A 226,248-nucleotide genomic window follows, 5' to 3' on the forward strand; every position below is an offset into this window, starting at 1 on the left:
AAAACTTCATTCGCGAAGTGATCTACCCCTCCTTGTACCGTCTTGACCAGCCTGATTCGAACGTCAAACTGTTAAACGGAGCAATCGCCGACTTGCGAGAAACCACGAGTGCCACGGGTTACAACACAGTACTCAATCGGATTGCCGATCAGTACGTCTCACGCAACTTCCCGACCTCGTCGCGTCCTTTCAACTCGACAACGGTCGATCAAGCCCGGGCATGGCTGATCCCTGGCTGATAACCGCAGACTCCTGACCGGTCGGGCGAGCGCTGAAGCCTCGCCCGACTACTTAGCGATCGTCAGGCGCCTGTTCAGTCTTGTTTCCCTGGCTTTTCGGCGGCCCGCTCTCGCTACGAATTTGCGCATGGCTGATCAGCGCGAAGATAAAGCTGCCGCCGACGATGTTCCCCGCCAATGTCGGCCCGGCGAACACCAGCCAGAAATCCTTCCAGGGCAACTCGCCGGCGAACACCAGATACGAAACCTCGGCCGACCCGACCACGATATGGGTGAAATCCCCCAACGCCATGAGGTAGGTGATGAGGATGATGATCCACATCTTGGCGCTCTCCATGGACGGAATCATCCAGACCATGGTGGCGATCATCCAGCCCGATATGATGCCTTTGGCGAACATCTGGCTGGCGTCGTTCTCCATGATCTTGCGCCCGATGCCGAGGAAAGCCAGGTCGGTTTTACTGTCGAATATCGGCAGGTGCAGCATCACGTATGCCACCAGCAACGTGCCACAGAGATTGCCCACCAGCACTACCGACCACAGCCGTATCAGCCGACCGAAATTACCCAAAGTAGGCTTGGTCATGACCGGCAGCACCGCCGTCAGTGTGTTCTCGGTGAACAATTGCTGGCGGGCGAGAATGACGGCGAGAAAACCGGCGCAGTAACCAAAGCTGGCGATCACCTTGAACGCGTCACCGTCCGGCAGGCGGGAGTTGAGCAACCCCATGGCCATCAGCGACAGGCCCATGGTCAGGCCGGCGGCCAGAGCCGACCACCACAGCGCGGCGACACTGCGCGCCAGTTCCTGGTCGCCCTGAGTGCGGATGATTTCATGCAATACAGCCGCGCGCGGCGGCTGACTCTTCTCGACTTCGTGCTGCTCTTGCGCCGAGAGGTTCGGGGTCTTGCCGTCTTTTGGGGCGTCCATAGAGCTCCTGAACCTGTGGCGTGTCATTTAGGTACGACACGTGCGGTTCGGCGCTGTTCACTGCCCCCGTTAAATCATCGGTGACGGGTAGACCGCTTTCGCGAGCAGGCTCGCTCCCACACTTGATCTTCAGTGAACACAGACTTTGTGTACGACCGAGATTAAGTGTGGGAGCGAGCCTGCTCGCGAAGGGCGCACCACGACCTCAGTCGTGGATACCATCATCCTGGAACTGGTCTTTGAGGTATTTGATCTCGGTCCGGCCGTGAGCGGCGGGCAAGCCGTCTTCACCCAGGTTGACGAAGACCATTTTCTCCACCGTCAGGATGCTCTTGCGGGTAATTTTGTTGCGCACTTCGCAGGTCAGCGTGATCGAGGTGCGACCGAACTCGGTGGCGGTGATGCCCAGTTCGATGATGTCGCCCTGGCGCGAGGCACTGACGAAGTTGATTTCGGAAATGTACTTGGTGACCACGCGCTGGTTGCCCAACTGAACAATGGCGTAAATAGCCGCTTCTTCGTCGATCCAGCGCAGAAGGCTGCCGCCGAACAGTGTGCCGTTGGGGTTGAGGTCTTCGGGTTTTACCCATTTGCGGGTGTGGAAATTCATATTCACTCCTGAGCGTCTTGCCGGATGATGGTGGGCATCATGGCAGAGCCCGACCTGGAGCTCTATCAAGCATCGACTATGGTCTCGATTACCGTTCAGAGATTGACCTGCAGAAAGGCTTTGGAAGATCCGCATAGCCCGCTATAATCGCCCCCGTTTCAAAACGGTAACGTTCCATTGATACCGTTTTCCCGCCACCTGTCCGAGGGGCGCTGCAGCAGGTATTCCTGTCAGGCTCGGATGGGGCGTTGCCTGGTCGTCATCGACCAGACACTAAACGCACAACGGCGCCCATTCGCATACATTACGAATGGAGGCTCATCATGAGCGCTGTTATCACGCCTGCAGATTTTAACGATTACAAAGTGGCCGACATGTCCCTGGCTGCCTGGGGCCGTCGCGAAACCATCATCGCCGAATCCGAAATGCCAGCCCTGATGGGTCTGCGCCGCAAGTATGCCGGTGAGCAGCCGCTCAAAGGCGCCAAGATTCTCGGCTGCATCCACATGACCATTCAGACTGCCGTGCTGATCGAAACCCTGGTTGCCCTGGGTGCCGAAGTGCGCTGGTCGTCCTGCAACATTTTCTCGACTCAAGACCAGGCCGCTGCCGCTATCGCCGCTGCCGGCATCCCGGTTTTCGCCTGGAAAGGCGAGACTGAAGCCGAGTACGAGTGGTGCCTGGAGCAAACCATCCTGAAAGATGGCGCGCCTTGGGATGCCAACATGATCCTCGATGACGGCGGCGACCTGACCGAGCTGCTGCACAAGAAATACCCGGCGATCCTGGACCGCGTTCACGGCGTGACCGAAGAAACCACCACCGGCGTTCACCGCCTGTTGGACATGCTGGCCAAGGGCGAGCTGAAAATCCCGGCCATCAACGTCAACGACTCGGTGACCAAGAGCAAGAACGACAATAAGTACGGCTGCCGTCACAGCCTGAACGATGCGATCAAGCGCGGCACCGACCACCTGCTGTCCGGCAAACAAGCGCTGGTCATCGGTTACGGTGACGTGGGCAAGGGTTCCGCTCAGTCCCTGCGCCAGGAAGGCATGATCGTCAAGGTTTCCGAAGTCGACCCGATCTGCGCCATGCAAGCCTGCATGGACGGTTACGAATTGGTTTCGCCGTTCATCGACGGGATCAACAACGGCACCGAAGCCAGCATCGACAAAGCGCTGCTGGGCAAGATCGACCTGATCGTGACCACCACCGGCAACGTCAATGTTTGCGACGCGAACATGCTCAAAGCCCTGAAGAAGCGCGCTGTTGTCTGCAACATCGGCCACTTCGACAACGAAATCGACACCGCTTTCATGCGCAAAAACTGGGCATGGGAAGAAGTGAAGCCACAGGTACACAAGATTCACCGTACCGGCCCTGGCGCTTTTGACGCTCAGAACGACGACTACCTGATCCTGCTGGCTGAAGGCCGTCTGGTTAACCTGGGCAACGCCACAGGTCACCCAAGCCGCATCATGGACGGTTCGTTCGCCAACCAGGTCCTGGCTCAAATCTTCCTGTTCGGCCAGAAGTACGCCGACCTGTCGCCAGCCCAGAAAGCCGAACGCCTGACCGTTGAAGTACTGCCGAAGAAACTCGACGAAGAAGTGGCCCTGGAAATGGTCCGCGGTTTTGGCGGCGTTGTGACTCAACTGACCAAGACCCAGGCCGATTACATCGGCGTGACCGTCGAAGGTCCGTTCAAGCCGCACGCTTACCGTTACTGATAGGCCGGCTCTCCTTATGTAGGAGCGAGCTTGCTCGCGATGAACGTTAACGATAACGCGTACTGTCTGGATAAACGCGTTGCTTTCACGTCTTTCGCGAGCAAGCTCGCTCCTACACAGGGAGATTGGCGGTTTGGCCGGCCTGGCCGGTTTTCGTCTTTCCAAGGATATGACCATGTCCCAAGACCGTCGCTACAGTTTCGAGTTCTTCCCTACGAAGACCGACGCTGGGCATGAAAAACTGCTCGCCACTGCCCGTCAGCTGGCGACGTATAACCCCGACTTCTTCTCCTGCACCTATGGCGCTGGCGGTTCGACACGTGATCGCACCCTCAACACCGTGTTGCAACTCGAAAACGAAGTCAAAGTGCCTGCCGCACCGCATCTGTCTTGCGTAGGCGACAGCAAAGATGACCTGCGCGGCTTGCTGGCTCAATACAAAGCAGCCGGCATCTCGCGCATCGTTGCCCTGCGCGGTGACCTGCCTTCCGGCATGGGCATGGCCAGTGGCGAAATGCGTCACGCCAATGACCTGGTTGAATTCATTCGTGAAGAGACCGGCGATCATTTCCACATCGAAGTAGCGGCTTACCCGGAGATGCATCCACAAGCGCGCAATTTCGAAGACGATATCGCCAATTTCGTGCGCAAGGCCAACGCCGGCGCCGACAGTGCAATCACCCAGTACTTCTTCAACGCCGACAGCTACTTCTACTTCGTCGAGCGTGTACGGGCGATGGGCGTGAACATCCCGATCGTGCCGGGGATCATGCCGATCACCAACTACAGCAAGCTCGCGCGCTTCTCCGACGCCTGCGGTGCGGAAATCCCGCGCTGGATCCGCAAGCAGCTGGAAGCCTACGGCGACGACACCCAGAGCATTCAAGGCTTTGGTGAGCAAGTCATCACCCAGATGTGCGAACGCCTGCTGCAGGGTGGCGCTCCAGGGCTGCACTTCTACACGCTGAACCAGGCCGAGCCGAGCCTGGCGGTGTGGAACAATCTGAAGTTACCGCGCTAATAGCCGTTACCCCCAAGATCAAAAGATCGCAGCCTTCGCCAGCGCCTGTGTTGAGTATGTTGACTCTCTGCAGGCACTGCCGAAGTCTGCGATTTTTTGCTTTTCACGCCCGCACCAGAGCGTCTGAATCCAACTTCTGGCTCTTTCCGATTTCTCGTCGTAATCTCAAGCCATGCCTTTGATCGCGCAGTTTTTGACCGTATTTCTTTTCGCTTGCCTGAGCTTCGCCGCCCGTGGCGAGAAGCTGCGCATTGTCACCGAGCCATGGGCGCCGTACGTGTACGAAGAAAACGGCAAAGCCCAGGGGCTGGACTACGAAACCACCACCATCGTTTTCGCACGCCTGGGCATCGAAGTGGAATGGCAGTTCCTGCCATGGAAACGTTGCCTGTCGATGCTTGAGCAAGGTCAGGCGGATGGCGCACTCGATATTTTCCACACCGATGAACGCGATGCGACCCTGCTTTATCCAGGCGAACCCCTGTCGGAAGTCGAATTCGTGATGTTCTATACCAACGAGCATCCCCATCCGTTCCGCACCCTCGACGAACTGCGCGGCCTCACTATTGGTACCTCGCCAGGCTATTTGTACAGCAACGATTTCAGCGAATCGACGCTGTTCACCCGTGAGCCGGCGCCGAGTCATGAAGCCAACTTTGGCAAACTGCTGCGCGGGCGGATTGACCTGCTGATCACCGACCGCCGGGCGGGTCAGCACTTGCTGGACGAATTGGATATCCGCAACAAAATCTCCGAAAACCCAACGATCATCAGTCAGAAAAGCCAGTATCTCGCCTTGCGCCGCAATGCGGGGATGGACTTGTTGGTGCAGCGTTTTGGCGCTGAACTCAAACGCTTCAAGCGCGAGCCTGCCTACGCCGAAATGAGCGCGCGTTATGGTGCCGAGCCGGTGATCGGGGTGAACCCCGCAAGGGACACCACCGCCAGCGGAAAAACCGTTGAGCAGCAGGAAAGCAGCGCACAGTGATTGCTCTGTTATACTCCGGCCTTCCCGCCAGGCTCACGCCCGGACGCTCGGACTCGTTCAAGGCATCTCGACCCCGCTACAGCGCAGCTTTTCAGCCCGCGCGAGCACTCCAGATGAGCCTTCGAGGCCCAGCAGGACCGGACGGGATTGCGTCCTCTTAAACGCTATTCGCGCCAGGCAAGACTCCCATTGGGCCAAGCCCTAACTAAAACAGGATTACTCATGTCCTTTGCTTCCCTCGGTCTCTCCGAGGCTTTAGTCCGCGCCATCGAGGCAGCGGGCTATACCGAGCCTACTCCGGTGCAACAGCGGGCCATTCCCGCCGTGTTGCAAGGTCGCGACCTGATGGTCGCGGCTCAGACAGGTACTGGTAAAACCGGCGGCTTCGCCCTTCCGATCCTGGAACGGTTGTTCCCCAACGGTCACCCGGACAAATCCCAGCGTCACGGCCCGCGCCAGCCGCGCGTACTGGTCCTGACCCCTACTCGCGAACTCGCAGCGCAAGTGCACGAGAGCTTCAAGGTCTATGCTCGTGACCTGAAGTTCGTCAGCGCCTGCATCTTCGGCGGCGTTGGCATGAACCCACAGGTTCAGGCCATGTCCCGCGGTGTTGACGTGCTGGTAGCCTGCCCGGGCCGCCTGCTCGACCTCGCCGGCCAAGGCAGCGTCGACCTGTCCCACGTGGAAATTCTCGTGCTGGACGAAGCCGACCGCATGCTCGACATGGGCTTTGTCCATGACGTGAAGAAGGTCCTGGCTCGCCTGCCGAGCAAACGTCAGAACCTGCTGTTCTCGGCGACCTTCTCCAAAGACATCACCGACCTCGCCGGCAAGCTGCTGCACAACCCGGAACGCATCGAAGTCACGCCGCCGAACACCACAGTCGAGCGTATCGAACAGCGCGTCTTCCGCCTGCCAGCCAACCACAAGCGTTCGTTGTTGGCGCACCTGATCACCGCTGGCGCCTGGGAACAGGTGCTGGTGTTCACCCGCACCAAGCATGGCGCCAACCGCCTGGCCGAGTACCTGGACAAACACGGCCTGAGCGCCGTCGCGATCCATGGCAACAAGAGCCAGAACGCCCGCACCAAAGCCCTGGCCGATTTCAAGGCCGGTGAAGTGCGCATTCTGGTAGCCACCGACATCGCCGCTCGCGGCCTCGACATCGACCAGTTGCCACACGTGGTCAACTTCGAGCTGCCGAACGTAGACGAAGACTATGTTCACCGCATCGGCCGTACTGGCCGTGCCGGTCGTTCGGGCGAGGCGATCTCGCTGGTGGCTCCGGACGAAGAAAAACTGCTGAAAAGCATTGAGCGCATGACCAAACAGAAGATTGCCGACGGCAACCTGATGGGCTTCGATTCCAGCGCTGTGGAAGCCGAGAAACCTGAAGTTCGCGAGCGTCCGGATGTGCGTAACCCGCGCAACCCACGCGGCCCGCGCGGCGACGGTCCGAACGGCAGCGGTGGTGGCGGCGGTCGCAAGGACAAAGGCAAAGACAAAGGCGGCAAGGAAAAACCTGCTGCCAGCGGTCGCGGTGAACGCCCGGCACGTGAGCAGAAGCCACGCGAAGGCACTCCGGCCCGTGAACAACAGCGTCCGGCGCCACGCGCAGCCGCTGATCGTGCCCCGGACGAGTTCCTGGACGACGACATCGATAACTTCGGTAACCGCGTCGATTACGTGCCGCAGGCCAAACCTGCTCAAGGTCGTGGTCGCCGTCCGGGGGCTCCGGCCCAAGGCGCAGCAGCCGGCGCAGGCGCTCCGCGCACCGGCGGCAAGCCACAGGGTCGCCAAAGCGGTCCGCGCAGCAGCGATGGCGCTACCACCGGCACTCCGCCGGCCAAACGTAGCGGCCCACGTAACGGTGCTCCGCGTGATGGTCAGGCCCGTCGCGAAGAAGGCCGTAACCGTCGCCCGGCACGTGATGATCAGCCACGTTCGGAACCGGCTGTGCAGAACCCGCGCGGTCCGGCACCGAAGATCATTCACAAGGAGTCGAAAACCGACCGTTTCCCGACTCCCGAGCAACTTGATCAACTGCCAGGCCGTCCTCGCGGCGAAAAACCAGCGTTGCTGACACGCAATCGCTGAGTTTTTGAAGTCATCAAAAATGCCCCTGATCGCAAGATCCGGGGCATTTTTTATGGCTGACGAAACCCCCTGTAGGAGCGAGCTTGCTCGCGAAAAAGCAGAGGGCAACGCGTTTATCCAGAAAGCGCGCGTTATCGTTAACGTCCATCGCGAGCGAGCTCGCTCCTACAACAGTAGATTTGTCTGGCAATAAAAAACGCCCCGGATCGCGAGATCAGGGGCGTTTTTTGTGTCAGGCGCGAAAGTTACTTCGCTTTGACACCTTCAAACGTAATGTACAGATCAACAACATCGGACTGTGGCCCCAGGTCCATCATCGTGCCGAAATCAGAACGTTTGATGCTGGTAGTGCCCTCGAAGCCGGCACGGTAGCCGCCCCATGGATCCTTGCCTTCACCCAGGAAAGTGGCCTTGACCACGACTGGCTTGGTCACGCCATGGATAGTCAGGTCGCCGGTCACGTCGGCAGTGTCTTTGCCAGCGGCGTTTTTGCCGGTGGATTTGACGCTGGTGGAGACGAACTTGGCATCGGCGAATTTGCCCACGTCCAGGAAGTCTTTGCTGGAGATGTGCTTGTCGCGCTCAGCGTTGTTGGTGAACACGCTGGCGGTGTGCACATTGAACTCGATCTTGCTGTCTTCAGGCTTGGCCGCATCGAAGCTGAACTTGCCGTCGATGTCCTTGAAGGTCCCGGTGATGAAGCTGTAGCCCAAGTGGCTGATCTTGAAGTTGACGAAGGCGTGCTGGCCCTGTTTGTCGACGGTGTAATCGGCAGCCATCACGTTAGCGGACAGCAGCGCGGAACCGATTGCCAGAGCGGCGAGAGTCTTTTTCAACATGCTTTGTATTCCTAGTGAGTCAAATTTGAACGTCAGGCTTTGCGACCCAGCATTCGTGTCAGGGTCACATCACGATCGATAAAGTGGTGCTTCAATGCTGCCAACGCATGGAGGCCGGAAAAAATAACCAGTACCCACGCCAGGTAGAGATGAATCGCACCGGCGGTATCTGCCTGGTCCGGTAGTCCGGAAATCAGCGCAGGCACTTCAAACCAGTCAAACACCGGAATCCCGACACCTTCTGCGGTGGAAATCAGGTAACCGGCAATCATCACAGCGAACAGATTGAGATAAAGAAAGCCATGGCCGAACTTGGCGCCGAGGCGCGTCATGCGGCTGTAGCTTTGCAGTGTCGGTGGCGGTGGGCTGATGAAGCGCCACAGCACACGCAGCACCATGACCGCCAGCAGGATCAGCCCGATGCTCTTGTGGATATCCGGTCCAGCCTTGCGCCACGGGTCGTAGTAGCCGAGTCCGACCATCCACAGGCCCAGCGCGAACAAACCGAACACTGCCAGCGCCACGCCCCAGTGCAGGAAGATGCTGACCCAGCCGTAGCGGGCGGTAGAGTTACGTAGCTGCATTGCCTAGATCCCTGTGAGTGCTGGCCCAAGACTATCGATTTATCTATCGAATTAAAGCGGAAAATTTCGCTTTGAAATATCGAGAAATACGATAAAAAGTCTGAATCAGGTGAGTTAAGGAAAGATTAAAGGCGCCAAATTGTGAAAAAAAGTGAATACAAACCAAAGAACACCTGTATCGAAAGGTTTATTCGATTTTCTGCTCAGGTTTTTTTCCGGCAAGAAAAGCGCGGCCCTTGAGCCGCGCTTTTTACGCCTGAACGTTACTGAGCAGTGGTCTCAGTAGTCGCCGCCGGTTTGGCCGCCGGTTTCAGCCCAACATCACCAGCGCACAGGTGCGCTGCCAACCAGCAGACATTCAGCAAACTCCGGAAATACATGAGGAAATAGCAGCTTTACGAGTCAGACGACTCAAAGAACCGCGAAGGATACGTCAAGCTTCAGACACCCGGCAGCAACCTCTATCGACCTATACAAAGTACCTCAATTGACGCAATGGGTTGTCCCCGCGCGATGCATTGCATAGGCTTGCGCGATTGTTTGCCCGCCTGCATCGCGGGTAGCCTCGAGGAGACAGAAAATGGGCCTGAATAAACAGTGGATGGAACGCGATCTCGCGGTGTTGTGGCATCCCTGCACCCAGATGAAAGACCACGAACAGCTGCCGTTGATCCCGATCAAGCGCGGTGAAGGGGTGTGGCTGGAAGACTTCGAAGGTAAACGCTACCTTGATGCCGTCAGCTCCTGGTGGGTCAATGTGTTCGGTCATGCCAACCCGCGAATTAACCAGCGCATCAAGGATCAGGTCGATCAGTTGGAGCACGTGATCCTGGCCGGCTTCAGCCATCAGCCGGTGATCGAACTGTCCGAACGCCTGGTAAAAATGACGCCGGAAGGCCTGACTCGATGCTTCTACGCCGATAACGGCTCGTCCTGCATCGAAGTCGCGCTGAAAATGAGCTTCCACTACTGGCTCAATCGCGGCCAGCCGAACAAGAAGCGCTTTGTCACCCTGACCAACAGCTACCACGGCGAAACCATGGCGGCGATGTCGGTGGGCGACGTGCCGCTGTTCACTGAAACCTACAAGGCGCTGCTACTGGACACCATCAAGGTGCCCAGTCCCGATTGCTACCTGCGCCCCGAAGGCATGAGCTGGGAAGACCATTCGCGCCATATGTTCGCCGCCATGGAACAGACCCTGGCCGAGCACCACGACACTGTCGCGGCAGTGATCGTCGAGCCGTTGATCCAGGGCGCTGGCGGCATGCGCATGTATCATCCGGTGTATCTGAAACTGCTGCGTGAAGCGTGCGACCGCTACGGCGTGCACCTGATTCATGACGAGATCGCTGTCGGCTTCGGCCGCACCGGCACGATGTTCGCCTGCGAACAGGCCGGCATCCGCCCGGACTTCCTCTGCCTGTCCAAGGCGCTGACTGGCGGTTACTTGCCGCTGGCGGCGTGCGTGACGACCGACGATGTCTACAGCGCGTTCTACGACGACTACCCGACCCTGCGCGCCTTCCTGCACTCGCACAGCTACACCGGCAATCCGCTGGCCTGCGCGGCGGCACTGGCGACGCTGGATATCTTCGAAGAAGACAACGTCATCGAGAACAACAAGGCCCTGGCTCAGCGCATGGCCAGCGCCACCGCGCATCTGGTGGATCATCCAAACGTGTCGGAAGTCCGTCAGACCGGCATGGTGCTGGCCATCGAGATGGTCAAGGACAAGGCCACCAAAGAAGCGTATCCGTGGCAGGAACGTCGTGGCCTGAAGGTATTCCAGCATGCGTTGGAGCGAGGTGCTTTACTTCGTCCGTTGGGCAGCGTCGTGTATTTCCTGCCGCCGTACGTAATCACCCCGGAGCAGATCGACTTTCTGGCCGAAGTGGCCAGCGAAGGCATCGACATCGCGACCCGTGACAGCGTCAGTGTGTCGGTACCGAAGGACTTCCATCCGGGCTTCCGTGATCCGGGCTGATTGATTTCACTTGAGCTTTCTTGGTATCAGGGCTGACGTCTTCGCGAGCAAGCTCGCTCCCACAGTTGACCGAGTTCCCTGTGGGAGCGAGCTTGCTCGCGAAGACGTCGCCATGACCTTCACATGAATTACAGAGACCCCGCATGAGACTGTCCCGCTTCTTTATCGACGCTCCCTTGAGCACCGGCGAACACGAGTTGCCCGAGGCCCAGGCCCATTACATCAGCCGCGTGCTGCGCATGGCCGAGGGCGACGCGTTGCAGCTGTTCGACGGCTCGGGCCATGAGTTCAGCGCCACGCTGGTGGAAGTCGGCAAGAAGCGCGTTGTGGTGCAGATCGATGAAAGCTTTGCCGGCCAGGTCGAGTCGCCACTTGCAATCCATCTGGGCCAAGGCCTGTCCCGCGGCGAGCGGATGGACTGGGCGATTCAGAAAGCCACCGAACTGGGCGCCACTGAAATCACCCCGATCTTCAGCGATCGCTGCGAAGTACGGCTGAAGGATGAGCGGGCCGACAAACGCTTGATGCACTGGCGTCAGGTGGCGATCAGCGCGTGCGAGCAATGCGGGCGTTCACGCGTGCCGGTGATTCATCCGCCGCTGCTGTTGGCGGACTGGCTGAAGCAGACTCAAGCAGAATTGAAGCTGGTGCTGCATCCGGTGGCGGAGCCGTTGGTGGGTCATGCGAAACCGGCGACATTGGCGTTTCTGATTGGGCCTGAGGGTGGGTTGTCGGATGCAGAGGTTGATCAGGCCAAGGCTAACGGTTTCCATGCCGCCCGCCTCGGTCCTCGGGTGTTGCGCACAGAGACTGCGCCGGTAGTGGCGTTGGCTGTGGCCCAACAGCTTTGGGGTGACTTTTAGGGCCCTATCGCGAGCAAGCTCGCTCCCACATTAGATCGGCATGTTGCTGAAGATTTGTGAGTCACCACAAATCCCTTGTGGGAGCGAGCTTGCTCGCGATGGCCGTTACGCGGTCTAGAGGACATAAAACATAATCGCCACAAAGTGCAGCAAACTCCCGGCAATCACGAACAAATGCCAGATCCCGTGCGCATGCCGCAGGCGATGATCGAGGGCAAAAAAGATGATGCCGACGGTGTACAACACCCCGCCCGACGCCAGCCAGGCAAACCCGGTGCTGCCCAAGGCCGCCAGTAACGGCTTGACCGCCACCAACACGATCCAGCCCATCACCGCGTAGATCACGATCGACAGAATTCGCGCTTCCGAACGCGGCTTGATCTCTTGCAGGATACCGATCAGCGCCAGCCCCCAGACAATCCCGAACAAACTCCAGCCCCACGGCCCGCGCAACGTCACCAGGCAGAATGGCGTATAGCTGCCGGCAATCAACAAGTAGATCGAAAAGTGATCAACCTTCTGCATGATCGCTTTTTTGCGCCCGCGCACGCTGTGGTAAACGGTCGACGCGCTGTACAACACCAGCAAGGTAAAACCGTAAATCGCCACGCTGACGATTTTCCACGGACTGCCGTCGATACTGGCGGTCACCAGCATCCAGACCACCCCGACGCATGCCGCCACTGCCCCGACCAAATGCGTCCAGGCGTTCAATCTTTCCCCGTGATACATGTGCTGCTCCCTCAAAATCCAACACAACAGTGCGCAAGGCTCAGGCCTCAAGCGTAAAAGCGCAATGTTTCAGAACACAACTCCTACAAGAACCCACATACGTGCACAATCGAGCCATTCGAATAAGAGTCCGGCCCATGTTGATCGACGAAGAGTTGACCCTGAAAAAGCTCGAGGTGTTCCTGGCCTTCATGCGCACCGGCAATCTGGCCCGGGCCGCCGCCGAGTTGCAGACCAGCAACGTCAGCGTGCACCGCGCTATCCACTCTCTGGAGAGCGCCCTGCGTTGCCCGCTGTTCAAACACGAAGGCCGCAACCTGACTCCACTGGAGAGCGCTTATGTGCTGGAAGAGCGGGCGCAGAAGCTGATTCAGGACGTGGTCGAAACTGTGCGCCTGACGCGTGAAGCGGCCGGGTTCTCGGCTGAACGCTTCAAGCTGGGCTCGCTGTATTCACTGACGGTGAAGACCGTACCGCAGCTGATCATGGGCCTGAAGATCCGCCGCAGCGAGCTCAATATCGACCTGATCCTGGGGTCGAATTTCGACCTGTTCTACAAGCTCAAGAACATGGAAGTCGATGCGATCCTGGTGTCTCTGGACGACAGCGTAAACGACCCGGATTGCGAGCAGATTCCACTGTTTTCCGATGACATCTTTCTGGCGACCCCGGCGGATTCGAGCTTTGCCCAACGCACTGAAGTTGATCTGGCTGAAGTGCGCGATGAGACGTTTATCACCCTGACTCAAGGCTTCGCCACGCACCAGGACGGCAATCGGGTGTTCAAGCAGGCGGGGTTCGAGCCAAAGGTGGCCATGCAGGTCAACGACATCTTCACCCTGCTGAGCATGGTCAGCTCGGGCGTGGGTTATGCGTTGCTACCCGGCAGAATTGCGGCGGTGTATGAGAACCGGGTGAAGCTGATTCCGTTGCAGGAGCGGTACCGGTTGCAGCAGCACATTGGGGTGGTGTTCTTGAAGGCCAAGGAGCGGGATCCGAACTTGCTGGCGTTGCTGGCGGAGTGTCGGATGTATGCCCATCGGCAAGCCTGAGACCGCGGCGCCCCCATCGCGAGCAAGCTCGCTCCCACAAGGACGCCGCTGTACCTGTGGGAGCGAGCTTGCTCGCGATGGCGTCAGAACAGGCGAATCAATTTCCGTCTACCCCACAATCCCGCGAACAATGAAGTACAACAACGATGGCCCAAGCAAGCACCCAAGCCCGGTATGGAACGTCGCGGTCAACGCGCCATAAGGCACCAACCGCCGATCCGTCGCCGCCAACCCGGCCGTCACACCACTCACCGTTCCGGCCAGCCCGCCAAACACCATCGCCGAACGTGGGTTATCCAGCCCCATCCAGCGCGCCGCCATCGGTGTGCCCACCATCACAAAAATCGCCTTGATCAAACCGGTGGCAATCGACAACGCCACCACATCGGAACTGGCACCAATCGCCGCGCCAGTCACCGGCCCGACGATGTAAGTCACCGCGCCCGCGCCGATCGTGGTCATGCTCACTGCATCCCGATAACCAAACGCCCACGCAATACTCGCCCCTACAATGAACGGCAGAGTCGTGCCCAGCAGCAGCGCGATCACACCAATCAGCCCGGCCTTTTTCGCTTCGCTGGCTTGTACCTCAAACGCCGTGGCGACGATGGCGAAGTCACGCAGCATCGCGCCGCCCATCAACCCGATACCGGAAAATAGCGACAAATCCGCCAGGCCTTTTTGCCCGCCGGTCATGGTCCCGCCGACCCAGGCCAAAACCAACCCGATGACGATGGCAATCGCCGAGCCGTGAATCCGTCCGAACGTCAGGCGTTTGGACATCACCACCGACACCCACATGATCACGCCGACGAAGGCGAACGCGGTGACCAGGCTGTTATTGACCAGACCTTTCTCGATGAGATCCCACATATCAGCGGCCTCCTGCTGGCGTGACGACCGGCGTAGTTTCCGTCGGCTCATCGGGCAACGGCTCGCCTTTGTGGGTCCGGCTGATCAAGGCAATGGTGCAGCCGCAAATCACCACTGAACCCATCGCCGCCAGCACCGCCACCGGTCCGCCGTGCAGCGCGGTCACAACGTTCTGTTGCGCGGCCATCGCGACCACGACCGGAATGTACATGGCGCCCCAGAAGCCGACGCCCATCTCGCAATCCTTGGTCATGCCGCCACGCTTTTGCATCCACAACCGCGCGCAGATCAGCAGGATCATCGCGATCCCGACGCCGCCAACGTTCGATTTCACACCCAGCAACACGCCAAGAGCGTCACCCATGATCACCCCTGCCAGCGTACAAATCGCCAACAGCGCCACACCGTAAATAATCATTGTCGTAGTCCTCAAAGTGCATCGTCGAATGTTGTTTTTGTTGTTCGAAGGCCTGAGTCGCGGGTCTAGGATTGGCGGCTTCCCTCCTCACGCAACAGCGCCTGCAAGGTATCGATTCGCGCACCGTCAAAGGCAATCACGGTGCCCTGCTCGAACACCCGGCGCGCCAGCCCGGTCAGCACCGCACCGGGTGGCAGTTCGATGTGTAGACGTACGCCGCGCTCGTAAGCGCTTTGCACGGTGCCGCGCCAATCGACGATGCGGCACATGTTGAAGGCCAGGTCGTCACGCAAGGCTTCAGTGTTAATGATGGGCCGGGCACGACTGCCGCTCAGGTAACCCAGTGTTGGCGTGTTCAACTGCACGGAATTGAAAGCTTCAGCCAGGGATTTGGCAGGCGACTCCAACAAAGGACAATGCGACGGCACACTGACCGCCAAGCGTTTTGCCAGACCGGCGCCACGACTTTTCGCCAACTCGGCAACCGCTTTCATCGCTCCGTCGCTTCCGGCGATCACCAGCTGGTTATCGGCATTGATGTTGGCCAGGTAAACCGGTGTGTCGATGCTGTGAACCTGCGCCAGCAATCCCTCTACCACCGCCAGCTCCAGGCCAATGATCGCGGTCATGCCGTAGCCCTGTGGATAAGCCTGCTGCATCAACTCACCGCGCAGGCTGACCAGATGCAGCGCGTCGCGGAAGCTCAAGGCGCCCGCAACCACCGCCGCCGGATAGGCACCGATGGACAATCCCGCGACGTAATCCGGCGCCATGGATAACTGGCGTGAAGCCGCCACACCGGCAATCAACAAACAGAGCTGAACCGCCCGTGTCGACTTCAACGCCTCGGCAGAATCCAGCCGTAAAGCGTCTTCCCCGAGGACATCACTCGCCTCGATCAACATCTCGCGAGGCAAACGATGGAGCATGCCCGGCTGCTGCGCGCCTTGGCCGGGGAACACCAGCAGACTGCTCACGCTGCGTGCTCCTGCGGGTTCCACGGATCAATGACCAGGCAGGCTTGAGTGGCATTTTTCAGTAACACCCGATGTGCAGGGCTGGCCCATTCGCGCAGCGCCACGGCGCCAAACGGCGTCTGTAACTGCATGTCCACTTGGCACCCCGCCGCCTCGAGCGCCTTCGCCAATCCCTGCGCCAGCGACCGATCCAGCGGTTGTGGCGTGCGTAAAATCAGATCGAGATCGCTGCCCTCGTGCAAGGCCTGAACACCGCTGGCCAATTCAAACCCGGCACTGCCGCTGACTCCCCACGTCCAACCGCTGACATTGAGCATCGGCCGCAGTTGATGGAGGGCGTGCACCGCTGGCAAGTCCCGATCGATCGGGACCTGACACAGTTCTTCCGGTGTGACGCGACGCGAAATCGAAGCGAGCGACATCAGTGCGGCATAACGCTGTTCACGCAACTGCCCACGCACCCCGACCGCAACGTAGCCCGGCGCACTCAACGCACGCCGAACCACCACCGGCTGACCCGCGCTGATCGACGCGATCACCCACGCAGGCGCGTCCGTCGGCAACTGCTCCAGCGTCATCCCCCAGAGCAGGTCGTGGGCCAGAAACGTGTTCACCACTGCGCTCTCAATAGTTGGCGAACCTTGCTGGACGCCGCACGATTGCTCGCGCCCAGGCGGCTGCCCAAATCGCGACCGCTTGCGGCTACATCATTAATCGCCTGATTCAGGCATTCAGTCACCCGCGCCACGTCGCCCGCCGTCGGCTGCTCAATCTGTTCCACCGACAGGGTTTCCCAGAGCAAACCGAGGCTCGCGTAGCTTTCGATGTCATACGCCATCGGCGGCACGCTGGCCGCCAATGCTTCGAGCTCTTCGATACTGCGCAAGGTCACCCTCGCCGCTGACACCTTGCCCATCGCATGCACCATCACCCCCGGATCGCGCAGGGCAATCAATCGGTTGGCCTGATAACCATGCGCCAGAAATGCCCCGGACATCGCCTTGCCCACCAGCAAACCAATCACCGCGTGGCCGGCCAGTCGGGCGCGGGCATAACTGTCCGCCGCACCGGCCAATGCCTGATGAATGCCGAGGGCTTCTTCGCGTCGACCATAAGCCTGACTGGGTACGTCGACGATAGCGATCAAGGCCCGTTTGTGCGGCTTATCGTTATCCGCAGCGATGACTTCATCCACAGCCTTGGCCAACCCCCAGCCTTCCAACAAACCGACCTCGCCGTTGCGAGCGCGGACGAAACGGTTGTCGGGGTCGGCCACCACCGCGATGAACCGAACAGGCTGGTCACCCAACACGCCGTCGGCCACCTTCAGCGAAGCAGGCAAGCCATCAACCGGCTTCGCGCCCGCACTCAAGGCGTTGAACCAGTCCAAACCTCTCAGGGAATACGAACTCATGAGCGCTCTCCTTGATACAGATCGCGAACCGTCGCCGGGTCGATTTGCGGCTCGGCATCCAGGCGGGCCAGCCGTTGCAGAAACAGATCGGCCTGACGGCTGCGTTGTTGCGCCGGCAAACCCAAGTGGAGCAATTCGCTGACCTGCTGCTGAATCTGCGCCACATCGTCGGCGACGTATCGGTCCACCAAACCAGTGGCGAAACGTTGCTCGCCACCGGTCAGGCTCCAGATGAAAGGCCGGTCGCGGGAGTCGTATTCCTCAAGGCCGGCTTCCTGTTCGATCACTTGCGGGCCGTTCAGGCCAAGTCGCGCTTCCTGGGTCACCAGCAAATAACTGCACAACCCAGCGGCAATCGACATCCCGCCAAAGCACCCCACGCTGCCGGCCACCACACCCACGACGGGCTGGTATTGGCGCAGATCGACAATCGCCGCATGAATATCGGCAATCGCCGCCAGCCCCAGGTTGGCTTCCTGCAAGCGCACGCCGCCAGTTTCCAGTAGCAACACGGCGCGGGTTGGAATGCCGTTACGGTTGTCTTCAGCGGCCAGCTCGAGTGCGCCGGCAATCTTCGCTCCGCCGACTTCACCGAGGCTGCCGCCCTGGAACGCGCCTTCGATGGCGGCGATCACCACGGGCAAGCCTTTGATGCTGCCTTTGGCGATGACCACACCGTCATCGGCTTGCGGCACCACGCCTTGGCGTGAGAGCCATGGCGACATGATGCGTTGAAACGGGTCGAGCAATTCGCGGAAAGTACCGGCGTCGAGCAGGGCTCTTGCTCGTTGCCGGGCGCCGAGTTCGACGAAACTGTGCTTGTGCAACAACGCTGCGCTATCAGTCATGGCCGATCTCCTCAAAGCCCTGTTCCAGACGCAAGCGCACCACACCCGGCGTCGCGCCGAAGTCATGGATATCGATCACCATCGCGGGCGGCGTCTGGCCGTCGAACATCCGCGCAAACAAATGCTGCCAGCGTTGTTCGGCGCCGTTGACCGAGGTCTGCACATTGATGGTCAGCTTGCCGGCCACGCCCGGTTCAATCATCACTTCCAGATCGCCCGAGCCGACACAACCCACCAGCATGCGACCGAGTGGTGGCTGCCCGGCGGGGAATTCAAAGGATAAAGTTTCCATCAAAACGCTCCCTGGATGATGCCGTCAGCCGACTCGACACGGTCGATGAACAGGCAGGCGGCGAGCAAATCCGCAGCACCGCCGGGCGAGGCATTCAACGCAATTAATTGTTGGTCCAGCTCGTGCAAACGACGGCGACCGGCGAGGCTGGCGCTGCCACCCGCATCGAGCACCGCTCGGGCGCCCAGTTGCATCGTTTGCAGGCCGTGTTCACCGGCGCGGTAGAGCACGCAGGTGTCGGCCAGTTGGGTCATCACCGCCAGCAAGGCATCGAGCCGGGCGTTCTGCTCGCCATGACCGGCAGCGCGGCTACGTTTGAGTTGTGGCAGCGCACGTTGAATCACCGCCGGGAAACCGAGCTGCGCTTCTTCACGGGCACCGCGTGCGCCGTAACGTTGCGCGACCAGGGCGCCATGGCTGAGTGGACGCGGCGCGTAGCGGTCATCAAGCAACGCCAGGCGCGCGGCGCGCAACGTGATAGCGCTTACGGCAACAGATTCAGGCTCCAGCGCGACAGCGGCCACCAACAGGCCCAAGGCCCAAATTGCGCCACGGTGTGTGTTCACTCCACCGGTGGTGGCGAGCATGTCTTGCTCCCCTTCCCGGCCAATGCGCCCAACGGCTTCTCGCAGCGGCACACCGACTTCGCCGAACGCAATGGCCGCTTCCGCCATGCCCTTGAACGCCGACCACAACGACAGCGCCGAAGCGTGCATCAGCCCCAGGTGCAAATCGGTGTGCGCGCCATTGCCACGACGGTCGACCAATGCCGGTTTCGGCGACAGGTCCGCTTCGTCGATCAGCGCGTCTACCGCCAGGTCCGCCAGCCGTTCAGCCAGCGTTAAGGTTTTCGGTTGCAGGTTAAAGGCGTGCATTACCAGCTCCTGAACTTGGCGGGCGGGTTGTAGAGGCCACCGGACCACTCGACCAGGTCGGCCACGCTTTTGGCGGCGAGCAACTCACGGGTGGCGTCGGTGCGGCGGATGCCGAGGTCTTCGGGCAAGGCGATCAAGCCTTCACGGCGCATGCGCGCGGTGTCTTTCGGGTTATGCCGCAGGCCGATGACGGTCACGCCTGCGACGGCGGCGATCATGGCTTGGCGCTCTTCCAGCGAACGGGCCTTGTACAAATAGGCGATGCCTTCTTCGGTCAGCAGGTGGGTGACGTCGTCGCCGTAGATCATGATCGGCGCCAGCGGCATGCCGCTTTTCTTCGCCACGTCGATCGCATCGAGGGTTTCGACGAAGGTCGGTTTACCGCCCTCCTGGAAGGTCTCGACCATTTGCACCACCAGTTTTTTGCCGCGTTCGAGCATCGGCTCAGGAGCATCGTCGTGACGCATGTCGAGCCAGGCCGGCGTACTGTGGCGACGTCCCCGCGGGTCGTGGCCCATGTTCGGCGCACCACCAAAACCAGCCAGGCGGCCGCGGGTCACGGTGGAGGAATGGCCATCGCCATCGACTTGCAGGGTGGCGCCGATAAACAGGTCTACGGCGTATTGCCCGGCCAGTTGGCTGAACATCCGGTTGGACCGCAGGGAGCCGTCGCGGCCGTTGAAGAACACGTCAGGCCGCGCGGCGATGTAGTTTTCCATCCCCAGTTCGGTGCCGAAGCAATGCACGCTTTCGACCCAACCGCTTTCAATGGCCGGAATCAGGGTTGGATGAGGATTGAGTGTCCAGTTGCGGCAGATTTTGCCTTTGAGCCCGAGGGATTCACCGTAGGTCGGCAGGATCAGTTCGATGGCCGCGGTGTTGAAACCAATGCCGTGATTCAGCGACTGAACGTTGTGTTTTTCGTAGATCCCGCGGATCGCCATCATTGCCATGAGGACATGGACGGGTTTGATGTGCCGTGGGTCGCGGGTGAACAGCGGTTCGATATAGAACGGCTTGTCCGCCACCACCACAAAATCGACCCAGGATGCGGGGATGTCGACGCGGGGCAGTTCGCTGACGTCGTCCACCAGTTGATTGACCTGGACGATGACGATGCCGTCGCTGAAAGCGGCCGGTTCAATCAACGCCGGGGTGTCTTCGGTGCTGGGCCCGGTGTAGATGTTGCCGGCGCGGTCAGCCATGAAACCGGCCGAAAGCACGACGTTGGGAATCAGGTCGACCACCAGCCGCGCATAAAGCTCGATGTAGGTGTGAATCGCGCCGATTTCCAGCACACCATCTTCCAGCAATTGGCTGATGCGCAGGCTCTGGGCGCCGGCGAAGGAGAAGTCGAGCTTGCGGGCGATGCCGCGTTCGAACAGATCCAGATGCTCGGCTCGGCCGACGCTGGGCATGATCATGTGCAGGTCATGCAGCTTCGCCGGGTCAGCCTTGAGCAATGAGCGGGAGAGGAAATCCGCCTGCTTCTGGTTGTTACCCTCCAGCACCACTCGGTCGCCGGGCAGGATCAACGCCTCCAGCGCCGCCACGATCTTGTCGGTGGGCAACACCACACCGTCGGCCAGGCCCTTGACCAACGCCAGACGCCGCTGCTTTTCGCTGCGCCGCCGCGTCCATCGCGAGTCGGGGGATATTGTTGTTGTCATGACCACTCCACGGGTTCGCTGTCGTGGGGTCACCTTAGGAGTGTTGGGTGGGGGGCATCAATCAAGCAGAGCGTTGGATCGTTACGGTCAGGGTAATGGTTGCCAGTACCGACGTCTTCGCGAGCAGGCTCGCTCCCACATTGGATCTGTGGCGCACACAAAACCCTGTGGGAGCGAGCCTGCTCGCGAAGGGGCCAGACAATCACCGCTGTTTCAATGACGGAACACTACAGCCCGGTCAGCTGCACCCGATCCTCGCCGACGCTCCTGGCGCCATCGCGAGCAAGCTCGCTCCCACATTGGATCTGTGGCGTACACAAAACCTTGTGGGAGCGAGCTTGCTCGCGATGGGGCCCGAACAATCCCCCGCAGTTTTCAATGATGGAGTATTACAGCCCGGTCATCTGCTGCTGCACCCGAATAAGAAGCTGCGCAGTGCTTTCCAATAACTGCGCCAACAACCCCTGATCTTCATCCATATAGCCTTCGTACTCCGCCAGGTTACGTCGCTCATGACACAGGGCGAATAACCGAACCTGTACTTTGCCAATATCAGCCGTATGAACCAGGCACTGGAACACCAGATAGCGCTTGTCTGAACGGTAGCCACACAAGCGAAGAGCGGTCAGTGCAAGGGAATGGGCAGCGTTGTAAGCCAGATCGAAACGACTCGCGAAGGAAAGCGAAGAGTTTTGCGCATCTTTCAATCGATCCACAGCCGAACGCATCAGCCCTGCGCATTCCTTGCGATCCGGCGGCTCGGCTTTCAGTCCACCGCTACGTAACAGGTTTTCCAGATTCTCGTTGCTGCCCATCCTTGGACTCCAAAGGGTTTTCTCCCATCAGATTGATCTTGTCCTGCTGCGCTACTCGCACGACAAAACTGTTTTCAGCCGCCAGTTTTGCGGCCCAGTCGTCGGGGGTGTAGAGCGTCGGGTTGAGGACGCGGCCTAATTGCTCCTCCAGAGGCATAAGCCGCTCCATCACTTCACTGTAGTGCAGGCCTTCGCCGATCAGCATGAGATCAATGTCACTGGATGCGTTTGCCTGATCCTTGGCAATAGAGCCGTACACAAATGCCCAGGTGATCTGTTCGGCAAAGGGTTGGAGCGCCTGACGTAGAGGCTCGGCAATACCAAAGGTTTTACGGGCGATGCCCAACAGTTCGGCATAGATCGGGCATTGTGGATTGGCTTGATAGTGGGTCTGGTTGCCCTGCCGGGTCAGGGTTAGCACGCCTGCTTGCTGCAACCGATCCAGCTCGCGCATGAGGCTGCCTTTACCGACTTGAGCCCAGCGGGCGATCTCGTTGGCGTAAAAACTTTGGTCGGGTTTGCCGAACAACAATCCCAACACTCTTTGCTGAGTGGTCGTGAACAAGGCTTCGCTGAGGGAAAGGTTTTTCACAGTGACAACCAATGAGTCCCAAAAAGGGAACGATAGGTCCCTTTTTGGGAATCTTCAACCTTTGGACACCTTCGCCAGCCGAACCGCCATTCATAACGAATGGACCAACTCCAATCTGTAAGCGGAAACTCATTATGTCCAAGGAAACGCCTAACCCAGCAGATCACGCTGACACCGATTCCGAAGCATCCTTCGAAGCCGAGAAATTCAAAGAAGCCGCCGACCGCGCCTTCGCCCACTACTTCCCCCCGGCTGACGAAAAACCAGCCAACCCCCGCAAATTCCAGCTCTTCACCGTCGCCCCCGATATCGGAACCGAAGCCCTTCTGGCCAATGCCTCTGAAGACCTGCTGTCCATCAGTGCCATTGCGGCCGATCTGGCGGACGATGTGGAAGGCCACGCCGCTCGGTAGCCTTGGCGCTCAGCCGAATGGCGGATGGCGTGCAGTTGTTGGTGGAGCGGGCGCTGGATCATCATGAGGCGTTGGCTCAGGCCAAGGTTTAGCCGTTAGGTCCGTGGTGAATTGAAGGCCGCCATCGCGAGCAAGCTCGCTCCCACATTGGATCTGCGGCGTACACAAACCCTGTGGGAGCGAGCTTGCTCGCGATGGGGCCAGTCAGACCAACCCAGCACTCACAAGTAACTCCTCCAGCGCCAACAAATCCGGCACCTTCGCCACTTGCTCCCCCACCTGCACCGCCGCCTGTTCCAGCGCGCACAGCGGCACATCGACATAACTCAACTGACTGTCGAGCTTGCAAGACCGTGGAATCCCCTGCACCAGCAGCGCAATGAACTTCAGCGCCGGCCGCCCACCCAGCGCATTGAGAATCACGATCCGCGCCCGTTCACCCATGACGACTTTATGGCCACACGCCGACTCAAAACTGAGCAGCGGAATCTGCCGCTCTCGCCAGCTCACTCGCCCCAGATACCACGGCGGCGTATCGAGATCGAAAGCTCCCGGCTGATAGTCGATCAGCTCCGCAACCGCGACGTTGGGCAAAATCAGAGTGCGGTCAGCCAAGGGCAGCAGCAGGCCGGTGAGGTTGCTGGTGCGATGCTCAAGCATGGGTTTTGCTCCACAGGGCGATGCTTTCGAGCAGCACCGATTCCTGGTATGGCTTGCCGAGGTAGTCGTTGACGCCGATGGCCATGGCGCGATCACGGTGTTTCTGCCCGGTACGGGAAGTGATCATGATGATCGGCAGGTGCTGCAATCGTTCATCGTTGCGCACCTGGGTGGCCACTTCGAAGCCGTCCATGCGCGGCATTTCGATGTCCAGCAGCATGATGTCCGGCAGGTGCTCTTCGAGCAGCAGCATGGCGTCGACCCCATCCTTGGCGGTCAGCACGTTCATGCCGTGGCGTTCGAGTAAACGGCTGGTGACCTTGCGTACCGTCACCGAGTCGTCGACCACCAGCACCAGCAATGGCTTATGCGGCTCGACTTCCGCGTCCTGGCCCAACGTCCGCTGCGGCACATGCGCCTGCATGGCGCGGATCGGCGCGAGCAAATCGAGAATCAACACCACCCGGCCGTCCCCCAGGATCGTCGCACCGGACAAGCCCTGCACCGCCGCGAATTGCGGCCCGAGGCTTTTGACCACAATCTCGCGAGTGCCGGCCATGGCATCGACCTGCACAGCGATTCGCCGCTCATTGCATTGGACCAGCAACACCGGCAGCGGCAGGCTCTGGCCCAACAGTTTTGGACGGGCGCTGGTTTTCAGCAATTCGCCGAGGTAGCACAGCTCGTAGCGTTGCCCGGCGTATTTGTAGGTCGGTGGATCGAGCCGGTAATGCCCTTCGAGTTCGTTGGGTAACACGCGAACAATGCCCTCGATGGTGTTCAGCGGGATCGCGTACTGATCCTCCCCGCACTGCACCATCAGCGCCCGATTGACGGACACGGTGAACGGCAGGCGAATCCGGAAGTGCACGCCCTGCCCCGGTGTCGAGTCGATGCTCATGGTGCCGCCCAGTTGCCGGACCTCTTCGTGAACCACGTCCATACCCACGCCACGACCGGAGATCTGGGTAATTTTCTCGGCGGTTGAGAACCCCGGCTGCAGGATGAATTGCAGCACATCGTGGTCGCTGATTTCGCTGTTCGCACCGAGCATGCCACGCTTGATCGCCTTGCGCCGCACGGCCTCCAGCGGCACCCCGGCACCGTCGTCGCGAATGTCGAAAATGATGTCGCCGCCCTCGCGGGACAAGTCGAGCGTGATCCGGCCTTGAGCCGGTTTACCCGCCGCGATACGCACCTCGGCGGACTCCAGGCCATGGTCGACAGCATTACGCAGCATGTGTTCCAACGGTGCCGCCATGCGTTCGAGGACGTTGCGGTCCATCTCGCCTTCGGCGTTGCCGACGATAAACTCAACGTCCTTGCCCAGTTCGCTGGCCACCTGACGGACGATACGTTTCAAGCGCGGCAGCATCCGTTCGAAGGGCACCATGCGCGTACGCATCAGGCCTTCCTGCAATTCAGTGTTGATGCGACCCTGTTGTTGCAGCAGGTTTTCCGCGTCCTGATTGCGCCGATCGAGGGTTTCCTTGAGGTCGAGCAGGTCGGAGGCCGACTCGAACAGTGCCCGCGACAATTGCTGCAATTGCGAGTGACGGTCCATTTCCAGCGGATCGAATTCTTCGTAGCCCAGGCGTTCGGCATCGACTTGCTGGCGGCTGAGAATCCGCCCCTGGGTTTCAGTATCGAGGCGGCGCAACTGATCGCGTATGCGCTCGATGGTGGTTTCCATCTCGTTCAGGGCCATGCGAGCATCGTTGACCTCTTGCTCGATGCGACCCCGAAAAATCGAGGTTTCGCCGGCCAGGTTGACCAGATCATCGAGCAATTCTGCCGAGACCTTGACCATGTCGGCGCCCGCTTCCGCTTGCAGGGCGGGTGCCTCGGATTTTGGAGCGGCGGGCATCACCACCGGCGTTTCCAGCACGGCCGGATGCCTGAAATTCTTGATCACATCAATCAGCCGATCGGCCGGCGGCAATGGCTGCCCGGCACGCGCGGCATCGAGCATTTGCGCCAATCGGTCGTGGCTACGTTGCAGCAACGAGAAGAGCGCGGCCGTCGGTTGCAGCACGCCAGCGGACAGGCCTTCGTACAGAAACTCCAGCTCATGGGCGAGATCGCCAATCGGGACGATTTCGACCATCCGCGCGCCACCCTTGAGGGTGTGCAAGTCGCGCAGCAGGGTTTCCACTTCCTGACGATTCGAAGGCTCGGCCTGCCAACGCAGCAGCGCCGCGCCGGAGGTTTCGATGATGTCAAAACCTTCTTCGAGGAAGATTTCCAGTAACTCTGGATCGTGAGCCGGCGAGTCGTTACTGGCCTTTGGCTCGATCACATCGGCACTGCCGACATTGCCCTGACGAAACGCACGAATGGCCTCGATCAAATCATCTGGATTGCCCAAAGGCTGGTTGTACTGCAACCGCTCAAGGAATACCGCCAGCCGGCCATGGCTCTGTTGCAGCAGCTGCGCCAGCGCTTGACCGTGGTTGTAACGTCGATCCACCAGCCCCTCATAAAGGTTTTCCAGCTCTTGGGCCAGATTGGCAACCGGCTCAACCTCCGCCATCCGCGCGCCGCCCTTGAGGGTGTGTAAATCTCGCTGCAAGGACGACAGCGGCGCGGCGTTATCAGGGTCGTTCAGCCAGCGCTGCAAGGCCTGGCCAGCGCCTTCGAGGATATCCACCGCTTCTTCGAGGAAGATCGAAACGATCTCATCATCGAGCTCGACGGCGCGCTCCCCTGTAGGAGCGAGCTCGTCTCCGGGCGGCGTTCCGACGATGGGCTCACAGGCGCCGCGTTTTTCCAATGACAATGCTTCATCGTTAACGTCCTTCGCGAGCAGGCTCGCTCCCACAAGTTCGGCGGTTGCGCTGCCCAACTCGCGAATGCTCAGGGTGCGGCTACCATCGCTGCGAATCAGCCCCATGGCAGAAGGATCGAGGCTGGCATCGAGCAAGTCGCGCAAGGCCCGGACCCGTTCCGGTTGCGGGGTGATTTCCTGGCCGGCGGCCAGTTCGTCGAGCATGTTGATCAGCGCTTCATGGGCGCTTTGCGCCTCATGGAAAAACGCCTCGCTGACCGCCAGGCTGCTTTCTTCCACCGCGCCATACAGGTCGAGCAAGGCTTCGCAGAGCGCGTCCACCGGATGTAGATCAGCCAGGTGCGCGCCTTCGCCGAGGGTGGTCAATTCGTCCAGCAGCGCGCTGAGTTCCTGGCGTTCGCCGGGATGTTGCTGCCAACGTTGCAACAGATTTTCCGCGTCCAGCAGGATGTCCATGCCTTGGGCGAGGAAGTTATTGATCAGCTGCGGATCGCGCTTGATCCGCAACCCGGTGTTCGGCGCGCTCAAGAGGGTTTCCAGACGTTCGGCGAGCAACGTCCGGGTGCGCTCGATCAACGAACCGGCGCCCGGAATCTGCGCCAGCGGCTCAGTCTTGAGTTGTCGCAGTCCGAGGCGGAACAAGCCTTCGGCTTCGAGCAGCAGCTCAACTTCGTCCAGGTCCAGCGGCATCAGGTGCGCCTTGTACTCGCGGGCGAGTTGGTCCAGCGGCGTTGCCAGCTCGGCGATCGGCAATACGCCGGCCATGAAGGCGCTGCCCTTGAGTGTATGCAACGCCCGTTGCAGCTCATCGCTGGCCTGCAGCGGAGCATGCTCGGCGGCCTGGTCGAGGAAGCGGTTCAGGCTGGCGAGGTGGGTTTCGGCTTCTTTGCCGAAGATCTCCAGCAACAGCGGATCAAGGGCGGCGACGTCCTGCGTATCTTCATCGCAGACAGGCGTATCCCCCTTGGCCAAGGCATGCGCACGGGCCGCCAATTGGTCGACCTCGTTGCGCTGGCGCTGGGCATTGGCGGCGAATTCAGCCACCAGTTCCGGTAGCAGGTTCAGCGCATCGGCCACCAGTTGTTGCACCAACGGCCCCGGTTGAACACTGTGTTCCAGCACTCGGTTGAGCAGGTTTTCTACGGCCCACGCCAACTCGGCCAGTACCAGTGCACGCACCATCCGGCCACTGCCTTTAAGCGTGTGGAAGGCCCGGCGCAATTCACTCAAGGCTGATTTATTGTCGGGGCTGGCCGACCATCGCGGCAGGTATTCGCGGAGGACGTCCAGGACTTCGCCGGTTTCTTCGAGGAAGACTTCGCGCAGTTCATCGTCCACCGGCTCCTCGCCCGACGGGGGCGGCAACAGGCTGCCCGGCGTGTCCATTGCTGGCGGGTTAAGCGCAGACACGGGGCTGGCCAGCACATCGGCCAGGGTCTGGACGATCTGCGGGTCGTCCAGTTCCTGACGGTCCTGCATCACCTGCGCTTCACTCGGGCTGAGCACATCCTCAAGGACCGGCACCTGCAGCTCGCTGGGGAAAAACCCGAGTGCGGCCAGGCTTTTTTCCGCAACATCGAGCAGCTGCTCGCCCGGGGCTTGCGGGTCGTCGCTAAGGCGCTCCAGGTAATATTCGATGCTGGTGATAACGTCGGCCAGACTGTCCAACTCCTGCCAACCGGGCTGGTCCGGGTCCAGCAGCAGATGCTCGCGGATGAAGTGGTTGCACGTCTCGATCAGGCTCGCCGCCCGGCTCAACGGAATCATCGCCAGCGCACCGCGCACTTGGGTCAGCAACGCAGGCAACGGCTGCAAATGCTGGCGATCCCAATCGGCGTCGATGTAGTCGACGATCATGTCCTTGGCCTGTTGCAGGCAGATCCGCGCCTCGCGAATCACGATCTGATGAATCTGCGTCAGATCGGTGGTGGGCAGGCGGCTGTCTTCCTGGCTTTCCGGCTCCACGGTGCCGACCATGCCGGCCAGCGTCGCTTCGACGTAGAGCAAGGCACCGGCGACGTCCATCAAGATCGCGTCATTGGGTTCGCGCTGGCCCTGGGCGAGGCTCAGGACCACCGCCAACTGATCGATAATAACCTTGCGCGGCTGGCCGAAACCCAGCACCGCCAAGGTGTCGGCGATTTGGCGCAGGGGGGCCAGCAGGTTGTCGAGGTCGGACGTATGCTGACGGTCGCTGCGCACAAACAGGTCCAGGCGCTCCTTGACCCGCACCAGTTCTTCACACAGCGCGGCCAGCACCGAGCGCATGGCGTCGCGATCGGGGCCGGCGAGCCGTGCCCGTTCTTCATCAACCATCGCGCTGTCAGGCAACGCGTCATCCAGTCCGTAGCGATCTTTCATGGTCAGCATCTGCCCGGTGGGGTGTTCGGCCTTGGCAATATAAAACAGCAAACTTTTCAGTAATTCGGGTGGTGCCGGCTGATTGATCCCGGCCATGCCCTGTTCGAGCAGGCGCTTGAGTTCTTTATCAGCGTCCTTGAACAGGCTGCGCAGCGCCGGGCTGTTGGCGATCGAGCCGCCGCGCATGCCTTCGACCAGCGCCGAGGCGACTTGCCACAACGGACTCAGCGGTGCGCTGCCGCACAGCCCTTCGAGGCGCGCGAAGACCTTGGCCAGGTAATCAAGCGTGGTGTCGCTATCTTGCTCACGCAGAAAACCGACCAGCGCCATTTGCAACATCTGCCGCAACTTGCGCAGCACCCCGGGTAAGTCCGCCGGCTCCAGCAGCGCCAGCGCTTCTTCATCCAGCGGTGCAAGGTCCGGCAGTAGCGGGCTGAACAGGCTGGTTTCAGATAACAGGCTTTCACCACGGGCGCTACGCAAATCGTTGATCAGCGGCAGCACCACCAACGGCAAATCACGGCGGGCCCCCTGCACTCGGTCGAGATAGGTCGGTAATTGCCCAAGGGCTTGCAGCAACAAATGAATCGCTTCATCGCGATGGCTCACGCGGTTCAGCTGCAAGGCCGTCGTCAACCGTTCTATCTCTTCGGCGAGCAACGCCGCGCCGTAGAATTCGACCATCTGCAAACTGCCGTGAACCTGATGGACGCACGCCAGGCAATCGTTCAAGGCGTGCGTTGCCTGAGGGTCATCAAGCAACGTTTCAATCGCCTGGTGAGCAACTTTCAGCGTTTCGGCAATCTCGCCTTTGACCCACTCGAGGGCCACATAGTCGTGCCGATCACCCATAACCACTCCAGTTACCGCTCTAGTCAAAACTCGCAAGCGCCCCCGGGCGCTTCACACTTTATCCACAGTCTGCACCTTGGCGGCCGGCAAGGTGAAACCAGACACCGAACGCCGCAGCTGGCTGGCCATTTTCGCCAGGTTGCCGATGCTCTCGGCGGTGGCGGTGGAACCGGACGAGGTCTGCGAGGTGATCTGCTGGATCACGTTCATCGTCAGGGAAATCTGCCCGGCCGAAGAGGTCTGCTGCTGGGCGGCGTTGGAGATACTCTGGATCAGCGCTGCCAGTGTCTTCGATACGCCTTCGATTTCTTCCAGGGCCACACCGGCATCCTGCGCCAGACGCGCGCCGCGCACCACTTCGGTGGTGGTCTGCTCCATGGAAATCACCGCTTCATTGGTGTCGGTCTGAATCGCCCGCACCAGGGTTTCGATCTGCCGAGTGGCGGCGGACGAGCGCTCGGCCAAGCGCTGGACTTCATCGGCCACCACCGCAAAACCACGCCCGGCGTCACCGGCCATCGAGGCCTGGATCGCCGCGTTGAGCGCGAGGATGTTGGTTTGATCGGCAATGTCATCGATCAGGCTGACAATGTCGCCGATTTCCTGAGAAGACTCGCCCAGACGCTTGATGCGCTTGGCAGTGTCCTGAATCTGCTCGCGGATGTTATCCATGCCGTGGATGGTGTTGTGCACCACCTCATTGCCTTTGTTGGCGATTTCCACCGAGCGTTCGGCCACCGCTGAGGATTCAGCGGCGTTGGCCGAGACCTGGTCAATGGACTGGGCCATGTCATTGATCGCAGTGGAGGCTTCGCTGATCTGTTGGGCCTGATGTTCCGAGGCCTGCGCCAAGTGCATGGCGGTGGCCTGGGTTTCCTGCACGGCAGCCGCGACCTGGCCGGCGGTGAGGTTGATGGTCGCCACCAGATCGCGCAATTGGTCCACGGAATAGTTGATTGAATCGGCGATGGTCCCGGTGAAGTCTTCGGTCACCGAGGCGGTCACGGTCAGGTCGCCATCCGCCAGGTCTTCGATTTCGTCGAGCAGGCGCATGATCGCGTTCTGGTTACGCTCGTTTTTCTCGGCGGTTTCGCGCAGCTGTCGGTTGGTTTCCCGAACCATCACCAGACCGATGAGGATGATCGACATCAGTGCGAGCAAGCCCAGCACGTAGCCGCCAATGGTGTCGGTCTTGCGCCCGCCAGCGAGGTTTTCGAAACCGGTGGCCAGGTGCGAGGCTTCGTCGAGCAGGGTTTGCGACAGGGTGAAAATGTTGCTGGCCGATTCACGGACTTTGAACAGCTCCGGCGAGGTTTCGAGGATTTCATCCACCGAGCCGGAAACGAATTGGAACATCTCGGCAATATCAGTCAAACGGGCGCGAGCATCGCGGTCTTCGACCTGGCTGATTTTCAGTGTCGGATTGCCCTGGAGCATGCCATTGAGCACCTGGCCGAAACGCGCGGCATCTCGACCAAACGCATCGGCGGCCTGTTGCGAGTTTTCGTCGCCGGACAACACGGTGTTCACCGCCCCCAGGATGCGCTCGGCCAACAGCGACTGACGCTGGGCCATCGCGACCTGGGCGGCCGGTGCACCGCGTTGCAGGAGGATTTCGACGACCTTTTCGTACTCAACCTGCAACTGCGGCACGGTTTCGGCCAGGGTCGCGGCGACTTGATGCAGTGACAAAACAGTCTGTTCGCTGGAGAGGATGGCGTCGGTATTTTTCAGCAGGCGTTCCCAGTCCAGCTGAACGGCGCGCATTTCCGGGTGCACGGTGGATGGCGCGGGGGGCAGGCCGGTGGTGGGGTCGCCCTTCTTCAGGTAACCCCAGCGCTGGGCGAAGTCATTTCGCGCCTCGCTCAGCAACTTGAACGCCGCCGCCTTGCCGGCGGCGGCTTCGGTGGCGTTTTTGGCAATGCGCTGGGACAGCACGCGCAACTCGCCGGCGTGACCGATGTACTGTTTGTCGTACGTGGCCTGGGTGTTGAGGTAAGCGAAGTTGGCAAACAGCAGCATGATGAAGACGATCAGCGCGATGAACAGCACGATGATCTGGGACCGGCTGCGCGACCCTTCTGGATTGCCTGTATTTGCTTTTATCATCGGTCCTCGCCTGAGCAGCTGAATTCTCTATCGCCGCCAATCTACCGGCGCTACGCGATCCCCTTGTAGCAGCTGGCGAAGCCTGCGTCCGGCTGCGAAGCAGCCGTAAACCCTGACGTCGCGTTACATCTGAAACACCGCGCTACTCTAATTGCGAGGGCTTCGCCCTCGAACGCAGCCTTCGGCAGCTGCTACATAAGGCAATGCGTCCGCGTTTACAGCGCTGCATTCATAAAGCTCTGCGATTGCGCCAACGCAAACGGGCTGAACACCTGCCAGGTCTGCTCGCACTGAAACCGGCCTTTGATGAACGGTGCAATCGGGTCGCTCAAGGTCTCTGTCGGTAAAAGGCTGTCCTGCGCAAAGTGCTGGAGGCCGAAGACTTCATCGACCATCAACCCCGCAAACACGTCTTGATGCTCCACCACCAACACCCGGCGCTGCTTGCGCAGTGTCGAGAGCTCATGCCCGAAGAATGCGCATAAATCCATGATCGGCAGCAACCGTCCGCGCAAATTGGCCACACCTTTGACCCAGGGTTTTACCCCCGGCAACTGCGTGCACCGCGGCTCGTGCAACACTTCGCTGACTTCGCCCATCGGCGCGACGTACCAGTGCTCGCCCAAACGAAAGCCGATGCCGCTCCAGCTATCCTGCCGGGTCGCCTGGGACGGCAAATCCGCCGCCAGCAGACGGCAGCGTCGATCGATCTGCAGCAGCAGTTCGAAGGCAGTCAGCGACTCGGTCATGGCCGGATGATCAACCGGCCAGCACGTTGTTCAGGGTTTTGATCAGGGTTTCTTCATCGACCGGCTTGGTCAGGTAGTCCCTGGCGCCCTGGCGCGTGCCCCAGACCTTGTCGGTTTCCTGATCCTTGGTGGTGATGATGATCACCGGGATGTGCCCGGTTTCCGGGTCTTTGGTCAGCTGACGGGTCGCCTGGAAACCATTGAGGCCGGGCATGACGATGTCCATCAGCACCGCATCGGGTTTTTCCTGGCGTGCCAGTGCCACGCCGTCGGCGCCGTTTTCGGCTTTCAACACTTCATGGCCGTGCTTTTCGAGCATGCCGGTCAGTTTGTACATTTCAGTCGGCGAATCATCGACGATCAGGATACGTGCCATGGTCTTCCCCATTCTTGTCGACGCCGGGCCCGCTGGCCGAGCGTCACTGTGCGTGTCCTACTGCGGCAAAACGGCGGCGAAGCCCGGTACATGGGCCTGGATCGCGTTCAGCAGCTCTTCCTTGCTGAAAGGCTTGGTTAAAAACTGATCGGAGCCGACGATGCGCCCCTTGGCCTTGTCGAACAGCCCGTCCTTGGACGACAGCATAATCACTGGCGTGGACTTGAACGCACTGTTGTTCTTGATTAAAGCGCAGGTCTGATAGCCATCCAGACGCGGCATCATGATGTCGACAAAGATAATGCCAGGGTGACTGTCGGCAATCTTGGCCAGGGCATCGAAACCGTCGATGGCTGTGATGACCTCACACCCCACACTCTTCAACAGCGTTTCGGCGGTGCGGCGAATCGTCTTCGAATCGTCGATCACCATGACCTTCAAGGCGCTGGAATGCTGTTCCATAGTGGCTCTACCGTCGCCTTTGCGAATCAATTTGTCCGTTTTCCGGTTACCGGGGGCTCGAAACCCTTGATGCTCAAGGGCCAGCACGGCATGGCAGCCTTTTTAGCACAGTCTCCAAATCCAATCTATCAGCCGACCTTTACGTGGGTTTTTCCTTGACCGGGAACACACTCAGCGCCACTCTGACGCCACTTTTATACGGTCCTTTTGGACTGATCCTTTGTAGGAGCGAGCCTGCTCGCGATGATCGTTAACGATGACGCGTGCTGGCTGGATAGTCGCGGTGTTCCGACGTTTATCGCGAGCAAGCTCGCTCCTACAGAAGATCGACATTTGCCCCCAAATTTCGAGGAAAAACCCATGAGCGTTCGCGTCGGGATTGTCATGGATCCTATTGCCGGCATTTCCTATAAAAAGGATAGCTCGCTGGCCATGTTGCTGGCCGCACAGAAGCGCGGTTGGGAACTGTTCTATATGGAACAGAGCGACTTGTACCAGGCTGAAGGCGAAGCACGGGCGCGGATGCGACCGTTGAAAGTTTTTGCCAACCCGCAGAAATGGTTCGAACTGGAAGCCGAGACTGACGCACTGCTGAGCGATCTGGACGTGATCCTGATGCGCAAGGATCCACCGTTCGACATGGAATTCGTCTACTCCACTTACCTGTTGGAGCAGGCCGAGCGCGCTGGCGTGCTGGTGGTGAACAAGCCGCAGAGCCTGCGTGACTGCAACGAGAAGCTGTTCGCCACGCTGTTCCCGCAGTGCACGCCGCCGACCATCGTCAGCCGCCGCCCGGACGTCCTGCGTGAATTCGCCGATCACCACGGCGACGTGATCCTCAAGCCACTTGACGGCATGGGCGGCTCATCGATCTTCCGCCACACCGCCGGCCACCCGAACCTGTCGGTGATCCTCGAAACCCTGACCTTGCATGGCAAGCAGCAGATCATGATCCAGGGTTATCTGCCCGCTATAGTCGATGGCGACAAACGCATCCTGATGATCGACGGCGAGCCGGTGGACTACTGCCTGGCGCGGATTCCTGCCGCTGGCGAAACCCGTGGCAACCTTGCGGCCGGTGGTCGTGGCGAAGCCCGCCCGCTGACCGACAAGGATCGCTGGATCGCCGCGCAAGTCGGTCCGACCCTGCGCGAGAAGGGCCTGCTGTTCGTGGGGCTGGACGTCATTGGCGAGCACCTGACGGAAATCAACGTCACCAGCCCGACGTGCATCCGCGAGATTGATAACGCGTTCGGCACCGACATTGGTGGCCTGCTGATGGATGCCATCGATCAGAAGCTCAAGGCTCGTTGAGATAGAACACCCAAGATGAAACCGACATTGCGTTATCATGCGCGGCCTGTGAAAAACGCGATGTTGGTTTTCTTGTCATGACACTTCCGTCCGATCTGCCCGTTGAACTCGCCCATCGTGGCGTGCGCCCGGCTGATCGCCTCGGTTTTACCCTGTTTCTCGCGGCGTTGATTCACCTGGCCTTGCTGTTGGGCATCGGCTTTACGATGGTTGAACCCAAGCAAATCAGCAAAACCCTGGAAATCACCCTCGCCACCTTCAAAAGCGAAAAAAAGCCTGCGAAAGCAGACTTCCTGGCGCAGGAAAATCAGGAAGGCAGCGGCACCCTGGATAAAAAGGCGCTCCCCAAGACGACCGAAGTCGCGCCCTTCCAGGACAACAAGGTACAGAAAGTCACGCCACCGCCGGCCGCCAAGCCTGAAGTGCAGGTAGCACCGCCCAAGGCCGCCGTGACCACCGTGGCGCCGAAGCCGAAAAAAGCCCCCGCCAAAAACCAGGAACTCAAGACTGAAACCAAACCCGCAGTGGCGGCGCCGACGTTCGACAGCTCGCAGCTGTCCAGCGACATCGCCAGCCTGGAAGCGGAACTGGCCAACGAACAACAACTGTACGCCAAGCGCCCGCGCATCCATCGCCTGAGCGCGGCATCGACCATGCGCGACAAGGGCGCCTGGTACAAGGATGATTGGCGCAAGAAGGTTGAGCGGATCGGTAATCTCAATTACCCCGATGAAGCACGGCGCCAGCAGATCTACGGCAATTTGCGCCTGATGGTCTCGATCAACAGCGACGGTTCTCTCTATGAAGTGTTGGTACTGGAATCCTCCGGCCAGCCGTTGTTAGATGAGGCCGCCCAGCGCATCGTGCGCCTGGCCGCGCCGTTTGCACCGTTTACCGGCGACCTGTCGGACGTCGACCGACTGGAAATCATCCGGACCTGGAAATTTGCGCGCGGGGATAAACTCTTCAGCAACTAATCCACCGAAAAACCCTTGTAGGAGCGAGCTTGCTCGCGATGGTCGTCAACGATAACGCTGCAAGCCTGACACCCCGCGGTGTTCTCAGGTTCATCGCGAGCAAGCTCGCTCCTACAGATTTGCGGCATTTCCTGCACATCCCCAGCTTGTCAGTTCGCCCCTCCAACGCCACACTAGCGCTCATGAAGAACGTCAGCCCCAGCTACCTCAAGCATCACTTCCTGATCGCCATGCCTCACATGGTCGACCCGAACTTTGCGCACACCTTGACCTACATCGTCGAGCACACGGCCAATGGTGCCATGGGGCTGGTGGTCAACCGTGCGCAAGACCTCAATCTGGCCGACATCCTCGAGCAATTACGCCCCGACGTCGAAACCCCCATGCTCTGCCAGCATGTGCCGATCTTCATCGGCGGCCCGGTGCAGACTGATCGCGGTTTTGTCCTGCACCCTTCCGGTCAGCACTATCAGGCGACCGTTGATCTGGAAGGCGAACTGTCGCTATCGACCTCCCAGGATGTGCTGTTCGCCATCGCCGACGGCGTGGGTCCGGCGAAAAGCCTGATTGTCCTTGGCTACGCCGGTTGGGAAGCCGGGCAGCTCGAAGCCGAACTGGCCGACAACGCCTGGCTGACCTGCCCGTTCGACGCCGACATCCTGTTCAACACCAGCAGCGAACTGCGCCTGGAAGCGGCGGCCAAACACCTGGGCATCAATCTAAGCCTGCTCACCAGCCAGGCGGGGCACGCCTGATGGCCCTGCGGCTGATTCTGGGATTCGATTACGGCACCAAACAGATTGGCGTCGCGGTCGGCCAGGTGATTACCGGCCAGGCCCGAGAGCTGTGCACGCTGAAAGCACAAAACGGCATTCCGGACTGGAACCAGGTCGAAGCCCTCATTAAAGAGTGGAAACCCGATGCCGTGGTCGTCGGCCTGCCATTGAACATGGACGGCACGCCCAGCGACATGTGCCTGCGGGCCGAAAAGTTCGCCCGCCGCCTGAACGGCCGCTACAACTTGCCCTTCTATACCCACGATGAACGCCTGACGACTTTCGAGGCCAAGGGCGAACGCCGCGATCGTGGCGGGCAAAAGGGCAGCTACCGCGACAACCCGGTCGACGCCATCGCCGCCGCCCTGCTGCTGCAAGGCTGGCTCGACGAAAACACCGCACTGTTCGTATCCTGAAGAGCCGTCATCACGTCTCTCTTAGCTACAACCCGAGCCAAACGCAGTAAGACCCGGCTCGGGCCCAAGAAGGAGCAACCATGAGCCTGCCCAATCCCGTTGAACTGATCGGCCAGATGGCAATCCGGCTTGACGCCTATCTGGCCAAACGAGGCATCAGCGAACCGCGCTACATCGGTATCCGTACCGGCGGCGTCTGGGTCGCCCAGGCGTTGCTCGATGAACTGGGCAGCGACTCGCCCCTGGGGACACTGGACGTTTCCTTCTACCGCGACGATTTCAGCCAGAACGGCCTGCACCCGCAAGTCCGCCCGTCTGCCCTGCCGTTCGAGATCGAAGGCCAGCACCTGGTGCTGATCGACGACGTGCTGATGAGCGGCCGGACCATCCGCGCGGCCATGAACGAACTCTTCGACTACGGTCGCCCGGCCAGCGTGACGCTGGTCTGCCTGCTGGACCTGGACGCCGGTGAACTGCCGATCCGCCCGGATGTGGTCGGTGCAACCTTGTCCCTCGCCGCCCACGAGCGCGTGAAGTTGTCCGGCCCGGAACTTGCGCTCGAACTGCAAGACCTCGCCCTTTAATTCGCCCTATTGAGAGTCCCCTTCGCGATGACGCCTCTAGAAACCAAGCGCCCGCTGCAGCTCAATGATCAGGGCCAGCTGCGCCACTTCCTCTCGCTCGACGGCTTGCGCCGCGAGTTGCTGACGGAAATCCTCGATACCGCCGACTCGTTCCTCGAAGTCGGCGCCCGGGCGGTGAAGAAAGTCCCGTTGCTGCGCGGCAAGACCGTGTGCAACGTGTTCTTCGAGAACTCCACCCGCACCCGCACCACCTTCGAACTGGCCGCTCAGCGGCTGTCGGCCGACGTGATCACTCTGAACGTGTCCACGTCGTCGGCGAGCAAGGGCGAAACCCTGCTCGATACCCTGCGCAACCTCGAAGCGATGGCCGCCGACATGTTCGTCGTGCGCCACGGTGATTCTGGCGCCGCGCACTTCATCGCCGAGCATGTGTGCCCGCAAGTGGCGATCATCAACGGCGGCGACGGCCGTCACGCCCACCCGACTCAAGGCATGCTCGACATGCTCACCATCCGCCGGCACAAGGGCGGCTTCGAAAACCTCTCGGTCGCCATCGTCGGTGACATCCTGCACTCGCGGGTCGCACGCTCGAACATGCTGGCGCTGAAAACCCTCGGTTGCCCGGACATCCGCGTGATCGCGCCGAAAACCCTGTTGCCGATCGGTATCGAGCAATACGGCGTGAAGGTCTACACCGACATGACCGAAGGCCTGAAAGACGTCGATGTGGTGATCATGCTGCGCCTGCAACGCGAACGCATGACCGGCGGCCTGCTGCCGAGCGAGGGCGAGTTCTACCGCCTGTTCGGCCTGACCACCGCGCGTCTGGCCGGGGCCAAACCGGATTGCATCGTCATGCACCCGGGGCCGATCAACCGTGGGGTGGAAATTGAGTCGGCGGTGGCCGACGGTCCGCACTCGGTGATTCTCAACCAAGTAACCTACGGCATCGCTATTCGTATGGCCGTGCTGTCCATGGCCATGAGCGGGCAGACTGCCCAGCGCCAATTCGAGCAGGAGAACGCCCAGTGAAGCTCAGCATCCTCGGCGCCCGCGTCATCGATCCAGCCACCGGCCTGGATAAAGTTACCGACATTCATATTGAAGCCTGCAAGATCGTCGCCCTGGGTGCTGCGCCGGCCGGTTTTGTGCCCGTCGACACCCTCGACGCCCAGGGCCTCGTTGCCGCCCCTGGCCTGGTTGACCTGAACGTCGCCCTGCGCGAACCGGGTTACAGCCGCAAAGGCTCAATCGTCAGCGAAACCCGCGCCGCTGCGGCCGGCGGTGTCACCAGCCTGTGCTGCCCGCCGAAAACCAAACCGGTGCTGGACACCTCGGCCGTGGCCGAACTGATCCTCGACCGCGCCCGCGAGGCCGGCAACACTAAGGTTTTCCCGATTGGTGCCCTGAGCAAAGGCCTGGACGGCGAACAGCTGGCCGAACTGGTCGCGTTGCGCGATGCCGGCTGCGTGGCCTTCGGCAACGGCCTGGAGAGCTTCCGCAACACCCGTACGCTGTGCCGGGCGCTGGAATACGCGGCGACGTTCGACCTGACGGTGATTTTCAACTCTCAGGACCACGATCTGGCCGAGGGTGGTCTGGCGCATGAAGGCCCGACCGCCAGTTTCCTCGGTTTGCCGGGCATTCCGGAAACCGCTGAGACCGTGGCCCTGGCCCGGGATTTGTTGCTGGTCGAGCAAAGTGGCGTGCGCGCGCATTTCAGCCAGCTCACCAGCGCTCGTGGCGTGGCCCTGATCGCTCAGGCTCAGGCGCGCGGGCTGCCGGTGACCGCCGATGTGGCGCTGTATCAGCTGATCCTGACCGACGAAGCACTGATCGACTTCAACAGCCTGTATCACGTGCAGCCACCGCTGCGCACCCGCGCCGACCGCGATGGCCTGCGTGAGGCGGTGAAGTCGGGCGTGGTTTCAGCGATCTCCAGCCATCACCAACCGCACGAGCGTGATGCCAAACTGGCGCCGTTCGGGGCGACCGAGCCGGGTATCAGCAGCGTTGAGTTGTTGCTGCCGCTGGCCATGACCTTGGTGGAGGATGGTTTGCTGGATCTGCCGACGCTGCTGGCGCGGCTGAGCACCGGACCTGCAGAAGCGTTGCGCCTGCCGGCCGGCAAGTTGGCCGTCGGTGGCCCGGCGGACATCGTGCTGTTCGACCCCGCGGCTTCGACCGTGGCGGGTGAAACCTGGCTGTCCAAGGGCGAGAACTGCCCGTTCATTGGGCATAGCCTGCCGGGACTGGTGCGTTACACCCTGGTGGATGGGCGGATTAGCCACCAGGCATAAAACCGCGCTGCCTGCATTCGCGAGCAGGCTCGCTCCCACAGTAGATTTGTGGTGTTCCACAAATTTATGGCTATACGCCGACCTTGTGGGAGCGAGCCTGCTCGCGAAGACTTACTGGAAGGTGCCTCTGTTCTGCGCATTGCGAATCGACACCTGGTCATTCAGCGTCCAGAAGTCATACAGCACGCCCACAAAGAACAACCCGCCCGTCAGCAGGTACAGCAACCCGCTGATCCATTTCCCCTGATACATCCGGTGTACGCCGAACACCCCAAGAAACGTCAGTAGAATCCACGCCACGTTGTACTCGATAGGCCCGGCGGTAAAACGCAGGTCCGCTTCACGGTCCATGGCTGGAATCAGAAACACGTCGATCAGCCAGCCAATGCCCAGCAAACCGAAGGTGAAAAACCAGATCGTCCCGGTCACCGGCTTGCCGTAATAAAAGCGGTGAGCCCCGGTGAAACCGAAAATCCACAGCAGGTAACCGATCACTTTGCTGTGCGTATCTTGATGCGGGCCGGCCTGTTGATAGGTGTTCATGAAGGACCTCGTTTCACGCGATAGATAAATATTCTTGAATTCTTTGTGACTTTTTTACAGGTTGCCGACGTGTGGCACATGTTACGTTGTCGTCCGTCAAAGCCTTATAGCACGTGACTTCTGTCCGACAATTGCGTCCATTTTCCGCTTGTTTGGTTCCGTTGACCCTCAGGTTGAATCGACCAACGGCCTCGGAAGGGACAAAAAAGCTGTTATAAAGTTGCGCGCTAACCCATACGAGCCCTGCCTAATGCGTCCATTTTTCAAGACATGGCTAACCATTTGCCTTTTGATGCCACTGGCCGCCCACGCCACCAATCGTGAGCAACGTCTTCCTAACGTTAATGGTCACACCCCAAAATCCCATGTTTCTGCTCCTTCAAGCAAAAACAAACACAGTGCAAAACATTCGACTCACCTGGCCAAAGCCGACAGCAAACATGTACCGCCGATGGCGGCCAAGGAAAGCAGCAACGTGTTGAGCCGCGCAGTAAACGTCCTCGGTACTCCATACCGTTGGGGCGGCAGCAGCCCAAGTAAAGGGTTCGATTGCAGCGGTCTGGTGAAATACGCGTTTAACGACGCTACCTTTGACCTGCCGCGCACGTCGAACGCGATGGCCAGTGGTCATGGCCAGAAAGTCGATCGCAAAGATCTGAAACCAGGCGATCTGATTTTCTTCAACATCAAGAGCCGTCGGGTCAACCACGTTGCCATTTACCTGGGCAACGACCGCTTCATCCACGCACCGCGTCGTGGCAAGTCGGTGAGCATCGACACCCTGAAGAAACCGTACTGGGAAGACCACTACGTGGTTGCCAAGCGGGTTCTGCCAAAAGAACCAGGCCAGATGCGCGTCGTTCAGCGCTGATTTGAAATCCCGGATCTGATCCGGGATTTTTTTGATCTTGATGGCCCCATCGCGAGCAAGCTCGCTCCCACAGGATTGATGCAGTCCATGTGGGAGCGAGCTTGCTCGCGATGGCGTTTCTGGACCGATCAAAAGTTATCTGGCGACCGCGCCCTCTCCCGCGCATGATCGCGACTGACCAAGCCCTTGGCCACCAATTCCTTCAAGCACATATCCAGCGTCTGCATCCCCAGGTTCCCACCGGTCTGAATCGCTGAGTACATCTGCGCCACCTTGTCCTCACGGATCAGGTTACGGATCGCCGACGTGCCCAGCATGACTTCGTGGGCCGCGATCCGCCCACCGCCAATTTTCTTGACCAGTGTCTGCGACACCACCGCCAGCAACGACTCCGACAGCATTGAACGCACCATCGACTTTTCGTCCCCCGGGAACACATCCACCACCCGGTCGATGGTTTTCGCCGCTGACGTGGTGTGCAGCGTGCCAAACACCAGGTGGCCGGTCTCGGCGGCGGTCAGCGCCAGGCGAATGGTCTCCAGATCGCGCATTTCCCCCACCAGGATCACATCCGGATCTTCGCGCAGGGCCGAGCGCAGGGCCGTAGCGAAACTGCGGGTATCACGATGGACTTCACGCTGGTTAATCAGGCATTTGCGCGATTCATGGACGAATTCAATCGGGTCTTCGATAGTGAGAATGTGATGGTGACGGTGGTTGTTCAGGTAATCGATCATCGCCGCCAGGGTGGTGGACTTGCCGGAACCGGTCGGCCCCGTGACCAGCACCAGACCACGAGGGGCATCGGTAATTTTGCGAAACACTTCCCCCATGCCCAGGTCATCCATGCTCAGGACCTTGGACGCAATGGTCCGGAACACCGCGCCGGCACCGCGATTCTGGTTGAAGGCGTTAACCCGAAAGCGTGCTACGCCGGGCACGTCAAAGGAAAAGTCGGTTTCCAGGTGCTTCTCAAAGTCCACACGCTGGGTGTCGTTCATGATGTCGTAGATGAGCGCCTGAACCTGTTTGTGGTCCAGGGCCGGCAGGTTGATGCGCCGCACGTCACCATCGACTCGAATCATCGGTGGCAGGCCGGCAGACAGGTGCAAGTCAGACGCCCCCTGTTTAGCGCTGAAGGCCAGCAGCTCAGTGATATCCATAGCACTCCTCAATTCCAGTAGAATGCCGCCAACCTTCAGACTGGCGGCGCCTCTTGATGTCCACGATAGCAGACAACATTCTCCAGGTTAGTTCGCGTATCCAGGCAGCGACCCAAGCTGCTCACCGCGACGAGCACAGCGTCCAGTTGCTGGCTGTGAGCAAGACCAAACCTGCCGAGGCCCTGCGTGAAGCCCACGCCGCAGGGCTGCGCGATTTTGGCGAGAACTACCTGCAGGAAGCCCTGAGCAAACAGCTTGAATTGGCCGACCTGCCCTTGATCTGGCACTTCATCGGCCCCATTCAGTCGAACAAGACTCGCGCTATCGCCGAGCACTTCGACTGGGTGCATTCCGTGGATCGTTTGAAAATCGCACAACGGTTGTCCGAACAACGCCCTGCCGATAGGCCGCCATTGAACATCTGCATCCAGGTCAACGTCAGCGGTGAAGCCAGTAAATCCGGCTGTACCCCGGCCGACCTGCCGGCCCTGGCCAACGCCATCAGCGAATTGCCGCGCATCAAATTGCGCGGGTTGATGGCAATCCCCGAGCCGACTGAAGATCGCGCCGCCCAGGACGCTGCTTTTGCGGCCGTGCAGACTCTGCAAGCCAGCCTCAATCTACCGCTCGACACGCTTTCCATGGGCATGAGCCACGACCTTGAGTCGGCCATCGCCATGGGCGCCACCTGGGTCCGTATCGGTACGGCCCTGTTTGGTGCCCGCGACTACGGTCAGCCTTGATCCATGACCGACTCTTCTATTTATAAGGACCTGACATGAGCAAGACTCGTATTGCCTTTATCGGTGCCGGCAACATGGCCGCCAGCCTCATCGGCGGTTTGCGCGCCAAAGGTCTGGACGCCGCGCAGATCCGTGCCAGCGATCCGGGTGCTGAAACCCGCGCCAAAGTGAAAGCTGAACACGGTATCGACGTATTCGCCGACAACGCCGAAGCCATCCAGGACGCTGACGTCGTCGTGCTTGCCGTCAAACCCCAGGCGATGAAAGCCGTCTGCGAAGCGATTCGCCCGAGCCTCAAACCGAATCAACTGGTGGTGTCCATTGCCGCAGGCATCACCTGCGCCAGCATGAACAACTGGCTCGGCGCCCATCCCATTGTTCGTTGCATGCCCAATACCCCTGCGTTGCTGCGTCAGGGCGTGAGTGGTTTGTTCGCTACCGCAGAGGTGAACGCCGATCAACGCCAACAAGCGCAAGAGCTGCTGTCGGCCGTCGGCACCGCGTTGTGGCTGGCCGAAGAGCAACAACTGGACGCGGTAACGGCCGTCTCCGGCTCGGGCCCGGCGTACTTCTTCCTGCTGATCGAAGCCATGACCGCCGCCGGCGTGAAGCTCGGCCTGCCGGCAGAAATCGCCGCACAACTGACCCTGCAAACAGCACTGGGCGCCGCCCACATGGCGGTGGCCAGTGACGTCGACGCCGCCGAACTGCGCCGCCGCGTAACGTCACCGGCGGGCACCACGGAAGCGGCGATCAAGTCGTTCCAGGCCGGTGGCTTCGAAGCCCTGGTAGAAAAAGCACTCGGCGCCGCTGCGCATCGTTCGGCCGAGATGGCTGAGCAACTCGGTCGCTAACCCGCTCTCACAAAGGAATCAATAATGCTCGGACTCAATGACGCTGCCATTTTCGTGATTCAAACCCTGGGCAGCCTGTACCTGCTGATCGTGTTGCTGCGCTTCATCCTGCAACTGGTTCGGGCAAACTTCTACAACCCGCTCTGCCAGTTCGCCGTAAAAGCCACTCAACCTCTGCTCAAGCCACTGCGCCGGGTCATCCCGAGCATGTTCGGGCTGGACATGTCATCGCTGGTACTGGCGCTGATCGTGCAGATGGCGCTGTACGCGGTCATCCTGCTGCTCAGCGGCTACAAGGTCGACGTATTGTTCCTGGCGCCGTGGGCGCTGATCGGCATCTTCTCGCTGTTTTTGAAGGTGCTGTTCTACGCGATGATCATCAGTGTGATTCTGTCCTGGGTTGCCCCGGGCAGCCGCAGCCCGGCCGCAGAGCTGGTCACACAGATCACTGAACCGGTACTCGCACCGTTCCGCCGAATCATTCCGAACCTGGGCGGCCTCGATATTTCGCCGATCTTCGCGTTTATTGCGCTGCAGCTGCTGCAAAGCTGGCTGATACCGCGCGTTGCGTACTACGCCCTGATGCCGAGGGAGCTGTTCGGGCTGATCTGAGTTGCCTTGCCCGACAGGCTTACCGCGTCATCGTTCATCGCGAGCAAGCTCGCTCCCACAGGGGGAACGCAATCTACTGTGGGAGCGAGCTTGCTCGCGATGAATGCACCTAGGTCTAACTGAATGAAATCAGCTCGGGCCTTTGCTTGCTGCTAAAGGCACTGGTCTTTAGACTTACGCCTCATTTCAACGAGAGCAGGGTCGATGCCAACTGCCTTTCCCGCCGATTCTGTTGGTCTGGTGACGCCGCAAATGGCGCACTTCAGCGAACCCCTGGCCCTGGCCTGCGGCCGTTCGCTTCCAGCCTATGACCTGATTTACGAGACCTACGGTACGCTGAACGCCACGGCGAGCAACGCCGTGCTGATCTGCCACGCCTTGTCCGGTCACCATCACGCTGCCGGCTTCCACAGCCCCGACGACCGCAAACCCGGTTGGTGGGACAGCTGCATCGGCCCCGGCAAACCGATCGACACCCGCAAGTTCTTCGTGGTGAGCCTGAACAACCTCGGTGGTTGCAACGGCTCTACCGGCCCAAGCAGCACCAATCCGGAAACCGGCAAGCCATTCGGCGCCGATTTCCCGGTGCTGACCGTGGAAGACTGGGTCCACAGCCAGGCGCGTCTGGCGGATCGACTCGGCATCAGCCAGTGGGCCGCCGTGATTGGTGGCAGTCTCGGCGGCATGCAGGCGATGCAGTGGAGCATCACCTACCCGGATCGCATTCGCCACTGCCTGGCCATCGCTTCGGCACCCAAGCTGTCGGCGCAGAACATTGCCTTCAACGAAGTGGCACGCCAGGCGATCCTCACCGACCCCGAATTCCACGGCGGTTCGTTCCAGGAAGCTGGCGTGATCCCCAAGCGCGGTTTGATGCTGGCGCGGATGGTCGGGCACATCACCTACCTGTCCGATGACTCGATGGGCGAAAAATTCGGCCGTGGACTCAAAAGCGAAAAGCTCAACTACGACTTCCACAGCGTCGAGTTCCAGGTCGAAAGCTACCTGCGTTATCAGGGCGAAGAGTTCTCCGGACGTTTCGATGCCAACACCTACCTGCTGATGACCAAGGCGCTGGACTACTTCGACCCGGCGGCAAACTTCGACGACGACCTGGCAAAAACCTTCGCCAATGCCCAGGCCAGGTTCTGCGTGATGTCCTTCACCACCGACTGGCGCTTCTCCCCTGCCCGCTCGCGGGAGCTGGTGGACGCGCTGATGGCGGCCAAGAAAGACGTTTGCTACCTCGAGATCGATGCTCCGCAAGGCCACGACGCCTTCCTGATTCCGATCCCGCGCTACTTGCAGGCGTTCAGTCACTACATGAACCGTATTACGTTGTGAGAAAGCCATGAGAGCTGATCTGGAAATCATCCAGGAATGGATCCCCGCCGGCAGCCGCGTGCTCGACCTCGGCTGCGGTGATGGCGAGTTACTGGCCTGGCTGCGCGACAACAAGCAAGTCACGGGCTATGGCCTGGAAAACGACCCGGACAATATTGCCGAGTGCGTGGCCAAGGGCGTCAACGTCATTGAGCAGGACCTGGACAAGGGCCTGGGCAACTTTGCCAGCAACAGCTTCGACATCGTGGTCATGACCCAGGCGCTGCAAGCGGTGCACTACCCGGACAAGATCCTCGACGAAATGCTGCGCGTCGGTCGCCAGTGCATCATCACCTTCCCCAACTTCGGTCACTGGCGCTGCCGCTGGTACCTGGCGAGCAAGGGCCGGATGCCGGTGTCCGATTTTCTGCCGTACACCTGGTACAACACGCCGAACATCCACTTCTGTACCTTCGGCGACTTTGAAGAACTGTGTCGCGAACGTGAAGCCAAGGTCATTGATCGGCTTGCAGTAGATCAACAGCACCGCCACGGGTGGGCCAGCAAGCTATGGCCTAATCTATTAGGTGAAATCGGTATTTACCGCGTCAGCAGCCCAGGGCTGCAGGACCACAAGGTCGCGGTCTGAACCACGACACTCCGAGGAGAACGATCATGGGTCGTCTAGCGCTGTTTTTACTTACTGCCTGCCTGAGCGTCACCGCCATGGCCGCCGACGCCATCAAGGGCGATCGCCAGGAGACCTTTGGCGATGTGACGGTGCACTACAACACCTTCAACTCCACCTACCTGACACCCGACATCGCCAAAGCGGCGAAACTGATCCGCAGCAAGAACCAGGGCGTGATCAATATTTCGGTGATCAAGGACGGCAAGCCACAGTCGGCGCAAGTGAGCGGTTCGGTCAAAGACCTGACCAGCCAGAGCTTACCGCTGAATTTCGAACAGATCACCGAACAAGGCGCGATCTACTACATCGCGCAATACCCGGTGGATCAGCAGGAAATCCGTACCTTCGATATCAAGGTGCAGAACGGCGACAAAATCAACACCATCAATTTCAACCAAGAGCTCTTCCCCGGCGAATGATCAATTTCACGCAACTCGTACTGGCCAGCCACAACGCCGGCAAACTCAAGGAACTCCAGGCCATGCTCGGCGAATCGGTGCAACTGCGCTCGATCGGCGAGTTCAGCAGCGTCGAGCCTGAAGAAACCGGCCTGTCATTCGTCGAGAACGCCATCCTCAAGGCCCGAAATGCCGCGCGCATTTCCGGCCTGCCGGCATTGGCCGACGATTCCGGGCTGGCCGTGGACTTCCTGGGCGGTGCCCCAGGGATCTACTCGGCTCGTTACGCGGACGGCAAAGGCGATGCGGCCAACAACGCCAAACTGCTGGATGTCTTGAAGGATGTACCGCAAGCCGAGCGCGGCGCGCAGTTCGTCTGCGTGCTGGCGCTGGTACGGCATGCCGACGATCCGCTGCCGATCCTGTGTGAAGGTTTGTGGCACGGGCGTATCTTGCCCGCGGCCAGCGGCGAGCATGGTTTCGGCTACGATCCGCTGTTCTGGGTGCCGGAGCGCGATTGCTCCAGCGCCGAGCTCAGCCCCAGCGACAAGAACCTCATCAGCCACCGCGCCCGTGCAATGGATCTGCTGCGCCAGCGTCTGGGCTTGAAATGACCCGTGAATCGTCCGCGTCACCGCTGATCTTCGGCGGTGCCGCACAATCGCCTCGGGCCGCGCTCCCTGTGCTGCCGCCCTTGGCGCTGTACATCCACATCCCGTGGTGTGTGCGCAAATGCCCTTATTGCGACTTCAACTCCCATACCGCCAGCCCGGTGCTGCCGGAACAGGAATACGTCGACGCATTGCTGGCCGACCTCGATCAGGACCTGCACGCGGTTTATGGCCGCGAGCTGAGTTCGATCTTCTTTGGCGGTGGAACGCCGAGCCTATTCAGCGCCGAAGCCTTGGGGCGTTTGCTCAAAGGCGTCGAGCAACGCATTGCGTTTGCCAGCGACATCGAAATCACCCTGGAAGCCAATCCGGGAACCTTCGAGCAGGAGAAATTCCTTGCCTACCGCGCGCTGGGCATCAATCGCCTGTCGATCGGCATCCAGAGTTTTCAGGAAGAGAAACTCAAGGCGTTGGGGCGAATTCACAACGGTGACGAAGCAGTGCGTGCCGCCGGCATGGCGCGTCAGGCCGGGTTTGATAACTTCAACCTGGACTTGATGCACGGTTTGCCCGATCAATCGCTCGACGATGCGCTGAGCGACCTGCGCCAGGCCATCGCCCTGAAGCCGACGCACCTGTCCTGGTACCAACTGACGCTTGAACCCAATACGGTGTTCTGGAACCAGCCGCCAACGCTGCCGGAAGACGACACGCTGTGGGACATTCAGGAAGCCGGCCAGGCGTTGCTCGCCGAACACGGTTACGCCCAATATGAAGTCTCGGCCTATGCCCAGCCCGGCCGTCCGGCGCGGCATAACCTCAATTACTGGAGCTTCGGCGACTTCATCGGTATCGGCGCCGGTGCCCACGGCAAGCTCAGTCATCCAGACGGGCGGATTGTGCGCACCTGGAAGACCCGCTTGCCGAAGGACTATCTGAACCCGGCCAAAAGCTTCAAGGCTGGCGAGAAAGCGCTGACCAATGAAGAGCTGCCGTTCGAGTTCCTGATGAATGCGTTACGCCTGACCGAAGGCGTCGAATCGCGACTGTATCCGGAGCGCACCGGGCTGCCCCTGGAAAGCCTCGCCGAAGGCCGCCTCGACGCCGAACAAAGTGGCTTGTTGCAGGTCGAACCGTCACGTCTGGCGGCCACCGAACGCGGACAACTGTTTCTCAATGATTTGCTGCAAAAATTTCTGAGCTGATTTCAGCCTTAAGGGAAAACGAATGGACTTGATACTTGACCTGCTCGCCACTGTGTCCCGCTGGAGCCGCAGCAACCTGTCGGAAATCTCTCTGGCGCTGGTAGGTTGCCTACTGGTGCTGTTCGGCGCGGACATCAAAGGCTGGGTCGACCAACGCCTGGGCAGCATCGCCGGCGCCTTGCGCGTCCCGCTGATGGCCTTGGTGTGCATGGTCGGCAGCGGCTTGGCGCTGATCTACGCCACGCCGTGGATCATCAAAGGCCTGAGCCAGTTCAACAACTACAGCCTGGCGCCGGTGTTGTTGGTGGTGCTGGTGCTGATCGGCGTAGTAGCCGACCGCCGCTGATTCCGCACACACCACAAAACAACTGTGGGAGCGAGCCTGCTCGCGATGATCGTTAACGAAAACGCGGGGCATCTGGAGCCCCGCGTTGTTCTCTGGTTTTTCGCGAGCAGGCTCGCTCCCACAGGGTTCAGGACTGTTTTTCGAACTTCAAGTCCCAAACGCCATGCCCAAGACGTTCGCCGCGGCGTTCGAACTTGGTGATCGGGCGCTCGGTCGGGCGCGGGACGCATTTGCCGTCTTCGGCCAGGTTGCGATAACCCGGGGCGACGTTCATCACTTCCAGCATGTACTCGGCATACGGTTCCCAGTCGGTGGCCATGTGCAGTACACCGCCGACCTTCAATTTGCTGCGCACCAGCTCAGCGAACGACGCCTGAACGATACGGCGCTTGTGGTGACGGCTCTTGTGCCATGGGTCCGGGAAAAACAGCATCAGACGATCGAGGCTGTTGTCGGCCACGCAACGGTTGAGCACCTCGATAGCGTCGCAATCGTAGACCCGCAGGTTGGTCAGGCCCTGAGTCAGCACGCCATTGAGCAACGCGCCGACACCCGGACGGTGAACCTCAACGCCAATGAAATCCTGTTCCGGCGAGGCCGCAGCCATTTCCAGCAGCGAATGGCCCATGCCGAAGCCGATCTCCAGCGAGCGCGGTGCAGAGCGACCGAACACCTGGTCGAAGTCCACCGGCGCATCGGCCAATGGCAGCACGAACAGCGGCGTGCCCTGCTCCAGACCTTTTTGCTGGCCTTCGGTCATGCGGCCTGCGCGCATCACGAAACTCTTGATGCGGCGGTGTTGGCGCTCGTCGCCTTCTGCAGGCGTCATAGGCGTGTCGTTTGATTCAGTCATCAATGGCTCTTACTTGATCAGACCATCCAGCGGCGAGGAGGCGCTGGCATAGAGTTTTTTCGGCATGCGGCCGGCGAGGTAGGCCAGACGGCCTGCAACGATGGCGTGTTTCATGGCTTCAGCCATCATGATCGGCTGTTGGGCATGGGCGATGGCCGAGTTCATCAGCACCGCTTCGCAACCCAGCTCCATGGCGATGGTGGCATCGGAAGCGGTACCGACACCGGCATCCACCAGCACAGGGATTTTCGCTTCTTCGAGGATGATCTGCAGGTTGTACGGGTTGCAGATCCCCAGGCCCGTGCCGATCAGGCCGGCCAGCGGCATGACCGCGATGCAGCCGATTTCCGCCAGTTGACGGGCAATGATCGGGTCATCACTGGTGTAGACCATTACGTCGAAACCTTCCTTGACCAGCACTTCGGCGGCCTTGAGGGTTTCGATGACGTTGGGGAACAGGGTTTTCTGGTCCGCCAGCACTTCCAGCTTCACCAGGTTGTGGCCGCCGAGCAGCTCACGGGCCAGGCGGCAGGTGCGCACAGCCTCGGTAGCGTCGAAGCAACCGGCGGTGTTAGGCAGGAAGGTGTAGCGATCCGGCGACAGAACTTCGAGCAGGTTCGGTTCGCCCGGGTTCTGGCCGAGGTTGGTGCGGCGCACGGCGAATGTGACGATCTCGGCACCCGAGGCTTCGATGGCCAGGCGGGTTTCTTCCATGTCGCGGTACTTGCCGGTGCCTACCAGCAAACGCGACTGGTAGGTACGACCGGCCAGGACGAAGGGCTTGTCGCTACGAACGATGCTCATGGGAAATCCTCTGTTGGGGTGAGGTTCTTGCAGAATAATTCTGTGCCCGCTCGGCACGGACGGCTAGCCGCCGCCGATGGCGTGTACCACTTCGACCGAATCACCGTCGTTCAGCGTGGTTTCAGCGTGTTGGCTGCGCGGGACGATATCCAGATTGAGTTCAACCGCCACCCGGCGTCCGGTCAATTCCAGACGGGTCAGCAGGGCCGCAACGGTTTCACCGTCGGGCAGTTCAAGGGATTCGCCGTTCAACTGAATGCGCATACCGAATGCCGCCATCATTTTTAGGGGCTGGCATTCTAGCCCGATCAGTCTTGGTGACCCAAGCCATTCGTCATGTCGATCAAGAACCCTGTAGGAGCGAGCTCGCTCGCGATGGACGTCAACGATACCGCGTACTTGCCACTTGAACGCGGTGCCCTGACGTTTTTCGCGAGCGAGCTCGCTCCTACATGCGCCAGGCGGCAAGCCCCAGGCAGAACCAGCCGATCAAGAATGCCAGGCCGCCGAAGGGCGTGATGATCCCGAGCTTGCTGATGCCGGTCATGGTCAACAGGTACAGGCTGCCGGAAAACAGCAGGATGCCAATCGCAAAGGAGGCGCCGGCCCAGGTGATCAAGCGGCCGGGAATCTGCGTGGCCAGCAGCGCTACGCCAAACAATGCCAGGGTGTGTACCAGCTGATAGGTAACGCCAGTGTGGAAAATCGCCAGGTATTCAGGCGTCAGACGGGCTTTCAAGCCGTGAGCGGCGAACGCGCCAAGGGCAACGCCGGTGAAGCCGAAGAAAGCGGCCAGCATCAGAAAGCCACGCAGCATGAAGAACTCCAGTCAGACTCGATCAACAGGGTCTGTATAATGGCCCGCTCAACGGGTTCGGCCAAGCCATCTCTATGCTGCGTTTAATTTTCCGTCGTTTCACGAAGGCCCTGCTCTGGTTCGCGGGCGGCAGTGTATTGCTGGTTCTGATTTTCCGCGTGGTTCCGCCACCGGGGACGGCGCTGATGGTCGAGCGCAAGGTCGAATCCTGGTTCGACGGCGAGCCGATTGACCTGCAACGCACCTGGAAGCCCTGGGATGAAATCTCCGACGACTTGAAAGTCGCGGTGATTGCCGGTGAGGATCAGAAATTCCCGGAGCATTGGGGTTTTGACTTCGGCGCGATTGAGGCCGCATTGGCTCACAACGAGCTGGGTGGATCGATTCGCGGCGCCAGCACGTTGAGCCAGCAAGTCTCGAAAAACCTCTTTCTGTGGTCCGGCCGCAGCTGGTTGCGCAAAGGACTGGAAGCCTGGTTTACCGGGCTGATCGAAGTGTTCTGGCCCAAGCAGCGGATTCTTGAAGTGTATTTGAACAGCGTCGAGTGGGATGACGGGGTGTTTGGCGCGGAAGCGGCGGCTCGGCATCACTTTGGTGTCAGTGCCAAATCGCTGTCCCGACAGCAGGCCAGTTATCTGGCGGCCGTATTGCCTAATCCACGGGTGTGGAGCGCGGGCCATCCGACGTCTTATGTTTCGCGACGTGCCGGCTGGATTCGGCAGCAGATGAGTCAGTTGGGCGGTGACAGTTATCTGGTCGGCCTCAACGATTCACGCCGGGCGCCTTGGGCTCAATAGCCAATCGCCCTAACACTGAAATCCCCTGTGGGAGCGAGCCTGCTCGCGAAAGCGGTTTGACAGCCAACGAAGATGTTGAATGTTATGACGCTTTCGCGAGCAGGCTCGCTCCCACAGAGGCCGGCGCCAGGCGAAAAATGGGTACAAACAAAAAAGCCCCGATCAATGATCGGGGCTTTTTTTATTGCCTGCGCGCCGGTTAAGCGGCGATCGACAATTTGAGCTTGTTCATCGCGCTCTTCTCGAGCTGACGAATACGCTCGGCCGACACGTTGTACTTCTGCGCCAGGTCGTGCAGCGTGGCTTTCTCTTCCGCCAACCAGCGCTGGTAGAGGATGTCACGGCTGCGGTCGTCCAGCACTTCCAGCGCTTCGTGCAGGTTGTGGTTGGAGTTGTCGCTCCAGTCGGCATCTTCCAGTTGACGGGCCGGGTCGTACCGGTGGTCTTCCAGATAGTTGGCCGGCGACTGGAAAGCACTGTCGTCGTCCGCTTCTGCGGCCGGGTCAAAGGCCATGTCATGGCCGGTCAGGCGACTTTCCATCTCCCGCACTTCCCGCGGCTCTACGCCGAGGCTTTCCGCCACACGGTGGACTTCCTCGTTGTTCAGCCACGCCAGACGCTTCTTCTGGCTGCGCAGATTGAAGAACAGCTTGCGCTGGGCCTTGGTGGTCGCGACTTTCACGATGCGCCAGTTGCGCAGGATGAACTCGTGAATTTCCGCCTTGATCCAGTGCACGGCGAACGAAACCAGACGCACACCCATTTCCGGGTTAAAGCGCTTCACGGCTTTCATCAGGCCAACGTTACCTTCCTGGATCAGGTCAGCCTGAGCCAGACCGTAGCCGGAATAGCTACGGGCGATATGTACGACAAAACGCAGGTGGGCGAGCACCATCTGCCGAGCCGCCCCCAAATCCTGCTCATAATAGAGACTCTCGGCCAGTTCACGCTCCTGCTCCGGCGTCAGCAATGGAATGCTGTTCACGGTGTGCACATAGGCCTCCAGGTTCGCACCCGGGACCAGAGCATATGCAGGTTGCAAAGAATTGGTCATACGAAAAAACCTCCGACTTACTTAACTCGTGCAGTTCAGCACTGCGAAAATTGACCGGAAACCGAACGACAAGTTCCCATAAACGCTGAAAGGTCAATACGAGCAAAATGATACTACTTAGGCGCAAGCTCCCTCAGGTGGCGTGCGACTGCAATCCATGCACCGATATACCCTAACAGCACCGCGCCAAGCAAGAGAGACAGACCGTCGGCAACTGGCACGCCGGCCAACGCAAAATTACTGCCGTACAAACCGGCCAGTCCGACCACCGCCTCGTTCAGCCAATTCAGGCCAAACGCCAATACACCCCAGGAAAAAATCCCTGCACCAAAGCCATAAAGCGCGCCCATGTATAGAAAAGGCCTACGCACATAGCTGTCAGTGCCGCCGACGAGTTTAATCACTTCTATCTCTGTGCGGCGGTTTTCAATATGAAGACGAATGGTATTGCCTATCACCAAAAGTAATGCAGAAACCAAAAGCACGGTCAGACCGAAGACAAAACGGTCGCCCAGCTTGAGGATGGCTGCCAGACGCTCGACCCAGACTAGATCAAGTTGCGCCTGCTGTACCTTCGGCAACTCGGAAAGTTTTTGTCGTAATGCTTCAAGCGTAGGCTTGTCGACTTCTTTCGGGGTCACCAGTACCACGCCCGGCAGCGGGTTTTCCGGCAATTCTTTCAGCGCTTCGCCCAGGCCGGACTGCTGCTGAAACTCTTCCAGAGCCTGATCGCGACCGACGTATTCCGCCTCCGCGACACCGGGCATGCCCTTGATCTGCTCACGTAACGACTCGCCTTCAGCAGGGCTGGCCTCGATTTGCAGGTACAGGGAAATCTGCGCCGCACGCTGCCAGGAACCGCCAAGACGCTCGACGTTATTTAGCAAAAGTGACAGGCCCATGGGCAAACTCAGGGCAACGGCCATCACCATGCAGGTGAAAAAGCTCCCGATGGGCTGCTTGCCCAAGCGGCGCAAGCTGTCCACCAGGCTGGCGCGATGGCTTTCGACCCAGGCACGGAACAGCGTGGCGAAGTCCGGACCGTCGTCATCGTCGCGTTTTTTCTTCTGCTGTTGCGGATCGGCAGCTTTGGGGGCTACGCGCTCGGAAACCTTGGGGCTACGTGTGGCACTCATTCGCCAGCCTCCCCGTCGCCGATCAATCGTCCGCGTTGCAGGGTCAGCATGCGATGACGCATGCGGGCGATCAACGCCAGGTCGTGACTGGCGATCAGCACGCTGGTGCCCAGACGGTTGATGTCTTCAAACACACCCATGATCTCGGCGGCCAGGCGCGGGTCGAGGTTACCGGTCGGTTCGTCCGCCAGCAGCAAGGCCGGACGGTGAACGATGGCACGGGCAATGCCGACGCGCTGTTGCTGGCCGGTGGACAGGTCGCCCGGGTACAGATCGGTCTTGTCCGAGAGCGCTACGCGCTCCAGGGCCGAATCCACACGCTTGGCGATCTCGGCTTTGGACAGGCCCAGGATCTGCAAAGGCAATGCGACGTTGTTGAACACCGTGCGATCGAAGAGCAGCTGGTGATTCTGGAACACCACGCCGATCTGCCGGCGCAGGTAGGGAATTTGCGCGCTGCTGATAGTGCCGAGGTCCTGACCGGCCAGCAGCAATTTGCCGGTGGTCGGGCGCTCCATCGCCAGCAGCAGGCGCAACAAGGTGCTTTTACCGGCACCGGAATGGCCGGTGACAAACAAGAATTCGCCCCGACGGACTCGAAAGCTCAGCTCATGCAAGCCGACGTGACCGTTCGGATAGCGTTTACCGACCTGTTCGAAACGAATCATGAACGCTCCCGCTCGGCAAACAGTGCCTGGACAAAGGGTTCTGCTTCAAAAGTACGCAAATCATCGATGCCTTCGCCGACGCCGATGTAGCGAATCGGCAGGCCAAACTGCTTGGCCAGGGCGAAAATCACCCCGCCTTTGGCGGTGCCGTCGAGCTTGGTCAGCGCCAGGCCGGTCAGTGCGACGGTCTGGTTGAATTGTTTGGCCTGATTGATGGCGTTCTGGCCCGTGCCGGCATCGAGCACCAGCAACACTTCGTGCGGCGCGTCGGCGTCGAGTTTGCCAATGACCCGGCGAACCTTCTTCAACTCTTCCATCAAATTGTCTTTGGTGTGCAGACGACCGGCAGTGTCCGCAATCAGGACGTCAATGCCCCGAGCCTTGGCGGCCTGCACGGCATCGAAGATAACCGAAGCGGAGTCGGCGCCGGTGTGCTGAGCGATCACCGGGATCTTGTTGCGCTCACCCCAGACCTGCAACTGCTCGACAGCTGCGGCACGGAAGGTGTCACCGGCGGCGAGCATGACTTTCTTGCCTTCAAGTTGCAGCTTCTTCGCCAGTTTGCCGATGGTCGTGGTCTTGCCGGCACCATTGACGCCGACGACCAGAATCACGAACGGCTTGTTCTGCGAGGTAATCTTCAGCGGTTGCTCGACCGGCTTGAGCATCGCCGCCAGCTCGGCCTGAAGGGATTTGTACAACGCATTGGCATCGGCCAGCTCTTTGCGGGCGACTTTCTGGGTCAGGCGCTGAATGATCACGGACGTCGCTTCAACGCCAACGTCGGCGGTCAGCAGCCGGGTTTCGATGTCTTCGAGCAGCTCGTCATCGATGATCTTCTTGCCCAGGAACAGGCTGGCCATGCCTTCGCCGATGCTGGCGCTGGTCTTGGACAGGCCTTGCTTGAGGCGGGCAAAGAAACCGGCTTTGGTTTCTTCGGTGCGCACAGGCTCGGCCGGGGGTTCGACGGGGGCAATAACTGGTGTTGGTGTTGGTGTTGGTGTTGGTGTTGGTGTTGGTGTTGGTGTTGGTGTTGGTGTTGGTGTTGGTGTTGATGCAGGCGCTTGAGCAACCGCGGCCGCCGGGGCAACAAATGCAGGAGCGGCAACAGATTCTGGAGCAACCGGCGCAGGCTCCGCCACTACGACGGGCGCTACAACCGGTTTAACCACCGGAACCTGAACGGGCTCAGGCACAAACGCAGTCTGCGTTGGAATCGCAGGCGTAATGTGCGGCGCCAGCTCATCTTCGACCAATGCCACAGCCTCTTCCGCCACTGGCAATGTCAACCACGGCGCAGCAACGGGTGTCAGCGGCGCTTGGGCCACGACTTCGGCGACACGATCAGGCGCTGCCTCGGCCATCGGCTGAAGCACCGGCTCGGCGATCGGCAAGGCACTCGGCGCAGGCTCTACTTCTATAACCGGCGCAGGTATTGGCTCAGGCAGTGGTTGTGGCTGTTCGACGACGGGGTCCTGCGGCTTTTTGCGCAGCCATCCGAACAGGCTTTTCTTCTCGCCAGCCGCAGCTGGGGTCTTCTTGTCGTCGTTGGAACCAAACATGGAGGACGGCTATCTCACGGTAGCGACGCGCCAAAAGGCGCCCCGGCAAATAAATATTCGATGCAGAACAGACTGCGATTGACGCCACTTGTTCATGCGCAACATTTTGTCGAGGTGAAATCAGCACCTCAAAGGTCGACTAATACGACGAACTGGAACGGCATCGTCGGCGAAAGCGCAGAGTTTAGCGGACAAACTCAAAGTTTCTGCCGGTAACCCATACAACCTTCCGGCCGATCAAAGGCCTGATAGGCGTGGCCGCCAGTAAAACGGATCAGTATCCTAGCACCCTCTCGCCCGCTGACGCTAAGAACAAGCGGGCAACCCAACAGGTTTAAAAACGAATGAATGCTCTAGCCCGCCGCGCTGCAGGCCTGCTGCTCAGCACAGTTTGTCTGCCACTTTCAGCCTTCGCTGCCGACCCGCAACCCACCCACGAATTCACGCTCGACAACGGCCTGAAGGTCGTCGTACGCGAAGATCATCGTGCGCCGGTGGTGGTTTCCCAGATCTGGTACAAGGTCGGCTCCAGCTACGAGACCCCGGGTCAGACCGGGTTGTCCCATGCCCTGGAACACATGATGTTCAAGGGCAGCGAGAAAGTCGGCCCCGGTGAGGCTTCGCTGATCCTGCGCGATCTTGGCGCCGAAGAGAACGCATTCACCAGTGACGACTTCACCGCGTATTACCAGGTGCTGGCCCGTGACCGTTTGGGCGTGGCCTTCGAGCTGGAAGCTGACCGTATGGCCAGCCTGCGCCTGCCGGCCGACGAGTTCGCCCGCGAGATCGAAGTCATTAAAGAAGAACGTCGCCTGCGCACTGATGACAAGCCGATGTCCAAGGCTTACGAGCGGTTCAAGGCCATGGCTTACCCGGCCAGCGGCTACCACACGCCAACCATCGGCTGGATGGCTGACCTGGACCGCATGAAAATTGAAGACCTGCGTCACTGGTATCAATCCTGGTACGTGCCGAACAACGCCACCCTGGTGGTGGTCGGCGACGTGACGCCGGACGAAGTCAAAACCCTGGCCCAGCGCTATTTTGGCCCGATCGCCAAGCGCGATGTGCCACCGGCGAAAATCCCCCTGGAACTGGCCGAGCCCGGCGAACGGCAGATCACCCTGCATGTTAAAACCCAATTGCCGAGCCTGATGCTGGCCTTCAACGTGCCTGGCGTCGCCACCGCCGAAAACAAACAGTCGGTGAACGCCTTGCGTTTGATTTCGGCCCTGCTCGACGGCGGCTACAGTGCACGCATCCCGACACAACTGGAACGCGGTGAAGAACTGCTCTCCGGCGGTTCGTCGAGCTACGACGCCTACACCCGCGGTGACAGTCTGTTCACGCTGTCGGCAACGCCCAACTCGCAGAAAAACATAACCATCGCCCAGGCGGAAGCTGGCTTGTGGCAGCTGCTCGAACAGCTGAAAACCACCGCGCCGTCCCCCGAAGAACTGGAACGTGTGCGCGCCCAGGTCATCGCCGGCCTGGTCTACGAACGTGATTCGATCACCAGCCAGGCCACCGCCATCGGCCAACTGGAAACCGTCGGCCTTTCCTGGAAGCTGATGGACACCGAACTCGCCGACCTCGAAAGCGTAACCCCGCAAGACATCCAGAACGCCGCCAAGCTGTATTTCACCCGCGAACGTCTCAGCGTCGCCCATGTACTGCCAGAGGAGACGACTCATGAGTGAGCGTAATAAACCGCGCATGGCCCTGATCGGCCTGGTCACCGCCACACTGATCGGGGTCGCTGGCTTTTATCTGATGGGATCCGATGACTCGACGGCCAGCGAGGCCCTCGACAAAGCCAAGTCCAGCCAGAAGCTGCAATCGCTGACAGAACTCGACGGAAAAGCGCCGGGCCATCGCACGCTCGACGTCCAGACCTGGCACACCGCTGAAGGGGCCAAGGTGCTGTTCGTCGAAGCCCGGGAACTGCCGATGTTCGACATGCGCCTGATCTTCGCTGCCGGTAGCAGCCAGGACGGCGATGTACCCGGCCTGGCGCTGCTGACCAACGCCATGCTCAATGAAGGCGTCGCCGGTAAAGACGTCGGCGCTATCGCCCAGGGCTTCGAAGGCCTGGGTGCGGACTTTGGCAATGGTGCTTTTAAAGACATGGCCCTGGCGTCCTTGCGCAGCCTCAGTGCAGCCGACAAGCGCGAACCCGCGTTGAAGCTGTTTTCTGAAGTCGTCGGCAAACCGACCTTCCCGGACGATTCCATTGCCCGCATCAAGAACCAGATGCTCGCCGGCTTCGAGTACCAGAAGCAAAACCCCGGCAAACTGGCGAGTCTGGAGCTGATGGACCGTTTGTACGGCAATCACCCCTATGCGCATTCCAGCGACGGCACGGCGAAGTCCGTTCCAGCCATCACACTGGCTCAACTGAAGGCGTTTCATGAGAAAGCCTACGCCGCCGGCAACGTGGTGATTGCACTGGTGGGCGATCTGTCCCGCGCCGAGGCTCAAGCCATTGCCGCTCAAGTCTCCAGCGCACTGCCAAAAGGCCCTGCGCTGGCGAAAATCCCGCAACCGGAAGAACCCAAGCCCAGCATCGGCCACATCGAGTTCCCGTCCAAGCAGACCAACCTGATGCTCGCTCAACTGGGCATCGACCGCGACGATCCGGACTACGCGGCCTTGTCCATGGGCAACCAGATCCTCGGTGGCGGTGGTTTCGGCACCCGGCTGATGAGCGAAGTGCGCGAGAAGCGCGGGCTGGCTTACGGCGTGTATTCGGGTTTCACTCCGATGCAGGCGCGCGGCCCGTTCATGATCAACTTGCAAACCCGCGCCGAAATGAGCGAAGGCACCTTGAAGCTGGTGCAGGATGTGCTCGCCGACTACCTTAAAACCGGCCCGACCGAAAAAGAACTCACCGACGCCAAGCGTGAACTGGCCGGCAGTTTCCCGCTGTCCACCGCCAGCAATGCCGATATCGTCGGCCAGCTCGGCGCGATGGGGTTCTATGACCTGCCGCTGAGCTATCTGGATGACTTTATGCGTGAGTCCCAGAGCCTCACCGTCGAGCAGGTCAAGACCGCACTGAACAAACACTTGAGCACGGACAAAATGGTCGTCGTCAGCGCTGGCCCGACCGTGCCGCAAAAGCCGTTACCGGCCCCATCTGATAAACCTGCCGAGCAGCCGCTCGGGGTTCCGGAGCATTAATGGCCACTCGTCCTAAAAAACCCGTACACAACGTGCATAACGGCGTAAACCAGCTGCGCATCATTGGCGGTGAATGGGGCAGCCGCAAGCTGAGCTTCCCCGATGCACCGGGCCTGCGCCCGACGCCGGACCGGGTGCGTGAAACCTTGTTCAACTGGCTCGCGCCTTACGTCGCCGGCGCCAAGGTATTCGATCCATTCGCCGGCAGCGGCGCCTTGTTTCTCGAGGCGTTGTCCCGTGGCGCGGCGATGGGGCAGGCGCTGGACGCCAGCAACATCGCGGTGGCAAGCATCAAGGAGCATTTGGGCACCCTGCGCTGCACAACCGGCCAGATCCAGACAGCCGATGCCTTGCGCTACCTGGAAACCCAGGCCGCCACCGAATACGACCTGGTGTTCCTCGACCCGCCGTTCAATCAGAACCTGTTGCCCACCGTTTGCACGCTGCTTGAAGAGCGTCAGTGGCTGGCCAGCGAGGCCTGGATCTACACTGAAAGCGAAAACGCACCGTCGAGCCTTGGGCTGCCAGGCAACTGGCGCCTGCACCGGGAGCAGAAATCCGGGCGGGTGTATTACGCGTTGTGGCAACGTATGGCAGAGATCGCCGGTTAATCGACCGGCCTGAAAAGGTGCGCACAGGTTGCGCACCGCTGCATCGAGAGCAATCGTGCCCTTTCAGTCAGAACGTTTCACCCCGGCCTTCGGCCTAGGCAACCCGCACCTGCAGACCTTGTGGGGACCGCTGTGGCGCAAAACCACGCACATCGAGCGTGAGCGTGAACGCTTGTGGCTCGAGGATGGCGACTTTCTCGATCTGGACTGGCACGGTCCGCACAGCGTCGATGCGCCCTTGGTGCTGGTGTTGCACGGCCTGACCGGATCATCGAATTCGCCTTATGTGGCCGGGGTGCAGAAGGCGCTCGGCGCCCAAGGCTGGGCCAGTGTCGCGCTGAACTGGCGCGGCTGCTCGGGCGAACCCAATCTGCTGCCGCGCAGCTACCACTCCGGCGCCAGCGAAGACCTGGCCGAAGCCATCAAACACCTGCGGGCCAAACGCCCTCTGGCACCGCTGTACGCAGTCGGCTATTCCCTGGGTGGCAATGTCTTGCTCAAACACCTCGGTGAGTCTGGCAGTGAGAGCGGCGTGCTCGGCGCGGTGGCGGTGTCGGTGCCGTTTCGTCTGGACCAGTGTGCCGACCGTATTGGCCAAGGGTTCTCGAAGGTCTATCAGGCGCACTTCATGCGCGAGATGGTGGCCTACATCAAGAACAAGCAGCGGCAGTTTCAGCATGACGGGCACGAGGAGGGTCTGGCCGCCTTGGCTGCACTCGGTTCGTTGGAGAACATGCGTACTTTTTGGGATTTCGACGGCCGGGTCACGGCGCCGCTGAATGGGTTTGTCGATGCAGAGGATTACTATCGCCGCGCATCGAGTCGCTATTTCCTCGGCGAAATTCGCACACCGACCCTGATCATTCAGGCGGCCGACGACCCCTTTGTGTTTGCTCATAGCCTCCCACTGCCGGAAGAATTGTCGCCTTGCACTCAGTTCGAACTGCAAGCGAAGGGTGGGCATGTCGGTTTTGTCGATGGCTCGGTCCGGCAGCCGGGTTACTACCTCGAACGGCGGATCCCGCAATGGCTGGCCACCGCGGGGCGCGAGTAACAGGTGGAAAACGATCAGGGCGAGTCGATCCGTTTCTGGCAAACCGCGCCATTGACCGGGGTCGAGTTATTGTCCGCACGCTACATCGAACACCGCTTCGCGCCCCATGTGCACGACGGCTATGTGATCGGCATGATCATGGCCGGCGCCCAGCGTTATCGATATCGCGGCGCCGAACACCTGGCGGGCAGCGGCACACTGGTGTTGATCAATCCGGACGAACTGCACACCGGGCATAAAGGCACGGAAGACGGTTGGCTGTACCGGGCGTTTTATCCCGACAGTGGGCAGATTCTGTCGTTGCTGGACGAGTTGGAACTGCCGACCCACACCTTGCCGGCGTTTGGCGCGACGCTGTATCGCGACCCTGACCTCGTGGCGGGTTTCTGCCAATTGCATCGATTGCTGGAAAGCCCGTCTTCGGCCCTGCACCAGCAGACGGCCTGGCGGGAAATGATGCTGTCGTTGTTACAGCGTCACGCGGCGATTCCGGACGTCGGCAAACCCGGCAAGGAGCACCGGGCGGTGACCCTGGCCAAGGAATTGCTGCAAACGCAACTGGCTTCGCCACCCTCTCTGGAAGAACTGGCGGCGGCGGTGAACCTGTCGCCCTTCCACTTCGCCCGGGTGTTCCGTCGCGCCACCGGCATGCCACCCCACACCTGGCTGATGCAGCAACGCATCGCTCGGGCACGGGCTTTATTACAAGGTGGTTGCCTGCCTTTGGATGTGGCCACGCAATTGGGTTTTGCCGACCAGAGTCATCTGAATCGGCAATTCAAGCAGGTCTACGGGGTGGGACCGGGGGCGTATCGCAGCGCCCGGCAATCGTTCAGAAAATGAGGATTACTGTAGGAGCGAGCTTGCTCGCGATGGAGTGTCAGGCAAAGTTGATTCGACTGACACACCATCGCGAGCAATCGAGCGTCGACCGGCTGCTCCTACAGGGGATTTGCGGTTATTCGCCAGTGGCGACGCCGCGCGCGGGATCGTTGATCCACTCGCTCCACGAGCCGGCATACAACGAACCCAACGGATAACCGGCCAGGCACAACGCGAACAAGTTGTGGCAAGCCGTTACGCCTGAGCCGCAGTACGCCACCAGATCATCCGGCGAGCGATGACCCAGCTTCGCGGCAAACCGCTGCTTGAGCTGATCGGCCGGCAGGAAACGCCCATCGCCGCCCAGGTTCTCGTTGAACGCCGCACATTGCGCGCCGGGGATGTGCCCGGCAATTGGGTCGATCGGTTCTACTTCGCCCTTGAAGCGCGGCAAGGCACGGGCATCGAGCAAGGTCAGCGCAGGTTGGCCGAGGCGCTGCTGAAGTTGTTCGGCGCTCAAGACCAACGCGTGGTCCGGCGTCCCGGTGAACGTGCCGCGCTCGATGTGCGGCGCATCAAGACTCAACGGCAAACCGGCTGCGTGCCAGGCCTTGAGCCCACCATCGAGGATGAACACACCCTCGCGCTTGCCCAGCCAGGCCAGCAGCCACCAGGCCCGCGCCGCGTAGGCACCAGGACCGTCGTCGTACAAAACGACTTCGCTGTCGGCGTTGATGCCCCAGGCTTGCAGGCGCTCGATCAAGTCTTGTGCTTTCGGCAACGGATGACGCCCGGTCACACCCTTGACCACTGCCCCGCTTAAATCACGTTCAAGATCGGCAAAGCTCGAGCCGGCGATATGCCCTTCGGCATAGCTGCGCTGACCGTAATCCGGGTCTTCAAGGGCAAACCGACAATCCAGAATCACCAGCCCCGGCTGCTCCTTTTTCAGGTCCAACGCTGACGGGCTGATCAATTGCGCAATGGGCATAACGGGCTCCTGTGATTAAGGCAGTTTTGACTCGTGATGTACGTCTTCCAGCGTCTGGGCCAGCGGTACGTAAAACTCCTCGTACAGCGCATTCACTGCATCGCGGGCCTGATCGGTGACGAACCCGGCCTCAAGCACCAACACCTGATACACCCCACGTTTAATCGCCTGCTCGCTCAGGTGATTGGAGTTTTCCCGTGTGGTGCACAGAAAACGCACCCAGGAGGTGAGGATGATCCAGGCGTTGAGCGTCAGGGATTCGATCTGCACCTTGTCCATGCTCAGGATGCCAGCTTCAACGAAGCCGGCGTAGATGTGCGTGCCATGGATCAGGCAACGCTGGGAAAAGCGCCGATAACGGGCCGCCAGGTCCGGATCACTGTCGAGCAAATGCTCAAGATCGCGATGCAAAAACCGGTAGCGCCACATCGCCGCCAGCAATTCCTGGAGGTAGAAGCGCTTGTCTTCCACCGTGGCTGCCCGGCCCTGCGGTGGGCGCAGAAAGCTGTCCACCAGGCTTTCATACTCACTGAACAGCACGGCGATAATCGCCTGCTTGTTGGGGAAGTGGTAGTACAAGTTGCCCGGCGAAATGTCCATATGGGCAGCAATGTGGTTGGTGCTGATGCTGCGTTCACCCTGCTGATTGAACAGCTCCAGGCTGTTCTGCACGATGCGCTCGCTGGTTTTGATCCGAGGGGCCATGGCTTGGGCTTTAATTCAGAGTGCGTTGACGGGCATCTTACGACCTATCCGCGAGTGGATAAAACAAAGTGATACCAAGATGGCATTTGACTTTCTAGAGCATAGACTCTAAAAAGTTCCTCAGTACAATAAATCCGGAGCTGACCATGACCGCTGAAATTGCCTACCTGCAGACTCTCCAGCAGCCATTGGAAGAGCTCCAAAAACTGTTCGATGCCCAGCGCGCAGCGTATGCCGCCAACCCGATGCCGCCAGCGGCTCAGCGCCAGCAATGGCTCAAGGCGTTGCGGACGCTGCTGAACGATGAACGCCAGGCCTTGATCGACGCGATCAGCCAGGACTTCAGCCACCGCAGCGCCGATGAAACCCTGCTCGCCGAACTCATGCCGAGCCTGCACGGCATTCATTACGCCAGCCAGCACCTCAAAGGCTGGATGAAAGCTTCGCGGCGCAAAGTGGGCGTTGCCTTCCAGCCGGCTTCGGCCAAAGTGATTTACCAACCGCTGGGCGTGGTCGGCGTCATCGTGCCGTGGAACTACCCGCTGTACCTGGCCATCGGGCCATTGGTGGGCGCATTGTCGGCGGGCAATCGGGTGATGCTGAAACTCAGCGAATCGACGCCCTCCACCGGTTTGCTGCTTAAGGAACTACTGGCCCGGATCTTCCCCGAAGACCTTGTCTGTGTGGTGTTGGGCGAAGCCGATATCGGCGTCGCGTTCTCCAGACTGCGTTTTGATCACCTGCTGTTCACCGGCGCCACCAGCATCGGTAAACATGTGATGCGCGCGGCGGCCGAGAACCTGACGCCGGTGACCCTCGAGTTGGGCGGCAAGTCTCCGGCCATTGTCTCTCGCGATGTGCCACTCAAGGACGCCGCCGAACGCATCGCCTTCGGCAAGACGCTCAATGCCGGGCAAACCTGCGTCGCCCCGGACTACGTGCTGGTGCCGGAAGACCGCGTCGGCGCTTTCGTCGAGGCCTATCGTCAGGCGGTTCGCGGGTTTTATCCGACGCTGGCTGATAACCCGGACTACACCGCGATCATCAACGACCGACAATTGGCTCGGTTAAATGGCTACATCAGCGACGCTACCAGCAAGGGCGCGCTGCTGATTCCGTTGTTCGAGCAAGGCCAGGGCCGACGCATGGGCCACAGCGTGCTGCTCAACGTCAGCGACGACATGACAGTGATGCAGGACGAAATCTTCGGGCCGCTGCTGCCGATTGTTCCGTACACGGGGCTCGATGAAGCATTTGCCTACATCAACCAACGACCTCGTCCGCTGGCGCTGTACTACTTTGGCTACGACAAGCGCGAACAAAACCGTGTCCTCCACGAAACCCATTCCGGTGGTGTGTGCCTGAACGACACCTTGCTGCACGTTGCCCAGGACGACATGCCGTTCGGCGGCATCGGGGCCTCGGGCATGGGCCATTACCACGGCCACGAGGGCTTTTTGACCTTCAGCAAGGCCAAGGGTGTGCTGATCAAACAACGCTTCAACGCGGCGAAACTGATCTACCCACCGTACGGCAAATCCATTCAGAAACTGATCCAGAAGCTGTTTATCCGCTAACGATCCCCCCTTCGGGTAATAACAATAATGAGCCCAAGCCTGTCCGATACACCCGCGCTGTCACGGCGCGGCCTGCTTAAATTCAGCCTCGGCGCGAGTGCTTTTCTGGCCACGGCCGGAGTGGGTGCGAGCCTCAGCGGTTGCTCCTCGAGCACCCCGGCCAATGGCTTCGCGATTCTGCGCAGCGGCGATCTCCTGTTTTTGCGGGCGCTGATCCCGGTGATGCTCGACGGCGCCGTGGCTGTGGAAAAAATGCCGGCGTCGGTCGACCAGACCTTGCACTGCCTGGATAACGGCCTGAATCACCTGTCGCCGGAAATGCTCAAGCTGACCCAACAATTGTTCGACGTGCTGGGAATGGCCGTGACCCGCGGCCCCCTGACGGGGATCTGGGGCAGCTGGGAAAACGCCAGCGGTGATGAGATTCGGCACTTTCTCGATCGCTGGGAAAACAGTTCATTGAGCCTGCTGCGCATGGGGCATAGCTCGTTGCAGCAGTTGGTGATGATGGCGTGGTACAGCCGCTCGGAATCGTGGGCACATTGCGGGTATCCCGGACCGCCTACGGTTTGAAACCGCTCCCCCTGTAGGAGCGAGCTTGCTCGCGAAGAACCTGAGGGCGGCGCGTTTATCCAGAAAGCACGCGTCATCGTTAACGTCCATCGCGAGCAAGCTCGCTCCTACAGGGGTAGCGTTCCGACGAAGGCGCCACCGAACCCAAAATAACAAGAGAACCTGAAAATGCCCGTACCCGATCCGTTTCGCGAAGGCATGGCCCGCGGCTGGAAAACCTACAACGGGTCGCAATTGACCCAGGACCTGACTCTCGAAGCGGACGTGGCAATCATCGGCAGCGGTGCCGGCGGCGGGACCACCGCCGAAATCCTCAGCACCGCCGGCTACAAGGTGTTGCTGATCGAAGAAGGCCCGCTCAAGACCAGCAGCGACTTCAAGATGCTCGAAGACCAGGCCTACACCAGCCTCTATCAGGAAGGCATCGGCCGTATGAGCAAGGACGGCGCGATCACCATTCTTCAGGGCCGGGCAGTGGGCGGCACCACGCTGATCAACTGGACGTCGAGCTTTCGCACCCCGGAACCGACCCTGGAACACTGGGCCAAGGAGCACAACGTCAAAGGGCACAGCCCGGCCGAGATGGCGCCGTGGTTTGAGAAAATGGAACAACGCCTGGGCGTCGCACCGTGGAGGGTGCCGGCCAACGCCAACAACGATGTGATCCGCAAAGGTTGCGAGCAGCTCGGCTACGCCTGGCATGTGATCCCGCGTAACGTGCGTGGCTGCTGGAACCTGGGCTATTGCGGCATGGGCTGTCCGACCAATGCCAAGCAATCGATGATGGTCACGACCATTCCGGCGACGCTGGAAAAAGGCGGCGAGCTGCTTTACCTGGCCCGCGCCGAAAAACTCTCGATCAAGAACGGCGAGGTCACGGGCCTGCAATGTGTCGCGATGGACGATCGCTGTGTCGCGCCCACGGGCAAGACCATCACGGTCAAGGCGCGGCATTACGTGCTGGCCGGCGGCGGGATCAACAGCCCGGCGCTGCTGTTGCGTTCCGAGGCGCCGGACCCGCACAAACGGCTGGGCAAACGCACCTTCCTGCATCTGGTCAACATGTCCGCCGGGCTGTTCGACGAGGTAATCAACCCGTTTTACGGGGCGCCGCAGTCGATCTATTCCGACCATTTCCAATGGCTGGACGGCACCACCGGCAAAATGTCCTACAAACTTGAAGTGCCACCGCTGCAACCCGCATTGGCCGCGACGCTGCTGGGTGGTTTCGGCAAGGAAAATGCGCAGCACATGGAGAACCTGCCGCACACCCACGCGATGCTGGCCTTGTTGCGGGACGGATTTCACCCGGAGAGCCCCGGCGGCAGCGTTGAGTTGCGCGGTGACAACACGCCAGTGCTCGACTATCAGGTTTCACCCTATGCCTGGGACGGTTTGCGCCGCGCGTTCCACAGCATGGCCGAAATCCAGTTCGCCGGGGGCGCCAACGCGGTGATGCCGATGCACGCCGACGCGCGGTATGTGAAAACCCTCGCCGAAGCACGCACCTTGATTGATGGCCTGAGCCTTGAGCTGTACCGCACACGCCTGGGGAGTGCCCATGTGATGGGCGGTTGTGCGATGGGCGAAGACCCGAAAAACGCCGTGACCGATAGCCTTGGCCGCCATCACCAACTCAGCAATCTGTCGATCCACGACGGCTCGCTGTTCCCCACCAGCATTGGCGCAAACCCTCAATTGTCGGTCTACGGGCTGACCGCACAACTGGCGACCGCCCTGGCTGAACGTTTGAAAAACTCATGAAAAGGGTGAATATTCGTATCGTCTATAGTGCTTTCTTACCCAACAGGCGACTTGGCCGACCGGGAAGGCTGCGATACCATCCGACTCCCCAACGGACTCCCGCCAGGACGACGCGATGAACCGAGTGTTGTACCCAGGTACCTTCGACCCTATTACCAAGGGCCATGGCGATCTGGTCGAACGCGCCTCGCGCCTGTTCGATCATGTGATTATCGCCGTCGCTGCCAGCCCGAAGAAAAACCCGTTGTTTCCCCTGGAACAGCGTGTGGAGCTGGCCCGCGAGGTCACTAAACATCTGCCGAACGTTGAAGTCGTCGGCTTCTCGACGCTGTTGGCGCACTTCGCCAAAGAGAAGAACGCCAACGTGTTCTTGCGTGGATTGCGCGCGGTGTCGGATTTCGAATACGAGTTCCAGCTCGCCAACATGAACCGCCAGCTGGCGCCGGATGTAGAAAGTCTGTTTCTTACACCGTCCGAACGTTATTCGTACATTTCCTCGACGCTGGTCCGTGAAATCGCAGCTTTGGGCGGCGATATCACCAAATTCGTCCACCCAGTGGTGGCGGACGCCCTCACCGAACGCTTCAAGAAGTAATGTAGGACTGTAGGAGCGAGCTTGCTCGCGATGGACGTTAACGGTGACGAGGGCTGCCTGGATGAACGCGGGCGCCCTCCCGTCCATCGCCAGCAAGCTGGCTCCTACAGCGCCAATGCGGCACAATTGCCTGCATTGGTTTATTGCGCCCGGGCCCGCGGCCCTGGCTGGAGTTAGCATGTCCCTGATCATCACCGACGATTGCATCAATTGCGACGTCTGCGAACCCGAATGCCCGAACGCCGCCATTTCACAAGGCGAAGAGATCTACGTGATCGATCCGAACCTGTGCACACAGTGCGTCGGCCACTACGACGAACCTCAGTGTCAGCAGGTGTGCCCGGTGGATTGCATTCCACTGGACGAAGCGCATCCGGAGACGAAAGAAGAGTTGATGGCGAAGTATCTGGTTATTACCGGTAAGGCTTGAGTATTCAGGCGTCTGTACTGACGCCATCGCGAGCAAGCTCGCTCCCACAGGGGATTTGCGTTGTGACATGCACCGAAAATCTACTGTGGGAGCGAGCTTGCTCGCGAAAGGGCCATCAGCCACACCGACGCTCTGACTGACTTCACTCCCGCTGCTCAAACCCCTCCCCGATACACCCCAGACACCTCACGAACGCTGCTTTCGCCGGGTCGACCAACCAACGCCTGCCCGCATCGCCCACGCCACCACCCAGCGCGGTGAACGGCAACGACACCACAAACACCCCCGCACCGATCACCGTAAACCGTAGGCGTTTCAGCTCTGACAGCGTGGGCAAAAAACGCTGGCGCGCTGCCCGAGTTTCACTTCTCGCAACTCAGTGCCGCAGACCTTGCACGGGTTACCGCCACGGCCGTACACGAACAGCTCCTGCTGGAAGTACCCTGGCTGACCATCGCCACCGATAAAGTCCCGCAATGTGGTGCCGCCTCGTTCAATGGCGGCAGCCAGGATTCGCTTGATTTCGATCGCCAGCTTCAGGTAACGCGCCCGGGAAATGCTCTTGGCTTCACGGCGCGGGTCGATTCCGGCGGCAAACAGGGCTTCAGTCGCGTAGATATTGCCGACGCCAACCACGACTGCGTTGTCCATGATGAACGGCTTGACCGCCATGGAGCGTGCACGGGACTGTTGGAACAGACGCTCACCGTCGAACAGGTCGGTCAGCGGCTCTGGTCCCAACCGAATCAGCAATTCGTGATTGAGCGGATCGAGGCTCCAGAGCATCGCACCAAACCGTCGCGGGTCGGTATAGCGCAGGGCCAGGCCGGATTCCAGCTCGATATCCACGTGTTCATGCTTGGCTACCGGCGTGCCGATTTCCACCAGACGCAAATTCCCCGACATGCCCAAGTGGCTGATCAACGTGCCGACTTCGGCGTTAATCAACAGGTACTTCGCACGCCGTTCCACCAACACGATGCGCTGGCCGGACAGCCGCACGTCCAGGTCTTCAGGAATCGGCCAACGCAAACGGCGCTCACGCACGATCACCCGGCTGACACGCTGGCCTTCCAGGTGCGGCGCAATTCCCCTGCGGGTGGTTTCGACTTCTGGCAGTTCAGGCATGGAGATCTCGAATCAGGCTATTCGACGCTTAGCGGTGAGTGCCGAGGTCGCGAATCGTTTGTTTGAGGGTTTCGAAGTCGTAGTCCGAGAGACCGAGGTAATCGAGCACCAAATGCCCGATGCTGTTCCACTCATGGTCTTCGTTCTGGTTGCCCAGCACCCGGTAGGACGCGCAAATGTGCTCGGCCATTTTCAGGATCGCCAGCAGGTTTTTCAGCTGGCAGTTGCGCGACGACTCATCACTGAAGATTGCCAGCGCGTTGTGATGATTGGCGATCGCGCTGCTCACGTGCTCGGGCAGGCGCCAGGATTTGGCCGTGTAGTAACCGACCACTGCGTGGTTGGTATTGAACACCCTATTCTCCGTATCGACCACCCGGCATTCGGCACTGGCGTTGGCGTAGGCCTCTTCCAGAACGGTCATGTAGTTGGGGAAACGCTGGAGCATCAGCGGCACGCCGCAATCATGGAACAGGCCCAGCGCGTAGGCTTCGTCGCTAGCCTCGGCGCCGATGCGCTTGGCCAGGGTCAGGCACGTCATCGCTACGTCTTGAGCGGTGTCCCAGAAACGGTTCAAGGTAACGATGGTGTCGTCATTCATCTCGCCCTTGATCGACTGCGCGTTGATCAGGTTGATGATCGAGCGGCTGCCCAGCAGATTCACCGCGCGCTGGATCGAGGCGATCTTGTTGCTCAAGCCGTAATACGGCGAGTTGACGATTTTCAACAACGAGCCAGAGAGCCCCGGGTCCTGGGCGATCAGCTTGGCGATCACTTCCAGATCCGGATCCGGCATGTACTGCTCCATCTGCAAATCCACCATGATCTGCGGCTGCGCTGGCACGCTAATGCCTTGCAGGGACTGTTGGATCTGTTCGGGAGTCAGCTCTTGGGACATAAATACACACTCTGGGTCAGGCGGCGATTCTAACCTTTATAAAGTTGGATCCGACACACCGATGGGCATATCGCAGGATCTTTCATTTAAACCCAGGCTTCGGATAACGTCCGAAATCGCTTCGCGAGCAGGCTCGCTCCCACAGTGGATCTTTAGTGAACACATAGTTTGTGTACGGCGCAAATCAAGTGTGGGAGCGAGCCTGCTCGCGAAGGCGTCATCAGCGTTTCATCGCCCGCCCAGCCCGTCGCAACCCTCAACACGCTATACTCCCGCTCTTTTTTCCGGAGCGACGTCATGTCCCTGCCTAGCCTGCGCCTTAAAGCCAACGCCGACCGTCGCCTGCGAAACGGCCACTTGTGGGTCTATAGCAACGAAATCGATGTAGCGGCGACCCCTTTGCACGGCTTCAAAGCCGGCGATCAGGCGATCCTCGAAGCTGCCGGCGGCAAGCCGCTGGGCATCGTTGCCATGAGCCCGAACAACCTGATCTGCGCCCGCCTGCTGTCGCGCGACATCAAGTTGCCGCTGGACAAGTCGCTGCTGGTGCATCGCCTGAACGTCGCCCTGTCCTTGCGTGACCGCCTGTTCGACAAGCCGTTTTATCGCCTGGTTTACGGCGACTCCGACCTGTTGCCAGGTCTGGTGGTCGACCGTTTCGGCGACATCCTGGTGGTGCAGATCGCCTCGGCGACCATGGAAGCGCATAAAGAAGACGTGATCGCCGCGCTGACCCAAGTGCTCAAGCCAAGCGGCATTCTGTTCAAGAACGACTCTGCTGCCCGTGACGCCGAAGGCCTCAACCGCTACGTCGAAACCGTGTTCGGCCTGGTGCCGGAGTGGGTCGCACTGGAAGAGAACGGCGTGAAATTCGAAGCACCGGTCATTCAGGGTCAAAAAACCGGCTGGTTCTACGACCACCGCATGAACCGCGCACGCCTGGCCCCTTACGCCAAAGGCAAACGCGTACTGGACCTGTACAGCTACATTGGCGGCTGGGGCGTGCAAGCGGCCGCGTTTGGCGCCAGTGAAGTGTTCTGCGTCGACGCATCGGCCTTCGCCCTCGACGGCGTCGAGCGCAACGCCGCGCTGAACGGTTTCGCCGACAAGATGACCTGCATCGAAGGCGACGTGTTCGAAGCCCTGAAAGAGCTGAAAGCCAGCGAAGAACGCTTCGACGTGATCGTGGCCGACCCGCCGGCGTTCATCAAACGCAAGAAAGACATGAAAAACGGTGAAGGCGCCTACCGTCGCCTGAACGAGCAAGCCATGCGCCTGCTCAGCAAGGACGGCATCCTGGTCAGCGCCTCGTGCTCGATGCACCTGCCGGAAGACGACCTGCAGAACATCCTGCTGACCAGCGCCCGTCACCTGGACCGCAACATCCAGATGCTGGAACGTGGCGGCCAGGGGCCGGATCACCCCGTTCACCCAGCGATTGCAGAAACCCGCTACATCAAAAGCATCACCTGCCGGTTGCTGCCGAATAGCTAACGACAACAACCACTGTAGGAGCGAGCTTGCTCGCGAAGAACGAACAGCCACTGCGCAAAACCAGACACACCGCGTAATCGTTGACGTTTTTCGCGAGCAAGCTCGCTCCTACAAATGCAAGACACATCCTGACCCACTGTCGCAGCGACAACCGCCCGTCCCGCACCTACCGTTTCTCTTCACATCTCAGAAGAGGACAACGGAATGTCCAGCACACCAAAAGCCTATCGTTTACGTACCGGCCGTCACTCGGAGCCTGGTCGCATCTATCTGCTGACCGCAGTCACCCATGAACGACAAGTGATTTTCAAGGACTGGCGCATCGGTCGTTTGGTGGTGCACGAGTTCAGAAGAGCCGAGGAAGCCGGCAACGCCACCTCAATTGCCTGGGTGGTTATGCCCGATCACATTCACTGGCTGGTTGAGCTGCATAACGGCGATTTACCGAAACTGATGCAAGTCACCAAATCCCGCGGTGCTCGACTCATCAATCAGGCACGAGGCTTTTCAGCTCCCGTATGGCAAAAGGGCTACTTCGACCGGTCCCTGCGTCGCGACGAAGATATGAAAGCGATGGCACGCTACATCATTGCCAATCCATTGCGAGCAGGGTTAGTCGCACGTATCGGTGACTATCCGCTGTGGGATGCAATGTGGCTCTAAAACGCAACTCATTGTAGGAGCGAGCTTGCTCGCGAAGAACGCCAAGACGACGCAGCATGTCTGGTAGACCGCGTTGTATGTTCGTTTTTCGCGAGCAAGCTCGCTCCTACACGTTTCCAGTTTGCGCATCCGTATGTCACGTAAGCGTTAGCCCCGCGTTCGTGGGCATTCCCTCCTGCCGCCAGCCGTGTAGAATCGCGACATTCATCGCCAGTCATCCCCCGGCGGGTTTATGAGCTCAAGCTGAAGCGCGCGGCGATCCCGCAAAGTTATCGGCAACTTCCGGACACACGGCCATTTCTGGGTGTTCCAGACGTCAATAGAAGCTCACTTCCCTTTTGATACCTGATTAGCCGCCCGGAGTGCTTCATGCCTGATTACCGCTCGAAAACATCCACCCACGGCCGTAACATGGCCGGTGCCCGCGCACTGTGGCGCGCAACGGGGATGAAAGATGACGACTTCAAAAAGCCGATCATCGCCATTGCCAACTCCTTCACCCAGTTCGTACCGGGCCACGTGCACCTGAAAGATCTGGGGCAACTGGTTGCCCGCGAAATCGAACGCGCTGGCGGCGTCGCAAAAGAATTCAACACCATCGCCGTGGATGACGGCATCGCCATGGGCCACGACGGCATGCTGTATTCGCTGCCGAGCCGCGAGATCATCGCCGACTCCGTCGAGTACATGGTCAACGCCCACTGCGCCGATGCGATCGTCTGCATTTCCAACTGCGACAAGATCACCCCTGGCATGCTGATGGCGTCTCTGCGCCTGAACATCCCGGTGATCTTCGTCTCTGGCGGCCCGATGGAAGCCGGCAAGACCAAACTGGCCAGCCACGGTCTCGACCTGGTCGACGCCATGGTCATCGCCGCCGACTCCAGCGCTTCTGACGAGAAAGTCGCTGAGTACGAGCGCAGCGCCTGCCCGACGTGCGGTTCGTGCTCCGGCATGTTCACCGCCAACTCGATGAACTGCCTGGTTGAAGCCCTGGGCCTGGCCTTGCCGGGCAACGGTTCGACCCTGGCCACCCACAGCGACCGCGAACAGCTGTTCCTGCAAGCCGGCCGCACCATCGTCGAGCTGTGCAAGCGTTACTACGGCGAGAACGACGAGTCGGTATTGCCGCGCAACATCGCCAACTTCAAGGCGTTCGAAAACGCCATGACGCTGGACATCGCCATGGGCGGTTCCACCAACACCATCCTGCACTTGCTGGCCGCAGCCCAGGAAGCCGAGATCGATTTCGACCTGCGCGACATCGACCGCCTCTCCCGTCACGTGCCGCAACTGTGCAAAGTCGCGCCGAACATCCAGAAGTACCACATGGAAGACGTGCACCGTGCCGGCGGGATCTTCAGCATCCTCGGCTCGCTGGCCCGTGGTGGCCTGCTGCACACCGACCTGCCGACCGTGCACAGCAAGACCCTGGCCGAAGGCATTGCCAAGTGGGACATCACCCAGACCACCGACGAAGCCGTGCATCACTTCTTCAAGGCCGGTCCTGCGGGCATCCCGACACAAACCGCGTTCAGCCAGTCGACCCGTTGGGAAACCCTGGACGACGACCGTGAAAACGGCTGCATCCGCAGTGTCGAACACGCCTACTCGAAAGAAGGCGGCCTGGCCGTTCTCTACGGCAACATCGCGCTGGACGGTTGCGTGGTTAAAACCGCTGGCGTCGACGAGTCGATCCACGTGTTCGAAGGCAACGCGAAGATCTTCGAAAGCCAGGACAGTGCCGTACGCGGCATCCTCGCGGACGAAGTGAAGGCCGGCGACATCGTGATCATTCGTTACGAAGGCCCGAAAGGCGGCCCGGGCATGCAGGAAATGCTGTACCCGACGTCGTACCTGAAATCCAAAGGCCTGGGCAAGGCCTGCGCCCTGCTCACCGACGGTCGTTTCTCCGGCGGCACCTCGGGCCTGTCCATCGGCCATGCTTCGCCGGAAGCAGCCGCAGGCGGCGCGATTGGTCTGGTGCAGGACGGCGACAAAGTGCTGATCGACATTCCGAACCGCTCGATCAACCTGTTGATCAGCGACGAGGAAATGGCTGGCCGCCGTGCCGAGCAGGATCAGAAAGGCTGGAAGCCGGTGGAAAAACGTCCACGTAAAGTGACCACCGCGTTGAAGGCCTACGCCCTGCTGGCGACCAGTGCCGACAAGGGTGCTGTGCGTAACAAGGCGATGCTCGACGGGCTGTAAGCATTAACCGTTGAACAAAAAATGCCCCGCCAAGTGCGGGGCATTTTTGTTTTCGTAAATCCCCTGTAGGAGCGAGCTTGCTCGCGAAAGTCGTCAACGATAACGCTGGAGGCCTGGCACCCCGCGGCGCTCTCAGGCTTTTCGCGAGCAAGCTCGCTCCTACAACGGTGGATCGGCGTTAATCCTGCGGGTCGAGGTTATCCAGCGCCTGGTTCACCGCCAGTTCACCCAACATGATGACCTGCGCAATCCCCAGCATCGTGCTGCGCTGCGTGCCTTCCAGCAGTCCAGCGAAGTCGCTGGCCATGACATTTGCCGAAGCGAGTGATTCACAGGCGTGGGCCAACAGGGTTTCGGTGTCGAGGCCGGGTGCGATCATGAATGTTCTGCTGGGTTTGCGAGGGGTGGCGTTGATGCGGGCGGACAGGTCGTCGGACTCTGGGGGATCGGGGGTGACTTTTAGCATTGATGAACCTCCTGGAAAAACAAGGAGCCATCACCCTCGCTACCAAACGAAGGGTGGCGGCCATACGCAGGTTGGTAGACCGGTCCAGGAAACCCGGCGCGCCCGAAAGCGCCCTACGCATGGCCACCATACAAGCAGAGTCGAAAAGCCCTGCAAGAGGTTGAGCCATACGCCTGGAAAATCCGGGCTACCAAACCCGATCACTGATGTTCAGTGACGAGGGAACGATAGAACCCCGGCGCCCAGGCGCACAAGTCGGCGGATTCTGAAGCACGCGTAGTCCGCTACGCAAGAATGTGTAGCCTTCGAGAGTGTCTGGAGATGTTTATTAAACAGAGGCTTTCATTGCGCCCACTGGCCCCTTCGCGAGCAGGCTCGCTCCCACAGGGGAATGCGTTCAACTGTGGGAGCGAGCCTGCTCGCGATGCTTTTAAGCCTTTTCCCAAACCTCAAAGTTGTACGCCGGCTTGTCGCCATCTGCCGGATTCGGCACATTCGACACTAATTTCCACTGGTTAACATCAAATTCCGGAAACCACGCATCCCCTTCCGGGCTCAACGCCACGCGCGTCAAATACAACCGATCCGCCTGTGCCATTCCCTGCGCGTACAACTGCGCCCCACCAATCAGCATCACCTCATCGACGCCCTGCGCCAGCGCCCATTCCTGTGCCCGTATCACCGCAGCTTCCAGTGACGGATAAACCTCCGCGCCTTCCAACACCAGGTCAACCTGACGGCTGACCACGATGTTCAACCGGCCCGGCAGCGGACGACCGAGGGAATCCCAGGTCTTGCGCCCCATGATGATGGGCTTGCCGAGGGTGGTGGCCTTGAAGTATTTGAAGTCCCCCGGCAAGTGCCAGGGCATGCTGTTGTCGACGCCGATCACGCGGTTTTCACCGAGGGCTGCGATCAGGCTGAGGGGGAGTGATTTAGTCATGCCGGCGAGGATACCAGAGCCATCCGTACCCCGATAAGCGCCACAGCGGTTATGCTCACCGTTCAATTAAGCGACGGGATGCCGCGTGACTGAACTGAATAACCTCTGGCTGACGGAAACCATCCGCCTGCGCGAAGAACACGCCGGCCCGCTGGATGATCTTGAAGCCAACCGACTGGCCCGCAGCGCGGGCGGCGACTTGCCGACACGGATTAAACGCCGCGCCCTGTGGCTGGCCGAACGCGATGGGCTGACCACCGCCCTCACCCATTGGCTGCAAGGTGCGCGACTGGCGCTGCTGGTGTTGGCAGTGCTGGCCGTGGTCAGCGGCGCCGGGCTGGGGTTCGCCGCGTTGAACGACGGACAAATGCCGGTCAATGTGTTCTGGGCCTTGGGCAGTCTGCTGGGGTTGAACCTGATGCTGTTGCTCAGCTGGGCGCTGGGCCTGGTATTGGCTGGCGACCATGGTGCAACGCTGGGTCGCCTGTGGCTGTGGCTCAGCGAAAAACTCGCCCGCGATGCCAAAGCGGTGCAACTGGCGCCGGCCCTGGTGTTGTTACTGCAACGACAGAAACTCAATCGCTGGGCGATTGGCGTGCTGGTCAACAGCCTGTGGCTGCTGGCGATGCTCAGCGCTCTGGTGATTCTGCTGATGTTGATGGCGACCCGGCGTTACGGCTTCGTCTGGGAAACCACCCTCCTCAGCGCCGACACCTTTGTGACCATGACTCAAGCCCTCGGCGCCCTGCCCGCCTTGCTGGGCTTCAACGTTCCGACGGTCGAGATGATCCGCGCCAGCGGCGACACAGCGCTGAACATCGAAAGCGCCCGCCAGGCCTGGGCCACATGGCTGGTCGGTGTGTTGGTAGTTTACGGCGTTTTGCCGCGCCTGCTGCTGGCCCTGTTCTGCCGCTGGCGCTGGACATCCGGCCAAGCGTCGTTGCGCCTGGACCTGAACCTGCCCGGTTACGCGCAACTGCGCGAACGGTTAATGCCCAGCAGCGAACGCCTGGGCATCAGCGATGCCGCGCCAGAGCAGCTTCATACCGTCGAAAGCGGCGTCAGCGCGCTGCACAGCGATGGCGCGCTATTGGTCGCCATCGAGCTGGACGATCAACGTCCGTGGCCGCCCGCCCTGCCGCAAAACGTGAACAACGCCGGCATCCTCGACAGTCGCGAATCCCGGCACAAGCTCCTTGAACAACTCAGTCGTTTCCCTCCGGCCCGGTTAGCCATCGCGTGCGATCCACGTCGCTCGCCGGATCGGGGCAGTCTGGCGCTGATTGCCGAACTGGCGCGCAACGCCAGCGCCACCCGCATCTGGTTGCTGCAAGCACCGCTGGGTGAAGCGCTGGACGCGGAGCGTTTGGGCGATTGGCACGTCGCGTTGCAACAGCTTGAACTGCCCTTTGCCGATTGCGCGCCGATGAACTGGCTGGAGACCGGGCATGACTAATCCGCGCAAGCCGCCGTTGAAGCTTGCCGTGGTCGGCCACACCAACGTCGGTAAAACGTCGTTGCTGCGTACCCTGACCCGTGACGTCGGCTTCGGCGAAGTGTCCCATCGACCGAGCACGACCCGCCACGTCGAAGGCGCGCGGTTGTCGGTGGACGGTGAGCCGTTGCTCGACCTGTTCGACACGCCGGGGCTGGAAGACGCCATCGCCCTGCTCGATTACCTCGAACGGCTGGAGCGCCCAGGCGAACGGCTCGACGGCCCTGCGCGGCTGGCGCGTTTCCTTGAGGGCAGCGAAGCGCGACAACGTTTCGAACAGGAAGCCAAGGTGCTGCGCCAACTGTTGAGCTCGGACGCCGGCCTCTACGTGATCGATGCGCGCGAGCCGGTGCTGGCCAAGTACCGTGACGAACTGGAAGTGCTGTCCAGCTGCGGCAAACCGCTGTTACCAGTACTGAATTTTGTCAGTAGCGCCAACCATCGTGAACCGCAGTGGCGCGAAGCGCTGGCGCGCCTTGGCTTGCATGCCCTGGTCCGTTTCGACAGCGTCGCGCCGCCGGAGGATGGTGAACGCCGACTCTATGAGAGCCTCGCACTGTTGCTGGAAAGCGCCCGCGAACAGCTTGAGCGCTTGATCGCCGATCAGCAGGCTCAACGCCTCGCTCGTCAGCAGAGTGCGGCCCGGCTGATTGCCGAGTTATTGATCGATTGCGCAGCGTGTCGTCGCAGCGTGGCCAGCAATGCCGAGCAGGAACAGCAAGCCATCGGCGAACTGCGCAAAGCGGTTCGACAACGTGAACAACGGTGCGTCGAAGCGTTACTCAAGCTCTACGCTTTCCGCCCGCAAGATGCGGCGGCCAGTGATCTGCCGTTGCTCGATGGCCGCTGGGGCGATGACCTGTTCAACCCGCAAACCCTCAAGCAACTCGGCGTGCGGGTCGGTGGCGGCATTGCGGCCGGCGCGGCAGCCGGGGCCGGGGTTGATTTGCTGGTGGGCGGCCTGACCCTCGGCGCCGCCGCACTGGCCGGCGCCATTGCCGGCGGTGCCCTGCAAACCGTGCGCAGTTATGGCAGCCGATTGATGGGCAAGATCAAAGGGCAACGGGAACTGACGGTTGATGACAGCGTGTTGAGGTTGTTGGCGTTGCGTCAGCGGCAGCTGGTGCAGGCGCTGAATACTCGCGGGCATGCGGCGATGGAAAGCGTTGAGGTGGCAACGCCTCAGGACAAGAGCTGGCGCGAAGGCAAACTACCCGAGGCCCTGAACAAGGCTCGGGCTTATCCGCAATGGTCGTCGCTGAATCCGCGTCCGAAGTTGAGTCAGGCGGACCGGCAGGAGCAGATCGAGGTGTTGGCGCAGCAGTTGTAGGCATTGGCGGGCCTCTTCGCGAGCAGGCTCGCTCCCACAGGGGATATGCGTCGTGCACAAATCCAATGTGGGAGCGAGCCTGCTCGCGATGGCCGCACCTCGGTCTTACTGTCCTAAGCCACCAGCAGACGCAACGCCTTTTCCTTCAACACTGCCAGATCAATCACCGGCACGCCCATCTCCTTGGCCAACTCATCCCACTGCCGCATGCGCAAGCTGACCGCACACAACGGGTCCTGCTCAAACGCTTTTGCCTCTTCAGCAGTCATCACGCCACCTTGATATTCCAACGTGCGACGGCTGGCTTCGCTCAGGCGCTCGTAGTACCCAGGTTCTTTTAAGGTCAGATAACGCTTGGCCTGGACGTGGTATTCCACCAACCGCGCCATGCGCTCGCTGAAACCTGCACGGCGCAAGTAGTCCGCTCCCAGTCGTTCATGGCTGACCACGCCGAAGCCACCCATGTTCTCGGCAGTCTCGGCGCAGATATGCCCGATGTCGTGGAAGAACGCGGCCAGTATCACTTCGTCATCGAAACCTTCGGCCCTGGCCCGTTCGGCGGCCTGGGACATGTGCTCGATCTGCGACACCGGTTCACCGATGTAATCGCTGGCGCCAAAGCGTTCGTACAAACCGAACACCTCGGCGATCACTTGCGTGTTGCGGTCCATCAGTGCACTCCCAATACAGTCGCAACGTTGCGCTCGGCCATCGCCGGCCCGACGCTCATGCCGACGCCCGTGTGCATCAACGCCACACTCACGCCCGGCATTGGACGCAGGAACGAGAACGGGCCCGGACCGCGTGAACCGTAGACGCCCTGCCAGCGTTCCACCACTTGCACCTGGCAACCCAAGGTCTGTTCGGCCAACTCAAGCATCCAGTCGTCTACCTGCTCGGCATTGAACGGCGACGGATCACTGCCGTAATGGTGGGAATCGCCAATGATCAATTCGCCGTAAGGCGTCGGGCTGATCAGCAGGTGAATGCCGTTTTCATGCAGGTGCGGTTGTTCTCTCAGGATGTGCGCCTGCACCGCCGCCGCTTCCGGCAGATCGGCAAACGCGCCGTAGTGCACGCAACTCAACCCGGTGAGCAACGCGTGTTGCAGGTTGAGGTTGATCTGCGGTCGGGCGCGGAGCATTTGCAGGCGGCAGATGTGTGGCTTGAGCTCGGCGATCGGCTCGGCCAGCAAGGTCTGATAATCGTGACCGGAACAGACGATGATCTGCTCGGCGCTGAAGGTGCCGGCCGTGCTGTGCAAGCGACCCGGCTCGATGTCCCGCACCAGGGTGGAGAAGTGAAAGGTCACGTTCAGTTCGCGTCGCAGGTAATCGATCAATGCCGGAATCGCTTCGCGCGAATACAGTTGTTGATCATCCATGCCGTGCAACGCGGCACGGTGATGGCTGAACTGGCCGCCGTAAAGATCGCGCAGGGCAGCACCTCGCAACAGGTCGACGCGATAACCGTGTTCCACGGCGCGGCCGGCGCAGAACGCTTCCAACAGGTGTTCTTCGGCTTCGGTGCGGGCGAACAGGTACGAGCCGTTTCGCTTGAGTTTCAAGCCGGCCAGTTGAGCCCATTGCCCCCAGATGTCGCGGGAGGCCTTGGCCAGTTCGAGCATCGGCCCTGGTGGCTGGCCGGTGACGAGGGCCTGGCCGAAGTTACGCACCGAGGCGCCCAAAGGGGTTTCGCTGCGTTCGAAAACGGTGACTTTGAGACCGCGCTTGGCGGCGGCGTAGGCGTGGGACAGGCCGAGGATGCCGGCGCCTACGATCAGCATGTCGTTGGGGTGTGTCATGGTTTTTTGTCCTGAATTCAGGACCGCTATCGCGAGCAAGCTCGCTCCCACATGGTCCGTGGCGTTCACAAAACCTGTGGGAGCGAGCTTGCTCGCGATGAGGGCCTATCAGCCAATAAGGATCTTACTTGGCAACCACTTTCTCGGACTTGCCGTCATAGCGCTTGCGCCATTCAGTCAGGATTTCATCGCGGTTCTTCGACGCCCAGGTAAAGTCGTTCTTGATCAAACGCTGCTCATAATCGGCGGGTAGTTCAGTCTGTGGCTTGGCGATGCCTGGCTGCGCGAGGACGGCAAAGTTCTCTTTGTACAACTCCATTGCCGCCGGGCTGGCCGAGAAATCTGCCAGTTTCTTCGCCGCTTCTTCATGCGGCGTGCCCTTGATCACAGCCGTTGCTTCGATTTCCCAACCCAGGCCTTCTTTCGGCAGGATGATGTCCAATGGCGCACCCTGACGCTTCAGCTGAACAGCCGGGTACTCAAAGGAAATACCGATCGGGAATTCGCCCGCCGCAGCCAATTTGCAAGGCTTGGAACCGGAGTGAACGTATTGGCCGATGTTCTGGTGCAGCTCGTCCATGTACTGCCAGCCTTGCTTCTCGCCGAAGGTTTGCAGCCAGGCGCTGACGTCGAGGAAACCGGTGCCGGACGAGGCAGGGTTGGGCATGACGATCTTGCCTTTGTACTCAGGCTTGGTCAGGTCTTGCCAGCTCGTGGGCTTGGTCAAACCCTGCTTCTCGGCTTCGACGGTGTTGAAGCAAATGGTCGCGGCCCAGACGTCCATGCCGACCCAGGCAGGCGGGTTGGCGGCGTCACGGTAGTTGCCACCGATCTTGGCCAGGTCTTGTGGCGCATAGCTTTGCAGCATGCCTTGCTGGTCGAGGATCGCCAGGCTCGAAGCGGCCAGGCCCCAGACTGCGTCAGCCTGCGGGCGGGCTTTTTCGGCCAGCAGTTTGGCGGTGATGATGCCGGTGGAATCGCGCACCCACTTGATTTCGACGTCCGGGTTGGCCTTTTCGAAGGCGGCCTTATAGGCCGTCAGTTGTTCGGCTTCGAGGGCGGTGTACACCGTCAACTCGGTTTTCGCCGCGTAGGCGTTCAGGCTGAAAGCGGTGAGGACAGCAGCGGCGAGGGCCAGGGGCTTGAACATGATCGTTTTCCTGTTTGAGTTGAGGTTTGCGGGATTGGAAATCAGTTGCCGGGCGCGGTCTGCCGCCAGGCCTGAGAGCGGCGCAACAAGCCGCGCGAAGCCCAGGCCAGCAACAGGGACACGCCCGCCGAGGTGAACAGAATCAGGGTCGACATCGCCGCCGCGCCGCCGACGTTGCCGGCGTCGTCCATGTTCAGCACTGCCACGGCTGCGAGGATGGTGTCGGGGCTGTAGAGGAAGATGGCGGCCGAGACCGTGGTCATGGCCGAGACGAACAGGTAGCGCACGATGTCCAGCAGCGCCGGCAGGCAAATCGGCACGGTGACGCGCAAGTAGTGGCGATACAGCGGCGCCTTGAGCGACAACGCGGCGGCTTCGAATTCTGCGTCGAGCTGGCGCAGCGCGGTGGTGGCGGTCATCTGTGCGGTGGTCAAATAGTGCGCAATGGTGCAGACCACCAGCAGGGTCATGGTCCCGTAGAGCACGTGCAACGGGTTGCCGTTGAGGTTGAAGAAGAAGACATAACCCAACCCCAGCACCAGGCCCGGCACCGCCATCGGTACGAAACTGAGCATGCGCAGTATCAGATTCAGTCCGCGCTGGCCCTTGGTTTTTTCCATCAGGTAGGCGCCGGTGAAGATCAGCACGCTACCGATCAGCGCCGTGCACACTGCCATCTTCACGCTGTTGCCGTAGGCCAGCCAGCCGCCACCCGCCGTGTCGTTGAACTGGTAATGGTTGAGCGACAGCGACAGGTTGTACGGCCAGAACTTCACCAGCGACGAGAACACTGCCATGCCGAAGACCAACAGCAACGCAGCGCAGATCAGCAGCACAATCGCCAGGTAGCAACGGTCCCGAAGTTTTGACGGTGCCGGCTTGAAGACTTGCGCCCGACCGCTCATGGAGTCGCCGTGACGCCGACGCAACCAGGCATCGACACCGAAGCTGAACAGCGCCGGCAACAGCAGGACCATGCCGATCAGGGCACCGCGTCCGAACTGTTGCTGGCCGACCACGGCTTTGTAGGCTTCCAGCGCCAACACTTGATAGTCGCCACCGACCACTACGGGTACGCCAAAATCGGTGATGGTCAGAGTGAACACCAGGCAGAACGCTGCGAACACTGCCTGACGCGTCGCCGGCCAGGTGATGCTGCGGAAGGCTTTGGCCGGGCTGGCGCCCATGCTGGACGCGGCATCGAACAGTCGCGCATCGGCCAGGGACAGCGCCGACAGCAAAATCATCAAGGCGTGTGGGAAGGTGTAGATCACCTCACCCAGCACAATGCCCCAGAAGCCGTAGATATTGTCCGAAAGCAAACCACGCAACAGGCCCTGATTGCCGAACAGGTAAACCAGCGCAATCCCCGGCAGCATCGACGGCGCCATCAGCGGCAACAGCGACAGCCCACGCCAGATGCCTTTGCCCGGAATCAACGTGCGTTGCAGCGCGTAGGCAAATAGGTAGGCCAGCGGTACGACAATCGCCGCCACGCTGAGGGACACTTTTAAACTATTGCCCAGCAGCCAGTGGAAGTTCGCACTGGTCACCAGTTCGCGGGCAGCGACCAGACCACCGCCCTGCCCGGCTTCCGAGCTGAAGCCACGCCAGAAGATCGCCAGCAACGGCATCAACACGGCGACGCCAAGCAACACCAGCAACAGGACTTTGCCGCCAACGACAAATACCCGGTCGCCGATCTCGGCACGGGAGGTCTGCCGAACCTGCTTGTGCGGTATCGGCAGCGCGATGTTCGCGCTCATCAGGCAAACACCTGCAGGCTGCGCGGCGGCAAGGCGACCATGATCTGCTGTGCGCCGAGACGCGGCATGGCTTCCGGCGCCAGTTCGGCCAGCAGCGCATGACCTGGCAGTTGATCGAGCTCGAAGCTCATGCGGCAACGGTTGCCGAGGAAGGTGATTTCGCGAACCTTGGCCGGGAACAGGTTTTCTTCGTGTGCCAGCGGGTTGACGTTGATCGCCTCGGGGCGGCAGAACAGCCGGCCCGAGGCGGTTTTCGCACTGCCGTCGGCCAGGCGCATGTTCAGGCCACCGACCTGGGCGTGGCTGTCACTGCTGCGGTGGAACGGCAGCCAGTTGCCCTGACCGACGAACTCCGCCACAAACGGGGTGGCCGGGCGGTCGTAGATTTCCTGCGGCGTGGCGTACTGCTCGACCTTGCCGTTGTTCATCACGGCAATGCGGTCGGCCATCAGCATGGCCTCGTCCTGGTTGTGCGTGACCATCAGCGTGGTGATGCCAAGGTTGCGCTGCAACTGACGCAGTTCGGTGCACAGATGCTCGCGAACCCGGGCGTCGAGGGCGGACATCGGTTCGTCCAACAACAACAGCGAAGGTGCAGGCGCCAAGGCGCGAGCCAGCGCGACGCGTTGTTGCTGGCCACCCGACAATTGGCCGGGGTACTTTTTTTCGCTGCCGATCAGGCCGACCAGTTCCAGCATCTGACCGACACGCTTGCGCACTTCATCGCGACCGCTGCCGGCAAGGCCGTAGGCAATGTTCGCTTCGACGGTGAGATTGGGGAACAACGCGTAGGACTGGAACAGGATGCCGTAGTCACGGGCCTGAGGCGCCAGATGGGAAACGTCGCGATCACCGAGGTACAACTCGCCGCTGTCTTGCTGCTCCAGACCGGCGATGCAGCGCAGCAAGGTGGTTTTGCCACAGCCCGACGGGCCCAGCAGACACACCAGCTCACCGGCCGCCACATCGAGGGAAACGTTGTCCAGCGCGGTGAAGGCGCCAAAGCGTTTCTGCACGCCGCGCACTTTCATCGGGGCGCCGGGGTTGGTCAGGGTAGTTGCAGTCGAGTGGTTCATGGACAGGCCTCATCAAGCAGATGAAGGCCATCCTAGGGAGGTAATGCGTCCGTCATGTGGCAGTGAGGCAAAAACGGCTGATAGTGGTATTCGAGGATTTGGGTTGTGGGGTGACGATCTGACGCCTTCGCGAGCAGGCTCGCTCCCACAGGGGGGGAATGCGTTCCAATGTGGGAGCGAGCCTGCTCGCGAACAGGCCAGACCAGTCACCGCAACTCTCAAGCCGGGGCCATTTCCTGCGCCAACCCCAGAAACGCCGCCGGCAGCCGCGCGCCTTTTCGTTCCTTGAGGCAGTACAAATACTCAGGGATTTGCGGTGCGTTCTCGATGGTCAGCACCCGCAGTTGCGGATCGTGCGGCACTTCCTGCCGGGCAATGATGCTGATGCCGATGTTGCGCAATACCGCCTCGCGGATTGACTCGCGGCTGCCGATCTCCAGCAACGGTCCGAAACTCACCCCGGCGCTGGCCAGCAGTTCTTCGGTCAAGCGTCGGGTGGTCGAGCCCGACTCCCGCATCAACAAGGTATGCCCGGCCAACGCACTGAGCGGCACATGATCATGCACCGCCAGTGGATGATTGCGATGCACCGCCAGCACCAGCGGATCGCTGCCGAGCACCCGGCGAATCAAGCGTGCATCGTCCAGTAACTGCGAGGAAGCGGCGACATCGACCCGGTAATCCTCCAGCGCTTCAAGCACCTGCTGGGAGTTGCCGATCTCCACCGACACTTCCACCTGCGGCAAGCGCTCGCGAAAGGCTTTCACCAGGTCGAGAATGTAATACGGCGCGGTGGCGGCAATGCGCAAGGTGCCCTGGACCTGGCCGCTGTTGCGCAGGAAAAACTCGATGTCGGCTTCCTGCTGCAATAGCTTCTTGACCATCGGCAACAGCCGGGCGCCTTCATCGCTGACGCTGAGACGGCGGCCGCCCCGATAGAACAGTTCAACCGAGTACTGACTTTCCAGGTGCTTGATCTGGGTGGTCACCGTGGGCTGGCTCAAGCCAAGCTTTTTCGCCGCCAGGGTGATGCTGCCCAGGCGGGCAACCATATAAAACGCCTTCAGCTCGGCACTCAGCACACCCGTCCCTCATCACTTATTTGCGCAGCAGGCGCAAACCGTTGAACACCACCAACAGGCTTACGCCCATGTCGGCAAACACCGCCATCCACATGGTGGCGAGCCCGGCGAAGGTTACCCCAAGAAAGATCGCTTTGATGACCAATGCCAGCGCGATGTTTTGCTTGAGGATGCTCGATGTCTGCCGCGACAACCGGATAAACGCGGGGATCTTGCGCAAATCGTCGTCCATCAGGGCGACATCGGCGGTCTCGATAGCGGTATCGGTGCCGGCGGCGGCCATGGCGAACCCTATCTCGGCGCGTGCCAGCGCCGGGGCGTCGTTGATGCCGTCGCCGACCATGCCGACGTTATGGCCCCGTGCATACAGGGCTTCGATGGCTTGCAGCTTGTCGGTCGGCAACAGGTCGCCCTGCGCCTCGTCGATGCCGACTTGCGCAGCAATTGCCTGCGCGGTGTGGACGTTGTCGCCGGTCAGCATCAGGGTTTTGATGCCCAGGTCGTGCAGTTGCTGGATCGCCTCGCGGCTGGAATCCTTCACGGTATCGGCCACGGCGAACAGCGCCAGTGGGCCGGATTTATCGAGCAGCAACACCACTGATTTGCCCTGTTTTTCCAGCGCGAACAGCGTTTCTTCCAGCGCAGGCGAGCACAGGCTCAGTTCTTCCACCAACCGGTGGTTGCCCAGGTGGTAGACCTGACCGTTGATTTCACCGCGCACGCCACGACCGGCCAGGGCTTCGAAGTTATCCACAATGTGAAGCGCGAGTGGTTTATCCACAGCCGCATGGGCGATGGCCAACGACACTGGGTGGTCCGAGCGACCGGCCAGCGCCGCTGCAATCGCCGGGGCGGATTCGTCCGCCGTCGGATCAAGCGACAGGTAATCGGTCTGCACCGGTTTGCCGTGCGTGATCGTGCCGGTCTTATCCAGCGCCAGGAAATCGAGCTTGTAACCGCCCTCCAGATAGACGCCGCCCTTGATCAGAATCCCTTTGCGCGCCGCCGCCGCGAGGCCGCTGACAATGGTCACTGGCGTCGAAATCACCAACGCACACGGGCAAGCGACCACCAGCAACACCAGCGCCCGGTAGATCCAGTCAAACCAGAGCGCGCCCATGAACAGCGGCGCAATCACCGCGACGGCGAGGGCCAGGATGAACACCGCTGGCGTGTAGATTTTCGAGAAACTGTCGACGAAGCGCTGAGTCGGCGCCCGTGCGCCCTGAGCCTGTTCGACGGCATGGATGATCCGCGCCAGCGTCGAATGGTTGGCCGCAGCGGTGACGGAATACTCCAGGGAGCCCGCCTGATTGATGGTGCCGGCGAAGACCTTGTCGCCGAGGGTCTTTTCCACCGGCAGGCTTTCGCCGGTGATCGGCGCCTGATCGATGGTCGAACTGCCCGACACCACTTCACCGTCCAGACCGATTCGCTCACCGGGCCGCACTCGCACTCGCGCGCCCAGTTCAATGGTTTTCACGTCCTGCTCGACCCAACTGCCATCCGCCTGCCGCACCGTGGCCTGTTCCGGTGCCATCTGCATCAAGCCGCCAATCGCGTTGCGCGCGCGGTCCAGGGATTTGGCTTCGATCAACTCGGCCACGGTGAACAGGAACATCACCATCGCCGCTTCCGGCCACTGACCGATCAGGATCGCACCGGTCACCGCGATGCTCATCAGAGCGTTGATGTTCAGGTTGAGATTCTTAAGCGCGATCCAGCCCTTCTTATAAGTACCGAGACCACCGCCAAGAATCGAGATTAATGCAATGACCGCCACCACCCAATCGGGCGCAGCGTTGGTGAAGTGGATAACTTCAGCGGCCAGCGCACCCACACCGGACAGCGCCAACGGCCACCAGGGCTTTTTCACTGGCGCCGGGATTGGCGCTTCGACGCCCCGCTCCAGCGGCTCGGCCTGCATGCCGAGGAATTTGATCGCGTCGATGATGGGTGCGGTGTTCGGCAGGTCGTGGGTGACGCCCAACACGCGGTTGATCAGGTTGAATTCCAGCTGCTGCACGCCCGCGAGCTTGCCGAGTTTGTTCTCGATCAGCGTCTGCTCGGTGGGGCAGTCCATCGCGTCGATGCGAAAACTGCTTAGCCGCGCGCCGGCGGTGGGCGTTGCGCTCAACTTGATCAGCGTAGGTGCCGCCACCTTGGCGGAACAGCAGGAATCCCCATGGCCGCCATGGTCATGCTTTTGCACGGGCTGCAGCTTGTGGCTGTGCTCGTGCTCAGCCTCGGGTGGGCGGGTGTGTTGGGAGTCGCTCATTGGGTCGCGTCCATAAAGGTGCCTGTTGCCAAGTAAAGACCCTGTAGCCACTATAGGGTCAAGCACCCATTTGGAGATTGCCGTCATGAAGATCGGAGAACTGGCCAAACTTACCGACTGCGCCGTGGAAACCATCCGCTATTACGAGCGCGAAAACCTGCTGCCGGAACCGGCCCGCAGCGACGGCAACTACCGCGTCTACACCCAGGCCCACGCCGAACGCCTGACCTTCATCCGCAACTGCCGCACCCTCGACATGACCCTCGAAGAAATCCGCAGCCTGCTGGCCCTGCGCGACAGTCCGCAGGATCAATGCCAAAACGTGAATGCGCTGATCGATGAGCACATTCATCACGTCAAGGCACGGATTGATGGATTGCTGGCGTTACAGACACAACTGCTCGACCTGCGCCAACGCTGTAGCGAGGGGCCGGACATTGATCAATGCGGGATTTTGCAGCGCTTGGAAGTGAGCGGCGGGGTGGTGGCGGCGGAAGTTGAGCCTTCTCATGTTGGCCGTAGCCACGGCCACTAAAAACACCACACCCCCTCCTGTAGGAGCGAGCTTGCTCGCGATGAATCCGAAGGCGGCGCATTTTTCCAGACAGTACGCGTCTTCGTTCACGTCCATCGCGAGCAAGCTCGCTCCTACAGGGGACGGCGTTATACCGCCATCGGGGCGGTCATTGGGGCGTGGTGTTGGTAGCCTTCCAGCGAGAAATCGCTCGGCTCGATCAACTCCAGCCATTCGGGCTGATAAACACCAGTCTTGGCAAACTCCGGCACACGGTCGCTGATCACCAGTTTCGGCATCGGGAACGGCTCGCGCGTGAGCTGTTCGTTGAGCATGTCCAGGTGGTTTTCGTAGACGTGGGCGTCACCGATGAAATAGGTGAACCAGCGTGGTGTGTAACCGGTCAGGCGACCGATCAGGCTCAGCAGCGCGGCGCCTTCGGTGAGGTTGAACGGTGTGCCCAGGCCCAGGTCGTTGGAGCGGATGTAGAGGGTCAGAGAAATCTCTTTAGTCTCGACATTCGGGTGGAACTGGTACAGCAGGTGGCACGGCGGCAGAGCCATTTCATCGAGCTGGGCGACGTTCCAGCCGTGGAACAGGATGCGGCGGCTGCCCGGGTCCTTGATGATGGTATCGACGCACTGACGGATCTGGTCGATCGCCTTGTACAGCACCACGTAAGCCTGACCGTCTTCTTCGCCTTCAGCGATCTGACGATAACCCTGGCTCAGGGTCTGCTCGATGGCGGCCTGGTTACTGACCGGGATCTGCTTGTACGCCGGCCACTTGCGCCATTGCACGCCATAGATCTCACCGAGGTCGTCTTCACCCTGACGGAACGGGTTGGCCAGCCACTGGGTGTTTTCGTTGGCGTTCTGGTCCCAGACCTTGCAGCCCAGCGCGCGGAATTCAGCAGCGTTGTTCACCCCGCGCAGAAAACCACACATCTCGCCGATGGCCGATTTGAAGGCCATCTTGCGGGTGGTAATCGCCGGAAAACCTTCCTTGAGGTCATAACGCAACATCGCGCCCGGGAAGCTGATGGTGTTCACGCCGGTGCGGTTGGCCTGCCGGGTACCGTTCTTGATGACGTGGGCGACCAGTTCGAGGTATTGCTTCATGAGTTACCTGTGTCCTTGAGCCCGGGACCAGAGCCCCGGGTTCGAATTTATACTGCCGCCGCTGGAGACGCCGGAGCGCGGTGATACGCCAGCCAGATCAGGAACAGCCCGGCGATGATCATCGGTACGCACAGTAGCTGGCCCATGGTCAGCCAATTCCAGGCCAGATAGCCCAGCTGTGCGTCCGGTACGCGGACGAATTCGACGATGAAACGGAAAATGCCATAGAACAGCGCAAACATTCCCGACACAGCCATGGTCGGCCGCGGCTTGCGCGAGAACAGCCAGAGAATCGCAAACAGCGCCACGCCTTCCAGCGCGAACTGGTACAGCTGCGACGGGTGACGTGGCAACTGCGATGGATCGCTGAAGGGCGGGAAGATCATCGCCCACGGCACGTCGGTCGGTTTGCCCCACAACTCAGCGTTGATGAAGTTGCCGATACGCCCGGCACCGAGGCCAATCGGCACCATGGGCGCAACGAAGTCCATCAGCTGGAAAAACGACTTGTTGTTCTTTTTACCGAACCACAACGCCGCCAGCATCACGCCGATGAACCCGCCGTGGAACGACATGCCGCCCTTCCACACTTCGAAGATCAGCGTCGGGTTGGCCAGATAAGCACTCAGATCGTAAAACAGCACATAGCCCAGGCGGCCACCGACGATCACACCCATCGACATCCAGAACACCATGTCGGAGAGCTTCTCTTTGGTCCAGGTCGGGTCGAAACGGTTCAACCGACGGGACGCCAGTAGCCAGGCGCCGCCAATGCCGATCAGGTACATCAAACCGTACCAGTGGATTTTCAGCGGACCGATGGCCAGGGCCACCGGATCGATCTGCGGGTAAGGCAGCATTGCGACTCCTCGTTAGAGTTGAAACTTTTAAAAATTCCCGGGCGACGCTGCCACCTCAGGATTAAGCCAACATTGCGGGCTAGAGCAGAAAGCTCAGGCCTACGCAGAACAGCAAAGCGGCGAACAGCTTTTTCAGCAACTTCGGTGATAGCCGGTGGGCCAGTCGGGCACCGAGGCGGGCGAACACCATGCTGGTCAGGGCAATGCCAAGTAACGCCGGCAAGTAAATAAAACCGAGACTATGGGCCGGCAGCAATGGATCGTGCCAGCCCAGAATCATGAAACTTAATGCACTTGCCAGCGCGATCGGCAGCCCGCAGGCGGACGAAGTGGCCACCGCTTGTTGCATCGGCACGCTGCTCCAGGTCAGGAACGGCACGGTCAGCGAGCCGCCGCCAATCCCGAAAATCGCCGAGGCCCAGCCAATCACACTGCCGGCCATAGTCAGACCAAGTTTGCCGGGCACCGTTCGGCTGGCCTTGGGTTTGACGTCCAGCGCCAGTTGGGTGGCGATGACCAACGCAAACACGCCGATGATTTTCTGCAGGTTCGGCCCGGAGATCGCTTCGGCCGTCAGCGCGCCGAAACCGGCGCCGATCAGTATGCCGACGGTCATCCAGACGAAAATCGGCCAACGCACGGCGCCGCGACGGTGATGTTCGCGCACCGCATTGACCGAGGTAAAGATGATCGTCGCCAGGGAAGTACCCACCGCCAGATGCGTCAGAATCGAGGCGTCGAAGCCCTGCAAGGTGAAACTGAACACCAGCACCGGAACGATGATGATTCCGCCACCGACCCCGAACAGCCCGGCCAGCACGCCTGCGCAAGCACCCAGCGCCAGGTAAAGCAGAAATTCCATGGTGTTCCTTAGCCGCTTCTCAAAAAAAGCACCGGCATGGTAACGGATGCGTGGCCTCAAGCTCTACTGGATGGCGATGGATAGAAGCGTGATGTCTGCGTAAAGTGGACAAAAAACACACAAGGACCACCTTATGTGCCTGATTGTTTTCGCCTGGCGACCGGGCCATGCCCAGCCACTGATCGTCGCGGCCAACCGCGATGAGTTCTACGCCCGCCCCAGCCTGCCCTTGGCGCAATGGCCCGAAGCGCCGCACGTCTATGCCGGCCGAGACCTGGAGGCCGGTGGTACCTGGCTGGGTATCGGCGCCAACGGACGCTTCGCCGCACTGACCAATATTCGAGACCCGCATCAACCACCCGCCCGCACGTCGCGAGGTGAGCTGGTGGCGCGCTTTCTCAGCGGCGAGAGGTCGATTGATGACTATTTGAGCGATGTTGTCAGGCGTTCGATGGAGTACGCCGGTTTTAACCTGTTGATTGGCAATGCCAAGGAGCTGTGGCATTTCAATGCGCGGGAGCATGAGGCGGTAATGCTGCCACCGGGTGTTTATGGGTTGTCGAACGCCGGCCTGGATACGCCGTGGCCAAAGTTGCTCAAGGCACGGGCGGCACTGGAGGAAGTATTGGAAGATCCGCAGCCGCAAGCGTTATTGGCGTTGCTGGGCGATCCTCAGACCGCACCGTTTACCGAGCTGCCGGACACCGGTGTGGGGCTGGCCACCGAGACGCTGCTGTCGAGTGTGTTCATCGCCAGCCAGAGTTATGGGACGCGGGCGAGTACGGCGTTGATTGTGCAGGCGGATGGGACACGGGTGATGGTTGAGCGGAGTTTCGGGCCGTATGGCGGGCATCTTGGGGAAGTGGAGGTCAGGCTCTAATTTGTGTTGTCCGCACTGGCCTCATCGCGAGCAGGCTCGCTCCCACAGGGATTTGTGTTGATCACATAACAATGTGCCTACACAAATCCACTGTGGGAGCGAGCCTGCTCGCGATGGGGCCTTCAGAGGTTTAGAGGGTTTTGACCGAAGCCGGATTGATCATCCGCGCCAACCCAAGGTTCTTCAGCGCCAGTTGCAGGGAGCTGTGGATCACTTGCGGGTTGTCGATGGTCATCAACTCAGCGAGCAGCTCCTTGGCCTTGCTCAGGTTGATCTGACGCAGCATCCACTTCACTTTCGGCAAGTTGGTGGCGTTCATCGACAAGCTGTCGAAACCCATCGCCATCAACAGCACCGCTGCCGCCGGATCACCGGCCATTTCGCCGCAGATACTCACGGGCTTTCCTTCGGCATGGGCGTCACGCACAACGTTCTGCAAGGCTTGCAGCACTGCCGGGTGCAGGTAGTCGTAAAGGTCGGCCACCCGCGGGTTGTTACGGTCCACGGCCAGCAGGTACTGGGTCAGGTCGTTGGAGCCGACCGACAGGAAGTCCACTTGCCGCGCCAGTTCCTTGGTCTGATAAACCGCCGCCGGAATTTCGATCATCACGCCGATCGGCGGCATAGGCACGTCGCAACCTTCGTCGCGGACTTCGCCCCAGGCCCGGTGAATCAGGTGCAGGGCTTCTTCCAGTTCGTGAGTGCCGGAGATCATCGGCAGCAGAATCCGCAGGTTGTTCAAGCCTTCGCTGGCCTTGAGCATGGCGCGGGTCTGCACCAGGAAGATTTCCGGGTGGTCGAGCGTGACGCGAATACCGCGCCAGCCGAGGAACGGGTTGTCTTCCTTGATCGGAAAGTACGACAGCGACTTGTCGCCGCCGATGTCCAGGCTGCGCATGGTCACCGGTTGCGGGTGAAAGGCGGCGAGTTGCTCGCGATAGATCGCCAGCTGCTCTTTTTCACTCGGGAAGCGCTGATTGATCATGAACGGCACTTCGGTGCGGTACAGACCCACGCCCTCGGCACCGCGCTTCTGCGCCCGCGCCACGTCAGCCAGCAGGCCGGTGTTGACCCACAGCGGCATGCGGTGACCATCGACGGTCACGCACGGCAAGTCCCGCAGTGCATCCAGCCCGAGGGCCAGTTGTTTCTCTTCCTCGACCACTTCGGCGAACTGCTTGCGCAGCACGTCACTCGGGTTGGTGTAGACCTCGCCGTGGTAACCGTCGACGATCATCTGGATGCCGTCGACCTTGGAATACGGCAGATCGACCAGGCCCATCACCGTCGGAATACCCATGGCACGCGCCAGGATCGCGACGTGGGAGTTGCCGGAACCGAGCACCGAGACCAGGCCGACCAACTTGCCTTCCGGCACCTCGCCGAGCATCGCCGGGGTCAATTCTTCGCTGATCAGAATGGTGTTGTCGGGGTAGACCAGGGTCTGCTGGCGCTCTTCCTGCAAATAAGCCAGCAAACGGCGACCGAGGTCCTTGACGTCCGAGGCGCGCTCACGCAGGTAGGCGTCGTCCATCAATTCGAAACGGTTGACGTGTTCGGTGACCACCTGACGCAACGCGCCCTGGGCCCACTGGCCGGTCTTGATCACGGTGGTGATTTCGCTGCCCAGCGAGGCATCGTCGAGCATCATCAAATAGACATCGAACAGCGCACGCTCTTCGGGACGCAGCTGAGTCGCCAGCTTGGCCGACAACGCGCGCATGTCGGCGCGCACGCCTTCGATGGCGGTCTTGAACAGACCCAGTTCGGCGTCGATGTCGGCGATGGTCTTGTCGGGCACTACGTCCAGATCGGCCGGTGGCAGCATGACCACCGCCGTACCCACCGCAGCACCCGGGGAACCCGGAACGCCGACGAACTTGGCTTCCTGAATGCCTTTACCCTGACGGCCAAGGCCGCGGATCGAACCGGTGGCTTCGGCGTGGGCGATAACACCGGCGAGCTGTGCGCTCATGGTCACAAGGAAGGCTTCTTCACCTTCATCGAACTGGCGGCGTTCTTTTTGCTGAATGACCAACACGCCGACAACGCGGCGGTGGTGAATGATCGGCGCCCCGAGGAATGAGGCGTAGCGTTCTTCACCGGTTTCGGCGAAGTAACGGTAGCGCGGGTGATCCGCGGCGTTTTCGAGGTTCAGGGGTTCTTCACGCGTGCCGACCAGGCCAACCAGACCTTCGTTGGGCGCCATGCTGACTTTGCCGATCGAGCGCTTGTTCAAGCCCTCGGTGGCCATCAGCACGAAGCGGTTGGTTTCAGGGTCAAGCAGATAGACCGAGCAGACCTGGCTGCCCATGGCCTCTTTGACGCGCAACACAATAATCCCCAACGCCGTCTTGAGATCCTTGGCGGAGTTAACTTCCTGGACGATCTTGCGCAGCGTATTGAGCATGGCTCGGGGTCGAACTCCGTCGTCAGTCGCGCGTTAAAAGGCGCGGGGCAAGCTCTTTGAGAGCGCGTCGATACACCTCGCGCTTGAATGTCACCACCTGGCCCAACGGATACCAATAACTGACCCAACGCCAGCCATCGAATTCCGGTTTACCGGTCAAATCCATCCGCACCCGCTGCTCGTTGGAGATCAGGCGCAGGAGAAACCATTTCTGTTTCTGGCCGATGCACAGCGGTTGGCTGTGCGTCCTGACCAGACGTTGCGGCAAACGATAGCGCAACCAGCCCCGGGTGCAGGCGAGAATTTCAACATCTTCGCGCTCAAGACCCACTTCTTCGTTCAACTCGCGGTACAAGGCGTCTTCCGGCGTCTCCTGGGGGTTGATCCCACCCTGTGGAAACTGCCAGGCATCTTGATTGATACGGCGAGCCCATAGCACCTGTCCGGCATCATTCGTGAGAATGATCCCGACATTGGGGCGGAAACCATCGGGGTCGATCACGGCAACAACCTCGCAAACGCATGTCGCCGCATTGTTCCACAAAGGTTGTGAAGGCAGCAACGAGCCGGCCAACCTTATGTGCACTCTTGTGAAAAGTCCGTATTCTGGACACCTTTCTACAAACTTTTCAGCGAGTAACTGCAATGCGGCTGGCTTTATTCGACTTGGACAACACACTTCTGGGCGGCGACAGTGACCACGCCTGGGGCGATTACCTGTGCGAACGCGGCTTCCTTGATGCCGTCGCCTACAAGGCACGCAACGATGAGTTCTATCAGGATTATCTGGCCGGCAGGCTGGACAATGACGCCTACCTGAACTTCTGCCTGGAAGTCCTCGGCCGCACCGAAATGTCCACGCTGGATCAGTGGCATGGCGATTACATGCGCGATTGCATCGAACCTATCCTGCTGCCCAAGGCTATCGAGTTGCTGGCCAAACACCGCGAGGCCGGCGACAAACTGGTGATCATCACCGCCACCAACCGTTTTGTGACCGGACCTATTGCACAGCGATTGGGTGTTGAAACCTTGATTGCCACTGAATGCGAAATGGTCGAGGGCCGTTATACCGGGCGCAGCACTGACGTTCCGTGCTTCCGGGAAGGCAAGGTGACCCGACTGAATCGTTGGCTGGAAGAAACCGGGCATTCGCTACAAGACAGCTATTTCTACAGCGACTCGATGAATGACCTGTCGTTGCTGGAGCAGGTGACGAATCCGGTGGCGGTTGATCCTGACCCGAATTTGCGCGCTGAGGCCCAGAAGCGTGGCTGGCCGGTGATTACTCTGCGCGACTGACCGCCGTACTTGTAGGAGCGAGCTTGCTCGCGATGGTCGTTAACGATGACGAGGGCTGCCAGGATGAACGCGGCGCCCTCACATTTTTCGCGAGCAAGCTCGCTCCTACACAGGTTTGGCGCCCATTAGTCCGGCAATCGCGATAAAACAGGCGAAGCTGAACAGTGCCAGGGCAAAGGTGAACTTGCCGTTGCCTCCCGGTGCAGTGCGCAGCTTGTTAAGCCGCACCAGCAACCAGAACCAGCCCAGCGCCGCCACGGTGTAAAGCACACTGGAAGCCAGCAACCAGGTCTGCCCCAACGGCCAACCCACCAGATGCACCATCCCCCAGCCGGTAAATGGCATGCTCAGCAGTGCCAGCCCCATCAGCAGCCAGATGAACACGCGTGGCCGTTGCAAGGTGCGCGCAGGTGCTGTCGCATCGCCATTGCGCCGTGTGCGCCAGACCCAGATGGCCAGCCCCAGCGCGCTGACCAACAGCACCACCGTCGCCACCATATGCGCCATTTTCAGGGCGGTTAACGTTTCCATTGTTCGATTTCCTTATGACCTGCCCATCAGCGTAGCCCCTCAGCCAAGAAACAGCAGATAGGCCGGATTGTCGCTTTCGTCCCAGTACGGGTAGCCGATTTCCTCTAGCGCAGCGGGAACCAGATGACGCTCTTCGTGAGGCACTTGCAGGCCCGCGACCACCCGGCCATCCGCTGCGCCGTGGTTGCGGTAGTGGAACATCGAGATGTTCCAGCGCCCACCGAGCTTGTTGAGGAAGTTGAACAGCGCTCCCGGTCGCTCCGGGAATTCGAAGCGCAGAATCACTTCATCGACGACATGAGCCGCACGACCGCCGACCATGTGACGGATATGCAACTTGGCCAGTTCATTGTCGGTCAGGTCCAGCACCGGAAAACCCTGCTCGGTCAGACTGGCGAGCAACGCACTGCGCGGGTCATTCTCCGGATGCGTCTGTACGCCAACGAAGATGTGCGCCTCGCTGCCAGTGTTGTAGCGGTAGTTGAATTCAGTAATCTGGCGCTTGCCGATGGCTTCGCAGAACGCCTTGAAGCTGCCCGGCTTCTCGGGGATGGTCACGGCGATAATGGCTTCGCGGCCCTCGCCCAGCTCGGCGCGCTCGGCAACGTGGCGCAGGCGGTCGAAATTGACGTTGGCGCCGGAGTCGATCGCCACAAAAGTGTGCCCGGTGACGCCGCGCTGCTCGACGTATTTCTTGATCCCGGCCACACCCAGGGCACCCGCCGGCTCAGTGATCGAGCGGGTGTCATCGTAAATGTCCTTGATCGCCGCGCAGATCTCGTCGGTGCTGACGGTGATGACCTCATCGACGTAGTCTTTGCAGATCTCGAAGGTGTACTGACCGATCTGGGCCACCGCAACGCCGTCGGCGAAGATGCCCACAGTTGGCAGCACCACGCGCTCGCCGGCCGCCATGGCGGCTTGCAGGCAGTTGGAATCGTCCGGTTCGACGCCGATGATTTTGATTTCAGGACGCAGGTACTTCACGTAAGCCGCAATGCCGGCGATCAGGCCGCCGCCGCCCACCGGAACAAAAATCGCGTCGAGACGCCCAGGGTGCTGGCGCAGAATTTCCATGGCGACCGTGCCCTGCCCGGCAATGGTGTGGGGATCGTCGTACGGATGGATGTAGACGTAGCCCTTTTCGTCGACCAGTTTCAGCGAGTAGGCCAGGGCTTCCGGGAACGTATCCCCGTGCAGCACCACTTTGCCACCACGGGAACGCACGCCTTCGACCTTGATTTCCGGGGTGGTCTTGGGCATCACGATGGTCGCTTTCACGCCCAGCACTTTCGCCGCCAGGGCCAGGCCCTGCGCGTGGTTGCCCGCAGAGGCAGTGACCACGCCGCGTGCGCGCTCTTCGTCACTGAGCTGAGTCAGCTTGTTGTAGGCGCCCCGAATCTTGAACGAGAACACCGGCTGCAAGTCTTCGCGCTTGAGCCAAATGTTGTTACCCAGCCGCTCGGAGAGCTGGCGAGCAGTCTGCAATGGGGTTTCTACGGCAACGTCATAAACGCGCGAGGTGAGGATCTTTTTGACGTACTGTTCGAGCATCGGAAAGCATCACTGAGCGGGTTGGGCAGGGCCAAGGAGTCTAACCCGGCTTTCGCCTGAGCGACCACACTAAACCGGTGGTTTTAACCCGCCGGAAGAGATCATTACCTGTTGTAGGAGCGAGCTTGCTCGCGAAAAACCCAAGGACGCCGCTGGGTATCTGGCTTTACGCGTTATCGTTCACGACCATCGCGAGCGAGCTCGCTCCTACAGTAATCGGGGGTGAAGGTGTGCGCATTTGACCCGCCAATCGGGCAATGACCTTGCCCGCCCCGAAGCCTATAATGCCGACCTTTCGTCCCCCTCTTCGGCACCTCGGAGCCCGCATGACCCAGGATCAACTCAAACAGGCAGTGGCTCAGGCCGCCGTCGACTTCATCCTCCCGAAACTCGACGACAAGAGCATCGTCGGGGTCGGCACCGGCTCCACCGCCAACTGCTTTATCGACGCATTGGCCAAGCATAAAGGCGCGTTCGATGGCGCGGTCGCCAGCTCCGAAGCCACCGCCGCGCGCCTCAAGGGCCATGGCATTCCGGTGTATGAGCTGAACACCGTCAGCGACCTGGAGTTCTACGTCGACGGCGCCGATGAGAGCGACGAGCACCTGCACCTGATCAAGGGCGGCGGCGCAGCCCTGACCCGCGAGAAGATCGTCGCCGCCGTGGCCAAGACCTTCATCTGCATCGCCGACGCGAGCAAACTGGTACCGGTCCTCGGCGCGTTCCCGTTGCCGGTGGAAGTGATCCCGATGGCCCGCAGCCACGTAGCCCGCGAGCTGGTGAAACTGGGCGGCGACCCGGTCTACCGTGAGGGCGTGCTGACCGACAACGGCAATATCATCCTCGACGTGTTCAACATGCAGATCACCAACCCGGTGGAACTGGAGATGCAGATCAACGCCATCGTCGGCGTGGTGACCAACGGCTTGTTCGCGGCACGTCCTGCGGATCTGCTGTTGTTGGGTACAAGCGAAGGCGTGAAGACCCTGCGCGCCCAATAAGCCCAAGAACACGGAAAAACCTGTGGGAGCGAGCTTGCTCGCGATAGGGCCGTGTCAGTCGACAGAGATGTTGAATGACCGACCGCTATCGCGAGCAAGCTCGCTCCCACAGTTGTTCTGCGGTGTTGCTAATTTTGTGTTGGTTTCTTGAAGGCGTAGAACAGGTTCGGCTCGCTCACCATGTACAACGTGCCAGCCTCATCCAGGGCCACGCCTTCGGCGCGAGGAATGGTCTTGTTCAGGCCATTGAAGCCACCCAGCAACGCCATGAAACTGACCTGTTTGCCCTTCTCGTCCAACTCCAGCAGCAGGTGAGAGTCGGCAGACAACACCAGTGTGTGGTGGGTGCGCGGGTCTATGGCCAGGGCTGACAGGTTGCGCATGTCCAGTGCGTTACTGGCGAGTTTTTGCTTGTCGCCGGTGAGGGACTGGCCATCGCTGCTTTTCCAGGTGAACAGTGCCGGTGGACGCTCTTCACCCAGCAGCATTTGCTGATTGCGCGGATCCCAGACAACGCCTTCGAACGCCTTGTTCTGGTTTTTTGAAGGGCCGAGGTCGTATTTCGGGAAGTTGGCGATGTTCAGCTCGCGGGTATTGGCATCGACCTTGACGATGGTGAGCAGATGCTGGCGCTCATCGACGATGGCCATCAGGCCATTGCCCATGACTGTCACGCCTTCCGGGTTGCTCCAGCCCACCAGCGGCATCTTGCGCAGCACGTCGCCCTGCAAATTCAGCTCGACCAGGAACGGGTTTTTGCCCATCACCGAAAACAGGGTTTTAGTTTGCGGATCGTAGGCCAGGTCCGATGCTTCGTCGCTCTCCATGCCCGGCAGCAGCTTGGCATCGATCACCGCTCGATAATCCGGCAGCCAGACGCTTGCCTGACGTTCGCTGGGGCTTACAAAACGCTCGCGCAACCAAAGCACGCCACGATTATCCCAATGCATCGCAAATGCCAGGCCATACGCGGCAGCGGCCAATAGCAAAAGCCAGAAAGGCCAACGCTTGAAGAAGCTCGAGCGCCGGGCGGTTTTAAACGTGGGCATCGGTGTGGTGGCCATGAAGAGTTGTGTTCCAGAAGTGCAGAGATGGGCACCTGTAGGAGCGAGCTTGCTCGCGATGGACGCTAACGATAACGCTGCAAGCCTGACACCCCGCAGGGCTCTCAGGTTCATCGCGAGCAAGCTCGCTCCTACAGGGGTTCAGCGGTGTTTCGACTAGCGGACGCTGCTGGTGAAACTGCTGGCGCCAGGCAGCTCCAGAACAATTTCATCACCGACATTCAGCGGGCCCACGCCAACCGGGGTGCCCGTGAGGATCACGTCGCCGGCCTGCAGCGAGAAGCAGCCGGCCATGTACTGAATCATCGGCACGATCGGGTTGAGCATGTCCTTGCTGTTGCCATCCTGACGAACGTCGCCGTTGATGGTCAGGCGGATGCCGATGTCGGTCAGGTCAGCGAAGGTGCTGCCGGATACAAACGGGGCAATCACCGCCGCGCCGTCGAAGGACTTGGCGACTTCCCACGGCAGGCCTTTGGATTTCAGCTCGGCCTGCTTCTCGCGCAAGGTCAAGTCCAGCGCCGGGGCAAAACCGGAGATGGCATCCAGCACTTCTTCACGGCTTGGCTTGGTCGACAACGGCTTGCCGATCAACACCGCGATCTCTGCCTCGTAATGCACCGAGCCACGCTCGGTGGGGATACTGAAGCCACCTTCCAGCGGCACCACGCAACTGCCCGGCTTGATGAACAGCAATGGCTCGGTAGGCACCGGGTTGTCCAGTTCCTTGGCGTGTTCGGCGTAGTTGCGGCCGATGCACACCACTTTGCCCAGCGGGAAGTGAATACGCGTACCGTCGACATACTGGTGCTGATAGCTCATTACCGACTCCTGGTTCGTTGATTCAAACAGCGAAAATCTTGCCCGGATTCATGATGCCGTTCGGGTCGAACACCGCTTTGACGGCTTTCATGTACTCGATCTCAACTGGCGAGCGGCTGTAGGTCAAGTAATCACGCTTGGTCATGCCCACGCCGTGCTCGGCGGAAATCGAACCGTTGTACTTCTCGACGGTTTCAAACACCCATTTGTTCACGGTTGCGCACTTGGCGAAGAACTCGTCTTTGCTCAGGTTTTCCGGCTTGAGGATGTTCAAGTGCAGGTTGCCGTCGCCGATGTGACCGAACCAGACAATTTCGAAATCCGGGTAGTGTTCGCCGACGATCGCATCGATTTCCTTCAGGAATGCCGGCACTTTCGACACAGTGACCGAAATGTCGTTTTTGTACGGCGTCCAGTGGGAGATGGTTTCGGAGATGTATTCGCGCAGCTTCCAGAGATTCTGCAACTGGGTTTCGCTCTGGCTCATCACGCCGTCCAGCACCCAGCCCTGCTCGACGCAGTGCTCGAAGGTTTCCAGGGCGTGGTTGGCCACTTCCTCAGTGGTCGCTTCGAATTCCAGCAGCGCGTAGAACGGGCAATCGGTTTCGAACGGCGCCGGCACGTCGCCGCGCGCCATGACTTTGGCCAAGGCTTTGTCGGAGAAGAATTCGAATGCGGTCAGGTCGAGTTTGCTCTGGAACGCGTGCAATACCGGCATGATCGAGTCGAAATCGGCAGTGCCGAGGACCATCGCCGTGAGGTTTTTCGGGGCACGATCCAGACGCATGGTCGCTTCAACCACAAAACCGAGAGTACCTTCCGCGCCGATGAACAGCTGACGCAGGTCGTAGCCGGTCGCGTTCTTGATCAGGTCGCGGTTCAGTTCCAGCAGATCGCCCTTGCCGGTGACGACTTTCATACCGGCGACCCAGTTGCGGGTCATGCCGTAGCGAATGACCTTGATCCCGCCGGCATTGGTGCCGATATTGCCGCCAATCTGACTGGAACCTGCCGAAGCGAAGTCCACCGGGTAGTACAGGCCTTTTTCTTCGGCCACGTTCTGCAAGTGCTCGGTGACCACGCCCGGCTGGCACACGGCGGTGCGGTCGGTCATGTTCACGTCGAGGATCTGGTTCATATAGTCGAAGGACACGACCACTTCACCATTCGCCGCCACCGCCGCAGCGGAAAGCCCGGTACGACCACCCGACGGCACCAGCGCAACCTTGTGCTCATTGGCCCAGCGCACGATGGCCTGGACCTGCTCGGTGGTCTTGGGGAATACGATGGCGGTCGGGGCCGGGGCGAAATGCTTGGTCCAATCCTTACCGTAAGCATTCAGGGAGTCGGCATCGGTCAGCACCTTGCCAGGCTCAACCAGGGTCTTCAGCTCTTCAATCAAGGCAGGATTGGTCATCGACAGAACTCTCGAACAATTCATGGTCATCCTGAGAACGCTTCACGTCGCAGGAATGAGTGTTTAGCGGGGTGCATATGCTAGCATACCGCCCCCGCAGCATAGTGCCGAAAGGCTGTTCTGCGGTAACGGCATTCTTGCCGTTCGGGTCAGCGTCTGTTGACCATTTCCTGCCATTTTTCTCCGGGATACAGGTTTACGCAGATGAGCAAGACTTCTCTCGATAAGAGCAAGATCAAGTTCCTTCTTCTCGAAGGCGTCCACCAATCGGCTGTCGACGTCCTCAAGTCGGCGGGCTACACCAGCATCGAGTACCTCACAGGTTCTCTGCCGGAAGCCCAGCTGAAGGAAAAGATCGCTGATGCTCACTTCATCGGCATTCGCTCCCGCACGCAACTGACCGAAGAGATCTTCGATCACGCGAAGAAACTGGTCGCTGTTGGCTGTTTCTGCATCGGCACCAACCAGGTCGACCTGAACGCGGCTCGCGAACGCGGTATCGCGGTGTTCAACGCACCGTACTCCAACACCCGCTCCGTTGCAGAGCTGGTGCTGGCCGAAGCGATCCTGTTGCTGCGCGGCATCCCTGAGAAGAACGCTTCCTGCCACCGTGGCGGCTGGATCAAGAGCGCAGCCAACTCCTTCGAGATCCGCGGCAAGAAGCTGGGCATCGTCGGTTATGGCTCGATCGGTACTCAATTGTCGGTCCTGGCTGAAGGCCTGGGCATGCAGGTGTACTTCTACGATACCGTGACCAAGCTGCCATTGGGTAACGCCACTCAGGTCGGCAACCTGCACGAACTGCTGGGCATGTCCGACATCGTCACCCTGCACGTTCCGGAAACCGCTGCGACCCAGTGGATGATCGGTGAGAAGGAAATCCGCGCCATCAAGAAGGGCGGCATCCTGATCAACGCGGCGCGTGGCACCGTGGTCGAACTGGACGCCCTGGCGGACGCGATCAAGGACAAACACCTGATCGGCGCGGCCATCGACGTATTCCCGGTAGAGCCTCGCTCCAACGACGAAGAGTTCGAAAGCCCGCTGCGTGGCCTGGACAACGTGATCCTGACCCCGCACATCGGCGGTTCCACCGCTGAAGCGCAGGCCAACATCGGTCTGGAAGTGGCCGAGAAACTGGTCAAGTACAGCGACAACGGTACGTCGGTGTCCTCGGTCAACTTCCCGGAAGTGGCCCTGCCGGCTCACCCTGGCAAGCACCGTTTGCTGCACATCCACGAGAACATTCCGGGTGTGATGAGCGAGATCAACAAGGTCTTCGCCGAAAACGGCATCAACATCTCCGGTCAGTTCCTGCAGACCAACGAGAAAGTCGGCTACGTGGTCATCGACGTCGACGCCGAGTACTCGGACCTGGCGCAAGAGAAGCTGCAGCACATCAACGGCACTATTCGTTGCCGCGTGTTGTTCTGATAGCGACTTGAGTGACCAAAAAGGGAGCTCCTCGGAGCTCCCTTTTTCATGCCTGGGGAAAAGTTACTTCACAGTCACCGTGATCTTTTCCGAGACGATTGGCGGATCGAAAGCCATGTGGTTCTTGTCACCCAGTTCGAGTTGCAACGTGTGCTGGCCTGGAGTCAATGTCACCTCGGTTTCGGTCTGGGCCTTGCCGAAGTGCACATGATTGGCATCTACCGGGATGACCGAACCGGCAGGAATGATCTCCTTGGCGTCGATCAGCAGATGATGATGGCCGGTGTTCTGGGTATTGTCGCCAGCAGGAGCCAGAGCGATGCCTTTTACTTCAAACTTGACCTTGAAAGTCTTGTCGACAATAGCGCCACTAGTTGGCGAGCCGATATTCACTGCAGCGCCTTGCGGGGCTGGGGTTGCCGCGCTGGCCATCATCGAAGCACCCAGCAAAAGGGCAGCCAAAGCAGCACGTGACATGAATGTTTGCATTCTCTTCTCCAGTTTTTCCGTAAAATCCGCTTGGCCGTGACAACTTCACGGCCATTCGTTGTCGAAGGCACTCGATAACCATAGCAAAGCGCGCCTGAACCAGAGCGACGCGATAATGATTTAAAAGGAGTGACCATGCGTTTTTTGCCTGGCCTGATCTGCCTGCTACCCCTTTTGAGCCCCTTGGCTCATGCCGAACTGATTGACGACGTAAACGACCGTGGCGAATTGCGCATTGCGCTTGAGGCGAATACACCGCCCTTCAATTTCAAGGAAGACGGCAAACTCACCGGCTTCGAAGTCGAACTGGGCCAACTGCTGGCCGACGAACTGGATGTGCGGGCTGACTTCGTCGTCACCGACGCCAGCGATTTGTTGCCCGGCGTTGAAACCGGCAAGTACGACATCGCGATCAACCACATAACAATGACCTCGGCGCTCAAGGATCGTTTCGACTTCAGCGAACCTTACAGTTACACCCATGCGCAATTGATCGCGCAGAAAGAAGAGCCGCAATCGATACTGCTGGTGCAGTCGCTGACGCAAGAGAAGCCGAAGACGAAGGCGAACCCGATGGTGAGCCTGGCGATTCCGTTCCAGAAGGGAAACCCGGCCTTTCACGCCAGCCTGGAAAACGCGCTGCAGCGCATCAAGGCGGATGGCCGGTTGGAGGCGTTGTCGCAGAAGTGGTTGGGTGCGGACACGAGTGTGGCGCCCAAATGAGTAACCCTGTAGGAGCGAGCTTGCTCGCGATGGTGTGTCAGCCGACACCCATGTAGCTGACACGCCATCGCGAGCAAGCTCGCTCCTACAGGGTGTTCGGTGTTAGTCGAGAGAGCCTAGTGTTGCCGCGGCTTCAGCCAACTCCAGCTCACTGAAGACTTTCACGCCATGGCGTTTAAGCAACGCTGCGGTGACACCTTCGCCACTGACCTTCACACCGCTGAACGTCCCGTCATACGTCAGCAAATTCCCGCAGGACGGGCTGTTAGCCTTCAACACCGCAATCCGGATGCCGTGCCGTTGCACCAGTTCCAGCGCCTGATAAGCCCCCGACAAAAATTGCGCACTGACATCCTCGCCCTCGGTGGTGATCACCGGGGCATGGCCGTCCAGCACGTCACCACCCTGCCCGCCCGGGATTTCCGCTGCGGCCCTGGGCGTCGGCAACCCGCCAGCCACCTCAGGACACAGCGGCACGACCCGACCTTCGTCGACCCACTGTTGAAGCTGATCGAATGGCCCGCTGGCCCCGCCGTCGTAACGTACGCGATGACCCAGCAGGCAGCGGCTTACCAGAATTTTTTGCATGATCAGAACGGCTCGTTGCCGCGACGCCGGAACCAACCGGTCAACGACAGGCGATCTCGGGTCGCTGGCAGGACTTCGTGGGGAACTTCGCCCGACAGGAACACCACCAGACATCCGCCGGTAGGCACCACATCGTGCTCGACGCCTTCTTTCAGGTACATGCGCAGTTGGCCCCCGTGCTCAGGCAGCCAGCCGTCATTGAGGTAGACCACCGCCGACACCGTGCGCCGGTCATCGTCGCGGAACCGATCGAGATGCTTGAGGTAAAAGGCGCCGGGCGGGTACATCGCAAAATGACTTTCGAAGTCTTCCAGGCCCAGGTACAAACCGCGATTCATTGCTTCGCGCAGGCTGTCCATCAGCTGCAGATAGCTGTCGCAGGCCAATGCCTGACCGGGTTCGATCCACTGGATGTGGTCGCCACGAATCCCCTCGCGAATCTCCGATGACGGCCCGCGCCCCACGGCGGCCGGGGCCAACTCGCCCTCAGCGGCACGTTTATGGCACTGCGCAGCCAGTTCCTCGGTCAGAGCCTGGGGCAGGAAAATATTCTGCTGCGACCAGCCGTGTGCAGCGAGATCGTCGACGATACGTAACAGCAGCGGGTGATCAGAGGATATTTGCATGGCAGGCATAGTATTCCTGTGCCTGAAATTCCGACAGAGCCACGCGGCGGCTTGATACGAATTCTCGACAAGTCCGTATGCCACACGGAGAATAGTCGGCTGCCGACAGGAGTCCCTATGCGCCGTTTGCTTTTTTCACTGTTGATGCTCTGTGCCTTGCCCGTTTGGGCAGACAGCCACGACCAGTTGTACAAGGTCGCCGGTTGGCCAGATCAACGCGCGCATTTCAACGATGCCCTTTCGGCCGCTCAACAGCGGTATCAGAGCAGCCTGCCACCGGCGGTGTTCCAGGCCTTGGTCGACAACAGTAATCAGCGTTTCGCCCCTCAGGCTGTAGACCAGCGCGCCGAAGCGCAGCTGCGCAAGAACCTCGCCGATCCAAAACCTGCCCTGGCGTTTTTTCAGTCCCCCCTGGGCAAAAAAGTCGTTGCCGCCGAACTGTTGGCAACCCGTCGCGACCAACTGATGAAAAACGCCAAGGGTTTGCCCAAGATGCAGGCCAGCGACAGCCGCTTGTTGATCATCGGCCACTTGGCCCAGGCCCTGCCCGCTCGCGAGGCCGGCGCTGAAGTCAGCCTGGCGATTGCCGGCGTCGCCGCCGACAGCCTGAGTTCGATGATCCCCGGCCTGCTTGGTGGTGGGCAGGCGCAAGGAATGCTGAACGGTCAGCGTCAGCGCTTGATGGACCAGATCGGCAGTGACCTGAACAACACGCTGCTGTACGTCTACCGCGACCTGTCGGACGACGAACTAGAAGAATTTGCCACGTTTGCCGAATCGGCTGAGGGCCAGGCGTATTACCAGGCTGCGTTGGCGGCGATTCGGGCGGGGTTGGCGGTGGGACAGAGCACCTCGAACCTGACCCAGTAATTTCAGCGCCTGATAGATCGCCATCGCGAGCAGGCTCGCTCCCACAGTGGACCGAGTTTTCCAGACAGGCACAGTTCAATGTGGGAGCGAGCCTGCTCGCGAAGAGGCCCGAGTGACCGCTAAAGATTCCTGCCCTTGATCCGCTTGGTCAAAAACCCGAAATACTCCCGCCGCAACACCAGCGTCTCATTCGCCAGATGATGCCGCGCCTCTGGCAACATCAACACCTGCGGCCGATCAAACTTGGTCTTCAACACTTCAAGGTTGTGCTCCCAATCCACCGTCATGTCCGCCTGCCCCTGCACAATCAATGGTCGCCGGATGCTATACGGTGCGGCTTCGATGCGTTTGATCCAGCGCGCCAGTGCACCGACCCAGGCCGTCGGCAACCGTAGCGGCTGCAACGGATCGGCTTGCAGGAACGGCAAAAAATCGGGGTCGTTGGAGTTCTCGCTGAAGCGCCGGGCAATGGCGTTGACGAAAGGCTTGAGCAGGTAATAGCTGAGTTGCGACCAGCCCCAGGCCCGCGGCCTTATCAGCGGCGACAGCAGAATCACCTGGCCCTGGGCCGGACTGCCGATGCCCGCGTTGAGCACGTGATCGATCACAATCGCGCCGCCGGTGCTCTGCCCGCACAGGTGCCACGGCTGCGGCAGATCCAGGGACGCGGCCTCAACGAACAAGCCTTGCAACGTGTCCTGATACTCGGCGAAATCCTTGATGCTGGCCCGCTCGCCGCTGGACAGTCCATGCCCCGGCAAATCGCAGGCAATTACCGCAAAACCCTGATCCAGCGCCCACTCAATCACATGCCGATAGAGACCGGTGTGATCGTAAAAGCCGTGAAACAACATCAACGTCGCCTTCGGCTTCTCGGGCCACCAGACCTGGCTGACCAGATCATAACCATCGACCTCAAACCGCCCCAGGCCGCTGCGAAAGTTGCGCCCCGGAAAATCCAGCCCGTAGAACCGCTGATAAGCCAGCGCCTCGACCGACAGTGGTTGCCCATCCGCCAATGGCCGCAGGCTCGCACGCAGATGATCGGGGTCGAAAGTGGCAGACATGAGCAATTCCAGAACGCGAAACGGACTTTATAGGTCTGCGATATTCATCTGTCGCGGCAAGCATGGCAAGCTGGGCGACCTTCGAGGATTGAAACCCATGCGTGCGTCCTACCGCGCCACACTGCTTGCCAGTCTGCTCGCCCTCGTGTGTGCCGGCGTGTTGTGGGCGGCTTACGATTGGTTCCAGAGTCGCTACCTGCGGGCGTTCAGCTCACACGCCGCGGTATTCTCCGGTGACCCATTGCGCCTGCCCGATGACCTCGCCGGACCTGGCGCCATCCGTTTGGTGCATTTCTGGGACCCGGCGTGCCCGTGCAACGTCGGCAATCAACAACACCTGACCGAGCTGGTTGAGCGCTATGCGCCGCAGGGCGTGGAATTCTATGCCGTGCAGAAGCCCGGCAGCCACGGCCAATTGCCGAGCACCTTGAGCAGCCTTAAAGCCATCAGCGTGTTGCCAGGGTCGGAGCAGATCCCCGCCAGCCCTGCCGTGGCGATCTGGGATCGCAGCGGCAAACTGGCGTATTTCGGCCCGTACAGCGAAGGCCTGACCTGCAATTCGAGCAACAGCTTTATCGAACCGATCTTGCAAGCACTGAACGAGGGCCGTGCGGTGAATGCCACGCACACACTGGCAGTTGGGTGTTACTGCCCGTGGCCCATCGACCTATAGAAGTAAGACCCACAGGAAACGCGAATCCCTCCTAAGTGCGATGGGCCAATTCGCCGCGCCGTGTTAAACAATGGCGCCAGGGACCGTTGCCACTCATAACAACAAGGAATCTCCATGAAACGTAGCCTGACCGTTCTCGTCCTGCTGATTCTCGCGCTGGCCGCAGGCGCCGGCTGGTACGTCTATAGCAAACAGCCGACACGCCAGGGCATGGTTGAGCTGCAACACCTGCAAGGGTCCGTTACCGTGCGCTACGACGAGCGCGGTGTCCCGCATATCCGCGCCGAAAACGAAACCGACCTGTACCGCGCCCTCGGGTACGTCCATGCCCAGGATCGACTGTTTCAGATGGAAGTGCTGCGCCGTCTCGCCCGTGGTGAGCTGGCCGAGGTGCTGGGCCCGAAACTGCTCGACACCGACAAACTGATGCGCAGCCTGCGTATTCGCGAACGCGCCGAAACCTACCTCGCGAACCTGGACAAACAGTCGCCCGCCTGGGCCGCGATGCAAGCCTATCTGGACGGTATCAATCAGTATCAGGACAACCATCCAAAACCTGCCGAGTTTGATGTACTGGGCATTCCGAAACGCCCTTTCACCGCTGAGGACACCATCAGCATTGCCGGTTACATGGCCTACAGCTTTGCGGCGGCGTTTCGTACCGAGCCGTTGCTGACCTTCGTGCGCGATCAATTGGGCCCCGATTACCTGAACGTCTTCGATCTCGACTGGCAGTCCAAAGGTATGCTGGCGAAAAATCGCCGCAGTGCCACGACGCCTCTCGCCAGCGCCGACTGGAAAGACCTCAACGCCCTCGCCCGCCTGAGCGAACAGGCACTGGCCGACAATGGCTTGCCGCAGTTCGAAGGCAGCAACGCCTGGGTGATCTCCGGCAGTCGCACCAAAAGTGGCAAGCCGCTGTTGGCCGGAGATCCGCATATCCGCTTTTCGGCGCCGTCGGTGTGGTACGAAGCGCAGCTTTCGGCGCCGGGCTTCGAACTCTACGGCCACTACCAGGCATTGATGCCGTTCGCGTCCTTGGGCATGAACAGCGATTTCGGCTGGAGCATCACCATGTTCCAGAACGATGACCTCGACCTGATCGCCGAGAAGGTCAACCCGGACAATCCCAATCAGGTCTGGTACCACGGCAAATGGGTCGACATGGTGACCAGCGAACAGCACATTGCGGTCAAGGGCCAGGCGCCGGTCACACTGGTGCTGCGCCAGTCACCCCATGGCCCGATCGTCAACGACGCGCTGGGCAACAGCGTCGGCAAAACGCCGATCGCCATGTGGTGGGGCTTCCTCGAAAGCCAGAACCCGATCCTTGAAGGCTTCTACCAGCTCAACCGCGCCGACACCCTGGCCAAGGCCCGCAATGCCGCGGCCAAGATCCAGGCGCCAGGCCTGAACATCGTTTGGGCCAATGCCAAGGGGGACATCGGCTGGTGGGCCGCAGCGCAACTGCCAAAACGTCCGGCAGGTGTGCGTCCGTGGTTCATCCTCGACGGCAGCACGGCCGAGGCGGACAAGGACGGCTTCTACCCATTCAGCGCCAACCCGCAGGAAGAGAACCCGGCGCGGGGTTACATCGTCTCCGCCAACTTCCAGCCGGTTTCGCCGACCGGCATGGAGATTCCCGGCTACTACAACCTGGCTGATCGGGGTCAGCAGCTCAACCGCCAGCTGAGCGACAAAAACATCAAGTGGGACCTGGATGCCAGCCAGCAACTGCAATTGGGCACGACCACCGCCTATGGCCCGCGAGTGCTGGCGCCATTGTTGCCGGTACTGCGTGAAGTGGTGACTGATCCCGCCGAACTCAAACTGGTGGAACAACTGGCGCAGTGGAAAGGCGATTACCCGCTGGACTCCACCAGCGCTACGGTGTTCAACCAGTTCCTGTTCAATCTGGCCGACGCGACAATGCACGACGAACTGGGGGATGACTTCTTCGAAACGTTGCTCTCGACCCGTGTCATCGACGCCGCGTTGCCACGCCTGGCCGCTAATCCCGATTCGCCGTGGTGGGACAACCGCAATACGCCCGGTAAGGAAACCCGCGCCGATACGGTGAAGGTGGCGTGGCAGGCGAGCATCGCTCACCTCAAGACCACACTGGGTACAGACTTCTCGCAATGGCAGTGGGGCAAGGCGCACACACTGACCCATGGCCATCCACTGGGGCAGCAGAAGCCGTTGGACCACATCTTCAACGTGGGACCGTTCCCGGCGCCCGGTAGCCATGAAGTGCCAAACAACCTCTCGGCCAAGATAGGTCCGGCGCCATGGCCAGTGACTTACGGCCCGTCGACCCGGCGCCTGATCGATTTCGCCGACCCGACTCACAGCCTGACCGTCAACCCGGTCGGCCAGAGCGGCGTGCCGTTCGACGAACACTATGACGACCAGGCCGAGGCGTACCTCGAAGGAATTTATTTCCAGGCGCATCTCGACGATGAAGAGGTGACGGCCAATACGCGGAGCACGTTGAAGCTGTTGCCGGCGCGGGTTGCGCAGTAGATTTTTTTGGCCGGGCTGACGCCTTCGCGAGCAGGCTCGCTCCCACATTAGACCGCAATCCAATGTGGGAGCGAGCTTGCTCGCGATGAGGCCCTCACAGAAAACAACAATGCCTGCTCAAACCATCGCCGCAAAGTTCAGCCTGAACTGCTGCGGCGTCACGCCCAGCCGGCGGTTGAATACGCTACGCATGTGCTGGGCATCCCGAAATCCGCACTGGTACGCCACCGTCTTGAGCGGCGCGCTGGTGCTTTCCAGTAGCACCCTGGCCGCGTCCACCCGCGCCCGCTCGACAAACTCCGCCGGGGTGATTTTCGCTTCTTTGGCAAACACCCGGGAAAAGTTGCGGGCACTCATGTTGGCGGCGTTAGCCAGGTCAGCGATCGTCAGGTCGCCGGTGAGGTTGGCCAGCACGTAGAGCTGGGCCAACGCCACGGCAGAATCGGGCTCGGCGTGTGGCGTGAGAAACGGACTGAACTGTGATTGCCCACCCGATCGCTGAGTGAACACCACCAGCCGCTTGGCCACGCTGAGCGCCACTTCCGGGCCGTAATCGCGCGCGAGAAGGTACAACGACAAATCAATCCCCGCCGTGACCCCGGCCGAGGTGTAGAGCTCGCCGTCCTGCACATACAAGCGATCGGCCTCGACCTGAGTCGACGGGCACAACCGAGCCAGCGCCGTCGCGTCACCCCAATGGGTCGTCACCGTTCTCCCGTCGAGCAATCCCGCCCGAGCCAGCATGAAGGCGCCATTGCAGATTGAGCCAAACCGTTGCGCCCGCGCGCAGGCATTGCGCAGCCACGCATCGAATGCGGCGCCGAAATCCATGAACGGCAACTGCGGCCCTCCGGCCACCAGCAGCAAGTCATACGCCTCCAGCGCTTCACTGAAATGCTTGTGAGCGTTGAGTGACAACCCGTTGGAACAGGCCATCACCCCGCGCCCCACGCCAATGACCTCCAGTCGATAGTGATGTTCCGGTTCAAGGAAACGATTGGCTTCGCAGAACACATCCATGGGACCGGTGACGTCCAGTGACTGAACCCCGGCGAACACCACGATGGCAACGGTTTTACTCATGGCAGGATTGGCCCTCAATGGCTCTGGTTGCACCGCACACCTGTAGGAGCGAGCTTGCTCGCGATGGACGTGAGGGCGCCGCGTTCATACAGGCAGGCCCCGTTATCGTTGACGTCCATCGCGAGCAAGCTCGCTCCTACAGGGTCTGTGTGGAACCCTAGCCAATCTGTGCGCAATACGCGAGGTTGGCGCGATAAGCATGCTCATTGGCAAGGATCGCAGCCCTGCATCGATTGTCCGGTTTTGGCTGCGGGCACAGACTTGCTCCATCAGCGCCGCCACGGCGTTCCCCATAAGGAAAGCACCATGAGCAGCACCATCGCCGGTATTAAAATACCCGACAGCGCGTTGGCCAGGGCCACCACCGAATACATCCGCGACGTCGAATCCGACCTGCTTTACCACCACTCGCGCCGGGTCTTTCTATTCGGTGCGTTGAGCGGTGAACGCAAGCAACTGGCCTACAACCCCGAGCTTCTTTATGTCGGCGCCATGTTCCATGATCTGGGCCTGGTGGAGGGTCATCGCACCGACGACCAGCGCTTCGAAGTCGACAGCGCCAATGCCGCCAAAGCGTTCCTCAAGCCTTATGGTCTGAGCGACGACGATCTCGAGCAAGTGTGGTTGTCGATTGCCCTGCACACCACACCGGGCGTGCCGCAACACCTGCGTCCTGACGTGGCGCTGGTCACCGCCGGGGTTGAAATGGATGTGCTGGGAATCGATTACGCCGCGTTTCCCACCGCACAGCGTGAGGCGGTGGTGCATGCGCATCCACGGGGTGAAGGGTTCAAGGAGTGCATCCTGTGTGCGTTCGCCAACGGCTTCAAACACAAGCCGGATACCACGTTTGGCACGGTGAACGCGGACGTGCTGGTGGACAGCGAGCCAGGTTTCAAGCCGATGAACTTCGTCGAGATCATCCGCAAATCACCTTGGGCGCCCTAAAACAACTGTAGGAGCGAGCTTGCTCGCGAAGATGTGTCAGCTGCATTGATGCCGACTGACACACCATCGCGAGCAAGCTCGCTCCTACAGGGGGATCAGGTTGGCCACACATTTGTGGCCAATCCTCAGGCCGCTTCCGGTGCTTGTGCGCGACGCACGTCCGGTTGCTTCCACGAATCAGCGGCACCTTCCTCAATCGCCTGTTGAATCGCACGTCTGCGGCTTTCTTCGGCACGGCGGCTGAAGAACCAGACCATGAACGTCACGATCGACACGGCCAGCAGAATCAGGCTGGCCACGGCGTTGATCTCAGGCTTCACGCCCAGGCGCACGGCCGAGAACACTTCCATCGGCAGGGTCGTCGAACCCGGCCCGGAAACGAAGCTCGCCAACACCAGGTCGTCCAGCGACAAGGCGAAAGACATCATGCCCCCCGCAGCCAACGATGGCGCGATCATCGGGATGGTGATCAGGAAGAACACCTTCCACGGCCGTGCCCCGAGGTCCATGGCCGCTTCTTCGATGGACAAGTCCAGCTCACGCAAGCGCGCCGACACCACCACCGCCACATACGCTGCACAGAACGTGGTGTGGGCGATCCAGATGGTGACGATGCCACGCTCCATCGGCCAGCCGATCATCTGCGCCATCGCCACGAACAGCAGCAACAGCGACAGACCAGTGATCACTTCCGGCATGACCAACGGCGCGGTGACCAGGCCACCAAACAGCGTGCGGCCTTTGAAGTGGGTAATACGGGTCAGGACGAACGCAGCCAATGTACCCAGCGCGACTGCTGCCACCGCCGTGTAGCAGGCGATTTCCAGCGAGCGCACCACCGAGCCCATCAGCTGGGTGTTGTCCATCAAGCCGACGTACCACTTGATCGACCAGCCGCCCCATACCGTCACCAGTTTGGAGGCGTTGAACGAATAGATCACCAGGATCAGCATCGGTGCGTAGATGAACAGCAGACCCGCTACCAGCATGAAACTTGAAAAACGGAAGCGCTTCATTCTTTGCCCTCCATTTCTTTGGCCTGGCTACGGTTGAACAAGATGATCGGCACAATCAGGATCGCCAGCATGACGACTGCAAGCGCGGAAGCCACTGGCCAGTCACGGTTGTTGAAGAACTCTTGCCACAGCACCTTACCGATCATCAGGGTTTCCGGACCGCCCAGCAGTTCCGGGATGACGAACTCACCCACCACTGGAATGAACACCAGCATGCAACCGGCGATGATGCCGTTTTTCGACAGCGGAATGGTGATCTTCCAGAAGCTGTTGAACGTGCTCGACCCCAGGTCGGAGGCGGCTTCCAGCAGGCTGTGGTCGTGTTTTACCAGGTTGGCGTAAAGCGGCAGGATCATGAACGGCAGGTACGAATAGACCACGCCGATATACACCGCCAGGTTGGTGTTGAGGATTTGCAGCGGTTCGTTGATCCAGCCCATGCTCATCAGGAACCCGTTGAGCAGGCCGTTGTTGCTGAGGATGCCCATCCACGCGTAGACGCGGATCAGGATCGCGGTCCAGGTCGGCATCATGATCAACAGCACCAGCACCGTTTGCACTTCCTTGCGGGCGCTGGCGATGCCGTAGGCCATCGGATAACCGATCAGCAGGCAGAGAATGGTGCTGAACAGCGCCATCTTCAACGAACCGAGGTAAGCGGCGATGTACAACTCGTCGTCGCCGAGCATCGCGTAGTTGCCGAGGTTGAGCAGCACCTGCAGCTTCTGGTCGACGAAGCTGTAGATTTCGGTGTACGGCGGAATGGCCACGTCGGCTTCGGCGAAGCTGATCTTCAATACGATGAAGAACGGCAACATGAAGAACATGAACAGCCAAATGAATGGAACCCCGATGACCATCTGACGGCCACCGGGAATTATTCGGTTGAAGCTGCGTTTGAGTTTGCGCATGTTCATGAGCGAAGTACCACGCCGCTGTCGTCTTCCCAGTACACGTAAACCTGATCACCCCAGGTTGGGCGCTGGCCACGGCGCTCGGCGTTGGCGACGAAAGACTGGACGATCTTGCCGCTCGGCAGTTCAACGTAGAACACCGAGTGACCACCGAGGTAGGCGATGTCGTGGACCTTGCCGCTGGACCAGTTGTATTCGCAGGTCGGCATGGTCGGCGTCACCAGCAGTTTTTCCGGACGGATCGCGTAGGTGACGGATTTGTCCTGCACTGACGTGCTGATGCCGTGGCCCACGTAGATCTGGCGATCCAGGTCCTTGCAGGTGATGGTCGCGTGGCCTTCGGCATCGTCGATCACTTCACCGTCGAAGATGTTGACGTTGCCGATGAACTCGCAGACCAGGCGGCTGGTCGGGGTTTCGTAGATGTCGATCGGGCTGCCGATCTGGGCGATCCAGCCCAGGTGCATGATCGCAATGCGCTCGGCCATGGTCATGGCCTCTTCCTGGTCGTGGGTCACCATGACGCAGGTTACGCCAACGCGCTCGATGATCTCGACCAGTTCAAGCTGCATCTGCGAGCGCAGCTTCTTGTCCAGAGCGCCCATCGGTTCGTCGAGCAGCAACAGCTTCGGTCGCTTGGCCAACGAACGCGCCAGGGCCACACGCTGACGCTGGCCACCGGACAACTGATGCGGCTTGCGCTTGGCGTATTGGCTCATCTGCACCAGCTTGAGCATGTCTGCCACACGCGCATCGACTTCAGCGGAGGACAGCTTGTCCTGCTTGAGGCCGAAGGCAATGTTCTGCGCCACGGTCATGTGCGGGAACAAGGCATAGGACTGGAACATCATGTTGATCGGCCGCTCGTACGGCGGCATGTCAGTGATGTCTACGCCATCGAGGAAAATGCGCCCCTCAGTAGGCCGTTCGAAGCCTGCGAGCATGCGCAGCAAGGTGGATTTGCCCGATCCCGAACCGCCGAGGAGAGCGAAAATTTCGCCTTTCTTGATTTCCAGGGACACATCGTCCACGGCAATCGTCTCGTCGAACTTCTTCGTGACCCGGTCGATTTTGACCAACACCTGTTTAGGTAATTGGTCGCCCTCGAGGGCTTTCTTATAGGCGCCGGAGGCAACTGCCATTTACGAAACTCCCAACAAAATTTTCAGTTCGCCCGAGGCGGGCGAACCTTGGATAGTTTGAGCCTTGAAGCTATTTACCCGACTTGACCTTGGTCCAGCTGCGGGTCATCAAACGTTGAATATTCGGTGGTAACTCGATGGACACGTAGGTCTTGTCGAGGACTGCTTGCGGTGGATAAACCGCTTCGTCGGTGCGAATGGACTGTTCCATCAGTGTGTCCGACCCCGGGTTAGGGTTGGCGTAGCCGACGTAATCACTGACCTGGGCTATCACCTCAGGTTTCAGCAAATAGTTGATGAAGGCGTGGGCGTCCTTGGCATTGGCCGCGTCCTTGGGGATTGCCAGCATGTCGAACCAGAGCGCGCCGCCCTCTTTCGGAATCGCGTAGGCGATGTTCATGCCTTTACCGGCTTCAGCGGCTCGGGCCTTGGCCTGGAAGATGTCGCCAGAGAAACCGATCGCCACGCAGATGTCGCCGTTGGCCAGGTCTGCAATGTACTTGGACGAGTGGAAGTACGTCACGTACGGCCGCACCGCCAGCAACTTGGCCTCCGCCTTCTTGTAGTCTTCAGGGTTGGTGCTGTTGGCGTTCAGGCCCATGTAATTGAGGACCGTCGGCATCATTTCGTCGGCGGAGTCGAGGAACGCTACACCACAACTGTGCAGTTTCTTGATGTTTTCCGGCTCGAACACCACATCCCAGGAATCGATCTTGTCGAGGCCGAGCACAGCCTTGACCTTGTCGACATTGTAACCAATGCCGTTGGTGCCCCACAGATAGGGCACGGCATATTGGTTACCCGGATCGTTCTGCTCCAGGCGCTTGAGCAGCACCGGGTCGAGGTTCGAATAATTCGGCAGCTTCGATTTATCGAGCTTCTGGAAAGCGCCTGCCTTGATTTGCTTGCCCAGGAAATGGTTGGACGGCACTACAACGTCATAACCAGTACGCCCGGCCAGCAACTTGCCTTCCAGGGTTTCGTTGGAATCGAAGACGTCATACACCGGCTTGATGCCGGTCTCTTTCTGAAAATCTGCCAAGGTGGTCTGACCGATGTAGTCCGACCAATTATAAATATGCACAGTACCGGCGGCCTGGACACTGACGGCAAGCGTCAGCCCGGCACCGACCAGCAGCGCATTGCGTAACAAAGAAAAAACAGGCAAGTGGAGGTCCTCTAAAATTAGTTGGGCCCAAGTTGCCCCGCGCTTCATGACAGTCATGGCTGCCCAGCAACAAAACCGGCGCGCAACTTACCCTCGAAAAACCGTTCCAGCAAAACTTTTATACAGATATGACCGTTGTAGGAGCGAGCTTGCTCGCGATGGTCGTCAACGATAACGCGTGGTGCCTGACACCCTGCGGCGTTACGGTTTTTTTCGCGAGCAAGCTCGCTCCTACAGGGTTTTCTTATTTACCCGATTTGATCTTGGTCCAGCTGCGGGTCAGTTCACGCTGAGTAGCGGCTGGCAAATCAGCGATCGCATACAGCTTGGCCTGCACGTCGGCTGACGGGTAGATGCCCGGGTCCGAGGTGATTTCCTTGTTCACGTACTGAGTTGCTTCGGCGTTGCCGTTAGGGAAACGCACGGCATTGGTGATGTCGGCCATCACTTTCGGCTGCAACAAGTAGTTCATGAACTTGTAGGCACCCTCGACGTTTTCCGCATCCTTAGGGATCGCGACCATGTCGTAGAAGCTGCCAGCGCCTTCTTTTGGAATGGCGTAGCTGACTTTCACCTTGTCACCGGCTTCGGCGGCACGGGACTTGGCTTGCTGAACGTCACCCGAATAGCCGACCGCTACGCAGATGTTGCCGTTGGCCAGGTCCGAGATGTACTTGGAGGAGTGGAAGTAAGTGACCGACGGACGAACCTTCAGGAACAGGTCTTCGGCTTTCTTGATGTCTTCTTTCTTCTGGCTGTCGGTTGGCAGACCCAGGTAATGCAGGGCAACCGGTAGCATTTCGGTAGGCGAATCGAGGAAGCTCACGCCGCAGCCCTTGAGCTTGGCAATGTTCTCAGGCTTGAACACGATGTCCCAGGAATCGATGGTGTCGACACCCAGCGCAGCCTTGACCTTCTCCGGGTTGTAACCGATACCGATCGAGCCCCACATGTAAGGGAAGGCGTGCTTGTTGTCCGGGTCGCTGATGGAAACTGCCTTGAGCAGCGACTTGTTCAGGTTGCCGTAGTTGGGCAACTTGGACTTGTCCAGCTCCTGGTAAACCCCGGCCTTGATTTGCTTGGCCAGGAAGTTGTTCGACGGTACGACGATGTCGTAGCCGGACTTGCCAGCCAGCAATTTGGCTTCCAGGGTTTCGTTGCTGTCAAAAACGTCGTACACCACCTTGATCCCGGACTCTTTCTCGAAGTTCGCGATGGTGTCCGGAGCGATGTAATCGGACCAGTTATAGACGTGCAACACCTTATCGTCCGCCTGAGCAGCACCCGCCATCACGCCCAGCAGGGACATGGCGAGGAGGGTCTTACCAGCTACTTTCATACCTAATGCCTTCATGGGTAATGCTCCAATTTTTCTTTTTAACCACGTGCTCAGCGGCCTTTTACTGGGCATCCGAACAACCGGTAGTCTGGCAACTTCCGAGGCGGGCTTTCAAGGAAAGACCCATCCTTTGTTTCCTCTGGGCGAAATGCAAACCTCGCACCCCGCCCAGAGCCTAGCACCTAGCCTTGCAACGCACTCAGGGTCAGGTCCAGACACTTGCGTGCCTTGGTCACCAGCTCATCGATTTCAGCCTTGGTGATCACCAGCGGCGGAGCGATGATCATGGTGTCGCCGACGGCGCGCATGATCAGGCCGTTGTCGAAGCAGAACTGGCGGCAGATCATGCCGACGCCCTTGCCTTCGTAACGTTTGCGAGTGGCCTTGTCCTGAACCAGTTCGATGGCCCCCAACAGACCCACCCCGCGCACTTCCCCCACCAACGGGTGATCGTTCAGCTCCCGTAGACGCTTTTGCAAATAGGGTGCCGTTTCTGCATGAACGCGCTCGATAATTTTTTCTTCGCGCAGGATACGGATGTTTTCCAGTGCCACCGCCGCAGCCACCGGGTGCCCGGAATAGGTGAAACCGTGGTTGAAATCGCCACCTTCGTTGAGCACCTCGACCACGGTGTCACGAACGATCAGGCCACCCATCGGGATGTAACCGGAGGTCAGGCCTTTGGCGATGGTCATCATGTCGGGCTTGAGGTCGTAGTAATCGGAACCAAACCACTCACCGGTGCGACCAAAACCACAAATCACTTCGTCCGCCACGAACAGGATGTCGTACTTGGCGAGGATTTCCTTGATGCGCGGCCAGTAGGTGTCTGGCGCAATGATCACGCCGCCGGCGCCCTGGATCGGCTCGGCAATAAAGGCACCGACGTTGTCCACGCCGACTTCCAGAATCTTCTCTTCCAGCTGATTGGCCGCCCACACACCGAACTCTTGCGGTGTCATGTCGCCGCCTTCAGCAAACCAGTACGGCTGGGCGATGTGGACGATGCCCGGGATCGGCAAGTCGCCTTGTTCATGCATGTACGTCATGCCACCCAGGCTCGCGCCGGCCACGGTGGAACCGTGATAACCGTTTTTGCGGCTGATGATGACCTTCTTCTTCGGCTGGCCCTTGATTGCCCAGTAGTGACGAACCATACGCAGCATGGTGTCGTTACCTTCCGAGCCGGAACCGGTGAAGAACACGTGGTTCATGCCCTCTGGCGCGATATCGGCGATGGCCTTGGCCAGCTCCAGCACCGGCGGGTGAGCGGTCTGGAAGAACAGATTGTAGTAAGGCAGTTCGCGCATTTGTTTGCTGGCAGCATCGGCCAGTTCATCGCGACCGTAGCCGATCGCTACGCACCAGAGACCGGCCATGCCGTCGAGGATCTTGTTGCCTTCACTGTCCCAGAGGTAAACACCCTTGGCACTGGTGATGATGCGCGGACCTTTCTCTTTCAGCTGCTTGAAGTCACTGAACGGGGCCAGGTGATGATCATTGCTCAGGGCCTGCCATTCACGGGTTTGCGGATTGTTGCTGGTCATGCGAATTCTCCTAAGGTTGCAGTGAAAGGCGCGGAAATTTCCACCCGCGCCCGGCGCATCAGACGGCAAAGAGCAGGAACTCCCGCTCCCATGAACTGATCACGCGCTTGAAGTTTTCATGCTCGGCCCGCTTGACCGCGACGTAGCCAGTGATGAATTTCTTGCCCAGGTATTTCTCGATAGTCGCGCTGTGCTCCATACGATCGAGCGCGTCTTCGATGGTCAGTGGCAGGCGCAGGTTGCGGCGTTCATAGCCACGACCCACCACCGGCGCACTCGGGTTAATGCCTTCAACCATGCCGATGTAACCGCAGAGCAAGCTCGCGGCAATTGCCAGGTAAGGGTTGGCATCGGCACCCGGCAGGCGGTTTTCCACCCGACGGTTTTGCGGCCCGGCATCCGGAACCCGCAGGCCCACGGTGCGGTTCTCTTCGCCCCATTCCACGTTAACCGGTGCCGAGGTGTCCGGCAGGAAGCGACGGAACGAGTTGACGTTGGGGGCGAACAGCGGCAGCAATTCCGGAATGAATTTCTGCAGGCCGCCAATGTGGTTCAGGAACAGTTGACTCATGGTCCCGTCTTCATTGGCGAAGACGTTCTTGCCGGTTTCGATGTCGATGATGCTCTGGTGCAAGTGCATCGCGCTGCCCGGCTCGCCGGTCATGGGCTTGGCCATGAACGTGGCCGCCACGTCGTGCTTGAGCGCGGCCTCGCGCATGGTGCGTTTGAACACCAGAATCTGGTCAGCAAGAGACAGGGCATCGCCGTGACGGAAGTTGATTTCCATCTGCGCCGTGCCGTCTTCGTGGATCAGCGTATCGAGGTCCAGCTCCTGCAATTCGCACCAGTCATAGACGTCTTCGAACAGCGGATCGAATTCGTTCGCCGCTTCAATGGAGAACGATTGACGGCCAGTTTCCGGGCGGCCGGAGCGGCCGACAGGCGGTTGCAGCGGGTAGTCCGGATCGTCACTGCGCTTGGTCAGGTAGAACTCCATTTCCGGTGCCACGATGGGCTGCCAGCCCCTTTCGGAATAAAGTTTCAGTACCTTTTTGAGCACGTTGCGCGGCGACAGCTCGATCGGGTTGCCTTGCTTATCGTAGGTGTCGTGAATCACCTGGGCGGTTGGCTCTATGGCCCAAGGCACCAGGAACACCGCGTTGCGGTCCGGACGGCAGATCATGTCGATGTCGGCCGGGTCGAGCAATTGGTAATAGATGTCGTCTTCGACATAGTCGCCGGTCACGGTCTGCAACAGAACACTTTCTGGCAGGCGCATGCCTTTTTCGGCGATGAACTTGTTGGTCGGCGAAATCTTGCCCCGGGTGATCCCGGTCAAGTCGGCGATCATGCATTCGACTTCTGTGATCTTGTGGTCTTTCAACCAATCGGTGAGCTGGTCGAGGTTGTTACTCATAAATGCCTCTAGGCTTTGAGTTTCCTGATGCTTGCAAGCGTCAGGCGACAGTTGACGCATCCGCGTCGCGTTGAAATGCGTGTCTGCGACAGGCTATTGTGTTTTTCCGGATCGCGCGGCAACTGCCGGGTGTGCAGAATCGCGAGCAAAGCCCTGCGAGATAGCTGAGCCGCTATAGTGAATCGGTTCTATATTGAATGGAGTAACCCTAATGGGGGTGCCATCGCGACCGTCCAGAATAACGGACGGAGACGGTCGATCCGCCAGGGACGCAAGGATGACTGACAGCCCCGAAACCGCTGAGGCCACGGCGCGGACAGAAATGTCGCCACTGATGTGATAAGCATGCAGACCTATCTGCCTGGAGCAGATGGTGACGCCGATTAACGGCAGGCGAGACATGAAGCACCCCGGTATTATTGCTGTTATGGGTTTGAATCGAGCTTAGCCTTGTTCATTTTTTTACACAACACCCCCGTAAAAAATACAACACGGCCCGCTCAAACTCGCGGGCATCAAAGCGTCCAAAGACATAAAAACGCCCCAAAGTGCCTCAAAAAAGCCCCACAGGTGCTTTTTTAGGGCAAAAAAGGCCTCGCTTGACTTCGGCATGCCGTTCGGGTTGACTGGAATCCGAAGAGATCAATGATTGATATTTTTAACAACAAAGGTGTTGCATCATGTCGGTACCCCCGCGTGCCGTTCAGCTTAACGAAGCGAACGCGTTCCTTAAGGAACATCCTGAGGTTCTGTACGTTGACCTTCTGATTGCGGATATGAATGGTGTGGTGCGCGGCAAGCGCATCGAACGCACCAGCCTCCACAAGGTTTACGAGAAAGGCATCAACCTGCCGGCCTCTCTATTTGCTCTGGATATCAATGGCTCGACGGTGGAAAGCACCGGCCTGGGCCTGGACATCGGCGATGCTGACCGAATCTGTTATCCAATCCCCGACACCCTGTGCAATGAGCCTTGGCAGAAGCGCCCTACCGCGCAACTGTTGATGACCATGCACGAACTCGAAGGTGCCCCGTTCTTCGCCGATCCTCGCGAAGTCCTGCGTCAGGTTGTCACCAAGTTCGATGAGATGGGTTTGACCATCTGCGCCGCGTTCGAACTGGAGTTCTACCTGATCGACCAGGAGAACGTGAACGGTCGCCCACAGCCTCCGCGCTCGCCGATCTCCGGCAAACGCCCGCATTCGACTCAGGTTTACCTGATCGACGACCTCGACGAATACGTCGACTGCCTCCAGGACATTCTGGAAGGTGCGAAAGAGCAAGGCATCCCTGCCGATGCAATCGTCAAGGAAAGTGCCCCGGCGCAGTTCGAAGTGAACCTGCACCACGTGGCCGACCCGATCAAGGCCTGCGACTATGCGGTCCTGCTCAAGCGCCTGATCAAAAACATCGCCTACGACCATGAAATGGACACCACCTTCATGGCCAAGCCTTATCCAGGCCAGGCGGGCAACGGTTTGCACGTCCACATCTCGATTCTCGACAAAGAAGGCAAAAACATTTTTGCCAGTGAGGATCCCGAGCAGAACGCCGCACTGCGTCACGCGATCGGCGGTGTGCTCGAGACCCTACCGGCGCAGATGGCTTTCCTCTGCCCGAACGTCAACTCCTACCGTCGTTTCGGCGCACAGTTCTACGTGCCGAACTCGCCGTGCTGGGGCCTGGACAACCGCACCGTAGCGATCCGCGTACCGACCGGTTCCTCCGATGCCGTGCGTATCGAGCATCGTGTAGCTGGCGCCGACGCCAACCCGTATCTGTTGATGGCTTCGGTTCTGGCCGGTATTCACCACGGCCTGACCAACCAGATCGAGCCGGGCGCACCCGTAGAAGGCAACTCCTACGAGCAGAACGAGCAAAGCTTGCCGAACAACCTGCGCGACGCACTGCGCGAGCTGGACGACAGCGAAGTCATGGCCAAGTACATCGATCCGAAATACATCGATATCTTCGTGGCCTGTAAGGAAAGTGAACTGGAGGAGTTTGAACACTCCATCTCTGACCTCGAATACAACTGGTACCTGCATACCGTGTAAGCGGTTGCAGTAAAAAACAAACGCCGTTGGCTGATAAGGCCGGCGGCGTTTTTTTATGGCCGCCTTCGGCGGATCGCGAGCAGGCTCGCTCCCACAGGGGGGACTCTGTGAATTCAAATCTGGCATTCAACACCGATCAAATGTGGGAGCGAGCTTGCTCGCGATGGCGGCCGGGCAGACAACATAGATGCCTGCTCGTACAATGCCCGCTGCCCCGCAGGAGACTTCAATGACCCGACTCGCCACCCCACGCAAACCCCGCGCCCGCAGCCAGGCCCGGATCGATTCAATACTCGATGCCGCCCGCACGCTGCTGGCCGCCGAGGGTGTGGCCAGTCTGTCTATCTATAGCGTCGCCGAGCGCGCGGAAATTCCGCCCTCCTCGGTCTACCACTTTTTCGCCAGCGTCCCGGCCCTGCTCGAAGCCCTGACCGCCGACGTCCACGCCGCGTTCCGCGCCTGCCTGCAAGCACCCATCGACCACGGCGCTCTCAATGGCTGGCGCGACCTGTCGCGACTGGTGGAGCAACGGATGCTTAAAATCTACGGCGAAGACGCCGCCGCCCGGCAACTGATCCTCGCCCAGCATGGCCTGACTGAAGTCACCCAGGCTGACCGCCAGCACGACATCGAGCTGGGCGACCTGATGCACAAGCTGTTCGATCATCATTTCGAACTGCCGAAGCTGCCGAATGATGTCGATGTGTTTGCGTTGGCGATGGAGTTGGGTGACCGGGTCTATGCGCGCTCGGTGCAACAACACGGGCAGATTACGCCGCGCATGGCTGAGGAAGGGATGCGGGTGTTTGATGCGTATCTGGGGCTGTACTTGCCGCCGTATTTACCCAAGCGCGCTATGGCGGTCTGATTTACTGGTTGGCCGTGCGGGCCTCTTCGCGAGCAGGCTCGCTCCCACATTGGATCTGCAACAAACAGTTCCCTGTGGGAGCGAGCCTGCTCGCGATGGCCGCACCGCCGAACTCACTGATTCATGCGCATAAAAAACCCCGAAGGGCTCACGCCACTCGGGGTTGTTCGTCATGCACACGCCTTACAACTTGGCGATCGACACCTCGGTGGATTTCACAAAGGCGATCACTTCGCTGCCGACCACCAGTTCCAGCTCTTTCACCGAGCGGGTGGTGATCACCGATGTGACGATGCCGGACGCGGTCTGCACGTCGATTTCCGAAAGCACGTCACCCAGGACGATTTCCTTGATGGAGCCTTTGAACTGGTTGCGTACGTTGATGGCCTTGATAGTCATGATATTGATTCCTGTCGTTGATTGAGGCTTGAGTTATTGAGCCCAACGCAATTGCGTAGGCAAGGGTGAAACAGGTTCCGGTTGCGGCGGTTCGCCGGGCAGCGCAAGGACGCGGTTGAGGACTTCGGTTTCCAGCGCCGCCAGCCGATGGGAACCACGAACCCGTGGGCGCGGCAGCTCTACGAGCAGGTCGAGGCCGACTTCGCCCTCTTCAATCAGGATCACCCGATCGGCAATCGCCACCGCTTCACTGACGTCGTGGGTCACCAGCAATACAGTGAAACCGTGTTGCTGCCAGAGCCGCTCGATCAGTTGCTGCATTTCAATGCGGGTCAGGGCATCCAGCGCGCCCAGTGGTTCATCGAGCAATAGCAAACGCGGTTGATGGATCAGCGCGCGAGCCAGGGCAACACGTTGCTTCTGCCCCCCGGACAGGGCCGCCGGCCATTCGTTGGCGCGGTCCGCCAAACCTACCGATTCCAGCGCTTGCAGCGCGTGTGGACGCCAGTTGCCCTTAAGCCCGAGGCCGACGTTATCGATGACTTTTTTCCACGGCAGCAATCGCGCTTCCTGAAACATCAGTCGCGTGTCTTCCCGCGCATCGCCGAGCGGTGCCGAGCCGGCCAGCAACTCACCGCCCGTAGGTTTGTCGAGACCGGCCAGCAAGCGCAGCAGAGTGCTTTTGCCGCAACCACTGCGCCCCACCACGGCAACGAACTGACCGGCAGGAATGTGCAGGTCGATCTCGCGCAATACCTGCCGCGAGCCAAAGGTTTTTTGCAGCTTGCGCACTGCCAGCGGAATACCGCGCAGCAGGCGTGGAGGTTGTTGAGCCGTCATGCGGCACCTCCTTTGGTCACTTGATACGCCGGATGCCAGCGCAACCACACACGCTCAAGACCACGGGCCGCGAGGTCGGCCAGTTTTCCGAGCACTGCGTACAACAGAATCGCCAGCACCACCACGTCGGTCTGCAAGAACTCCCGGGCATTCATCGCCAGGTAGCCGATGCCTGAGCTGGCGGAGATGGTTTCCGCCACGATCAGCGTCAGCCACATAAAGCCGAGGGCGAAACGCACGCCCACCAGAATCGAAGGCAACGCACCGGGCAAGATCACCTGGCGGAACAGGCTGAAACCGGACAGACCATAACTGCGGGACATTTCCACCAACGCCGGATCTACGTTGCGGATGCCGTGGTAGGTGTTGAGGTAGATAGGGAACAACGTGCCCAGCGCCACCAGGAAAATCTTCGCCGACTCGTCGATGCCGAACCACAGGATCACCAGTGGAATCAGCGCCAGGTGCGGCACGTTGCGGATCATCTGCACTGAACTGTCGAGCAGGCGTTCGCCCCATTTCGACAGGCCGGTGATGAAGCCCAATACCAGACCGATACTGCCGCCAATGGTGAAGCCCAGCGCCGCCCGCCAGCCGCTGATCGCCAGGTGAGTCCAGATTTCGCCGCTGCGTACCAGGCTCACGCCGGCCTCGATGACGGCAATGGGCGCCGGCAGAATCCGCGTCGACAACCAGCCCGCCGACACTGATAACTGCCACACCGCCAGCAGCACGATCGGCAACGCCCAAGGGGCCAGGTTGTGGATGAGTTTCTTCATGGCGGCGTCTCAGCTCTGGGACGCAGCTTTGGGAAGGATGTCGTTGGCCACCATTTCGCCGAACGGGCTGACGTAACCGCTGCTTTTCGGCAACTCGGGACGCTCGATATCCAGATGCGGGAACAGCAATTCGGCGACGCGATAGGACTCTTCCAGGTGTGGATAACCGGAGAAGATGAACGTGTCGATGCCCAGCTCCGCGTATTCCTTCACGCGTGCGGCCACGGTCGGACCGTCGCCCACCAGCGCTGTCCCGGCACCGCCACGCACCAAGCCGACGCCGGCCCAAAGGTTGGGACTGACTTCCAGGTTGTCGCGGCTACCGCCATGCAGCGCGGCCATGCGTTGTTGGCCCACGGAATCGAAGCGCGCCAGGGACGCTTGGGCACGCGCAATGGTGTCGTCGTCCAGGTGCGAGATCAGTCGATCCGCCGCTTGCCAGGCTTCGGCATTGGTTTCGCGAACGATCACGTGCAAGCGAATGCCGAAGCGTACGGTACGTCCGAGCTTCGCCGCTTTGGCACGCACTTGCTCGATCTTTTCCGCAACAGCGGCCGGTGGTTCGCCCCAGGTCAGGACCATTTCAACCTGTTCGGCCGCCAGGTCCTGCGCCGCTTCCGACGAGCCGCCGAAGTACAGTGGCGGACGCGGTTGCTGGATGGGTGGATAGAGCAGCTTCGCGCCCTTCACACTGATGTGCTGACCGTCGTAATCAACGGTTTCGCCTTCCAGTACGCGGCGCCAGATGCGGGTGAATTCCACCGAGGCTTGATAGCGCTCCTCGTGACTTAGGAACAAACCGTCGCCGGCCAACTCCTCCGGATCCCCCCCGGTCACCAGGTTGAACAGTGCACGCCCTCCGGACAAGCGATCCAGCGTGGCGGCCTGACGCGCCGCGACCGTCGGGGAAATGATCCCGGGGCGCAGGGCGACGAGGAACTTCAAACGCTGGGTCACCGGGATCAGCGACGCCGCCACCAACCATGAGTCTTCGCAGGAGCGACCGGTGGGAATCAGCACCCCGCCAAAGCCCAGGCGATCCGCCGCTTGCGCGACTTGTTGCAGGTAACCGTGGTCGACGGCGCGAGCGCCTTCGGCGGTACCCAGGTAATGGCCGTCGCCGTGGGTAGGCAGGAACCAGAAGATATTGAGGCTCATGGAGTGGTCTCCTTAGGAAGTCGAATTACTGTGCGTTGGCAACGGCCGCCGGTGGCGTCCAGATCACGTCTTTGATGCTCAATGGCTTCGGAATCAGCTTGAGCTGGTAGAAGGTGTCGGCAATTTTCTGTTGGGCGGCGACCACATCAGGCGTGAGGAACAACGCACCGTAGCCCTGGCGTTTCATCGAGGTCAGGGTGATGTCCGCTGGCAGGCCAATCAGTGGCGAAACCTGTTGGGTTACGTCTTCCGGGTTGGCTTTGGACCACTCACCGACCGCTCGAACTTCTTCCACCAGGGCCTTGATCACCTCAGGATTTTTTTGCGCGTAAGGCTTGGTCGCCAGGTAGAACTGATGGTTGTCGACGATGCCTTGGCCATCACGCAAGGTGCGTGCTTGCAGCTGCTGTTCGGCGGCAGCCTGGTAGGGGTCCCAGATCACCCAGGCATCGACACTGCCACGCTCGAACGCGGCGCGGGCATCGGCGGGCGGCAGGAATACGGTCTGGATATCGGTGTATTTGAGGCCGGCATCTTCCAGGGCGCGGACCAGCAGGTAGTGAACGTTGGAGCCTTTGTTCAGGACGACTTTCTTGCCCTTGAGGTCCTGCACCGATTTGATCGCCGAGTCCTTCGGCACCAGGATCGCTTCACTGTGGGGTGCTGGCGGTTCGTAGGCGACGTAGAGCAAATCAGCGCCCGCCGCCTGGGCGAAGACTGGAGGCGTTTCGCCGGTGACGCCGAAGTCGATGGAACCGACGTTCAGGCCTTCGAGCAACTGCGGGCCACCGGGAAACTCAGTCCATTGCACATCCACGCCTTGGGCGGCGAGGCGTTTTTCCAGCGTGCCCTTGGCTTTGAGCAGCACCAGCGTGCCGTACTTTTGATAACCGATTCGTAACGTCTCGGCCTGAGCTTGAGCAATAACGCCGAAGGACACAGCCGCAACAAACAGAGCGACCAGACCACGACGCAAAATGACAGTGCGCATAGCGCTCTCCTTTTTGCAGTAGGGTTTTGGCTGCACCTGCTTGGCCGTTAGCGGCTGAGTAAGGTGAGTACTTCAAATTCAGATGTGGCTTAAGTGCTGGCTTAAATGCTCCAGCGAGCACTCAACAAACGTTCATTCAACAGGTTCGGATCGAGCGGCTTGGGCCGTCGGGCCATGGCGCTGAAAAACAGCTCAAGCGATTCATTCAGTCGTTGTTCCAGCTCCGGTGCCAATTGCGCCTGGGCGCTGCCTTCGCCGTAAGCGATCTGGCTGTCTACCGCGAAAATCCCGTGGAGCATTTCCTGGGCTTTCAGCGCCGACAACACCGGTTTGAGCGCGTAGTCCACCGCCAGCATGTGGGCGATGCTGCCACCGGTTGCCATGGGCAATACCACTTTGTGGGCCAGCGCCCGTTCGGGCAGCAAGTCCAACACGGTTTTCAGTGCACCGGAGAACGATGCCTTGTAGACCGGTGTAGCGATCAGCAGCCCATCGGCGTTTTCAATCTGTTGCAGCAAGTCGATCACCTTCGGGCTGTCGAAGCGTGCATGCAGTAAGTCTTCGGCCGGGAAGTCCCGCACCTGGTAACTCACCACTTCCACACCTTGCTCTTGTAACCAGCGTTGGGAGCGTTGCAGCAAGACTCCGGAACGGGAGCGCGGGCTGGGACTGCCACCGAGTGAGACGACCAGCATTCAGACGATTCCTTGAACGGTGTGGGCGATTCGCGGTTTGCGATCTCGCTTCGATGGAGTGACCTTAACAGGTGATTTATATATCTATAAATCATATTTATTCATTTGGTTATTCGTTAAGGATCTATATGAGACACCTTTCTTCAGGTAAAAAAACAGGCCGTAGAAACGGCCTGAAATCCCCCTGCTTTGTGGATTCGTATCAATCTGAATGCAGCGGTGCCTGATAGGTCCTCTTCGCGAGCAGGCTCACTCCCACATGGATGGCGTGCTCTTGTGGGAGCGAGCCTGCTCGCGAAGGCGGCTTAAGCCGCAACGCAGAAATTGAAGGTTTACCTGTTGGGCTGCGGCGTCAGGCGCAGGTACGGTTTTATCGCGCGATACCCCTTGGGGAAGCGTGTGTTGATTTCGTCTTCGTCCTTGAGCGACGGCACGATCACCACTTCATCACCGTCCTGCCAATTGGCCGGGGTGGCTACTTTGTAGTGATCGGTGAGTTGCAGCGAGTCGATCACTCGCAAAATCTCGTTGAAGTTGCGACCGGTGCTGGCCGGGTAAGTGATGGTCAGCCGAACCTTTTTGTTCGGATCGATCACAAACAGAGAGCGCACCGTCAGGGTGTCGTTGGCGTTCGGGTGGATCAGGTCGTAGAGGTCCGACACCTTGCGGTCGGCATCGGCCAGGATCGGGAAGTTAACGAGGGTGTTCTGGGTTTCGTTGATGTCCTCGATCCATTTGTGGTGCGAATCCACCGGGTCTACGGACAGGGCGACGGCCTTGACGCCACGCTTGGCAAATTCATCCTTGAGCTTGGCGGTGAAGCCGAGTTCGGTGGTGCACACCGGGGTGAAGTCCGCTGGGTGAGAGAACAGCACGCCCCAGCTATCGCCCAGCCATTCGTGGAAACGAAGGGTGCCGACGCTGGAGTCCTGTTCGAAATCGGGGGCGATATCGCCCAGTCTGAGGCTCATGGTGCTGCTCCTGATGAGTGCGGGTCGAGCTTAACTGTGCCTGTGTTGCGTATGAATTAAAAAGAATAAATATCGATTTATTTAGACCTAAAAAGAATATTAAAGATCTGTTCACTGGACCTTCACCCGCCTCGAGACGAACATCTCCCGCAAGGTTCGAGAAGGCCTGAGTTGCTGCAAAAGAGGGAGTTTCGAGGAGGGTTTACGGGGGTGAGCCTGACTTGAGACGAAAAAGCCCCGCCCGGCGTGATGCCGGGCGGGGCTTTTTTATGTCAGTGATGCGAGCGCTGTTACAACAGCGGGATCGAGTAGCTGACGATCACGCGGTTTTCGTCCTGGTCGCGAGTGTTCGGCAGGTCGGTCCGCCAGGTAGCGTTTTTCCACATCAGGCCGAGGTTTTTCAACGCGCCGGACTGAACAACGTAACCCACGGTCAAGTCGCGCTCCCACTCGGAAGCGCCGTTAGCCGCCTCGGCACCGCGAGCGTTAACGGTGTCGATATTGTCGCCATGCAGGTAAACCATACCCGCCGTCAGGCCAGGAACGCCGACCGTGGCGAAGTCATACGAATAGCGTGCTTGCCAAGTGCGCTCGCCGGCACGACTAAACTTCTGGATCTGCATGTCGGTGATGGTGTAGTTCGACGAACCGTCGCCCTGGTTCAGCCACGGGAAATCGCTGCTGCCGTTGCTGACCTGGTAACCGCCACCGAAGGTGTGACCGGCAACGGAGTACAGGAACAGACCGCTGTACAGGTTGTTGTCGACCGGGCCTTTTCCGTTAGCCGCGCCACTGTAGTCGCCGGTGCTGTAGTAAAGCGGATTGTGACCGTTAGCTCCGTCGTCAGAGCTGTTGAAGTAGCGCAAGTCCGACTTCAACACACCCGGGCCGATTGCCCAGTTGTGAACCAGCCCCAGGAAGTGTTGCTTGTAGAATTCTTCCAGGTTGCCGTAGTAGTACTGGACAGTCAGGTCTTTGGTGATTTTGTAGTCACCGCCGGCATAGTTGAACTTGTTGCTGTCGCGAGCCGTTGCGCTTCGGCCATTGGCGCCCGAAATCGACAGCGATTGGTTGTTGCTTGAGTTACGACCCTTGGCTTGCTCAATCTGACCACCGATCAGGGTCAGATCCTTGATGTCGTTCGAGCTGATCTGGCCGCCCTGCCAGGTTTGCGGCAGCAGACGACCGTCGTTGGTCACGATTACCGGCAGTTTTGGCTGCAGCGTGCCCAATTTCAGTTCGGTCTGAGAGACCTTGGCTTTGGCCGTCAGGCCCAGGCTGGAGAAGTCATCAACCGCTTCGCCGTTGGAGTTGCTTGGGAAAACAGTGCCGCCGTAGGAAGTCGCAGTGGCGCCGTTGGTGCCGCCACCCGAATCCAGCTTAACGCCCAGCAAGCCGATCGCATCAACACCAAAGCCAACGGTGCCTTGGGTGTAACCGGAGATGAAACGCAGATCGAAGCCTTGGCCCCATTCTTCGTTTTTGTTCGGACCGGTACCGTCACGGTAATCGGTGTTGATGTAGAAGTTACGCAGCCCCAATGTTGCCTTGCTGTCTTCGATGAAACCTGCGGCGCTTGCCTGCTGCGCCAAAACCCCAACGGCCACAGCCATGGCCAAGGTGGATTTGTTCATTTGTTTCGCTCCTAATATTTCTAATTCTGTGTGTCTGGTCCTGGATCGATCGCCCGGGATCCTCAACGCGTAATTCGCGGCAGACCGTCTAGCCCGGTCGTTTGGCCGCGGCAGGATACAGCTTCATAATCCCAAAAAGAATCGTTAACATATTTTTAATATCATTATGGAATATGACGACGCCTGACAGATCGGAGGTCTCGGGGCGAAAGGCCCAACCTGAACTGATTGATTGTCGAGGGACGAAATTGCCAAAGTCCGAGACTAATGGTGAGTATCGGACGGGCTCACTTTAGGGGCTTGGTGAAAAAACCAAAAAGAATAAAAAAGAAATAGAACCTTTGATTATGGAATATAAAACTCGACACGAAAAAAAACCCCGCCAGCGGGCGGGGCTTTTTCTTGCGGCTATTACATGAAGCTGTAGGTGTAGTTCAAGATCACACGGGTCTGGTCTTGATCAAGGGTGCTGGTGTCGCCACGATAGGTACCGTGACGCAGAGTCGTACCAAACCCTTTCAGTGGGCCCGTTTGAATCACGTAGTCCACGCGCACGTCGGTCTCGTGCTCGCTCAGGTCTTGACCAACACCGCTGGTAGCCTTGATGTCTTGGCCATTCAAGTAAGCAATCGAAGCTTTCAAGCCTGGCACGCCCAGGGAGGCGAAGTCATAGGAGTACTGACCGAACGTGGTGTTTTCACCGGCACGGATAAAGCTGCCAACCGTGGCGTCGGTAAACGAGTAGAAGTTGGCGCCGCCAGCACCTTCAGGATTACCGTTGTCATTGACAAGGTTGCCTTGGTTCAGGAAAACGAAGCCGCCGTTATCGCTGACACGCTGATGCCCGAGCAAGAACGCACTGCCACCCAGGGTATAGGTGAACATGCCGCTCCAGGTCGTGTTATCGACCACGCCCTTTTCCTTGGCGAAGCCATTGTTGTTGTTGAACTGATAGCCGGCATCGCCGTTCTTGCCGTCGGAGCTGCTGTTGAAATAACGAAAATCAGACTTGAAGGATTGGTTCGGAGCAATCTGGAAAACATGCACCAGGCCGAGGAAGTTCTGCTTGTAGTAGTCTTGCAGGTTCGCATAGTAGTACTGCAGCTGGAGGTCTTTGGTGACCTTCCAGTCAGCACCGCCGAAACGGAACTGGTTGCTGTCCTGAGTACCGCCAGCCACCGCCATACCGGTGGAGTTGGAAGAGGCGCGACCCGACGCTTGCTCCAGTTGACCCAAGTTGAAGGTCACGTTGTCGATTTCCTTCGAGGTGATGGTGCCACCTTCAAAGGTCTGCGGCAGCAGACGGGTGTCGCTCGAGACCAGGATCGGCAGGTTAGGTGCCAGAGCGCCACCCAGGTGGGCCTCGGTCTTCGAGAAGCGCGCCTTGACGTTGCCATCCAAACGGCTCCACTCGTCGGCCGCCCCATTGCCATCGCTAGGGAAGAACGAGTTGCTGTTACCGGTCGGGTGATGCCCCGGGCCGCCATCCAGGTGGATACCGACCAGTGCCTGGGCGTCGATACCGAAACCAACGGTACCCTGGGTGAAACCGGAGAGGTAATCGAACTTGATACCCTCAGCGGTTTCTCGCTGTCTGTTAGCCGGAATGCTCGCACCTTCACGCATATCCGCGTCGTAATACATCGTGCGAGAGCTGATGGAAGCCTTGCTGTCTTCCAGGAAACCGGCGGCGCCTGCCTGCTGCGCCAAAACCCCTACCGCCACGGCCAGGGCCAAGGTGGACTTGTTCATTGTTTTGCTCCTATCGTTTCTAATTCTTTTGTTCCTGGTTCGGGGTCAAATGCCTCGAATCCTAAGATGCGCGATTAGCGCCAGACCGTGACTCACAAGTCAATCGTAACTATGTGTGTCTACGACCATAGTCTAATCCCCGGTTATTTGGTCCTTGCGGGGTCATGAATTTGTCATAAACCCTAAGAGGAACTATTTTCATACCCTTTAGGAATAACTCTCATTCCCATCGTAGGCCCTAAATAGAGCGGCCTACTCATAAGCTAATTCCTAAATTGTATTTATTGTCTGTTTTTTAGATCGTTTAGCTTTGACGCAATTCGGAAACATTCCCCTACCGAGAAGCGCCGCCATGACGACTAAACGCGCACTATCCAGTCCAATTGTTACAGTTTGTGTATCGCTTTTAATCTCGCTCTCCGCTCACGCGGCGAACCTCACCGTTGGCTATCAAACCGGCATTGATCCGAGCAAAGTCCCCCAAGCCGACGGCGTTTACGAGAAAACCATCGGCCAGAAAATCGATTGGCGCCGATTCGACAGTGGTCCGCAAGTGGTCACCGCCATTGCCTCTGGCGATGTGCAGATCGGCAATCTTGGCTCCAGCCCGCTGGCAGCAGCCGCCTCACGCAATCTGCCGATTGTCGCGTTCATCGTTTCCGCCCAGATCAATGCCGCCGAAGCCCTGGTGGTACGTAATGGCAGCGGCATCAACAAACCGGAAGATCTGATCGGCAAAACCATCGCAACACCGTTCGTTTCGACCTCTCACTACAGCCTGCTCGGCGCGTTGAAGCATTGGGGCCTGGACCCCTCGAAAGTCAAAGTGGTGAACCTGCAACCGGCGGAAATCGCTGCCGCGTGGAAGCGCGGCGACATTGATGGTGCCTTTGTCTGGTCGCCAGCCTTGGGGGAAATCCGCAAGACCGGCAAGACCTTGACTGATGCCGCTCAAGTCGGCCAATGGGGTGCACCGACCTTTGAGGTCTGGGTCGCGCGCAAGGATTACGCCGAGAAACACCCGGAGGTCGTCGCCAAATTCGCCAAGGTCACCCTGGATTCGTTCGCCGACTATGCCGCGCATAAAGACAGCTGGACCGCCGACTCGATACCGGTGCAGAAAATCGCCAAACTGACCGGTGCCAACGCCGCCGATGTGCCGGAATTGTTGGCAGGTTCCGCCTTCCCGGATGCCAAGGCACAACAAACCACCGCGCTGCTGGAGGGCGGCACGGCCAAGGCGATTGGCGAAACAGCCAAATTCTTGAAGGAACAAGGGAAGGTTGAAACGGTGCTGCCGGATTACTCGCCGTATGTCAGCGCGAAGTTCGTAACCGAGTGAAACACCGACCTGTAGGAGCGTCGACCGGCTGCTCCTACAGGGGTCGGCGCGTGATCAGAGGGTTTTTTCGAAGATCTTCGAATTGCGCTGATAGTTGTACAGCGACGCCCGCGCCGACGGCAGCCGGTCCACGCTGCTCGGCTCAAACCCGCGCTCACGGAACCAATGGGCAGTCCGGGTGGTGAGTACGAACAAGGTTTTCAACCCTTGAGCCCGTGCCCGGGTTTCGATCCGTTCCAGCAATTCATCCCCGCGACCGCCATGGCGGTATTCAGGGTTCACGGCCAGACACGCCAACTCGCCGGCATCCGAATCGGCGATCTGATACAGCGCCGCGCAAGCGATGATCATGCCTTCGCGTTCGACCACGCTGAATTGTTCGATCTCCCGCTCCAGCACCTCTCGGGAGCGACGTACCAGAATCCCCTGCTCTTCCAGCGGGCTGATCAGGTCCAGCAAACCGCCGACGTCTTCGATCGCTGCTTCGCGCACGACCTCGAATTGCTCCTGCGCCACCAGCGTACCGCCGCCGTCTCGGGTGAACAGCTCGGTCAGCAGCGCGCCGTCTTCGACATAGCTGACGATATGGCTGCGAGCCACGCCGCCACGACAGGCTTGCGCGGCGGCATCCAGCAGTTCAGCCTGATAGTTGCTGCCCAGGCGCAGCAGATGCGCAGGCACTTGCTGCGGGCGCAGCTCGCGAACCAGACGACCGTTTTCGTCGATCAAGCCCAAGTCGGCACCGAACAGCAGGAGTTTGTCCGCGCCCAGATCAATGGCGGCGCGCGTGGCAACGTCTTCGCAAGCAAGATTGAAAATCTCACCGGTCGGCGAGTAACCCAGCGGCGACAGCAGCACGATGGAGCGCTCGTCCAGCAGGCGATTGATGCCCTTGCGGTCGACCCGGCGTACTTCGCCAGTGTGGTGGTAGTCGACACCTTCGAGCACGCCGATTGGCCGTGCGGTCACCAGGTTGCCGCTGGCCACCCGCAGACGCGAGCCCTGCATCGGCGACGAGGCCATGTCCATCGACAGCCGCGCTTCGATGGCGATGCGCAATTGGCCAACCGCATCGATCACACACTCCAGCGTCGCCGCATCGGTGATGCGCATGCCGTGATGGTAATGCGGGGTCAAGCCGCGCGCGGCCAGGCGGGTTTCAATTTGCGGACGGGAACCGTGAACCAGCACCAGACGCACGCCAAGGCTGTGCAACAGCACCAGGTCATGGACGATATTACCGAAGTTGGGGTGCTCCACGCCGTCGCCGGGCAGCATGACGACAAAGGTGCAATCGCGGTGGGCGTTGATGTAAGGCGAAGCGTGACGAAGCCAATTAACGTATTCGGGCATGAACCTGGGCCTGTAATAAATAGCAGCCGAAAAAAGGGCGAAACTGAAAACGCACAGCGGGCTGATGGTTATCGTCGGAACAGGCTTGGCGACACGCGCGCTCTCCTCATGAATTAGGGTTTAAACACTGGCGCCCTTGTAGGAGCGAGCTTGCTCGCGAAGAACGCGAGGGCACCGCGTATATCCAGGCAGCCCCCATCATCGTTAACGTCCATCGTCGGAACGCCGCCCGGAGCAAGCTCGCTCCTACAGTGGGGTGTTGGCCGGTGTCAGGCAGTAATGTTCAATCAACTGACGTAATAGATGCACCGTAGGCTGCAAACGTGACATTTCGAGGAATTCTCCCGGTTGATGGGCGCAGGCGATGTCGCCAGGGCCAAGCACCAGTGTTTCGCAGCCAAGGCGCTGAAGATAAGGCGCTTCCGTGCCGAACGCCACTGCTTCGGCGCGATGACCGGTGAGCTTTTCCGCGAGCCGCACCAATTCTGCGTCCTCTGCCTGCTCGAAGGGCGGCACTTCGGGGAACAGCGGCGCGTAATCGATTTTCACTTGATGCCGTTCGGCAATCGGATTGAGCTTTTGCAAAATCGCTGCGCGCAGGGCTTTTGGGTCCATGCCAGGCAACGGCCGCAAATCGAATTCCAGCGAACACTGGCCGCAAATGCGGTTGGGGTTGTCGCCGCCATGAATGCAGCCAAAGTTCAGGGTCGGATGGGGCACGCTGAACTGCGGGTTGCGGAATTCGCGCTGCCAATGCAGGCGCAAACCGCGCAATTCGCCGATGGCATCGTGCATGGCTTCAAGGGCGCTATGGCCCAGGCGCGGATCCGAGGAGTGACCGCTTTGGCCGAGGATGTCGATGCGCTCCATCATGATGCCTTTATGCATGCGGATCGGCTTGAGCCCGGTCGGCTCGCCAATCACCGCCGCACGGCCCAACGGCCGCCCCGCTTGCGCCAATGCACGGGCACCGGACATCGAGCTTTCTTCATCGCAGGTGGCAAGAATCAGCAACGGCTGCTTGAACGGTTGATCGAGCAACGGTTTGACGGCATCAATGGCCAGGGCGAAAAAGCCCTTCATGTCACAACTGCCCAAACCGACCCAGCGGCCATCGACTTCGGTGAGTTTCAGCGGGTCGGTCTGCCACAGCGCGCCATCGAACGGCACGGTGTCACTGTGACCCGCCAGCACCAGGCCTCCGGGGCCGGAACCGAAACTGGCCAGCAGGTTGAACTTGCCGGGCATGACCTGCTGAATGTCGCAGGCAAAGCCCAGGTCACCAAGCCAGGTCGCGAGCAAATCAATCACCGGACGATTGGTTTGATCGAGGCTTGGCTGGGTACAACTGACGGACGGCGCAGCGATCAGCGCAGCAAACTGATCTTTCATGGACGGCAAAGGCATCGCTGACTCCCAACTCCCGAGTTGAACTCCATCATAGAACCATCCAGTGACAGGAATAAACCGTCGCGGCCGTCACCAAGCGTCAACAGACCCTATCTCGAATGAGTCCTGTACACTGCACGACCTTGGCAGCCACACATTCCCCCGGCTGCGCTCCCGATCCTGGATTTTCCGGCCATGCAGAAAGAAACCGAAATCAAACTCCGCGTCAGCCGCGAAACCCTCGCCGCTCTGCGCGAGCACCCGCTACTGAAAAAACGCAACAAAAGTGGCTGGGAACGCCGTGAGTTGATGAATCAATACTTCGACACGCCTGAGCGTGACCTGGCCCGTGCCAAGGTTGCCCTGCGCCTGCGCCGCGATGGCGAAGAAGTGATTCAGACCCTCAAGACGCGTGGCCAGAGCGTCGCCGGTCTGTCCGAACGCAACGAATACGACTGGAACCTGCCCAAAGCCAAGCTCGACGTGAAGAAACTCGACGGCGAATGCTGGCCTGAAGAACTGGCCGAACTGGACAAGAAAACCCTGAAGCCGATCTTCACCACCGATTTCGTCCGCGAGCGCGCCGAACTCGCCTGGGGCCGTGGCAAGACCAAAGTGGTCATCGAAGCCGCTCTGGACCTGGGCCACGTGGTAGTCGGCAAACAGAAGGAAGAAATCTGCGAGCTGGAACTGGAACTGCGTGAAGGCGATCCGGCCGCGCTTTTGGAACTGGCCGCCGAACTGGCCGCGACCCTGCCCCTGATGCCGTGTGACATCAGCAAGGCCGAGCGCGGTTATCGCCTGTACGACGCCAACAGCTATTCATTGAGTTTGCCAGCGCCGCAGATCACCGCCGAAATCCCGCTGGACGACGCCTTTGCCGCCCTGAGCTGGCACTTGCTGGGCAGCAGCCAGCGTCTGGCCGAGCAGTATCGCTTCAACGGCCACTGGCGCCTGTTGCAGGACTGGGTCGAAAACCTGGCTGAATTGCGCGCACTGCTGAGCAGCCTCGGCCAAGCGGCACCGCGCCAGTCGACTCACGACCTGCGCGTCGCGCTGGATGCGTTGCTGGAAGACTGGCGCCCGCTGGTTCTGGCCGGTCTGGACGATGAAGACGTGCGCAAAGCCGCGCCTGAGCAGTTCCTTGAAGAGCTCGAAGACCCGCGCTGGGGCCTGTTCTCCCTGACCACTTCGCGCTGGTTACTGGCCCGCACCTGGGCCGCCGATCGTAACGTGCGCGGCAATCGCCAGGGCGCGGCGCAACTGGGCAGCTGGTTGCCACGCCTGCTGGGCGAGGAAGCCACCTCACTGCAATTGCAGCGTTACCAGCAACAACCAGAAGACCTGGCCGAGCAACTGCCGCGTATCGAACGCATCCAGGCCTGGCTGCACCACGCCCGCAACGTGCTGGACATCCCGGAAATGGATCGCCTGTACGGCGAGCTGAAACAGCTTGCTCTGCTTGCTAACGAGCCGATTACCGATGAATCCCTGGATGCGCGTAAGCAGCAGGCGATTGCTGTTTATCAGAATCGTGCCTGGAAGATGCTGCTGCGCATGTAAGACCGCCTTCGCGAGCAGGCTCGCTCCCACACTGGATTTGTGCCAGACACACATCCCCTGTGGGAGCGAGCCTGCTCGCGAAGAGGCCAGCCCGGTCACCGCAAAATTTCAGACCGGCAAACTCGTCGTGGATTTGATTTCCGACAACGCCACAATCGAGTTCACCTCCTGTATCCCCGGCACCATCGACAGCTTTTCGAAGAAAAACCGCTCATACGCCTCAATATCCGCCGTCACAATCCGCAGCAAGAAATCCACCGATCCCATCAACACATAACACTCCAGCACTTCGGGAAAGCCGCGAATCGCCTCGGTAAACTCAGTGAAGTTCGAACGCCCGTGCGCGTTGAGTTTGATCTCCGCAAAGATCTGCGTGTTAAGCCCGATTTTCTTTCGGTCAAGCAGCGTCACCTGACCGCGAATGATTCCCTCCTCCTTCATTCGCTGAATCCGCCGCCAACAGGGTGACTGCGAAAGCCCTACCTGTTCGGCGATCTGCGCGCTGGAGAGAGAGGCGTCCTCTTGCAGCAACGCGAGAATCTTTCGATCGTAGCTATCCAGCTCGCTGTGCATAAAAAAACCTTCAAACAATAACTTATTGAATAATGCGATTCGATAAACCGCCAATAGAGCCCATCATAGATAAGAAATACCCCCTCCCGAATGTAAAAATTCCTCCAATGATTTTGGAGACCAACCATGCCGCATCTAGAAGCCGTCAACACCCCGCCCACCCGCGCCGATGTCTGGAACGTCAGCAACGCTCACTGCCGCGCTCACTACCAAGTGCTCGCCGAGGCTGAACCCGATTTGTTGTGCCGAGCGCTCAACTTGTTTGCCTTGCAATGCCTGACGCCGCAGCAAGTCAATGTGCAGCGGATGGACGACCTGATGTCGATCGACATCATCATGGACGGCCTGAGCTGGCACCGTGCCCAGCTCATCGCGGACAAATTACGTAACCTGATCAGCGTCTGTTCGGTGTCGGTGCAACCCGCCGACGCGGCGTGGGATGAGCGGGCTCAGGCGGCAGGCTGAAAAAGCCCGACACGGCTTTGTCAGGTAGTGGCCCAGCGGTCTGCGGGTCCGCGGCTATCCTTTGCGAACTGTTGTTCATGAGGAGCCCGCATGTCCGTTCAACTTGCCATTCAGGACCGCTGGCTGGATCTCAATGATTTGCTGCGTGAGCTGGTCGCCCAGGGTTTTATCACCCAGGATTCGGCCGAACACGCGCTCAATGCCCGACGCCGTCACGCCGCCAATGGCCAGATGCACCCGCTGGAATTTATCGCCAGCCAGCACCTGGACGACCTCAGCCGTCCCGGCAAACACCTCGATCTGGAAAGCCTGACGCTGTGGCTGTCGCAGCAAGCCGGCCAGCCTTACTTGCGCATCGACCCGCTGAAAATCAACGTCGCGGCCATCACCCCGCTGATGTCCTACGCCTTCGCCCAACGCCACAAGATTCTCGCGGTCTCCATCGACCGCGAGGCGGTCACCGTGGCCAGCGCCCAGCCTTACGTCAACGGTTGGGAAGCCGACTTGACCCACGTGCTGAAGCTGCCGATCAAGCGTGTGGTGGCCAACCCCGTGGACATCCAGCGCTTCAGCGTGGAGTTCTTCCGCCTGGCCAAATCGGTCACCGGCGCGAACAACAACGATCAACAGATGAATACGCTGGGCAACTTTGAACAGTTGCTCAACCTCGGTGCCAGCGATCAGGAACCGGATGCCAATGACGCGCACATCGTCAACATTGTCGACTGGCTGTTCCAGTACGCGTTCCAGCAGCGCGCCAGCGATATCCACATCGAACCCCGGCGCGAGCAAGGCACGGTGCGCTTTCGCATCGATGGCGTGCTGCACAACGTTTATCAATTCCCGCCGCAGGTCACCATGGCGATTGTCAGTCGCCTGAAAAGCCTGGGACGGATGAATGTCGCGGAAAAACGCAAACCCCAGGACGGCCGGGTGAAGACCAAAACCCCGGACGGCGGCGAAGTCGAACTGCGCCTGTCGACATTGCCCACTGCATTTGGCGAAAAAATGGTCATGCGGATCTTCGACCCGGAGGTACTGCTCAAGGATTTCGATCAGCTTGGGTTTTCGGTCGAGGACCTGCGTCGCTGGCAGGACATGACGAGCCAACCCAACGGCATCATCCTCGTGACCGGCCCTACGGGTTCCGGCAAAACCACCACGCTCTACACCACGCTGAAAAAACTGGCGACACCTGAGGTCAACCTCTGCACCATCGAAGACCCGATCGAAATGGTCGAGCCGGCGTTCAACCAGATGCAGGTCCAGCACAACATCGACCTGACGTTCGCCGCCGGTGTGCGGGCGCTGATGCGGCAGGATCCGGACATCATCATGATCGGTGAGATCCGCGACCTCGAAACCGCAGAAATGGCCATCCAGGCCGCGCTCACCGGCCACCTGGTGCTGTCGACGCTGCACACCAACGATGCGCCCAGCGCAATCAGCCGCCTGCAGGAACTTGGCGTCGCGCATTACCTGATCAAAGCCACGGTGCTCGGGGTAATGGCCCAACGCCTGGTCCGCACCTTGTGCCCCCACTGCAAGGCGCCGCTGACGCTGGGCGAAGAGGACTGGCAAACCCTGACCAAACCCTGGCAAGCACCGCTACCGACCCAGGCCCAGCGCGCCATCGGCTGCCTGGAATGCCGCGACACCGGCTACCGAGGCCGCGCCGGGGTTTACGAAATCATGCAACTGACCGATGGCATCAAGGCGCTGATCAACCCGGATACCGATTTGCTGGCGATCCGGCGCCAGGCCTTCAAGGAAGGTATGCGCAGTTTGCGGTTATCCGGCGCGCAGAAAGTGGCGGCCGGACTGACCACCCTCGAGGAAGTGTTGCGGGTGACGCCGCAGAGCGAGCAGAGGTGAGTAATGCCAGTCCGTTGATGGTGTGAACAACGCAATTTCTGTGGGAGCGAGCTTGCTCGCGATGAGGCCATCACATTCAACATTAATGTCGACTGACAGATCGCTATCGTCGGAACGCCGCCCGGAGCAAGCTCGCTCCCACAGGTTTTAAGCAGAAATGAATCCTATTGTGTCTCTTGATGATGCAAGGGCTGACTAACAGTTCTTATCCCCGACCCGCGCCGCTACACTCCTGCGATCGCAACTTCATTGATCAACAGGGAATCGTTATGCAGATCGGTAGCGTACTTTTACTGTTTGTCGGCCTCGTGGTCGCCATTCTGTTCATGGGCTTCAAGGTGGTGCCTCAGGGTTACCAGTGGACGGTCGAGCGTTTTGGCCGTTACACCAACACCCTGAAGCCAGGCCTGAACATCATCATTCCGGTCATGGACCGCATCGGTCGCAAGATCAACGTGATGGAAAGCGTGCTGGACATTCCGCCCCAGGAAGTCATCACCGCCGATAACGCCACCGTGCAGATCGACGCCGTGTGCTTCTTCCAGGTGGTCAACACCGCACAGGCCGCCTACGAGGTGAACAACCTCGAACATGCCATCCGCAACCTGCTGCAAACCAACATCCGTACCGTGCTCGGCTCCATGGAACTGGACGCGATGCTCAGCCAGCGTGACGGCATCAACGAGAAACTGCTGCGCACCGTCGACGAAGCCACGGCCCCGTGGGGCATCAAGATCACCCGGATCGAGATCAAGGACATCAGCCCTCCGGCCGACTTGATGGCCGCGATGTCGGGGCAAATGAAAGCAGAGCGGATCAAGCGCGCGCAAATCCTTGAAGCCGAGGGCCTGCGAGCCGCTGCGATCCTGACCGCCGAAGGCAAGAAGCAGGCACAGATTCTGGAGGCCGAAGGGGGTCGCCAGGCGGCGTTCCTCGAAGCGGAAGCCCGTGAACGGCAAGCCGAAGCCGAAGCCCAGGCGACCAAGGTGGTGTCCGAAGCCATCGCTGGCGGTAATGTGCAAGCGGTCAACTATTTCGTCGCGCAGAAGTACATCGATGCGCTGGGCAAACTGGCCTCGGCCAACAACAGTAAAGTGATTCTGATGCCGCTCGAGGCCAGCTCGATGATCGGCGCGGTCGGCGGCATCGGCGAAATCGTCAAGGCCACCTTCGATAACAAGAAAGCCTGAGGCACGTTATGTGGTCATTCCTGCAGCATTTATCGTTCTGGGACTGGCTGGCGCTGGGCACCGTGCTGCTGATTCTCGAAGTGTTCGGCGCCGGTGGCTATCTGTTGTGGATCGGCATGGCCGCCGCCGCCGTTGGCGTCCTGACCTATGTCGTGCCGGCCATGTCCTGGGAATTTCAGATTCTGTTGTTCGGCCTGCTCTCGATCGCTACGGCCCTGTATTGGTGGAGACGCCAGCGCAGCGCGGTGCGCCAGAGTGACGAGCCCAATCTCAATTTGCGCGGTCAGGAATTGATCGGCAAAACCTTCGTGGTGCATGAAGCGATTGTCGACGGTCGCGGCAAGATCAAGGTCGCCGACGGGGTGTGGATGGCCCGAGGGCCAGACGCAGCACTCGGTAGCCGCGTCCGGGTGATCGGGCAGCAAGGAGCCGTTTTGCTGGTTGAACCGGTGCAATGAGCGGTGATGGAACTCGGCTGGGGGATTGGCAATCAAACGCCGCAGTTAACCCTGTGGAGTCACCCATCATGCGTTTCAAACTTGCTATCGCTACCGTCGCCCTGTTGTCCCTTCCAGTCGGCTCGGCGATGGCCGATACCTTTTGGCGTAACGTCTTATCCTCCGGTGCCACCACCGGCTCGACCTACCTGACCTCCAGGAATCATAAGCTGATGGTCGCTGCCCAGGACGATGCCAGTAGCTTTGTCGCCACCGATGGCGGCATCCGCGGTCCTTACCTGGAAGCCGCGATGCAGAAAGTCCGCGCCGACAACCCGGGCCTGCAGGCCACGGACATGGAACTGGCGAACGCAATCCTGGCGAAGAATGCTGCCCTGTAGGAGCGAGCTTGCTCCGGGCGGCGTTCCGACGATGGTGTGTCAGTCGACATCAATGTTGCTGATACACCATCGTCGGAACGCCGCCCGGAGCAAGCTCGCTCCTACATTAGGGGGACGTGTGTTTCAGCGGTAATCATCCACCGGAACACACGCACAAAACAGATTCCGGTCACCGTAAACATTGTCCACCCGATTCACCACCGGCCAGTATTTGTGAGCCTTGGTGTGTGCATCCGGCGTAACCGCCTGCTCGATGCTATAAGGCCGGTCCCATACGCCGGTGATGTCGGCAACGGTGTGCGGCGAACGCTTCAGCGGGTTGTCTTCGGCCGGCCAGTTGCCGTTTTGCACCTCGGTGATTTCCGCGCGGATGCTCAGCATCGCCCCGATAAACCGGTCCAGTTCCGCCTTCGATTCACTCTCGGTCGGCTCGACCATCAAGGTGCCCGGCACCGGGAACGACATGGTCGGCGCATGGAAGCCGTAGTCCATCAACCGCTTGGCGACGTCTTCTTCGCTGATCCCGGTCAGTGCCTTCAGTGGCCGCAGATCGAGGATGCATTCATGGGCGACCCGTTCATTTCGCCCGGTGTATAGGACCGGGAACGCACCGGACAAATGCTGCGCCAGGTAATTTGCCGCGAGGATCGCCACCTCGCTGGCGTCGGCCAGTTGCGGCCCCATCATGGCGATGTACATCCAGCTGATCGGCAAAATACTCGCACTGCCCCACGGTGCCGCGCTGACGGCGCCGTTTTGCGCCAGTGGCCCGTCGATCGACACCACCGGGTGATTGGCCACGAAGGGGGCCAAATGTGCCCGCACGCCAATCGGCCCCATGCCCGGCCCGCCGCCACCATGGGGAATGCAGAAGGTCTTGTGCAAGTTCATATGGGACACGTCGGCCCCAATGTCTGCCGGCCGCGCCAACCCGACTTGAGCGTTAAGATTGGCGCCGTCCATGTAAACCTGGCCGCCATGGCTGTGGATAACTTCACAGATTTCGCTGATGCCTTCCTCATAGACGCCATGGGTCGAAGGATAAGTCGCCATCAGGCAGGCGAGTTTTTCCCCAGCCGCAGCGGCTTTTTCTTTGAGGTCATGCAGATCGACGTTGCCCGCCTCGTCGCACTCGACGATCACCACCCGCATCCCCGCCATTTGCGCCGAAGCCGGGTTGGTGCCGTGGGCCGAGGATGGAATCAGACAGACATCCCGAGCGCCCTGATGGCGGCTCTCATGATATTTGCGGATCGCCAGCAACCCGGCGTATTCACCCTGGGCACCGGAATTGGGTTGCATGCAGATCGCATCGAAACCGGTGATCGCGCAGAGCCAGCGCTCCAGCTCCTCGATCATCAGCGAATAACCGACCGCCTGCTCTTTCGGCACAAACGGGTGCAGATTGGCGAACTGCGGCCAGGTGATCGGGATCATCTCGCTGGTGGCGTTGAGTTTCATGGTGCAGGAGCCCAGTGGGATCATCGACTGGTTGAGCGCCAGATCCTTGTTCTCCAGTTGCTTGAGGTAGCGCAGCATCTCGGTTTCGCTGTGATGAGCGCTGAACACCGGATGACGCAAGTAAGGCGTGCTTCGAAGCAGTCCGTCGGGAATGCCGGAAGGTAAGGTTTCGGCGTCAAGTTCCTCGACATTGAGGCCATGATCGGCCCCCAGCAATACATCGAACAGCTTCGCCACGGTGGCTTCGTCGCAGGTTTCGTCCAGGCTCAGGGCCAGTTGCCCGCGCCCTAGAATGCGCAAGTTGATCTGCGCCCTCTGGGCGCTTTCGATGATCGCCGTCTGGGAGCCGCCAACCTCCAGCGTCAGCGTGTCGAAAAAGTGTTTATTGAGACGGGTGATGCCGTGGCGCGCAAGGCCCTCGGCGAGAATGCAGGTGAGCCGGTGCACGCGCTGGGCAATCCGTTTGAGCCCTTCGGGGCCGTGGTAGACCGCATAGAAACTGGCGATATTGGCCAGCAGCACTTGAGCGGTGCAGATGTTCGAGTTGGCCTTCTCCCGGCGGATATGTTGCTCGCGGGTTTGCAGGGCCATGCGCAACGCAGTGTTGCCGCGAGCGTCTTTCGAGACGCCGATGATCCGCCCGGGAATCGCTCGTTTGTACTCATCCCGACTGGCGAAAAACGCCGCGTGAGGCCCGCCGTACCCCATCGGCACGCCGAACCGCTGGGACGAGCCGAACACCACGTCCGCCCCCAGCTCCCCCGGCGGGGTCAGCAACAGCAGGCTGAGCAGGTCGGTCGCAACACAGGCCAGGGCTTGCTGGGCATGCAGGTGATCGATCATCGGGCGAAGGTTACGGATTTCACCGTGGGTATCGGGATATTGCAGCAGAGCGCCAAACACCTGGTGCTGTTTCAAGTTATCCACAGAGTCGACGATCAGCTCGAAACCGAATCCCTCGGCCCGGGTCTGCACCACGGATATCGTTTGGGGATGACAGTGTTCGTCGACGAAGAATAAATTGCTTTTGGACTTGGCGACTCGCTTGGCCAGGGCCATCGCTTCTGCGGCTGCAGTGGCTTCATCCAGCAGCGACGCGTTGGCCAGTTCCAGTCCTGTGAGGTCGATGGTCAACTGCTGGAAGTTCAGCAGGGCTTCGAGCCGACCTTGGGCGATTTCCGGTTGATATGGCGTGTAGGCGGTGTACCAACCCGGATTTTCCAGCACATTACGCACAATGACGGCCGGCGTCAGGGTGCCGTAGTAACCCATGCCGATCAGGCTGGTCCAGACCTGGTTTTGCTCGGCGTAACCCCGAAGTTTGGCCAGTGCGGCTTCCTCGTCGAGGGCGGGCGGCAGGTCGAGCGCCCGGTTCAGGCGGATTCCCGGCGGCACCGTCTGCTCGATCAGCTCTACCCTGCTGCCGAGGCCGAGGCTGTCGAGCATCGCTTGCTGCTCGGCGGCATCGGGGCCGAGGTGGCGGCGAAGAAAGGCATTGGGGTCGCGTAACTGGCTCAAAGACGGCAACTGGGACATGACGGGCTCTCTCTTGACTGGCGCTCAGCGTCGATGCAACTCGGTCAAAGCAGCATAGCAGTCGATACTCGAGCGGATGGCGTAGCGCCGAGGACCAATCCAGATCATCATGTTCGCCTCATGCCTAATATCCGCTGATCGGGGTTTCTGAATTCATGAATCAACTGCCTTTCCTGCCATTTTCCAAACCCACCATCGACGAAGCCACGATTGCCGCTGTGGGTGACGTATTGCGCTCGGGTTGGATAACCAGCGGCCCCAAGGTCCAGGCCTTTGAAGCGCAGCTCTCGGAGTATTTTGGCGGGCGCCCGGTGCGCACCTTCAACTCCGGCACCTGCACCATGGAAATCGCCTTGCGCATTGCCGGTATCGGGCCGGGCGATGAAGTGATCACCACACCGATTTCCTGGGTCGCCACCGCCAACGTCATTCTGGAAGTCGGTGCCACGCCAGTGTTTGCCGACATCGACCCGATTACCCGCAACATCGACCTGGATCAGCTGGAAGCAGCGATCACCCCACGCACCAAGGCAATCATTCCGGTGTACCTCGCCGGTTTGCCGGTGGACATGAGCCGGTTGTATGCGATCGCCAAAAAACACGGCCTGCGGATTGTCGAAGACGCCGCGCAAGCCTTGGGCTCGAGCTGGAACGGCCAACGTATCGGCGCGACCGGCGACTTCGTGTCGTTCAGTTTCCAGGCAAACAAGAACGTCACCTCGTCTGAGGGCGGTTGCCTGGTGCTGAACACGCCTGAAGAAGTGCGACTGGCGGAGAAGTACCGTTTGCAGGGCGTCACCCGCACGGGTTTCGATGGTCTGGACGTGGATGTGCTGGGCGGCAAGTTCAACATGACCGATGTGGCAGGCGCCATTGGTCTGGGGCAGTTTGCACACATCGAATCGATCACCGCTCATCGCCGTGAGCTGGCCAAGCATTACTTCGCCTGTTTCGGTGCGGATTTCGAAGAGCAATACGGTGCGCAGCTGCCACCGGCGGACTTCGAGAACAGCAACTGGCATTTGTTCCAGCTGGTACTGCCAGAGCGCAAGGATGGCCAACCGGCACGGGCCACATTCATGGAGCAGATGCAGGCATTGGGCGTCGGCATCGGCTATCACTACCCGCCGATTCACCTGCTGAGCCTTTATCGCGAACGCGGTTTCAAGGAAGGCATGTTCCCGGTGGCGGAACGGGTGGGTCGTTTGATTGTTTCATTGCCGATGTTTACGGCCATGACAAAAGCGGACGTCGAGCGTTCGGTGGCGGCGGTCAAAGCGGTTCTAAAGCCTTAAAACCTGTGGGAGCGAGCCTGCTCGCGAAGTGGGAGTGTCAGTTGGCAAAAATGTTTGCTGACACACCGCTTTCGCGAGCAGGCTCGCTCCCACCTGAATTACTCGCCGATCGCGGCTTTGTAGCCTGCCGCGTCGAGCAGCTTGTCCAGCTCAGCCGCATTGCTTGGCTTGAGCTTGAAGATCCAGGCGCCGTACGGGTCGGTGTTGAGCAGTTCCGGATTAGCGCTCAATTCTTCGTTGACCGCAATTACTTCGCCGGCAATCGGGGAGTAGATGTCGGAAGCCGCTTTAACCGACTCCACTACGCCGGCCTGATCTTGGGCAGCAAACACATTACCAACTTCAGTCAGCTCAACGAACACCACGTCGCCCAAGGCTTCCTGAGCGTGATCGCTGATGCCCACGGTGACGGTGCCATCGGCTTCCAGACGGGCCCATTCGTGACTTTCGGCAAACCGCAGGTCGGCAGGGATATCGCTCATATTCTGTGTCCTCAAGAAAAATGTCAGCGGTCGTTGCCCGCCAGAAAAGGTTAGATCAAGGTTTTGCCATGGCGGACGAAGGTCGGTTTGACCACTCGGACCGGGTACCACTTGCCACGGATTTCCACTTCAGCGCGGTCGGCAGTTGCCATCGGCACGCGCGCCAGTGCTATCGACTTGCTAAGCGTAGGAGAGAAACTACCACTGGTGATCTCCCCTTCGCCAACATTGGCGATGCGGACCACTTGATGAGCGCGTAAAACCCCTCGCTCCTCAAGGACCAGGCCCACCAGTTTGTGCTGTATGCCGTTAGCCCTTTCGGCCTCAAGAGCGCTGCGACCAATGAACTGACGAGTGGTCGGTTCCCAGGCAATGCTCCAGGCCATGTTGGAGGCCAGCGGTGAAACGTCTTGATGAATGTCCTGACCGTAGAGGTTCATGCCGGCTTCGACACGCAGGGTGTCTCGAGCACCAAGACCGATTGGGGAAATGCCTGCACCCACCAGATCGTTGAAAAATCCTGGCGCCTGATTGGCCGGCAGAATGATTTCCAGGCCATCTTCGCCGGTGTAACCGGTACGCGCGATGAACCAGTCACCGTCGGGCTGGCCTTCAAAAGGCTTGAGCAGCTGGATCAGGTTGCCACGGGATTGGGTGACGAGTTCGCAGATTTTGTGCCGGGCCTGAGGCCCTTGAATGGCCAACATCGCCAGTTCGGAGCGTTCATGCATCTGCGCATCGAAACCATCGAGATGGGCCTGCATCCACGCCAGGTCCTGATCACGGGTCGAGGCGTTGACCACCAGGCGATAACCGTCGTCGAGGCGATAGACGATCATGTCGTCGACGATGCCGCCACGCTCATTGAGCATGGTGCTGTACAAGGCACGGCCAGAGCTGTGCAGGCGCTCGACGTCATTGGCCAGCAAATGCTGGAGCCAGGCCTTGGCCTGGGGGCCGCTAACATCGATCACGGTCATGTGGGATACATCGAAAACCCCGCAATCACGGCGCACCTGATGGTGTTCCTCGACCTGCGAGCCGTAATGCAAAGGCATATCCCAACCGCCAAAATCGACCATCTTCGCGCCGAGAGCGAGATGAAGGTCATACAGAGGCGTACGCTGTCCCATGGGTTTCTCCTTCCGGGCGTGGCGAAGGTGCGGGCAGGTGCTTCACGGGGTGAACGCCTTGAAATTTAAGGCTTTCAGCCGATTTCAGCTACCGGGTCTGTCAGACGGACCGCACCGAATGCCGCGCATTGTAGCCTCAAGGTGTAGGACTGGCACCTAGGTGTTTTGATGCGCTGAACGTCGAATCAATCCGATGACCGGTAAAAGCCCGACCAACACGAGGCTCAGGGCTGGCAACGACGCCCGCGCCCACTCGCCTTCGCTGGTCATTTCAAAGATCCGCACAGCCAGCGTGTCCCAGCCAAACGGGCGCATCAGCAGGGTCGCGGGCATTTCCTTGAGCACATCGACGAACACCAGCAGCGCGGCGCTCAACGTGCCCGGCAGTAAAAGCGGCAGATACACTTTGAAAAACAGTCGTGGCCCACTGACGCCGAGACTACGTGCTGCTTCGGGCAAAGAGGGCCGTATTCGCGCCAGACTGCTTTCCAGCGGCCCATACGCAACCGCGATAAAACGCACCAGATAAGCCAGCAGCAACGCTGAAAGGCTGCCCAGTAATAACGGTTTGCCAGCTCCACCGAGCCAACCCGACACGGGGATGACCAGTTCGCGATCCAGGTAACTGAATGCCAACATGATTGACACTGCCAGCACCGAGCCCGGCAGGGCGTAACCGAGGTTGGCCAGACTGACACCGGAACGGATCGCCCGGGTCGGCGCCAGACGTCGGGCAAATGCCAGTACCAGGGCGACACTCACGGTGATCACCGCCGCCATGCCGCCCAGGTATAGGGTGTGGATGATCAGTCCGCTGTAACGCTCATCCAGGTCGAAGCGCCCCCGCTGCCAGAACCACACCACCAATTGCAGCATCGGTATGACGAAGGCGCAGGCGAACACCAGACCGCACCAACTCATGGCCGCCAGCGCTTTGAATCCCCGCAGGTGATACAACGCCTTGATCCGTGGTCGTTCGTTGCTTACGCGACTGGCGCCCCGAGCGCGGCGCTCGCCGTACAGCACGACCATGACCACCAGCAGCAGCAAGCTGGCCAGTTGCGCGGCGGTTGAAAGGCTGAAGAAGCCGTACCAGGTTTTGTAGATAGCGGTCGTGAACGTGTCGAAGTTGAACACCGACACCGCACCGAAATCCGCGAGGGTTTCCATCAGTGCCAACGCCACGCCCGCGCCGATGGCCGGGCGCGCCATGGGTAGTGCGACTCGCCAGAACGCTTGCCATGGGGATTGCCCCAAAACACGCGCCGCTTCCATCAGGCCTTTGCCTTGCGCGAGGAACGCGGTGCGCGCCAACAGGTAAACGTAGGGGTAAAAGACCAACACCAAAACGACAATGACGCCACCGGTAGACCGCACTCGCGGCAACCGCAGGCCGGTGCCGAACCATTCGCGCATCAGGGTTTGCACGGGGCCTGCGAAATCCAGCAGTCCGACGAAGACAAAGGCCAGCACATAGGCAGGAATCGCGAAGGGCAGCATCAGCGCCCAGTCCAGCCAGCGCCGACCGGGGAATTCACAGAGGCTGGTGAGCCAGGCCAGGCTGACACCCAAGAGCGTTACGCCGACACCGACACCGAGCACCAGCGTCAGGGTGTTGCCCAGCAGGCGTGGCATCTGGGTGTCCCAGAGGTGGGACCAGATTTGAGAGTCTATGGTTTGCCAGGAAAGCAGCAGCACGCTAAGTGGCAGCAGGACCAGCGCAGCGATGGTGAAGACCAGCGGATACCAGCGACGTTGGGCGGGGTGGGCCAAGGAAAACTCTCTAAGGAAAATCAGCGAAATCTACGTCAAACACAAAAGATCTTTAGTTCCAACCCGCCCGATCCATCATCCGAATCGCTTCAGCCTGACGCTTGCCGGCATTTTCCACAGGCAACGTATCGGCAACAAACTTGCCCCAACTCGCCACTTCAGCGGAGGGTTGAACAGCAGGGTTGGCGGGGAACTCCTGGTTCACGTCAGCGAAGATCCTCTGCGCTTCAGGGGTGGTCATCCACTCAACCAGCGCCTTGGCTGCTTCCGGGTGTGGCGCGTGCCTGGTCAGGCCGATACCCGACAAGTTGACGTGCACGCCACGGTCGCCCTGGTTCGGCCAGAACAGCTTCACGCCCAGATCAGGTTTCTGCTTGTGCAGACGGCCGTAGTAGTACGTGTTGACGATGCCAACGTCGCACTGACCCGCGTTGATCGCTTCCAGTACCGCGATGTCATCGGAGAATACGTCGGTGGACAGGTTACTCACCCAGCCCTTGAGAATTTGCTCGGTTTTGTCGGCGCCATGCACTTCGATCATGGTGGCCGTCAGGGACTGGTTGTAGACCTTCTTCGCGGTACGCAGGCACAAGCGGCCTTCCCAGTTCTTGTCAGCCAGCCCTTCATAAGTGCTCAGCTCGCCCGGCTTCACCCGATCAGTGGAATAAGCGATGGTCCGCGCCCGCAGGCTCAGACCAGTCCAGGCATGGGACGAAGCGCGGTATTGCGACGGAATGTTGGCATCGATGGTTTTTGAGGTGAACGGTTGCAGGATGCCCATTTGCTCAGCCTGCCAGAGGTTGCCGGCATCGACGGTCAGCAGCAAGTCGGCGGTGGCGTTTTCGCCCTCGGCCTTGATGCGCTGCATCAACGGCGCTTCCTTGTCAGTGATGAACTTGACCTGCACACCGGTTTTCGCGGTGTAGGCATCGAAGACCGGTTTGATCAGCTCGTCGATACGCGAAGAGTAAACCACCACCTCGTCGGCGGCCTGGGCGACGGTAATGCCTGTCAGGGTCAGGGCGAGGGCAGTCAGTAGACGCTTCGGTGCCAGCATGGGAGCGGTCTCTCGATTGAAAAAGTCAGGCCAAATGATAAAGACTCACATTTAGCTTCTCAATCGAACAGTTCGCGGAGGAGTTACCAGATGTTGCATCGCTGGAAGTTTGCGGCGGATGTTCCGGCCTCATCGCGAGCAAGCTCGCTCCCACATGAGTTTTGTGAACGGCACAAATCCCTGTGGGAGCGAGCCTGCTCGCGATGAGGCCATCAGCCGCAGCGAAGAGTTCAGGCCTTGGCCAACGCCGGCAGATCCCCGGTCAACCCCAGCGCTTCACGCACAAACAACGCCTTGGCCTCCGGCAGTTGATCAACCATCTTCAACCCGGCATTTCGCAACCAGCGCACCGGCAACGGATCCGCCTGGAACAAGCGCTCGAAGCCTTCCATCGCCGCCATCAACGCGAGGTTATGCGGCATGCGCCGACGCTCGTAACGGCTGAGCACTTTCACATCCGCTAACCGCTCCCCACGTGCCGACGCTTGCAGCAGCACTTCGGCCAACACGGCGGCATCGAGAAAGCCGAGGTTCACGCCCTGCCCGGCCAACGGGTGAATGGTGTGGGCCGCGTCGCCGATCAGCGCCAGGCCCTCGGCCACATAACGCTTGGCATGGCGCTGACGCAGCGGCACGCACAGGCGCGGGTCGGCGCTGAGCACCGTGCCGAGCCGGCCTTCGAAAGCCCGCTCCAGTTCGTGACAGAAGCCTTCGTCATCCAGCGCCATCAAACGCTCGGCTTCGCTCGGCGTGGTCGACCAGACGATCGAACACCAATCCTGTTGGCCGTCGCGCTCCAGCGGCAGAAACGCCAACGGACCGTTGTCGGTAAAGCGCTGCCACGCGGTCATTTGATGAGGTTTGGCGCTGCGCACGCTGGTGACGATGGCGTGGTGCAGATAATCCCACTCGCGCGTCGCAACCCCGGTCAGGCGCCGTACCGCCGAGTTGGCGCCGTCCGCCGCGATCACCAACGGCGCCCGCAAGGTGCGGCCATCCGCCAGGGTCAGCAGCCAGTCGTCACCCGAGCGACGCATTTGTTCCAGGCGCGCATTGGCCAGCATCCCGAGGTCGCAGTCGTGCAAGCGGTCGAGCAGGGCGTCCTGAACCACGCGGTTCTCGACAATATGCCCCAGCACTTCAGCGTGCACACTGGCCGCCGAGAAATGGATTTGCCCGGTACCGCTGCCATCCCAGACCTGCATGTCGGTGTAAGGGCTACTGCGCCGATTGGTAATGCCATCCCAGACGCCCAATCGTTCCAGAATCCGCTGACTGGCCGCCGACAGGGCGCTCACCCGCGGCTCGAACGTGGCCTGAGTATCGAAGGGTTTGACGCTCAGGGGGCTGCCGTCCAGCAGCAGGACTTCCAGCCCGCTGTCCTGCAACGCCAGCGCCAGGGCGCTGCCGACCATTCCGGCCCCGACAATTAGCAGATCTGCGCGCATTTCCATGCTTTAAGCCTGTCTCGCTTGCGGCTTGAGCCGCACGTAAAGGGTTTTCCCGACCCGCGCCACCAGATGGCCGGCGCCGAGGTACGGCGGGTAAAAGGTCATGAACCAACGCATCAATTGCGCTTTGCCAAACGTGCTCGCCAGCCACTCAAGCATCCGGGCGCGTCCCCAACCCCATGGCCTGCCGAGCGAACCAGCGTTTGGCTGGCGGCAGTAAATCGAGGCCGAGCAGACCGATGTTACGACCCAGCGAGACCAGCGGCTGAGTGCTGCCGAACAAGCGGGTGACCTGATCCGAGAAGCCTACGGTCAGGTTTTGATCCAGACGCTGGCGCTCGCGGTAGGCCTGCAAGGTTGCGAAATCGCCGGGCGCCGTTTCGCTGGCCAGCAGCGCATCGGCCAAGGCCTGAGCATCACGCAGGGACAGGTTGAAACCCTGGCCGGCAATCGGATGCAGACTGTGAGCGGCATTGCCAAGAATCGCCAGATGCGGACGCACCTGTTCTTCAGCCTCAATCAGCGTCAGCGGGTAAAGATTGCGCGCGCCGACCTGTTTAAGTGTGCCAAGGCGATAGCCAAACACGCCCTGCAACTCGCTGAGGAAGCTACGCTCATCGAGAGCGGCCAGCCGTTGTGCGTCCATGCCCAGACGGGTCCAGACCAGCGCACAGCGGTTGTCCGGCAACGGCAGCAAGGCCATCGGGCCCTCATCGGTGAAACGCTCGAAGGCCATCCCGTTGTGCGCTTCACTCGGGGTGATGTTGGCGATCAGCGCGCTCTGGTTGTACGGGCGCTTTTTGATGCCGATCCCGAGTTGCTCGCGCAGGCCGGAACGGCCGCCGTCAGCGAGCACTGCGAGGTCGCATTCCAACGTCGTTTCATCGTTGAGTGTCAGGCGATAGCCATCGGTCAGCGGCTCCATGCGCGTGACTTCCGCCGGACAACGCCAGCTGATCACGTCCTTGTCCAGACCTTGCCAGAGGCATTGGCCAAGCCAGGCGTTTTCCACCACATAACCCAGCGCCGGAACGCCCTCCTCCATGGCCGACAGTCGTGCAGTGGAGAAACGTCCACGATCAGAGACATGAATCTGCTTGATCGGCTCGGCGCGACGGGAGATCGCTTGCCACACGCCCAGCCGTTGATAAATCTGTTTGGCACCGTAGGACAACGCCGAAGAGCGTGCGTCGTAGCTCGGTTGATAGGTGTCACCGGGGGCGAACGGTTCGATCAGCACGATCTTCCAGCCGCGAGCCTTGGCCCCGGCCTGCAGCGCCAACGCCAGGCTGGCGCCGACCAGGCCACCACCGATGATTGCCAGATTGACTCGACTCATGCCGCCTGTGTCCTTGCAGCTGCCATCAAGGCCTCGATCTCGGCGACCGTGTTCGGCACGCCTTTAGTCAGGATTTCACAACCGGTTTTGGTCACTACCACGTCGTCCTCGATGCGCACGCCTATGCCACGCCATTTCTTCGCAACGCTCTGGTTGTCCGCAGCGATATAGATGCCCGGCTCCACCGTCAGCGCCATGCCGACTTCCAGCACGCGCCATTCGCCGCCGACCTTGTACTCGCCGACGTCATGCACATCCATGCCCAGCCAGTGACCGGCGCGGTGCATGTAAAACGCTTTATGAGCTTCGCAGGCGATCAACGCGTCGACGTCGCCCTGCAACAGCCCCAACTTCACCAGACCGGCGGTGATCACCCGGACGGTGGCTTCGTGCGCCTGATTCCAGTGTTTATTCGGAGCGATCTCGGCAAACGCGGCTTCTTGTGCTGCCAGCACCAACTCGTAGATGGCTTTCTGTTCCGGCGAATACTTGCCATTGACCGGCCAGGTGCGGGTGATGTCACTCGCGTAGCAGTCAATTTCGCACCCGGCGTCGATCAGTACCAGATCGCCATCCTTGAGCACCGCGTCATTCTGCTGGTAGTGCAGGATGCAGCTGTTGCGGCCCGCCGCGACGATCGAGCCGTAAGCCGGCATTTTCGCCCCGCCCTTGCGGAACTCGTAATCAAGCTCGGCTTCGAGGCTGAACTCATGCAGCCCGACCCTGCTGGCCTGCATGGCGCGGACGTGCGCCTGCGCAGAAATCCGCGCGGCTTCACGCATGACCTTCACTTCTGCCGCCGATTTATACAGGCGCATGTCGTGCAGCAAATGATCCAGGGCAACGAATTCGTTCGGCGGCTGGGCGCCAAGGTGTGCTTTAGAGCGGATCACGTTGATCCAGTCCATCAGGTGCCGGTCAAATTCAGGGTTGCTGCCCATGGCCGAATACACCCGGTCGCGCCCTTCGATCAGGCCCGGCAGGATGTCGTCGATATCGGTGATGGGGAACGCGTCGTCGGCGCCGAAGTCGCGGATCGCGCCTTCCTGGCCGGCACGCAGGCCATCCCACAACTCTCGCTCGGCGTTACGCTCACGGCAGAACAGAATGTATTCGCCATGTGCACGCCCCGGCATTAGCACGAGAACGGCCTGAGGCTCGGGAAAACCGCTGAGGTACTGGAAGTCGCTGTCCTGACGGTAGACGTGCTCGACGTCGCGGTTGCGGATAGCCACCGCGGCGGCAGGCAGTATGGCGATGCTGTTGGGTTCCATCTGCGCCATCAAGGCCTTGCGGCGACGGCTGTATTCCGATTTCGGGATATGAATCATGGGCAGATGGCTTTTCCTGGCTCGCGATTAATGCAACGACGGTTTGGCAGCAGCCGGCGCGTCCGGCTTCTTGGTTTCGGAGAACAGCAGCAGCGGTGCGACGCGCAGGTACTCCATTACCTCCATGTAGTCGCTTTCGCCGTCGTCGGACTCTTCCAGTGCGTCTTGCACCTGGGCGATGGCCGCCAGATCCTGCAGCACTTCGGTGGCCTCGGGGCTCAGCATGCTGCTGTCACGGCAGTTCAGGCCAAAGCCGCTGAGGAAACCCTGGCACCATTGACCCAGTGCGGCGGCGCGGTCAGCCAGCGGCTCATCATCGGTCGGCAGCAACAGAACGACAGTCACGTCGTCTCCAGTGAGCTCGCCTTTGACCATCTCTTGCAGACCAATCAAGGCATTGCGAACGTTGTCTTGCGGCTCGCCTTCGAGCAGTTCGGCGGCATCAATTAGCCAGCCTTCAGCATCGAAGCCGGCGCCGGCGCAACTGCGGCCGAGCAGCAGGCCATGCAATTCGGCAGGCGAGACGTTATGACCGCTGGAAGTCAGCAAGGTGGCGAAGGCTTTGTACGGGGAATTCTGAATGGGCATGGGCAGCTAGGCGCCAGACGGCGCTATGTCTAGAATGAAGGCCTTGTATCCTACATCGACTACCCCTGTAGGAGCGAGCTTGCTCGCGATGGTCGCCAACGATAACGCTGGGTACCTGACACCCCGCGGCGTTCTCGGGTTCATCGCGAGCAAGCTCGCTCCTACAGTCCAACATCCATCAGACAGTGAAGACAATGGAAGACACCGACCTGCAAGCGCTGATGGCCAGACTCGAGCTACTAATTAGCCGAGTCGAGCAACTTAAGAGTCAAAACGGACTCCTATTAGCTCAGGAAAAGACTTGGCGCGAGGAACGCGCGCACCTCATTGAAAAAAATGAAATCGCACGGCGTAAGGTCGAATCGATGATTTCGCGCCTCAAGGCCCTGGAGCAAGACTCATGAGTTCAAGCAATAGCGTTACCGTGCAGATCCTCGACAAAGAATATTCGATCATCTGCCCCCAGGAAGAGCGCAGCAACCTGGTCAGCGCCGCCCGCTACCTCGACGGCAAGATGCGCGAAATCCGCAGCAGCGGCAAAGTCATCGGTGCCGACCGTATCGCCGTGATGGCTGCGCTGAACATCACGCACGATCTTCTGCACAAGGAAGAGCGCCCGGATGTGCAGGCCAGTGGCTCGACCCGCGAGCAGGTTCGCGACCTGCTGGATCGCGTCGATCTGGTGCTCGCCACCGATCCGGACGTCACCAAGGGCTGAAACACGAAACCGCTTGGGGTATACTCGCAACACTCCCTGGGGTGCTTGCCAGTTGGCGATGTCCCTGAGCCGATTTGCTATACCCTGGAGGTTGCACGTTGGGCTGGTGTGCATGTCCGCTAGACGGAAAGCCTTAAAGCCTACTGCATCTTCCACCTTGAACTTTCGGGTTCAAGGGCTAAGTCAGCAGCGGTACATCCGGGGAGCCTGATTCCAGTCCGATGCCGGTTTAAATACCGGCATCGGCTTTTTTACGGGTACGCTTTACGTACCTGCCTTGCCGAAGCCTGAATCCATGACCGAACCTGCGCTGCTGCCCCGCCCGCAACTTCGACGCATGCTGCGCAAGGCCCGCCGCGCACTGACACCCAGTCAGCAGCGCCAGGCGGCTCGCGGGCTGTACAAGCAATTGGCTCAGCAACCGCTGTTTCGCCGCGCAAAACATATTTCTCTCTATTTGCCCACCGACGGTGAAATTGATCCGCGTGTGCTGCTGCGTGCCGCTCAGCGTCGGGGCAAGGCCACCTATCTTCCGGTACTCAGTGCCTGGCCGCGAACCAAAATGGTGTTCCAGCGGATTCGCCCCGGCGAAAAACTGAAACCCAACCGCTTCCGTATTCTCGAGCCAAGACACAACCTCGCCCGGCAACGCAAAGTCTGGGCGCTGGATTTGGTCTTGTTGCCGTTGGTGGGGTTTGACGATGTCGGCGGACGCCTGGGCATGGGCGGTGGTTTCTACGACCGAAGCCTGGCGTACCTGGCGCGACGCAAAAACTGGCGCAAGCCTACGCTGTTGGGGCTGGCCCATGAATGTCAGAAGGTCGAACGATTGGCTCAAGCGAGCTGGGATGTACCGTTGCAAGGCACGGTGACAGACAAGGCGTGGTATTTCGCAGGCTAGACGCCACTGGAATCAGCGGCGTCCAAAAGACAGGTTCAGCGCTTGAAGGCCGACGGCTGATGCTGATGTTGCGGCTGCTGCTGCTGTGCAATTTCGATCGGAGCATCGGAATTGTTATTCCACAGGCTTTGGGCATAGCCGGTGGTCACGACGCCGAGTCCAAACAAAATAACCAAAACCCATAGTAAATCCGGTTTGCGTTTCATCGATTGCCCCCCAAAGGCACATCAATACGATGACAGCAGCGGTTTCCGTTGTAGGCCGTGCAGCAGCGTCAAGCTAAGAAGGCCGGCATTTTGCGACAACGTGAACCGACACGCAAACGGTGGCGTCAACCGACCGTCGGTTTGTCATAAAATTGCCTCACTCACCTCGCAAGGAGCAAAAAACATGGCCTATTGGCTGATGAAATCCGAGCCCGACGAGCTCTCGATCAAAGACCTCGCAAAGCTTGGCAAAGCGCGCTGGGACGGGGTTCGCAACTATCAGGCGCGCAACTTCTTGCGCGCGATGGCGGTTGGCGATGAGTTCTTCTTCTATCACTCCAGCTGCCCGGAGCCCGGGATTGCCGGGATCGGCAAGATTATCGAAGCGGCCTATCCGGACCCGACGGCGCTGGAGCCTGAGAGCCATTACTACGATCCGAAGGCTACCCAGGAGAAGAACGCCTGGAGCGCGATTGACGTCGCTCACGTCGCGACGTTTTCCAACGTACTGAAGCTGGACTACCTGAAACAGCAGACTGCGCTGGCCGAGATGCCATTGGTGCAGAAAGGTTCGCGACTATCGGTGATGCCGGTGACGGCTGAACAATGGGCAGCGGTTATCGCGTTACGGGCTTAAGTCATTCAATGGCTGCCAGAATGCTATCGCGAGCAGGCTCGCTCCCACAGTGACCTGTAGGAGCGAGCTTGCTCGCGAAGAGGCCATCCGGAACAGCGAAAAACTTACTGAATGATCAAGTTGTTGAACAACAGATCTTCAACCACTGGCTTGCCGGTTTCGTCGTTCATCACTTGCTGGGTCTGTTTCAGGGCTTCCTGACGCAGCTTTTCCTTGCCCTCGACGCTGTTCATCGCCTCGGTCGTCTGCTGGGCGAATAACGCGACCAGTTGATTGCGAATCAATGGCTCATTGGCCTTCACCAGCTTGGTCGCTTCTTCACCAGTTACCCGCAACGCCACATCCGCCTTGAAGACCTTCAACTTCGGCGTGCCATCCAACCCATAGTTACCCACGAACGGCGGGGTCAGCGTCAGGTAGCTGACTTTCGGGGCTTCACCTTCTTTGGCTGCTTCTTCGGCCATCGCTGCCATAGGCAGAGACAGGGCCAGCATCAACATGATCCACGCTTTCACAATTCGCTCCTTATCCGGTTTGCGGCCTAGCATAACGGCCCGCCGCGCAAGCACAAGCTTATGGCTGCCTATCAGGGCGGGGCATGCTCGTTGACCCGTCGATTCACACACCTACACTTATCGGCCATCACTCCCAAAGGAATAGCCCTGATGAAAGCCGTGCTGTGCAAAGCCTTCGGCCCTGCCGAATCGCTGGTGCTGGAAGACATCGCCAGCCCTGTCGCGAAGAAGAATGAAATCCTGCTGGATGTACACGCCGCCGGAGTCAACTTCCCGGACACGTTGATCATCGAGGGCAAATACCAGTTCAAGCCGCCCTTCCCGTTTTCGCCAGGTGGCGAAGCGGCTGGCGTGGTCAGCGCGGTGGGCGAAAAGGTGAGTCATCTGAAAGTCGGTGACCGGGTCATGGCCCTGACCGGCTGGGGCAGCTTCGCCGAACAGGTCGCCGTGCCGGGTTACAACGTGTTGCCCATTCCGTCGTCCATGGACTTCAACACCGCCGCCGCGTTCAGCATGACCTACGGCACCTCGATGCATGCGCTCAAGCAACGGGGCCACTTGCAACCGGGTGAAACCCTGCTGGTCCTCGGCGCTTCTGGCGGTGTCGGCCTGGCCGCCGTGGAAATCGGCAAAGCCATGGGCGCCCGCGTGATCGCCGCCGCCAGCAGCGCTGAAAAACTCGCCGTGGCCAAGGCTGCCGGCGCCGATGAGCTGATCAACTACAGCCAGACCAGCCTCAAGGACGAAATCAAGCGCCTGACCGATGGCCAGGGCGCCGACGTGATCTACGACCCGGTCGGCGGCGACCTGTTCGACCAGGCCATCCGCGCCATCGCCTGGAATGGCCGCCTGCTGGTGGTTGGTTTCGCCAGCGGACGCATTCCGGAACTGCCGGTGAACCTCGCACTGCTCAAAGGGGCGGCCGTCGTCGGCGTGTTCTGGGGCTCGTTTACCCAGCGTCAGCCACAGGACAACGCGGCGAACTTCCAGCAGTTGTTTGGCTGGTTTGCCGAGGGCAAGTTGAAGCCGTTGGTGTCGCAGGTGTATCCGCTGAGCAACGCGGCGCAAGCGATTAATGATCTTGGGCAGCGCAAGGCGGTCGGGAAGGTAGTGGTTCAGGTTCGCTGAGCCGAATGAAGCGGTCTGGACGCTGTTCAGATCGCTTTTCCCCAAAGCCCTGCACTGATTCTTCGGGTGGATAAGGTGCACCAAAATGACACCGGGTGATTTTTCCGACGCACCTTAGCCCCGGGAAGCGCTCGCCTGATTGCACTTAGATTGACAACGTTTGAGCCGTGCTTCCAGATTCCGGTCTGGCATGGCGTGGCTACGCAAGGCGTGGGCGGTCTGCTCGACATAGTCGCGAGTGGTGCCGTAGCGTCCACAGGCGTTCTCGAACACGTGGCTCAGCACATGATCCGGCAAATTGCCGGCATAGCTGGGCAGGTGACGCTCCAATACAAACCCCAACGCCTGAACCTGGTTTCCGTCTTCGAGGCGGCAGTTCAGCCAGTGTGGGCGATAGGAGGGGAATGGCATTTCGCGCTGCCACAAGGCATAGAGCGAAGCGTCCAGTTGTTCTTCGGGCAAGCGATAAGCGAAACCGCTGCATGAGCCGCCGCGATCCAGGCCAAATACCAGCCCCGGTACTTCCGGCGTGCCGCGATGTTCATGAGACCACAGGTACAAACCGCGATGGTAGCCATGCACGCGACCGCGCACCCGCTCCACCGCCGCGCATTCTGGCCGCCAGATCAGCGAGCCATAAGCGAACAGCCAGACCGGGCCACCCTTATGGCGCGCCATGGTCGACTGCATGGAGCTGAGCAATTGTTCGTGCGTAAGCTGCGGCCCCAGGTCGAGCTGCGGAGGGTAAGCCAGATTCAAAAAAGCAGATTCAATGGCGCTCATGGCGAATAGCTTCAGCTCCCCGCGGGTGAAGAATTACTTAATAGAACGCACAGCTGTAACAATAAGGCACATATGTTTTAAGGCAATTTAAATGCCATGGCACAGTTCTTAAATATTTGCCTGCATGGCATATAACCTACCGGCATTTATATTATTTTATAAATACCGATCGGCTATATAGAGAGTTATAACGGTTAAGGCGATCAATATCAGGAATCAAGATTGAGGATCAAGATCGCGGATCAAGATCGCGGCGCATATGCAAATACATCGGCGCGCATCTGATGAGCGTCCATCCCGGCCTCAACCAAGGCATCCAGCGTGCCATAGACCATTGCCGGAGAACCGCTGGCATACACATGCAGCGCTTTCAGATCAGGGAAGTCTTCGCACACCGCCTCATGCAACATGCCACAGCGCCCCTGCCAGCCACATTGATCGCTCACCACTTTATGCAGGAACAGATTGGGCAGTTTCAGCCATTCATCCCAATGTTCTATTGCATAAAAGTCTTCAGGACGACGTACACCCCAATACAAATGCACGGGATGCTTGAACCCTGTGGCGCGGCAATGTTCGATCAGGCTATGAATCTGGCCCATGCCGGTACCCGCCGCAATCAGCACCAACGGACCGTCGGGCAGTTCGGCCAGATGGGTATCGCCGAATGGCATCTCGATCCGCACCAGCGTATTGCGCTGCAGTTGCTCGATCAGGCTCAGAGCACTGCTTTCGCGCGCCAGCACATGTATTTCCAGATCACGCCCGCCATGCGGCGCGGAAGCCAGGGAGAATGCGGATTTCTCGCCATTCTCACGCTCGATCATCAAATACTGCCCGGCGTGATAGCGCGGTGGCTTGCCAGCCGGTGCTCGCAGGCGCACACGCCAGGTATCGCCGCCGACGTCCCTGCATTCAATGACCTGACACGAGAAGCTGCGCACCGGCAATTCTCCCAGCGCGAGCACGCCATCCCACAGCACGATGCAGTCTTCCAGCGGCTCTGCTATGCAAGTGTAGAACTCGCCATGGTCGCGCACACCGCCTGCCTGTTCGACTCGCCCTTCCACCAGCAGCGCGGCGCATATATGGCAATTGCCGTTGCGACAGCTTTGTGGGCATTCATAGCCCAGGCGCCGCGCGCCATCGAGAATCCGCTCGCCGGGCAGAATCTCTAGCACTGCTCCGGAGGGCTGCAAAGTTACACGCATCAATCTATTCCTAACTGATTCCAGATGGCATCGATCCGCTGGGTAACGGCCTCGTCCTTGACGATGACCCGGCCCCACTCGCGGGTGGTTTCGCCCGGCCATTTATGCGTGGCATCGAGCCCCATTTTCGACCCCAGGCCGGAAACCGGCGAGGCGAAATCCAGGTAGTCGATCGGCGTGTTGTCGATCATCACCGTGTCGCGCTTGGGGTCCATGCGCGTGGTGATGGCCCAGATCACATCGTTCCAGTCGCGTGCGTTGATATCGTCGTCGGTGACGATAACGAACTTGGTGTACATGAACTGTCGCAAAAACGACCAGACACCGAGCATTACCCGCTTGGCATGGCCGGGATACGACTTCTTCATGGTCACGATGGCCATGCGGTACGAACACCCTTCGGGCGGCAGGTAGAAGTCGGTGATCTCCGGGAACTGCTTCTGCAGGATCGGCACGAACACTTCGTTCAGCGCCACGCCGAGAATCGCCGGCTCATCCGGCGGACGGCCGGTGTAGGTGCTGTGGTAGATCGGTTTGATCCGATGGGTGATGCGCTCGACGGTGAACACCGGGAAGCTGTCGACTTCGTTGTAGTAACCGGTGTGGTCGCCGTACGGGCCTTCGTCGGCCATCTCGCCGGGATGAATCACACCCTCAAGGATGATCTCGGCGGTGGCCGGTACTTGCAGGTCATTACCGCGGCACTTCACCAGTTCGGTGCGGTTACCGCGCAGCAGGCCGGCGAAAGCGTATTCAGAGAGGCTGTCGGGCACCGGCGTCACGGCGCCGAGAATCGTCGCCGGGTCAGCGCCCAATGCCACGGATACCGGGAACGGCTGGCCGGGGTGTTTCTCACACCACTCGCGGTAATCCAGTGCGCCACCACGGTGGCTCAGCCAGCGCATGATGACCTTGTTGCGGCCGATCACTTGCTGACGGTAGATGCCGAGGTTCTGGCGGTCCTTGTTCGGCCCCTTGGTGACGGTCAGCCCCCAAGTGATCAGCGGGCCGACGTCGCCGGGCCAGCAGGTCTGCACCGGCAGCATGGCGAGATCGACGTCATCGCCCTCGATGACCACTTCCTGGCAGACCGCGTCTTTGACGACTTTCGGCGCCATGGCGATGATCTTGCGGAAAATCGGCAGCTTCGACCAGGCGTCTTTCAAGCCCTTCGGTGGCTCAGGCTCTTTAAGGAAAGCCAGCAGCTTGCCGATCTCGCGCAGTTCACTGACCGCCTCGGCCCCCATGCCCATGGCCACCCGCTCGGGGGTGCCGAACAGGTTGCCGAGTACCGGGATGTCGTAGCCAGTAGGGTTTTCGAATAGCAGCGCCGGGCCTTTTGCCCGCAGCGTACGATCGCAGACTTCGGTCATCTCCAGCACTGGAGAGACGGGGATCTGGATGCGTTTCAACTCTCCGCGCTGCTCAAGCTGCTGCACGAAATCCCGAAGATCCTTGAATTTCATTGATGATGGCACCCGTAAAATAGGCGTACATCCTACCTGCTCTGCCGTCCGCTGGCAGCTTATCGCTGCTTACTTGGCTGCATTCACAAACAACGCGGGCAGAATTGATCAACGCCAGTCGCAAATCTTCCCTTTATTTGCAAAAAAAAATGGCGCCCCGAAGGACGCCATTTTTAGCGGTTAAAAACCGTCTTACTTACGCTTCATCGACAAGAAGAACTCGTCGTTGGTCTTGGTCGTTTTCAGCTTGTCGACCAGGAACTCGATGGCAGCGATTTCGTCCATCGGGTGCAGCAGCTTGCGCAGGATCCACATACGCTGCAACTCGTCGTCAGCCGTCAGCAACTCTTCGCGGCGGGTGCCGGAGCGGTTGATGTTGATGGCCGGGAAGACGCGTTTTTCGGCGATGCGGCGATCCAGAGGCAGTTCCATGTTGCCGGTGCCTTTGAATTCTTCGTAGATCACTTCGTCCATCTTCGAGCCGGTTTCAACCAGCGCGGTGGCGATGATGGTCAGCGAACCGCCTTCTTCGATGTTTCGCGCAGCACCGAAGAAACGTTTCGGTTTCTCCAGGGCGTGGGCATCGACACCACCGGTGAGCACTTTGCCGGAGCTCGGGATCACAGTGTTGTAGGCACGGGCCAGACGGGTGATGGAGTCGAGCAGGATCACCACGTCTTTCTTGTGTTCGACCAGGCGCTTGGCCTTCTCGATCACCATTTCGGCAACCTGCACGTGGCGGGTTGGCGGCTCGTCGAACGTCGAGGCAACCACTTCGCCGCGCACGGTGCGCTGCATTTCGGTTACTTCTTCCGGACGTTCGTCGATCAGCAATACGATCAGATGAACTTCAGGGTTGTTACGAGCGATGTTCGCCGCGATGTTTTGCAGCATGATCGTTTTACCGGCTTTCGGCGGTGCAACGATCAGACCGCGCTGGCCTTTGCCGATCGGGGCGCACAGGTCGATGACACGACCGGTCAAGTCTTCGGTGGAACCGTTACCGGCTTCCATCTTCATGCGCACGGTCGGGAACAGCGGGGTCAGGTTCTCGAAGAGAATCTTGTTTTTCGCGTTCTCGGGACGATCGTAGTTGATCGTGTCGACCTTGAGCAGAGCGAAATAACGCTCGCCTTCCTTTGGAGGGCGAATCTTGCCAACGATGGTGTCACCGGTGCGCAAGTTGAAGCGACGGATCTGGCTCGGCGAGACGTAGATATCGTCCGGGCCGGCGAGATAGGACGCGTCAGCGGAACGGAGGAAGCCGAAGCCGTCCTGGAGAATCTCCAGCACGCCATCACCGGAGATTTCCTCGCCGCTTTTCGCGTGCTTTTTGAGCAGGGAGAAAATCACGTCCTGCTTGCGCGAACGGGCCATATTTTCTATGCCCATCTGTTCGGCCAATTCGAGCAGTTCGGTAATCGGCTTTTGCTTGAGTTCAGTCAGATTCATATAGGAATGACGTAATCATTTATGGAGGGGGGAAATTAAGCTTTTGGCTTAATGAGGCCGCGCCGCAGAGAAGGCGACAGGATCGCGTACTTATTCGAAAAGGAGTGCGTCGGCGACGGCTAGCAGGGGGCAGTGGAGAAACCAGTGCGGGGCCGAATGTAACACCTGAGTTTCGGAGCGTCTAGCCCTCAATAACGAAAAAGCCCCGCAATGTACGGGGCTTTTTTTACAACGTCGCCGACTTAGATGTTGGCGTCGAGGAAAGCAGCCAGTTGCGACTTCGAGAGTGCGCCGACCTTGGTTGCTTCAACGTTGCCGTTCTTGAACAGCATCAGCGTCGGGATACCACGCACGCCATGCTTGGCCGGGGTTTCCTGGTTCTCATCGATGTTCAGTTTGGCAACGGTCAGCTTGCCTTTGTAAGTCTCTGCAATTTCGTCCAGAACAGGAGCGATCATTTTGCAAGGGCCGCACCATTCAGCCCAGTAGTCGACCAATACAGCGCCTTCGGCCTTGAGTACATCGGCCTCGAAGCTAGCGTCGCTAACGTGTTTGATAAGATCGCTGCTCATGGAAGTCTCCAGGTTGTAAGCAAAAAAACGTGGCCCATCATAGCCGCCCTTCCCTCGTTCAGGAAGGTGCAGTTGATTGAGTCTCGCTATGGTGGTGCATGAGTTTGGGTATAGCTCAAGTCAAGCGTTGGCGGGAGCAACGAAGGTAATTCCGGCCCGCTATGCAGCATTTGGCGCTTTCGCGGCCGCCATCGCGAGCGGGCTCGCTCCCACATGGGGTCAGTGTCGTCTGCCGAACTGGAGGCAACAAAGAACCTTGTGGGAGCGAGCCTGCTCGCGATTGACCGCTAAGCGTTCACCCGGCGTTGGCGCCAGCCTTTGATCGTGGCACGATGTCGAGGTAATCGACCGAGACCCCTGACCATGCCGCAATCCCAAGCCAAGAATCTGTCCCTGATCGCCGCAATCGACCTGGGCTCCAACAGCTTTCACATGGTCGTGGCCAAGGCCCAGAACAGCGAAATCCGCATTCTCGAACGTCTCGGGGAAAAGGTTCAGCTGGCCGCCGGCATCGATGAAGAGCGCCAGCTCACCGAAGAGTCCATGCAACGCGGGCTCGACTGCCTGAAACGTTTTGCCCAACTGATCAACGGTATGCCGCCCGGCGCCGTGCGGATCGTCGGCACCAACGCCCTGCGTGAAGCCCGTAACCGTGCCGAGTTCATCCACCGCGCCGAAGAAATCCTCGGCCACCCGGTGGAAGTCATCTCCGGCCGTGAAGAAGCACGCCTGATCTACCTCGGCGTTTCCCACACCCTCGCGGACACCCCCGGCAAGCGCCTGGTGGCTGATATCGGCGGTGGCAGTACCGAATTCATCATCGGCCAGCGCTTTGAACCGTTGCTGCGCGAAAGCCTGCAAATGGGCTGCGTCAGCTTTACTCAGCGCTACTTCAAGGACGGCAAGATCACCCCGGCCCGCTACGCCCAGGCGTACACGGCGGCGCGGCTGGAGATCATGAGCATCGAACACGCCTTGCATCGCCTGACCTGGGATGAAGCCATCGGCTCCTCGGGCACCATTCGCGCCATCGGGCTGGCGCTGAAGGCCGGCGGTCACGGCACTGGCGAAGTGAACGCCGAAGGCCTGGCCTGGCTTAAACGCAAACTGTTCAAGCTCGGCGACATCGAGAAAATTGATTTCGAAGGCATCAAGCCTGACCGCAGGGCGATTTTCCCGGCTGGCCTGGCGATTCTCGAAGCCATCTTCGACGCCCTCGAACTGCAACGCATGGACCACTGTGAAGGCGCACTGCGCGAAGGCGTGCTCTATGACCTCCTGGGCCGTCATCATCACGAAGACGTCCGTGAGCGCACGCTCAGCTCGCTGATGGAGCGTTATCACGTCGACCTGGAACAAGCGGTTCGGGTCGAGCGCAAAGCGCTGCATGCCTTCGACCAGGTGGCCGAGGATTGGGATCTGGATGACGGTGTCTGGCGCGAACTGCTCGGCTGGGCGGCCAAGGTTCATGAAGTGGGCCTGGACATCGCTCACTATCACTACCACAAGCACGGCGCTTACCTGATCGAGCACTCGGACCTCGCCGGGTTTTCCCGCGAGGACCAGCAAATGCTCGCGTTACTGGTGCGTGGCCATCGGCGCAATATTCCCCGGGACAAATTTGCCGAATTCGACGACGACGGCATCAAGCTGATCCGGCTGTGCGTGCTGCTGCGCTTTGCGATTCTGTTCCATCACATTCGCGGCACCCAGGAAATGCCTCAGGTGGTGCTCAAAGCCAATGGCGACAGCCTGGATGTGTTGTTCCCGGAACACTGGCTGGACGACAACCAGCTGACCCAGGCCGACTTCGCCCTCGAAGCGGAATGGCTGACCCGCGTCGGGTTTACCCTGAACGTGCGCTAAACACGGTCCGTGTAGGAGCGAGCTTGCTCCGGGCGGTGTTCCGACGGTGGACGTTAACGATGACGCGTGCGGCCTGGATAATTGCGCCGCCTGCAAATTTATCGCGAGCAAGCTCGCTCCTACAGGGGGCGGCGGAAACAAAAATGGCGATCCACGGGGATCGCCATTTTTTTCATCACTCCAGGATTAGCGCACAGCCAGAATCGGACTGCCCAAGCGCTCCAGCAGCGTTGCCTGAGCGCTGCGCGGGTTCTGGTTGCCGGTCGGCGTGTTGCGGATGTAGCGACCGTCCGCCTGCAGGCTCCAGCTGTGGGTGTTATCAGTGAGGTAAAGCTCCAGCTCTTTCTTGACCCGCATGATCAGCTTCTTGCCTTCCACCGGGAAGCAAGTCTCGACGCGCTTGTCGAGGTTGCGCTCCATCCAGTCGGCGCTGGAGAGGAACATCTGCTCTTCACCACCATTGAGGAAGTAGAAGACCCGGGTATGCTCCAGGAAGCGCCCGATGATCGAACGCACGTGGATGTTGTGCGAAACCCCGGCGATGCCCGGACGCAGACAGCACATGCCTCGCACCACCAGATCGATACGCACCCCGGACTGACTGGCCTTGTACAACGCGCGGATGATCTTCGGATCGGTCAACGAGTTGAACTTGGCAATAATGTGCGCCGGTTTGCCATCGAGGGCGAACTGAGTCTCTCGGGCAATCATGTCGAGCATGCCCTTCTTCAGCGTGAACGGCGCGTGCAGCAGCTTCTTCATGCGCAGGGTTTTACCCATGCCGATCAGCTGACTGAACAATTTGCCGACGTCTTCGCACAAGGCATCGTCGGAGGTAAGCAAGCTGTAGTCGGTGTACAGGCGGGCGTTGGCCGCGTGGTAGTTGCCGGTCCCCAAGTGGGCGTAACGGACAATCTCGCCAGCCTCGCGTCGCAGGATCAGCATCATCTTGGCGTGGGTCTTGAAGCCCACCACGCCGTAGATCACCACCGCACCGGCCGCTTGCAGACGGCTGGCCAGTTGCAGGTTGGACTCTTCGTCGAACCGCGCGCGCAATTCGATCACCGCAGTGACTTCCTTACCGTTTCGCGCAGCATCGACCAGTGCATCGACGATTTCCGAGTTGGCGCCGGAGCGGTACAGGGTCTGACGAACCGCCAGCACATGCGGGTCTTTGGCAGCCTGGCGCAACAGATCGACCACCGGGGTGAACGACTCGAACGGGTGCAGCAGCAGGATGTCCTGCTTGCTGATCACGCTAAAAATGTTCTCACTGTTCTGCAACAGTTTCGGGATCTGCGGCGTGAACGGCAGGTATTGCAGGTCTCGCTGGCTATCCAGGCCGGTGATGCTGAACAAGCGGGTCAGGTTGACCGGACCATTGACCTGATACAGCTCGGTTTCGTGCAGGTTGAACTGCTTGAGCAAGTAGTCGGACAAGTGTTTCGGGCAGGTATCGGCGACTTCCAGACGCACCGCATCACCGTAACGACGGGAAAACAACTCGCCGCGCAGGGCCCGGGCCAGGTCTTCTACGTCTTCGGTATCGACGGAAAGGTCGGCGTTACGGGTCAGGCGGAACTGGTAGCAGCCCTTGACCTTCATGCCCTGGAACAGGTCATCGGCATGCGCGTGGATCATCGACGACAGGAACACATAGTTGTCGCCAGGACCGCCGACTTCTTCAGGCACCTTGATCACCCGCGGCAGCAGGCGCGGTGCGGGGATGATCGCCAGACCGGAGTCGCGACCGAAGGCGTCGATCCCTTCCAGCTCGACGATAAAGTTCAGGCTCTTGTTCACCAGCAACGGGAACGGGTGCGTCGGATCAAGGCCGATTGGCGTGATGATCGGCGCGATCTCGTCACGGAAGTAACGGCGGACCCAGGTTTTGAGCTTGGTTGTCCAATAACGGCGACGGATGAAGCGGACCTGATGTTTTTCCAGCTCCGGCAACAGAATGTCGTTGAGAATCGCGTACTGGCGGTCAACGTGACCGTGCACCAGCTCGCTGATCCGAGCCAGGGCCTGGTGCGGTTGCAGACCATCGGCGCCAGCCTGTTCACGGGCGAAGGTGATCTGCTTCTTCAGGCCGGCCACACGAATTTCGAAGAACTCGTCCAGGTTGCTCGAGAAGATCAGCAAAAACTTCAGCCGCTCCAGCAATGGGTAGGATTCGTCCAGCGCCTGTTCCAGCACGCGGATGTTGAACTGCAGTTGCGAAAGCTCGCGATGGATGTACAGGCTGCTGTCATCCAGGCCGGGAATGGCAATCGCCGGCACCGCTGCTGCGGCATCGGCCACCACCGCAGACGGAGCTGGCTCCAGCTCCGGCGGGGTTTCGGCGATTTGCTCGATTACGGGTAGAGCCTCTTTTACGGCAACTTCAGTGAGTCCTTCGGTATTCATGGAATGTTCCTGGGAGGGCTATTTTTGCTCTCGTAACAATTGAGCGGCACGGACGGCAAAGTAAGTCAGGATGCCATCAGCGCCTGCACGTTTAAAAGCGGTCAGGGATTCGAGGATAACCCCTTCGCTCAACCAGCCATTCTGGATCGCCGCCATGTGCATCGCGTATTCGCCGCTGACTTGGTAAACAAACGTCGGCACTTTGAATTCTTCTTTGACCCGGTAAAGAATGTCCAGATATGGCATGCCTGGCTTGACCATGACCATATCCGCGCCTTCTGACAAGTCCGCCGCCACTTCGTGCAGGGCTTCATTGCTGTTGGCCGGGTCCATTTGATAGGACGCCTTGTTGGCCTTGCCCAGGTTCAGCGCCGAACCGACTGCATCGCGAAACGGGCCGTAATAGGCGCTGGCGTATTTGGCCGAGTAGGCCATGATCCGCACGTTGACGTGATCCGCCAGCTCCAGGGCTTCGCGAATGGCCTGGATGCGACCGTCCATCATGTCCGACGGGGCCACCACCTGAGCGCCGGCTTCGGCGTGGGACAGAGCTTGTTTGACCAGTGCATCGACAGTGATGTCGTTCTGTACATAGCCTGTTTCGTCGAGAATGCCGTCCTGACCGTGGGTGGTGAACGGGTCCAGGGCGACGTCGGTGATCACACCCAACTCAGGGAATTGCGCACGCAGGGCGCGAGTGGCGCGCTGGGCAATACCATTTGGGTTCCAGGCTTCGGCGGCGTCCAGAGACTTGAGCTCGGGAGGTGTCACCGGGAACAGTGCCAGCGCCGGAATCCCCAGCTCGACCCACTTGGCGGCTTCTTCAAGCAACAGGTCGATGGTCAGGCGCTCGACGCCCGGCATCGAAGCCACCGCTTCGCGACGGTTTTCACCGTCCAGCACAAACACCGGCAGGATCAGGTCATTGGCGGTCAGGACGTTTTCACGGACCAGTCGACGCGAAAAATCATCACGACGGTTGCGACGCAGGCGGGTTGCAGGAAACAAACGATTGGCGGGGGTAAAGCTCACGGCAGACTCCTGAGCCCGCGCTGGCAGGCGAGCGTGACAGTTATAAGCGGCCATTATGACGAACGTGTGACACTTATGTGCACCCTGTGACAGGTAGTCGCATTCCATTGTCGTTGTAGGAAATGTTCACGTCGAGACACATTTCGACACTTTCATGAATGTGCATGAAGCGTTAGGCTGCGCGTTCATTTCGCCAGCACCCAGACAATGCTCCAACAATTTCTGCATGACTTCGGCTACTTTGCCCTCTTTCTTGGCACGTTCTTCGAAGGCGAAACCATTCTGGTGCTCGCAGGCTTCCTCGCGTTCCGTGGATACATGGACCTCAACGTGGTGGTGGTCGTGGCATTTTTCGGCAGTTATGCCGGCGACCAACTGTGGTACTTCCTGGGCCGCAAGCACGGCCGCAAGTTGCTGGCACGCAAACCGCGCTGGCAAATGATGGGTGATCGGGCGCTGGAACATATCCGCAAGCACCCGGACATCTGGGTGCTGAGCTTCCGTTTTGTCTATGGCTTGCGCACAGTGATGCCCGTGGCGATTGGCCTGTCGGGCTATCCGCCGGGACGTTACCTATTGCTGAACGGGATTGGCGCGGCCATCTGGGCAACCGCGCTGGCCGCTGCCGCCTATCATTTCGGTGCGGTACTTGAAGGCTTGCTGGGTAGCGTCAAGAAATACGAGCTGTGGGTGCTCGGCGCCCTGCTGGTGCTGGGCTTCGTCCTGTGGCTGCGTCGGCGTTTCAAAAACGCCCGCCTGGCGAAAAAAATCTACGCCGACGAGCAGGCCCTGAAAGCCGAACAAACCACCGCGACTAAGACACCCATCGAGTGAAGCGGTTTCTGCAGCAGTAGAGACCGATTCCGCTAAGCAGGCTGTAACTGAGCAAGCCGACCCAGCCCACGGCACTGGCCGGCCACAGCCCGACCATCGGTGCCAGCCACACCAGCGGCACATTCGATGCCAGCCGCAGCAGCTCCAGCTTCAACGCCCACGGGCGATTCTCCAGGGCCACGCCCAACGTAAACAATCCCAGCGCCACTGCACTCCAGCCGAGCACCAACGCAGCGGTCGGTAGATGCGGCTCCAGGTTCATCAAGTAGCTGCCCAGGGCGATGTAGACGCCGAACTGCAACGCGACATACAGCTGCTGACGTCCGTCCAGCGGCACGTCGAATTTGCGGAACTGACTCAGGTCAGGCTTGCTGATCGGGTACCTGGCCGCAACGTCCGCCGGCCGCCAACCGGTGCGCATGAACCAGATCCGCAGTTTGTCCCAGGTACTTTCGGCGCGCCGCGCGTCTTCCCACAGCTGTGCATAGAACTGCACGTTCGCCCACAATGGATTCCAGCTCGCCAGCGGCGTGGTCACGCCGAAAATCACCGGTTCGTTGTCATCTTCCTCCTGGAACGAGCCGAATAGACGGTCCCAAACAATGAACACCCCGCCGTAGTTACGATCCATATAGAGAGCGTTCTGTGCATGGTGGGCCCGATGATTGGACGGCGTGACGAAGAACCACTCGAACCAGCCGAGCTTGGGAATGTGTCGGGTATGCACCCAGAATTGGTACAGCAGGTTCAACGCGGCGACGCTGACAAACACCAGCAACGGCACCCCGAGCACCGCCATGGGCAAGTAGAAAACCCAGCTCAACAGGAAGCCGGTACTGGTCTGGCGCAGGGCCGTGGAGAGGTTGTAATCCTCGCTCTGGTGATGCACCGAGTGAGCGGCCCACAGAATGTTGCGCTCGTGGCCCATGCGATGCAGCCAGTAATAGCAGAAGTCGTAAAGAACAAAGGCGAATACCCAGACCCAAACGCTGTCGGCCGACAGTTCGAACTGCGCCAGATGCTTGAGGGCAAATGCGTACGTGACCAGGCCGACGCCCTTGGTCAGCAGGCCGGTGGTGGTCGACAGCACCCCGGCGCTGATGCTGTTGATCGCGTCTGCCAGCCGATAGTTGCTCACCCCGCGCCAACGGTCGGCCAGCAACTCGACCGCAATCAGCACAAAGAAAAACGGTACCGCATACAGAATGAAGTCCATGACGCGTCCTGGTCGCAATCTTGAGGACAGATCCTAGGTGTAGTCGTGATTTAACCCTATGGCAACGAGTGACAAATTAGTGGACATTTAACGCCATGAATCTGGAGAAAACCCCATGAGCAAAAAAATTGCAGTGATCCTTTCCGGTTGTGGCGTATACGACGGCGCCGAGATCCACGAAAGCGTGATCACCTTGCTGCGACTGGACCAGCGGGGGGCTCAGGTGCAGTGCTTCGCACCCAATGTTGCACAGTTGCATGTGATCAATCACCTGACCGGCGAAGAAATGCCCGAGTCGCGCAACGTGCTGGTGGAATCGGCACGAATCGCCCGGGGCAACGTTCAGGATATCCGCGACGCGAACGTTGAAGACTTCGATGCGCTGATTGTTCCTGGCGGCTTCGGGGCGGCCAAGAACCTCTCCAACTTCGCCATCGAAGGCGCCGGCTGCACCGTGCAACCCGACGTGCTGGCGTTGGCTGAAGCCTTTGCCGAAGCTGGCAAACCGGTGGGGCTGATCTGCATCTCGCCGGCCTTGGCCGCGAAAATCTACGGGCCTGGCGTGACCTGCACTATCGGCAACGATGCCGATACCGCTGCTGCCATGAACAAGATGGGCGCCACCCATACCGACTGCGCCGTGAGCGAAATAGTCGAAGACAAGGCGCGAAAACTGGTCAGTACGCCGGCGTACATGCTGGCGCAATCGATCAGCGAAGCAGCTTCAGGCATCAACAAACTGGTCGACCGCGTACTCGAACTGACCCACGAAAACGATGCCTGACACAGCTGTCTGTAGGAGCGAGCTTGCTCGCGAAGGTGGTCAACGATGACGCGACAAGCCTGACACCCCGCGTCGTTCTCAGGTTTATCGCGAGCAAGCTCGCTCCTACAGGGGGTCTATGGCTTGCGCGATAGCCGCGTCAGGATCCGGTCCAGCGCATTGGCAAACGCCTGTTTTTCGCGTTCGCCGAAGGGCGCAGGCCCGCCACTCATCTGACCCTGCTCACGCAAATCGGTGAACAGGTTTCGCACCGCCAGCCGGTCGCCCATGTTCTGCGCATCGAACTCCTTGCCCCGTGGGTCCAGCGCCGCTACGCCGTTCTTGACCAGCCGATCGGCCAGCGGCACATCGCTGCAGATCACCAACTCACCGGGTACGGCGTGCTCCACCAGGTAATCGTCGGCCGCATCCGGGCCACTCGGCACCACGATCAGCTTCACCAACGCCAGCCCCGGCTTGATCTGCGGCTGCCCCGCCACCAGCACTACCTCGAACTGACGCTTGAGCGCGAACTTCACCACCAGGTCCTTGGCTGCCCGAGGGCAAGCGTCGGCATCGATCCACACACGCATCACGTTTTCCTCTTTCCAAAAAAATCGCGAGCAGGCTCGCTCCCACAGGTTATACGCAATCCTGTGGGAGCGAGCCTGCTCGCGAATGTGAGCGAAGCGAATGCTGTTTAAGAAACCTGCACCCGCCGCTTCTCGGCCATCCTGCTGCGGCTATACAGCACGATGATTGCAATGATCGCCACGGCTTGCGCACTCAGCGAATACGCATCAGCGTGGATCCCCAGCCAGTCGAAGTCAAAGAACGGCACCGGGCGGGTGCCGAAAATGCCGGCTTCCTGCAACGCTTTCACGCCATGTCCGGCGAAGACCACCGACAACGCGCACAACAGGCCGGCATTGATGCTGAAGAACAGCGACAGCGGCAGTTTCGCCGAGCCACGCAAAATCACCCATGCCAGACCGACCAGCAGCACCAATGCCGTGGCGCCACCGGCCAGTACCGCGTTATGTCCCGCCGGACCTGCCTGCAACCACAGGGTCTCGTAGAACAGGATCACTTCAAACAATTCGCGATAGACCGAGAAGAACGCCAGCGTCGCAAAGCCAAAACGTCCGCCACCGCCCACCAGGCTGGTCTTGATGTAATCCTGCCAGGCCGCCGCGTGGCGACGGTCGTGCATCCACACGCCGAGCCAAAGCACCATGACCGCGGCAAACAACGCTGTCGCGCCTTCCAGCAATTCCCGCTGTGAACCGCTGACGTCAATCACATAGGCCGCCAGCGCCCAGGTCCCCAGGCCAGCCAACAGCGCCAGGCCCCAACCGACGTTGACGCTGCGCACCGCCGACTGCTGGCCGGTGTTGCGCAAGAACGCGAGGATCGCCGCCAGCACCAGAATCGCTTCCAGGCCTTCACGCAACAGAATCAGCAGGCCGGAGATGTAGCTCAACGACCAGCTCAAGCCATCACTGCCCAGCAGGCCGGCAGATTCCTTCAACTTGGCTTTGGCCGTGTCCAGGCGTTGCTGGGCCTGGGCCACCGGCAAACCATCCTGCAACGATTGACGGTAAGCCATCAGAGACTTTTCGGTGTCCTTGCGCACGTTGGCGTCGACGTTGTCGAGGGAGCTTTCGACCAATTCGAAGCCTTCCAGATACGCCGCTACCGACAAGTCGTATGCCTGATCGTGATCACCGGCACGGTAAGCCGCAATGCTTTTGTCCAGCGTCGCTGCGGTATAGTCGAGCAACTGCGCAGGGCCACGCTTGACCTGCGGCGGCTGAGCGCGTTGCGCACGATAGGTCGCTGCGGCTTGCGGGCCTTCGGCGCCCTGCACTTCGGCCGGGGTCTGGCGGGCCAGATCGGCGATGTTGTAGGTCGCGTGGGCTGTTGCCGCCGCCGGATCGGCGCTGAAGCTGGCGATGTAGGTCGCCAGGTCCCAACGCTGACGGTCATCCAGCTGATCAGCGAAGGCCGGCATGTCGGTGCCTTCGACACCCTGGCCCAAGGTGCTGTAGATCGCGTAGAGGCTCAGGTGGTCCATGCGCGCGGTATCACGCAGATTGGCCGGAGGCGGCGTCAGACCGACACCGGCCGGGCCATCACCCGCACCCGTAGCGCCATGGCAGACCGAGCAATGTTGAGCGTACAGGGGCGCGCCGCGGGTTGGGTCCGGTGTAATGATCGGTGCCTGGCTGACTTCGTAGGCCACGGCCAGCTTCGCACCGAGTTGCCGTGCCTGGCGGGCGACGTCCGCGCTGTCCTGACGTGCAGCGATCGCATTGCGTAGCGTGCTGACGCCCTGCTCCAACCCGACTTTTTCCGGTTTGGCTGGCATCGCGGCGATCAAGCCTTGCAGCGCCTTGATAAATTCCAGCTGTTCTTGGTATTCGGATTCATTAATAACCTTGCCCGCTTGCACCGATTGCGGGTAATCCGCGCTGATGTAATCGAGTAAATGCAGGGCTTGAGGCGCACCTTCCACGGTGTCGGCCAGCAGGTTGAAGCTGCAAAAGGCAAACAGAGGGAACACCAGCCAGGCCAGGAAACGGGACGGGGCAGTCATGAATGAATCTCAATTGATAATACGAAGTAACACATTGTTCACTCTCAATGACTTTCACTCAAGCTTTGTTGCAACAACGAACAAGGCGAATTGCGTAAATTCACCGGCGACATCAAGGGCGAGAGGCTGCGTTCCGGGATGTTCGAGTGGGTGCCGCCACAAATGAAAAAGGCGACCTGAAGAGGTCGCCTTTTTTTGTGCCTGACGGTATTACATCGTCGCTTTGCGCAGCGTCGCCATGAACGCCGCCGCACCAATGAACAATCCGGCAAAGGTACGGTTCATGCGTTTTTGCTGTTTGGGAGTGCGCAGCAGACGCAACACCTTGGACGCCAGCCCGGTGTAACCGGCCATGACGATCAGGTCCACGCAAACCATGGTCACACCGATAATAAGGTACTGAGCCAACAGTGGCGCATGGGGGTCAATAAACTGTGGCAACACCGCCAGCATGAACACCAGCGCCTTGGGGTTGCTGATGTTCACCAGGAACCCCCGGAACACCAGCACCAGCGGTTTACCGATTTGCCGTATCGCCGCGTTATCGCTCATGTCGCTGGGCAATGCGCGCCATTGCTTGATCGCGAGATAAATCAGGTACGCCACGCCGAACCATTTGATCGCATGGAACGCCGTGGCCGACGCGGTGAGGATGGCGCCGACGCCGGCGCCGACAATCGCGATCTGCAACGCCAGGCCCAATTGCAAGCCCAAGGCATTCCAGTAACCGCGCCAGAAACCGTATTGCAGACCACTGGACATCGACGCAATGGCCCCGGCACCGGGAGACAAACTGATCACCCAGCAGGCGGCAAAAAACGCCAGCCATGTATGAAGCTCCATCGCTCACCTCGACTCAAACTCGTAACAAACGTCTAAGCTAATGCGGCTTTGAGCCGATGACCACCAATTTCTTGCAGGATATTTCGGCTGCGGACCAGCGTTTATGGCTTTAGGGCCCCTTCGCGAGCAGGCTCACTCCCACAGGTTTTGTAAACACCCTGCAACCACTGTGGGAGCGAGCCTGCTCCGGGCGGCGTTCCGACGAAAGCGGTCTATCAAGCAACAACCCGGCGCTGGGCAACGTAATCGGCCAGCAGAATCAGCAGGATTTGCACGACAAGCCAGATCGGCTCAATCCACACCGCACGCAATGGCAGCTTGAACGCTTCCATCAGGACAGCGCCTCTAGCTCCGCCTGCATGCTTTCGAGCAATTCGAGGGCTTCCATCCAGGCTTCTTCCAGTTCGGCTTCACGCACCTTCAGCTTGGCCTGTTCGGCCAGCAGATCACGCAAGTCGTTCTTGCGTGCCGGCTCGTAAATGTCGCTGTCACCGAGGCTGGCATCGATCTTCGCCAGCTTCTCATGCAGCTTGCCCAACTCGGCTTCCAGCTTGTCAGCCTCACGCTTGTGCGGTGCCAGTTGCTGACGCAACGCAGCAGCGGCCTGGCGCTGGGCTTTCTTGTCGGTCTTGTCCGGGTTGACTGGCGTGTTGCTGACCGGCGCATTGCGCTGGCGATAATCCACCAGCCAGCGGGTGTAGTCTTCCAGGTCGCCGTCGAACTCCTCGACCTTGCCGTCCGCCACCAGATAGAAATTGTCAGTGGTGCTTTTGAGCAAATGACGATCGTGGGAGACCACCAATACCGCGCCGCTGAATTCCTGCAGGGCCATGGTCAGTGCCAGGCGCATCTCCAGGTCCAGGTGGTTGGTCGGTTCGTCGAGCAGCAACAGGTTCGGCCGGCCCCAGGCGATCAACGCCAGCGCCAGACGGGCCTTTTCGCCACCGGAAAAATTCAGCACCGGCTCGTCGATGCGTGCGCCGCGGAAGTCGAAACCGCCAAGGAAATCACGCAGGGTCTGCTCGCGCTCGGTCGGCGCCAGGCGCTGCATATGCAGCAACGGGCTCGCCTTGGAGTCGAGAGAGTCCAGCTGATGCTGGGCGAAGTAGCCGACGACGGTGTTCTCGCCACGGGTCAGTCGGCCGGACAACGGCTCGAGCTCACCCGCGAGGTTTTTGATCAGGGTCGATTTACCCGCACCGTTAGGGCCGAGCAACCCGATCCGAGCACCAGGGGTCAGTTGCAGCTTGACCTTCTCCAGCACGGCTCGCTCACCGTAACCGAGTCGAGCGTCCGAGATATCAATCAACGGACTGGAGATCTTCGCCGACTCGCGAAAGACGAAATCGAACGGCGAATCGACGTGAGCGGCGGACAGCTCTTCCATCCGCTCCAGCGCCTTGATCCGGCTCTGTGCCTGGCGGGCCTTGGTGGCCTGAGCCTTGAACCGGGCGATGTAACTTTCCATGTGCGCACGTTGCGCCTGCTGCTTCTCGTAAGCCTGTTGTTGCTGGGCCAGACGTTCGGCGCGGGCACGTTCGAAGGCACTATAGCCACCGCGATACAGGGTGATCTTGCGCTGATCGACGTGCGCCACGTGATCGACCACGGCATCGAGGAAATCCCGGTCGTGGGAAATCAGCATCAAGGTGCCGGGATAGCTTTTGAGCCACTCCTCGAGCCAGATGATGGCGTCGAGGTCCAAGTGGTTGGTCGGTTCGTCGAGCAGCAACAAGTCTGATGGGCACATCAAGGCCTGCGCCAGGTTCAGACGCATCCTCCAGCCACCGGAGAAATCTCCGACCTGACGATCCATCTGATCGTTGGTGAACCCAAGGCCGGCCAGCAATTTGCGAGCCCGGGCGTCGGCCGTGTAACCGTCAGCGCTGTCGAGTTCCGAGTGCAGGCGGGCCTGAGCGGCACCGTCGTGCGCCGCTTCGGCTGCGGCGAGGTCGCGTTGCACCTCGCGCAGGCGCAGGTCGCCATCGAGCACGTAGTCGACCGCCACGCGATCGAGGGTGTCGATCTCCTGACGCATGTGGGCGATGCGCCAGTCCGCCGGCAAGAAGCAATCACCCGAGTCCGGGTGCAGGTCACCCAGAAGCAAGGCGAACAGGCTCGATTTGCCGGCGCCGTTGGCACCGATGAGGCCGGCTTTGTGGCCGGCGTGCAGGGTCAGCTCGGCGTCTTCTAGCAGACGTTGCGGGCCACGCTGTAAAGTCAGGTTCTGAAGTCGAATCATAATGGCGGCGGAGTCTACCAGCTTCGATCGCAACTGGCGCGAGTAGCACTATGTCCTCTGACCTGTGGAGCTTTTCCCTTGGCACTTACGCCCGTCCCGGCGTTGAACACGCGTGCCTGCAATTGCAGTCGGCGGGCGCAAATGTGTGCCTGTTGCTCTGTGGACTGTGGCTGGAGCAGCGGGCAGTCGCCTGCAACGAACATCGATTGCAGCTGCTTCGCAACGTCGCCGAGCCTTGGGACACGGATGTCGTGCGGCCACTGCGAGCATTGCGCCTGCAATGGAAAGCCGGCGCGAGTGGGGACGCCGAGCTGAATTCGTTGCGCGAACAAGTGAAGACACTGGAACTGGAAGCCGAGCGACATCTGTTGTTGCGGCTGGAGCGATCGGCGCAGCATTGGCCGCAGTGTGAGGTGACCGAGCATCTGGCCTGGCTGGAAGGTGTGGCGGCGGGTGCCGCCCACCTGGACCGCGACGCGCTGCATCAGCTGCGCGTCGCGGCAACCGGCACTTAGGAAGCGCTGGTTGGGGTGGTTGCTGCGATCGATGCGGCGGCCGGCGTTGGCGCTGGCGTGGCTGTCGAGGTGGCTGCAGCTAACGCCGACGTTGCTACCGGAGCCGGGTTGGCTGGCTTGGCAACTGGCGCGGCGGCCGGCTTGGCGGCAACCGGTTTTTTCACCGCTGGTTTGGCAGCAGGTTTAGCCGCGACTGGCTTGGCAGCAGGTTTGGCTGCGGCAGGTTTTGCAGCGCTGGCGGTGGCCGGCTTGGCAGCAGCGGCAGGTTTAGCCGCAGCAGGTTTTGCTGCCGGTTTAGCGGCTGGTTTTGCAGCAGCTTTTACCGCTGGTTTTGCAGCTGGTTTTGCAGCAGCTTTAGCCGCGACAGGTTTGGCAGCAGGTTTTGCCGCAGCGGTTTTGGCAGCTGGTTTGGCTGCAGGTTTAGCGGCCGTTTTTGCAGCAGGTTTGGCAGCCGTCGTTTTCGCCACGGCTGGTTTAGCAGCAGCCGTTTTTGCAGCGGCTGGCTTGGCGGCAGGTTTTGCAGCTGCAGTTTTAGCGGCTGGTTTTGCCGCGCTGGCAGCGACTGGTTTTCTCGCTGCTGGTTTTGCTGCCGGCTTGGCAGCGGCTTTCACCGGAGCTTTGGCGGCAGGCTTGGCGGGTGCTTTTGCAGCAACCGGTTTGGCAGCGGCTTTCTTGGCAGGGGCCGCTGCAGGCTTGGCCGCGCGCAGGGACAACGCCTTGCCGACGGCCTCTTGTACACGACCGACGCCCTGGGCCAGTTTCAGGCTTTCTTGAGCATCGCGTTTGAGTTGCAGGATGTAGTTGCGAGTTTCGGATTGACGATCCTTGAGGGCATCAAGCAGGTCCTCAAGCTCCTTGATCGCATCCTTTGCTTTGGCTTGCGCCTTGGCCTTGCCGGCCGTCGCTGCGTCCTGCAATTTGGTACGGGAATTGTGCAATTTTTCCTGCGCTTTTCCGCGCTGCTTTTCCAGCTTGGCGAGCAGTTTTTCAGCATCAGCCATGGCTTGGGAACAAGCGTTTTCCAGATGCTCGAGCAAGCTGCCCGAGAGTTGTTGGAGTAAGTGCAACGGGGTATTTACAGGCTTCTTGGTGGCCGACATGGTTTACCTCCTGGCTGACGTGGGTGCGGCTCATACTAGACCTCTGCTGCTACCGCCGCTAGGGCATGTTGACAGTATCCAAAGCGCTGCGTTGCAACGAATGAAAAATCTTCTGCGCCTGCGCAAAACCAGTTCACCGTTAAGCACATTCACACTGGCATAATCCTGCGCATCTCAGGTCGGAGAGTGCCCATGTCGCGCTACTTTTTTTTATCGCTGTGCGTGTTTTTTTCCGTGGCTCAGGCCGCCGAAAAAACCAAGGAAAATGACGCTCACGATCTTGCTTACAGCCTTGGCGCGAGCCTCGGCGAACGCTTGCGCCAGGAGGTTCCGGATCTGCAACTACAGGCCCTGCTTGACGGTTTGCAGCAAGCCTATCAAGGCAAACCTTTGGCACTGAAGGACGAGCAGATCGAACAGATTCTGGCCGAGCACGAAGCGCAGGTCGCCGAGCAGCCCGCCGTTGCGCAAAGCGAAGTCGCTCTCGAAAAAGAACGGCGTTTTCTCGCCGAAGAAAAAGCCAAACCCGGCGTTCGTGAATTGGCCGATGGAATATTGCTGACAGAGCTGGTTCCGGGAACGGGCGCCAAAGCCGGCCCGAACGGCAAAGTCCAGGTGCTGTACATCGGTCGCCTTCCCGACGGCACCGTGTTCGACCAGAACACTCAGCCGCAATGGTTCAGTCTCGATAGCGTGATCACTGGATGGCGCACTGCACTGCAAGACATGCCGGTGGGCGCGAAATGGCGCCTGGTGATTCCATCGGCCGAAGCCTATGGCGCCGACGGTGCCGGCGACTTGATCGCGCCGTTCACGCCGCTGGTGTTCGACGTCGAATTGCGCGGCGCCACGAGCTGAACAGCACAAACGAAAAACGGCGCGCAGAGCGCACCGTTTAGCTTTTTACTGGAAGAGCGAGTCTTGCGGGAGGGGGGGGTCAGGCCTGAACCGGGTCCTCTTCCTTGTGAGCGGTGTGCAGTACTTCGATCAGGCAGTCTTCCAGTTCGAAGCGTTCATGCAGCAAGCCACCCAGCTCCTTGAATTTCTCCGCTACGCATTTACCTGCATCACACAGGTCGTTGAAGGCGAGCAGCTTCTCGGTGATGACGTCGATGCGCGGGTAGATCGTCTCGGCCAGTTCCAAGCCGCGTTTGTCACCAAACGCTTTGGCTTCGCCGGTCAACTGTTCGTAGATCTCGAAATGTCCGGCAGACACGTAATCGACCAGCACTCCGCAGAATTCCTGCAACGGTTTTCGGTCTTCGCCCAGAGCCTCAGGCTTCGCGCCAAGAGCATCATAGGCCCGAACCAGTTCGTGACGCTCCTGCAACCAGCGATCGATCAGCAGATGCACTCCACCCCAACGTTCCTGAGCATTCTGACAACTTTCGAGCATGGTGATCTCTCTTCCCTTGTGGGTCATGCTGCTCTACACCTGTCGCAACTTGAAAATCAAGAATCGGCCAGGCAGAGCGTCATTCGAGCAACATAATTCCAATGACACGTGCGGGCCAGATTATGCCCGCGCGACAATGCCTTCAAGGTACGCACGCGATAAAGTTCATACAAGTGTTTAATCGCCCGCTAATGCCCGGTGCGACGACTCGCCGCTGAGTGGTCGCTGAGTAGCGACCCAGACGGCGCGCAGCAACCGGAAAACGCCTTGCATCAGCATCGCAACGAAAAACAGCAGACTCCACTCCGGAATGCTCAGGTCGAACAGTGTCCACGAAATTTCGGCACAGTCGGGATCACACTGCAACAACACCTGGCGCCACGCCGTGACTGTACCGGCCAGACTGCAAAACAGACCGAGCAACCAATACACAGACGTTCCGAAGGCTCCGGGACCGTGTAACGACGCCATCAGGTAGACACCGGTGAGCAGCGCCAGGCACATGCGTTGCAACAGGCACATGTCGCAAGGCTTTAGACCCACTGCATATTCCAGGTAATAGGAAACGCCCAACGCCAGGGCACCTGCAATGAAAGTCATGAAGAACAGGGAACGCGAGCAGGCCAAAGGCATGGCTTTTCCGTATCAGTTGAGACAGGCGGTTACGGTAGAGGAAAGCGCGCCAGCCTTACAAGGCGGGCTTACACGGACACTTCAACAGAAGTGTAGGGAAATCCCGACAGGGACGAGAGGATCAGATGTAGACCCGTGTAGGACTATGCCTGCGACGGACTACAGCGGTAAGAATTCGACGAATATTCGAGCCTGGACAGCCCTTCCAAACTCTCACCTTGTAGCAGCCGAACGCAGGCTGCTACGGGGGAAGGTGCGACTTCGATCTTTGTAGCAGCTGCCGAGCCCGCGAGGCTGCGTTCGGCGGCGAAGCCGTCGTAAAACCTGCATGCACGGTGTACCTGATGCACGGCGGAGCCTGGTTTTGCGACTGCTGCGCAGCCGAACGCAGCCTCGCGGGCTCGGCAGCTGCTACAGGTAAAACATCAGGCGTGTACTGGAACCGGCAATGGTGCGGCCAGCAGACGCTCATCCAAGAGGCACAGGCCTTCCTGGAACAACTGATTGCTGCGCTCGGTGTCGCCCAGCTGAGCCAGCAGTCGCGCCAGCTCCGCACAGGCTTCCGGATTACGCTGTACACGCAGGCTGCTTTCCAGATAATCCCGCGCCTTGCCCCAAAGACTGCTCTGCAGGCACAGGCGGCCCAACGTCAGCAGTAAACTCGAATCAGCCGCATGGTCCTTTAGCCAGCCTTCGGCGGTGTGCAACTGACGCGCCGGATCACTGCCGCGCACCAACCCGTAAAGACGTGCCAAATGGCTATCGTAGTTACGCTTGAGTGCCACTCGCAGGACCTCTTCGGCCTCGACCTGCGCGCCCAGTTGCCGCAGTTGCTCGGCATAAGCGAGCACCAGTTGCGGCTCCTGGCGCTGAGCCGAGGTCAGCTGTTGCCAGGCGCGATTGAGCGATTGCAGGCCGATCGTGCCGCCCTCTTCCTGATGCGCCGCCAGAGACAGGTTTTCACCCCAGGCCCGGCGCTCCAGTTCGGCCAGCTCGGCCGGGGGCAGGACCTTGTCCTTGCGCAGCTCGGGCAACAGGCGAATCACCGCCGACCAATCGCCCCGCTGCTGAAGCAGACGATGCAGTTGGCGCAAGGTCTGAACGTTATGAGGATGGCGCTCATGCATGACTTGCAGGGTCGCCAGGGCGCCTTCGGTATCACCGCGATCGGTCTGTAATTGCGCGTGACTCAGGGCAATCGCCAACTCGGCCTGGGGCTGGCGTTCGAGGGCGCGCTCCAGCAAGTTGTCGCTTTCCTCGTAGAGGCCTTGCTCGTTCGCGGCGCGAGCGGCTCCGAGGTAGTAAAGCAGCGGCTGACGCTCGGCTTCGGCGGCCCGATGCAGATGACGCTGCGCGCTGGCCCAGCGACCTTCAGCCAGATCCAGCTGACCGTGCTCTATCGCCACTTGCACCCGGCGACTACGATTGCGCCGGGACCAGGGATTGACCACACCACTGGAGGTCGTCACCAAATCGATCAACGCCTTGATGCCCCAGAACACCAGCCAGAGAACCGCCACCAACGCCAGGCTTGCCCATAGGCTCGATTCGAAACGGAAGCTTTTGTAGGCGATCAGCACGTAGCCGGAATGCTCGGCAATCGCCAACCCCAACGCGGCGGCAGCGGCGATGACCAGAAACACGATCACATAGAAACGCTTCATGGCGTGGCCTCCGGCGCGGCATCCGCGGCAGGTTTCGCCATGGGCTTGATCGAGTCCTCGGCGTTGACATTACGCCGTTCCAGATACCCTTGAACCGCGCTCAGCGTGCCAGTCAGATCCGGCGTCACGACGGTGACCGGCTGCTTGCTCAACTCACCAACCTGCTCAAGCATCACTTTGCTTTGCGGGTTATCCGGGTTGAAATTGCCTTTGAGTACATCCCGCGCTTCTGTCATCGCCTGGGTGTAAACGGCTGCCTGGCCATTGAGCGCAGCCCATTGCGCCTGCTCCAGTGCCAGGCTCAGGGCCAGGCGTACCTGGCTCAAACTCTGCCCGGCCAGCAAGGGCCGCACGTTCTTGTCGGCATTGAAGTCGATGCGGATGTAACGTGAAATCTGATCCCACCATTGCGCCCAGCGGCTGGCACCGTCGCCGTCGGCGGTCAGACCCCGCAGGGATTCGCCACGCTCCTTGTACTCGGGCGCCAGCTCAGTGAGGTCGATAACCTGATCGCGCAAGGCCCCCAATCGCAGGAACAGCCCAGTGCGATCCGGCTGTTCGGTGCTACGCAATGCCACCAGCGTTTTGGCCACTTGCTCGCGAGCGGCAAAAGAGCCGGGATCGTTCTGTTCGCGAAGAATTTCATCGGCGCCCTGTACCAGGGCCTGGGCGCTACTGACGTCCTGCAAGGCGGAAAGACGCAGGCTCGCCAGGCGCAACAAGTGCTCGGCCTCAGCCAGACGCCAGTCCTTTCGACTGGCACCCAGGACAGTTTCCAGACGCTGGTTCAAGCGTTGCTGATCGCCTTGCAGCTGGATCACCAGACGGCTGCGTGCTTCCAGCTCGTCGGCCGCAGGCAGCTGTTCAAGCCGAGCGCTCAGGCGCTGTTCATTGAGTTTCAGGCTCTGCGCCTGGTCGTTCAATGCCTGCACCTGCCTCAATTGCTGCTGGTTCGTGGCCTGCAGGTGACGCACCTGCCAGACTCCCCAACCACCTACCGCAACACCGGCAGCGCCCAGCAGCAGCGCGACGATTGCCAGCCCATTACCTCGGCGCTGCCCTGTAGCAGGTGGCGCGGTTTCAACCGGTGCTTCAACCGGCGCATCGAGCACTGGCTGGACGTCATCTTTAGGCAAGGCTGTTTCGCTCACGTATCCATCCTTTGCATTAGAGAACGGGTTCGGGATGTTCCCGTAACGCCGTCAGCAAAGCCGCGGCACTGGCGCCGCGACAATCCACAACTGTCAGGGCTCCGGCGGCACGTGCCAGCTCGGCGACCCTGGGGCTTGGAACAAACAACGGCAACTGCGCCAATTGCGGCCAGGCATCGCCGGCCAATTGAAGCAGGTGCTCAAAACCCTGCCCACTGCTGACCACCAGCCCGTTCAAGCGTTCCGCTTTGATCCGGTCAGGGAGTGCCGCAGGCGGGTACTGTGGCAGGTCACGACGGTACAACTCCAGATACTCGACACTAGCACCTCGCTCGCGCAAACGCTCAGCGAGTAACTCGCGTCCGCCCTCTCCACGCATGATCAATACGCGCGGGGCAGGCCGTGCGATCGCCTCGCGCAGCAGAGGAAGGTCAAGCAATGCTTCGCTGTCATCGCCCTGTGCAGGGAAGCTCACATCCAGTCCGTGATCGTTGAGGAGCTGTGCGGTTGCCGCGCCCACGCTGAACCATTTCAGAGCCGGTGGCCGTGGCCAAAACCGGCTGACCAGGTCAATGCCGATTCTGGCAGCCGGCTTGCTGACCACGATCACTGCGCAGTAGGCATCCAGATCCTGCATCACCCCGCGCATTGTGTCAGAGACGGGGATCGGGTCGATCTCCAAAAGCGGCAAACTGCTGCTGAAAATCCCCTTCTGCGCCAAAACACCGGCCAGGGCCGCCGACTCATCCTCGGGACGTGTCAGCAGCAGGCGCCAACCAGTCACTCGTGACCTGCCTCGCCGTAGACTGCTTTTAGAATGTCGTTGGCGCCTTGGCGCAGAAGGTCTTCGGCCACACGCACACCCAGCGCCTCGGCATCACTGCGCGGTGCGCGGGCATCAGCACTGAGCAGCAAGCCGCCGCTCGGATCACCCACCAGGCCACGCAACCAGATCTGCTCGCCTTCAAGCACGGCGTAGCAGGCGATTGGCACTTGGCAGCCGCCATTCAGATGTTTGTTGAGTGCGCGTTCAGCCGTCACGCGAGTGGCGGTGTCCTGATGGTGCAGCGGCGCCAGCAGCGCGTGGATTTCACTGTCGACGCTGCGGCATTCGATACCGACCGCGCCCTGGCCGCCGGCAGGCAGACTGTCATCGACGCTGATGGCCGAGGTGATGCGATCTTCAAAGCCCAGACGAATCAGGCCAGCGGCGGCGAGGATGATAGCGTCGTATTCGCCGGCATCAAGCTTGGCCAGTCGCGTATTCACATTGCCACGCAGGAAGCGGATTTCCAGGTCCGGACGACGAGTCAACAGCTGGGCCTGACGGCGCAGGCTGGACGTACCGACGATGCTGCCTGGCGGCAACGCTTCCAGGCTGGCGTAGGCATTGGAGACGAAGGCATCGCGCGGGTCTTCACGCTCGCAGATGCAAAACAGACCAAGGCCTTCGGGGAAATCCATCGGCACGTCTTTCATCGAATGCACGGCGATGTCGGCTTCGTTTTCCAGCAGCGCGGTTTCCAGTTCCTTGACGAACAAGCCCTTGCCACCGATTTTCGACAGTGGCGAGTCCAGCAGCTTGTCGCCGCGACTGACCATGGGCACCAACGTCACGAGCAGGCCTGGATGGGCCTCCTCCAGACGGGCTTTGACATATTCGGCCTGCCACAGGGCGAGAGCACTTTTGCGGGTGGCGATGCGGACTTCGCGAGAGGACATGGATCAATCCGTACTGAATAGATACGACGGATAATAACAGCTCAGCCAAATCCACTTTGACTTGTATCAGAAGCTGCTTGGCCTCCCTGGCCTCGGATGTCCGGCAACCGGGTATGAAATGTGCCTGCGAACAGCGAATTAAAGCTGTTGCATCATCTTGCGCACGCCGGCCACATGACGCCGGCTGACGATCAACGCGTCACCGTTCAGCCCCTTGAGGAACAGCTGAAAATGTCCCAGCGGAGTGCGTTGCAGGCGTTCGATGCGCTCTCGTGCGACCAGCGCATTGCGGTGGATACGCACGAAACGATCGCCAAACTCGTCTTCAAGCGCCTTGAGCGGTTCATCCAGCAGCACTTCGCCGCCTTCATGACGCAAAGTGACGTATTTGTGGTCCGCAATGAAGTACACCACCTGATCCAGCGGGATCAGTTCAATACCTTTGCGGGTTCGAGCGCTGATATGACTGCGCGGGCCGTTGCCACTTTCGGCGGCGGGGCGGGTCAGGGCGGCGAGCTGGACGCGATTGGGCCGCTCGGCTTTCTTTAACGCATCATGCAAATGTTCAGTACGCACAGGTTTCACCAGATAGCCTACGGCGCTGGCCTGTAAGGCTTCCACGGCAAATTCATCGGGCCCTGTGCAAAACACAACGGCGGGCGGAGTTTCGCGTTCGCACAACCGTGCAGCCACTTGCAGGCCATCAAGGCCTGGCATGCGGATATCGAGCAGCACGATATCCGGTTTGTGACTGTCGATCAGTGCCAACGCTTCTTCGCCGTTCGTGGCGCTGGGCTCCAGGACACTGTATCCCTCGAGTTCGCCGACCATTCGGCTCAGGCGCTCGCGGGCCAGGGGTTCGTCATCAACGATCAGGACATTCATATTGCGCTGGATTCCTGCGTGAGTCTCGCACAAGGATAGCGTAGACAGGTGAAGTGACGTCCGTCACCGCGATCCACGCTAAGACTAGCGCGAAGGCCAAAAAGTGCCGCTCGACCGACGGCTAAATTTTCATCTGCCTGGCGATTGGCGACCTGGGCCAACATGGGCGAGGCATCGCCACAGGGTTTGCTGATACACAATATGAACATCCCCTCTTCTTATAGTCAGTTGCAGCATCGAGAAGTGCACTGATCTATTGTCCAACTGTAGACGGTTGCCGAGACGATATTGCTCATTTGAAAAATATCGTTGCGTAATTGGCCCATGCGTTGCCCCGAGTATGGACCGGGCCATGAGAAAAAAACGTGCCGACCAGTGTCAGCGACAGGATTGGCAACCCTGTTATTATCCGCGGCAGCTTTCTACGCCATCTTTCTTCAGCCGATACGAGCGAATTCATGAGCACTGACAAGACCAATCAGTCCTGGGGCGGCCGCTTCAGTGAACCCGTCGACGCCTTCGTCGCCCGCTTCACCGCCTCCGTCACTTTCGACCAGCGCCTGTATCGCCACGACATCATGGGCTCGATCGCCCACGCTACCATGCTGGCCAAGGTCGGTGTGCTGACCGATGTCGAGCGCGACAGCATCACCGATGGCCTGAAAACCATCCAGGGTGAAATCGAGGCCGGCCAGTTCGACTGGCGCATCGACCTCGAAGACGTGCACATGAACATCGAGGCGCGTCTGACTGACCGTATCGGCGTGACCGGCAAAAAGCTGCACACCGGCCGCAGCCGTAACGACCAGGTCGCCACCGACATCCGTTTGTGGCTGCGCGACGAGATCGACCTGATTCTGGGCGAAATCACCCGCCTGCAAAAAGGCTTGCTGGAACAGGCCGAACGCGAAGCCGGCAGCATCATGCCAGGCTTCACTCACCTGCAAACCGCGCAGCCGGTGACCTTCGGCCACCACATGTTGGCCTGGTTCGAAATGCTCAGCCGCGACTACGAGCGCCTGGTGGATTGCCGCAAACGCACCAACCGCATGCCGCTGGGCAGCGCCGCGCTGGCCGGCACCACCTACCCGATCGACCGTGAATACACCGCTCAACTGCTGGGCTTCGACGCTGTCGGCGGCAACTCGCTGGACAACGTCTCCGATCGCGACTTCGCCATCGAATTCTGCTCGGCCGCGAGCATCGCGATGATGCACTTGTCGCGTTTCTCCGAAGAGCTGGTGCTGTGGACCAGCGCGCAGTTCCAGTTCATCGATTTGCCAGACCGTTTCTGCACCGGCAGTTCGATCATGCCGCAAAAGAAAAACCCGGACGTGCCAGAACTGGTTCGCGGCAAGACCGGCCGCGTGTTCGGCGCACTGATGGGCCTACTGACCCTGATGAAAGGCCAGCCCTTGGCCTACAACAAGGACAACCAGGAAGATAAAGAACCGCTGTTCGATGCCGCCGACACCTTGCGCGACTCGCTGCGAGCCTTTGCCGACATGATCCCGGCGATCAAGCCAAAGCACGCAATAATGCGTGAAGCGGCGCTGCGCGGCTTCTCCACCGCCACTGACCTGGCCGACTACCTGGTACGCCGTGGCCTGCCGTTCCGTGACTGCCACGAAATCGTTGGCCATGCCGTGAAGTATGGCGTGGAAAGCGGCAAGGACCTGGCGGAAATGAGCCTGGAAGAACTGCGCAAGTTCAGCGACCAGATCGATCAGGACGTATTTGCCGTACTGACGCTGGAAGGCTCGGTGAATGCCCGTGACCATATCGGCGGTACTGCGCCGGCGCAGGTCAAGAAGGCTGTAGCTCGCGGCCACGCACTGCTCGCCAGCCGCTAAGCCAAAAAGCATCGCGAGCAGGCTCGCTCCCACAGGGTCCGGCGTGTTCAACGCTATCCACTGTGGGAGCGAGTCTGCTCGCGAAAGCGGTCGCAAAAGCAATACAAATCTACTTCCTGGACGCAACCATCGCCATAAACGCCGGCATCGCCGCGTCCTTGTCCGCCGCAATCCGCTGCACGTTCGGGTTCTTCTCCAAACGCTCCAGCAGCGCCTTGGCCGCAGGAATCTCAGCCAACAAATCCAGGCCAAACAGTTTCTGCGCCACGGCACTCGCCAACGGCACGCTGTACAGGAAATACAAATCCGCAATGCTCAGGCTGTCACCCGCTACGTAAGGGGCGAATTGGCCATGCCGGCCCAGCGAGGCGAACCCCTGTAGCAACTCAGCCTTGGTCTTGTCCTTGATCGCCTCCGGCACCGGCATGCCGAAAAAAGCTTCGCCGTAGCAGGCTCGCGCGGGCAATTCGATGTACAGCTCGATTTCCTTGGCCAACGCCAGGACTTGCGCCCGCTCAAAAGGATCGCTCGGCAGCAGCGGCGTGCCTTTCTGACTCTGCTCGATGTACTCGAGTATCACAGCGGTTTCATTGATGAAACCTTGCTCGGCGCGTAGTACAGGGACCTTTGCGCGCGGGCTGATGGCCAGCGCTTCCGGGCTTGTTCCTGCATAAAACGGCACCTCTTCGAATGGCAGGCCTTTCTCGAGCAACGCCAGTTTCACCATGTTGTAGTAGTTACTGACGGGAAATCCATAAAGCTTGAGCATCACATAGCCTCCAGGCCGTGCGGGGTTGGCAGTCCTGTTTTATAGAACGCAAAGGCGTTTCTTGCCAGCAGCATCACAGCGCTGAATGCAGGTAAACTGGCCGCCTTAACTTCAGGAGCCTGCCATGAGCGAGCCAACCGACATCGATAGCGACGAAGAAGAATTTACCGAAACCACTCTGATCGAAGCCATCGAAAACCAGATCGAAAGCGACAACCCGCCGGCCGCCAAGGCAACGTTCAACAAGCTGACACTGGTGGGTTACGAACGGGAAGAAATCCTCAACTTGATGGCCCACGTGTTGGCGGTAGAAATCGACGCAATTCTGGAAGAAGACCGCGCGTTCAACACCGAATGGTATGAAGCCGCGTTGCGCGCATTACCAGAGTTGCCGCCGGAAAAGAAATAAGCCCGCCCCCTGTAGGAGCAAGCTTGCTCGCGAAAAACTCAAGGTCGCTGCGGGAAATCAGATGCCCCGCATGATCGTTAACGATTTTCGCGAGCAAGCTCGCTCCTACAACACTCCGTTACCGGGGAATGTCGCCCGAGGCGAAAAAACCCTGTCGCGAACACTGGACATGCCGCACAAGTGGGCTCACCTTAGGGGCGCTGTCGTCCAATTACTAGAAAGTCTGGAGTCCTTATGTCGCTTACCCCTGAATTGGTTGCCGAACTGGAAATCCTCGCACTCTTCAACCTGGACAGTTCCCAGGAAGGTTTGAAAATTCATCAGACCGCTGCTCCCAAAGCCATTGCCGCCGCCAAACGCCTGTACGAAAAAGAACTGATCGACCAGCCTGATGGTGGTTATCTGACCAGCCTGGGTCGTGATGCCGCGCAAAATGTGCAAACCGTTCTCACCATTCTGAGCGTCCAGGAAACAGCCTGAGCCTTATCGTTTCGCCCACGGAAACCCCCACCACGGGATTTCCGCGGGCACACCCTGTTATCCGCCGAGCCGTTGCGCGATCTAAATCTGACGCCAGAAAAACAAAATCAGCTTAAAAGTCCCAGGACCGAGGCGCTAAACTGCCCCTCACACTGCGACCTTCCACGTCCTAGCCCTGCGAGCCGGTTTTAGCTGACATGACCCGCACCCATGAAATCCGCCCCGATCTGGCCGAGGGAATCGACCGCAAGGTTCTGAGTCAACTGCGTGCACGTTTTCTGACGCTCAACGAAGGTCGCATGGCGCGCGCCATGGAAGGCCTGTCGTCCCGCCAGCAAGGGGTATTGACCCTGCTGCCGCTGTTTTTCCACGTCAATCATCCACTGCTGCCGGGTTACGTTTCAGGCAGTACACCGGCCGGGCTGTCGAACTTCGAGCCCGACGCCAACACCCTCGCCGAAGCTCAGCGCCTGACCCGCTCGTTTTCCTACAAGCCACGCCATGGCAGCAATCCGCCGCGCCCCATTCACGGCCTGTTCCTGATGGGCAGCCTCGGCACCCTGGCTCAGGCCGATCAGAGCGATATGGACGTATGGGTTTGTCACGGTCCGGACCTGAGCGAAAACGATCTCGCCGAGCTGCGCAAAAAATGCCAGCTGCTCGAGACGTGGGCTGCCACCCAAGGCGCCGAGGCGCACTTCTTCCTGATCGATCCGACCCGTTTCGTGCGCGGCGAACGCGATACGCAGTTGAGTTCAGAAGATTGCGGCACCACCCAGCACTACCTGCTGCTGGACGAATTTTATCGCACCGCGATCTGGCTGGGCGGGCGCACACCCATCTGGTGGCTGGTGCCGGTCTACGAAGAGGCAAGCTACGCTCGCTACACCCACACGTTGATTTCCAAGCGCTTCATCCGCGCCGATGAAACCCTGGATCTGGGGCACCTGGCCTATATCCCGCCCGGCGAATTCGTCGGCGCCGGGCTCTGGCAACTGTTCAAGGGCATCGAGTCGCCTTACAAATCGGTGCTCAAGCTGCTGCTGACCGAGGTCTATGCCAGCGAACACCCGAGGGTTCACTGTCTGAGCCTGCGCTTCAAACAAGCCGTGTTCGCCAATCAGCTCAACCTCGATGAGCTGGACCCTTACGTCGTGGTCTACCGGCGCATCGAGGAATACCTCACCGCCCGTGGCGAACCAGAACGTCTGGAACTGGTGCGTCGGGCGCTGTACCTGAAGGTCAATCGCAAACTGACTGGCAGCAGTCGCACTCAAAGCTGGCAACGTTCACTGCTTGAGCGCCTGAGCCACGAATGGCAGTGGGATCAGCGGCAGCTGGCGTTGCTCGATAGCCGCAGCCAGTGGAAAGTTCGTCAGGTCAGCGCTGAACGACGGGCCTTGGTCAACGAGCTGAATTACAGCTACCGCTTCCTGACCCAGTTCGCCCGCAGCGAGCAAGCCGTCAGCTTGATCAACAAACGCGACTTGAACGTCCTGGGTCGGCGACTGTACGCAGCCTTCGAGCGCAAGGCCGACAAAGTCGAATTCATCAACCCGGGCATCGCCCCAGACCTGGCCGAAGACACACTGACGCTGGTGCTGGCGCCAAACAAGAAAGAATCCAGGCAAGCTCAATGGGGCGTGTACAACGGCAGCCTGACGGCTCAGGAGTGGGAGCATTTCGCGCCTATCAAGCGCAGCCGCCAATTACTGGAGTTGCTGACCTGGTGCCACCGCAACGGCGTGATCGACAGCAGTACCCGATTGGCCTTGCATCCGGGTACCAGCGACCTGAGCGAGTTCGAACTGTTCAACCTGCTTGGCAGCCTGCAACAGAGCATTGCGCTGCCGCTGCCCACTGTCGCCGAAGAACCACTATTGCGCGCCAGTGCGCCAAGTGAAGTGCTGATTCTGGTGAATGTCGGCATCGACCCGCTCAAGCACCACCGCGACCTGAACATTCTGATGACCACCGAGCGCACCGACTCCCTGAGCTACGCAGGCGTCAGGGAAAATCTGGTGCTGACACTGGACCAGGTCACGCTCAATAGCTGGAACGAGGTGCTGGTCAACCGCTTCGATGGCCGCCATGCCCTGCTCGACTGCGTGCGCGATTACCTCAACAACCTGCCAAACACAGGGCAGCCGCCAACATTACGTGTGCGCTGCTTCTGCCACAACCGTGCACAGTTCATCGCCCAGCGGGTCGAGGAAATCCTCGATACCGCGCAAAACCTGCTGCTGAGCAAACTCAATCATCGCTATCTGATTCAGGTTCAGCAGCATTATCACGTGCTGGAGCTGGTACCCGGACAGGTCAATCATGTTGCCCTCGCCACGTTGACGGCGCTGCTCGATTACCTGGGCGAAGAACGGGTGAGCTACAGCCCGCTGCACCTGGACCCGAAGGCGCTGGAAGAGCATGACCTGGCGCTGGTTCTGCCGATGGGCCGGACGGACGGTATCCAGGTGTTCTACCGGATCAACGACGACCAGGCTGATCTGTATGTACTCGATGAGTTCAATGCCTTGTGGCAGCAGCGGCTGCCCTACCACGACGAACAAAGCCTGTTGGTGCCACTACAACGTTTCCTGCAATCGATCCAGTACCGGCGTGAAACCTTACTGCCGATGGACGCCGCACAACCTCTGAGCCTGGAAACGATGTATTACCAACTGCTGCCCTCAGGCCCGGGTCGAGCGCGTCGGGTCGAAGCCCGTCCGGCACCGCAATCCCCTATCAATAAACCGTTTTACGACGTGCAGGCGATCGTCGGCAAAGCCCAGCCCGGTAAAGTGCAGGTCACGTTGTATTGCAATCAACGGGAATTTTCAGAGTTGGAGCATGGCGACCAACTGTTCAGCGTGGTCGCCCGGGAAATCGTCGAGCAGCGCCGCGAGACTGAACGCTACCGCTGCTACATCACCGACCTGGACTTGTCCGGCTTGCTCGGTGACGGGCAGAGCTCAAGCAATTTATACCTGCGCTACAAAGCTGACCTGGAGCGCGCATTGAACGAGGCGCTCGAGCAGGCCTAGCGGTTTTTAGAAGGAGCAGTCGCCGCCATTGGCAGGCTGCGATTCAACTTCAAGCAAGGTCAGCTTGAGGGTTTTTCCGCCCGGCGCTGGCCAGTCGATGTGCTGGCCAACCTTCAGGCCGAGCAATGCACTGCCCACCGGCGCCAGAATGGAAATCCGGCCTTCATCGGCATTGGCATCGTTCGGGTAAACCAGGGTCAGGTGATAGTCCTTGCCACTGCTCTCTTCGCGGCAGTGCACACGGGAATTCATGGTCACGACATCGGCTGGCACTTCTTCGTGGCCGACCACGGTATCGGCGCGGTCCAGTTCGGTTTGCAGCGCGATCACGCCCGGCAGCGTGTCATCCAGGCTGTCAATCAAGCGCTCCAGACGTTGAACGTCCAGACGAGTAAGGGTGATGGAAGGTGCGGTCATGATTGAGGCAGACTCCTTTCTTCTGCACAGAAAAAGCAAAACCCCGCCAGAAAAAGGCGGGGTTTTCACGAGCCTCGATGAGTTGAGGCGTTTCCGGACACTATCACAGCTCAATAAATATACAAGTCAGGACCGGACAGCCTGTAATCGCTGCCGTCTCTGTAGGAGCGAGCTTGCTCGCGAAGGGCGTTAACGATGACGAGGGCTGCCTGATGAACGCGGCGCGCTCAAGTCCTTCGTCGGAACGCCGCCCGGAGACAAGCTCGCTCCTACAGAGGGTCGGGTCAACCGTTACGCTTGCGGCTGGCCGCCTCCGCGCAGATGATGCGCCGGCGCTCATCGTCGGCCGAGCGCCATTCGCGGATGTCTTCGACATGGCGAAAACAACCCAGGCAGACCTTCTGCTCATCCAGCCGGCACACGCCGCTGCACGGAGAAGGCACCGCCGGGCTGACGTTGCTGTAGAGCGGCTTGGGCGGACGAACGGGCGCAGGCTGGCTCACGACCTTACAGACCTTCGAAATCGAGCTTCACGCCAGCCTGCTGATCGACGATGCGCTCAAGCATTTCTCCCAGTTGCTCTTCACTCTTGTCGCACATCCAGCGTTCGCTCTCTTCGTCATAGTCGAAGTGGAAACCACCCGACACCGCCGCCAGCCACAACTGACGCAACGGCTCCTGACGGCTGAAGATCAACTGGCTGCCGTTTTCGAACTTGACGGTGAGCACACCGGCCGAACTCTCCAGATCGATATCCAGGTCACTCTCGTCAAAAATATCCTCCAGCGTCTGCTGGGTGGCATCGACCAGATCGTGAAAACGGGCTTCAGTCAAACTCATTGCGGGAACCTCAAAAAGTGTCTACTTACGCTCAAGCGCCGCAAGATACGGGCGAGCCCCGGTGATTGCAAAGGATAACGACTGTGGGAGCGAGCCTGCTCGCGAAGAGGCCATCATATTCAACATCAATGTTGACCGACACTCCGCCTTCGTCGGAACGCCGCCCGGAGCCGGCTCGCTCCCACAGGGATTGCACCTGGCTGGCCGGCATCGGCCCAAGCCCCGCCGGACGGGAGCCGCGTCGCATAGGCAAGCTGTCGGGTGGCCGGTATACTCCGGCGCAATTAACGCATTTTCAAGGATTTCGCCATGAAGCGCCTGATCTCTTCCCTTGCTGCGCTCGTCGCGGTTGCCTGCCTGGTGTCGGCCTGTGGTCAAAAAGGCCCGCTGTACCTGCCCGACGACAGCCAGGACCCTGCCGAGCAGGCCAAGGCGTCGCAGCAATCTCCTTCGAAAGCACACAAGCACGACGTCTACCAATAAGGGAACGCCATGGACGCTTTTAACTACCGTGACGGCGAGCTGTTCGCGGAAGGTGTTGCCCTGTCCGCCATTGCCGAACGCTTTGGCACGCCGACCTACGTCTACTCCCGCGCCCACATCGAAGCCCAGTACCTGGCTTACGCCGATGCGCTGGCCGGCATGCCGCACCTCGTTTGCTTTGCAGTCAAGGCCAACTCCAACCTGGGTGTACTGAATGTCCTGGCCCGTCTTGGCGCCGGTTTCGACATCGTCTCCCGTGGTGAACTGGAACGCGTTTTAGCCGCTGGCGGCAGCGCCGACAAGATCGTGTTCTCCGGTGTCGGCAAGACCCGTGACGACATGCGTCGTGCCCTGGAAGTCGGCGTGCATTGCTTCAATGTCGAATCCACCGACGAACTCGAACGCCTGCAAATCGTTGCCGCCGAGCTGGGTGTTCGTGCACCGATCTCGCTGCGCGTGAACCCGGACGTCGATGCTGGCACTCACCCGTACATCTCCACCGGGCTGAAAGAGAACAAGTTCGGCATCGCCATCGCCGACGCCGAAGACGTGTACATCCGCGCCGCTCAGCTACCGAACCTGGAAGTGGTCGGCGTCGATTGCCACATCGGTTCGCAACTGACCACGCTGGCGCCGTTCATTGATGCCCTCGACCGCCTGCTAGGCCTGGTCGACCGCCTCGGCGATTGCGGTATTTACCTGCGCCACATCGATCTCGGTGGTGGTTTGGGCGTGCGTTATCGCGATGAAGAGCCGCCATTGGCTGCCGACTACATCGCAGCCGTGCGCGAACGTCTCGATGGTCGCGACCTGGCCCTGGTGTTCGAGCCGGGTCGTTTTATCGTCGCCAACGCCGGTGTGTTGCTGACTCAGGTCGAGTACCTCAAGCACACCGAACACAAAGACTTCGCCATCGTCGACGCGGCCATGAACGACCTGATCCGCCCGGCCCTGTATCAAGCCTGGATGGACGTCACCGCCGTGCGCCCGCGCGCTAGCGCAGCTCGCGCTTACGACATCGTCGGGCCGATCTGCGAAACCGGTGACTTCCTGGCCAAGGATCGTCAGCTGGCCCTGGAAGAAGGTGACCTGCTGGCCGTGCATTCGGCCGGTGCCTATGGGTTTGTCATGAGTTCCAACTACAACACCCGCGGCCGCGCCGCTGAAGTGTTGGTGGACGGTGATCAGGCAGTTGAAGTGCGTCGCCGTGAGACGGTAGCCGAGTTGTTTGCTGGCGAAAGCCTGCTGCCGGAGTAAAACCATGCTGCTGCGTTTTACCAAGATGCACGGCCTGGGTAACGACTTCATGGTCCTCGACCTGGTCAGCCAGCACGCGCACATTCTGCCCAAGCACGCCAAGCAATGGGGCGATCGGCACACTGGCATCGGTTTCGACCAGTTGCTGATCGTCGAAGCGCCGAGCAACCCGGACGTGGACTTTCGCTATCGGATCTTCAACGCCGATGGCTCGGAAGTGGAACAGTGCGGCAATGGTGCGCGCTGCTTCGCCCGCTTCGTACTCGACAAGCGTCTGACCGCAAAGCGGCAGATCCGCGTCGAGACCAAAAGCGGCATCATCGAACTGGATATCCGCAGCGACGGCCAAATCGGTGTCAATATGGGTGCACCGCGCCTGGTGCCGGCCGATATTCCCTTCCAGGCGCCGGAGCAGGCCTCGAGCTATAAGCTCGACGTTGACGGCACCACGGTCGAACTGGCCGCCGTGTCCATGGGTAACCCTCATGCCGTGCTGCGGGTCAGCGACATCAACAATGCACCGGTGCATGAACTGGGGCCGAAAATCGAACATCACCCGCGCTTCCCGGCGCGGGTCAATGTCGGTTTTCTCCAGGTCATCGACCGGAACCGCGCGCAGTTGCGCGTCTGGGAGCGCGGGGCCGGGGAAACCCAGGCCTGCGGAACCGGCGCCTGTGCGGCCGCAGTGGCCGCGATCAGCCAGGGGTGGATGGATTCGCCGCTATTGATCGACCTGCCCGGCGGGCGTCTGTCCATTGAATGGGCAGGGCCTGGCCAACCGGTCATGATGACCGGCCCGGCAGTCCGCGTATACGAAGGACAAGTGCGTCTTTGAGTGAGCGAAATCCATGACCGATAAGCCTCAGGTACCCGCCCGACAGCCCGACGAATCACCGTCCGAAAGCCTGGAGGCGGCGGCGATTGCCGCGTACCTGGAGGCGCATCCGGATTTTTTCGTCGAGCACGAAGAGCTGCTCCCGGCCCTGCGTATTCCGCACCAGCGTGGTGACACCATTTCGCTGGTCGAGCGCCAGATGACCCTCCTGCGCGACCGCAACATCGAATTGCGCCATCGCCTCTCACACTTGATGGACGTGGCCCGGGACAACGACCGTCTCTTCGACAAGACCCGCCGCCTGATTCTCGCGCTAATGGATGCCACCAGCCTGGACGACGTGGTGATCAGCGTCGAAGACAGCCTGCGTCAGGACTTTCAGGTGCCCTTCGTGAGCCTGATCCTGCTGGGCGACAACCCGATGCCTGTAGGGCGCTGGGTGACGCATGCCGAGGCGCAAACGGCCATTGGCGGCCTGCTCTCGGAAGAAAAAAGCGTCAGCGGCAGCCTGCGTGAGCACGAACTGGACTTCCTGTTCGGCGAAGAGCAGCGCAAGCAGATCGGCTCCACCGCCGTCGTCGCCATCAGCTACCAGGGCATACACGGCGTCCTGGCCATTGCCAGCCGCGACCCGCAGCACTACAAGAGTTCGGTGGGCACGCTGTTCCTGAGTTACATCGCCGAAGTCATGGGCCGCGTCTTGCCACGGGTCAACAATTCCCTACGCTCGGTGCGCTGATCGTGGAACGACAACTGGACGCTTACTGCGAACACTTGCGCAGTGAGCGGCAGGTGTCGCCTCACACGCTGTACGCCTACCGCCGCGACCTCGACAAAGTGCTGGGCTGGTGTGTCAAACAGAACATCGGCAGCTGGGCCGCGCTGGACATCCAGCGCCTGCGCAGCCTGATTGCCCGCCTGCATTCACAGGGTCAATCGTCCCGCAGCCTGGCGCGGCTCCTGTCGGCGGTACGTGGGCTTTATCACTATCTGAACCGTGAAGGCCTCTGCGACCACGACCCGGCAAACGGCCTGGCGCCGCCCAAGGGCGAGCGTCGCTTGCCGAAAACCCTCGACACCGACCGCGCGCTGCAATTGCTTGAAGGGGCGGTGGAGGATGATTTTCTGGCGCGTCGGGATCAGGCGATTCTCGAGCTGTTCTATTCCTCCGGATTGCGCTTGTCGGAGCTGACCGGGCTCAACCTCGATCAACTGGATCTGGCAGACGGCATGGTTCAAGTGCTCGGTAAAGGCAGTAAGACCCGTCTTTTACCCGTGGGCAAAAAGGCTCGCGAAGCGCTGGAGCTGTGGTTACCGCTGCGCGCCATGACCAACCCGGCGGACGATGCCGTGTTCGTTAGCCAGCAAGGCCGGCGCCTGGGCCCTCGGGCGATTCAGGTGCGGGTCAAGGCGGCCGGCGAACGCGAGCTGGGACAAAATCTGCATCCACACATGTTGCGACACTCCTTTGCCAGCCACTTGCTGGAGTCCTCCCAGGACCTTCGGGCGGTGCAGGAGTTGCTCGGCCACTCGGACATCAAGACCACCCAGATCTATACCCACCTGGACTTCCAGCACCTGGCAACGGTCTACGACAGCGCCCATCCACGGGCCAAACGCATTAAGGGCGATGATTCATGACCATCCAATTGATCACCTTCGACCTCGACGACACCCTGTGGGATACCGCCCCGGTGATCGTCAGCGCCGAAGCCGTTTTGCGCGAATGGCTGACCGAACATGCACCGAACCTTGGCGCGGTCCCGGTGGAACATTTGTGGACCATTCGTGAGCGGATCCTGAGCAGTGAACCGCAACTCAAACATCGCATCAGCGCCTTGCGCCGACGAGTGCTGTTCCATGCACTGGAAGAGGCCGGCTATGACCATCGCCAGGCTTCAGATCTGGCCGATCAGAGCTTTGAAGTGTTCCTGCATGCGCGACATCAGATCGAAGTATTCCCTGAAGTCGAGCCGACGCTGGAGATTCTGGCCAAGCACTATGCCCTCGGCGTGGTCACCAACGGCAATGCCGATGTGCGTCGACTGGGCCTTGCGGATTACTTCAGATTTGCCTTGTGCGCCGAAGACATCGGCATCGCCAAACCGGATGCGCGACTGTTTCACGAGGCGTTGCAGCGGGGCGGCGCTACTGCCCAGGCAGCGGTGCATATTGGCGATCATCCGGGTGATGACATTGCCGGCGCCCAGCAGGCAGGGTTGCGGGCGATCTGGTTTAACCCGGCGGGCAAACTGTGGGAAGCGCAGAAGGCACCGGATGCGGAAATCCGCAGCCTCACCGAGCTGCCGGCTTTGTTGGCGCGGTGGAACGCCCGACACTGACCTTGAATTCACACCCACCCCTGTGGGAGCGAGCCTGAACTGGCCTAATGATTTTGGACACCTCAATCGGGCGCTATGATGGCGCCCAAATCTGAGGTGTTTTGGATATGCGGAAATCTTACTCGAGTGAGTTCAAGCTCAAGGCTGCCAGCATGGTGCTGGACGAAGGACAATCGGTTCCCGAGGTCTGTGCCAGTTTGGATATTGGTCCCACGGCCTTGCGCCGCTGGGTCGATCAGGTTCGTAAGGAGCGCTTGGGTTCGACCCCGGTAGGAGCCAAGGCGATTACCGCTGATCAGCGAGAGATCCAGAAGCTTAAAGCGTTGCTCCGGCAAAAAGACCTGGATATCGAAATCCTAAAAAAGGCCAGTGCTCTCCTGCTTTTGGACGCCAAAGATCATTCTCGTTGATCTGCGAGCTGGACGAGCAGTACGGCGTTAACAATTGCTGCCGAGCGTTTGGCATCAATCGCAGCAGCTTTTACGCCTGGCGTCAGCGCCAAGGCAAAGTGAATCCCGAGCGGGAGAGGCTCAAAGCCGTGCTGGTCAAGCATCACAGGGCGTCAAGAGCCTCTGCGGGGTCGCGGACTCTGGCCAAGGAGCTGCAAGAGAAAGGGCACCGCATCGGGCGGTATTTGGCCCGCAGTTTGATGCGCGAAACCGGCATCACCAGTCGCCAGCGCAGGCGCCATAAGTACAAGTCGCCTGGCGTGGAGGCGTTGGTGGCGCCGCACGTACTCAAGCGCAAGTTTGATGTTAAAGCGGTCAATCAGGTGTGGTGTGGCGACGTGACATACATCAAGGTTGGTAAGCGGTGGCTGTATTTCGCGGCGGTTCTGGATCTGTACGCTCGTCGCGTTGTGGGTTGGTCGTTTTCGATGATCTCCGATGCTTCGCTGACCTGCGAGGCCTTACGGATGGCGGTTGAGCTACGAGGTCGACCCAAAGACGTGCTGTTTCACTCCGATCAAGGCTGTCAGTACACCAGCCATAAGTTCAGGAACGAGCTATTGGAGTATGGCCTGCGGCAAAGCATGAGTCGTAAAGGCGAGTGCTGGGACAACGCCCCTATGGAGCGTTTCTTTGGCAGTTTGAAATCAGAATGGGTGCCTGAAACCGGCTACGAATCGGAACATGAGGCCCGAGCGGATGTGCAGCGCTACGTATCGCGTTACAACACCACCAGGCCTCATAGCTACAACGATTATCGATCGCCAGTCGCTAGAGAGAGACTGGCTGCGTGAAACCTTAAACGGTGTCCAAGATTACTTGACCAGTTCAGCCTGCTCGCGATAGCGGTGGGTCAGTCGACATCGATGTTGAATGTGACGGCCTCTTCGCCGGAACGCCGCCCGGAGCCGGCTCGCTCCCACAGGGAGTTTTGTTTCCCCCATAAAAAAGCCCGCAGCGACGGCGGGCTTTTTCAGCAAGCAAGTAGCTGGCGCTTAAATAGGCCGACTACCGTACTTGTTGTCAGGCTTCTTGGGAGGATCGGCGACCACGTTGGCCTCCACTTCCTGCACCTTGCCGCCCTTGGCCAGGAACTCTTCCATAGCCCGCGCCAGAGCATCACGCTCTTTGTTTTTCGCTTCGACGCTCGGCAGCTCATCGACCGATACCGCTGCCTTGGCCTTGCCTTTGGCGGTCGGAGCGGGCGCATCACCGCCGTCGTCTTCAGCGACATCTTCCACCGCTGCTTCCAGACCTTCTTCGGTTTCGTCGTCGTCGCCTACTTCGAGGTCGTCGTTTTCCAGATCATCGTCGCTCATGTTCTACCTCATGACTTGCGAAAAGCAGATTAGTTATAGCCCAGCTTCGCCGTCTGTCGACGGCCACCGGAAAAAATTCCACAGCCATTGGAGACCAACGGCTTATGCCTCTTCACCGTGCACGGTGGCGAGGACTTTACGGGCACCGCCAGAATCACGGTGCTCGCCCAGATAAACGCCTTGCCAGGTCCCTAGCGCCAATCGGCCTGCCGAAATCGGCAAACTGAGCTGACAGCCAAGCACGCTGGCCTTGAAGTGCGCCGGGAGGTCGTCCAGGCCTTCGTCGTTATGCTCATAGCCGTCTGCTCCTTGTGGGATCAGACGATTGAAAAATCGTTCGAAGTCGCGACGCACCGCCGGATCGGCGTTCTCGTTGATGGTCAACGACGCCGAGGTATGCTGCAGCCACAAATGCAACAGACCGACCCGACACGCCTTGAGTTCAGGCAGGCCGGCGAGTAACTCGTCCGTTACCAGATGAAAGCCCCGGGGCCTCGCCCGCAGGGTAATCAGAGTCTGTTGCCACATACAGTTCTCCGCACGTTCGGGGCGCATTCTAGCGCGCTCTGGGAAAAAACAAAGGCCCTAATATTCCTTCCATCACGTAAGCCATTGGCCGCAGAAAAATGCCCACCGTAAACGCAGCCCAAGCTGTAACAAAAAACCTTTCAGCTACTTCTTCAATGACAAATTCCGGACAAAAAAATGCCCGGCAAGCCGGGCAAGTTTTCTATGCGCGTCTTACATGTTGTAGCCGCGTTCGTTGTGAAGCGCCAGGTCGATGCCGACAGCCTCTTCTTCTTCCGTGATACGCAGGCCCATGACAGCGTCCAGGACCTTGAGAATGATGAAGGTGGCGATTGCGGTGTAGATCACCGTGAAGCCCACACCTTTGCACTGAATCCAGACTTGTGCGGCGATGTCGGTAACGGTGCCGAAACCACCCAGGGACGGTGCAGCAAACACACCGGTCAGGATCGCACCGAGAATGCCGCCGATGCCGTGTACGCCAAAGGCGTCCAGGGAATCGTCATAGCCGAGTTTGCGTTTCAGCGTAGTGGCGCAGAAGAAGCACACCACACCCGCTGCCAGACCGATCACCAGAGCGCCCATCGGGCCTACGGTGCCAGCGGCCGGAGTGATTGCCACCAGACCGGCGACCACACCCGAAGCAATACCCAGTGCGCTAGGTTTGCCGTGAGTCATCCACTCAGCGAACATCCAGCCCAGCGCAGCGGCAGCGGTTGCGATCTGGGTGACCAGCATCGCCATACCGGCAGTGCCGTTGGCTGCAGCGGCGGAACCGGCGTTGAAGCCGAACCAGCCGACCCACAACATCGCGGCCCCCATCAGGGTATAACCGAGGTTGTGCGGCGCCATCGGAGTGGTTGGGAAGCCTTTGCGCTTGCCCATTACCAGCGCAGCAATCAGACCGGCCACACCGGCGTTGATGTGCACCACGGTGCCGCCCGCGAAGTCGAGCACGCCCCAGTCGCCCAACAGCGAACCCGGACCGCTCCAGACCATATGCGCGATCGGCGCGTAAACCAGCGTCAGCCAGAGGCCTGTGAACACCAGCATCGAGGAGAACTTCATCCGCTCAGCGAACGCACCGACGATCAGGGCCGGGGTGATGATCGCAAAGGTCATCTGATAGGTGACGAACACCGCCTCAGGGAACAGCGCTGTAGGCCCGGTAATACTGGCAGGCGTGATGCCGGCGAGGAAGGCCTTGGCGAAGCTGCCGACAAAGGAGTTGAGGTTGACGACGTTGAGTTCCATCCCCGTGGTATCAAACGCCATGCTGTAGCCATAAACGAACCACAGGATGGTGACCAACGCGGTAATGGCGAAGCACTGCATCATCACGGAAAGAACGTTTTTGGAGCGAACCATACCGCCGTAGAACAGCGCGAGGCCGGGAATGGTCATGAACAGCACGAGAGCAGTAGAGATCAGCATCCAGGCGGTATCGCCGGAGTTGAGGACTGGAGGCGCCACCGGATCTGCCGCCATGGCCAGGCCGGGCATTACGATGGACAACAGGGCTCCAAGCCCTGCGAATTTACGCAGAGTCATATTGTTTTCTCCTGGGGCGTTGGGGTTTTTGGCGGCTTAGATTGCGTCGGTATCGGTTTCGCCGGTACGGATGCGAATCGCCTGTTCCAGATTGACCACGAAGATCTTGCCGTCACCGATCTTGCCGGTATTGGCTGCCTTGGTTATCGCCTCGATAACCCGGTCAAGATCCTTGTCGTCAATGGCGACATCGATCTTCACCTTAGGCAGGAAATCGACCACATATTCCGCGCCGCGATACAGCTCGGTGTGACCCTTCTGCCGACCGAAGCCTTTGACTTCAGTAACGGTAATGCCCTGCACGCCGATCTCGGACAGCGACTCGCGTACGTCGTCCAGTTTGAACGGCTTGATGATGGCAGTGACTAGCTTCATGAAAACTCTCTCCCGAATTGGTGGACTTGCCCCAGGAAAACAAACCCGTCTCAAGTCTAAGCGCAGTGCCTGGCTTTGTAACGCATCGTCGGCCTTACCTGCCCGTCCGACGCCTGCTAACCACTCCGCACGAAACGCTTTCCCCCGTTTCGCTTGGCGCACTGCATTCGTCACAGCGACTGCATTCGTGCATGGGTCACCAGGGACTAAGCAGAAAGCTTGCCATCTCCACAAAACGGCCTGTTTTCAATACCTTGAGCGCAGATACCCCCCACTTGGCTACAACAATCGCCGTCTTACGCACAACAACGGTGCGATGCCGTCCGTCCGTATGCGCGAAAAGCGTGCGCCTTCGACCTGCGCAAATGACTATAGACACTGCGTGATACACTGCCCGCCATTGTTTCCAGGACATTTCCCATGCTCGCGCCCAAAGACTTCCTCGACGCCCTGAGCGGCACCGCCTCCCGCCTTTTCAGCGGCGAAACCCCACTGCCAAAAAGCGAAATCGAAAGCCAGTTCAAGGCGTTGCTGCAGAGCGCCTTCAGCAAACTGGACCTGGTTAGCCGGGAAGAATTTGATAGCCAGATGGTCGTGCTGGCGCGGACTCGGGCACGATTGGAAAGCCTGGAAGCGAAGGTCGCTGAGCTGGAAGCGAAGCTCAACCCACCGACCGAGTAACGCCCCATATCCCACTTTTGAAACCCAATCCACTGTGGGAGCGAGCCTGCTCGCGAAAAGGTCGGAACGACCTTCAGATTTACCTGTAGGAGCTGCCGCAGGCTGCGATCTTTTGATCTCAAACCTCGCAAAAATCCCGGCAACGTCCTACAAGAAAACCACCGCCGTCCGATTGCGCCGCAAAGCTCTGGTTCCTAAGCTCACCCAATGCTGAATATTCAGCACTGGGTTTGGCGACCCGGATACCCCCGATGCACCGCGACCACATTCAGACTGGGAGTTTTCCCATCTCGAGTTATGGCGGCTGTGCGTGGGAGACCTTCGGGTCTGCCGGATTTCGGGGTTCACCGGTTCGCCAACCCGCGCATAGCTGCCACCCTTTTCGTTTGGCGACGATCAGAGGCAGTTTTCTTCACTCGACCCCGAGAACTGCACGATGGACGAAAACTATTTAACCCCCCACGTCTTCACCCGCCACAAACTCCACCTCCACGCCCTCCTCCTTGAAAACCAACCCTGATTCAGCGCCCGCGACCTCGGCCGCCTCCTGCGCCTTTACCTCGACGAACGCGCCGTCCGAAAACTCGACCCCGACCAGCGCCAAACCGCACGAATGCTCATCCACGGCAGCATCGAAAACACCCTGCTGATCAGCGAGTCCGGCGTCTACGCCCTACTGGTCTACCACTACTGCCCCGAATACCGAGGCCTGCGCGAATGGCTGACCCACGACGTGGTGCCAGCCCTGAGAGACGCTGAGCAATCGACCTCAACCGAACGCCCGATCCTGAGCCTGCTGAACTGGCCGGAGATGTCATTGAGTTTGCTGCATTGGAATAATCAGCCGTGGATTCGGTTACAGGATGTTCCGCATATGTCGCAGCGCGGGGAGCAGCCACGGGACGCAGTTAATACACCGTGGTGGAAACGAGCTTCGCGGGCACTGCAATCGCTGTAGGTACTCGAAACTCATCCACGTCCGATTTCGGCGACGCGCATATCGTATGTCGACTGCAGATTCAGCCAGAATTCGGGCGTGGTGCTCAGGCAAATGGATAGGCACTTGGCAAGGTCACAGCTAACAACTCTGTTCTGCGCCACCAGCTGGGTCACTTCAAACCTGAATTCACTCGACCAGCAATCTGAATCAGCCATCGAAATACCCAACGGCTCAAGAAACTCCTTTTCTAGGATTTCTCCGGGATGGATCGGCCGCATTCCATTAGTCTTCATTTTGCCTCCTGAAGGTCTGATCTGCTGTGAGCATAAGCATCAACCTCCAACACACAAGAGCGCCTGCATCCTTTAGCCAAAGTCCTTCAACTATCTCGGCACGGTCCTACAAAAGGCCTGCGTCAGTTAGCCAACTCCAGCTTCGACGCGAACTGAGTAGCAGCTGCCGAAGGCTGCGTTCGGCTGCGCAGCAGTCGTAAAATTGCAGAACGCGGAGTGTCAGGCAGACTTTTCCAGCAGGTTTCACGACTGCGGCGCAGCCGAACGCAGGCTGCGCCAGCTGCTACAGATCGTGCATTCCAGCAACATCCTGCGAAGGTTTCCCTCATCTCCAACCGCGCTCAATTCAGACTCCACGACTACCCTTCAAAAGACCGCAGGAAGCGGCTCCCGTAAAGCTCAAGGAACGACCATGTCCCTCTCCATCGTCCACAGCCGCGCCCAAATTGGCGTGGATGCGCCCGCCGTTACCGTAGAAGTCCATCTGGCCAACGGTTTGCCGTCGCTGACCATGGTCGGTCTGCCCGAAGCAGCGGTGAAGGAAAGCAAGGATCGGGTGCGTAGCGCGATCATCAATTCGGGGCTGCAATTTCCGGCGCGGCGGATCACGTTGAATCTCGCTCCGGCTGATTTACCCAAGGACGGCGGGCGGTTCGATTTGGCGATTGCCTTGGGGATTCTCTCGGCCAGCGTGCAGGTGCCGACGTTAACGCTGGATGATATCGAGTGCCTGGGAGAGTTGGCGCTTTCAGGCGCGGTACGTGCCGTGAGGGGCGTGTTGCCGGCCGCCCTGGCGGCGCGCAAGGCCGGGCGTTCGTTGATGGTGCCTCGAGCGAATGCCGAGGAGGCGTGCCTGGCATCGGGCTTGAAGGTCATTGCGGTGGATCATCTGCTGGAAGCCGTTGCGCATTTCAATGGCCACACGCCCATCGAGCCTTATGTTTCAGATGGGCTGATGCATGCCAGCATGCCCTACCCCGATTTGAATGAAGTGCAGGGGCAACTCTCGGCGAAACGGGCCTTGCTGATTGCGGCGGCAGGCGCTCATAACCTGTTGTTCAGCGGACCACCGGGAACCGGAAAAACCCTGCTGGCGAGTCGACTTCCCGGGCTTTTACCGCCACTGGCCGAGAGCGAAGCGCTGGAAGTTGCAGCGATCAAGTCGGTGGTCAGCTGCGTTCCCTTGAGCCACTGGCCACAGCGCCCTTTCAGACAACCGCATCACTCGGCATCGGGGCCGGCACTGGTGGGTGGCGGCTCGAAACCCCAACCCGGCGAAATCACCCTCGCCCACCATGGCGTGCTGTTTCTCGATGAGCTTCCAGAGTTTGATCGCAAGGTCCTGGAGGTATTAAGAGAGCCAATGGAATCCGGTCATATTGTGATATCCCGCGCCAAGGATCGCGTCCGTTTCCCGGCCCGGTTTCAACTGGTTGCAGCGATGAATCCCTGCCCCTGTGGATACCTTGGCGACCCGAGTGGTCGTTGCTCCTGCACCCCGGACATGGTGCAACGCTACCGCAACAAACTTTCCGGTCCGTTGCTCGATCGAATCGACCTGCACCTGACCGTTGCCCGCGAAGCCACGGCCCTAAATCCGGCGCTCAAACCCGGCGACAACACCGCCACCGCCGCCGCTCTGGTTGCCGATGCCAGGGAGCGGCAACACAAACGCCAAAGCTGTGCCAACGCCTTCCTTGATCTGCCGGGCCTGCGCAAGCATTGCAAGTTATCCACAGTCGACCAAACCTGGCTGGAGACAGCGTGTGAACGGTTGACCTTGTCGCTAAGGTCCGCCCATCGACTGCTCAAGGTTGCGCGCACCCTGGCTGACCTTGAGCAGGTCGATGGCATTACCCGTGAGCATCTGGCAGAGGCGTTGCAGTATCGGCCGGCGACTCAATGAATGTCGAAATCGAATCGTCCCCTTCGCGAGCAGGCTCGCTCCCACTCAGCTCAAGTGCTCGACGGCTGGCAACTCCATGGCCCGGACCTCGCTTTGCAGGAAGTCGCTGAGACGGCGTAAACGTTCGCCTCCCGGGCGCGTTTTCGGCCAGACGAGGTAATAATTCTCACCGCTGGCGACGGCGGTCGGCCACGGCAAGCTCAGACGCCCCTGGGCCACGTCCTCGGCCACCATCAGCAAATCCCCCATCGACACCCCATAACCCCGTGCGGCGGCAATCATGCCTAGCTCCAGGGTGTCGAACACCTGCCCGCCCTTCAGGGATACCCGGTCCGTCAGCCCCATGCGCTCCAGCCAATTGCGCCAGTCGCGCCGATCCGGTGTCGGGTGCAGCAGTTCGGCGGAGCACAGTCGGGCGACATCCCATGGTTGATCCTTCAGAAGATTCGGCGCGCCCACCGGAATCAGCTCTTCGGGGAACAGGAAAGTGGCCTCCCAGTCCGGTGGAAAGTTTCCGTTGCTGAGAATAACGGCGCAGTCGAAGGGTTCATGATTGAAGTCCACCGAGTCGACGTCCATCCAGGCGCTGGTCAACTGCACCTCGTTGCCTGGCTGCAAATGGCGGAAACGGCTGAGGCGCGCCAGCAACCAGCGCATGGTCAGGGTGGACGGGGCTTTCATGCGCAGGATGTCATCTTCGGCGCGCAAGGTATTACAGGCCCGCTCCAGCGCGGTGAAACCTTCGCGAATACCCGGCAGGATCAACCGCGCCGACTCGGTCAGTTGCAGGTTGCGCCCACTGCGATGAAACAGCCGACAGGCGAAATGCTCTTCGAGCGTACGAATGTGCCGACTGACCGCACTTTGTGTGATCGACAGCTCTTCCGCAGCCCGGGTAAACGAGCTATGACGCGCCGCCGCTTCGAAGGCTCGAAGGGCATACAAAGGAGGAAGACGACGGGACATCAGGAAGGCTCCTACAGCGCAATGGCGCCAACTTATCAGAAACTCCGCAGGATGAGTTTTAATCATGCCACTCATCCTTATTATCCCTTTGTGAAAACCCCGCAGAGCGCCGAGAATCGACGCTTTCCTGTCCTCTTTGTTAAACGAGCGTGATGATCATGCAACATCCAGCGCGTAAAGAACTCTGGGCCATCCTGCGGCTGGCGGGGCCGTTGATTGCCTCGCAGTTGGCGCACATGCTGATGGTCCTCACCGACACCTTGATGATGGCGCGCCTGAGTCCCGAGGCACTCGCCGGAGGCGGCCTGGGCGCGGCGACTTATACGTTCGTGTCGATTTTCTGTATTGGCGTCATTGCGGCGGTCGGCACCCTGGTGGCGATTCGTCAGGGTGCCGGCGACATCGTCGGCGCCACACGGCTGACCCAGGCCGGGTTGTGGCTGGCGTGGTTGATGGCGTTGGTGGCCGGGCTACTGCTGTGGAACCTTAAACCGGTGTTGCTGCTGTTCGGCCAGACGGAGACCAACGTCCACTCAGCCGGACAGTTCCTGCTGATCCTGCCATTCGCCCTGCCCGGTTACCTGACCTTCATGGCCTTGCGCGGTTTCACCAGCGCCATCGGCCGGGCAACGCCGGTAATGGTCATCAGCCTCGGCGGTACAGTGGCCAACTTCGTGCTCAACTATGCGTTGATCACCGGTATGTTTGGTCTGCCGAAACTGGGCCTGATGGGCATCGGGCTGGTCACGGCCATTGTCGCCAACTGCATGGCCCTTGCGCTGGCCTGGCACATCCGTCGGCATCCGGCCTACGACGCTTATCCGCTGCGCCAGGGGCTGTCGCGACCCAACCGGCAGTATTTGAAGGAGCTGTGGCGCCTGGGACTGCCGATCGGTGGCACCTACGCGGTGGAAGTCGGGCTATTCGCGTTCGCCGCGCTGTGCATGGGCACCATGGGCAGCACGCAACTGGGCGCCCATCAGATTGCGCTGCAAATTGTCTCGGTGGCGTTCATGGTGCCGGCGGGGATTTCCTATGCGATCACCATGCGCATCGGCCAGCACTACGGCGCCGGGCAGTTACTGGATGCGCGGTTGGCCGGACGGGTCGGGATCGCTTTCGGGGCGGCGTCGATGCTCGCCTTCGCAATGGTTTTTTGGCTGCTGCCGCATCAGTTGATCGGTTTGTTCCTCGATCAAAACGACCCGGCGTTTCGCGACGTCATCAATCTGGCTGTAAGCCTGTTGGCGGTGGCGGCATGGTTCGAGCTGTTCGACGGCACGCAAACCATCGCCATGGGCTGCATTCGCGGGCTCAAGGATGCCAAGACTACGTTTCTGGTCGGGCTGGGCTGCTATTGGTTGATTGGCGCGCCGGCCGCCTGGTGGATGGCCTTCCATTTGAACTGGGGGCCAACGGGCGTCTGGTGGGGGTTGGCGTTGGGGTTGGCGTGCGCGGCGGTGAGCCTGACGCTGGCGTTTGAGTGGAAGATGAAGCGGATGATCAGTCGGAAGCCGTCATCGCAAGCAAGTTTCCAGATGGCCCAGCCAGACTGAGATCCCCCTGTAGGAGCGAGCTTGCTCGCGAAGGTGTGTCAGGCACATAGGTGTTAACTGACCCACCATCGCGAGCAAGCTCGCTCCTACAAAAGGTTCGTGTTAGCTCACGACTTCCCGGGCGGCCTGCTGGCCACTGCCAAAGCTCAAGTACTCAACCAGATCCACCAACGGCAACGGCTTGCTGATCAAATACCCCTGCACCTGATCACAACCAAACCCGCGCAACAAATCCAGCTGCTCGGGTGTTTCCACGCCCTCGGCGACCACTTCCAGGTTCAGGTTGTGCGCCAGGTTGATCATGGCGTGGACCAGTTTTCGATTCTCTTCGCGCTCCTCCATGCCGCCGACAAAACTCTTGTCGACCTTCAGCAAGGCAATCGGCAGGCTGTTGAGGTGCACGAAGGAAGAGAAGCCCGTGCCAAAGTCGTCCAGGGAGAAGCGCACACCCAGACGCCCAAGGGCATCCATGGTCTGCTTCACCAGATCGCTGCGGCGCATGACCGCGGTTTCGGTCAGTTCGAATTCCAGCCATTGCGCTTCGACACCGCGCTCGCTAATCAAGCGGCTCAACGTCGAGAGTAACTGGCTGTCCTGGAACTGCCGGAATGAGAGGTTGATCGCCATGTGCAACGCGGGCAGGCCCAGTTCGCGCAGCGCCTGCATGTCCCGCAGTGCCCGGGAAATGACCCAATAACCGAGCGGAACGATCAAACCGCTTTGCTCGGCCAGCGGCACAAATTCGCTTGGGGGCAGCAGCCCGCGCTCCGCATGACGCCAGCGCACCAAGGCTTCGAGGCCGACGATCTGTCCGTCCTCAAGGTTCAGCCGTGGCTGGTAGTGCAGTTCCAGTTCATCGCGGCGCAAGGCCCGGCGCAGCTCGCTTTCGAGGTCAGCGATGCTACGGGCATTGCGATTGATGCGTTCGTTGAAGATGTGAAAGGTGCAGCCCTGTGTGCTCTTGGCCTGTTGCATGGCGATGTGCGCATGCCACATCAGCGGGTCGGCACCGGCCTGGGCCCGGGCATGGGCGATGCCAAGGCTTGAACCGATCAACAGGCTTTCGCCATCGACCCAATAGGGTTCGGCCAGTGCTTCGGTGATGCGTTCGGCCATCCACTCGGCGCGCTGAGGGGCGCGGCGGGTGTCGATCAGCAGGGCAAATTCATCGCTGCCCAGCCGCGCCAGTTGATCGCCGGCCTCAAGCTGGCTTTTCAGCCGCGCGACCACTTGCAGGATCAACCGGTCCCCCGCCTGATGGCCCAGGGCGTCGTTGGCGTGACGAAAGTTGTCGAGGTCGAGGTGACCGAGGGCCAGGCCGCGGCCGTCATTATCCGCCAGCCGCGCGGCCAGCAGAGTCTGGAAACCCTGGCGGTTGGCGATGCCGGTGAGCGGGTCTTGCTCGGCCAGGCGTTGCAAGGTGTTTTCCAGCACGCCGCGCTCACGCACATGGCGCAGGCAACGGCGCAACATGCCCGGGTCGAGGTGATCACGCACTAACCAGTCGCTCACGCCATCGGGTGGCGACAGCGGCTCTTGTTCGAGCAGCAATACCGTCGGCAAATTGCAACGACCGGGCGCTGGCTGAAGGGCCGGGATCGTCAGCAACACCGCGCTGCGGTTGTCATCGAACAGAGTGCTGACCGACTCCCAGCTCGGAGCGCTGATGAGCACGGCCGAGCTCCCCATCGGAGCCAGACACTCGCGCAACAACGCTGCCCACGCTGGCTCTTCGGCCAGTAGCAGCAAACGCAAGGGTTCGACAGGCGTAGACAAGCTAGCTCCCTAGACTCTGCAATGATGTAGGCGGCGGGCATTATGCCGCGCCAGTAACCAATGACCAAATGACAGCAGTTATCAGACGTGGCCTTTGTATCTGGAATTACGAGCATTAGACGCAAATCCCTCGCGCATCCTGCGTGAAAGTATCAAAACCGGCAAATATAGATAGCGTATTGCGTCACAAGTCGGAGAGAGCAGCACAATTCGCTGAGCCTGTTAAAATGCCGGCCCATTTCGCAAACGACTCCCTGATTCCGTATGTCCCGACTCAATCCCCGGCAGCAAGAAGCCGTGAGCTACGTCGGCGGCCCTCTTTTGGTGCTCGCCGGCGCAGGCTCCGGCAAGACCAGCGTGATCACCCGCAAGATTGCGCACTTGATTCAGAACTGCGGTATTCGCGCCCAGTACATCGTCGCCATGACCTTTACCAACAAGGCTGCGCGCGAGATGAAGGAACGGGTCGGCACCCTGCTCAAGGGCGGTGAAGGCCGCGGCCTGACCGTGTGCACCTTCCACAACCTGGGCTTGAACATCATCCGCAAGGAACATGTTCGGCTGGGCTACAAACCGGGCTTCTCGATTTTCGACGAGGCCGACGTCAAAGCCCTGATGACCGACATCATGCAGAAGGAATACTCGGGCGACGACGGCGTCGACGAGATCAAGAACATGATCGGCTCGTGGAAAAACGACCTGATTCTGCCGCCCGAAGCCCTGGAAAACGCGCGCAACCCCAAAGAGCAGACTGCCGCCATCGTCTATACCCACTACCAGCGCACGCTCAAGGCGTTCAACGCGGTGGACTTCGACGACCTGATCCTGCTGCCGGTGAAGCTGTTCCAGGAACACGCCGATATCCTCGAAAAATGGCAGAACAAAGTCCGCTACCTGCTGGTGGACGAATACCAGGACACCAACGCCAGCCAGTATTTGCTGGTGAAGTTGCTGATCGGCACGCGCAACCAGTTCACCGTGGTGGGCGATGACGACCAGTCGATCTACGCATGGCGCGGGGCCCGCCCGGAAAACCTCATGTTGCTCAAGGACGACTATCCGTCCCTGAAAGTGGTCATGCTGGAGCAGAACTATCGCTCCACCAGCCGCATCCTGCGTTGCGCCAACGTGCTGATCTCGAACAACCCGCACGAATTCGAAAAGCAGCTGTGGAGCGAGATGGGCCACGGCGACGAAATCCGCGTGATCCGCTGCCGCAACGAAGACGCCGAAGCCGAGCGCGTGGCCGTGGAGCTGCTGACCCTGCACTTGCGCACGGATCGGCCGTACAGCGATTTCGCCATCCTGTATCGCGGTAACTACCAGGCCAAGCTGATCGAACTGAAGCTGCAACACCATCAGATTCCTTACCGACTTTCAGGCGGCAACAGCTTTTTCGGACGCCAGGAAGTGAAAGACCTGATGGCCTACTTCCGTCTGATCGTGAACCCGGACGATGACAACGCCTTCTTGCGGGTAATCAACGTCCCACGTCGGGAGATTGGCTCGACAACGCTGGAAAAGCTCGGCAACTACGCCACCGAACGCAAAATCTCGATGTACGCCGCCACCGACGAAATCGGTTTGGGCGAGCATCTGGATACGCGCTTCACCGATCGCCTGTCGCGTTTCAAGCGCTTCATGGACAAGGTGCGCGAGCAGTGCGCCGGCGAAGACCCGATCTCGGCCCTGCGCAGCATGGTCATGGACATCGACTACGAGAACTGGCTGCGCACCAACAGCTCCAGCGACAAGGCCGCCGACTACCGCATGGGTAACGTCTGGTTCCTGATCGAGGCGTTGAAAAACACCCTGGAGAAAGACGAAGAAGGCGAGATGACCGTCGAGGACGCCATTGGCAAACTCGTCTTGCGCGACATGCTGGAGCGTCAGCAGGAAGAGGAAGACGGCGCCGAAGGCGTGCAGATGATGACGCTGCATGCCTCCAAGGGCCTGGAATTCCCTTACGTGTTCATCATGGGTATGGAAGAGGAAATCCTTCCCCACCGCTCCAGTATCGAAGCTGACACCATCGAAGAAGAACGCCGCCTGGCCTACGTCGGGATTACCCGCGCGCGTCAGACACTGGCCTTCACCTTCGCGGCCAAACGTAAGCAATATGGCGAGATCATCGACTGCGCGCCAAGCCGCTTCCTCGATGAACTGCCGCCGGACGATCTGGCCTGGGAAGGCACCGACGACACGCCGGTTGAAGTCAAAGCGGTTCGCGGCAATACCGCGCTGGCGGATATACGCGCAATGTTAAAGCGCTAGAATTGATTACTTTTTAACCGGCTGATTTTTAAACCGACAGTATTTGAAAGCTTAGGCGCACAAGGCGCCCAAAGAGGAACGCTTCATGGAAGCACTGCACAAGAAAATTCGCGAAGAAGGCATCGTGCTTTCCGATCAGGTCCTGAAAGTCGACGCGTTTCTGAACCACCAGATCGACCCGGCCCTGATGAAGCTGATCGGCGACGAATTCGCCACGTTGTTCAAGGACTCGGGGATCACCAAGATCGTCACCATCGAGGCCTCGGGCATTGCCCCGGCGATCATGACCGGTCTGAACCTGGGTGTGCCGGTGATTTTTGCGCGCAAGCATCAGTCCCTGACCCTCACCGAAAACCTGCTGTCGGCGACCGTTTACTCGTTCACCAAGCAGACCGAAAGCACCGTGGCGATCTCCCCGCGCCACCTGACCAGCAGCGACCGCGTGCTGATCATTGATGACTTTTTGGCTAACGGTAAAGCGTCGCAGGCGCTGATCTCGATCATCAAACAGGCCGGCGCCACCGTGGCGGGTCTGGGTATCGTGATCGAGAAGTCGTTTCAGGGCGGCCGCGCGGAACTGGATGCGCAGGGTTATCGCGTTGAATCGCTGGCCCGTGTGCAATCACTGGCGGACGGCGTCGTGACCTTCATCGAATAACGCCACAGCGCATATCCCCCTGTAGGAGCGAGCTTGCTCGCGATGGTGTGTCAGCGACGTGGTGCCTGCTGACACACCATCGCGAGCAAGCTCGCTCCTACAGGTATTTTCGGTTGGCTGTTATATCGCGGTGGCTTTGAGGCCGGTGAGCAACAGGCGCTGAAACAAATCCTCTTTCAGCCCTTCAGGGTTGCTCAGCTGCATCCGCTCCAAATGTTCGGGAAATGATGAAGGCTCTGGCGCATCCAGCGCAGCCTTGCCCAACTCCAGAATCTCCGTGAGTTTGAACTTGCTCTTCAGCCAGTTCAGCGCCCGCAATACATCCCGCTCCACCCCGGTAAAATCACACCCCAATGGATACTCCGGAAACAGGTTCGGATGCCGCGCCTGGATGGCCTGCAAACGCTGTGGAGTGTTCTCGGTGAATCGTCGATCGAGGCGGAAATTCTTCGGCAGTTTGCCGACGCCTTGCGCCTGCGCGATCAATCCCGACTGGAACCGTGAATCGCTGATGTTGAGCAACGCCTCGATCACTGCCGCATCGGTCTTGCCCCGCAGGTCGGCGATACCGTACTCGGTGACCACAATGTCCCGCAGGTGTCGCGGAATCGTGCAATGACCGTATTCCCAAACGATGTTCGAACTGACCTCACCGCCCGATTCGCGCCAACTACGCAGGATCAGTACCGAACGCGCACCTTCCAGCGCATGCCCCTGTGCCACGAAGTTGTATTGCCCGCCGACGCCACTGAGCACGCGCCCGTCTTCGAGCTGATCCGCCACGCCCGCTCCGAGAAGGGTCATGGTGAACGCCGTGTTGACGAACCGCGCATCGAGGCGCTGCAAACGTTTGAGTTCTTCCTGGCCGTACAGCTCATTGATGTAGCTGATGCGGGTCATGTTGAATTCGAGCCGCTTGCTGTGCGGCAGCTCGCGCAGGCGTTGGTAAAAACAGCGCGGCCCGAGAAAGAAGCCGCCGTGGACGCAAATACCATCGGTTTGCGCGGCTTCGTCGAGGGTGCCGGCATTCGCCTGTTGCTGGGTCGCCACGTCAGGGTAGACCTTGCGCCGCACAATCCCGGCATCGACCAGCACCAGCAGACCGTTGACGAACATTTCGCTGCAGCCGTAAAGGCCCTTCACGAAAGGCTCGATCCCTCCTTCGCGATCGATCAACTGCGCCCATTGGCTGAGATTCAGATCCGCGAGCAATGCCTTATAACCCTCATTGTCAGCTTGTCGCGCCAGTAACGCAGCGGTCAGCGCATCGCCCATGGCGCCGATGCCAATCTGCAAGGTGCCGCCGTCGCGCACCAACGTGCTGGCGTGCAGGCCGATGAAGTGATCCTGGAACCCCACCGGCATGTTCGGCGTGGAGAACAGCGTGGTGCTGTCCTTCTCGTCGATCAGCAGGTCAAAGGCGTCGATGCCGACTTCCGCGTCACCGGGCATGTAGGGCAACGCGTTGTGCACCTGGCCCACCAGCAGGATCGTCTCGCCGGCCGCGCGGCGCTTGGCAATCATCGGGAACAGGTCGAGGGTGATATCCGGGTTGCAGCTCAGGCTCAGGCGATCGGGGTGTTCACCCTGGCTGGCCACCAGTTGCGCCACCAGGTTCAAACCGGCCGCGTTGATGTCTCGGGCCGCGTGGCTGTAGTTGCTGCTGACGTAATCCTGCTGAGCGGATGCGCTGTGTAGCAGGCTGCCTGGCTGCATGAAGAATTGCTGGACATGAATATTGGACGGCAGGTTGTCCTGGTGCAGGCCCGCGAGGAAATCCAGCTCCGGATAATCACCGAAAACCCGTTCGATGAAGGGTTCGAGAAAGCGTTTTTGCAAGCCGTCGCCCAACGAAGGTCGGCCGAGGCACAGGGCCGTGTAGATCGTCAGTTGGCGATTGGGCAATTGCGCAACGCGCTGATACAGCGCGTTGACGAAGTGGTTGGGTTTGCCCAGGCCCAGGGGCAGGCCCATATGAATATGCGTCGGCAACCGTGCCAAGACATCATCGACCGCCTGCTCAATAGAACACAGCTGCACCATCTGATCCTCCCTTACATTCCGTGAACTGGGGTTGGACCGAGCTTGCCGGGTCTTTGCTGCAATGAACAGCCCTGTAGGAGCGAGCTTGCTCGCGATGAATTCGAAGACGCCGCGTGTATCCAGCTAGTACGCGTTATCGTTGAAGTCCATCGCGAGCAAGCTCGCTCCTACAGGAGATCAGCGGGCACAAAAAAAGCCGCTCGGAAGCGGCTTTTTTGGCTGAAGAGAAAGGCTTACTTCAAGCCGGACATCTTCGAGATTGCGCCTTTCAACTCGGCATCCGAGCAGTCGGCACAGGTGCCTTTGGGCGGCATGGAGTTGATGCCGGTGATGGCTTTGGCCAGCAGGCCATCAATCCCGCCTTGCTCTTTGGCACGTTTGCCCCAGTCAGCCCCGTCACCGATTTTCGGCGATCCCAGCAGGCCGGTACCGTGGCAAGCGTTGCAATGTTTTGCAATTACTTCGTCAGGTGTCTTGGCACCACCACCGCCGCCTGCCGCAGCCGCGACGTCCATTCCCTTGCACTCTTGACCCTGAACGCAGACCTGGCCGACAGGCTCAAGGCGCTTGGCGATATCGTCGTTGGTCGCCGCTTGAGCGCTAACTGCCCAAAGGGCCAATACGGTTGCTGGTACGGCCAGCATTTTCATAATTAGGTTCACGCGTTCACCCTCAATGGTGGCTAGTCACGCCTACGGCCACGGTTCGCAGGCGGGCGCAAGTATAGCGGTAAGCCCGCCACACTGAAACAACCCCAAAGTCGAAGGGGTCTTGTTGTGCAACGGAAAAACCGCCCGGGTGCCTCGGCCATGCTGGCAGGGCGCCTCTTTGGTTAGAAGTTCGCCGGAGTCGCTGCGCTGATTAGTCGCGCCGGCGCATCGAACGGATTACGGAAACGATGCGGCTTGGTACTTTCAAAGTAGTAGCTATCGCCGGCTTCGAGCACAAAAGTTTCCAGCCCGACCACCAGCTCAAGTCGCCCTTCGAGCAGAATTCCGGTTTCCTCACCTTCATGGGTGAGCATCTCGTCACCGGTGTCGGCGCCGGGGGGATAGATTTCGTTGAGGAACGCGATGGCGCGGCTCGGGTGTCCCCGGCCGACCAGTTTCATGGTCACTGCACCATCGGAAATATCGATCAGCTCGTTGGCTTTGTAGACGATCTGAGTCGGCTTTTCCTCGAGGATTTCTTCGGAAAAGAACTCGACCATGGACATGGGAATCCCGCCCAACACCTTGCGCAGCGAACTGATCGAAGGGCTGACGCTGTTTTTCTCGATCATCGAAATGGTGCTGTTGGTGACACCCGCGCGCTTGGCGAGCTCACGCTGGGAAAGACCTTTGAGCTTACGGATCGATTGCAGTCGTTCACCGACGTCCAAGCTTGCGCCTCCAGGAATTCAGGTTGTTGGAATATTGAGCGTTATCATGGCGACAGCGTTCAGTATTTACAACACTTTGACCTGAATCCCGTTCGGTGAAACGACTTTCGATTCGGGCTGCCTGCACCTAGCTCCCGGAATAGAGCCGTGGCACCCGACGCAGGTTGCAGAAGATCTGATAAGGAATCGTGTCAGCGGCCGCGGCTACATCGCTGGCCAGGATGTTTTTGCCCCACAACTCGACGGTCGAACCGAGACCGGCTTGCGGTACATCGGTCAAATCAATACACAGCATATCCATCGACACCCGGCCAATTAACTGGCTGCGTTGCCCCGCGACCAGAACCGGGGTTCCGGTCGGTGCCTGACGCGGGTAGCCATCGGCATAACCCATGGCCACCACGCCAACGCGCATTGGCTTCTGGGTAATGAACCTGGCGCCGTAACCAATCGGCTCGCCGGCCGGCAGTTCACGCACACAAATGACTTTAGATTCCAGCGTCATCACCGGCTGCAGGCGCGAGGCCACGGCGTTGGCTTCTTCGAATGGGGTGGCGCCGTAGAGCATGATGCCCGGGCGAACCCAATCACTCGGAATCTGCGGCCAACCCATCACCGCCGGCGAGTTGCGCAGGCTGATTTCGGCCGACAAACCCTGACGTGCAGCTTCGAACACCGCGACCTGCTCGGCACTGGTTTGATTGTGCAGCTCATCGGCGCGGGCGAAATGACTCATCAGCACGATCTTCGCGACCTTGCCGCTGGCCAGAAGCCGTTGATAGGCCGCCTGGTAATCCTTCGGATGCAGACCGACCCGGTGCATGCCCGAATCGAGCTTGAGCCAGACCGTGATCGGCTTGCTCAGTGTGGCTTTTTCGATGGCCTCGAGTTGCCACAGCGAATGCACTACACACCAGAAATCATGTTCGACGATCAGCGAGAGCTCATCGGCTTCGAAAAAACCTTCCAGCAGCAATACCGGCGCCCGAATGCCCGCAGCGCGCAGTTCCAACGCTTCTTCGATGCAGGCCACCGCAAATCCGTCCGCCTCGGCTTCCAGCGCCTGGGCGCAACGCACCGCGCCATGACCGTAGGCATCAGCCTTGATCACCGCGAGGGCCTTGGCCCCCGTGACTTCACGGGCGATTTGGTAATTGTGACGCAGGGCTTGAAGGTCGATCAGGGCACGGGCAGGACGCATGGCGGCAGACTTCTGGTCGGTCATTGGGAATAAAAACCGGCGCTGGCTGACAGCGTTAACCGCCTTACGCACCGGGAGAGGGATCTTTCTGCACTACTTATTTCAGAGCAGTTATTTCAGAGCAGTTATTTCAAAGCAGTTATGGCAGAGCGGCTACAACCGACAGCTCGACCAGTATTTGCGGTTCGCACAGTTTCGATTCAACCGTCGCGCGGGCCGGGGCGACGCCTTTTGGCAGCCACTTGTCCCACACCGCGTTCATGCCTTCAAAGTGTGCGTCTATATCTTTCAGGTAGATGGTGACTGACAACAGATGGCTTTTGTCAGTCCCGGCCAGTTCAAGCAGACGCTCGATGTTAGCCAGGATTTCACGGGTCTGCTGTTCAATCCCGGCGCTCAGGTCATCGCCGACCTGCCCTGCCAGATACACCGTTCCATTGTGAGCGACGATCTGACTCATGCGCTCATTGGTGAGCTGGCGCTGGATTGCCATGTTTTGCGGACTCCTGGATTTTTTTGCCATAACGGGAAATATCGAGACCTTCAGCGCTGATCTGTGGCGTTCTCTTCGCCATCAGGTCAGCCAGCAAACGGCCGGAACCGCACGCCATGGTCCAGCCGAGCGTGCCGTGACCCGTGTTCAAGAACAGGTTACTGAACGGCGTGGCACCCACGATTGGCGTGCCGTCGGGGGTGGTCGGACGCAGACCGGTCCAGAAACTTGCCTGGGCCAGATCGCCGCCCTGAGGATAAAGGTCGTTGACGATCATCTCCAGGGTTTCGCGCCGACGCGGGTTCAGCGACAGGTCAAAACCGGCTATCTCAGCCATGCCACCGACGCGAATGCGGTTGTCGAAACGGGTGATCGCGACTTTGTAGGTCTCGTCGAGAATGGTCGACGTCGGCGCCATCGCCGGGTTGGTGATCGGCACGGTCAGGGAGTAACCCTTGAGCGGATACACCGGTGCCTTGATGCCCAGTGGCTTAAGCAACTGCGGCGAGTAGCTGCCCAGCGCCAGCACGTAGCGGTCGGCAGTTTCCAGTTTGCCGTCGATCCACACACCGTTGATGCGATCACCGGCGTAGTCGAGCTTCTGGATGTCTTGACCGAAACGGAATTCCACACCCAGTTTCACGGCCATTTCGGCCAGGCGAGTAGTGAAAATCTGGCAATCGCCAGTCTGGTCGTTCGGCAGGCGCAACGCACCGGCGAGAATGTCAGTGACGCTGGCCAACGCGGGTTCGACGCGGGCAATGCCGGCGCGGTCGAGCAATTCGAACGGCACGCCGGACTCTTTCAGAACGGCGATGTCTTTTGCGGCGCCGTCGAGCTGAGCCTGGGTGCGGAACAGTTGGGTCGTACCGAGGCTACGGCCTTCGTAGGCAATACCGGTTTCGGCGCGCAGTTCGTCGAGGCAGTCACGGCTGTACTCGGACAGGCGGACCATGCGCTCTTTGTTCACCGCGTAACGGCTGGCGGTGCAGTTGCGCAACATCTGCGCCATCCACAAGTATTGGTCGATGTCGGCAGTGGCCTTGATCGCCAAAGGCGCATGGCGTTGCAGCAACCACTTGATGGCCTTGAGCGGCACGCCAGGCGCGGCCCACGGCGAGGCATAACCCGGCGAGACCTGCCCGGCGTTGGCGAAACTGGTCTCCATGGCAGCGGCCGGCTGACGGTCCACGACCACCACTTCAAATCCGGCGCGTGCCAGATAATAAGCACTGGCGGTACCGATGACGCCGCTACCCAAGACCATAACGCGCATTTTCATATCCCTCATCGCGGCTTACCGCTGACGTTGTTTGTTCAAAGCATTAGATGTGCGCAGTGTAAAAAAGATTAGGCAGTGCTTTTCACTATATAAGTGCCTATATTTGGCGAGAATTCTCGGCAAAAACGCTTTTCACGGAGGCGCATCCCCTATGCGTACCAACACTCAAACCAAACGTGAGCTGGACAAGATCGACCGCAATATCTTGCGGATCCTGCAAACAGACGGGCGCATCTCCTTCACCGAGTTGGGGGAAAAGGTGGGGCTCTCGACCACGCCCTGTACCGAGCGGGTCCGGCGCCTGGAGCGCGAAGGGATCATCATGGGCTACAACGCCCGACTCAATCCGCAGCACCTCAAGGGCAGTCTCCTGGTGTTCGTCGAGATCAGCCTCGACTACAAATCCGGCGATACGTTCGAAGAGTTCCGGCGCGCAGTGCTAAAACTGCCCCACGTGCTGGAATGCCACTTGGTATCAGGGGATTTCGACTATCTGGTGAAGGCGCGGATTTCCGAGATGGCCTCGTACCGCAAGCTGCTGGGCGACATCCTGCTCAAGCTGCCGCATGTGCGCGAAT

At 59.8% G+C, this 226,248-nt stretch carries 215 protein-coding genes, 1 other RNA gene, 8 pseudogenes and 1 riboswitch (2 of these 225 cut by a window edge); of the genes and pseudogenes, 92 read left to right on the forward strand and 132 right to left on the reverse strand.

The genetic code is table 11. The features are described from left to right. Positions 1-239, forward strand: partial view of a patatin-like phospholipase family protein gene (locus tag AC1MDT_RS20160; RefSeq protein WP_480418643.1) — the 3' portion only. Its footprint begins 1,765 nt before the window's first position; 239 of the gene's 2,004 nt are visible here — the last part of the coding sequence; the start codon falls outside the window, past its left edge; the stop codon is at positions 237-239. A 52-nt stretch (positions 240-291) separates the two neighbouring features. On the opposite strand, the gene AC1MDT_RS20165 is transcribed toward AC1MDT_RS20160, so the two are convergent. Further along, on the reverse strand, positions 292-1,170 hold the full coding sequence (locus AC1MDT_RS20165; protein WP_480418644.1) for a formate/nitrite transporter family protein: 879 nt from the start codon (positions 1,168-1,170) through the stop codon (positions 292-294). Positions 1,171-1,375: 205 nt separating this feature from the next. Then, on the reverse strand, positions 1,376-1,780 hold the full coding sequence (locus AC1MDT_RS20170; protein ID WP_480418645.1) for an acyl-CoA thioesterase: 405 nt from the start codon (positions 1,778-1,780) through the stop codon (positions 1,376-1,378). Between the two features lie 198 nt (positions 1,781-1,978). Next, positions 1,979-2,080, forward strand: a riboswitch (S-adenosyl-L-homocysteine riboswitch). Between the two features lie 23 nt (positions 2,081-2,103). Between AC1MDT_RS20170 and ahcY the strand changes: the two genes are divergently transcribed. The 4 genes from ahcY to rhlE2 all read left to right on the forward strand — a co-directional run bounded on the left by ahcY (position 2,104) and on the right by rhlE2 (position 7,619). Continuing rightward, positions 2,104-3,513: an adenosylhomocysteinase gene (ahcY, locus tag AC1MDT_RS20175; RefSeq protein ID WP_033060420.1), complete on the forward strand. Its 1,410-nt coding sequence runs from the start codon at positions 2,104-2,106 to the stop codon at positions 3,511-3,513. Positions 3,514-3,688: 175 nt separating this feature from the next. Then, a complete protein-coding gene (gene metF, locus AC1MDT_RS20180; RefSeq protein ID WP_480418646.1) occupies positions 3,689-4,534 on the forward strand; it encodes a methylenetetrahydrofolate reductase [NAD(P)H] in 846 nt (281 codons plus the stop codon). Positions 4,535-4,706: 172 nt separating this feature from the next. Then, a complete protein-coding gene (locus AC1MDT_RS20185; RefSeq protein WP_480418647.1) occupies positions 4,707-5,522 on the forward strand; it encodes a substrate-binding periplasmic protein in 816 nt (271 codons plus the stop codon). Between the two features lie 222 nt (positions 5,523-5,744). Further along, complete coding sequence (rhlE2, locus tag AC1MDT_RS20190) at positions 5,745-7,619, forward strand: RNA helicase RhlE2 (protein ID WP_480418648.1); 1,875 nt, start codon at positions 5,745-5,747, stop codon at positions 7,617-7,619. A gap of 245 nt (positions 7,620-7,864) precedes the next feature. Here the strand turns inward: rhlE2 and AC1MDT_RS20195 are convergent, their stop codons facing one another. Further along, complete coding sequence (locus tag AC1MDT_RS20195) at positions 7,865-8,458, reverse strand: YceI family protein (protein ID WP_480418649.1); 594 nt, start codon at positions 8,456-8,458, stop codon at positions 7,865-7,867. 32 nt (positions 8,459-8,490) lie between these two features. Continuing rightward, a complete protein-coding gene (locus AC1MDT_RS20200) occupies positions 8,491-9,042 on the reverse strand; it encodes a cytochrome b (RefSeq protein ID WP_480418650.1) in 552 nt (183 codons plus the stop codon). 580 nt (positions 9,043-9,622) lie between these two features. Here AC1MDT_RS20200 and AC1MDT_RS20205 point away from each other — a divergent pair. Together AC1MDT_RS20205 and AC1MDT_RS20210 are read left to right on the forward strand one after the other, a co-directional pair. Further along, a complete protein-coding gene (locus AC1MDT_RS20205) occupies positions 9,623-11,029 on the forward strand; it encodes an adenosylmethionine--8-amino-7-oxononanoate transaminase (RefSeq protein ID WP_480418651.1) in 1,407 nt (468 codons plus the stop codon). Between the two features lie 143 nt (positions 11,030-11,172). Further along, positions 11,173-11,892, forward strand: a complete 720-nt coding sequence (locus AC1MDT_RS20210) for a 16S rRNA (uracil(1498)-N(3))-methyltransferase (protein ID WP_480418652.1) — start codon at positions 11,173-11,175, stop codon at positions 11,890-11,892. A gap of 114 nt (positions 11,893-12,006) precedes the next feature. Here AC1MDT_RS20210 and trhA read toward each other — a convergent pair whose 3' ends face one another. Beyond that, complete coding sequence (gene trhA / locus AC1MDT_RS20215; RefSeq protein WP_480418653.1) at positions 12,007-12,624, reverse strand: PAQR family membrane homeostasis protein TrhA; 618 nt, start codon at positions 12,622-12,624, stop codon at positions 12,007-12,009. A 137-nt stretch (positions 12,625-12,761) separates the two neighbouring features. On the opposite strand from trhA, the gene AC1MDT_RS20220 reads away from it, so the two are divergent. Beyond that, positions 12,762-13,676 (forward strand): LysR family transcriptional regulator, encoded by a 915-nt coding sequence (locus AC1MDT_RS20220; RefSeq protein WP_480418654.1) that lies wholly within the window; start codon positions 12,762-12,764, stop codon positions 13,674-13,676. Positions 13,677-13,784: 108 nt separating this feature from the next. Here AC1MDT_RS20220 and madM read toward each other — a convergent pair whose 3' ends face one another. From madM to AC1MDT_RS20275, 11 genes are all read right to left on the reverse strand, one after another. Continuing rightward, a complete protein-coding gene (gene madM / locus AC1MDT_RS20225) occupies positions 13,785-14,549 on the reverse strand; it encodes a malonate transporter subunit MadM (RefSeq protein ID WP_480418655.1) in 765 nt (254 codons plus the stop codon). 1 nt (position 14,550) lies between these two features. Then, positions 14,551-14,967 carry a malonate transporter subunit MadL gene (madL, locus tag AC1MDT_RS20230; protein WP_480418656.1) on the reverse strand — a complete coding sequence of 139 codons (417 nt, stop codon included), beginning with the start codon at positions 14,965-14,967 and terminating at the stop codon, positions 14,551-14,553. A 65-nt stretch (positions 14,968-15,032) separates the two neighbouring features. Then, the gene (gene mdcH, locus AC1MDT_RS20235) at positions 15,033-15,944 is read right to left on the reverse strand and encodes a malonate decarboxylase subunit epsilon (RefSeq protein WP_480418657.1); all 912 of its coding nucleotides are present in this window, start codon (positions 15,942-15,944) and stop codon (positions 15,033-15,035) included. After that, the gene (locus AC1MDT_RS20240; RefSeq protein WP_480418658.1) at positions 15,941-16,561 is read right to left on the reverse strand and encodes a malonate decarboxylase holo-ACP synthase; all 621 of its coding nucleotides are present in this window, start codon (positions 16,559-16,561) and stop codon (positions 15,941-15,943) included. Before AC1MDT_RS20240 ends, mdcH begins: the two co-directional genes overlap by 4 nt. After that, positions 16,555-17,358, reverse strand: a complete 804-nt coding sequence (gene mdcE / locus AC1MDT_RS20245) for a biotin-independent malonate decarboxylase subunit gamma (RefSeq protein ID WP_480418659.1) — start codon at positions 17,356-17,358, stop codon at positions 16,555-16,557. Before mdcE ends, AC1MDT_RS20240 begins: the two co-directional genes overlap by 7 nt. Then, complete coding sequence (locus AC1MDT_RS20250; RefSeq protein ID WP_480418660.1) at positions 17,355-18,206, reverse strand: biotin-independent malonate decarboxylase subunit beta; 852 nt, start codon at positions 18,204-18,206, stop codon at positions 17,355-17,357. Before AC1MDT_RS20250 ends, mdcE begins: the two co-directional genes overlap by 4 nt. Continuing rightward, positions 18,199-18,498, reverse strand: coding sequence for a malonate decarboxylase subunit delta (locus tag AC1MDT_RS20255; RefSeq protein ID WP_480418661.1), 300 nt, complete (start codon positions 18,496-18,498; stop codon positions 18,199-18,201). The genes AC1MDT_RS20250 and AC1MDT_RS20255 overlap by 8 nt, the downstream gene beginning before the upstream one ends. Beyond that, on the reverse strand, positions 18,498-19,373 hold the full coding sequence (locus AC1MDT_RS20260) for a triphosphoribosyl-dephospho-CoA synthase (RefSeq protein ID WP_480418662.1): 876 nt from the start codon (positions 19,371-19,373) through the stop codon (positions 18,498-18,500). Before AC1MDT_RS20260 ends, AC1MDT_RS20255 begins: the two co-directional genes overlap by 1 nt. Then, a complete protein-coding gene (mdcA, locus tag AC1MDT_RS20265; protein WP_480418663.1) occupies positions 19,373-21,043 on the reverse strand; it encodes a malonate decarboxylase subunit alpha in 1,671 nt (556 codons plus the stop codon). The genes AC1MDT_RS20260 and mdcA overlap by 1 nt, the downstream gene beginning before the upstream one ends. 389 nt (positions 21,044-21,432) lie before the next feature. Further along, a complete protein-coding gene (locus AC1MDT_RS20270) occupies positions 21,433-21,858 on the reverse strand; it encodes a hypothetical protein (RefSeq protein ID WP_480418664.1) in 426 nt (141 codons plus the stop codon). Next, on the reverse strand, positions 21,821-22,450 hold the full coding sequence (locus AC1MDT_RS20275; RefSeq protein WP_480418665.1) for a nucleotidyltransferase domain-containing protein: 630 nt from the start codon (positions 22,448-22,450) through the stop codon (positions 21,821-21,823). The genes AC1MDT_RS20270 and AC1MDT_RS20275 overlap by 38 nt, the downstream gene beginning before the upstream one ends. 134 nt (positions 22,451-22,584) lie before the next feature. Here AC1MDT_RS20275 and AC1MDT_RS20280 point away from each other — a divergent pair. Continuing rightward, positions 22,585-22,955: pseudogene (locus AC1MDT_RS20280) on the forward strand (DUF6124 family protein). A gap of 112 nt (positions 22,956-23,067) precedes the next feature. Here the strand turns inward: AC1MDT_RS20280 and AC1MDT_RS20285 are convergent. The 6 genes from AC1MDT_RS20285 to pilG form a co-directional block, all read right to left on the reverse strand. Then, complete coding sequence (locus AC1MDT_RS20285) at positions 23,068-23,523, reverse strand: chemotaxis protein CheW (protein ID WP_480418666.1); 456 nt, start codon at positions 23,521-23,523, stop codon at positions 23,068-23,070. Continuing rightward, a complete protein-coding gene (locus AC1MDT_RS20290; protein WP_480418667.1) occupies positions 23,516-29,524 on the reverse strand; it encodes an Hpt domain-containing protein in 6,009 nt (2,002 codons plus the stop codon). The genes AC1MDT_RS20285 and AC1MDT_RS20290 overlap by 8 nt, the downstream gene beginning before the upstream one ends. A gap of 51 nt (positions 29,525-29,575) precedes the next feature. Then, positions 29,576-31,633, reverse strand: a complete 2,058-nt coding sequence (locus AC1MDT_RS20295; protein ID WP_480418668.1) for a methyl-accepting chemotaxis protein — start codon at positions 31,631-31,633, stop codon at positions 29,576-29,578. A 215-nt stretch (positions 31,634-31,848) separates the two neighbouring features. Further along, positions 31,849-32,382: a chemotaxis protein CheW gene (locus tag AC1MDT_RS20300; RefSeq protein WP_480418669.1), complete on the reverse strand. Its 534-nt coding sequence runs from the start codon at positions 32,380-32,382 to the stop codon at positions 31,849-31,851. Positions 32,383-32,392: 10 nt separating this feature from the next. Continuing rightward, a complete protein-coding gene (gene pilH / locus AC1MDT_RS20305) occupies positions 32,393-32,758 on the reverse strand; it encodes a twitching motility response regulator PilH (protein WP_071552979.1) in 366 nt (121 codons plus the stop codon). 57 nt (positions 32,759-32,815) lie between these two features. Beyond that, positions 32,816-33,220, reverse strand: a complete 405-nt coding sequence (gene pilG / locus AC1MDT_RS20310; protein ID WP_480418670.1) for a twitching motility response regulator PilG — start codon at positions 33,218-33,220, stop codon at positions 32,816-32,818. Positions 33,221-33,580: 360 nt separating this feature from the next. Here pilG and gshB point away from each other — a divergent pair, with 360 nt between their 5' ends. From gshB to AC1MDT_RS20345, 7 genes are all read left to right on the forward strand, one after another. Continuing rightward, positions 33,581-34,534 (forward strand): glutathione synthase, encoded by a 954-nt coding sequence (gene gshB, locus AC1MDT_RS20315; protein ID WP_480418671.1) that lies wholly within the window; start codon positions 33,581-33,583, stop codon positions 34,532-34,534. A gap of 77 nt (positions 34,535-34,611) precedes the next feature. Further along, positions 34,612-35,511 (forward strand): energy transducer TonB, encoded by a 900-nt coding sequence (locus AC1MDT_RS20320; RefSeq protein WP_480418672.1) that lies wholly within the window; start codon positions 34,612-34,614, stop codon positions 35,509-35,511. 182 nt (positions 35,512-35,693) lie between these two features. After that, on the forward strand, positions 35,694-36,266 hold the full coding sequence (locus tag AC1MDT_RS20325; RefSeq protein WP_480418673.1) for a YqgE/AlgH family protein: 573 nt from the start codon (positions 35,694-35,696) through the stop codon (positions 36,264-36,266). Further along, positions 36,266-36,703, forward strand: coding sequence for a Holliday junction resolvase RuvX (gene ruvX / locus AC1MDT_RS20330; RefSeq protein ID WP_480418674.1), 438 nt, complete (start codon positions 36,266-36,268; stop codon positions 36,701-36,703). The genes AC1MDT_RS20325 and ruvX overlap by 1 nt, the downstream gene beginning before the upstream one ends. A gap of 80 nt (positions 36,704-36,783) precedes the next feature. Then, positions 36,784-37,287 carry a bifunctional pyr operon transcriptional regulator/uracil phosphoribosyltransferase PyrR gene (gene pyrR / locus AC1MDT_RS20335; protein ID WP_480418675.1) on the forward strand — a complete coding sequence of 168 codons (504 nt, stop codon included), beginning with the start codon at positions 36,784-36,786 and terminating at the stop codon, positions 37,285-37,287. 27 nt (positions 37,288-37,314) lie between these two features. Further along, positions 37,315-38,319, forward strand: a complete 1,005-nt coding sequence (locus AC1MDT_RS20340; protein ID WP_007897943.1) for an aspartate carbamoyltransferase catalytic subunit — start codon at positions 37,315-37,317, stop codon at positions 38,317-38,319. Beyond that, positions 38,316-39,587, forward strand: coding sequence for a dihydroorotase (locus AC1MDT_RS20345; protein ID WP_480418676.1), 1,272 nt, complete (start codon positions 38,316-38,318; stop codon positions 39,585-39,587). Before AC1MDT_RS20340 ends, AC1MDT_RS20345 begins: the two co-directional genes overlap by 4 nt. Before the next feature lie 111 nt (positions 39,588-39,698). Here AC1MDT_RS20345 and AC1MDT_RS20350 read toward each other — a convergent pair whose 3' ends face one another. Then, entirely contained in the window at positions 39,699-40,130 is a 432-nt protein-coding gene (locus AC1MDT_RS20350) for an NINE protein (protein ID WP_480418677.1), read from the reverse strand. Between the two features lie 250 nt (positions 40,131-40,380). On the opposite strand from AC1MDT_RS20350, the gene AC1MDT_RS20355 reads away from it, so the two are divergent. Further along, positions 40,381-41,001 (forward strand): C40 family peptidase, encoded by a 621-nt coding sequence (locus AC1MDT_RS20355; protein ID WP_480418678.1) that lies wholly within the window; start codon positions 40,381-40,383, stop codon positions 40,999-41,001. A gap of 128 nt (positions 41,002-41,129) precedes the next feature. Here the strand turns inward: AC1MDT_RS20355 and AC1MDT_RS20360 are convergent, their stop codons facing one another. Then, the gene (locus tag AC1MDT_RS20360) at positions 41,130-42,164 is read right to left on the reverse strand and encodes a type IV pilus twitching motility protein PilT (RefSeq protein WP_480418679.1); all 1,035 of its coding nucleotides are present in this window, start codon (positions 42,162-42,164) and stop codon (positions 41,130-41,132) included. Positions 42,165-42,220: 56 nt separating this feature from the next. Here AC1MDT_RS20360 and AC1MDT_RS20365 point away from each other — a divergent pair, with 56 nt between their 5' ends. The 9 genes from AC1MDT_RS20365 (at position 42,221) to AC1MDT_RS20405 (ending at position 48,947) form a co-directional block, all read left to right on the forward strand. Continuing rightward, the gene (locus AC1MDT_RS20365) at positions 42,221-42,907 is read left to right on the forward strand and encodes a YggS family pyridoxal phosphate-dependent enzyme (RefSeq protein ID WP_480418680.1); all 687 of its coding nucleotides are present in this window, start codon (positions 42,221-42,223) and stop codon (positions 42,905-42,907) included. Positions 42,908-42,942: 35 nt separating this feature from the next. Continuing rightward, positions 42,943-43,761, forward strand: coding sequence for a pyrroline-5-carboxylate reductase (gene proC, locus AC1MDT_RS20370; RefSeq protein ID WP_480418681.1), 819 nt, complete (start codon positions 42,943-42,945; stop codon positions 43,759-43,761). Positions 43,762-43,785: 24 nt separating this feature from the next. Beyond that, a complete protein-coding gene (locus AC1MDT_RS20375) occupies positions 43,786-44,373 on the forward strand; it encodes a YggT family protein (protein WP_480418682.1) in 588 nt (195 codons plus the stop codon). A 204-nt stretch (positions 44,374-44,577) separates the two neighbouring features. Continuing rightward, positions 44,578-45,717: a homoserine O-succinyltransferase MetX gene (gene metX / locus AC1MDT_RS20380; protein ID WP_480418683.1), complete on the forward strand. Its 1,140-nt coding sequence runs from the start codon at positions 44,578-44,580 to the stop codon at positions 45,715-45,717. Positions 45,718-45,724: 7 nt separating this feature from the next. After that, positions 45,725-46,345, forward strand: a complete 621-nt coding sequence (gene metW, locus AC1MDT_RS20385; RefSeq protein ID WP_480418684.1) for a methionine biosynthesis protein MetW — start codon at positions 45,725-45,727, stop codon at positions 46,343-46,345. Positions 46,346-46,371: 26 nt separating this feature from the next. Continuing rightward, the gene (locus AC1MDT_RS20390) at positions 46,372-46,806 is read left to right on the forward strand and encodes a DUF4426 domain-containing protein (protein ID WP_480418685.1); all 435 of its coding nucleotides are present in this window, start codon (positions 46,372-46,374) and stop codon (positions 46,804-46,806) included. Next, positions 46,803-47,399, forward strand: coding sequence for an RdgB/HAM1 family non-canonical purine NTP pyrophosphatase (gene rdgB, locus AC1MDT_RS20395; RefSeq protein WP_480418686.1), 597 nt, complete (start codon positions 46,803-46,805; stop codon positions 47,397-47,399). Before AC1MDT_RS20390 ends, rdgB begins: the two co-directional genes overlap by 4 nt. Continuing rightward, positions 47,396-48,601, forward strand: a complete 1,206-nt coding sequence (hemW, locus tag AC1MDT_RS20400; protein ID WP_480418687.1) for a radical SAM family heme chaperone HemW — start codon at positions 47,396-47,398, stop codon at positions 48,599-48,601. The genes rdgB and hemW overlap by 4 nt, the downstream gene beginning before the upstream one ends. A gap of 22 nt (positions 48,602-48,623) precedes the next feature. Next, the gene (locus tag AC1MDT_RS20405) at positions 48,624-48,947 is read left to right on the forward strand and encodes a DUF3392 domain-containing protein (RefSeq protein WP_017341283.1); all 324 of its coding nucleotides are present in this window, start codon (positions 48,624-48,626) and stop codon (positions 48,945-48,947) included. A 127-nt stretch (positions 48,948-49,074) separates the two neighbouring features. On the opposite strand, the gene trmB is transcribed toward AC1MDT_RS20405, so the two are convergent. The 4 genes from trmB to AC1MDT_RS20425 all read right to left on the reverse strand — a co-directional run bounded on the left by trmB (position 49,075) and on the right by AC1MDT_RS20425 (position 51,421). Continuing rightward, positions 49,075-49,800, reverse strand: coding sequence for a tRNA (guanosine(46)-N7)-methyltransferase TrmB (gene trmB / locus AC1MDT_RS20410; RefSeq protein ID WP_414910415.1), 726 nt, complete (start codon positions 49,798-49,800; stop codon positions 49,075-49,077). Positions 49,801-49,809: 9 nt separating this feature from the next. Continuing rightward, a complete protein-coding gene (locus AC1MDT_RS20415; RefSeq protein ID WP_007897902.1) occupies positions 49,810-50,604 on the reverse strand; it encodes a thiazole synthase in 795 nt (264 codons plus the stop codon). A gap of 63 nt (positions 50,605-50,667) precedes the next feature. Next, positions 50,668-50,868 (reverse strand): sulfur carrier protein ThiS, encoded by a 201-nt coding sequence (gene thiS / locus AC1MDT_RS20420; RefSeq protein WP_007897898.1) that lies wholly within the window; start codon positions 50,866-50,868, stop codon positions 50,668-50,670. Positions 50,869-51,052: 184 nt separating this feature from the next. Further along, the gene (locus AC1MDT_RS20425; RefSeq protein WP_480418688.1) at positions 51,053-51,421 is read right to left on the reverse strand and encodes a DUF423 domain-containing protein; all 369 of its coding nucleotides are present in this window, start codon (positions 51,419-51,421) and stop codon (positions 51,053-51,055) included. Between the two features lie 74 nt (positions 51,422-51,495). Here AC1MDT_RS20425 and mtgA point away from each other — a divergent pair, with 74 nt between their 5' ends. Further along, on the forward strand, positions 51,496-52,218 hold the full coding sequence (gene mtgA / locus AC1MDT_RS20430) for a monofunctional biosynthetic peptidoglycan transglycosylase (RefSeq protein WP_480418689.1): 723 nt from the start codon (positions 51,496-51,498) through the stop codon (positions 52,216-52,218). Positions 52,219-52,417: 199 nt separating this feature from the next. Here mtgA and rpoH read toward each other — a convergent pair whose 3' ends face one another. The 4 genes from rpoH to ftsY all read right to left on the reverse strand — a co-directional run bounded on the left by rpoH (position 52,418) and on the right by ftsY (position 56,638). Then, a complete protein-coding gene (gene rpoH / locus AC1MDT_RS20435) occupies positions 52,418-53,272 on the reverse strand; it encodes an RNA polymerase sigma factor RpoH (protein WP_007897890.1) in 855 nt (284 codons plus the stop codon). Between the two features lie 113 nt (positions 53,273-53,385). After that, positions 53,386-54,408, reverse strand: a complete 1,023-nt coding sequence (ftsX, locus tag AC1MDT_RS20440; protein WP_414910419.1) for a permease-like cell division protein FtsX — start codon at positions 54,406-54,408, stop codon at positions 53,386-53,388. Continuing rightward, a complete protein-coding gene (gene ftsE / locus AC1MDT_RS20445) occupies positions 54,405-55,076 on the reverse strand; it encodes a cell division ATP-binding protein FtsE (RefSeq protein WP_414910420.1) in 672 nt (223 codons plus the stop codon). The genes ftsX and ftsE overlap by 4 nt, the downstream gene beginning before the upstream one ends. Continuing rightward, the gene (gene ftsY / locus AC1MDT_RS20450; protein WP_480418690.1) at positions 55,073-56,638 is read right to left on the reverse strand and encodes a signal recognition particle-docking protein FtsY; all 1,566 of its coding nucleotides are present in this window, start codon (positions 56,636-56,638) and stop codon (positions 55,073-55,075) included. The genes ftsE and ftsY overlap by 4 nt, the downstream gene beginning before the upstream one ends. Before the next feature lie 344 nt (positions 56,639-56,982). Between ftsY and AC1MDT_RS20455 the strand changes: the two genes are divergently transcribed. From AC1MDT_RS20455 to AC1MDT_RS20475, 5 genes are read left to right on the forward strand one after another with little or no spacing between them, the layout of a single operon-like run. Then, a complete protein-coding gene (locus AC1MDT_RS20455) occupies positions 56,983-58,338 on the forward strand; it encodes a M16 family metallopeptidase (protein ID WP_480418691.1) in 1,356 nt (451 codons plus the stop codon). Then, positions 58,331-59,821, forward strand: coding sequence for a M16 family metallopeptidase (locus AC1MDT_RS20460; protein WP_480418692.1), 1,491 nt, complete (start codon positions 58,331-58,333; stop codon positions 59,819-59,821). The genes AC1MDT_RS20455 and AC1MDT_RS20460 overlap by 8 nt, the downstream gene beginning before the upstream one ends. After that, entirely contained in the window at positions 59,821-60,432 is a 612-nt protein-coding gene (gene rsmD / locus AC1MDT_RS20465; RefSeq protein ID WP_480418693.1) for a 16S rRNA (guanine(966)-N(2))-methyltransferase RsmD, read from the forward strand. Before AC1MDT_RS20460 ends, rsmD begins: the two co-directional genes overlap by 1 nt. A 55-nt stretch (positions 60,433-60,487) precedes the next feature. Beyond that, positions 60,488-61,486 carry a hydrolase gene (locus AC1MDT_RS20470; RefSeq protein ID WP_480418694.1) on the forward strand — a complete coding sequence of 333 codons (999 nt, stop codon included), beginning with the start codon at positions 60,488-60,490 and terminating at the stop codon, positions 61,484-61,486. Between the two features lie 3 nt (positions 61,487-61,489). Next, positions 61,490-62,329 carry an AraC family transcriptional regulator gene (locus AC1MDT_RS20475; RefSeq protein ID WP_480418695.1) on the forward strand — a complete coding sequence of 280 codons (840 nt, stop codon included), beginning with the start codon at positions 61,490-61,492 and terminating at the stop codon, positions 62,327-62,329. Positions 62,330-62,444: 115 nt separating this feature from the next. Here AC1MDT_RS20475 and AC1MDT_RS20480 read toward each other — a convergent pair whose 3' ends face one another. Both AC1MDT_RS20480 and AC1MDT_RS20485 read right to left on the reverse strand, forming a co-directional pair. Next, complete coding sequence (locus AC1MDT_RS20480; protein ID WP_480418696.1) at positions 62,445-63,299, reverse strand: sulfurtransferase; 855 nt, start codon at positions 63,297-63,299, stop codon at positions 62,445-62,447. Positions 63,300-63,314: 15 nt separating this feature from the next. Continuing rightward, positions 63,315-64,004: a TetR/AcrR family transcriptional regulator gene (locus AC1MDT_RS20485; RefSeq protein WP_480418697.1), complete on the reverse strand. Its 690-nt coding sequence runs from the start codon at positions 64,002-64,004 to the stop codon at positions 63,315-63,317. Between the two features lie 146 nt (positions 64,005-64,150). Here AC1MDT_RS20485 and AC1MDT_RS20490 point away from each other — a divergent pair, with 146 nt between their 5' ends. The 5 genes from AC1MDT_RS20490 (at position 64,151) to AC1MDT_RS20510 (ending at position 68,943) form a co-directional block, all read left to right on the forward strand. Beyond that, a complete protein-coding gene (locus AC1MDT_RS20490) occupies positions 64,151-65,581 on the forward strand; it encodes a coniferyl aldehyde dehydrogenase (protein WP_480418698.1) in 1,431 nt (476 codons plus the stop codon). A 27-nt stretch (positions 65,582-65,608) separates the two neighbouring features. Continuing rightward, on the forward strand, positions 65,609-66,154 hold the full coding sequence (locus AC1MDT_RS20495; protein ID WP_480418699.1) for a twin-arginine translocation pathway signal protein: 546 nt from the start codon (positions 65,609-65,611) through the stop codon (positions 66,152-66,154). 168 nt (positions 66,155-66,322) lie between these two features. Next, positions 66,323-67,918, forward strand: a complete 1,596-nt coding sequence (locus AC1MDT_RS20500; RefSeq protein WP_480418700.1) for a GMC family oxidoreductase — start codon at positions 66,323-66,325, stop codon at positions 67,916-67,918. Positions 67,919-68,033: 115 nt separating this feature from the next. Then, a complete protein-coding gene (coaD, locus tag AC1MDT_RS20505; RefSeq protein WP_414910432.1) occupies positions 68,034-68,513 on the forward strand; it encodes a pantetheine-phosphate adenylyltransferase in 480 nt (159 codons plus the stop codon). 178 nt (positions 68,514-68,691) lie between these two features. Beyond that, entirely contained in the window at positions 68,692-68,943 is a 252-nt protein-coding gene (locus tag AC1MDT_RS20510; protein WP_414910433.1) for a YfhL family 4Fe-4S dicluster ferredoxin, read from the forward strand. A gap of 142 nt (positions 68,944-69,085) precedes the next feature. On the opposite strand, the pseudogene AC1MDT_RS20515 reads toward AC1MDT_RS20510, so the two are convergent. The 3 genes and pseudogenes from AC1MDT_RS20515 to AC1MDT_RS20525 form a co-directional block, all read right to left on the reverse strand. Then, a pseudogene (locus AC1MDT_RS20515) lies at positions 69,086-69,244 on the reverse strand (multidrug transporter); the annotation flags it as partial. A gap of 14 nt (positions 69,245-69,258) precedes the next feature. Then, positions 69,259-70,071 carry a bifunctional DNA-formamidopyrimidine glycosylase/DNA-(apurinic or apyrimidinic site) lyase gene (mutM, locus tag AC1MDT_RS20520; protein WP_480418701.1) on the reverse strand — a complete coding sequence of 271 codons (813 nt, stop codon included), beginning with the start codon at positions 70,069-70,071 and terminating at the stop codon, positions 69,259-69,261. A 28-nt stretch (positions 70,072-70,099) separates the two neighbouring features. Beyond that, positions 70,100-70,915: an HDOD domain-containing protein gene (locus AC1MDT_RS20525; RefSeq protein WP_480422835.1), complete on the reverse strand. Its 816-nt coding sequence runs from the start codon at positions 70,913-70,915 to the stop codon at positions 70,100-70,102. Between the two features lie 351 nt (positions 70,916-71,266). Between AC1MDT_RS20525 and AC1MDT_RS20530 the strand changes: the two genes are divergently transcribed. From AC1MDT_RS20530 to ilvD, 3 genes are all read left to right on the forward strand, one after another. Then, the gene (locus AC1MDT_RS20530) at positions 71,267-72,463 is read left to right on the forward strand and encodes a class I SAM-dependent rRNA methyltransferase (protein WP_201115827.1); all 1,197 of its coding nucleotides are present in this window, start codon (positions 71,267-71,269) and stop codon (positions 72,461-72,463) included. A 204-nt stretch (positions 72,464-72,667) separates the two neighbouring features. Further along, positions 72,668-73,126, forward strand: coding sequence for an REP-associated tyrosine transposase (locus AC1MDT_RS20535; RefSeq protein ID WP_480418702.1), 459 nt, complete (start codon positions 72,668-72,670; stop codon positions 73,124-73,126). 369 nt (positions 73,127-73,495) lie between these two features. Next, positions 73,496-75,337: a dihydroxy-acid dehydratase gene (gene ilvD / locus AC1MDT_RS20540; RefSeq protein WP_201115825.1), complete on the forward strand. Its 1,842-nt coding sequence runs from the start codon at positions 73,496-73,498 to the stop codon at positions 75,335-75,337. Positions 75,338-75,515: 178 nt separating this feature from the next. Here ilvD and AC1MDT_RS20545 read toward each other — a convergent pair whose 3' ends face one another. Then, complete coding sequence (locus AC1MDT_RS20545; protein ID WP_480418703.1) at positions 75,516-75,803, reverse strand: DUF6124 family protein; 288 nt, start codon at positions 75,801-75,803, stop codon at positions 75,516-75,518. A 430-nt stretch (positions 75,804-76,233) separates the two neighbouring features. After that, entirely contained in the window at positions 76,234-76,746 is a 513-nt protein-coding gene (locus AC1MDT_RS20550) for a dihydrofolate reductase (protein ID WP_480418704.1), read from the reverse strand. A gap of 85 nt (positions 76,747-76,831) precedes the next feature. On the opposite strand from AC1MDT_RS20550, the gene AC1MDT_RS20555 reads away from it, so the two are divergent. Beyond that, positions 76,832-78,202, forward strand: coding sequence for a DUF2868 domain-containing protein (locus AC1MDT_RS20555; protein WP_480418705.1), 1,371 nt, complete (start codon positions 76,832-76,834; stop codon positions 78,200-78,202). After that, on the forward strand, positions 78,195-79,571 hold the full coding sequence (locus AC1MDT_RS20560) for a GTPase/DUF3482 domain-containing protein (protein WP_480418706.1): 1,377 nt from the start codon (positions 78,195-78,197) through the stop codon (positions 79,569-79,571). Before AC1MDT_RS20555 ends, AC1MDT_RS20560 begins: the two co-directional genes overlap by 8 nt. Positions 79,572-79,684: 113 nt before the next feature. On the opposite strand, the gene AC1MDT_RS20565 is transcribed toward AC1MDT_RS20560, so the two are convergent. The 7 genes from AC1MDT_RS20565 to AC1MDT_RS20595 form a co-directional block, all read right to left on the reverse strand. After that, positions 79,685-80,242 carry a phosphonate degradation HD-domain oxygenase gene (locus AC1MDT_RS20565; RefSeq protein ID WP_480418707.1) on the reverse strand — a complete coding sequence of 186 codons (558 nt, stop codon included), beginning with the start codon at positions 80,240-80,242 and terminating at the stop codon, positions 79,685-79,687. Further along, positions 80,242-81,375, reverse strand: coding sequence for a TIGR03364 family FAD-dependent oxidoreductase (locus tag AC1MDT_RS20570; RefSeq protein WP_480418708.1), 1,134 nt, complete (start codon positions 81,373-81,375; stop codon positions 80,242-80,244). The genes AC1MDT_RS20565 and AC1MDT_RS20570 overlap by 1 nt, the downstream gene beginning before the upstream one ends. 124 nt (positions 81,376-81,499) lie before the next feature. Continuing rightward, the gene (locus AC1MDT_RS20575) at positions 81,500-82,525 is read right to left on the reverse strand and encodes a putative 2-aminoethylphosphonate ABC transporter substrate-binding protein (protein ID WP_480418709.1); all 1,026 of its coding nucleotides are present in this window, start codon (positions 82,523-82,525) and stop codon (positions 81,500-81,502) included. Between the two features lie 41 nt (positions 82,526-82,566). Beyond that, positions 82,567-84,291, reverse strand: coding sequence for a putative 2-aminoethylphosphonate ABC transporter permease subunit (locus tag AC1MDT_RS20580; protein WP_480418710.1), 1,725 nt, complete (start codon positions 84,289-84,291; stop codon positions 82,567-82,569). Continuing rightward, the gene (locus AC1MDT_RS20585; RefSeq protein WP_480418711.1) at positions 84,291-85,367 is read right to left on the reverse strand and encodes a putative 2-aminoethylphosphonate ABC transporter ATP-binding protein; all 1,077 of its coding nucleotides are present in this window, start codon (positions 85,365-85,367) and stop codon (positions 84,291-84,293) included. Before AC1MDT_RS20585 ends, AC1MDT_RS20580 begins: the two co-directional genes overlap by 1 nt. A gap of 218 nt (positions 85,368-85,585) precedes the next feature. Continuing rightward, a complete protein-coding gene (locus tag AC1MDT_RS20590; RefSeq protein WP_480418712.1) occupies positions 85,586-86,449 on the reverse strand; it encodes a LysR family transcriptional regulator in 864 nt (287 codons plus the stop codon). 16 nt (positions 86,450-86,465) lie between these two features. Beyond that, entirely contained in the window at positions 86,466-88,727 is a 2,262-nt protein-coding gene (locus AC1MDT_RS20595) for a heavy metal translocating P-type ATPase (RefSeq protein ID WP_480418713.1), read from the reverse strand. 85 nt (positions 88,728-88,812) lie between these two features. Here AC1MDT_RS20595 and cadR point away from each other — a divergent pair, with 85 nt between their 5' ends. After that, entirely contained in the window at positions 88,813-89,262 is a 450-nt protein-coding gene (gene cadR, locus AC1MDT_RS20600; protein ID WP_480418714.1) for a Cd(II)/Pb(II)-responsive transcriptional regulator, read from the forward strand. 128 nt (positions 89,263-89,390) lie between these two features. Here cadR and AC1MDT_RS20605 read toward each other — a convergent pair whose 3' ends face one another. The 3 genes from AC1MDT_RS20605 to AC1MDT_RS20615 all read right to left on the reverse strand — a co-directional run bounded on the left by AC1MDT_RS20605 (position 89,391) and on the right by AC1MDT_RS20615 (position 92,084). Further along, on the reverse strand, positions 89,391-90,362 hold the full coding sequence (locus AC1MDT_RS20605; protein WP_480418716.1) for a thymidylate synthase: 972 nt from the start codon (positions 90,360-90,362) through the stop codon (positions 89,391-89,393). Between the two features lie 47 nt (positions 90,363-90,409). Continuing rightward, a complete protein-coding gene (gene lgt / locus AC1MDT_RS20610; RefSeq protein WP_480418718.1) occupies positions 90,410-91,222 on the reverse strand; it encodes a prolipoprotein diacylglyceryl transferase in 813 nt (270 codons plus the stop codon). A 79-nt stretch (positions 91,223-91,301) separates the two neighbouring features. Next, positions 91,302-92,084, reverse strand: a complete 783-nt coding sequence (locus AC1MDT_RS20615) for a sulfite exporter TauE/SafE family protein (protein ID WP_480418719.1) — start codon at positions 92,082-92,084, stop codon at positions 91,302-91,304. A gap of 133 nt (positions 92,085-92,217) precedes the next feature. Here AC1MDT_RS20615 and AC1MDT_RS20620 point away from each other — a divergent pair, with 133 nt between their 5' ends. After that, a complete protein-coding gene (locus AC1MDT_RS20620) occupies positions 92,218-92,964 on the forward strand; it encodes an NRDE family protein (protein ID WP_480418720.1) in 747 nt (248 codons plus the stop codon). Positions 92,965-93,094: 130 nt separating this feature from the next. Here the strand turns inward: AC1MDT_RS20620 and ptsP are convergent, their stop codons facing one another. Beyond that, the gene (gene ptsP / locus AC1MDT_RS20625; RefSeq protein ID WP_480418721.1) at positions 93,095-95,374 is read right to left on the reverse strand and encodes a phosphoenolpyruvate--protein phosphotransferase; all 2,280 of its coding nucleotides are present in this window, start codon (positions 95,372-95,374) and stop codon (positions 93,095-93,097) included. A 22-nt stretch (positions 95,375-95,396) separates the two neighbouring features. Beyond that, on the reverse strand, positions 95,397-95,876 hold the full coding sequence (locus AC1MDT_RS20630) for an RNA pyrophosphohydrolase (RefSeq protein WP_007945562.1): 480 nt from the start codon (positions 95,874-95,876) through the stop codon (positions 95,397-95,399). 143 nt (positions 95,877-96,019) lie between these two features. Here AC1MDT_RS20630 and AC1MDT_RS20635 point away from each other — a divergent pair, with 143 nt between their 5' ends. Then, positions 96,020-96,676 (forward strand): histidinol-phosphatase, encoded by a 657-nt coding sequence (locus AC1MDT_RS20635; protein WP_480418723.1) that lies wholly within the window; start codon positions 96,020-96,022, stop codon positions 96,674-96,676. A 105-nt stretch (positions 96,677-96,781) separates the two neighbouring features. Here AC1MDT_RS20635 and AC1MDT_RS20640 read toward each other — a convergent pair whose 3' ends face one another. Next, entirely contained in the window at positions 96,782-97,207 is a 426-nt protein-coding gene (locus AC1MDT_RS20640) for a DUF2269 domain-containing protein (protein ID WP_480418724.1), read from the reverse strand. Positions 97,208-97,246: 39 nt separating this feature from the next. Further along, positions 97,247-98,761, reverse strand: a complete 1,515-nt coding sequence (ilvA, locus tag AC1MDT_RS20645; RefSeq protein ID WP_480418725.1) for a threonine ammonia-lyase, biosynthetic — start codon at positions 98,759-98,761, stop codon at positions 97,247-97,249. Positions 98,762-99,087: 326 nt separating this feature from the next. Here ilvA and rpiA point away from each other — a divergent pair, with 326 nt between their 5' ends. Beyond that, positions 99,088-99,762: a ribose-5-phosphate isomerase RpiA gene (rpiA, locus tag AC1MDT_RS20650; RefSeq protein WP_480418726.1), complete on the forward strand. Its 675-nt coding sequence runs from the start codon at positions 99,088-99,090 to the stop codon at positions 99,760-99,762. Positions 99,763-99,890: 128 nt separating this feature from the next. Here rpiA and AC1MDT_RS20655 read toward each other — a convergent pair whose 3' ends face one another. From AC1MDT_RS20655 to AC1MDT_RS20665, 3 genes are all read right to left on the reverse strand, one after another. Beyond that, positions 99,891-100,826: an SdiA-regulated domain-containing protein gene (locus tag AC1MDT_RS20655; RefSeq protein WP_480418727.1), complete on the reverse strand. Its 936-nt coding sequence runs from the start codon at positions 100,824-100,826 to the stop codon at positions 99,891-99,893. A 156-nt stretch (positions 100,827-100,982) separates the two neighbouring features. After that, positions 100,983-101,648 carry a fumarylacetoacetate hydrolase family protein gene (locus tag AC1MDT_RS20660; RefSeq protein ID WP_480418728.1) on the reverse strand — a complete coding sequence of 222 codons (666 nt, stop codon included), beginning with the start codon at positions 101,646-101,648 and terminating at the stop codon, positions 100,983-100,985. A 22-nt stretch (positions 101,649-101,670) separates the two neighbouring features. Beyond that, positions 101,671-103,065 (reverse strand): FAD-binding oxidoreductase, encoded by a 1,395-nt coding sequence (locus tag AC1MDT_RS20665; RefSeq protein WP_480418729.1) that lies wholly within the window; start codon positions 103,063-103,065, stop codon positions 101,671-101,673. Positions 103,066-103,269: 204 nt separating this feature from the next. Here AC1MDT_RS20665 and serA point away from each other — a divergent pair, with 204 nt between their 5' ends. After that, positions 103,270-104,499: a phosphoglycerate dehydrogenase gene (gene serA, locus AC1MDT_RS20670; protein ID WP_480418730.1), complete on the forward strand. Its 1,230-nt coding sequence runs from the start codon at positions 103,270-103,272 to the stop codon at positions 104,497-104,499. Between the two features lie 63 nt (positions 104,500-104,562). Here the strand turns inward: serA and AC1MDT_RS20675 are convergent, their stop codons facing one another. Beyond that, on the reverse strand, positions 104,563-104,988 hold the full coding sequence (locus AC1MDT_RS20675; RefSeq protein WP_480418731.1) for a DUF4399 domain-containing protein: 426 nt from the start codon (positions 104,986-104,988) through the stop codon (positions 104,563-104,565). Positions 104,989-105,123: 135 nt separating this feature from the next. Between AC1MDT_RS20675 and AC1MDT_RS20680 the strand changes: the two genes are divergently transcribed. Then, positions 105,124-105,711: a transporter substrate-binding domain-containing protein gene (locus AC1MDT_RS20680; protein WP_480418732.1), complete on the forward strand. Its 588-nt coding sequence runs from the start codon at positions 105,124-105,126 to the stop codon at positions 105,709-105,711. Positions 105,712-105,813: 102 nt separating this feature from the next. Here the strand turns inward: AC1MDT_RS20680 and AC1MDT_RS20685 are convergent, their stop codons facing one another. Together AC1MDT_RS20685 and AC1MDT_RS20690 are read right to left on the reverse strand one after the other, a co-directional pair. Continuing rightward, positions 105,814-106,299: a 2-thiouracil desulfurase family protein gene (locus AC1MDT_RS20685; protein WP_480418733.1), complete on the reverse strand. Its 486-nt coding sequence runs from the start codon at positions 106,297-106,299 to the stop codon at positions 105,814-105,816. A gap of 2 nt (positions 106,300-106,301) precedes the next feature. After that, positions 106,302-106,934: a 2OG-Fe(II) oxygenase gene (locus AC1MDT_RS20690; RefSeq protein ID WP_480418734.1), complete on the reverse strand. Its 633-nt coding sequence runs from the start codon at positions 106,932-106,934 to the stop codon at positions 106,302-106,304. 108 nt (positions 106,935-107,042) lie between these two features. On the opposite strand from AC1MDT_RS20690, the gene AC1MDT_RS20695 reads away from it, so the two are divergent. Further along, complete coding sequence (locus tag AC1MDT_RS20695; RefSeq protein WP_480418735.1) at positions 107,043-107,795, forward strand: DUF2059 domain-containing protein; 753 nt, start codon at positions 107,043-107,045, stop codon at positions 107,793-107,795. Positions 107,796-107,914: 119 nt separating this feature from the next. Here AC1MDT_RS20695 and bipL read toward each other — a convergent pair whose 3' ends face one another. Next, a complete protein-coding gene (gene bipL, locus AC1MDT_RS20700) occupies positions 107,915-108,862 on the reverse strand; it encodes a phospholipase BipL (RefSeq protein ID WP_480418736.1) in 948 nt (315 codons plus the stop codon). Between the two features lie 97 nt (positions 108,863-108,959). On the opposite strand from bipL, the gene AC1MDT_RS20705 reads away from it, so the two are divergent. Together AC1MDT_RS20705 and AC1MDT_RS20710 are read left to right on the forward strand one after the other, a co-directional pair. Then, entirely contained in the window at positions 108,960-109,535 is a 576-nt protein-coding gene (locus AC1MDT_RS20705) for a DUF6436 domain-containing protein (RefSeq protein ID WP_480418737.1), read from the forward strand. A 114-nt stretch (positions 109,536-109,649) separates the two neighbouring features. After that, positions 109,650-112,061 carry a penicillin acylase family protein gene (locus AC1MDT_RS20710; RefSeq protein WP_480418738.1) on the forward strand — a complete coding sequence of 804 codons (2,412 nt, stop codon included), beginning with the start codon at positions 109,650-109,652 and terminating at the stop codon, positions 112,059-112,061. A gap of 117 nt (positions 112,062-112,178) precedes the next feature. On the opposite strand, the gene AC1MDT_RS20715 is transcribed toward AC1MDT_RS20710, so the two are convergent. After that, the gene (locus AC1MDT_RS20715) at positions 112,179-113,144 is read right to left on the reverse strand and encodes a GlxA family transcriptional regulator (protein ID WP_480418739.1); all 966 of its coding nucleotides are present in this window, start codon (positions 113,142-113,144) and stop codon (positions 112,179-112,181) included. Between the two features lie 306 nt (positions 113,145-113,450). Between AC1MDT_RS20715 and AC1MDT_RS20720 the strand changes: the two genes are divergently transcribed. Further along, positions 113,451-114,092, forward strand: a complete 642-nt coding sequence (locus tag AC1MDT_RS20720) for an HD domain-containing protein (protein WP_480418740.1) — start codon at positions 113,451-113,453, stop codon at positions 114,090-114,092. Between the two features lie 125 nt (positions 114,093-114,217). Here AC1MDT_RS20720 and AC1MDT_RS20725 read toward each other — a convergent pair whose 3' ends face one another. The 8 genes and pseudogenes from AC1MDT_RS20725 to AC1MDT_RS20760 all read right to left on the reverse strand — a co-directional run. Further along, positions 114,218-115,108 carry an ABC transporter permease subunit gene (locus AC1MDT_RS20725; RefSeq protein WP_480418741.1) on the reverse strand — a complete coding sequence of 297 codons (891 nt, stop codon included), beginning with the start codon at positions 115,106-115,108 and terminating at the stop codon, positions 114,218-114,220. Further along, the gene (locus AC1MDT_RS20730; protein WP_480422836.1) at positions 115,105-115,986 is read right to left on the reverse strand and encodes an ABC transporter permease subunit; all 882 of its coding nucleotides are present in this window, start codon (positions 115,984-115,986) and stop codon (positions 115,105-115,107) included. The genes AC1MDT_RS20725 and AC1MDT_RS20730 overlap by 4 nt, the downstream gene beginning before the upstream one ends. Positions 115,987-116,021: 35 nt before the next feature. Beyond that, positions 116,022-117,164: an ABC transporter ATP-binding protein gene (locus AC1MDT_RS20735; RefSeq protein WP_201115785.1), complete on the reverse strand. Its 1,143-nt coding sequence runs from the start codon at positions 117,162-117,164 to the stop codon at positions 116,022-116,024. A gap of 70 nt (positions 117,165-117,234) precedes the next feature. After that, positions 117,235-118,332: a polyamine ABC transporter substrate-binding protein gene (locus tag AC1MDT_RS20740; protein WP_480418742.1), complete on the reverse strand. Its 1,098-nt coding sequence runs from the start codon at positions 118,330-118,332 to the stop codon at positions 117,235-117,237. 244 nt (positions 118,333-118,576) lie between these two features. Then, positions 118,577-119,671: a polyamine ABC transporter substrate-binding protein gene (locus AC1MDT_RS20745; RefSeq protein WP_480418743.1), complete on the reverse strand. Its 1,095-nt coding sequence runs from the start codon at positions 119,669-119,671 to the stop codon at positions 118,577-118,579. A 182-nt stretch (positions 119,672-119,853) separates the two neighbouring features. Next, the gene (locus AC1MDT_RS20750; RefSeq protein WP_480418744.1) at positions 119,854-121,218 is read right to left on the reverse strand and encodes an aspartate aminotransferase family protein; all 1,365 of its coding nucleotides are present in this window, start codon (positions 121,216-121,218) and stop codon (positions 119,854-119,856) included. A gap of 58 nt (positions 121,219-121,276) precedes the next feature. Continuing rightward, entirely contained in the window at positions 121,277-122,635 is a 1,359-nt protein-coding gene (locus AC1MDT_RS20755) for a glutamine synthetase family protein (RefSeq protein WP_480418745.1), read from the reverse strand. A 123-nt stretch (positions 122,636-122,758) separates the two neighbouring features. Beyond that, a pseudogene (locus AC1MDT_RS20760) lies at positions 122,759-123,037 on the reverse strand (gamma-glutamyl-gamma-aminobutyrate hydrolase family protein); the annotation flags it as partial. 278 nt (positions 123,038-123,315) lie between these two features. Here AC1MDT_RS20760 and AC1MDT_RS20765 point away from each other — a divergent pair. Beyond that, positions 123,316-124,692 (forward strand): glutamine synthetase family protein, encoded by a 1,377-nt coding sequence (locus tag AC1MDT_RS20765; protein ID WP_414910478.1) that lies wholly within the window; start codon positions 123,316-123,318, stop codon positions 124,690-124,692. Positions 124,693-124,921: 229 nt separating this feature from the next. Continuing rightward, complete coding sequence (locus AC1MDT_RS20770; RefSeq protein WP_480418746.1) at positions 124,922-125,560, forward strand: TetR/AcrR family transcriptional regulator; 639 nt, start codon at positions 124,922-124,924, stop codon at positions 125,558-125,560. 183 nt (positions 125,561-125,743) lie between these two features. Here the strand turns inward: AC1MDT_RS20770 and AC1MDT_RS20775 are convergent, their stop codons facing one another. The 9 genes from AC1MDT_RS20775 to AC1MDT_RS20815 all read right to left on the reverse strand — a co-directional run bounded on the left by AC1MDT_RS20775 (position 125,744) and on the right by AC1MDT_RS20815 (position 134,779). Next, the gene (locus AC1MDT_RS20775) at positions 125,744-125,959 is read right to left on the reverse strand and encodes a TOBE domain-containing protein (RefSeq protein ID WP_003229256.1); all 216 of its coding nucleotides are present in this window, start codon (positions 125,957-125,959) and stop codon (positions 125,744-125,746) included. A gap of 33 nt (positions 125,960-125,992) precedes the next feature. Then, entirely contained in the window at positions 125,993-126,799 is an 807-nt protein-coding gene (ssuB, locus tag AC1MDT_RS20780) for an aliphatic sulfonates ABC transporter ATP-binding protein (RefSeq protein ID WP_480418747.1), read from the reverse strand. Further along, positions 126,796-127,578 (reverse strand): aliphatic sulfonate ABC transporter permease SsuC, encoded by a 783-nt coding sequence (gene ssuC / locus AC1MDT_RS20785; RefSeq protein ID WP_480418748.1) that lies wholly within the window; start codon positions 127,576-127,578, stop codon positions 126,796-126,798. The genes ssuB and ssuC overlap by 4 nt, the downstream gene beginning before the upstream one ends. Before the next feature lie 9 nt (positions 127,579-127,587). Beyond that, positions 127,588-128,736 carry an FMNH2-dependent alkanesulfonate monooxygenase gene (gene ssuD, locus AC1MDT_RS20790; RefSeq protein ID WP_480418749.1) on the reverse strand — a complete coding sequence of 383 codons (1,149 nt, stop codon included), beginning with the start codon at positions 128,734-128,736 and terminating at the stop codon, positions 127,588-127,590. A gap of 25 nt (positions 128,737-128,761) precedes the next feature. Next, positions 128,762-129,727, reverse strand: a complete 966-nt coding sequence (locus AC1MDT_RS20795; protein ID WP_480418750.1) for a sulfonate ABC transporter substrate-binding protein — start codon at positions 129,725-129,727, stop codon at positions 128,762-128,764. A gap of 101 nt (positions 129,728-129,828) precedes the next feature. Next, positions 129,829-130,422, reverse strand: coding sequence for an NADPH-dependent FMN reductase (gene ssuE / locus AC1MDT_RS20800; RefSeq protein WP_414910484.1), 594 nt, complete (start codon positions 130,420-130,422; stop codon positions 129,829-129,831). Between the two features lie 332 nt (positions 130,423-130,754). Continuing rightward, positions 130,755-131,393, reverse strand: coding sequence for a peroxiredoxin (locus AC1MDT_RS20805; RefSeq protein ID WP_480418751.1), 639 nt, complete (start codon positions 131,391-131,393; stop codon positions 130,755-130,757). Positions 131,394-131,683: 290 nt separating this feature from the next. Then, the gene (locus AC1MDT_RS20810) at positions 131,684-133,027 is read right to left on the reverse strand and encodes an OprD family porin (protein ID WP_480418752.1); all 1,344 of its coding nucleotides are present in this window, start codon (positions 133,025-133,027) and stop codon (positions 131,684-131,686) included. Positions 133,028-133,438: 411 nt separating this feature from the next. Beyond that, positions 133,439-134,779, reverse strand: coding sequence for an OprD family outer membrane porin (locus AC1MDT_RS20815; protein ID WP_480418753.1), 1,341 nt, complete (start codon positions 134,777-134,779; stop codon positions 133,439-133,441). Between the two features lie 352 nt (positions 134,780-135,131). Between AC1MDT_RS20815 and tauA the strand changes: the two genes are divergently transcribed. Beyond that, positions 135,132-136,121, forward strand: coding sequence for a taurine ABC transporter substrate-binding protein (gene tauA, locus AC1MDT_RS20820; RefSeq protein WP_480418754.1), 990 nt, complete (start codon positions 135,132-135,134; stop codon positions 136,119-136,121). 54 nt (positions 136,122-136,175) lie between these two features. Here tauA and argA read toward each other — a convergent pair whose 3' ends face one another. Both argA and argE read right to left on the reverse strand, forming a co-directional pair. After that, positions 136,176-137,474, reverse strand: a complete 1,299-nt coding sequence (argA, locus tag AC1MDT_RS20825; protein ID WP_480418755.1) for an amino-acid N-acetyltransferase — start codon at positions 137,472-137,474, stop codon at positions 136,176-136,178. 246 nt (positions 137,475-137,720) lie between these two features. Further along, positions 137,721-138,881, reverse strand: coding sequence for an acetylornithine deacetylase (gene argE, locus AC1MDT_RS20830; RefSeq protein ID WP_480418756.1), 1,161 nt, complete (start codon positions 138,879-138,881; stop codon positions 137,721-137,723). Positions 138,882-139,058: 177 nt separating this feature from the next. On the opposite strand from argE, the gene AC1MDT_RS20835 reads away from it, so the two are divergent. Beyond that, positions 139,059-140,426 carry a CYTH domain-containing protein gene (locus AC1MDT_RS20835; protein ID WP_480418757.1) on the forward strand — a complete coding sequence of 456 codons (1,368 nt, stop codon included), beginning with the start codon at positions 139,059-139,061 and terminating at the stop codon, positions 140,424-140,426. A gap of 108 nt (positions 140,427-140,534) precedes the next feature. On the opposite strand, the gene AC1MDT_RS20840 is transcribed toward AC1MDT_RS20835, so the two are convergent. Then, on the reverse strand, positions 140,535-140,999 hold the full coding sequence (locus tag AC1MDT_RS20840; protein ID WP_109635733.1) for an Lrp/AsnC family transcriptional regulator: 465 nt from the start codon (positions 140,997-140,999) through the stop codon (positions 140,535-140,537). Between the two features lie 126 nt (positions 141,000-141,125). On the opposite strand from AC1MDT_RS20840, the gene AC1MDT_RS20845 reads away from it, so the two are divergent. The 5 genes from AC1MDT_RS20845 (at position 141,126) to AC1MDT_RS20865 (ending at position 145,367) form a co-directional block, all read left to right on the forward strand. Continuing rightward, positions 141,126-141,464 (forward strand): hypothetical protein, encoded by a 339-nt coding sequence (locus tag AC1MDT_RS20845; RefSeq protein WP_480418758.1) that lies wholly within the window; start codon positions 141,126-141,128, stop codon positions 141,462-141,464. Positions 141,465-141,554: 90 nt separating this feature from the next. Further along, the gene (tfpB, locus tag AC1MDT_RS20850) at positions 141,555-143,339 is read left to right on the forward strand and encodes a type IV pilus assembly ATPase TfpB (protein WP_480418759.1); all 1,785 of its coding nucleotides are present in this window, start codon (positions 141,555-141,557) and stop codon (positions 143,337-143,339) included. Between the two features lie 269 nt (positions 143,340-143,608). Further along, a complete protein-coding gene (locus tag AC1MDT_RS20855; RefSeq protein WP_008150402.1) occupies positions 143,609-144,529 on the forward strand; it encodes an SPFH domain-containing protein in 921 nt (306 codons plus the stop codon). Positions 144,530-144,537: 8 nt separating this feature from the next. Next, positions 144,538-144,987: an NfeD family protein gene (locus AC1MDT_RS20860; protein WP_480418760.1), complete on the forward strand. Its 450-nt coding sequence runs from the start codon at positions 144,538-144,540 to the stop codon at positions 144,985-144,987. A 68-nt stretch (positions 144,988-145,055) separates the two neighbouring features. Further along, entirely contained in the window at positions 145,056-145,367 is a 312-nt protein-coding gene (locus AC1MDT_RS20865) for a DUF2388 domain-containing protein (RefSeq protein WP_480418761.1), read from the forward strand. Positions 145,368-145,490: 123 nt separating this feature from the next. Here the strand turns inward: AC1MDT_RS20865 and gcvP are convergent, their stop codons facing one another. Further along, on the reverse strand, positions 145,491-148,364 hold the full coding sequence (gene gcvP, locus AC1MDT_RS20870) for an aminomethyl-transferring glycine dehydrogenase (protein ID WP_480418762.1): 2,874 nt from the start codon (positions 148,362-148,364) through the stop codon (positions 145,491-145,493). 155 nt (positions 148,365-148,519) lie between these two features. On the opposite strand from gcvP, the gene AC1MDT_RS20875 reads away from it, so the two are divergent. Then, on the forward strand, positions 148,520-149,659 hold the full coding sequence (locus tag AC1MDT_RS20875; RefSeq protein ID WP_480418763.1) for a DegT/DnrJ/EryC1/StrS family aminotransferase: 1,140 nt from the start codon (positions 148,520-148,522) through the stop codon (positions 149,657-149,659). 98 nt (positions 149,660-149,757) lie between these two features. On the opposite strand, the gene gcvH is transcribed toward AC1MDT_RS20875, so the two are convergent. The 9 genes and pseudogenes from gcvH to AC1MDT_RS20920 form a co-directional block, all read right to left on the reverse strand. Then, a complete protein-coding gene (gene gcvH / locus AC1MDT_RS20880) occupies positions 149,758-150,141 on the reverse strand; it encodes a glycine cleavage system protein GcvH (RefSeq protein ID WP_480418764.1) in 384 nt (127 codons plus the stop codon). 50 nt (positions 150,142-150,191) lie between these two features. Next, the gene (gcvT, locus tag AC1MDT_RS20885) at positions 150,192-151,274 is read right to left on the reverse strand and encodes a glycine cleavage system aminomethyltransferase GcvT (protein ID WP_480418765.1); all 1,083 of its coding nucleotides are present in this window, start codon (positions 151,272-151,274) and stop codon (positions 150,192-150,194) included. 156 nt (positions 151,275-151,430) lie between these two features. After that, entirely contained in the window at positions 151,431-153,047 is a 1,617-nt protein-coding gene (locus AC1MDT_RS20890) for an ABC transporter permease (protein ID WP_480418766.1), read from the reverse strand. Between the two features lie 52 nt (positions 153,048-153,099). Continuing rightward, complete coding sequence (locus AC1MDT_RS20895; RefSeq protein WP_480418767.1) at positions 153,100-154,104, reverse strand: extracellular solute-binding protein; 1,005 nt, start codon at positions 154,102-154,104, stop codon at positions 153,100-153,102. 230 nt (positions 154,105-154,334) lie between these two features. Next, positions 154,335-155,552 carry a 2-octaprenyl-3-methyl-6-methoxy-1,4-benzoquinol hydroxylase gene (locus AC1MDT_RS20900; protein ID WP_480422837.1) on the reverse strand — a complete coding sequence of 406 codons (1,218 nt, stop codon included), beginning with the start codon at positions 155,550-155,552 and terminating at the stop codon, positions 154,335-154,337. A gap of 9 nt (positions 155,553-155,561) precedes the next feature. After that, a pseudogene (locus AC1MDT_RS20905) lies at positions 155,562-155,636 on the reverse strand (tetrameric acyl-CoA thioesterase); the annotation flags it as partial. A gap of 70 nt (positions 155,637-155,706) precedes the next feature. Then, a complete protein-coding gene (gene ubiH, locus AC1MDT_RS20910) occupies positions 155,707-156,894 on the reverse strand; it encodes a 2-octaprenyl-6-methoxyphenyl hydroxylase (protein ID WP_480418768.1) in 1,188 nt (395 codons plus the stop codon). Further along, positions 156,891-158,225, reverse strand: a complete 1,335-nt coding sequence (gene pepP, locus AC1MDT_RS20915; protein ID WP_480418769.1) for a Xaa-Pro aminopeptidase — start codon at positions 158,223-158,225, stop codon at positions 156,891-156,893. The genes ubiH and pepP overlap by 4 nt, the downstream gene beginning before the upstream one ends. Positions 158,226-158,252: 27 nt before the next feature. Then, complete coding sequence (locus AC1MDT_RS20920) at positions 158,253-158,813, reverse strand: YecA/YgfB family protein (RefSeq protein ID WP_480418770.1); 561 nt, start codon at positions 158,811-158,813, stop codon at positions 158,253-158,255. Positions 158,814-159,007: 194 nt separating this feature from the next. Here AC1MDT_RS20920 and AC1MDT_RS20925 point away from each other — a divergent pair, with 194 nt between their 5' ends. The 4 genes from AC1MDT_RS20925 to AC1MDT_RS20940 all read left to right on the forward strand — a co-directional run bounded on the left by AC1MDT_RS20925 (position 159,008) and on the right by AC1MDT_RS20940 (position 160,432). Then, on the forward strand, positions 159,008-159,217 hold the full coding sequence (locus AC1MDT_RS20925) for a TIGR02449 family protein (protein WP_007942437.1): 210 nt from the start codon (positions 159,008-159,010) through the stop codon (positions 159,215-159,217). Next, a complete protein-coding gene (locus tag AC1MDT_RS20930; RefSeq protein WP_007942435.1) occupies positions 159,214-159,531 on the forward strand; it encodes a cell division protein ZapA in 318 nt (105 codons plus the stop codon). Before AC1MDT_RS20925 ends, AC1MDT_RS20930 begins: the two co-directional genes overlap by 4 nt. 30 nt (positions 159,532-159,561) lie before the next feature. Continuing rightward, positions 159,562-159,740, forward strand: a non-coding RNA gene (ssrS, locus tag AC1MDT_RS20935) — 6S RNA. Positions 159,741-159,826: 86 nt separating this feature from the next. Then, positions 159,827-160,432 (forward strand): 5-formyltetrahydrofolate cyclo-ligase, encoded by a 606-nt coding sequence (locus AC1MDT_RS20940; RefSeq protein ID WP_046045124.1) that lies wholly within the window; start codon positions 159,827-159,829, stop codon positions 160,430-160,432. A 35-nt stretch (positions 160,433-160,467) separates the two neighbouring features. Here AC1MDT_RS20940 and AC1MDT_RS20945 read toward each other — a convergent pair whose 3' ends face one another. After that, the gene (locus AC1MDT_RS20945; RefSeq protein WP_480418771.1) at positions 160,468-160,638 is read right to left on the reverse strand and encodes a hypothetical protein; all 171 of its coding nucleotides are present in this window, start codon (positions 160,636-160,638) and stop codon (positions 160,468-160,470) included. 184 nt (positions 160,639-160,822) lie between these two features. Between AC1MDT_RS20945 and AC1MDT_RS20950 the strand changes: the two genes are divergently transcribed. Beyond that, complete coding sequence (locus AC1MDT_RS20950) at positions 160,823-161,275, forward strand: EVE domain-containing protein (protein WP_480418772.1); 453 nt, start codon at positions 160,823-160,825, stop codon at positions 161,273-161,275. Positions 161,276-161,379: 104 nt separating this feature from the next. On the opposite strand, the gene AC1MDT_RS20955 is transcribed toward AC1MDT_RS20950, so the two are convergent. Then, the gene (locus AC1MDT_RS20955) at positions 161,380-161,790 is read right to left on the reverse strand and encodes a flagellar basal body-associated protein FliL (RefSeq protein ID WP_480418773.1); all 411 of its coding nucleotides are present in this window, start codon (positions 161,788-161,790) and stop codon (positions 161,380-161,382) included. A gap of 150 nt (positions 161,791-161,940) precedes the next feature. Between AC1MDT_RS20955 and AC1MDT_RS20960 the strand changes: the two genes are divergently transcribed. Continuing rightward, entirely contained in the window at positions 161,941-162,918 is a 978-nt protein-coding gene (locus AC1MDT_RS20960) for an NADPH:quinone oxidoreductase family protein (RefSeq protein WP_480418774.1), read from the forward strand. A 114-nt stretch (positions 162,919-163,032) separates the two neighbouring features. Here the strand turns inward: AC1MDT_RS20960 and AC1MDT_RS20965 are convergent, their stop codons facing one another. The 5 genes from AC1MDT_RS20965 to trxA form a co-directional block, all read right to left on the reverse strand. Continuing rightward, on the reverse strand, positions 163,033-163,701 hold the full coding sequence (locus AC1MDT_RS20965; protein WP_480418775.1) for a gamma-glutamylcyclotransferase: 669 nt from the start codon (positions 163,699-163,701) through the stop codon (positions 163,033-163,035). A gap of 242 nt (positions 163,702-163,943) precedes the next feature. Then, positions 163,944-164,912, reverse strand: a complete 969-nt coding sequence (locus AC1MDT_RS20970) for a CDP-6-deoxy-delta-3,4-glucoseen reductase (protein ID WP_414910512.1) — start codon at positions 164,910-164,912, stop codon at positions 163,944-163,946. Beyond that, positions 164,912-166,378 carry a 4-hydroxy-3-polyprenylbenzoate decarboxylase gene (ubiD, locus tag AC1MDT_RS20975; RefSeq protein ID WP_150712980.1) on the reverse strand — a complete coding sequence of 489 codons (1,467 nt, stop codon included), beginning with the start codon at positions 166,376-166,378 and terminating at the stop codon, positions 164,912-164,914. Before ubiD ends, AC1MDT_RS20970 begins: the two co-directional genes overlap by 1 nt. Before the next feature lie 192 nt (positions 166,379-166,570). Then, positions 166,571-167,830 carry a transcription termination factor Rho gene (gene rho, locus AC1MDT_RS20980; RefSeq protein ID WP_007942421.1) on the reverse strand — a complete coding sequence of 420 codons (1,260 nt, stop codon included), beginning with the start codon at positions 167,828-167,830 and terminating at the stop codon, positions 166,571-166,573. Positions 167,831-168,072: 242 nt separating this feature from the next. Continuing rightward, entirely contained in the window at positions 168,073-168,402 is a 330-nt protein-coding gene (trxA, locus tag AC1MDT_RS20985) for a thioredoxin TrxA (RefSeq protein WP_003206727.1), read from the reverse strand. A gap of 363 nt (positions 168,403-168,765) precedes the next feature. Between trxA and ppx the strand changes: the two genes are divergently transcribed. Then, a complete protein-coding gene (ppx, locus tag AC1MDT_RS20990) occupies positions 168,766-170,268 on the forward strand; it encodes an exopolyphosphatase (RefSeq protein ID WP_480418776.1) in 1,503 nt (500 codons plus the stop codon). Between the two features lie 186 nt (positions 170,269-170,454). Here the strand turns inward: ppx and ppk1 are convergent, their stop codons facing one another. Further along, positions 170,455-172,677, reverse strand: coding sequence for a polyphosphate kinase 1 (gene ppk1 / locus AC1MDT_RS20995; protein WP_480418777.1), 2,223 nt, complete (start codon positions 172,675-172,677; stop codon positions 170,455-170,457). An 18-nt stretch (positions 172,678-172,695) separates the two neighbouring features. Next, on the reverse strand, positions 172,696-173,709 hold the full coding sequence (gene hemB / locus AC1MDT_RS21000; RefSeq protein ID WP_480418778.1) for a porphobilinogen synthase: 1,014 nt from the start codon (positions 173,707-173,709) through the stop codon (positions 172,696-172,698). Positions 173,710-173,916: 207 nt separating this feature from the next. Between hemB and AC1MDT_RS21005 the strand changes: the two genes are divergently transcribed. Beyond that, complete coding sequence (locus AC1MDT_RS21005; protein WP_480418779.1) at positions 173,917-174,543, forward strand: DedA family protein; 627 nt, start codon at positions 173,917-173,919, stop codon at positions 174,541-174,543. Here AC1MDT_RS21005 and AC1MDT_RS21010 read toward each other — a convergent pair. After that, a complete protein-coding gene (locus tag AC1MDT_RS21010; protein ID WP_480418780.1) occupies positions 174,524-175,759 on the reverse strand; it encodes a sterol desaturase family protein in 1,236 nt (411 codons plus the stop codon). The genes AC1MDT_RS21005 and AC1MDT_RS21010 overlap by 20 nt on opposite strands. Positions 175,760-175,874: 115 nt before the next feature. Here AC1MDT_RS21010 and elbB point away from each other — a divergent pair, with 115 nt between their 5' ends. Continuing rightward, a complete protein-coding gene (elbB, locus tag AC1MDT_RS21015; RefSeq protein WP_480418781.1) occupies positions 175,875-176,543 on the forward strand; it encodes an isoprenoid biosynthesis glyoxalase ElbB in 669 nt (222 codons plus the stop codon). A 116-nt stretch (positions 176,544-176,659) separates the two neighbouring features. Here elbB and AC1MDT_RS21020 read toward each other — a convergent pair whose 3' ends face one another. Both AC1MDT_RS21020 and AC1MDT_RS21025 read right to left on the reverse strand, forming a co-directional pair. Beyond that, entirely contained in the window at positions 176,660-177,115 is a 456-nt protein-coding gene (locus tag AC1MDT_RS21020; protein WP_480418782.1) for a YaiI/YqxD family protein, read from the reverse strand. A gap of 107 nt (positions 177,116-177,222) precedes the next feature. Continuing rightward, positions 177,223-179,121, reverse strand: coding sequence for an FTR1 family protein (locus tag AC1MDT_RS21025; protein ID WP_480418783.1), 1,899 nt, complete (start codon positions 179,119-179,121; stop codon positions 177,223-177,225). Positions 179,122-179,199: 78 nt separating this feature from the next. Here AC1MDT_RS21025 and AC1MDT_RS21030 point away from each other — a divergent pair. Beyond that, positions 179,200-179,274: pseudogene (locus tag AC1MDT_RS21030) on the forward strand (penicillin-binding protein activator LpoB); the annotation flags it as partial. A gap of 57 nt (positions 179,275-179,331) precedes the next feature. Here AC1MDT_RS21030 and rhtB read toward each other — a convergent pair. The 3 genes and pseudogenes from rhtB to AC1MDT_RS21045 all read right to left on the reverse strand — a co-directional run bounded on the left by rhtB (position 179,332) and on the right by AC1MDT_RS21045 (position 182,206). After that, entirely contained in the window at positions 179,332-179,964 is a 633-nt protein-coding gene (gene rhtB, locus AC1MDT_RS21035) for a homoserine/homoserine lactone efflux protein (RefSeq protein WP_480418784.1), read from the reverse strand. Positions 179,965-180,188: 224 nt separating this feature from the next. Then, a pseudogene (locus AC1MDT_RS21040) lies at positions 180,189-180,296 on the reverse strand (mechanosensitive ion channel family protein); the annotation flags it as partial. Next, a complete protein-coding gene (locus AC1MDT_RS21045) occupies positions 180,296-182,206 on the reverse strand; it encodes an ATP-binding cassette domain-containing protein (RefSeq protein WP_480418785.1) in 1,911 nt (636 codons plus the stop codon). The pseudogene AC1MDT_RS21040 and the gene AC1MDT_RS21045, both read right to left, overlap by 1 nt. Before the next feature lie 50 nt (positions 182,207-182,256). On the opposite strand from AC1MDT_RS21045, the gene AC1MDT_RS21050 reads away from it, so the two are divergent. After that, positions 182,257-182,721 carry a TIGR02444 family protein gene (locus AC1MDT_RS21050; RefSeq protein WP_480418786.1) on the forward strand — a complete coding sequence of 155 codons (465 nt, stop codon included), beginning with the start codon at positions 182,257-182,259 and terminating at the stop codon, positions 182,719-182,721. On the opposite strand, the gene AC1MDT_RS21055 is transcribed toward AC1MDT_RS21050, so the two are convergent. Then, positions 182,718-183,821: an AlgP family protein gene (locus AC1MDT_RS21055; protein WP_480418787.1), complete on the reverse strand. Its 1,104-nt coding sequence runs from the start codon at positions 183,819-183,821 to the stop codon at positions 182,718-182,720. The genes AC1MDT_RS21050 and AC1MDT_RS21055 overlap by 4 nt on opposite strands. 192 nt (positions 183,822-184,013) lie before the next feature. Between AC1MDT_RS21055 and AC1MDT_RS21060 the strand changes: the two genes are divergently transcribed. Then, entirely contained in the window at positions 184,014-184,679 is a 666-nt protein-coding gene (locus tag AC1MDT_RS21060; protein WP_480418788.1) for an FKBP-type peptidyl-prolyl cis-trans isomerase, read from the forward strand. A gap of 79 nt (positions 184,680-184,758) precedes the next feature. Here the strand turns inward: AC1MDT_RS21060 and rsd are convergent, their stop codons facing one another. The 8 genes and pseudogenes from rsd to AC1MDT_RS21100 all read right to left on the reverse strand — a co-directional run. Beyond that, positions 184,759-185,217: a sigma D regulator gene (gene rsd, locus AC1MDT_RS21065; RefSeq protein WP_480418789.1), complete on the reverse strand. Its 459-nt coding sequence runs from the start codon at positions 185,215-185,217 to the stop codon at positions 184,759-184,761. A 177-nt stretch (positions 185,218-185,394) separates the two neighbouring features. Beyond that, positions 185,395-185,850, reverse strand: a complete 456-nt coding sequence (locus AC1MDT_RS21070) for a disulfide bond formation protein B (protein ID WP_480418790.1) — start codon at positions 185,848-185,850, stop codon at positions 185,395-185,397. A 425-nt stretch (positions 185,851-186,275) separates the two neighbouring features. Further along, a complete protein-coding gene (locus AC1MDT_RS21075) occupies positions 186,276-187,514 on the reverse strand; it encodes a heme biosynthesis HemY N-terminal domain-containing protein (RefSeq protein ID WP_480418791.1) in 1,239 nt (412 codons plus the stop codon). After that, positions 187,511-188,665: a uroporphyrinogen-III C-methyltransferase gene (locus AC1MDT_RS21080; RefSeq protein WP_480418792.1), complete on the reverse strand. Its 1,155-nt coding sequence runs from the start codon at positions 188,663-188,665 to the stop codon at positions 187,511-187,513. Before AC1MDT_RS21080 ends, AC1MDT_RS21075 begins: the two co-directional genes overlap by 4 nt. A 16-nt stretch (positions 188,666-188,681) precedes the next feature. Further along, positions 188,682-189,449, reverse strand: coding sequence for a uroporphyrinogen-III synthase (locus AC1MDT_RS21085; protein WP_480418793.1), 768 nt, complete (start codon positions 189,447-189,449; stop codon positions 188,682-188,684). Continuing rightward, positions 189,446-190,387: a hydroxymethylbilane synthase gene (hemC, locus tag AC1MDT_RS21090; RefSeq protein ID WP_480418794.1), complete on the reverse strand. Its 942-nt coding sequence runs from the start codon at positions 190,385-190,387 to the stop codon at positions 189,446-189,448. Before hemC ends, AC1MDT_RS21085 begins: the two co-directional genes overlap by 4 nt. Before the next feature lie 138 nt (positions 190,388-190,525). Continuing rightward, entirely contained in the window at positions 190,526-191,272 is a 747-nt protein-coding gene (locus AC1MDT_RS21095; RefSeq protein ID WP_480418795.1) for a LytR/AlgR family response regulator transcription factor, read from the reverse strand. Further along, positions 191,269-191,382, reverse strand: a pseudogene (locus AC1MDT_RS21100) (sensor histidine kinase); the annotation flags it as partial. The gene AC1MDT_RS21095 and the pseudogene AC1MDT_RS21100, both read right to left, overlap by 4 nt. 348 nt (positions 191,383-191,730) lie before the next feature. Here AC1MDT_RS21100 and argH point away from each other — a divergent pair. Beyond that, a complete protein-coding gene (gene argH / locus AC1MDT_RS21105) occupies positions 191,731-193,125 on the forward strand; it encodes an argininosuccinate lyase (protein ID WP_480418796.1) in 1,395 nt (464 codons plus the stop codon). Between the two features lie 109 nt (positions 193,126-193,234). Here the strand turns inward: argH and AC1MDT_RS21110 are convergent, their stop codons facing one another. After that, a complete protein-coding gene (locus AC1MDT_RS21110; RefSeq protein WP_480418797.1) occupies positions 193,235-193,894 on the reverse strand; it encodes a glutathione S-transferase family protein in 660 nt (219 codons plus the stop codon). 124 nt (positions 193,895-194,018) lie between these two features. Here AC1MDT_RS21110 and AC1MDT_RS21115 point away from each other — a divergent pair, with 124 nt between their 5' ends. The 3 genes from AC1MDT_RS21115 to AC1MDT_RS21125 all read left to right on the forward strand — a co-directional run bounded on the left by AC1MDT_RS21115 (position 194,019) and on the right by AC1MDT_RS21125 (position 197,824). Beyond that, the gene (locus AC1MDT_RS21115) at positions 194,019-194,303 is read left to right on the forward strand and encodes a hypothetical protein (RefSeq protein ID WP_414909969.1); all 285 of its coding nucleotides are present in this window, start codon (positions 194,019-194,021) and stop codon (positions 194,301-194,303) included. A 234-nt stretch (positions 194,304-194,537) separates the two neighbouring features. Further along, positions 194,538-194,783 (forward strand): TIGR02647 family protein, encoded by a 246-nt coding sequence (locus AC1MDT_RS21120; protein WP_201115722.1) that lies wholly within the window; start codon positions 194,538-194,540, stop codon positions 194,781-194,783. Positions 194,784-194,980: 197 nt separating this feature from the next. After that, positions 194,981-197,824, forward strand: a complete 2,844-nt coding sequence (locus AC1MDT_RS21125; protein ID WP_480418798.1) for a class I adenylate cyclase — start codon at positions 194,981-194,983, stop codon at positions 197,822-197,824. A gap of 6 nt (positions 197,825-197,830) precedes the next feature. Here the strand turns inward: AC1MDT_RS21125 and rnk are convergent, their stop codons facing one another. The 3 genes from rnk to cyaY form a co-directional block, all read right to left on the reverse strand. Continuing rightward, positions 197,831-198,241: a nucleoside diphosphate kinase regulator gene (gene rnk, locus AC1MDT_RS21130; RefSeq protein ID WP_480418799.1), complete on the reverse strand. Its 411-nt coding sequence runs from the start codon at positions 198,239-198,241 to the stop codon at positions 197,831-197,833. 284 nt (positions 198,242-198,525) lie between these two features. Continuing rightward, positions 198,526-198,744, reverse strand: coding sequence for a DUF1289 domain-containing protein (locus AC1MDT_RS21135; protein WP_480418800.1), 219 nt, complete (start codon positions 198,742-198,744; stop codon positions 198,526-198,528). 4 nt (positions 198,745-198,748) lie between these two features. Next, positions 198,749-199,081 carry an iron donor protein CyaY gene (cyaY, locus tag AC1MDT_RS21140; RefSeq protein ID WP_480418801.1) on the reverse strand — a complete coding sequence of 111 codons (333 nt, stop codon included), beginning with the start codon at positions 199,079-199,081 and terminating at the stop codon, positions 198,749-198,751. A gap of 309 nt (positions 199,082-199,390) precedes the next feature. On the opposite strand from cyaY, the gene lptM reads away from it, so the two are divergent. The 7 genes from lptM to AC1MDT_RS21175 all read left to right on the forward strand — a co-directional run bounded on the left by lptM (position 199,391) and on the right by AC1MDT_RS21175 (position 205,241). Then, positions 199,391-199,564: an LPS translocon maturation chaperone LptM gene (lptM, locus tag AC1MDT_RS21145; RefSeq protein WP_201115718.1), complete on the forward strand. Its 174-nt coding sequence runs from the start codon at positions 199,391-199,393 to the stop codon at positions 199,562-199,564. Between the two features lie 9 nt (positions 199,565-199,573). After that, positions 199,574-200,821: a diaminopimelate decarboxylase gene (gene lysA, locus AC1MDT_RS21150; RefSeq protein WP_480418802.1), complete on the forward strand. Its 1,248-nt coding sequence runs from the start codon at positions 199,574-199,576 to the stop codon at positions 200,819-200,821. Positions 200,822-200,825: 4 nt separating this feature from the next. Continuing rightward, positions 200,826-201,656 carry a diaminopimelate epimerase gene (gene dapF, locus AC1MDT_RS21155; protein WP_480418803.1) on the forward strand — a complete coding sequence of 277 codons (831 nt, stop codon included), beginning with the start codon at positions 200,826-200,828 and terminating at the stop codon, positions 201,654-201,656. A 13-nt stretch (positions 201,657-201,669) separates the two neighbouring features. Next, positions 201,670-202,395 carry a DUF484 family protein gene (locus tag AC1MDT_RS21160; protein ID WP_480418804.1) on the forward strand — a complete coding sequence of 242 codons (726 nt, stop codon included), beginning with the start codon at positions 201,670-201,672 and terminating at the stop codon, positions 202,393-202,395. A 2-nt stretch (positions 202,396-202,397) separates the two neighbouring features. Continuing rightward, positions 202,398-203,297 (forward strand): tyrosine recombinase XerC, encoded by a 900-nt coding sequence (gene xerC, locus AC1MDT_RS21165; RefSeq protein WP_438658635.1) that lies wholly within the window; start codon positions 202,398-202,400, stop codon positions 203,295-203,297. Continuing rightward, positions 203,294-203,998 carry an HAD family hydrolase gene (locus AC1MDT_RS21170; protein ID WP_480418805.1) on the forward strand — a complete coding sequence of 235 codons (705 nt, stop codon included), beginning with the start codon at positions 203,294-203,296 and terminating at the stop codon, positions 203,996-203,998. The genes xerC and AC1MDT_RS21170 overlap by 4 nt, the downstream gene beginning before the upstream one ends. Before the next feature lie 107 nt (positions 203,999-204,105). Further along, positions 204,106-205,241 (forward strand): IS3 family transposase gene (locus AC1MDT_RS21175; RefSeq protein WP_480418219.1). Its coding sequence is split into 2 segments (ribosomal slippage): positions 204,106-204,355 and positions 204,355-205,241, totalling 1,137 coding nucleotides; the frame shifts between segments, so codons are not numbered across the junction. Positions 205,242-205,442: 201 nt separating this feature from the next. Here the strand turns inward: AC1MDT_RS21175 and sutA are convergent. The 4 genes from sutA to glnK form a co-directional block, all read right to left on the reverse strand. Continuing rightward, positions 205,443-205,766 (reverse strand): transcriptional regulator SutA, encoded by a 324-nt coding sequence (gene sutA, locus AC1MDT_RS21180; RefSeq protein ID WP_480418806.1) that lies wholly within the window; start codon positions 205,764-205,766, stop codon positions 205,443-205,445. A 102-nt stretch (positions 205,767-205,868) separates the two neighbouring features. Next, complete coding sequence (locus tag AC1MDT_RS21185; RefSeq protein WP_414909958.1) at positions 205,869-206,294, reverse strand: secondary thiamine-phosphate synthase enzyme YjbQ; 426 nt, start codon at positions 206,292-206,294, stop codon at positions 205,869-205,871. Between the two features lie 213 nt (positions 206,295-206,507). Next, entirely contained in the window at positions 206,508-207,845 is a 1,338-nt protein-coding gene (locus AC1MDT_RS21190; protein ID WP_480418807.1) for an ammonium transporter, read from the reverse strand. 36 nt (positions 207,846-207,881) lie between these two features. Continuing rightward, positions 207,882-208,220 carry a P-II family nitrogen regulator gene (glnK, locus tag AC1MDT_RS21195; RefSeq protein WP_002555808.1) on the reverse strand — a complete coding sequence of 113 codons (339 nt, stop codon included), beginning with the start codon at positions 208,218-208,220 and terminating at the stop codon, positions 207,882-207,884. A gap of 420 nt (positions 208,221-208,640) precedes the next feature. On the opposite strand from glnK, the gene AC1MDT_RS21200 reads away from it, so the two are divergent. Beyond that, positions 208,641-208,901: an accessory factor UbiK family protein gene (locus tag AC1MDT_RS21200; protein ID WP_480418808.1), complete on the forward strand. Its 261-nt coding sequence runs from the start codon at positions 208,641-208,643 to the stop codon at positions 208,899-208,901. Positions 208,902-209,337: 436 nt separating this feature from the next. After that, positions 209,338-209,859: pseudogene (locus tag AC1MDT_RS21205) on the forward strand (BRO-N domain-containing protein). A gap of 11 nt (positions 209,860-209,870) precedes the next feature. Here AC1MDT_RS21205 and AC1MDT_RS21210 read toward each other — a convergent pair. Continuing rightward, a complete protein-coding gene (locus AC1MDT_RS21210) occupies positions 209,871-210,134 on the reverse strand; it encodes a HigA family addiction module antitoxin (protein WP_480418809.1) in 264 nt (87 codons plus the stop codon). Between the two features lie 412 nt (positions 210,135-210,546). Here AC1MDT_RS21210 and AC1MDT_RS21215 point away from each other — a divergent pair, with 412 nt between their 5' ends. Further along, positions 210,547-212,040 (forward strand): YifB family Mg chelatase-like AAA ATPase, encoded by a 1,494-nt coding sequence (locus tag AC1MDT_RS21215; protein WP_480418810.1) that lies wholly within the window; start codon positions 210,547-210,549, stop codon positions 212,038-212,040. Positions 212,041-212,085: 45 nt separating this feature from the next. On the opposite strand, the gene AC1MDT_RS21220 is transcribed toward AC1MDT_RS21215, so the two are convergent. Beyond that, complete coding sequence (locus AC1MDT_RS21220; RefSeq protein ID WP_480418811.1) at positions 212,086-213,006, reverse strand: LysR substrate-binding domain-containing protein; 921 nt, start codon at positions 213,004-213,006, stop codon at positions 212,086-212,088. Positions 213,007-213,164: 158 nt separating this feature from the next. Between AC1MDT_RS21220 and AC1MDT_RS21225 the strand changes: the two genes are divergently transcribed. Beyond that, complete coding sequence (locus tag AC1MDT_RS21225) at positions 213,165-214,562, forward strand: NorM family multidrug efflux MATE transporter (protein ID WP_480418812.1); 1,398 nt, start codon at positions 213,165-213,167, stop codon at positions 214,560-214,562. Positions 214,563-214,664: 102 nt separating this feature from the next. Here the strand turns inward: AC1MDT_RS21225 and AC1MDT_RS21230 are convergent, their stop codons facing one another. Continuing rightward, entirely contained in the window at positions 214,665-216,338 is a 1,674-nt protein-coding gene (locus AC1MDT_RS21230) for a putative bifunctional diguanylate cyclase/phosphodiesterase (RefSeq protein WP_480418813.1), read from the reverse strand. A 264-nt stretch (positions 216,339-216,602) separates the two neighbouring features. Between AC1MDT_RS21230 and rep the strand changes: the two genes are divergently transcribed. After that, on the forward strand, positions 216,603-218,612 hold the full coding sequence (gene rep, locus AC1MDT_RS21235; RefSeq protein ID WP_201115705.1) for a DNA helicase Rep: 2,010 nt from the start codon (positions 216,603-216,605) through the stop codon (positions 218,610-218,612). Positions 218,613-218,697: 85 nt separating this feature from the next. Beyond that, on the forward strand, positions 218,698-219,270 hold the full coding sequence (locus tag AC1MDT_RS21240) for a xanthine phosphoribosyltransferase (protein ID WP_083349906.1): 573 nt from the start codon (positions 218,698-218,700) through the stop codon (positions 219,268-219,270). Between the two features lie 120 nt (positions 219,271-219,390). On the opposite strand, the gene AC1MDT_RS21245 is transcribed toward AC1MDT_RS21240, so the two are convergent. From AC1MDT_RS21245 to dadA, 6 genes are all read right to left on the reverse strand, one after another. Beyond that, positions 219,391-221,313, reverse strand: coding sequence for an acetyl-CoA hydrolase/transferase C-terminal domain-containing protein (locus AC1MDT_RS21245; protein WP_480418814.1), 1,923 nt, complete (start codon positions 221,311-221,313; stop codon positions 219,391-219,393). A 233-nt stretch (positions 221,314-221,546) separates the two neighbouring features. Beyond that, positions 221,547-221,963 (reverse strand): c-type cytochrome, encoded by a 417-nt coding sequence (locus AC1MDT_RS21250; protein WP_480422839.1) that lies wholly within the window; start codon positions 221,961-221,963, stop codon positions 221,547-221,549. Positions 221,964-222,145: 182 nt separating this feature from the next. Continuing rightward, positions 222,146-222,694 carry a cupin domain-containing protein gene (locus AC1MDT_RS21255; protein WP_414909946.1) on the reverse strand — a complete coding sequence of 183 codons (549 nt, stop codon included), beginning with the start codon at positions 222,692-222,694 and terminating at the stop codon, positions 222,146-222,148. A 127-nt stretch (positions 222,695-222,821) separates the two neighbouring features. Then, positions 222,822-223,895 (reverse strand): alanine racemase, encoded by a 1,074-nt coding sequence (gene alr, locus AC1MDT_RS21260; RefSeq protein WP_480418815.1) that lies wholly within the window; start codon positions 223,893-223,895, stop codon positions 222,822-222,824. 139 nt (positions 223,896-224,034) lie between these two features. Next, entirely contained in the window at positions 224,035-224,388 is a 354-nt protein-coding gene (locus tag AC1MDT_RS21265; protein WP_480418816.1) for a RidA family protein, read from the reverse strand. Further along, positions 224,360-225,664 (reverse strand): D-amino acid dehydrogenase, encoded by a 1,305-nt coding sequence (gene dadA / locus AC1MDT_RS21270; protein WP_480418817.1) that lies wholly within the window; start codon positions 225,662-225,664, stop codon positions 224,360-224,362. Before dadA ends, AC1MDT_RS21265 begins: the two co-directional genes overlap by 29 nt. A gap of 157 nt (positions 225,665-225,821) precedes the next feature. On the opposite strand from dadA, the gene AC1MDT_RS21275 reads away from it, so the two are divergent. Further along, positions 225,822-226,248, forward strand: the 5' portion of a protein-coding gene (locus AC1MDT_RS21275; protein ID WP_003176896.1) for an Lrp/AsnC ligand binding domain-containing protein. The gene runs 62 nt beyond the window's last position; 427 of the gene's 489 nt are visible here — the first part of the coding sequence; its start codon is at positions 225,822-225,824; its stop codon lies beyond the right edge, outside the window.

This window comes from Pseudomonas sp. ASL7, from assembly GCF_056680375.1.

Coding starts and splice junctions, on each gene's coding strand:
- rdgB (WP_480418686.1), top strand. CDS start 46,803: ATGATCAATTTCACGCAACTCGTACTGGCCAGCCACAACGCCGGCAAA.
- AC1MDT_RS20745 (WP_480418743.1), bottom strand. CDS start 119,671: ATGAAAGTAGCTGGTAAGACCCTCCTCGCCATGTCCCTGCTGGGCGTG.
- AC1MDT_RS21170 (WP_480418805.1), top strand. CDS start 203,294: ATGACCATCCAATTGATCACCTTCGACCTCGACGACACCCTGTGGGAT.
- AC1MDT_RS20545 (WP_480418703.1), bottom strand. CDS start 75,803: ATGCTAAAAGTCACCCCCGATCCCCCAGAGTCCGACGACCTGTCCGCC.
- lptM (WP_201115718.1), top strand. CDS start 199,391: ATGAAGCGCCTGATCTCTTCCCTTGCTGCGCTCGTCGCGGTTGCCTGC.
- AC1MDT_RS20815 (WP_480418753.1), bottom strand. CDS start 134,779: ATGAACAAGTCCACCTTGGCCCTGGCCGTGGCGGTAGGGGTTTTGGCG.
- rnk (WP_480418799.1), bottom strand. CDS start 198,241: ATGACCGCACCTTCCATCACCCTTACTCGTCTGGACGTTCAACGTCTG.
- AC1MDT_RS20495 (WP_480418699.1), top strand. CDS start 65,609: ATGAGCCCAAGCCTGTCCGATACACCCGCGCTGTCACGGCGCGGCCTG.
- AC1MDT_RS20205 (WP_480418651.1), top strand. CDS start 9,623: ATGGGCCTGAATAAACAGTGGATGGAACGCGATCTCGCGGTGTTGTGG.
- AC1MDT_RS20640 (WP_480418724.1), bottom strand. CDS start 97,207: ATGGAAACGTTAACCGCCCTGAAAATGGCGCATATGGTGGCGACGGTG.
- rho (WP_007942421.1), bottom strand. CDS start 167,830: ATGAATCTGACTGAACTCAAGCAAAAGCCGATTACCGAACTGCTCGAA.
- AC1MDT_RS20865 (WP_480418761.1), top strand. CDS start 145,056: ATGCGTTTCAAACTTGCTATCGCTACCGTCGCCCTGTTGTCCCTTCCA.
- AC1MDT_RS20835 (WP_480418757.1), top strand. CDS start 139,059: ATGCAGAAAGAAACCGAAATCAAACTCCGCGTCAGCCGCGAAACCCTC.
- AC1MDT_RS20675 (WP_480418731.1), bottom strand. CDS start 104,988: ATGCAAACATTCATGTCACGTGCTGCTTTGGCTGCCCTTTTGCTGGGT.
- pilH (WP_071552979.1), bottom strand. CDS start 32,758: ATGGCACGTATCCTGATCGTCGATGATTCGCCGACTGAAATGTACAAA.
- dapF (WP_480418803.1), top strand. CDS start 200,826: ATGCTGCTGCGTTTTACCAAGATGCACGGCCTGGGTAACGACTTCATG.
- pyrR (WP_480418675.1), top strand. CDS start 36,784: ATGAGCCTGCCCAATCCCGTTGAACTGATCGGCCAGATGGCAATCCGG.
- AC1MDT_RS20920 (WP_480418770.1), bottom strand. CDS start 158,813: ATGCCCATTCAGAATTCCCCGTACAAAGCCTTCGCCACCTTGCTGACT.
- AC1MDT_RS20480 (WP_480418696.1), bottom strand. CDS start 63,299: ATGCCCATTGCGCAATTGATCAGCCCGTCAGCGTTGGACCTGAAAAAG.
- ruvX (WP_480418674.1), top strand. CDS start 36,266: ATGGCCCTGCGGCTGATTCTGGGATTCGATTACGGCACCAAACAGATT.
- mtgA (WP_480418689.1), top strand. CDS start 51,496: ATGCTGCGTTTAATTTTCCGTCGTTTCACGAAGGCCCTGCTCTGGTTC.
- ppk1 (WP_480418777.1), bottom strand. CDS start 172,677: ATGAATACCGAAGGACTCACTGAAGTTGCCGTAAAAGAGGCTCTACCC.
- AC1MDT_RS20930 (WP_007942435.1), top strand. CDS start 159,214: ATGAGTTCAAGCAATAGCGTTACCGTGCAGATCCTCGACAAAGAATAT.
- argA (WP_480418755.1), bottom strand. CDS start 137,474: ATGCCCGAATACGTTAATTGGCTTCGTCACGCTTCGCCTTACATCAAC.
- AC1MDT_RS21200 (WP_480418808.1), top strand. CDS start 208,641: ATGCTCGCGCCCAAAGACTTCCTCGACGCCCTGAGCGGCACCGCCTCC.
- rpoH (WP_007897890.1), bottom strand. CDS start 53,272: ATGACCAATTCTTTGCAACCTGCATATGCTCTGGTCCCGGGTGCGAAC.
- trxA (WP_003206727.1), bottom strand. CDS start 168,402: ATGAGCAGCGATCTTATCAAACACGTTAGCGACGCTAGCTTCGAGGCC.
- AC1MDT_RS21220 (WP_480418811.1), bottom strand. CDS start 213,006: ATGTCCCGTCGTCTTCCTCCTTTGTATGCCCTTCGAGCCTTCGAAGCG.
- AC1MDT_RS20635 (WP_480418723.1), top strand. CDS start 96,020: ATGCGGCTGGCTTTATTCGACTTGGACAACACACTTCTGGGCGGCGAC.
- elbB (WP_480418781.1), top strand. CDS start 175,875: ATGAGCAAAAAAATTGCAGTGATCCTTTCCGGTTGTGGCGTATACGAC.
- AC1MDT_RS20195 (WP_480418649.1), bottom strand. CDS start 8,458: ATGTTGAAAAAGACTCTCGCCGCTCTGGCAATCGGTTCCGCGCTGCTG.
- AC1MDT_RS20615 (WP_480418719.1), bottom strand. CDS start 92,084: ATGGAATTTCTGCTTTACCTGGCGCTGGGTGCTTGCGCAGGCGTGCTG.
- rsd (WP_480418789.1), bottom strand. CDS start 185,217: ATGCTCGAAAGTTGTCAGAATGCTCAGGAACGTTGGGGTGGAGTGCAT.
- cyaY (WP_480418801.1), bottom strand. CDS start 199,081: ATGAGTTTGACTGAAGCCCGTTTTCACGATCTGGTCGATGCCACCCAG.
- AC1MDT_RS20895 (WP_480418767.1), bottom strand. CDS start 154,104: ATGCTGGCACCGAAGCGTCTACTGACTGCCCTCGCCCTGACCCTGACA.
- madL (WP_480418656.1), bottom strand. CDS start 14,967: ATGATTATTTACGGTGTGGCGCTGTTGGCGATTTGTACGCTGGCAGGG.
- AC1MDT_RS21070 (WP_480418790.1), bottom strand. CDS start 185,850: ATGCCTTTGGCCTGCTCGCGTTCCCTGTTCTTCATGACTTTCATTGCA.
- AC1MDT_RS20770 (WP_480418746.1), top strand. CDS start 124,922: ATGACCCGACTCGCCACCCCACGCAAACCCCGCGCCCGCAGCCAGGCC.
- AC1MDT_RS20455 (WP_480418691.1), top strand. CDS start 56,983: ATGAATGCTCTAGCCCGCCGCGCTGCAGGCCTGCTGCTCAGCACAGTT.
- AC1MDT_RS20725 (WP_480418741.1), bottom strand. CDS start 115,108: ATGAAGCGCTTCCGTTTTTCAAGTTTCATGCTGGTAGCGGGTCTGCTG.
- thiS (WP_007897898.1), bottom strand. CDS start 50,868: ATGCGCATTCAGTTGAACGGCGAATCCCTTGAACTGCCCGACGGTGAA.
- ssuB (WP_480418747.1), bottom strand. CDS start 126,799: ATGACGGCTCAACAACCTCCACGCCTGCTGCGCGGTATTCCGCTGGCA.
- AC1MDT_RS20900 (WP_480422837.1), bottom strand. CDS start 155,552: ATGCGCGCAGATCTGCTAATTGTCGGGGCCGGAATGGTCGGCAGCGCC.
- dadA (WP_480418817.1), bottom strand. CDS start 225,664: ATGCGCGTTATGGTCTTGGGTAGCGGCGTCATCGGTACCGCCAGTGCT.
- serA (WP_480418730.1), top strand. CDS start 103,270: ATGAGCAAGACTTCTCTCGATAAGAGCAAGATCAAGTTCCTTCTTCTC.
- AC1MDT_RS20170 (WP_480418645.1), bottom strand. CDS start 1,780: ATGAATTTCCACACCCGCAAATGGGTAAAACCCGAAGACCTCAACCCC.
- AC1MDT_RS21210 (WP_480418809.1), bottom strand. CDS start 210,134: ATGAAGACTAATGGAATGCGGCCGATCCATCCCGGAGAAATCCTAGAA.
- AC1MDT_RS20200 (WP_480418650.1), bottom strand. CDS start 9,042: ATGCAGCTACGTAACTCTACCGCCCGCTACGGCTGGGTCAGCATCTTC.
- AC1MDT_RS21115 (WP_414909969.1), top strand. CDS start 194,019: ATGAGCGAGCCAACCGACATCGATAGCGACGAAGAAGAATTTACCGAA.
- AC1MDT_RS20680 (WP_480418732.1), top strand. CDS start 105,124: ATGCGTTTTTTGCCTGGCCTGATCTGCCTGCTACCCCTTTTGAGCCCC.
- hemC (WP_480418794.1), bottom strand. CDS start 190,387: ATGTCCTCTCGCGAAGTCCGCATCGCCACCCGCAAAAGTGCTCTCGCC.
- AC1MDT_RS20685 (WP_480418733.1), bottom strand. CDS start 106,299: ATGCAAAAAATTCTGGTAAGCCGCTGCCTGCTGGGTCATCGCGTACGT.
- argE (WP_480418756.1), bottom strand. CDS start 138,881: ATGCCTTTGCCGTCCATGAAAGATCAGTTTGCTGCGCTGATCGCTGCG.
- cadR (WP_480418714.1), top strand. CDS start 88,813: ATGAAGATCGGAGAACTGGCCAAACTTACCGACTGCGCCGTGGAAACC.
- AC1MDT_RS20875 (WP_480418763.1), top strand. CDS start 148,520: ATGAATCAACTGCCTTTCCTGCCATTTTCCAAACCCACCATCGACGAA.
- AC1MDT_RS21020 (WP_480418782.1), bottom strand. CDS start 177,115: ATGCGTGTGTGGATCGATGCCGACGCTTGCCCTCGGGCAGCCAAGGAC.
- AC1MDT_RS20750 (WP_480418744.1), bottom strand. CDS start 121,218: ATGACCAGCAACAATCCGCAAACCCGTGAATGGCAGGCCCTGAGCAAT.
- AC1MDT_RS20535 (WP_480418702.1), top strand. CDS start 72,668: ATGTCCAGCACACCAAAAGCCTATCGTTTACGTACCGGCCGTCACTCG.
- mdcE (WP_480418659.1), bottom strand. CDS start 17,358: ATGAGTTCGTATTCCCTGAGAGGTTTGGACTGGTTCAACGCCTTGAGT.
- AC1MDT_RS20665 (WP_480418729.1), bottom strand. CDS start 103,065: ATGACCAATCCTGCCTTGATTGAAGAGCTGAAGACCCTGGTTGAGCCT.
- AC1MDT_RS20775 (WP_003229256.1), bottom strand. CDS start 125,959: ATGACTATCAAGGCCATCAACGTACGCAACCAGTTCAAAGGCTCCATC.
- rhlE2 (WP_480418648.1), top strand. CDS start 5,745: ATGTCCTTTGCTTCCCTCGGTCTCTCCGAGGCTTTAGTCCGCGCCATC.
- ftsX (WP_414910419.1), bottom strand. CDS start 54,408: ATGAGTGCCACACGTAGCCCCAAGGTTTCCGAGCGCGTAGCCCCCAAA.
- gcvP (WP_480418762.1), bottom strand. CDS start 148,364: ATGTCCCAGTTGCCGTCTTTGAGCCAGTTACGCGACCCCAATGCCTTT.
- AC1MDT_RS20805 (WP_480418751.1), bottom strand. CDS start 131,393: ATGAGCCTCAGACTGGGCGATATCGCCCCCGATTTCGAACAGGACTCC.
- pepP (WP_480418769.1), bottom strand. CDS start 158,225: ATGATTCATATCCCGAAATCGGAATACAGCCGTCGCCGCAAGGCCTTG.
- gcvH (WP_480418764.1), bottom strand. CDS start 150,141: ATGAGCGATATCCCTGCCGACCTGCGGTTTGCCGAAAGTCACGAATGG.
- AC1MDT_RS20490 (WP_480418698.1), top strand. CDS start 64,151: ATGACCGCTGAAATTGCCTACCTGCAGACTCTCCAGCAGCCATTGGAA.
- AC1MDT_RS20375 (WP_480418682.1), top strand. CDS start 43,786: ATGCTCGGACTCAATGACGCTGCCATTTTCGTGATTCAAACCCTGGGC.
- AC1MDT_RS20765 (WP_414910478.1), top strand. CDS start 123,316: ATGTCGGTACCCCCGCGTGCCGTTCAGCTTAACGAAGCGAACGCGTTC.
- AC1MDT_RS20405 (WP_017341283.1), top strand. CDS start 48,624: ATGGACTTGATACTTGACCTGCTCGCCACTGTGTCCCGCTGGAGCCGC.
- AC1MDT_RS20290 (WP_480418667.1), bottom strand. CDS start 29,524: ATGGGTGATCGGCACGACTATGTGGCCCTCGAGTGGGTCAAAGGCGAG.
- AC1MDT_RS20390 (WP_480418685.1), top strand. CDS start 46,372: ATGGGTCGTCTAGCGCTGTTTTTACTTACTGCCTGCCTGAGCGTCACC.
- AC1MDT_RS20605 (WP_480418716.1), bottom strand. CDS start 90,362: ATGAAGCAATACCTCGAACTGGTCGCCCACGTCATCAAGAACGGTACC.
- AC1MDT_RS20715 (WP_480418739.1), bottom strand. CDS start 113,144: ATGAGTAAAACCGTTGCCATCGTGGTGTTCGCCGGGGTTCAGTCACTG.
- AC1MDT_RS20755 (WP_480418745.1), bottom strand. CDS start 122,635: ATGAGTAACAACCTCGACCAGCTCACCGATTGGTTGAAAGACCACAAG.
- AC1MDT_RS20950 (WP_480418772.1), top strand. CDS start 160,823: ATGGCCTATTGGCTGATGAAATCCGAGCCCGACGAGCTCTCGATCAAA.
- AC1MDT_RS20350 (WP_480418677.1), bottom strand. CDS start 40,130: ATGAACACCTATCAACAGGCCGGCCCGCATCAAGATACGCACAGCAAA.
- ubiH (WP_480418768.1), bottom strand. CDS start 156,894: ATGAGTCGAGTCAATCTGGCAATCATCGGTGGTGGCCTGGTCGGCGCC.
- AC1MDT_RS21245 (WP_480418814.1), bottom strand. CDS start 221,313: ATGGTGCAGCTGTGTTCTATTGAGCAGGCGGTCGATGATGTCTTGGCA.
- AC1MDT_RS20720 (WP_480418740.1), top strand. CDS start 113,451: ATGAGCAGCACCATCGCCGGTATTAAAATACCCGACAGCGCGTTGGCC.
- AC1MDT_RS20565 (WP_480418707.1), bottom strand. CDS start 80,242: ATGGACCGCAACACGCAAGTGATCGCCGAGGTGTTCGGTTTGTACGAA.
- AC1MDT_RS21215 (WP_480418810.1), top strand. CDS start 210,547: ATGTCCCTCTCCATCGTCCACAGCCGCGCCCAAATTGGCGTGGATGCG.
- ilvA (WP_480418725.1), bottom strand. CDS start 98,761: ATGCTCGAACAGTACGTCAAAAAGATCCTCACCTCGCGCGTTTATGAC.
- rsmD (WP_480418693.1), top strand. CDS start 59,821: ATGGCCACTCGTCCTAAAAAACCCGTACACAACGTGCATAACGGCGTA.
- AC1MDT_RS20710 (WP_480418738.1), top strand. CDS start 109,650: ATGAAACGTAGCCTGACCGTTCTCGTCCTGCTGATTCTCGCGCTGGCC.
- AC1MDT_RS20510 (WP_414910433.1), top strand. CDS start 68,692: ATGTCCCTGATCATCACCGACGATTGCATCAATTGCGACGTCTGCGAA.
- AC1MDT_RS20795 (WP_480418750.1), bottom strand. CDS start 129,727: ATGCGCACTGTCATTTTGCGTCGTGGTCTGGTCGCTCTGTTTGTTGCG.
- bipL (WP_480418736.1), bottom strand. CDS start 108,862: ATGTCTGCCACTTTCGACCCCGATCATCTGCGTGCGAGCCTGCGGCCA.
- gcvT (WP_480418765.1), bottom strand. CDS start 151,274: ATGGGACAGCGTACGCCTCTGTATGACCTTCATCTCGCTCTCGGCGCG.
- AC1MDT_RS20860 (WP_480418760.1), top strand. CDS start 144,538: ATGTGGTCATTCCTGCAGCATTTATCGTTCTGGGACTGGCTGGCGCTG.
- AC1MDT_RS21250 (WP_480422839.1), bottom strand. CDS start 221,963: ATGAAAATGCTGGCCGTACCAGCAACCGTATTGGCCCTTTGGGCAGTT.
- AC1MDT_RS20260 (WP_480418662.1), bottom strand. CDS start 19,373: ATGCACGCCTTTAACCTGCAACCGAAAACCTTAACGCTGGCTGAACGG.
- AC1MDT_RS20810 (WP_480418752.1), bottom strand. CDS start 133,027: ATGAACAAATCCACCTTGGCCATGGCTGTGGCCGTTGGGGTTTTGGCG.
- AC1MDT_RS21185 (WP_414909958.1), bottom strand. CDS start 206,294: ATGTGGCAACAGACTCTGATTACCCTGCGGGCGAGGCCCCGGGGCTTT.
- rhtB (WP_480418784.1), bottom strand. CDS start 179,964: ATGGAGCTTCATACATGGCTGGCGTTTTTTGCCGCCTGCTGGGTGATC.
- mutM (WP_480418701.1), bottom strand. CDS start 70,071: ATGCCTGAACTGCCAGAAGTCGAAACCACCCGCAGGGGAATTGCGCCG.
- AC1MDT_RS20415 (WP_007897902.1), bottom strand. CDS start 50,604: ATGAGCATCGTTCGTAGCGACAAGCCCTTCGTCCTGGCCGGTCGTACC.
- ssuC (WP_480418748.1), bottom strand. CDS start 127,578: ATGAAGAAACTCATCCACAACCTGGCCCCTTGGGCGTTGCCGATCGTG.
- AC1MDT_RS20530 (WP_201115827.1), top strand. CDS start 71,267: ATGTCCCTGCCTAGCCTGCGCCTTAAAGCCAACGCCGACCGTCGCCTG.
- ubiD (WP_150712980.1), bottom strand. CDS start 166,378: ATGAAATTCAAGGATCTTCGGGATTTCGTGCAGCAGCTTGAGCAGCGC.
- ahcY (WP_033060420.1), top strand. CDS start 2,104: ATGAGCGCTGTTATCACGCCTGCAGATTTTAACGATTACAAAGTGGCC.
- mdcA (WP_480418663.1), bottom strand. CDS start 21,043: ATGACAACAACAATATCCCCCGACTCGCGATGGACGCGGCGGCGCAGC.
- AC1MDT_RS20575 (WP_480418709.1), bottom strand. CDS start 82,525: ATGTTCAAGCCCCTGGCCCTCGCCGCTGCTGTCCTCACCGCTTTCAGC.
- AC1MDT_RS20300 (WP_480418669.1), bottom strand. CDS start 32,382: ATGACCGAGTCGCTGACTGCCTTCGAACTGCTGCTGCAGATCGATCGA.
- gshB (WP_480418671.1), top strand. CDS start 33,581: ATGAGCGTTCGCGTCGGGATTGTCATGGATCCTATTGCCGGCATTTCC.
- AC1MDT_RS20840 (WP_109635733.1), bottom strand. CDS start 140,999: ATGCACAGCGAGCTGGATAGCTACGATCGAAAGATTCTCGCGTTGCTG.
- AC1MDT_RS20210 (WP_480418652.1), top strand. CDS start 11,173: ATGAGACTGTCCCGCTTCTTTATCGACGCTCCCTTGAGCACCGGCGAA.
- metW (WP_480418684.1), top strand. CDS start 45,725: ATGAGAGCTGATCTGGAAATCATCCAGGAATGGATCCCCGCCGGCAGC.
- AC1MDT_RS21125 (WP_480418798.1), top strand. CDS start 194,981: ATGACCCGCACCCATGAAATCCGCCCCGATCTGGCCGAGGGAATCGAC.
- lgt (WP_480418718.1), bottom strand. CDS start 91,222: ATGCTGCCTTACCCGCAGATCGATCCGGTGGCCCTGGCCATCGGTCCG.
- trhA (WP_480418653.1), bottom strand. CDS start 12,624: ATGTATCACGGGGAAAGATTGAACGCCTGGACGCATTTGGTCGGGGCA.
- AC1MDT_RS21010 (WP_480418780.1), bottom strand. CDS start 175,759: ATGGACTTCATTCTGTATGCGGTACCGTTTTTCTTTGTGCTGATTGCG.
- rep (WP_201115705.1), top strand. CDS start 216,603: ATGTCCCGACTCAATCCCCGGCAGCAAGAAGCCGTGAGCTACGTCGGC.
- AC1MDT_RS20295 (WP_480418668.1), bottom strand. CDS start 31,633: ATGATAAAAGCAAATACAGGCAATCCAGAAGGGTCGCGCAGCCGGTCC.
- AC1MDT_RS21240 (WP_083349906.1), top strand. CDS start 218,698: ATGGAAGCACTGCACAAGAAAATTCGCGAAGAAGGCATCGTGCTTTCC.
- AC1MDT_RS20550 (WP_480418704.1), bottom strand. CDS start 76,746: ATGACTAAATCACTCCCCCTCAGCCTGATCGCAGCCCTCGGTGAAAAC.
- AC1MDT_RS21005 (WP_480418779.1), top strand. CDS start 173,917: ATGCTCCAACAATTTCTGCATGACTTCGGCTACTTTGCCCTCTTTCTT.
- proC (WP_480418681.1), top strand. CDS start 42,943: ATGAGCAAGACTCGTATTGCCTTTATCGGTGCCGGCAACATGGCCGCC.
- AC1MDT_RS21225 (WP_480418812.1), top strand. CDS start 213,165: ATGCAACATCCAGCGCGTAAAGAACTCTGGGCCATCCTGCGGCTGGCG.
- AC1MDT_RS21025 (WP_480418783.1), bottom strand. CDS start 179,121: ATGACTGCCCCGTCCCGTTTCCTGGCCTGGCTGGTGTTCCCTCTGTTT.
- AC1MDT_RS20695 (WP_480418735.1), top strand. CDS start 107,043: ATGCGCCGTTTGCTTTTTTCACTGTTGATGCTCTGTGCCTTGCCCGTT.
- AC1MDT_RS20560 (WP_480418706.1), top strand. CDS start 78,195: ATGACTAATCCGCGCAAGCCGCCGTTGAAGCTTGCCGTGGTCGGCCAC.
- tauA (WP_480418754.1), top strand. CDS start 135,132: ATGACGACTAAACGCGCACTATCCAGTCCAATTGTTACAGTTTGTGTA.
- argH (WP_480418796.1), top strand. CDS start 191,731: ATGAGCACTGACAAGACCAATCAGTCCTGGGGCGGCCGCTTCAGTGAA.
- madM (WP_480418655.1), bottom strand. CDS start 14,549: ATGTGGGATCTCATCGAGAAAGGTCTGGTCAATAACAGCCTGGTCACC.
- AC1MDT_RS20620 (WP_480418720.1), top strand. CDS start 92,218: ATGTGCCTGATTGTTTTCGCCTGGCGACCGGGCCATGCCCAGCCACTG.
- ssuE (WP_414910484.1), bottom strand. CDS start 130,422: ATGCTGGTCGTCTCACTCGGTGGCAGTCCCAGCCCGCGCTCCCGTTCC.
- AC1MDT_RS20580 (WP_480418710.1), bottom strand. CDS start 84,291: ATGAGCGCGAACATCGCGCTGCCGATACCGCACAAGCAGGTTCGGCAG.
- AC1MDT_RS21075 (WP_480418791.1), bottom strand. CDS start 187,514: ATGAAGCGTTTCTATGTGATCGTGTTTCTGGTCATCGCCGCTGCCGCC.
- AC1MDT_RS21265 (WP_480418816.1), bottom strand. CDS start 224,388: ATGGCAATCCAGCGCCAGCTCACCAATGAGCGCATGAGTCAGATCGTC.
- AC1MDT_RS20425 (WP_480418688.1), bottom strand. CDS start 51,421: ATGCTGCGTGGCTTTCTGATGCTGGCCGCTTTCTTCGGCTTCACCGGC.
- AC1MDT_RS21110 (WP_480418797.1), bottom strand. CDS start 193,894: ATGCTCAAGCTTTATGGATTTCCCGTCAGTAACTACTACAACATGGTG.
- AC1MDT_RS20485 (WP_480418697.1), bottom strand. CDS start 64,004: ATGGCCCCTCGGATCAAAACCAGCGAGCGCATCGTGCAGAACAGCCTG.
- AC1MDT_RS20185 (WP_480418647.1), top strand. CDS start 4,707: ATGCCTTTGATCGCGCAGTTTTTGACCGTATTTCTTTTCGCTTGCCTG.
- AC1MDT_RS20340 (WP_007897943.1), top strand. CDS start 37,315: ATGACGCCTCTAGAAACCAAGCGCCCGCTGCAGCTCAATGATCAGGGC.
- AC1MDT_RS20655 (WP_480418727.1), bottom strand. CDS start 100,826: ATGGCCACCACACCGATGCCCACGTTTAAAACCGCCCGGCGCTCGAGC.
- AC1MDT_RS21095 (WP_480418795.1), bottom strand. CDS start 191,272: ATGAATGTCCTGATCGTTGATGACGAACCCCTGGCCCGCGAGCGCCTG.
- AC1MDT_RS20595 (WP_480418713.1), bottom strand. CDS start 88,727: ATGAGCGACTCCCAACACACCCGCCCACCCGAGGCTGAGCACGAGCAC.
- ilvD (WP_201115825.1), top strand. CDS start 73,496: ATGCCTGATTACCGCTCGAAAACATCCACCCACGGCCGTAACATGGCC.
- AC1MDT_RS20500 (WP_480418700.1), top strand. CDS start 66,323: ATGCCCGTACCCGATCCGTTTCGCGAAGGCATGGCCCGCGGCTGGAAA.
- AC1MDT_RS20285 (WP_480418666.1), bottom strand. CDS start 23,523: ATGCTTGAGCATCGCACCAGCAACCTCACCGGCCTGCTGCTGCCCTTG.
- metF (WP_480418646.1), top strand. CDS start 3,689: ATGTCCCAAGACCGTCGCTACAGTTTCGAGTTCTTCCCTACGAAGACC.
- AC1MDT_RS20940 (WP_046045124.1), top strand. CDS start 159,827: ATGACCGAACCTGCGCTGCTGCCCCGCCCGCAACTTCGACGCATGCTG.
- AC1MDT_RS20270 (WP_480418664.1), bottom strand. CDS start 21,858: ATGGGCAGCAACGAGAATCTGGAAAACCTGTTACGTAGCGGTGGACTG.
- hemW (WP_480418687.1), top strand. CDS start 47,396: ATGACCCGTGAATCGTCCGCGTCACCGCTGATCTTCGGCGGTGCCGCA.
- AC1MDT_RS20855 (WP_008150402.1), top strand. CDS start 143,609: ATGCAGATCGGTAGCGTACTTTTACTGTTTGTCGGCCTCGTGGTCGCC.
- sutA (WP_480418806.1), bottom strand. CDS start 205,766: ATGAGCGACGATGATCTGGAAAACGACGACCTCGAAGTAGGCGACGAC.
- AC1MDT_RS21050 (WP_480418786.1), top strand. CDS start 182,257: ATGTCCTCTGACCTGTGGAGCTTTTCCCTTGGCACTTACGCCCGTCCC.
- AC1MDT_RS20925 (WP_007942437.1), top strand. CDS start 159,008: ATGGAAGACACCGACCTGCAAGCGCTGATGGCCAGACTCGAGCTACTA.
- AC1MDT_RS20960 (WP_480418774.1), top strand. CDS start 161,941: ATGAAAGCCGTGCTGTGCAAAGCCTTCGGCCCTGCCGAATCGCTGGTG.
- AC1MDT_RS21120 (WP_201115722.1), top strand. CDS start 194,538: ATGTCGCTTACCCCTGAATTGGTTGCCGAACTGGAAATCCTCGCACTC.
- AC1MDT_RS20360 (WP_480418679.1), bottom strand. CDS start 42,164: ATGGATATCACTGAGCTGCTGGCCTTCAGCGCTAAACAGGGGGCGTCT.
- AC1MDT_RS20585 (WP_480418711.1), bottom strand. CDS start 85,367: ATGAACCACTCGACTGCAACTACCCTGACCAACCCCGGCGCCCCGATG.
- metX (WP_480418683.1), top strand. CDS start 44,578: ATGCCAACTGCCTTTCCCGCCGATTCTGTTGGTCTGGTGACGCCGCAA.
- AC1MDT_RS20705 (WP_480418737.1), top strand. CDS start 108,960: ATGCGTGCGTCCTACCGCGCCACACTGCTTGCCAGTCTGCTCGCCCTC.
- AC1MDT_RS20945 (WP_480418771.1), bottom strand. CDS start 160,638: ATGAAACGCAAACCGGATTTACTATGGGTTTTGGTTATTTTGTTTGGA.
- AC1MDT_RS20220 (WP_480418654.1), top strand. CDS start 12,762: ATGTTGATCGACGAAGAGTTGACCCTGAAAAAGCTCGAGGTGTTCCTG.
- ptsP (WP_480418721.1), bottom strand. CDS start 95,374: ATGCTCAATACGCTGCGCAAGATCGTCCAGGAAGTTAACTCCGCCAAG.
- AC1MDT_RS20570 (WP_480418708.1), bottom strand. CDS start 81,375: ATGACACACCCCAACGACATGCTGATCGTAGGCGCCGGCATCCTCGGC.
- AC1MDT_RS20965 (WP_480418775.1), bottom strand. CDS start 163,701: ATGAGCGCCATTGAATCTGCTTTTTTGAATCTGGCTTACCCTCCGCAG.
- rpiA (WP_480418726.1), top strand. CDS start 99,088: ATGACCCAGGATCAACTCAAACAGGCAGTGGCTCAGGCCGCCGTCGAC.
- AC1MDT_RS20735 (WP_201115785.1), bottom strand. CDS start 117,164: ATGGCAGTTGCCTCCGGCGCCTATAAGAAAGCCCTCGAGGGCGACCAA.
- AC1MDT_RS20690 (WP_480418734.1), bottom strand. CDS start 106,934: ATGCCTGCCATGCAAATATCCTCTGATCACCCGCTGCTGTTACGTATC.
- ftsY (WP_480418690.1), bottom strand. CDS start 56,638: ATGTTTGGTTCCAACGACGACAAGAAGACCCCAGCTGCGGCTGGCGAG.
- coaD (WP_414910432.1), top strand. CDS start 68,034: ATGAACCGAGTGTTGTACCCAGGTACCTTCGACCCTATTACCAAGGGC.
- AC1MDT_RS20365 (WP_480418680.1), top strand. CDS start 42,221: ATGTCCACGATAGCAGACAACATTCTCCAGGTTAGTTCGCGTATCCAG.
- alr (WP_480418815.1), bottom strand. CDS start 223,895: ATGCGTCCTGCCCGTGCCCTGATCGACCTTCAAGCCCTGCGTCACAAT.
- tfpB (WP_480418759.1), top strand. CDS start 141,555: ATGTCCGTTCAACTTGCCATTCAGGACCGCTGGCTGGATCTCAATGAT.
- AC1MDT_RS20970 (WP_414910512.1), bottom strand. CDS start 164,912: ATGCGTGTAACTTTGCAGCCCTCCGGAGCAGTGCTAGAGATTCTGCCC.
- AC1MDT_RS20250 (WP_480418660.1), bottom strand. CDS start 18,206: ATGACTGATAGCGCAGCGTTGTTGCACAAGCACAGTTTCGTCGAACTC.
- lysA (WP_480418802.1), top strand. CDS start 199,574: ATGGACGCTTTTAACTACCGTGACGGCGAGCTGTTCGCGGAAGGTGTT.
- AC1MDT_RS21160 (WP_480418804.1), top strand. CDS start 201,670: ATGACCGATAAGCCTCAGGTACCCGCCCGACAGCCCGACGAATCACCG.
- AC1MDT_RS21055 (WP_480418787.1), bottom strand. CDS start 183,821: ATGTCGGCCACCAAGAAGCCTGTAAATACCCCGTTGCACTTACTCCAA.
- ssuD (WP_480418749.1), bottom strand. CDS start 128,736: ATGAGCCTCAATATCTTCTGGTTCCTGCCTACCCACGGCGACGGCCAT.
- AC1MDT_RS20845 (WP_480418758.1), top strand. CDS start 141,126: ATGCCGCATCTAGAAGCCGTCAACACCCCGCCCACCCGCGCCGATGTC.
- glnK (WP_002555808.1), bottom strand. CDS start 208,220: ATGAAGCTAGTCACTGCCATCATCAAGCCGTTCAAACTGGACGACGTA.
- AC1MDT_RS20255 (WP_480418661.1), bottom strand. CDS start 18,498: ATGGAAACTTTATCCTTTGAATTCCCCGCCGGGCAGCCACCACTCGGT.
- trmB (WP_414910415.1), bottom strand. CDS start 49,800: ATGACTGAATCAAACGACACGCCTATGACGCCTGCAGAAGGCGACGAG.
- AC1MDT_RS21190 (WP_480418807.1), bottom strand. CDS start 207,845: ATGACTCTGCGTAAATTCGCAGGGCTTGGAGCCCTGTTGTCCATCGTA.
- AC1MDT_RS21045 (WP_480418785.1), bottom strand. CDS start 182,206: ATGATTCGACTTCAGAACCTGACTTTACAGCGTGGCCCGCAACGTCTG.
- AC1MDT_RS20660 (WP_480418728.1), bottom strand. CDS start 101,648: ATGAGCTATCAGCACCAGTATGTCGACGGTACGCGTATTCACTTCCCG.
- AC1MDT_RS20460 (WP_480418692.1), top strand. CDS start 58,331: ATGAGTGAGCGTAATAAACCGCGCATGGCCCTGATCGGCCTGGTCACC.
- ftsE (WP_414910420.1), bottom strand. CDS start 55,076: ATGATTCGTTTCGAACAGGTCGGTAAACGCTATCCGAACGGTCACGTC.
- AC1MDT_RS20320 (WP_480418672.1), top strand. CDS start 34,612: ATGACACTTCCGTCCGATCTGCCCGTTGAACTCGCCCATCGTGGCGTG.
- AC1MDT_RS20355 (WP_480418678.1), top strand. CDS start 40,381: ATGCGTCCATTTTTCAAGACATGGCTAACCATTTGCCTTTTGATGCCA.
- ppx (WP_480418776.1), top strand. CDS start 168,766: ATGCCGCAATCCCAAGCCAAGAATCTGTCCCTGATCGCCGCAATCGAC.
- AC1MDT_RS21060 (WP_480418788.1), top strand. CDS start 184,014: ATGTCGCGCTACTTTTTTTTATCGCTGTGCGTGTTTTTTTCCGTGGCT.
- AC1MDT_RS20325 (WP_480418673.1), top strand. CDS start 35,694: ATGAAGAACGTCAGCCCCAGCTACCTCAAGCATCACTTCCTGATCGCC.
- pilG (WP_480418670.1), bottom strand. CDS start 33,220: ATGGAACAGCATTCCAGCGCCTTGAAGGTCATGGTGATCGACGATTCG.
- AC1MDT_RS20165 (WP_480418644.1), bottom strand. CDS start 1,170: ATGGACGCCCCAAAAGACGGCAAGACCCCGAACCTCTCGGCGCAAGAG.